The organism is Citrobacter sp. Cpo089 (assembly GCF_030332695.1).
Taxonomy (GTDB): domain Bacteria; phylum Pseudomonadota; class Gammaproteobacteria; order Enterobacterales; family Enterobacteriaceae; genus Citrobacter; species Citrobacter portucalensis.
The window spans coordinates 71,265-260,170 of record NZ_JAOWHJ010000076.1 but is presented as its reverse complement, the minus strand read 5'-3'; the positions used below and the strand labels follow the sequence as shown (position 1 = coordinate 260,170).

Here is a 188,906-nt window from a genome sequence, read left to right as displayed (position 1 = left end):
CTAAATAGCTGCGCGGAATAGTAGATCACTGAAAGGGAACTCAGCCCGGATTGTGCGATCTGATCAATCGCCAAACCAACCAAAATCACCAACCGGACTGAGCGATGCCGATCATAGTACCAATACCCCGTGGCGAACGACGCCTGATGCAGAAAGCTATTCATAAAACGCGTGATAAAAATCATGCCCGCAGACTCACGGCCATGCTGATGCTTCATCGGGGTGAACGGGTCAGCGATGTTGCCAGAACTCTCTGTTGTGCCCGTTCATCCGTTGGTCGCTGGATTAACTGGTTTACGCACTCAGGTATTGAAGGCCTGAAATCCTTACCCGCAGGGCGCTCCCGACGCTGGCCTTTTGAACATATCTGCACCCTGTTACGTGAGCTGATAAAGCATTCTCCCGGCGATTTTGGTTATCAACGTTCACGCTGGAGCACCGAATTACTGGCAATAAAAATCAATGAGATAACCGGTTGCCAGTTACATGCAGGAACCGTTCGCCGCTGGTTGCCATCTGCGGGGCTTGTATGGCGCAGGGCCGCGCCAACTCTGCGTATCCGTGACCCACATAAAGATGAAAAGATGGCGGTAATCCACAAAGCGCTGGATGAATGCAGCGCAGAGCATCCGGTATTTTATGAAGATGAAGTGGATATCCACCTTAATCCTAAAATCGGTGCGGACTGGCAGTTGCGCGGACAGCAGAAACGGGTAGTGACGCCGGGGCAGAACGAAAAATACTATTTGGCCGGCGCACTGCACAGTGGCACGGGTAAAGTCAGCTACGTGGGCGGCAACAGCAAAAGTTCAGCGCTGTTTATCGCTCTGCTGAAGCACCTGAAAGCCACTTACCGGCGGGCGAAAACAATCACGCTGATCGTTGATAACTACATTATCCATAAAAGCCGCGAAACACAGCGCTGGTTGAAAGCAAATCCCAAGTTCAGGGTAATTTACCAGCCGGTTTACTCGCCGTGGGTGAATCATGTGGAACGGCTATGGCAGGCACTTCATGACACGATAACCCGTAATCATCAGTGCCGCTCAATGTGGCAGTTACTGAAAAAGGTCCGCCATTTTATGGAAACCGCCAGCCCATTCCCCGGAGGAAAACATGGTCAGGCAAAAGTGTAGCGGTATTAGGCGCAGCTATTTAGTGGATCAAAATGCAACTCATATCCGTTTACTATCACAAGTCTCTGGCTCATTAGCAGATGAAGAAATAATAGAAAAATTGCTGAAAGAAAATGATCCTCAGAAAATCATCGAACTTTTGATCCCTGAAGATGAAGGCATCAACGCTTAATTTAATCAACACCTCTGCCATAGCATAGCAAATAATTAAATCCTGGAGAATAGTTATGAATATTGTTGGCGTTACAGCCTGTACTGTAGGTATTGCACATACATATATTGCGCAAAAGAAAGTTGAAATAGCTGCGAAAAAAGCAGGGCATAATGTCAAAATTGAAACACAAGGCACTATAGGTATCGAGAATGCCTTAACCGCTGATGAGATCGCACAAGCCGACATTGTCCTGTTAGCCGCCGATGTTAAGGTTTCTGGTGAAGAAAGGTTCGCTGGAAAGAAAGTAGTCAGAGTGCCAACTGAAATGGCAGTTAAATCTCCCAATAAACTTATTGAAAAACTCAGTGAATTAGTAAATTCATAACTTTTACCTATGCGTATCCTATATAAATTAAAGGGCGTAATTTATGAATATTAAAGAAGTATGGAAAGCAGCAAACCCTAAGGGTCATCTGCTTACTGCCATCTCATTCTTGATTCCCATTGTTTGTGGTGCTGGATTTATTATTGCAATTGGTATGGGTCTTGGGGGGACGGTTCAGGACACTTTAGTACCGGGTCAATTTGATCTGTGGCAGGCCTTCGCTACTATGGGGGCCAAGGCGCTTGGACTATTACCCGTCGTTATAGCTATCGGGATTTCCGGTTCTATCGCAGGTAAGCCCGGTATTGCCCCTGGTTTTGTCGTTGGTCTGGCGGCTAATGCTATTGGTGCGGGCTTCATTGGTGGCATGATCGGCGGCTACATTTCCGGGTATATTGCTCTTGCTATTATTAAAAATATGAAGGTGCCTGACTGGGCTAGAGGGTTAATGCCCACATTGATTGTGCCATTTTTTGCATCCGTTCTCAGTGCCCTGATTATGGTTTATATCATCGGTACGCCTATTGGTATTTTTACAGACGCTCTGACATCGTTCCTGAGAAGTATGGGAACTTCATCTAATTTACTATTAGGTGCTGTTATAGGAGCGTTGTGTATCGTTGACTTTGGCGGTCCGATAAATAAAACGTGTTTTGCATTTGTCTTAACACTCCAGGCGCAGGGTATAAATGAACCAATTACGGCCCTGCAGTTAGTTAACACGGCAACACCTATCGGTTTTGGGCTTGCATTCTTTATTGCCAAACTTCTTCGCAAAAATATTTATAATAACGAAGAAATCGAAATGTTAAAATCGGCTGTTCCTATGGGGGTGGTGAATATTGTTGAAGGATCTATACCCATAGTTATGAATGATATCGTTCGTGGTATTGCTGCTGCAGCAATCGGCGGTGCTTGTGGTGGTGCAATCACCATGGTTTATGGCGCAGATGCAACAGTACCTTTTGGTGGTGTTTTGATGATTCCTACAATGTCACATCCAATGGCCGGTATTATGGCATTGATAGTTAATATATTTGTCACGGCTACTGTCTATGCCGTTATCAAAAAAGATGTTCCTCGGGATGTAATTATAAATAATGATCAAGAAGAGGAAGATATCGATTGGGATGATATTAAAATAAGCTAAGTACGTAATAAAAGTACTCCGTGCATATCGGAAAGCGTTCATCATACAGTGGGGGATTTACATCCCCCACTGGCGTGCAACATGCGAAAAAAAAGCCCGTACTTTCGTACGAGCTCTTCTTAAAATATGGCGGTGAGGCGGGGATTCGAACCCCGGATACGTTGCCGTATACACACTTTCCAGGCGTGCTCCTTCAGCCACTCGGACACCTCACCATATTGTATTGCTGCCTGACCGCTTGGGGGGCAACGGGGCGCTACTATAGGGAGTTGCGCTAAAACGGTCAAGCAGAATTTACGTGTTAACTCTCGTTTGGTTACGCATTATACATATTCCTCCGCCCAGGCAGGCGCAGAGGATTGGATTAGCGCTGAGAGTCCAGTTTTTCGCCGCTGGTCACGACTTCCTGGGCTTTGCTGTAGCTTTCGATCAGCAACTGATAAGCCGGGAAGACTTTGGTATACACTTCAGCCCATTCGGCGGCGTCTTCACGGTTCCATGTGCCCTGAATTTCAGAAGCGACGGCGGCGGTATCCATCGGCACAACGCCAGCCTGAACAACTCGAGCCAGGGTGATTTCCTGCGCCATTTTGCTGTAAGTACCGGAAGCGTCGATCACAGCGAAAACCTTATAGCCTTCCGCAACCGCGCTGATAGCCGGGAAAGCCATGCACACGCTGGTAATCGTACCGGCGATAATCAGCGTTTTACGACCAGTTGCTTTGACCGCTTTCACGAAATCTTCGTTATCCCAGGCGTTGATTTCGCCTTTACGCGCCACGTATTGGGCATGCGGCGCATTGGCGTGGATCTCAGGGATCAGCGGGCCGTTAGGTCCCTGCGGTACGGATGCCGTGGTAATCACCGGCATCTTCGCCAGAGTCGCCATTTTAGCCAGCGCGGCGGCACGCGCACGCAGTTCTGGCATTGGCATGTCGCCGACGGTCTGGAACAGCCCGCTCTGATGATCGATAAGCAGCATCACGGAATCATTCACATCGATGACTGGACGTGAACCATTAAAGTTTGCAGGACTGGACATATTCTTCTCCTTCGATTCAGATTTGGCCAAAGCGGCCGGAGTTAAAATCGCGTACGGCTTCAGCGATTTCTTGTTTCGTGTTCATTACAAACGGACCGTAACCTACAATCGGCTCGTTCAACGGTTCTCCAGAAAGCAGCAGCACGCTGGCGTCGCTGGAGGCTTCAATATGCAGCGTTTTCCCCTGCTGGCTCAGCACCACCAGTTGCGCTTCGCTGGCAGACGTAGTGCCGTTTACGGTGATATTCCCTTTCAATACCACCAGGGCAGTGCTCCATCCTTCCGGCTGGGACAACGTGAGCTGATGATTACGTTGCAAACGCATATCCCAGACGTTCAGCGGCGAGAAGGTATGTGCCGGGCCTTTTGTATCCTGATAGCTGCCCGCAATCACACGAACGCTCCCTGCTTCATCAGGCAGGGCGACAGTGGGGATCACATCGCTGCTGATGCCCTGGTAACCCGGAACGGCCATTTTGTCTTTTGCTGGCAGATTGACCCACAGCTGTACCATTTCCAGTTCGCCACCCTGACGGGTAAATTCAGGTGAATGGAACTCTTCGTGTAATATTCCTGCTCCTGCGGTCATCCACTGCACGTCGCCGGGGCCGATAATGCCGCCGCGACCGGTTGAATCACGGTGTTCAACTTCGCCGCTGTAAACGATGGTCACCGTCTCAAAACCACGGTGAGGGTGTTCGCCTACGCCGCGTTTTTCGTTACCCGGCGTAAACGTATGTGGACCGGCGTAATCCAGCAGCAGGAACGGACTTAGCTGTTCAGCATGAGACTGGTAAGAAAACATCGAGCGAACCGGAAATCCATCGCCAACCCAGTGCGGGCGAGGTGCGGTGTAGACGCCTGTTACTTGTTTCATATGTGTCTCCTCTGTGGCGTTATCTTGATGTGAATAAGCTTATATTCATGACAGCGAGCTGAGTAGTAGCTAAAATAGTCCTCACTGTCTCATAAATAGGACAATTGGATGACGAAGCCAGATCTCAATGATTTTGCATGGTTTGTGCATGTTGTAGAGGAAGGGGGATTCGCGGCGGCGGGTCGGGCGCTTGATGAACCGAAATCAAAACTAAGCCGACGGATAGCGCAACTGGAAGAGGCGCTGGGAGTTCGACTGATTCAGCGAACCACCCGCCAGTTTAACGTGACGGAAGTTGGGCAAACCTTTTACGAACACTGTAAGGCGATGCTGGTGGAAGCGCAGGCAGCGCAGGATGCGATTGCCGCGTTACAGGTTGAACCGCGTGGCGTGGTGAAGTTGACGTGTCCGGTCACGCTGCTGCATGTGCATATCGGGCCGATGCTTGCCCGTTTTATGGCGCGTTATCCTGACGTATCAGTGCAACTGGAGGCTACTAACCGCCGCGTGGACGTTGTTGGAGAGGGCTTGGACGTGGCGATTCGCGTCAGGCCCCGACCATTTGAGGATAGCGACCTGGTGATGCGTGTGCTGGCGGACAGGGGGCATCGTTTGTATGCCAGCCCGCAGTTAATCGAGCAAATGGGAACGCTGCATTCTCCGGCGGAGCTGACGCGTTGGCCGGGCCTGAGTCTGGCGACGGGTAAACATGTGCATCGTTGGGAGTTATTCGGGCCGCAGGGCGCACGTGCGGAGGTGCATTTCACGCCGCGTATGATCACCACCGATATGCTGGCGTTACGTGAAGCCGCAGTTGCCGGTGTGGGGGTAGTTCAACTTCCACAGCTGATGGTAAAAGATCAAGTAGCTGCGGGTGAACTGGTGGCATTGCTCGACGGCTGGGAACCGAAGCGAGAAATAATTCACGCAGTCTTTCCATCACGCAGGGGATTATTGCCTTCAGTACGCACATTAGTGGATTTCTTAACGGAAGAATATGCGCGGATGATTGAGGATTAAATACCTGACCTTGGCCCACAAAAAAGGTCGGTTAAACCGACCTTTTATTATCTGGACGCCATTCGGGCGTTAAAAACAATCAGCGACTACGGAAGACAATGCGGCCTTTGCTCAGGTCGTACGGGGTCAGCTCAACAGTCACTTTGTCGCCCGTCAGGATGCGGATATAGTTTTTACGCATTTTACCGGAGATGTGTGCAGTAACCACGTGACCGTTTTCTAACTCTACGCGGAACATGGTATTAGGTAACGTATCGAGAACGGTACCCTGCATTTCAATATTGTCTTCTTTGGCCATCTAATCCTCTGGGGTATCACTACCGTAATTTGAACCGGCAAGATAATGCCGAAGTTCTTTTAATAAGTAAAGATTTGTGCGTTTAAAACACAGCAAATCGGGTTTGGCGCATTACTCTAACCACACACGGCAAAGCCGCACTTAAAGCGCAACGTGTAAGGGAACGAGGAGATAAACGATAGGCGTTGCCTGACGCGAACTGTTCCTTAACGGCGGCGGGGTAATGGGCTAAACCAACTCTGCGCGACAATTATAACACCCCGACAAAAAATGTGCCGAAAACATTCACCCCTGAGGCGAAAATAACGTCCTGGGAACCCAGAAATGGCTCGGTAGCCGCTGCTGGCGCAGTCTGCTCAGGTGTTCAAGGTACTCCCGACGTGGGGTTTCGACGGCGCCCAGCGAAGCTGTATGGCTATTTAATACCTGGCAGTCTATTAATTTTCCGCCCTGACGGATAAATTCAGTGCAAAAAACAAGCAGTGCGGTTTTGGACGCATTTTCCTGACGGCTGAACATTGATTCGCCACAAAATAGCGTACCTTGCGCCACGCCATACATACCGCCCACTAACTCATTTTGTCGCCATACTTCAATGGAGTGCGCATGGCCCAGCTCGTGCAGGCGATGGTAGGCGTCGACTACATCATGCGTTATCCAGGTGCCTTCTTCCCGGTTGTTCGCGCAGCCTTCAATCACCTGACCGAACGCGTAATTGAGCGTCACGCGATAAGGCGAGTTTTTATGAAAACGTTTCATGCTGCGGCTGAGATGAAATTTCTCGGGCCAAAGAATGGCGCGTGGATCGGGCGACCACCAAAGAATGGGGTCGCCAGGTGAAAACCACGGGAAAATTCCGCGCTGGTAGGCCATTAACAGTCGAGCTGGACTGAGATCGCCGCCAAGCGCCAACAAACCGTTAGGCTCGCGTAAAGCGCCTTCCGGTGAAGGGAAGGCTATAGAATGGCGGGACAATTGCACCAGGCGCATGACAGCGAAACTCCACTACGCGAGTTTGATCGTTCAATAATAGCTTACAGACGTTGCTTAAACTGGTAATAACGCCCCTGCCGGGCTAACAAATCTGCGTGATTACCTTGCTCAATAATGTGTCCGTTGTCCATCACTATTATTTGATCAAAACGTGACAAGCCGCGCAGACGATGTGTCACCATCAGTACGGTTTTATCGCGCATGACATCGCCAATTAATTCAAGCATTTGGCTTTCTGTTGTGGCATCAAGCCCTTCGGTCGGTTCATCCAGCAGCATCAGTGGGGCATCGTGCAATAAGGCGCGGGCGATAGCCAGACGACGGAGTTCGCCGCCAGAAAGCTGACGACCGCCTTCGCCTAACCAGGCATTGAGTCCATCACCCTCTAGCAGTTTGTCCAGACCGACGCGGCACAGCATTGCGGATAATGTGTCATCACTGGCGTGCGGTGCTGCCAGCAGCAGGTTATCACGCAGCGTCGCGCTGAACAGGTGCACGCGCTGTGGCACGACGCTGATGCTCTGGCGCAGCGTGGCTTCACTGAGGGCTGAAATCGGCTGCTCATTAATCAGAATTTCGCCGTGCTGCGGATCCCATGCGCGGGTCAGCAATTGTAGCAACGTTGACTTACCGCAGCCGGTGCGACCGAGAATCGCAATGTGTTCACCGGGCTGAGTCTGCAGCGAAAGGGTGTCGAGCGCTTTTTGTGCTTGCCCCGGATAGCTGAATGAAACATCGCGTAGCGTGAGAGTGACCTGCTCAGAAACTGGAGAACCGGCATCCGGGAAGGTGACTTCTGGCTGCTGTTCGGTCAGTTCGGTGATGCGTAGCGCAGAGGCAATAACCTGTCCGAGATGCTGAAACGCGCCGGTGACGGGTGCTAATGCTTCAAACGCGGCCAGCGCACAGAAGACAAACAGCGCGATCAGCGCGCCAGGCTGGGTATTGCCACCCACGCCGCCGGAGGCCATCCATAACATCACAACCACTGCCAGTGCGCCGACTAACAGCATGACCGCCTGTGATAGCGCCGTTAATTCAGACTGACGTCGTTGGGCTTCATGCCACTGCAACTCGGTGGCTTCCATTTGGGCGCGGTAACGTTCACTGGCGCCAAAGATGGTCAGTTCAGCCTGGCCCTGCAGCCAGGATGTTAACTGCTGGCGATACTGCCCACGTAAATGCGTCAAGCTTTGCCCGGTGCTTTTACCTGCCTGATAAAAGAGTGGGGGCAGGATAAATAAGGTCAGCAGCATAATACCGCCGAGAGTGATAGCCAGCGTGAAATCGAGAACGCTTAGCCCCAGCGTGACCACCATGATGACGACAAAAGCGCCCACAAGCGGGGAGAGCACGCGCAAATAGAGATGATCGAGCGTGTCGACATCTGCCACTACGCGGTTAAGCAATTCACCTTGTCCATAACGGGACAGGCCAGCAGGGGAGAGCGGCAGCAGTTTGCTGAAGGTATAAATACGCAAATGTTGCAGCACGCGGAACGTCGCATCGTGGCTGACCAGCCGCTCGAAATAGCGGCCCGCGGTTCGGGTGATTGCCGCACCGCGTACCCCGGCAGCAGGGAGCATATAGTTAAAACTGTAAATTCCGGTGACACCCACCACAGCAGAAGCCGACAGGAACCAGCCGGAAAGCGTCAGCAAACCAATACTTGCCAGCAGTGTGACGATCGCCAGAACGATCCCCAGGGTTAACATCCATTTGTGACGTTTATACAGCGTCAGATAAGGTAGCAAAGCGCGCATTTAGATGTCCTCCTGACGATGAGCCAGTAATGTCGCAAACGCCCCGTTGGCTGCGCTAAGTTCGGCATAAGTGCCTTGTTCAACGATCTGTCCGTCCTGCATTACCCAGATAACGTCCCAGTCGGCAAGATCTTCAAGTTGGTGTGTCACCATCAGAGTGGTCTGGCGGCGTGACGCTACTTTCAACGCCTGCATCACGCGTTGTTCGCTGTGTGCATCAAGGCTGGCGGCGGGCTCGTCAAGCAGCAACAACTGACATGGATTGAGTAAGGCGCGAGCCACGGCAACGCGCTGCGCTTGTCCGACAGAAAGTCGAGCAGCCTGATCGCCTACTGGTGTATCCACACCCTGTGGCAGAAGTGGTAAAAACTCACTTACCCAGGCGCTGTCGAGTGCGGCCTGCAGCTGTTCTTCGCTGGCATCGGGGCGAGCGAGAAGCACGTTATCGCGTAACGTGGCGGCAGGGAGCTGCGGATTTTGTCCAACCCAGGACAGCTGTTTGCGCCAGCAATCAGGCGACAGGTCGCGCAGCTCAAAGCCGTTAATCCGCAGCGAACCCTGATAAGAGAGAAAACCGGACAGGACATTGAGCAACGAACTTTTGCCGGAACCGCTGCGGCCAACCAGCACCGCGCGTTGGCCCGCTGGCAGGGTAAAGTTGAGCGGACCTGCAAGCACTTTACCTTCCGGCGAGGTGATGACCAGATCTTCTGCTTCAATTGAAACTGCGTCTTTTGTTGTCAGCTCAATATCGCCACGCTCAGGATGTGCAAGCGGGGTTTCCATGAAGGTTTTCAGACTATCCGCGGCACCAACGGCTTGCGCTTTGGCGTGATAAAACGTGCCCAGATCGCGCAGGGGCTGGAAAAATTCCGGCGCCAGAATGAGCGCGAGGAAGCCAGCAGCCAATGTGACGCCTGTCCCATAGTGACCAAAATCGAGTTCACCGAGGTAGGAAAAACCGAAGTAAACCGCGACCAGTGCGATGGACAGGGAGGTAAAGAACTCAAGGACACCGGATGACAGAAACGCCAGGCGCAGGACTTCCATGGTGCGCTGGCGGAAATCTTGTGACGCTGCGCGGATGCTTTCTGTTTCAGCTTCACCGCGACCAAAGATTCTTAGCGTCTCCATACCCCGCAGGCGATCGAGAAAATGGCCACTGAGGCGAGCAAGAGCCTGAAAATTGCGGCGGTTAGCGTCGGCTGCACCCATACCAACCATCGCCATAAACAACGGGATCAGCGGGGCAGTTCCAAGCAGAATAAGGGCGGCTACCCAGTTTGACGGGAATACCGCTGCCACGATCAATAAGGGGACGCATACGGCCAGCGCCATTTGCGGCAGATAACGTGCATAGTAATCATGCATGTCATCAATCTGTTCCAGGATTAGCGTAGCCCAGCTCCCGGCTGGTTTGCCTTGTATCCAGGCGGGACCTGCTTGTTGCAGACGGTCAAGCACCTGGCGGCGAATCTCAAAGCGGATATGTTGGCCAGCATGAAACCCGACGCGTTCGCGTAACCAGACGACCCATGCTCGCAGGATGAAAATCAATACCAGCACAATGAAAGGGAGCAGAAGCGCCTCTCTGGGGATATTGTCCATGATCATATGGTCGAGAATTCGGGCCATGAGCCAGGCCTGAGCGACAATTAACAGGCCGCTCACGAACCCCAACAGGCGTGAAATGTTCAGCCATCGTTGGGAAATTACACTTTGCTGTTTTAACCAGCGGGTCAGCTCTTTTTGACGGGTTTTATTCATTGCACGCTTAGCAGGTGAGTTATTGGAATTTTTGGGCAGGACAATGTTACAACGAGGCAAAAATAAAGGCGACTTATAGTCGCCTTTTTTACTTTTGTTACTGATTTGTAAAACTTATTTGCAAGCGTCTGCCAGACCGTCGAGATAACGCTCTGCGTCAAGCGCAGCCATGCAACCGGTGCCTGCTGAAGTGATCGCCTGGCGATAAATATGGTCCATCACGTCACCGGCGGCGAATACACCCGGAATGCTGGTTTGGGTGGCGTTACCATGAATACCGGACTGAACTTTGATGTAGCCATTTTCCAGTTCAAGCTGACCGTCGAAAATGGCGGTATTCGGGCTGTGACCGATAGCGACAAACAGCCCTGCAACGTCAAGTGACTCGACGTTGTCAGTGTTTTGCGTATCGCGCAGGCGCAGTCCGGTTACGCCCATTTGATCGCCGGTCACTTCTTCCAGTGTGCGGTGGGTATGCAGCACGATGTTGCCGTTTTCGACTTTATCCATCAAACGCTTGATCAGGATTTTCTCGGCGCGGAAACTGTCGCGACGGTGAATCAAATGCACTTCAGATGCGATATTCGCCAGGTACAGCGCTTCTTCAACAGCAGTGTTGCCGCCGCCGATCACCGCAACTTTTTGATTACGGTAGAAGAAACCGTCGCAGGTCGCGCAGGCGGAAACGCCACGACCTTTGAAGGCTTCTTCTGAAGGCAGACCCAGGTAGCGTGCTGACGCACCGGTGGCGATGATCAGTGCGTCACAGGTGTATTCACCGCTGTCGCCGGTCAGACGGAAAGGGCGGTTTTGCAGATCAACTTTGCTGATATGATCAAAAATAATTTCAGTTTCAAATTTGGTCGCATGTTCGTGCATGCGTTCCATCAGCAATGGGCCTGTGAGATCGTGCGGATCGCCAGGCCAGTTCTCCACTTCTGTTGTTGTGGTCAACTGACCACCTTTTTCCATACCGGTAATCAGTACCGGTTGCAGGTTCGCGCGTGCAGCGTAGACCGCAGCGGTATACCCCGCAGGGCCAGAGCCCAGAATAAGAAGTTTACTGTGTTTGGTTGCGCCCATGAGATCCCCATAGTTGTTAGCAGGCAATGAGCAGGATTGTAGGGAATTTACAGGCGTAAAAAAAGAGTATGGCGATTTTGTTAACAATATGTGTAATAGCGGGAACCGATGAACGGCAGAATTAGTCGTAATACTATAACGATTTCTACTTAAAATCGGTCAGTTATAAGGTGATAAAATGACGATTTTCCATCACTGCGAATGAATAACTGGCATGTTGTACTAAAAATCGATGTTTTGCTTTGACAATCCCCTGCTGTTTTGCGAAAACATTCAAGGAAGAAAAAAACTGTGTCATGTATGTGCTGCATAATCATGCATGTAGATACCATGTTTACCGTGTTAGCGAAATCTACGCATGGTGTGGACAGATGCCATTCGTGATGTCGATAGCCGCCGACAGGCAACGGTCTTCTCACCATAAACCCAGACATTGCGAACCGAAAATCCCTCTGGGTTGCGGTTTATCTTGATGGGTAGCGACTCTGAACAGTGATGTTGGTAGAGTCAGGCAGGAGTAGGGAAGGAATACAGAGAGACAATAATAATGGTAGATAGTAAGAAGCGCCCTGGCAAAGATCTCGACCGTATCGATCGTAACATTCTTAATGAGCTGCAAAAGGATGGGCGTATTTCTAACGTCGAGCTTTCTAAACGTGTGGGACTTTCACCAACGCCCTGCCTTGAGCGTGTGCGTCGGTTGGAAAGACAGGGTTTCATTCAGGGCTATACAGCGCTGTTAAACCCACATTATCTGGATGCATCACTTCTGGTTTTTGTTGAGATTACTCTGAATCGTGGCGCCCCGGATGTGTTTGAACAATTTAACTCTGCGGTACAAAAACTTGAAGAAATTCAAGAGTGTCATTTGGTTTCCGGTGATTTCGACTATTTGTTGAAAACACGCGTACCGGATATGTCAGCATACCGTAAGCTGTTAGGGGAAACCCTGCTGCGTCTGCCTGGCGTGAATGACACACGTACCTATGTAGTAATGGAAGAAGTCAAACAGAGCAATCGTCTGGTAATTAAGACGCGCTAACACGGAACAGGTGCAAAATCGACGCAGTTTGATTACACTCCTGTTAATCCATACAGCAACAGTGCCGGGGCAACCCGGTGCTGTTGTCCGTTTTAGCATCGGGCAGGAAAAGCCCGAAACCTGGAGAGCCGTTTTTGAGCCAGGAATACACTGAAGACAAAGACGTCACATTGACGAAGTTAAGCAGCGGGCGCCGACTTCTGGAAGCGCTACTGATCCTTATTGCCCTTTTTGCCGTCTGGTTGATGGCTGCCTTACTCAGCTTTAACCCTTCGGATCCCAGTTGGTCGCAAACCGCGTGGCATGAGCCTATCCATAATCTGGGCGGAATACCTGGAGCATGGCTGGCGGACACGCTGTTCTTTATTTTTGGAGTCATGGCCTACACTATCCCCGTCATCATTGTCGGTGGCTGCTGGTTTGCCTGGCGACATCAGGCCAGCGACGAATACGTCGATTATTTTGCCGTCTCGCTGCGCATTATTGGCGTTCTGGCGCTGATTCTCACTTCCTGCGGGCTGGCCGCAATTAACGCCGATGACATCTGGTATTTCGCCTCTGGCGGCGTGATCGGCAGTCTGCTCAGCACCACGCTACAACCATTGCTGCACAGCAGCGGCGGCACGCTGACGTTGTTGTGCATTTGGGCTGCGGGATTAACGCTGTTCACCGGTTGGTCATGGGTGAGCATTGCGGAAAAACTGGGCGGCTGGTTACTCAATATCCTGACGTTTGCCAGCAACCGTACCCGCCGCGACGATACCTGGGTCGATGACGAAGAATATGAAGACGAAGAAGAGTCTGTCGACGCCGCTGATGGCAAACCCCATGAATCGCGCCGAGCTCGTATCCTGCGCGGTGCGTTAGCGCGCCGTAAACGTCTGGCTGAGAAATTTACCAACCCGCTTGGTCGTCATACCGATGCGGCGCTGTTCTCCGGCAAACGCATGGATGATGAAGACGAAATTGAATACAGCGCCCGTGGCGTGGATGCCGATCCTAATGATGTGCTGTTTTCCGGTAATCGCGCGACGCTGCCTGAATATGACGAACTTGATCCACTGCTTAACGGCCACTCGGTGACCGAGCCTGTGGCTGCAGCAGCTGCAGCTACAACGGCCGCTCAGGCCTGGAGCGCACCGGTTGATCCGTTGCTGCAAACGTCTCCCGTGACCAACACTGTTATGGAGCAACCGGTCCCAACTGTGGCCTGGCAACCCGTGCCTGGCCCGCAAACCGGTGATGCCGCGATTGCACCAGCGCCTGAAGGTTATCCGCAGCCAGCCCAGTACGCGCAACCTCCGGTGCAGCAGCCGTATGAGCCATGGCAACAGCCGGTTGTGGAGCAGAGTCCGCAGCCGCAATATTACGCACAGCAGCCCGTTGAAACTGTTTATACGCAGCCTGTCGCGCCGCAGCCGGAACCTGTTTATCAGCCGGAGCCCGTGCTGCAACCTGTCTATCAACAGGATCCGACCTCTCAACAGAACGCCGCATTCCAGCAGCCTGCTTATCAGCCGGAGCCTGTGCAGCAACCTGTTTATCAGCAGGATCAAACTTTTCAACAGAGCAACCCGTTCCAGCAGCCTGTGGTTGAACAACCGCCTGTGGTGGAACCTGAGCCCGTGGTTGAAGAAGTTAAACCGACTCGTCCGCCGCTTTATTACTTTGAAGAAGTCGAAGAGAAACGTGCGCGTGAGCGTGAGCAACTGGCCGCATGGTATCAGCCGATTCCAGAACCTGCTCAGGAGCCTGAGCGTGTTAAGCCGTCTACGCCATCTATGCCGACGACTACATCCATACCACCCGTTGAGTCTGTTGCTGCCGTTGCACCGCTGGCCGCTGGCGTAAAAAGCGCCGCGTTAGGGGCAGGTGCCGCTGCCGCAGCTCCTGTCTTTAGCCTTGCAGGCAGCGGTACGCCGCGTCCGCAGGTGAAAGAGGGCATTGGCCCGCAGTTGCCGCGTCCGAATCGTGTGCGCGTGCCTACTCGTCGTGAGCTGGCGTCATATGGCATAAAACTGCCGTCACAGCGTATGGCTGAAGAGAAAGCGCGCGAAGAGCAGCTTGATACAGATGCGTACAGTGACGATGAAATGGATGCAATGCAGCAGGACGAGCTGGCACGTCAGTTCGCTCAGTCGCAGCAGCATCGTTATGGCGAAGAGTATCAGGACGATACCCACCAGACTGATGACGAAGATTCAGCCGCAGAAGCGGAACTGGCTCGCCAGTTTGCTTCTTCTCAGCAGCAGCGTTATTCCGGTGAACAGCCTGTCGGAGCGAATCCGTTCTCCCTCGATGACTTTGAATTTTCGCCAATGAAAACACTGGTGGATGAGGGTCCGCATGAGCCGCTGTTTACGCCTGGCGTAATGCCGGAGCCCGCGCCGCAGTACCAGGAACCAGTTGCATCGCAGCAGCATTATCAACAGCCAGCGCAGCCAGTTGCACCGCAGCAGCATTATCAGCAGCCAGCGCGGCCTGTTACACCGCCGCCGCAGGATAGTCTGATCCATCCGCTGCTGATGCGTAATGGGGATAGTCGTCCGGCGCACCGTCCAAGCACGCCGCTGCCATCGTTAGATCTGCTCACGCCGCCGCCGAGCGAAGTTGAGCCGATAGATACGTTCGCACTGGAACAAATGGCACGTCTGGTGGAAGCGCGTCTGGCGGATTTCCGCATTAAAGCCGATGTGGTGAACTACTCTCCTGGCCCGGTGATTACCCGCTTTGAGCTTAATCTGGCTCCAGGGGTTAAAGCGGCGCGTATTTCTAACCTGTCACGAGATCTGGCGCGTTCATTGTCGACCGCGGCGGTACGTGTGGTCGAGGTTATTCCAGGCAAACCGTATGTTGGACTGGAGTTACCGAACAAAAAACGTCAAACCGTTTATCTGCGTGAAGTACTGGATAACGCTAAATTCCGTGATAACTCATCTCCGCTGACTGTGGTGCTGGGCAAAGATATTGCAGGCGAACCGGTGGTGGCCGATCTGGCTAAAATGCCGCACCTGCTGGTGGCAGGGACAACCGGTTCCGGTAAGTCTGTTGGGGTGAACGCCATGATCCTCAGCATGCTGTACAAAGCGCAGCCGGAAGACGTTCGCTTTATCATGATTGACCCGAAAATGCTGGAACTTTCTGTTTATGAAGGTATTCCACATCTGCTGACTGAAGTTGTGACCGACATGAAAGATGCCGCCAATGCCTTGCGTTGGAGCGTCAATGAAATGGAACGTCGCTACAAACTGATGTCGGCGCTTGGCGTGCGTAACCTTGCCGGTTATAACGATAAGATTGCTGAAGCCGCCCGTATGGGACGTCCGATTCCAGACCCATACTGGAAGCCGGGCGACAGCATGGATGTTCAGCATCCGGTGCTGGAAAAACTGCCGTATATCGTGGTGTTGGTGGATGAATTCGCTGACCTGATGATGACCGTTGGCAAAAAGGTGGAAGAACTGATCGCTCGTCTGGCGCAAAAAGCGCGTGCGGCGGGGATCCATCTGGTGCTGGCAACCCAGCGACCATCAGTTGACGTTATCACCGGTCTGATTAAAGCGAACATCCCGACGCGTATCGCCTTTACAGTGTCCAGTAAAATTGACTCGCGTACCATCCTTGACCAGGGCGGCGCGGAATCGCTGTTGGGTATGGGTGACATGCTTTATTCTGCACCAAACTCGACGATCCCTGTACGTGTACACGGCGCCTTTGTACGCGATGAAGAAGTTCACGCGGTGGTGCAGGACTGGAAAGCGCGCGGCCGTCCACAATACGTTGATGGCATTACCTCTGACAGCGAAAGCGAAGGCGGCGGTGGCGGCTTTGATGGTGGCGAAGAACTGGATCCGCTGTTCGATCAGGCGGTGAACTTTGTTACTCAGAAACGCAAAGCCTCAATCTCCGGCGTCCAGCGTCAGTTCCGTATCGGTTACAACCGAGCGGCGCGCATCATCGAACAGATGGAAGCGCAGGGAATAGTCAGCGAACAAGGGCATAATGGTAATCGTGAAGTGCTGGCTCCGCCGCCCTTCGAATGATTGCAAAGTTAAGTAATTCAGTATTTTCTACTTTCCTCATGCTGATTTTTGGCCTGAAATGGATAGCAGAGGGATCTCCCCGTTGGGAGTGACGTATTTTGAGGAATAACGATGAAAAGAATCGCAATCACCTGTGCATTACTGTCTAGCTTTGTGGTGAGCAGCGTCTGGGCTGACGCTGCCAGCGACCTGAAAAGCCGTCTGGATAAAGTCAGTAGCTTCCATGCCAGCTTTACTCAGAAGGTCACGGACGGTAGCGGCGCGGCGGTGCAGGAAGGTCAGGGCGACTTATGGGTTAAACGCCCTAATCTGTTTAACTGGCATATGACGCAGCCTGACGAGAGCATCCTGGTTTCCGATGGTAAAACGCTGTGGTTCTTTAACCCGTTTGTTGAGCAGGCGACTGCGACCTGGTTGAAAGACGCCACGGGTAACACTCCGTTTATGCTGATTGCGCGTAACCAGGCCAGCGACTGGCAACAGTACAACATTAAGCAAAACGGCGACGATTTCGTGCTGACGCCAAAAACCAGCAGCGGTAACCTGAAGCAGTTTACTATCAATGTTGGGCGGGACGGGACGATCCACCAGTTTAGTGCCGTTGAGCAAGACGATCAGCGCAGCAGCTATCAGCTGAAATCCCAGCAAAATGGTGCGATTGAACCTTCGAAATTCACCTTTACCCCGCCGCAAGGTGTAACGGTTGACGATCAACGTAAGTAGAGGCGTGTGAGTGAGCAATCTGTCGCTCGACTTTTCTGATAATACCTTTCAGCCACTGGCCGCACGTATGCGGCCAGAAAATTTAGCGCAGTACATCGGCCAGCAGCATCTGCTGGCTGCGGGTAAACCCTTGCCACGCGCCATCGAGGCCGGGCACCTGCACTCCATGATTTTATGGGGGCCGCCGGGGACGGGGAAAACCACGCTTGCCGAAGTTATTGCCCGTTACGCTAACGCCGATGTTGAACGAATTTCGGCAGTTACCTCTGGCGTAAAAGAAATTCGTGAAGCGATTGAGCGTGCGCGTCAGAATCGTAACGCGGGCCGGCGTACGATCCTGTTTGTGGATGAAGTTCACCGTTTTAATAAAAGCCAACAGGATGCGTTTTTACCGCATATTGAAGACGGTACCATCACGTTTATTGGCGCAACCACTGAAAACCCCTCGTTTGAGCTGAACTCGGCGCTGCTGTCGCGTGCGCGCGTTTACTTATTGAAATCGTTAACCACCGACGATATTGAACAGGTGCTGGACCAGGCGATGTCAGACAAAGCGCGGGGTTACGGCGCCCAGGATATCGTACTGCCTCCAGAGACGCGTCGGGCGATTGCTGAACTGGTGAATGGCGACGCGCGGCGAGCGCTGAATACGCTGGAAATGATGGCCGATATGGCCGAAGTTGATGATTCTGGCAAGCGCGTATTGAAACCAGAATTGCTCACTGAAATTGCCGGTGAGCGCAGCGCACGCTTTGATAACAAAGGCGATCGTTTTTACGATCTCATCTCCGCATTACATAAGTCGGTTCGCGGCAGTGCTCCGGATGCAGCGCTTTATTGGTATGCACGCATCATTAGTGCAGGCGGTGACCCGCTGTATGTTGCTCGTCGCTGTCTGGCGATTGCCTCTGAAGATGTGGGCAATGCCGACCCTCGCGCCATGCAGGTGGCAATTTCCGCATGGGACTGCTTTACCCGCGTGGGACCCGCGGAAGGTGAACGAGCGATTGCTCAGGCGATTGTTTATCTGGCCTGCGCGCCGAAAAGTAATGCGGTTTACACCGCCTTCAAAGCCGCGCTGGCTGATGCCCGCGAACGTCCGGATTACGACGTGCCGGTCCACCTGCGCAATGCGCCAACTAAGCTGATGAAAGAAATGGGCTATGGTCAGGAGTATCGTTACGCCCATGATGAACCAAATGCCTATGCCGCCGGAGAAGAGTACTTCCCGCAGGAAATGGCACAAACGCGCTATTATCACCCCACAAACAGAGGTCTTGAAGGCAAGATTGGCGAAAAGCTCGCCTGGCTCGCCGGACAGGATCAAAATAGCCCTATAAAACGCTACCGTTAGTGTTATCGTTGCGGTAATGTTGTCTCTGTATCCCTGTGACCGCAGGCTGTGGTCACTTTCTCCTATTTTAATTCGATAAGCACAGGATAAGCATGCTCGATCCCAATCTGCTGCGTAATGAGCCAGACGCAGTCGCAGAAAAACTGGCAAGCCGGGGCTTTAAGCTGGATGTAGATAAGCTGCGCGCTCTTGAAGAGCGTCGTAAAGTTCTGCAGGTACAAACTGAAAACCTGCAGGCAGAGCGTAACTCTCGATCGAAATCCATCGGCCAGGCAAAAGCGCGCGGGGAAGATATCGAGTCTTTACGTCTGGAAGTGAACAAACTGGGCGAAGAGCTGGATGCCGCGAAAGCTGAACTTGATACCTTACAGGCCGAGATCCGCGACATTGCGCTGACCATTCCTAACCTGCCAGCGGACGACGTTCCGGTGGGTAAAGATGAAAATGACAACGTTGAAGTCAGCCGTTGGGGTACTCCGCGTGAGTTTGATTTCGAAGTGCGCGATCACGTTACCTTGGGTGAAATGCACACGGGTCTTGATTTTGCCGCTGCGGTTAAGCTGACCGGCTCTCGTTTCGTCGTGATGAAAGGGCAGATCGCGCGCATGCACCGTGCGCTGTCTCAGTTCATGCTGGATCTGCATACCGAGCAGCATGGTTACAGCGAAAACTACGTTCCGTATCTGGTTAACCATGACACGCTGTACGGAACAGGGCAACTGCCGAAATTTGCTGGCGATCTGTTCCACACCCGTCCGCTGGATGAAGAAGCTGACAGCAGCAACTATGCGCTGATCCCAACGGCAGAAGTTCCGCTGACTAACCTGGTTCGCGACGAAATCATTGACGAAGATGCGCTGCCGATCAAAATGACCGCGCATACGCCGTGCTTCCGTTCTGAAGCAGGTTCTTACGGTCGTGATACCCGTGGTCTGATCCGTATGCACCAGTTCGATAAAGTTGAAATGGTGCAGATCGTTCGCCCGGAAGACTCTATGGACGCGCTGGAAGAAATGACCGGCCATGCCGAGAAGGTTCTTCAGCTGCTGGGCCTGCCGTACCGTAAGATCATCCTGTGCACAGGCGACATGGGCTTCGGCGCATGCAAAACGTACGATCTGGAAGTGTGGATCCCGGCGCAGAACACCTATCGCGAAATCTCCTCTTGCTCCAACGTGTGGGATTTCCAGGCTCGCCGTATGCAGGCGCGTTGCCGCAGCAAATCCGACAAAAAGACCCATTTAGTACATACGCTGAACGGTTCCGGTCTGGCGGTTGGACGTACGCTGGTTGCGGTGATGGAAAACTATCAGCAGGCTGATGGCCGTATTCAGGTTCCGGAAGTGTTACGCCCGTACATGAATGGCCTGGAATTTATCGGCTAAGCTACCTTTCTTTGCTAAAAAAGCGCCTTAGGGCGCTTTTTTTATGCCCGTTTGACGTCGGACAATAACGCCTACCTCCATAGGAGTAATACTGCCTTCGAATGAAAGTCAGTATTTATCTCTGTCTTTTCGCAAATTCGGTATCTACCAGTCTGTATATCGACATATACGCTATATAAAAATCTACATAACGAGTATTTCTCTTTTGTTTATTGTGAGCAGCAGAGTGAGCCACTATGAAAACTAAGATCCCCGATGCCATGCTGGCAGCTGAGGTTAGTCGCCGAGGTTTGGTGAAAACGACGGCGATAGGCGGACTGGCGGCGGCCAGTAGCGCGTTTACCCTGCCATTTACCCGTATTGCAAATGCTGCAGAAGCCCTTAATCCGACACCGGCCAATGAGAAAGTCATATGGAGCGCGTGTACGGTGAACTGTGGTAGCCGCTGTCCTCTGCGTATGCACGTGGTAGACGGTGAAATAAAGTATGTTGAAACCGACAACACCGGTGATGACAACTATGACGGCTTGCACCAGGTACGCGCCTGTCTGCGTGGTCGCTCCATGCGTCGTCGCGTTTATAATCCCGACCGTCTGAAATACCCGATGAAACGCGTCGGTAAACGTGGTGAAGGGAAATTTGAGCGCATCAGCTGGGATGAAGCCTACGATATCATTGCCAGCAATATGCAGCGTCTTATCAAAGACTACGGCAACGAGTCTATCTACCTGAACTACGGCACAGGTACGCTGGGCGGCACCCTGACACGCTCCTGGCCGCCAGGCAAAACACTGGTGGCACGGTTGATGAACTGCTGTGGCGGCTACCTGAACCACTACGGTGACTACTCTTCAGCGCAAATCGCTGCCGGGTTGAACTACACATACGGCGGCTGGGCAGACGGTAACAGCCCGTCCGACATTGAAAACAGCAAGCTGGTGGTTCTGTTCGGGAATAACCCAGGTGAAACCCGTATGAGCGGGGGTGGGGTAACCTATTACCTTGAACAGGCGCGACAAAAATCCAATGCCCGCATGATTATTATCGATCCTCGCTACACGGATACCGGCGCGGGTCGTGAAGATGAATGGATCCCGATCCGCCCAGGTACCGATGCGGCATTGGTGAATGGTCTGGCGTATGTGCTGATCACCGAAAACATGGTTGATCAACCGTTCCTTGATAAATACTGCGTGGGTTACGACGAGAAAACCTTACCGGCCGACGCACCGAAAAACGGTCACTATAAGGCGTATATTCTTGGGCAGGGCAAAGACGGTATCGCCAAGACCCCGGAATGGGCAGCGCAAATTACCGGTATTCCTGCTGATCGAATCGTCAAACTGGCCCGTGAAATCGGTAGCGCTAAACCGGCATATATCAGTCAGGGGTGGGGACCGCAGCGCCATGCTAACGGTGAAATAGCGACCCGTGCCATTTCTATGCTGGCAATCCTTACCGGTAACGTTGGGATTAACGGCGGCAACAGTGGGGCGCGTGAGGGCTCATACAGTTTGCCGTTTGAACGTATGCCTACGCTGGAAAACCCAGTCGAAACCAGCATCTCTATGTTTATGTGGACGGACGCCATTGAGCGAGGTCCGGAGATGACGGCGCTGCGTGACGGTGTTCGTGGTAAAGATAAACTCGATGTTCCGATTAAGATGATCTGGAACTATGCCGGTAACTGTCTGATTAACCAGCACTCTGATATCAACCGCACACATGAAATCCTACAGGATGATAAGAAGTGCGAGATGATCGTTGTCATCGACTGTCATATGACCTCCTCGGCGAAATACGCGGATATTTTGCTGCCGGACTGCACCGCTTCGGAGCAGATGGACTTCGCACTGGATGCCTCCTGCGGAAATATGTCGTATGTGATTTTCACCGATCAGGCGATCAAACCACGCTTCGAATGCAAGACTATCTACCAGATGACCAGTGAGCTGGCGAAACGCCTTGGTGTTGAGCAGCAGTTTACAGAAGGTCGTACTCAGGAAGAGTGGATGCGTCATCTGTACGAGCAGTCGCGAAAAGCCATTCCTGAACTGCCAACGTTTGAAGAATTCCGCAAGCAGGGGATCTTTAAACAGCGCGACCCACAGGGACATCACGTGGCCTACAAGGCGTTCCGTGAGGATCCTAACGTCAATCCGCTGACCACGCCGTCAGGTAAGATCGAAATTTATTCGCAGCAGCTTGCCGAGATCGCGTCAACCTGGGAACTGCCGGAAGGTGATGTGATTGATCCACTGCCGATTTATACCCCAGGCTTTGAGAGCTTAAACGATCCGCTGGTGGAGAAATTCCCTCTGCAGTTGACCGGCTTCCACTATAAGTCTCGCGTCCACTCGACCTATGGCAACGTGGATGTTCTGAAAGCATCCTGCCGTCAGGAAATGTGGATCAACCCGATGGATGCACAGCGACGCGGCATTAACAACGGCGACAAGGTGCGCATCTTTAACGATCGTGGTGAAGTGCACATCGAGGCGAAAGTAACGCCGCGTATGATGCCTGGCGTGGTGGCATTGGGCGAAGGGGCGTGGTATGACCCGGACGCAAAACGCGTGGACCAGGGCGGTTGTATTAACGTCCTGACGACCCAGCGTCCGTCTCCTCTCGCGAAGGGGAACCCGTCACACACGAACCTTGTTCAGGTTGAAAAGGTGTAAGGAGTAACCGATGACAACCCAGTATGGATTTTTTATTGATTCCAGCCGTTGCACCGGTTGCAAAACCTGCGAACTGGCGTGCAAAGATTTCAAAAATTTAACCCCTGAAGTCAGCTTTCGCCGCATTTATGAGTACGCGGGCGGTGACTGGCAGGAAGACAACGGCGTCTGGCATCAGAACGTCTTTGCCTATTACCTCTCCATTGCGTGTAACCACTGTGAAGACCCGGCCTGTACCAAAGTGTGTCCGAGCGGTGCGATGCACAAACGTGAAGATGGCTTTGTCGTTGTCGATGAAGATGTGTGCATCGGCTGTCGCTATTGCCACATGGCCTGTCCTTACGGCGCACCACAGTATAATGCTGACAAAGGACATATGACCAAATGCGATGGTTGCCATGAGCGCGTCGCTGAAGGTAAGAAACCTATTTGCGTCGAGTCCTGTCCACTGCGTGCGCTGGATTTTGGCCCAATTGATGAACTGCGCAAAAAACACGGTACTTTGGCTGCGGTTGCGCCATTGCCGGGCGCGCACTTTACCAAACCGAGCATTGTTATCAAACCTAACGCCAATAGCCGCCCGACCGGCGATACCACAGGTTATCTGGCTAATCCGAAGGAGGTGTAAGATGGGAAGTGGATGGCATGAATGGCCGCTGATGATCTTCACGGTCTTCGGGCAGTGTGTGGTTGGCGGTTTTATCGTTCTGGCGCTGGCGTTGATGAAAGGGGGCTTACGCCCAGAATCGCAGCAACGCGTAATTACCTGCATGTTTGGGCTGTGGGTATTAATGGGCATTGGATTTATTGCTTCCATGCTCCATTTGGGCTCACCGATGCGCGCCTTTAACTCACTCAATCGAGTTGGGTCATCTGCGTTGAGTAACGAAATTGCCAGCGGCTCACTCTTCTTTGCCGTTGGCGGTATCGGCTGGCTGCTGGCTATGTTGAAGAAAATGTCGCCCGCATTACGCAATCTGTGGTTAGTTGTTACCATGGTGCTGGGTGTGGTTTTTGTCTGGATGATGGTGCGCGTGTATAACACCATCGATACCGTACCGACCTGGTACAGCGTCTGGACACCGCTGGGCTTCTTCCTGACGATGTTTATGGGCGGTCCGCTGCTGGGATATCTGTTACTGAGAATTGCTGGCGTGGATGGTTGGGCGATGCGTCTGCTGCCGGCTATATCAGTGCTTGCTCTGGTCGTGAGCGCCATCATGTCGGTAATGCAGGGGACTGAACTGGCGACAATCCACAGTTCGATTCAACAGGCCTCTGCGCTGGTTCCGGATTACGGTTCGCTGATGGCGTGGCGGATTGTGGCACTGGCCTTAGCGCTATGCTGCTGGATAGTACCGCAAGTGAAGGGTTACCAGCCTGCCGTTCCGTTGCTTTCTGTCGCGTTTATTCTGCTGTTAGTCGGCGAGCTGATTGGTCGTGGCGTGTTCTACGGGCTGCATATGACCGTCGGTATGGCGGTGGCGAGTTAATCCATAATATGCCGGATGGCGGCTCGTGCTTTATCAAGCCTACAATATCCGTAGGCCTTAAAGCTGCGCGCTATCCGGCTACATGTCAGGCCAGGGTTTTGCCCCAGTCTTTACTTCTGCTTAGTTAACGTGTCATAGCTGGTCATCAGATTGCGATAATCCGGAATGTGATTAGAGAACAACGTCGCCAGACCTTCGATATCGTTGCGCCAGTCGCGGTGCAGTTCGCATGCTACTCCGAACCATGTCATCAATTGAGCGCCTGCTTGAGACATCCGATCCCATGCTGAATGGCGGGTAATTTCATTAAACGTGCCTGAAGCATCGGTGACAACAAAGACGTCAAAACCTTCTTCAATAGCCGAGAGCGCTGGGAAAGCGACGCAAACTTCCGTCACGACACCAGCGATAATCAGCTGCTTTTTGCCGGTCGCTTTTACTGCTTTCACGAAATCTTCGTTATCCCATGCGTTAATGTTTCCTGGGCGAGCAATGTAGGGCGCATCGGGAAATTGAGCTTTCAGTTCCGGTACCAGCGGTCCGTTTGGTCCTGTCTCAAAACTGGTTGTCAGAATGGTTGGGAGGTTGAAGTATTTTGCTAAGTCACCGAGCGCAAGCACGTTGTTTTTAAATTTATCGGGATCGATATCCCGAACCAGAGAGAGCAGGCCAGCCTGATGGTCGACCAGCAGTACTGCCGCATTGTCTTTATCAAGTCTTACGTAAGGTTTAGTCATGGTATTTCTCCTGTTCAGTATCAGTGAGGGAAATTTGATGAGTTTAAGTCTACGAAAAGAACGATATTTGGATTAGATAGATAAATAGGAACTCACTGTTCTATTTTGAAGACAATGCAGCTCAGCATCCCGCATAGAGTTTAGTAAGAAATAAAAGTAAGGGGAGTCCATGAAATTTTTCGACTGAACGTAACGCGAGATTTTTGTTTTAGATCAATAAAAACAAGCAGATGTGTTTTTGTGTTTTTTATCTATTCACATTAAGAATCAGTAATGCAAATCGATCGACCAGAAAGCGCCTCAGCCCTCTGATTCCGCCGATTGACAATGTTTTTAGCAGTGGCATGATGCGCATGAAATTTGAACTTCCTCACGGTTTTTATTCATGTCCACGTATACCCGTCCCGTCATGCTATTGCTGTGCGGGCTACTTCTGTTGACCCTGGCGATCGCCGTGTTAAACACGCTCGTCCCGCTTTGGCTCGCCCATGAAAATCTGCCCACCTGGCAGGTAGGCGTGGTGAGCTCGTCTTACTTTACCGGTAATCTGGTAGGGACGTTGCTGACAGGTTATTTAATAAAACACCTTGGTTTTAATCGCAGCTATTACATCGCCTCGCTTATTTTCGCCGCGGGCTGTGTCGGGCTGGGGATTATGGTGGGATTCTGGAGCTGGATGACATGGCGTTTTATCGCCGGTGTTGGCTGCGCCATGATCTGGGTGGTCGTGGAAAGCGCGCTGATGTGCAGCGGGACGTCCCGTAATCGCGGACGGTTACTTGCCGCCTATATGATGATCTATTATGTGGGAACGTTTTTAGGCCAACTGCTGGTTAGTAAAGTATCAACAGAATTGATGAACGTCCTGCCGTGGGTGACGGGTACTATCCTGGCGGGTGTTTTGCCACTGCTCTTTACGCGCATTGCTAATCAGCAGGGCGATGAACAGCAGTCTACGCCTATTGTCTCCATGCTGAGGTTGCGTCAGGCGCGCTTGGGCGTTAATGGCTGCATTATTTCCGGGATCGTGCTGGGGTCTTTGTATGGCCTGATGCCGCTGTATCTCAACCATCAGGGGGTGAGCAACGCCAGCATTGGTTTCTGGATGGCGGTCCTGGTAAGTGCCGGTATTCTGGGTCAATGGCCGATTGGCCGTCTGGCGGACAAGCTGGGACGTCTGCTGGTTTTACGCGTTCAGGTCTTCGTGGTGATCGTCGGGAGTATCGCCATGCTGAACCAGGCGGCGATGGCGCCCGCGTTGTTTATGTTGGGTGCGGCAGGCTTTACCCTCTACCCGGTCGCGATGGCCTGGGCCTGTGAAAAGGTGGAACATCATCAGCTGGTCGCCATGAATCAGGCATTGTTATTGAGCTATACCGTGGGCAGCCTGCTGGGACCTTCATTTACTGCGATGCTGATGCAGAATTATTCAGATAGCCTGCTGTTTATCATGATCGCCAGCGTATCGTTTATTTATTTACTGATGCTGTTGCGTAAGACGGGCCATACGCCTAATTCTATTGCGCACATTTGACCTGATTTAACAGAATATGAACAGGTTCCCATACATACTGTTTATGTATGCTTTATGGGAACCTGCATTATTTAATTGCACATGTCTGTCCTGAAAATAAAGTGTGCAGAAGGTTATAGTTTTACATCCTGCCGTTTCCGCTCGCTCATTTTACCGCGCATAATCCCACGCCTCATATATTGATAATCAAAAAGCTTCCACAAAGGATTGCGTATGGCTGGTGTGCAGGAAAAACAATTGCGATGGTACAACATTGCATTGATGTCATTTATTACCGTCTGGGGTTTTGGTAACGTCGTCAACAACTATGCTAATCAGGGATTGGTTGTTGTCTCCTCCTGGATATTTATTTTCGCGCTCTATTTTATTCCTTATGCGTTGATCGTCGGGCAGCTTGGCTCAACCTTTAAAGAGGGTAAAGGCGGCGTCAGTACCTGGATTAAACATACCATGGGGCCAGGGTTGGCCTATCTTGCTGCCTGGACCTATTGGGTTGTGCATATACCTTATCTGGCGCAAAAACCGCAGGCTATTCTGATTGCGCTGGGATGGGCGCTGAAGGGCGATGGTTCGTTGATTAAAGAGTACACCGTCGTGGCGTTGCAGGGACTAACGCTGGCGCTGTTTGTCTTTTTCATGTGGGTTGCGTCCCGTGGCATGAAGTCACTGAAAATTGTTGGGTCAGTTGCTGGCATCGCGATGTTTGTGATGTCCATTTTGTATGTCGTGATGGCGGTAACCGCGCCTGCAATTACGGATGTGCAAATAGCGACAACCAATATCACCTGGGAATCGTTTATCCCGCACATCGATTTTACCTACATTACTACGATCTCCATGCTGGTCTTTGCTGTGGGCGGTGCGGAGAAAATTTCGCCATACGTTAATCAGACACGTAATCCGGGCAAAGAATTTCCAAAAGGGATGCTCGTTCTGGCTGTTATGGTAGCGGTATGCGCGATTCTCGGGTCGCTGGCTATGGGAATGATGTTTGACTCCCGGCATATTCCAGATGACCTGATGACGAATGGTCAATATTACGCCTTCCAGAAATTGGGTGAGTATTATGGTATGGGTAATTCGCTGATGGTTATTTACGCGATTGCCAATACGCTGGGACAGATTGCGGCATTGGTATTTTCTATTGATGCACCGCTTAAAGTTCTTCTGGGTGATGCTGATCGTAAATATATTCCCGAGAGCCTGTGTAAAACCAACGCTTCCGGTACGCCGGTCAATGGTTATATTCTGACGCTGGTGCTGGTAGCGATTCTGATTATGTTGCCAACACTGGGAATTGGCGACATGAACAACCTGTATAAATGGCTATTGAATCTTAACTCTGTCGTGATGCCATTGCGTTATTTATGGGTATTTGTGGCGTTCATTGCTGTTATTCGCCTGGCGCAAAAATATAAATCGGAATATGTCTTTATTCGCAACCGCTCGCTTGCGATGACCGTGGGGATCTGGTGCTTTGCCTTTACCGCATTTGCCTGTCTGACCGGGATCTTCCCGAAAATGGAAGCCTTTACCCCTGAGTGGACATTCCAGCTCACGCTGAATATCGTGACGCCATTTGTGCTGGTTGGACTGGGATTGATTTTCCCGCTACTGGCGAGAAGAGGGCGCTAAAGACGAGGGCAGGAGATAGCGTCGCTTTCTCCTGTTAACCGCGCCTTCGACTCAAATATTGTCGCTTATATAGCAAAACGGCTGCCGTTCAGGGCAGCCGTTTCGTGGTGGCTAAAACTCAATACATCACTTTATGTCCATATTGCTCGAGAATGCCCTTCACGCGCTCCATGGTCTCTTTCTTCGGTGGTTTGACGCCATCCAGTTTGTACTCTTCGCCCATTGCCACCCATTTGTGTTTGCCCAGCTCGTGGTAAGGCAGCAGCTCGATTTTTTCAACGTTACCCATATCGCGGGTAAATTCGCCGAGGCGGTGTGCGGAGTCATCGTCATCAGACCAGCCAGGTACGACAACATAGCGGATCCACACTTTGATGTCTTTGTTTGACAGGTAACGCGCGAACTCCAGCGTGCGATGGTTAGATACGCCGACCAGATTCTGATGGATTTCATCGTTCATCTGTTTGAGATCGAGCATGACCAGGTCGGTGACTTCCAGCAACTCATCGATCACCGGATCGTAGCGGCGAACAAAACCGTTGGTATCCAGACAGGTATGAATACCTTCTTTTTTACAAGCGCGGAACCAGTCACGTACGAATTCAGCTTGCAGGATAGCTTCGCCGCCAGACGCCGTCACGCCGCCGCCGGATGCGTTCATAAAGTGGCGATAGGTCACCACCTCTTTCATTAATTCGTCGACGGTGACTTCTTTACCGCCGTGTGTATCCCACGTGTCGCGGTTATGGCAATACAGGCAGCGCATCAGGCAGCCCTGAAAGAAGGTAATAAAGCGGATGCCCGGGCCATCAACAGTGCCACAGGATTCAAAGGAGTGAATGCGACCAATAACTGACATTGCGGTGTTTCTCCAGGTGTGGCCCATCCGGGGCCAGTGTTAGTGCACAGTTATTAACTGTGTCGAGTCTGTTTTGGCTGCTATCCATACTTTTCGTCTTTCAAGCTGCATCTTTGTTAGCTTCCTTCGCTCACCCCAGTCACCTACTTCTGTACGCTCCAGGGGATTCACTCCGTTGCCGCCTCAATGCACCTCGAAATCCATCGAGTATATAAGTATAGATAGCTGACAAAGCAGGCTATTAAAAAGGCCCCACTTACGTGGAGCCTTTATTGTACGCTTTTTAAAGTACGATTTCAGTCAAAACCAATTACATGGTCTGAGTGAAGGTACGAGTAATAACGTCCTGCTGCTGTTCTTTAGTCAGGGAGTTAAAACGTACTGCGTAGCCAGAAACACGGATGGTCAGCTGCGGATATTTTTCCGGATGTTCCATCGCATCCAGCAGCATTTCGCGGTTCATGACGTTCACGTTCAGGTGCTGACCACCTTCGATGGACGCTTCGTGATGGAAGTAACCATCCATCAGACCAGCCAGGTTGGTCTTACGAACTTCGTCGTCTTTACCCAGAGCGTTCGGAACGATAGAGAAGGTGTAAGAAATACCATCTTTAGCGTAAGCAAACGGCAGTTTAGCAACGGAGGTCAGAGAGGCAACAGCACCTTTCTGGTCACGACCGTGCATTGGGTTAGCACCCGGTCCGAACGGCGCGCCAGCACGACGACCATCTGGGGTATTACCAGTTTTCTTACCATAAACCACGTTAGAGGTGATGGTCAGAACAGACTGAGTCGGGATAGCGTTACGATAAGTAGTCAGTTTCTGAATTTTCTTCATGAAACGTTCTACCAGGTCAACCGCCATGTCATCAACGCGAGAGTCGTTGTTACCAAACTGCGGGTATTCGCCTTCGATTTCGAAGTCGATAGCCAGACCGTCTTCGTCACGAATCGGTTTAACTTTCGCATATTTGATTGCAGACAGGGAGTCAGCAGCAACGGACAGACCAGCGATACCACACGCCATGGTGCGGATAACGTCACGGTCGTGCAGCGCCATCAGAGAGGCTTCGTAGCTGTACTTGTCGTGCATGTAGTGGATAACGTTCAGCGCGGTGACGTACTGTTTAGCCAGCCAATCCATGAAGTGATCCATGCGGTCCATAACTTCGTCGAAGTTCAGAACGTCGCCTTTGATCGGTTCAGATTTAGGACCAACCTGCATTTTCAGTTTTTCATCAACGCCACCGTTGATTGCGTACAGCATGGTTTTTGCCAGGTTTGCACGCGCACCGAAGAACTGCATTTGTTTACCAACAACCATCGGGCTTACGCAGCAAGCGATAGCGTAGTCGTCGTTGTTGAAGTCCGGACGCATCAGGTCATCGTTCTCGTACTGCAGAGAAGAGGTGTCGATGGACACTTTAGCGGCGAATTTCTTGAAGTTCAGAGGCAGTTTTTCAGACCACAGAACAGTGATGTTCGGCTCCGGAGAAGGACCCATGGTGTACAGGGTGTTCAGGAAGCGGAAGCTGTTTTTGGTAACCAGAGTACGGCCATCAACGCCCATACCACCGATTGATTCAGTTGCCCAAATCGGGTCACCGGAGAACAGTTCATCATATTCAGGAGTACGCAGGAAGCGAACCATACGCAGTTTCATGACCAGGTGGTCGATCATTTCCTGTGCGTCTTGCTCGGTGATTTTGCCTGCTTTCAGGTCACGTTCAATGTAAGCATCCAGGAAGGTGGATACGCGACCGAAGGACATTGCTGCACCGTTCTGAGATTTAACTGCGGCCAGGTAGCCGAAGTAAGTCCACTGGATAGCTTCCTGAGCGTTGGTAGCCGGACCAGAGATATCGCAGCCATATTTAGCAGCCATTTCTTTGATCTGACCCAGAGCGCGGTGCTGTTCAGCGATTTCTTCACGCAGACGGATAGTTGCTTCCAGGTTTACGCCGTTTTCCAGATCGGACTGCAGAGAGACGAACTGAGCGTATTTGTCTTTCATCAGGTAGTCGATACCGTACAGCGCAACGCGACGGTAGTCACCGATGATACGGCCACGGCCATACGCATCTGGCAGACCAGTCAGAACACCGGATTTACGGCAGTTCAGAATGTCTTTGGTGTAAACATCGAATACGCCCTGGTTGTGGGTTTTGCGGTATTCGGTGAAGATTTTTTTCAGCATCGGGTCCAGTTCGCGATTGTACGCTTTGCAGGAACCTTCAACCATTTTGATGCCGCCAAACGGAATGATCGCACGTTTCAGCGGAGCTTCAGTCTGCAGACCAACAATCTTCTCGAGCGCTTTGTTGATGTAGCCAGCGTCGTGAGAAGTGATGGTAGAAGCAACGGAGGTGTCAAAGTCAACAGGCGCGTGAGTGCGGTTTTCCTGTTTAACGCCTTCCATCACGCTGTCCCACAGTGCAGTGGTCGCATCAGTTGCGCCAGCCAGGAAGGACTCGTCACCCTCATACGGAGTGTAGTTTTTCTGAATGAAGTCACGTACGTTTACTTCATTCTGCCAATCACCTTTGGTAAAACCTTCCCAGGCTGTGGCTAACTTTTCATTAAGCTCGGACATGTAACACCTACCTTCTTAAGTGGATTTTTTATTTACTGCGTGTAATGGGCATCAACAGATTAATGATGATCGTTACCACGCAGATAAATGACCCAGTATGTCAACCCGACCAACAAACCGCCGCCGATAATGTTACCGATCGTAACCGGAATCAGGTTATCGGTGATGAAATTCATCACGGTCAGGTGAGAAAAATTCTCCGGAGAAGACCCAACTGCGGTCCAGAATTCCGGGGTGGCGAAATCGCGTATTACAATACCCATAGGGATCATAAACATGTTTGCGATACTGTGCTCAAAACCGCTGGCAACAAACATTGCGACCGGTAATACCATGATAAACGCTTTGTCCATCAGGCTGCGGCCCGAGTAACTCATCCATACGGCCAGACACACCATCAGGTTAGCCAGGATACCAAGGCTCACTGCCTCAACAAAAGTATGGTGCACTTTGTGGTCGGCTGTTTGCAGAACGTTGAGCCCCCATGCGCCGTTGGCGGTCATATACTCGCCAGAAAGCCACATGAGTAACACAAAGATCAGGGCGCCAATCAGGTTGCCGACATAAACGTTAAGCCAGTTTTTCGCTAACTGACCCCAGGTAATACGACCACTGGCTTTAGCAACGACGATCAGTACGGTTGAAGTGAAGAGGTCTGCACCGCAGACAACACAAAGGATCAGCCCCAGGGAAAAGCAGATACCACCTACTAATTTCGCCATGCCGAAAGGCATAGTACCAGTGCCGGTTGTGGCGGTGATATAGAAAACAAAGGCAATTGAAATGAATACACCGGCAGTAATTGCCAGATAGAACGTCTTAAGCGGATGTTTCGTTGCTTTATAGACGCCTGCTTCTTCGGCAACTTTGGCCATTGCAGCAGGTAGAATAAGATCAAAAGGGTTGTCAGCTTTCACACTAACTCTCTCTTTATTAAGTCGGCGACGAGATACTAACAAAGCATTATAGATGAGAATTTGATATAGATCATATCTCGCCTGGCTTATAGGCCCGTAAGACGCATGGTTTTTATGCGATTACGGTGTAACATGTTGATTATCCATATAAAAATAAATTTTAAAAATTATAAAGTGAGTTGAATTTTTTCTTTCAGCCTCCTATGGGACGGTTAATTAAAATGGAGTAATTGAGATAAAAAACCACATTAATAAGCTAATTTTTTTAATATCAACTACTAATATTTAACCTTGCCTTTACATTTATTTTTTGGTTTGACCAAAATAAAAAACGGGGCGCTTTAAGCGCCCCGTAATATAGCTCAGACAATACATTTAGCCTACTCGAGGCAAGTTGTTTGTCACTATTTTGACCAGTGTGCCGCTTTCGCGCGTTGCAATTTCTCATAGGCTTTCAGCAGAGACTGATGTGCCGGGAATGCGTGCAGATCGCTGTCTACTGGCTGAAGTCCATAAAACGGCGCTTCACCACTCAGTGCCGCACTTGCCGCTTCAACCGCCTCAGCGCCGTACATGCGGACGAATGCGTTCAGATACTGCAGCGGCTGACGGTCTTCTTCCTGAGACAGCAGCAACAATGTTTGCAGGCAGCGATAGTAGTTTGCACGTTCCGCGCTAAAGACGGAGGCGTTAAATTCCATCGTCCATTCGGTCCACACCAGGGCTTGCTCCAGATCGCCACCGGCCAGCGCCAGCATCACTTTAAGCTCGCCAATACGCAGGGTGTACCAACCGTTATCCGCACCGGTCGCCAGACCGAGCAGCTCGCGCACGCGGGTGAAGTCGTCAAAACCTTCTTCATCCAACTGTTCAATCAGATTGAGGTAGTCTTCTTTATCCCACTCACTGCCTGGCAGCGAGAGAATGGTGTCACGCAGATGGGTGCCCATAGCGTTGTTGGCTAACCACAGATCTTCTGCCGGATAGATGTCAGACATTCCCGGAACAATAATGCGGCACGCGTAAACGCCCAGGTGCTCATAGTCAGCGATATACACTTCTTTATCTTCAGCATTGAAGATGGCCATCAGGGTGGCGAACTCTTCTTCCGTGGTGCCGGAGAAATTCCAGTCAACGAACGGATAGTCGGCATCCTGCTTGAACAGATCCCAGGAGATCAGACCGCTGGAATCGATGAAGTGAGTTTCAAGGTTGGTATGTTCTGCCACTTCCTCATCGTCGAAGGTCGGTGGGGTGAAGACATCAAGATCCTTCAGACCACGGCCCTGCAGCAGTTCAGTCACGGTACGCTCCAGCGCAACGCCGAAATCCGGGTGTGCGCCGAAGGAGGCAAAGCAGGTACCGTTGGCCGGGTTGAACAGGACAACGCAAATCACCGGATACTTGCCGCCCAGCGAGCCATCGTAGGCAAAAATTGGGAAACCTTCCGCTTCCAGTGTGGCGATGGACTCCACCACTGCCGGATAGCGCGCCATCACCTCGGCCGGGATTTCCGGCAGGCTGATGCTTTCGGCGATAATACGGTTCTTCACATGGCGCTCAAAGACTTCAGACAGGCCCTGAACGCGAGCTTCGTTAGGTGTGTTACCCGCAGACATGCCGTTAGAAACATACAGATTGCCGATAATATTCATCGGAATGTAGACAGTCTGGTTATCAGATTGGCGGGTAAACGGCAGGCCGCAGACGCCACGTTCTTCATTACCAGACTGTAGATCGATAAGCATGCTGCCGGTCAGTTCGTTATCTGGATCGTAAAACGCACGCAGACGCGCATCCAGTAAACCTTCTGGAACATCGTCTTCTTCAGTCAGCGGGAACCATTTTTCGTTCGGGTAATGTACGAACGGGCCATTGGCGATAGTTTCGCCCAGCCAGAAATCCGCAAAGAAGTAGTTAGTCGACAGACGCTCAAAGTATTCGCCCAGCGCAGAAGCCAGCGCCGCTTTTTTTGTCGCGCCTTTACCGTTGGTGAAGCACAGCGCGCATTCTTTGTCGCGAATATGTACAGACCAGACGTTAGGGACGGGATTCAACCACGAAGCTTCTTCAATTTGAAAACCGAGGTCGAGCAATTTTTGCTGGAAGCGAGCGATGGAGTCTTCCAGAGCGGCATCTTTGCCGGGGATAAATGTTTGCGTCATGAAAATCACTTTTGTCGTACGGAAAGCGCGCAATGATACGGGTTTTCAATGAACGGCGCTATCGTCGCCGGAGCCCATGCGTAAATAAAAGCATTGGCTATGCTTTCTTACAGCCAATCACGTTTAGAGCATATTAATGAAAGCTTTCGATTTACACCGTATGGCGCTTGATAAGGTGCCCATGGATTTTCTGGGGGAAGTTGCGCTACGCAGCCTTTACACCTTTATATTGGTTTTTCTGTTTTTAAAAATCACCGGACGTCGTGGCGTACGCCAGATGTCGCTTTTTGAAGTCCTTATCATCCTTACGCTGGGTTCCGCCGCGGGAGACGTGGCGTTTTATGACGATGTTCCGATGCTGCCGGTGCTGGTGGTCTTTATTACTCTTGCTGTGCTGTATCGGCTGGTAATGTGGCTAATGGCACATAGTGAAAAAATGGAGGACCTGCTGGAGGGCAAACCCGTCGTGATCATTGAAGACGGCGAGCTGGCATGGTCAAAGCTCAATAGCGCCAATATGACGGAATTTGAATTCTTTATGGAACTGCGTTTGAACGGCGTGGAGCAATTGGGACAAGTGAAACTGGCTATTCTGGAGACGAATGGGCAAATCAGCGTCTACTTCTTTGCTGATGAAGACGTAAAGCCGGGGCTCAGTATTCTGCCTAAACGTTGTACGCAACGATTTAAAGTAATACCTGAAGCAGGGGACTATGCCTGCATACGTTGTAGCGAAGTGGTGCAAATGAGCGCCGGAGATCATCAATTATGTCCGCGCTGTGCAAATCCAGAATGGTCGAAGGCCAGTCGGGCAAAACGGGTTACCTGACAGCAAAAATCTCGGTTTTTACCCGTCAATCCGATAGATTCTGTTGTGTGACCGATGACACATTTTTACCCTTGCCAGTTTTACCCATTGCGGCGCGTGTCACTGAATGATAAAACCGATATCCACAGGAATAACTTATACCAATGTCTGTCACCGGATTATCGTCAATGACAGGATGTTGATTGGACAACAACACAACGTGGTGAGGGGAAATGGCTCAGGTCTTCAATTTTAGTTCAGGTCCGGCAATGTTACCGGCAGAAGTACTTAAACTGGCTCAACAGGATCTTTGTGACTGGAACGGTCTTGGCACGTCAGTGATGGAAATTAGCCACCGTGGCAAAGAGTTCATCCAGGTCGCAGAGGAAGCGGAGCAGGATTTTCGCGATCTTCTCAGCATCCCCTCCAACTATAAAGTGTTGTTCTGCCATGGTGGTGGTCGTGGGCAATTCGCGGGTATACCGTTAAATATTCTGGGCGATAAAACCACCGCGGATTACGTCGATGCCGGTTATTGGGCCGCCAGCGCAATTAAAGAAGCGAAAAAATACTGCACGCCAAACGTTATTGATGCCAAAGTCACCGTGGACGGCCTGCGTGCTGTTAAGCCGATGAGTGAATGGCAACTTTCTGATAACGCGGCATACCTGCACTATTGCCCGAACGAAACCATCGATGGCATTGCGATCGATGAAACGCCGAATTTTGCCAGCAACGTTGTGGTCACGGCGGATCTGTCCTCTACCATTCTTTCCGCACCGCTTGACGTTAGCCGTTATGGCGTAATTTATGCTGGGGCACAGAAAAATATCGGCCCGGCCGGCCTGACGATTGTCATCGTCCGTGAAGATTTGCTGGGTAAAGCTCATGTCTCATGCCCGTCAATCCTCGACTATACCGTGCTGAATGACAACGATTCCATGTTCAATACGCCGCCAACCTTTGCCTGGTATCTGTCTGGCCTGGTCTTTAAATGGCTGAAAAAGCAGGGCGGTGTTAATGCGATGGATAAAATTAACCAGCAAAAAGCGGAATTGCTCTACGGCGTAATCGATAACAGCGATTTCTACCGTAACGATGTGGCGAAATCCAACCGTTCACGCATGAACGTACCGTTCCAGCTGGCTGACAACGCATTGGATAAACTGTTCCTGGAAGAGTCTTTTGCTGCGGGCCTGCACGCGCTGAAAGGGCATCGTGTAGTCGGCGGTATGCGTGCGTCCATCTACAATGCCATGCCGCTTGAAGGTGTTAAAGCACTGACCGATTTCATGGTCGATTTCGAACGCCGCCGCGGCTAATCTGCTGTACTTTTCATCCCCACAGCTCGTCTGTGGGGTTTTTATGTCTGTTTTTGAGAGTCGAGTTTCATGGAATCCCTGACGTTACAACCCATTGCGCGGGTGGATGGCACCATCAATCTGCCTGGATCCAAAAGTGTTTCTAACCGCGCTTTGCTGCTGGCTGCATTAGCCAATGGCACCACTGTCCTGACCAATCTGCTGGACAGCGATGATGTTCGCCATATGCTCAATGCTCTGAATGCGTTAGGGATTAGCTATACCCTTTCTGCCGATCGTACCCGCTGCGAGATAGTTGGCAATGGCGGTGTGTTGCACGCAGAAGGTGCAGTTGAGCTGTTCCTTGGTAACGCCGGAACCGCAATGCGCCCTCTGGCCGCAGCGTTATGTCTGGGCAGCAATGACATCGTGCTGACGGGCGAACCGCGCATGAAAGAGCGCCCGATTGGCCATCTGGTTGATGCGCTGCGCCAGGGCGGAGCCAAAATTGACTATCTGGAGCAGGAAAACTATCCACCTTTACGTCTGCGCGGTGGCTTTACCGGAGGCCAGGTTGAGGTAGACGGTAGCGTTTCCAGCCAGTTCCTCACTGCGTTGCTGATGACTGCGCCGCTGGCGCCGCAGGATACGACGATCGCAATTAAAGGTGACCTGGTATCCAAACCTTACATTGATATTACACTGAACCTGATGAAAACGTTTGGTGTTGAAATTGAAAATCAAAACTACCAGCGCTTTGTCGTGAAGGGGCAGCAGCAGTATCAGTCACCGGGTGCATACCTGGTTGAAGGTGATGCTTCTTCCGCTTCCTATTTCCTTGCGGCGGGTGCTATTAAAGGCGGTACGGTAAAAGTTACCGGGATTGGCCGCAACAGCATGCAGGGTGATATTCGTTTTGCCGATGTACTGGAGAAAATGGGTGCAACCATTACATGGGGAGACGATTTTATTGCCTGTACTCACGGCGAGTTGAACGCAGTGGATATGGATATGAACCATATTCCTGATGCGGCGATGACCATTGCAACGGCGGCGCTGTTCGCTAAAGGCACCACGACATTACGTAATATCTACAACTGGCGCGTCAAAGAGACCGATCGTCTGTTCGCGATGGCGACGGAGTTACGCAAAGTGGGCGCGGAAGTGGAAGAGGGGCATGACTTTATCCGCATCACCCCGCCTGCAACATTGCAATTTGCGGACATCGCGACCTACAACGATCACCGCATGGCGATGTGTTTCTCGCTGGTGGCGCTGTCTGACACGCCGGTGACCATTCTTGACCCAAAATGTACCGCCAAAACCTTCCCGGATTATTTCGAACAGCTGGCTCGTATTAGTACATCTGCCTGATTTTATTGCCGCACTTTCGGGTGCGGCACATTCTGACATCTCCGATTGCCTATTTATTCTACACTCAGCTTCAATGATTCTGCATTTTTCACACAAAGATAACGATCGTTGGCGTTGGCGCGTATAATGCGCGGCGTTCACGTTAATGTACGCCCTTTTAAGGAGAAAAAGATGACGGCAATTGCCCCGGTTATTACCATTGATGGCCCAAGTGGTGCAGGTAAAGGCACCTTGTGCAAGGCAATGGCGGAAGCATTGCAGTGGCATCTGTTAGATTCAGGCGCGATCTACCGCGTACTGGCGCTCGCAGCGTTACATCACCATGTTGATGTCACATCTGAAGATGCTCTGGTACCGCTTGCCTCACACCTTGATGTGCGTTTTATCTCAACAGACGGCAACCTGGAAGTCATTCTTGAAGGTGAAGATGTCAGCGGTGAAATACGTACTCAGGAAGTAGCGAATGCCGCCTCTCAGGTTGCGGCGTTTCCCCGCGTGCGTGAAGCGTTATTACGTCGTCAACGCGCATTTCGCGAATCCCCTGGTCTGATTGCTGATGGACGTGATATGGGCACCGTGGTGTTCCCGGATGCGCCGGTGAAAATTTTTCTGGACGCCTCCTCGCAAGAACGTGCGCATAGACGTATGCTACAGTTGCAGGAGAAGGGCTTTAGTGTTAACTTTGAACGCCTTTTGGCCGAGATCGAAGAACGCGATTATCGCGATCGTAATCGTGCTGTAGCGCCGCTGGTTCCCGCTGCTGATGCTTTAGTTTTGGATTCAACCCGATTAAGCATTGAGCAAGTGATTGAAAAAGCGTTACAATACGCGCGCCAAAAACTGGCTCTCGCTTAAGTGCGACCGAATTTGCAGTACCCCCGTTGCAATGGATTGACAGCGGGTATGTTAAACAACCCCATCCGGCATGGAGCCAGGTGGACGTTAAATATGAAACCTGAAGATTAAACATGACTGAATCTTTTGCTCAACTGTTTGAAGAATCCTTAAAAGAAATCGAAACCCGTCCGGGTTCCATCGTTCGTGGTGTTGTTGTTGCTATCGACAAAGACGTAGTACTGGTTGACGCTGGTCTGAAATCTGAGTCCGCCATTCCGGCAGAGCAGTTCAAAAACGCCCAGGGCGAGCTGGAAATCCAGGTTGGTGACGAAGTTGACGTTGCTCTGGATGCAGTAGAAGACGGCTTCGGTGAAACCCTGCTGTCCCGTGAAAAAGCTAAACGTCACGAAGCTTGGATCACGCTGGAAAAAGCTTACGAAGAAGCTGCAACCGTTACTGGTGTTATCAATGGCAAAGTCAAGGGTGGCTTCACTGTTGAGCTGAATGGTATTCGTGCGTTCCTGCCGGGTTCCCTGGTAGACGTTCGTCCGGTCCGCGACACGCTGCACCTGGAAGGCAAAGAGCTTGAATTCAAAGTAATCAAGCTGGATCAGAAGCGTAACAACGTTGTTGTTTCCCGTCGTGCCGTTATCGAATCCGAAAACAGCGCAGAACGCGATCAGCTGCTGGAAAACCTGCAGGAAGGCATGGAAGTTAAAGGTATCGTTAAGAACCTCACTGACTACGGTGCATTCGTTGATCTGGGTGGCGTTGACGGCCTGCTGCACATCACCGACATGGCATGGAAACGCGTTAAGCATCCGAGCGAAATCGTAAACGTTGGCGACGAAATCACTGTTAAAGTGCTGAAGTTCGACCGCGAGCGTACTCGTGTATCTCTGGGCCTGAAACAGCTGGGCGAAGATCCATGGGTAGCTATCGCTAAGCGTTATCCGGAAGGTACCAAACTGACTGGTCGCGTGACCAACCTGACCGACTACGGCTGCTTCGTTGAAATCGAAGAAGGCGTTGAAGGCCTGGTTCACGTTTCCGAAATGGATTGGACCAACAAAAACATCCACCCGTCCAAAGTTGTTAACGTTGGCGATGTAGTGGAAGTTATGGTTCTGGATATCGACGAAGAACGTCGTCGTATCTCCCTGGGTCTGAAGCAGTGCAAAAACAACCCATGGCAGCAGTTCGCGGAAACCCACAACAAGGGTGACCGTGTTGAAGGTAAAATCAAGTCTATCACTGACTTCGGTATCTTCATCGGCCTGGACGGCGGCATCGACGGCCTGGTTCACCTGTCTGACATCTCCTGGAACGTTGCAGGCGAAGAAGCAGTTCGTGAATACAAAAAAGGCGACGAAATCGCAGCAGTTGTTCTGCAGGTTGACGCAGAGCGTGAGCGTATCTCTCTGGGCGTTAAACAGCTCGCAGAAGATCCGTTCAACAACTGGGTTGCACTGAACAAGAAAGGCGCAATCGTAAACGGTAAAGTCACTGCAGTTGACGCTAAAGGCGCAACCGTAGAACTGGCTGACGGCGTTGAAGGTTACCTGCGCGCTTCTGAAGCTTCACGTGACCGCGTTGAAGATGCAACTCTGGTTCTGAGCGTAGGCGACGACGTTGAAGCTAAATTCACCGGCGTTGATCGTAAGAACCGTGCAATCAGCCTGTCTGTTCGTGCTAAAGACGAAGCTGATGAGAAAGATGCAATCGCAACTGTTAACAAACAGGAAGATGCTAACTTCTCTAACAACGCAATGGCTGAAGCTTTCAAAGCAGCTAAAGGCGAGTAATATCGAGTGCTCTAAATCCTTTGTGCTGTTAACGGCACAAAGGGTGACGAGTAGCTTGACAGATTACAGGATTCGTCCTGTAATCAATGACAAAGGGCGGCTACGGCCGCCCTTAATCAATGCAGCAGCTAATTATGCCTTTAAGGAACCGGAGGAATCATGACCAAGTCAGAATTGATTGAAAGACTTGCAACCCAGCAACCTCATATTCCCGCGAAAGCGGTTGAAGATGCAGTTAAAGAGATGCTGGAACATATGGCCTCGACTCTTGCGCAGGGCGAGCGTATTGAAATCCGCGGTTTCGGCAGCTTCTCTTTGCATTACCGCGCACCACGTACCGGACGTAATCCGAAGACCGGCGATAAAGTGGATCTGGAAGGGAAATACGTTCCGCACTTTAAACCAGGTAAAGAATTGCGCGATCGCGCCAATATTTACGGTTAAGTTTTTAGCGAGACTTAACGCCGAGAAAAGCACCCAAATGGGTGCTTTTTTCATTTCTGTCCACCTATCCTGGAATCCTCATCCCAGTTAATTTGTACGTTACAACCATCACTAAATGTCTGCGGAACTCAGGCCGTATAACGATAAATTGATGCCAGACAACCGTCGAAGAGTACTGCACACTCCCTGTAACAGGGAGGTGATTGATGAAAATAACAACGGTGAGTACCTGCGCATTACTCGGTATCCTCCCACTCATGCTATTACCCATGCTGACAGGCATGTTGTGTATTGGCATTGTATTTTGTCTGGCATGTCTGCTCTGTTTTCTCCCCTACAAATATATGCGTTCCGCCGGACTAACCCTGCTGTTTTTTCTTTGGGGAATCCTGGCCGCGAAAGAGGCTATGTGGGCAGGTAATACGCTGCCTGCGAAAACCCAGCAAGCCATTGTGCGGATAACCGGAACTGACAATATGACAACGCACTACGGCCAGATCACTCACCTTCAGGGGAAACGAATCTTTCCTGCGCAAGGAATCGTCTTGTACGGGCAGTATTTACCCGGTGATGTTTGTGCGGGTCAGACATGGGCGATGACGTTGAAAGTCCGCGCTGTACACGGTCAATTAAACGAAGGCGGATTTGATAGCCAGCGTTACGCATTGGCGCAGCATCAACCGCTGACGGGACGATTCTTGCAGGCTTCGGTAATCACACCACAATGCAGTTTGCGTTCGCGGTATCTCGCCTCGCTGAAAACGGCACTCACCGACTATCCCTGGCAGCAGGTCATACTGGGTCTGGGAATGGGGGAGCGCTTGTCTGTGTCACAAGAGGTGAAAACAATTATGCGTGATACCGGCACGGCTCATTTGATGGCTATCTCCGGGCTGCATATTGCGTTTGCTGCATTACTGACCGCAGGATTGATACGTGCTGGACAATTTTTTATGCCAACAAGGTGGATTTGCTGGCAGATGCCATTAGTGGGTGGAATTGTCTGCGCCACATTTTATGCCTGGCTGACGGGGCTGCAACCCCCGGCATTACGAACGGTTGTTGCGCTGCTAGTCTGGGGAGCGCTGAGACTTAGCGGCAGGCAGTGGAGTGGATGGTCGGTCTGGATTTGCTGTCTGGCAGCCATCGTGGTGGTGGATCCTGTTGCTGTTCTTTCGCAAAGCCTATGGTTGTCTGCGTCCGCCGTTGCAGCACTGCTGTTCTGGTACCAATGGGTACCGCTCCCGGACTGGCCGCTGTCGCGTGCTGGACGTCAATTTCTGGCGCTGGCTCATCTGCAATTGGGTATTACGCTTCTGCTTCTTCCCGTGCAAATCGCAATGTTTCACGGTTTTAGTCTGACCTCGTTTCTGGCTAATTTGTTTGCCGTCCCTTTGGTCACGTTTGTTTCCGTACCCTTGATATTAGCAGGCATGATCATGCATTTAGCCGGGACGGTGATGGTTGAATCAGGCCTGTGGTATCTGGCGGATCGTTCTCTGGAGCTGCTATTTTGGGGGCTCAGAAGTCTGCCTGAAGGGTGGATCAATATTGATGCACGCTGGCAATGGCTCGCATTTTTACCCGGAATGATGATTATCGCATGGCGACTAAATATCTTGCGTACGCTACCGGTGGTCTGTTTCTCTGTGCTCCTTTTGCTGAGTGGGCCGCTTTGGCGTACACCGCGTACTGATGTGTGGCAAGTGCATATGCTGGATGTCGGGCAGGGGCTGGCGATGGTGATCGCGCGAAATGGGAAAGCGCTGCTTTACGATACCGGTCTGGCATGGCCTGAAGGCGATAGCGCACAACATCTGATTATTCCCTGGTTGCGTTGGCATAATCTGGAGCCAGAAGGAATTATTTTAAGCCATGAGCACATGGATCACCGCGGCGGGTTGCACTCCTTACAACAAGCCTGGCCGTCGCTATGGGTAAGAAGTCCGCTGAGCTGGAAAGGTCATCTCCCGTGTTTTCGCGGAGAGCATTGGCAATGGCAAGGGTTAACCTTCAGTGCGCACTGGCCTGTGCGTGGAAATACAGACCAGGGGAATAACCACTCCTGTGTGGTTAAGGTCGATGACGGATATCAGAGTATTCTGCTGACCGGCGATATCGAATCTCCTGCTGAACAAAAAATGCTAAGTCACTATTGGCAGCACCTTCAGTCGACGGTGATGCAGGTTCCACATCATGGCAGCAATACTTCATCATCACTGGCACTCATTCAGCGGGTTGACGGGCAGGTCGCACTCGCCTCTGCATCCCGTTACAACGCCTGGCGTCTGCCGTCCTGGAAAGTGAAGCAACGTTATCGGCAACAAAATTATCAATGGCTGGATACCCCCCATCAGGGACAGATTACGCTGGATTTTTATCAAAAAAACTGGCGCATACGCAGCATGCGGGATCAGATTTTACCTCGTTGGTATCATCAGTGGTTTGGCGTGTCGGAGGATAACGGGTAGAATATGCGGCTATTCTAACAAATGCTGGTTTTTTGAATGCATAACGATAAAGATCTCTCTACGTGGCAGACGTTTCGCCGACTATGGCCAACCATAGCGCCTTTTAAATCGGGTCTGATCGTGGCGGGTATAGCGTTAGTCCTTAACGCGGCCAGCGATACCTTCATGTTATCGCTCCTTAAACCATTACTGGATGATGGTTTTGGTAAAACGGATCGCTCGGTGCTGCTGTGGATGCCGCTGGTGGTCATTGGGCTGATGATAGTTCGTGGCTTAACCAGCTATGTCTCCAGCTACTGTATCTCATGGGTGTCAGGCAAAGTGGTCATGACCATGCGCCGCCGCCTGTTTGGTCATATGATGGGCATGCCCGTCTCCTTTTTTGATAAACAGTCTACAGGGACATTGTTATCACGTATTACCTATGATTCAGAACAGGTTGCGTCATCGTCTTCCGGCGCGCTGATCACCGTGGTACGTGAAGGGGCCTCAATCATTGGCCTGTTTATCATGATGTTCTATTACAGCTGGCAGCTGTCGCTGATCCTGATTGTACTGGCGCCAATTGTGTCAGTGGCAATCCGTGTGGTTTCCAAGCGCTTTCGTAGCATCAGTAAAAACATGCAAAACACCATGGGGCAGGTTACGACCAGTGCGGAGCAGATGCTGAAAGGCCATAAAGAAGTTCTGATTTTTGGTGGTCAGGAAGTTGAAACCAAGCGCTTTGATAATGTCAGCAACAAGATGCGTTTGCAGGGCATGAAGATGGTTTCCGCTTCTTCTATCTCCGACCCTATCATCCAGCTGATTGCGTCTTTGGCACTGGCCTTCGTGTTATATGCGGCCAGCTTCCCAAGCGTAATGGAAAACCTGACAGCAGGTACAATTACGGTTGTCTTCTCCTCAATGATCGCATTAATGCGTCCGTTGAAATCTCTGACCAACGTCAACGCGCAGTTCCAGCGCGGTATGGCGGCATGCCAGACCTTATTTACGATTCTGGATAGCGAACAGGAGAAAGATGAAGGTAAACGTGTGATCGATCGTGCTACCGGCGATCTCGAGTTCCGCAACGTGACTTTCACTTATCCGGGACGTGAAGTACCGGCTCTGCGTAACATCAACCTGAATATTCCAGCGGGTAAAACCGTTGCTCTGGTTGGCCGTTCGGGCTCAGGGAAATCCACTCTCGCCAGCCTGATTACGCGCTTCTACGATGTTGATGAAGGGCAGATTCTGATGGACGGACACGATCTGCGCGAATATACCCTGGCATCACTGCGCGATCAGGTTGCGTTGGTTTCGCAGAATGTGCACTTGTTTAACGATACGGTTGCCAACAATATCGCCTACGCGCGTACCGATATGTACAGCCGTGAGCAGATCGAAAAAGCGGCACAGATGGCCTACGCTATGGATTTCATCAACAAGATGGACAATGGCCTGGATACGGTGATTGGTGAAAACGGCGTCCTGCTTTCCGGCGGACAACGTCAGCGTATCGCTATTGCCCGTGCCTTGTTGCGTGACAGCCCAATACTGATCCTTGATGAAGCAACATCGGCTCTTGATACTGAATCTGAACGCGCGATTCAGTCTGCGCTGGATGAGCTACAGAAAAACCGTACTTCTCTGGTCATTGCTCACCGTCTTTCAACCATTGAACAAGCCGACGAAATCATCGTGGTGGAGGATGGTCTGATTGTCGAACGCGGGACCCATAGCGAGCTGATTGAGCAGCGCGGGGTGTATGCACAATTACACAAAATGCAATTTGGTCAATGATCGCACGTATCTGGTCTGGTGAATCACCGCTGTGGCGATTGTTACTTCCACTCTCCTGGCTGTATGGCCTGGTGAGTGGCTCGATCCGCTTATGCTACAAGTTGGGGCTTAAACGCGCATGGCGCGCGCCAGTCCCGGTTGTGGTGGTCGGAAACCTTACCGCGGGCGGAAACGGTAAAACGCCGGTGGTGATTTGGTTGGTTGAACAACTGCGACAACGCGGGATCCGCGTGGGTGTGGTGTCGCGTGGTTATGGCGGGAAAGCGACTGCTTACCCGCTGTTGCTAACCGCTGATACTACTACCGCAGAAGCGGGCGATGAACCTGTGCTGATCGCCCAACGTACCGGCGTGCCGGTAGCGGTATCCCCGGTAAGATCGGATGCGGTAAAAGCCATTTTGGCCCAACACGATGTGCAGATTATTGTGACGGACGATGGACTACAGCACTATCGTCTGGCGCGAGATGTTGAAATCGTGGTCATTGACGGCGAACGTCGGTTTGGCAACGGTTGGTGGCTTCCCGCTGGTCCAATGCGGGAACGTGCAGGTCGCCTTAAATCGGTGGATGCGACTATTGTTAACGGTGGCGTTGCGCAGCCAGGGGAAATCCCTATGCGACTTGAACCGGGGCTGGCCGTTAATTTACGTACCGGTGAACGCCGTGATGTGGCGCAATTGTCCAATATTGTCGCCATGGCGGGCATTGGTCATCCACCGCGTTTTTTTGCCACGCTGAAAGCATGTGGTGCCAGCGTGCAAAAAACTATAGCGCTGGCAGACCATCAGTCTCTGACCTACAGTGACGTCAGTGCGTTTGTAGACGCCGGGCAAACGCTGGTAATGACGGAAAAAGATGCGGTTAAGTGCCGGGCATTTGCCGATGAAAACTGGTGGTATTTACCTGTTGATGCACATTTGTCAGGCGATCGGCCTGATGTATTGCTGAATAGCTTAATCTCGCTGACTCGCTAACTGATTCACGCTGCGGCAGCGAATCATTTATGAGGCCATAAATGTCGTTGCCGCGCCTTTCTCTGATGGATGCCCGTCATCTTCACCTTGCTGCTCAAGGTCTGCTGAAAAAAACACGCCGCCGGGCAACCCCGGCAGATATTCTCGCGACCATTTCGCGCATGTCGTTACTGCAAATCGACACCATCAATATTGTGGCGCGCAGTCCATACCTGGTGCTGTTTAGTCGTTTAGGCGATTATTCCCCCCAATGGCTGGACGACTCGTTACAGCAGGGCGAACTGATGGAATACTGGGCGCACGAGGCCTGTTTTTTGCCGCGCAGCGATTTTATGCTGATACGTCACCGCATGCTGGCCCCGGAGAATATGGGCTGGAAATATAAAGTGGCGTGGATGAAAGAACATGCGCATGAGATTGAGCAACTGCTCCAGCACATCCAGCATAATGGGCCGGTACGCTCAGCTGATTTTGAGCATCCACGCAAAGGGACCAGCGGCTGGTGGGAATGGAAACCGCAGAAGCGTCATCTTGAAGGGTTGTTCACTGCCGGGAAAGTGATGGTCGTTGAACGGCGTAATTTCCAGCGAGTGTATGATCTAACCCATCGCGTCATGCCGCACTGGGATGATGAACGCGACCTGCTTTCGCAGGAAGATGCTGAAAGCGCCATGCTGGATAACAGCGCCCGTAGCCTGGGGATTTTTCGCGAACAGTGGCTGGCAGACTACTACCGCCTGAAGCGCCCGGCGCTAAAAAACTGGTGCAACGAACGGGCGGAACAGCGGCAGATTATTCCTGTCGACGTTGAGGGGCTAGGAGCCTTGTGGCTGCATAGCCACCTTCAGCCGCTGCTTGAACAGGCGCTGGCAGGCAAATTAACGGCGACCCACAGTGCAGTATTATCACCTTTTGATCCGGTGGTCTGGGATCGTAAACGGGCAGAGCAGCTATTCGATTTTAGCTACCGGCTGGAGTGTTATACGCCAGCACCGAAACGTCAGTATGGTTATTTTGTCTTGCCGTTGCTGCATCGTGGACAGTTGGTTGGGAGGATGGATGCCAAAATGCACCGTAAAACGGGTGTGCTGGACGTTATTTCGCTGTGGTTACAGGATGGGGTTAAGCCTGGAGTAACGTTGCAAAAAGGATTGTTTCAGGCGATTGACGATTTTGCCCGCTGGCAACAGGCAACACGCGTGACGCTGGGACGTTATCCTGAAGGTTTATTTGCTGATGCACGCCATGGTTGGGAAATAGACCCAGCCCTTTAAGCGATTATGTTAATATTTACGGATTCACAATCCGGTCCATCTGGAGGAACTATGGATCATCGTCTGCTTGAAATCATTGCCTGCCCGGTATGCAATGGCAAACTCTGGTTTAACCAGGAAAAACAGGAACTGATTTGTAAACTGGATAACCTTGCTTTCCCACTGCGTGATGGCATTCCCGTGTTACTGGAAACCGAAGCCCGTGTTCTGACTGCTGATGAGAGTAAATCATGAGTTTTGTGGTCATTATTCCTGCGCGTTATGCGTCCACACGTCTGCCGGGTAAGCCGCTGTTGGATATCAACGGCAAGCCGATGATCGTGCATGTACTGGAGCGTGCGCGTGAATCTGGCGCTGAACGTATCATCGTTGCCACCGATCACGAGGATGTCGCTCGCGCGGTAGAAGCGGTGGGTGGCGAAGTGTGCATGACTCGCGCCGATCACCAGTCTGGTACGGAGCGCCTGGCGGAAGTCGTCGAGAAATGTGGTTTTAGCGATGATACCGTTATTGTGAACGTACAGGGTGATGAGCCGATGATTCCGGCGGTCATTATTCGCCAGGTGGCTGAGAACCTGGCGCAACGTCAGGTCGGTATGGCGACTCTTGCGGCTCCGATTCACAGTGCCGAAGAGGCATTTAATCCGAATGCGGTAAAAGTCGTGTTGGACGCAGAAGGATATGCTCTCTATTTTTCACGCGCGACCATCCCATGGGATCGCGATCGTTTCGCCAAAAGTCTGGAAACGGTGGGAGACACCTTCCTGCGCCATCTGGGCATTTACGGCTATCGCGCTGGTTTTATTCGCCGCTATGTTAACTGGCAGCCAAGCCCGCTTGAGCATATCGAAATGCTGGAGCAGCTGCGAGTGCTGTGGTACGGCGAAAAAATTCACGTTGCCGTCGCAAAAGAAGTCCCGGGTACCGGCGTAGACACTGCCGAAGATCTTGAGCGCGTTCGCGCCGAAATGCATTAGTTTTTCTCACGGCACTCCTCCCATATTGAGGCGTATTTTTGGGAGGAGTGTCGTATCGTTGCGCTTTCCCTCCACTTTTCTTTTCATCAATTGATCTCATCCGGGTGACATCTGTCTGCACGACGCTCATTATGAAAGCAGTAGCATTTATGAGGGCAATCTGAAATGGAACAGTTGCGTGCCGAACTCAGCCACCTGCTGGGCGAAAAACTCAGTCGCATAGAATGCGTGAATGAAAAAGTGGATACGGCCCTGTGGTCACTGTACGACAGCCAGGGAAATCCGATGCCGCTGATGGCGAGAAGTTTCACCACGCCAGGTATGGCGCAGCAGCTGGCCTGGAAAACCTCCATGTTGGCGCGCAGCGGTACGGTGCGTATGCCCGTCATTTACGGGGTCTTAACCCACGAAGAGCATCCCGGTCCTGATGTGTTACTGCTTGAGCGTTTACGTGGCGTGCCGGTGGAAGCGCCAGCCCGAACGCCCGAACGCTGGGAACATTTAAAAGATCAGATCGTAGAAGGTCTGCTGTCATGGCATCGACAGGATAGCCGTGGCTGTGTGGGAATGGTGGATAACACGCAAGAGAATATCTGGCCATCCTGGTATCGCCAACGTGTTGAAGTGTTGTGGACCACGTTAAATCAGTTCAACAATACCGGGCTGACGATGCAGGATAAGCGGATCCTGTTTCGCACCCGTGAGTGTTTGCCCGCTTTATTTGAAGGATTCAATGATAACTGCGTGCTAATCCACGGTAATTTTAGTTTACGTAGCATGCTCAAAGACGCCCGTAGCGATCAGCTTCTGGCGATGGTCGGACCGGGTTTGATGCTGTGGGCACCCAGAGAGTATGAATTGTTCCGTTTAATGGATAACGCGCTGGCGGAAAGCCTGCTTTGGCAATACCTGCAACGCGCGCCAGTGGCTGAGTCCTTCATCTGGCGGCGCTGGCTGTATGTGTTATGGGATGAGGTGGCGCAACTGGTCAACACCGGACGTTTTAATCGATCTAACTTTGACCTGGCCACGAAATCACTGCTGCCGTGGCTCGCCTGATGAACATGTGAACGCCTTATCCGGCCTACAATTCTGCGCTGAACACGTAGGCCTGATAAGACGCGTTAGTGTCGCCATCAGGCAACATTACTGTCAATGTTCCGATCCCTTTAGCCACTGCCAGATTCGCCCCAACGTTTCGTAACCAACACGATCGCTATGCATCAACCAGACGGGAGAGGGGATCGCGCGCTCCCACGGATTAAGCGGTGAGTCAATCGCTAACTGGTTGGCTGGTGCGGGCAACGGATGTAGTCCGGCCTGTTGGAAGAAAATCATTGCTCGTGGTAAGTGCGATGCGGAGGTCACCAGCAGGAACGGCGCGCTGCCGATGGCCTGCTTCACCGCTGCGGCTTCTTCTTCGGTGTCTTTGGGTTTATCCAGCGTGATGATATCACCGGGCGGCACACCCAGTGACTGCGCTACGCGGGCGCCCGCTTCTGCAGTACTGACGTTATTGCTCTTTGCCGCAGCACCGGTAAAGATAAGCTTCGATCCCGGGTTAGCACGCCAAAGGCGAATACCTTCATTCAGACGCGGAAGACTGTTGCTGATCAGGTTTGAACTTGGCGCCCACTGAGGATTCCAGGTATACCCTCCGCCCAGCACCACAATGTATTCCACTTTTTGTGTATCCTGCCAGGTTGGATAGCTATCCTCAATCGGTTTCAGCAGACTGTCGGCGACGGGCTGCAAGCTTAGAAGTAACAGTGCCAGCCAACTCAGGCTAATGCACATTTTCCCTGTTTTTTGAAAGCGGCTAAACCAGAGCAGCGCCAGGCCTATACCCATGATAATGAGCATTAGCGGAAGTGGCAGCATCATACCGCCAATCACTTTCTTCAGCGTAAAAAGCATCCTTTTTGGTTCCTTTTTTAACCATACAGCAGGGGATCAGCAGGGATATTACACCAGGAAGGTTCATTCTCGGCGTGGGTGTGACAAAATAGCGGTTTTACTTAGTCACCCTAAAGCCAGCATGTGGAGAGCCCGATGCGGGATCGCAATTTTGATGACATTGCAGAGAAGTTTTCCCGTAACATTTACGGCACCACCAAAGGTCAGCTTCGTCAGACGATCCTCTGGCAGGATCTGGACAAACTTCTTGCCGACTATGCGGGCCAAACTTTGCGTGTGCTTGATGCGGGTGGCGGAGAAGGGCAGACAGCCATTCTGATGGCGCAGCGGGGCCATCACGTCACCTTGTGCGATCTTTCTGCTGAGATGGTGGCGCGAGCGCAACGGGCGGCAGAAGAGCAAGGTGTGAGCGACAACATGCATTTTATACATTGTGCCGCTCAGGACATCCCACAGCATTTGGATTCTCAGGTTGATCTGATATTGTTTCATGCTGTGCTGGAATGGGTGGCCGATCCGCAAGCCGTCTTAAAAACATTGTGGTCGATGTTACGCCCGGGCGGTGCTTTATCGCTGATGTTCTACAATGCAAACGGTCTGTTGATGCGTAATGTGTTGGTCGGTAATTTCGGCTATGTACAGCAGGGAATGTATAAAAAGAAACGGCGCACGTTGTCTCCCGATTTTCCGCGCGACCCTCAGCAGGTCTATGGCTGGCTGGAGGAGATTGGCTGGGAGATAACCGGAAAAACGGGCGTGAGGGTGTTTCATGATTATCTGCGTGATAAACAAAAACAGCATGACTGTTTTGATGCTTTAACAGAAATAGAAACACGTTATTGCCGCCAGGAACCGTATATCAGCCTTGGGCGCTATATTCATGTCACCGCGATTAAACGTCCGGCCCGAGCCGCAGATGCAAGGATAACCTATGAGTGAATTTTCCCAGACAGTCCCCGAACTGGTTGCCTGGGCCAGAAAAAATGACTTCTCCATCTCTCTGCCGGTAGACAGACTTTCGTTCCTGCTGGCGGTCGCCACATTGAACGGTGAGCGACTTGACGGTGAGATGAGTGAAGGTGAACTGGTGGATGCGTTCCGCCATGTTAGTGATGCGTTTGAGCAAACCAGCGAAACCATCGGCGTCCGCGCCAACAACGCGATCAACGATATGGTGCGTCAACGTCTGCTGAACCGCTTTACCAGCGAGCAGGCTGAAGGCAACGCCATTTACCGTTTAACGCCGCTCGGGATTGGCATCACAGATTACTATATTCGTCAGCGCGAATTCTCTACGCTGCGTCTTTCTATGCAGCTGTCAATTGTAGCAGGCGAACTGAAGCGCGCGGCGGATGCGGCAGCGGAAGGTGGTGATGAGTTCCACTGGCATCGCAACGTCTATGCGCCATTGAAATACTCGGTGGCGGAGATTTTCGACAGTATCGATCTGACCCAGCGCATCATGGATGAACAGCAGCAGCAGGTAAAAGACGACATCGCACAGTTGCTAAACAAAGACTGGCGGGCGGCGATTTCCAGCTGTGAAATGCTGCTGTCAGAAACATCTGGTACGCTGCGTGAGCTGCAAGATACGCTGGAAGCGGCAGGGGATAAGCTGCAGGCTAACCTGTTACGCATCCAGGACGCCACGATGACGCATGACGATTTGCATTTTGTCGATCGGCTGGTGTTTGATTTACAAAGCAAGCTCGACCGCATTATTAGCTGGGGCCAGCAGTCCATTGACTTGTGGATCGGCTACGATCGTCACGTTCATAAATTTATCCGTACCGCGATCGATATGGATAAAAACCGCGTCTTCGCCCAGCGTCTGCGTCAGTCCGTGCAGACCTACTTTGACGACCCATGGGCGCTGACCTATGCCAACGCCGATCGTCTGCTGGATATGCGTGACGAGGAGATGGTGCTGCGTGACGAAGAGGTCACCGGTGAACTTCCGGAAGATCTGGAATATGAAGAATTTAACGAGATCCGTGAGCAGCTGGCGGCGATCATCGAAGAACAGCTGGCTATCTACAAATCCAGACAAACACCACTGGATCTCGGTTTGGTAGTGCGCGAGTATCTGGCGCAATACCCACGTGCGCGTCATTTCGACGTCGCGCGTATTGTTATCGATCAGGCGGTACGCCTTGGCGTAGCGCAAGCAGACTTCACCGGACTGCCAGCCAAATGGCAGCCGATTAATGATTACGGAGCCAAGGTACAGGCGCATGTCATTGACAAATATTGAACAAGTGATGCCGGTAAAGCTGGCGCAGGCGCTGGCGAATCCGTTATTTCCTGCGCTGGATAGCGCCTTACGTTCGGGCCGCCATATCGGTCTGGATGAACTGGATAATCATGCCTTCCTGATGGATTTTCAGGAATATTTTGAAGAGTTTTACAGCCGCTATAACGTGGAATTGATCCGTGCGCCGGAAGGGTTCTTCTACCTTCGTCCGCGTTCAACGACGCTCATTCCGCGTTCGGTCCTGTCTGAACTGGACATGATGGTGGGTAAAATTCTTTGCTATCTCTATCTCAGCCCGGAACGCCTGGCGAACGAAGGGATTTTTACCCAGCAAGAGCTGTACGACGAGCTGCTAACGCTGGCAGACGAAGCGAAGTTACTGAAGCTGGTGAACAACCGTTCAACCGGTTCTGACGTTGACCGCCAGAAGCTACAGGAAAAAGTGCGTTCTTCGCTCAACCGCTTGCGCCGCTTAGGCATGGTGTGGTTTCTGGGCCACGACAGCAGCAAATTCCGTATTACGGAATCTGTCTTCCGCTTTGGCGCGGATGTGCGTAGCGGCGACGATCCGCGTGAAGCACAGCGTCGCTTAATTCGTGATGGTGAAGCGATGGCGGTCGAGAACCGTCTGCAGCTTAACGATGAGCCCGAAGAGAATCAGCCGGACAGTGGAGAAGAAGAATAATGATTGAACGCGGTAAATTTCGCTCACTTACGCTGATTAACTGGAATGGTTTTTTTGCCCGTACGTTTGATCTCGATGAGCTGGTCACCACGCTGTCCGGTGGTAACGGTGCGGGTAAATCCACCACCATGGCGGCATTTGTTACGGCGCTCATTCCGGACTTAACCCTGCTGCATTTCCGTAACACCACCGAAGCCGGTGCAACCAGCGGTTCACGTGATAAAGGCCTGCACGGTAAGCTGAAAGCAGGGGTTTGTTATTCAATGCTCGACGTCCTCAACTCGCGTCATCAGCGCGTGGTCGTGGGTGTGCGTCTGCAACAGGTTGCTGGTCGCGATCGCAAAGTGGATATCAAACCGTTTGCCATTCAGGGGCTGCCGATGTCGGTACAGCCAACCCAACTGGTGACGGAAACGCTGAACGAACGCCAGGCGCGCGTACTGTCTCTACCTGAGCTGAAAGAGAAGCTTGATGAGATGGAAGGCGTGCAGTTTAAGCAGTTCAACTCAATAACCGATTATCACTCGTTGATGTTCGATCTGGGCATCATTGCCCGTCGTCTGCGCTCCGCGTCCGATCGTAGTAAATTCTACCGTCTGATTGAAGCCTCGCTGTACGGCGGGATCTCCAGCGCCATTACCCGTTCACTTCGTGACTACCTGCTGCCGGAAAACAGCGGCGTACGTAAAGCGTTCCAGGATATGGAAGCCGCGCTGCGTGAAAACCGTATGACGCTGGAAGCGATTCGCGTAACCCAGTCTGACCGCGACCTGTTTAAGCATTTAATCAGCGAAGCGACCAACTATGTGGCCGCGGATTATATGCGCCACGCCAACGAACGCCGTATCCATCTGGATAAAGCACTGGAATATCGTCGTGAACTGTATACCTCGCGCAAGCAGCTGGCGGCAGAGCAGTACAAACACGTGGATATGGCACGTGAATTGGGTGAGCACAACGGTGCGGAAGGTGATCTGGAAGCTGATTACCAGGCCGCGAGCGATCACCTGAATCTGGTGCAAACCGCGCTGCGTCAACAGGAAAAAATTGAACGCTATGAGGCGGATCTCGAAGAACTGCAGGTCCGTCTGGAAGAACAAAACGAGGTGGTCGCGGAAGCCGTTGACCGCCAGGATGAAAACGAAGCCCGTGCGGAAGCCGCTGAGCTGGAAGTGGATGAGCTGAAAAGCCAGCTTGCCGATTACCAGCAAGCGCTGGACGTCCAGCAAACGCGAGCCATCCAGTATACTCAGGCGATCCAGGCCCTAAATCGGGCGAAAGAGCTCTGCCACCTACCGGATCTGACAGCCGACAGCGCCGCCGAATGGCTGGAGACTTTCCAGGCCAAAGAGCAGGAAGCCACTGAAAAGCTGCTGACGCTAGAACAAAAAATGAGCGTGGCGCAAACCGCGCATAGCCAGTTCGAACAGGCTTATCAGCTGGTGGCGGCGATCAACGGCCCGCTGGCGCGCGGTGAAGCCTGGAGCGTGGCGCGTGAACTGCTGCGCGAAGGCGTGGAACAGCGCCACCTGGCAGAACAGGTTCAGCCGTTGCGTATGCGACTGAGCGAACTGGAGCAGCGTCTGCGCGAACAGCAGGACGCCGAGCGTCTGCTGGCCGAATTCTGCAAGCGACAGGGTAAACAGTTCGATATCGAGGAGCTGGAAGCACTGCACCAGGAGCTGGAAGCGCGCATCGCCGCCTTGTCGGACAGCGTCTCGTCTGCCAGCGAACAGCGTATGACGCTGCGTCAGGAGCAGGAACAGCTACAATCCCGTATTCAGCATTTGATGAAACGGGCACCCGTCTGGCTGGCTGCGCAAAATAGCCTGAACCAGCTTAGCGAGCAGTGTGGGGAAGAGTTTACCTCCAGCCAGGATGTGACCGAGTATCTGCAACAATTGCTGGAGCGCGAGCGTGAGGCCATTGTTGAGCGTGATGAAGTCGGTGCACGTAAAAATGCGGTTGATGAAGAGATTGAACGTTTAAGTCAGCCGGGCGGGGCGGAAGATCAGCGTCTGAACGCGCTAGCGGAACGCTTTGGCGGCGTGCTGCTGTCAGAAATTTATGATGACGTTAGCCTTGAAGATGCACCGTACTTCTCTGCGTTGTACGGTCCTTCGCGCCATGCCATTGTGGTACCGGATCTGTCGCTGATTACCGAACAGCTTGAAGGGCTGACGGATTGCCCGGAAGATCTCTATTTCATCGAAGGGGATCCGCAGTCGTTTGATGACAGCGTCTTCAGCGTTGATGAACTGGAAAATGCGGTGGTGGTGAAAACTGCCGAGCGTCAGTGGCGTTATTCTCGCTTCCCGACGGTGCCTATTTTTGGGCGTGCAGCACGTGAAAGCCGTATCGAAACCCTGCATGCCGAGCGTGAAGGGCTGTCTGAACGTTTCGCCACGCTCTCCTTTGACGTCCAGAAAACCCAACGTCTGCATCAGGCGTTCAGTCGCTTTATCGGCAGCCATCTGTCGGTGGCGTTTGAAGCCGATCCAGAAGCGGAAATTCGCCAGCTGAATAGCCGTCGCGTTGAACTGGAACGTGCGCTGACCAATCATGAAAATGATAACCAGCAAAGCCGTATGCAGTTTGAACAGGCGAAAGAGGGCGTCTCTGCGCTGAACCGCCTGCTGCCGCGCTTGAATCTGCTGGCAGATGATACGCTGGCCGATCGCGTTGACGAAATTCGCGAGCGTCTGGATGAAGCTCAGGAAGCCGCGCGTTTTGTACAGCAACATGGCAATCAGTTGGCGAAACTGGAATCTATCGTTTCGGTTCTGCAAAATGACCCTGAGCAGTTTGAACAGCTGAAGGAAGACTATGCGTATTCCCAGCAGATGCAGCGCGATGCGCGTCAGCAGGCTTTTGCGCTGACCGAAGTCGTACAGCGTCGGGCGCACTTTAGTTATTCCGACTCAGCCGAAATGCTGAGCGGCAATAGCGATCTGAACGAAAAATTGCGTGAACGCCTGGAACAGGCGGAAGCCGAACGTACCCGCGCTCGTGAAGCGCTGCGCAGCCACGCCGCACAGTTAAGCCAGTACAACCAGGTGATGGCATCGCTAAAAAGCTCTTATGACACCAAAAAAGAGCTGCTTAACGATTTACAACGTGAACTGCAGGATATCGGCGTTCGTGCGGACAGCGGTGCTGAAGAGCGCGCGCGTATCCGCCGTGACGAACTGCATGCGCAGCTCAGCAACAACCGTGCACGCCGCAACCAACTTGAGAAAGCGCTGACCTTCTGCGAAGCGGAGATGGAAAACCTGACCCGCAGACTGCGCAAGCTGGAACGTGATTATCATGAAATGCGCGAGCAAGTAGTCACCGCCAAAGCCGGCTGGTGTGCAGTCATGCGGATGGTGAAAGATAACGGTGTGGAACGTCGTCTGCACCGTCGCGAGTTGGCCTATCTTTCCGGTGACGAACTGCGTTCGATGTCGGATAAGGCGCTCGGTGCGCTACGTCTGGCGGTTGCAGATAACGAGCACCTGCGCGATGTGTTGCGTCTGTCTGAAGATCCAAAACGTCCAGAGCGTAAAATTCAGTTCTTCGTCGCGGTTTACCAGCATCTGCGCGAACGTATTCGCCAGGATATTATTCGTACCGACGATCCGGTTGAAGCCATTGAACAGATGGAGATCGAGCTGAGCCGTCTGACGGAAGAGTTAACCTCACGCGAACAGAAGCTGGCGATCAGCTCACGCAGCGTGGCGAACATTATTCGTAAGACTATTCAGCGTGAACAGAACCGTATTCGCATGCTGAACCAGGGGCTGCAAAGCGTGTCGTTTGGCCAGGTCAACAGCGTTCGCCTGAACGTCAATGTGCGTGAAACACATGCTACCTTGCTGGACGTACTTTCAGAGCAGCATGAACAGCATCAGGATCTGTTTAACAGCAATCGCCTGACCTTCTCAGAAGCGCTGGCGAAGCTGTATCAGCGTCTGAATCCGCAGATAGACATGGGGCAACGCACGCCGCAAACCATTGGTGAAGAGCTGCTGGATTATCGTAACTATCTGGAAATGGAAGTTGAGGTTAACCGTGGCTCTGACGGCTGGCTGCGTGCTGAGTCTGGTGCGTTGTCAACGGGGGAAGCGATCGGGACCGGGATGTCTATTCTGGTGATGGTGGTGCAAAGCTGGGAAGATGAAGGCCGCAGATTGCGCGGGAAAGATATCTCTCCTTGCCGCCTGCTGTTCCTTGATGAAGCTGCACGACTCGATGCGCGTTCTATTGCGACCTTGTTTGAGCTGTGTGAGCGTTTGCAGATGCAGCTGATTATCGCTGCGCCGGAAAACATCAGCCCAGAGAAAGGCACCACCTACAAACTGGTGCGTAAAGTCTTCCAGAACACTGAACACGTTCACGTGGTGGGGCTGCGCGGATTTGCGCCTCAGTTACCGGAACCGCTGCCGGGGACTGAAGATGCCTCCTCGCAGGCAAGCTAAGTAATAAGTAAAAAGGCGGCTACATGGCCGCCTTATCTTTTTCCGAAAAGACTTCATGCCTGGTGTAATTTCTTTAGACTTCTTTACATTAGGTTAGGCAAAAAGTTTTTGATGTTTATATACTAAAGGTAAAGGTGAGCCTAACGCGTCACAGGCTTGCTCGTCATACTTCAGTTTGTATTGGCGTTATACAGGTCCGACCCTCGTCAAAATAAAGGGGAATACAGACGGCCTGGCTATTCAGAGTATGATAAAGAAAACAGGGGGCAAGGGATGTTGCTTAATAAAATGTGTGGTCGTCGGCTGTCGGCAATAAGTTTGTGCCTGGCCGTAACATTCGCTCCACTGTTCAATGCGCAGGCCGATGAGCCTGAAATGATCCCTGGCGATAGCTCTGCGACCGTCAGTGAACAGCCAACAGCGTTATCGCAGCCGCAGGTTCAATCTTCTGCGACGGCTATCATGGCGGGTATTCAACCGCTGCCAGAAGGCGTGTCTGTCGATAAAGCCCGCGCCGAAATACACTCTCAACTGCCAGCAGGTTATACGCCGGTTTACATGAGCCAGTTGGAACTGCTGTATGCCGCACGCGAAATGAAGCCGATGTGGGAAAATCGTGATGCGGTAAAGGCATTTCAGCAACAGTTAGCCGAGATCGCAATTGCCGGCTTTCAGCCGCAGTTCACTACCTGGGTTGCACTTCTGACTGACCCGGCAGTAACCGGTCAGGCGAGAGACATCGTGCTCTCTGATGCGATGATGGGGTATTTGCACTTTATCGCTAACATCCCTGTCAAAGGTAATCGCTGGCTTTACAGCGATAAGCCCTATGCGCTAACGACGCCGCCGATTTCCGTCATCAACCAGTGGCAGGTCGCACTGGATAACGGTCAACTGACTTCATTTGTGGCCAGCCTTTCGCCTCAACATCCGCAGTATGCAGCCATGCATGAATCACTGCTCAAGCTGGTGGGCGATTCACGTCCCTGGCCGCAACTCACCAGTACAGCAACGCTGCGTCCGGGGGAGTGGAGTAATGACATCCCCGCGCTGCGTGAAATTTTGCGTCGAACCGGGATGCTGGAGCCTGCCGTCAGTACGTCTGGCAAAGAAGGGCGTGGTACCTACGATCGTGAATTGGTTGATGCGGTAAAGCGTTTTCAGACGTGGCAGGGACTTGGCGCAGATGGCGCGATTGGCCCAGCCACACGTGACTGGCTGAACGTGACGCCTGCTCAGCGTGCGGGCGTGCTAGCGTTAAATATTCAGCGCTTGCGCCTGCTGCCGAGTGAGCTGTCTACCGGTATCATGGTGAACATTCCTGCCTATTCGCTGGTTTATTATCAGAATGGCAATCAGGTGCTGGCCTCGCGAGTTATTGTCGGGCGTCCCGATCGTAAAACGCCGATGATGAGCAGTGCGCTGAATAACGTGGTCGTTAACCCACCGTGGAACGTTCCGCCGACGCTGGCACGTAAAGATATTCTGCCTAAGTTATGGAATGATCCGGGATATCTTGAACGTCACGGCTATACCGTAATGCGCGGCTGGAACAGTAAAGAGACGATAGATCCGTGGCAGGTTGACTGGGCGACCATCACTGCGTCCAATCTGCCGTTCCGCTTTCAGCAGGCTCCGGGCGCACGTAACTCGCTAGGACGCTATAAATTCAATATGCCGAGTTCGGACGCTATTTATCTGCACGATACGCCGAACCACAATCTGTTCCAGAAAGATACGCGGGCGTTAAGCTCCGGATGCGTGCGTGTGAACAAGGCATCTGAGCTGGCGAATATGCTGCTACAGGATGCGGGTTGGAATGATTCACGCATCTCGGATGCCCTGAAGCAAGGGGATACGCGGTATGTGAATATTCGCCAGAATATTCCGGTCAACCTCTACTATCTGACCGCATTTGTCGGCCCTGATGGGCGCACGCAGTATCGTACAGATATTTACAATTACGATCTGACAGCGCGATCCAGCGCACAAATTGTGTCAAAAGCCGAGCAATTAATCAGATAAATGAAGCAGTTCGAGGAAAATGATTGTCGTAAGTTATGCTGGAAACGGGGCAAAATGGCTGTGAGCCCCGTATTTCCTGGGGTTGGGAGCCTTGACGTGGACTACTTAGCCAGATAAGGTTTCCCGCGTGCGCTAGAGCATACATACGATAACATTGACCTTGTAGACCTTAATACCATGGACAAATTTGACGCTAATCGCCGCAAACTGCTGGCGCTTGGTGGTATTGCCCTCGGCGCTGCCATCTTGCCTACGCCTGCGTTTGCAACACTCTCTACCCCACGTCCGCGTATATTGACTCTGAATAACCTGCATACCGGTGAGTCAATAAAAGCAGAGTTTTTTGATGGCAGGGGCTATATTCAGGACGAATTAGCAAAGCTTAACCACTTTTTCCGTGATTTTCGGGCCAATAAAGTGAAATCTATTGACCCGGGACTGTTTGATCAACTCTTCCGTCTGCAGGGCCTGCTGGGCACGCGTAAACCCGTACAGCTGATTTCCGGCTATCGCTCTATCGATACCAATAATGAACTCCGTGCACGTAGCCGTGGTGTGGCCAAGAAAAGCTACCACACTAAAGGTCAGGCCATGGATTTCCATATTGAAGGCATCGCATTAAGTAATATTCGCAAAGCTGCGTTATCTATGCGCGCAGGTGGTGTAGGATACTACCCCAGCAGTAACTTTGTGCATATTGACACCGGCCCTGCACGGCACTGGTGATCCATAAGCTTAATGAAACAGGAGCTGTATGAACTATCGTATTATTCCGGTCACTGCATTCGCCCAGAACTGCTCGCTAATCTGGTGTGAGCAGACTCGTCTGGCCGCGCTGGTCGATCCCGGCGGCGATGCCGAGAAAATCAAACAGGAAGTGGATGCCAGCGGTCTGACGCTAATGCAGATCCTGCTTACTCACGGTCATCTTGACCATGTTGGAGCGGCGGCTGAACTGGCACAACATTATGGTGTACCGGTTATTGGTCCGGATAAAGAAGATGAGTTCTGGTTACAGGGACTCCCTGCTCAGAGCCGCATGTTTGGCTTGGGAGATTGTGAGCCGCTGACGCCCGATCGCTGGTTGAATGAAGGTGACCGGATAAGCGTTGGCAACGTGACGTTACAGGTTCTGCATTGTCCGGGTCATACACCGGGACATGTGGTCTTCTTTGATGAGCAATCAAAGTTACTGATTTCTGGTGACGTGATTTTCAAAGGTGGCGTAGGGCGCAGCGATTTCCCGCGCGGTGATCACAGCCAACTAATCGATTCGATTAAACGTAAACTATTGCCGTTAGGCGATGACGTAACGTTTATTCCGGGTCACGGCCCACTCTCTACGCTGGGTAATGAACGCTTACATAACCCGTTCCTGCAAGATGAAATGCCTGTCTGGTAATTCGTTTAATAAATAAAAAGGCCGCTATTGCGGCCTTTTTTGTGCGCGATAGATTACAGTACTGCGACAATCGCTTCGCACAGTGGCGCCATGTTGTCTGGCGTCATTCCTGCCACGTTTACGCGTCCGGAAGCGACAGCGTAGACACCAAACTCTTCACGCAGACGCAGAACCTGCTCTTTGGTCAGGCCGCTAAACGAGAACATGCCGTTCTGTTTGATGATAAAGCTGAAATCGCGGTTTGCACCTTTCTCTTGCAACGTATTCACAAACAGTAAACGCATGCGCTGAATGCGCTGGCGCATATCAGTCAGTTCCTGTTCCCAGATGGCACGCAGCGCGTCGTTGCTCAGAATCGTGGCCACTACGGATGCACCGTGTGCTGGTGGGTTGGAATAGTTAGCGCGAATGGCTGATTTCATCTGGCTGAACGCACGGTCAACGGTTTCAGCATCGGCAGCAACCAGCGTACAGGCGCCTACACGCTCATTGTACAGTCCAAAGTTCTTGGAGTAGGAGCTGGCAACGATCAGCTCTTTGTGCAGAGCCGCAAATGTGCGCAGACCTTCTGCATCTTCTTCCAGGCCACGGGCAAAGCCCTGGTATGCGAAGTCAAACAGCGGTAACCAACCTTTTTCGACAGACATCTGAGCCAGCGTTTGCCACTGTTCCAGCGTAGGATCGATACCGGTAGGGTTATGGCAGCAGCCGTGGAATAGCACCACGTCGCCAGCCTGCGCTTCGCTGAGGCTTGCCAGCAGCGCATCAAAATCTAACGAGTGGTTTGCTGCATCGTAATAGTTGTATTCACAAACTTCCAGGCCTGCAGAGTTAAAGACGCTCTTATGGTTCGGCCAGCTTGGATTGCTCACCCATACGCGTTTAGCCGACGTATTTTTTGCCAGGAAATCAGCTGCCACACGCAGTGCACCAGTGCCGCCAGGGGTTTGTGCGGTACGTGCACGCTTATCGTTGATCAGCGAACTTTCTTTACCAAACAGTAATTCCTGAGTGCAGCGACCAAACTCTGGAATACCGTCAATGCCAAGGTAATTTTTGGTGGTTTCATTTTCCAGTATATATTGCTCGGCTTTTTTAACGCTGGTCAGTACCGGCGTTTTGCCTGTCTCATCTTTATATACACCGATCCCCAGGTTTATTTTTCCAGGGCGGTCATCGGCACGAAACAAATCAGCCAGACCCAAAATGGGGTCGGCAGGAGCGGCAGTAATGTTCTCAAACATGACGAGGTTCCATAGTGATTACAGAAGGGAAGTCCGCTATCAGGTTAACGGTAGATTTACAAAATGCCAACCGTTACTGACGAAAAGCTGAGGTGTTTTTTTAAGACGCAAGAATCCGCTAGCAGATATAAAAAAACAGGACCGAAGTCCTGTTTTTTAGGCATTTAACAAAGAGGTCTGCTATTAGAACTGGTAAACGATACCCACTGCAACGGTGTCGTCAGAGCCTACGCCCAGTTTGTTGTCAGAATCGATCTGGTTGATGATGTAATCAACATAGGTGGACATGTTTTTGTTGAAGTAGTAAGTCGCACCTACTTCGAAGTAGTTCACCAGATCTACGTCGCCGATTCCTTCGATGTCCTTACCTTTAGATTTGGTATAGGCGAGGGACGGACGCAGGCCGAAGTCGAACTGGTACTGAGCAACCAACAGTACGTCTTCAGTTTTGTTAGCGTAACCGTTAGAGATACGGGTTGCGTTACGGGTTTCGCTGTAGTTCGCTGCCAGGTAAATGTTGTTCGCATCGTACTTAACACCGGTCGCCCACTGCTCAGCTTTCGCGCCGCGGCCATAGGCCAGCTGCTCTTGCGCGTTGGTACGGTCAGCTGCACCGTAAGCACCCACGATACCGAAACCATCCATTTCGTAGCTTACGGAACCGCCAACGCCGTCGCCGTTAGAACGGGTTGGGCTGCTAGAGCGTTCGTTTTTACCCAGGTACTGTACAGCGAAGTTCAGGCCTTCAACCAGACCGAAGAAGTTAGAGTTACGGTAGGTTGCGAGACCGCCGTTACGCTGGGAGAAGAACTGGTCAGAAGCAGCGGTATCACCACCGAATTCTGGCAGCATATCGGTGTAACCCAGAGCATCGTATACAACGCCGTAGTTACGACCGTAATCGAAGGAGCCTGCGTCACCAAATTTCAAACCAGCAAACGCCAGACGGGTTTTGTTGCCTTTCTGGGCATCGTCACCGCCTTCTGCGTTATTGCCGCTGAACTGGTATTCCCACTGGCCGTAACCGGTCAGTTGGTCGTTAATCTGAGTTTCCCCTTTGAAACCAAGACGGGCATATGTCTGATCGCCGTTAGCAGCGTAGGCGTTATCACCGTTGTGCTTGGAAAAATAATGCAGACCAACGGCTTTACCGTATACGTCTACTTTGTTGCCATCTTTGTTATAAACTTCTGCAGCGTTAGCTGCCCCGGCTACCAGCAGAGCAGGGATAACCACTGCCAGAATATTGCGCTTCATCATTATTTATTACCCTCATCGGTTTTTATATGACACCTGCCACTGCCGCCAATAAATTCCGTCAATCAAAATTTACGGAACTATTGATGAGAGTTTGGTGTCTTTATGTGTCTGACAGGCATCTTTCCATTCAAACTACCGTTTCGCTACCGTCAAAGTGCTACAAATATAAAGATTTGGTTTCAAAAAGAAAAAATGTGTAGCAAAATGTTATTTTTGTGCAACTTTGTGAACAGCGTCAAACTTCGGATGCCCCTGCGCTTAAAATTCTCGTTTTTATTTCTATTTATATGATTTTCTTATGTTTAATTTTGCTAAGGTCATTTTTTCTCCGTTCTGCCGGAAAGTTCGGATTTTACAGGTAACGATTTTTGGACGTCTGGAGTGCCGTGCGAGAGGCTGAAAAATGTACTATTTAATCAGAAAATGCTAATCCACAATAAAATTGCTGATTATTTTTTGTGCAAATGTATTGCGATGAAATATTACGTAACAGGTGGAGGAGATTGAAAGGTTGTGTTTAACGTGAGATGGGTATCCAGATAACACGAAAAGGGTATAAAAAAGGCCAGCAATGCTGGCCTTCAAAACAATAACGCACGTTTAGAAGGTGGCGTTACGTGGAGTACGCGGGAACGGAATAACATCACGGACGTTCTGTACGCCGGTGACGTAAGCGATCAGACGCTCGAAGCCCAATCCGAAGCCGGAATGCGGAACGGTACCGTAGCGACGCAGGTCGCGATACCACCAGTAATCCTCTTTGTTCAGACCCATTTCCAGCATACGGGCATCCAGCACGTCCAGGCGCTCTTCACGCTGAGAACCACCGATGATTTCACCGATTCCCGGGGCCAGTACGTCCATTGCAGCAACGGTTTTACCGTCTTCGTTAAGGCGCATATAAAACGCTTTGATATCTTTCGGGTAGTTTTTCACTACCACCGGCGCTTTAAAGTGCTCTTCAGCAAGGTAACGTTCATGCTCAGAAGACAGATCCACACCCCAGTAAACTGGGTTTTCGAACTGTTTACCGCATTTTTCCAGAATGCTTACCGCGTCGGTGTAATCCACCTGCGCGAAGTCAGCGTCAATGAAACGTTCCAGGCGTGAAATCGCGTCCTTGTCGACACGTTCAGCGAAGAATTTCATATCATCCGCACGCTCTGCGAGTACGGCTTTAAACGCGTACTTCAGCATCGCTTCAGCCAGGCCTGCAACATCGTTCAGGTCAGCAAAAGCTACTTCTGGTTCCAGCATCCAGAACTCTGCCAGGTGACGACTGGTGTTAGAGTTTTCTGCACGGAACGTCGGGCCAAAAGTATAAATTTTAGATAGGGCGCAGGCGTAGGTTTCACCGTTCAGCTGACCGGAAACGGTCAGGAAGGCCTCTTTACCAAAGAAGTCTTTGTCGAAATCGACTTTACCCTGATCGTTACGCGGCAGGTTTTCCAGATCCAGCGTAGAAACACGGAACATTTCACCGGCACCTTCTGTATCGGAAGCGGTGATCAACGGAGTCGATACCCAAAAGAAACCCTGCTCGTGGAAGAAACGATGCAGAGCCTGCGCCAGCGTATGACGTACACGCGCTACCGCACCAATCATGTTGGTACGCGGACGCATGTGCGCCACTTCACGCAGATACTCAATGCTGTGACGCTTAGCTGCCATTGGGTAAGTGTCAGGATCTTCAACCCAGCCCGTTACTTCAACCTCAGTGGCCTGAATTTCAAAGCTCTGTCCTTGTCCAGGAGACGCAACGACTTTACCCGTTACGATAACTGAACAACCCGTCGTCAGGCGCAGTACGTCCTGATTGTAATTGGGCAGAGAATTATTGATGACGGCCTGTACAGGATCAAAGCAGGAACCGTCATAAACGGCGAGGAAGGAGATGCCAGCTTTTGAATCTCGGCGGGTACGCACCCATCCGCGCACGGTGACTTCGCTGTCAACGGCTACGCGGCCCTGGAGTACGTCGGCTACAGGCACAACGCTCATAATATTCTCTCTGTTAATAGTCGGATATATAAACACATGTCCACCCGTAATGGGGGGATACCTATGTTACCTGGCATCTGCAATCAGACAAGCAGAATTCGTAGCTGGAGTGAAAGATTTCGGAAATAAACGCGAAAAAGGGAGCCAAAATGGCTCCCTGGAAGGCTTAACTGGCTTTTTTGATATGCGGGAGATCGAAGGCTTTGCGCAGTGCACGAACAAATGCTTTATCGTGGCAGATGGTTTTACCCGGGCTGTCAGATAACTTCGCCACCGGTTTGCCGTTACATTCCACCAGCTTGATCACAATATTGAGTGGCTTAACCTGCGGAATGTCGCATGTTAGCCGTGTCCCAATACCAAAACTCAACTGTACGCGGGAAGAGAAGTGGCGGTAGAGTTCAATCGCTTTTTTCAGATCGAGATTATCTGAGAAGACCAGCGTTTTGCTCAGCGGATCAATCCCCAGTTTTTCATAATGGGCGATGGCTTTTTCACCCCATTCCACCGGATCGCCTGAGTCATGGCGTAGACCCTGATAGCGGGTAGCAAACTCAACGCCAAAGTCGCGTAAAAATGCGTTCATGGTGATGCAATCGGTTAATGCAATGCCGAGTTGATCAGGGTATTCATTTAACCAGGCTGCCAGGGCTACGCGCTGGCTGGTGGCAAGTTCTGGACTGATTTGCTGATGAGCCTGGAACCACTCATGCGCCTGCGTACCCATTGGGGTTAATGACAGGCGGCGGGCCAGATCGTAGTTACTGGTGCCAACAAACCAGGGCTCTTGCTGCAGGCGTTTAACGATAGCCTGCTGTACTTCGCGCGAAAAACGACGACGCGTACCGAAATCCATCAAATGGAAGCGGAACATATCGACATCTTTCGTTAAAGCAGAGAATTCTACTAGTTTGCTTTCCAGCTCATCGAGTGCCTGCGGGACGCCTGATTCAGGTGAACGGTAACGGTGTACCAGTTCGCTAATCACCGCTAACAGCGGGACTTCCCACATGATCACTTCACGCCACGGACCGGTTAAGCGGATGTTTAGCTTGCCGTTATCATTGGTGACGCAAACCTGTTCCGGATTATAGCGGAAATCACGTAACCAGGTAAGGTAATCAGCTTTAAAGAAAGGCAGGCCGGAGAGCCACTGGTACTCATCCTCCTGCAGTCGCAGGTGCTGCATAGCATTCACCTGCTCACGAATAGAATCGGCATAAATACCGAGCAGGTCATCGCCACGGCAACGAAATTCAGCCGCTACTTGTACATCGTAGTAGTGGTGAAAAACGGCTTGCTGCATATGCAACTTATAAGCGTCTGTATCCAGCAGCGAGTGCAGAACAGGAGAAGCGAATTGTGTCATAGGTGCGCAGTAGCATCCTCTCACGGGAGCGTTTAGTACAATAAACAACTAAGAAAACCGCTGGAGTATACCCTGTTTAGCGATTTATTGAACCCCGATCACACCATAAGCTCTCTTTCTGGTCGAGGGCAATTCGTGCCACGTGTTATGAAAATGTAGCAAAAAGGGTGTTTGTGCCTGAAAAGATGAACATTCTGCGTAGCGCGATTTACGCAACAGGAATAGACTGAAGCCGAGACTCTATTAAAGATGCTAAAGGTTTTTTTATGACACAACAGCCACAAGCCAAATACCGTCACGACTATCGTGCGCCGGATTACCAGATTACTGATATTGACTTGACCTTTGACCTGGATGCTGAAAAAACCGTGGTCACCGCAGTGAGCCAGGCTGTCCGTCATGGCGCGTCCGATGTGCCCCTGCGCCTGAATGGCGAAGATCTGACCCTGGTGTCGATCCACGTGAACGACGAGCCGTGGACAGAGTATAAAGAAGAAGAGGGCGCTCTGGTCATTAGTCAGTTGCCGGAACGTTTTACGCTGCGTATCGTGAATGAAATTAGCCCGGCGGCCAATACAGCGCTGGAAGGGCTGTACAAGTCTGGCGACGCGCTGTGCACCCAGTGTGAAGCGGAAGGTTTCCGCCATATTACCTGGTATCTCGACAGACCTGATGTCCTGGCGCGTTTTACCACCAAAATTATCGCCGATAAAACCCAATATCCGTTCCTGCTCTCCAACGGTAACCGTGTGGCGCAGGGCGAACTGGAAAATGGTCGTCACTGGGTACAGTGGCAGGATCCGTTCCCGAAACCGTGCTATTTGTTTGCGCTGGTGGCCGGTGATTTTGACGTCCTGCGCGACACTTTTACTACCCGTTCCGGGCGTGAAGTGGCGCTGGAACTTTACGTCGATCGCGGTAATCTGGATCGCGCGCCGTGGGCGATGACCTCGCTAAAAAACTCCATGAAATGGGATGAAGAGCGCTTTGGCCTCGAGTATGACCTCGACATCTATATGATTGTCGCCGTGGATTTCTTCAACATGGGCGCGATGGAGAATAAAGGTCTGAACATCTTTAACTCCAAATATGTGCTGGCACGTACCGATACCGCCACTGATAAAGACTACCTCGATATTGAGCGCGTTATCGGTCATGAGTATTTTCACAACTGGACCGGCAACCGTGTGACCTGCCGTGACTGGTTCCAGTTGAGCCTGAAAGAAGGCTTAACCGTGTTCCGCGATCAAGAGTTCAGTTCCGATCTCGGCTCACGCGCGGTAAACCGCATCAGCAATGTGCGCACCATGCGTGGTCTGCAGTTTGCTGAAGATGCCAGCCCGATGGCGCATCCTATCCGTCCGGATATGGTCATTGAAATGAACAACTTCTATACCCTGACCGTGTATGAAAAGGGCGCTGAAGTGATTCGTATGATCCACACCCTGCTCGGTGAGGCTAACTTCCAGAAAGGGATGCAATTGTACTTTGAGCGTCATGACGGCAGTGCTGCAACCTGTGATGATTTCGTGCAGGCGATGGAAGATGCTTCTAACGTTGATCTCTCCCATTTCCGCCGCTGGTACAGTCAGTCCGGTACGCCGATTCTGACCGTGCGTGATGACTACAATCCGTCAACTGAGCAGTACACGCTGACGATCAGCCAGCGCACGCCGGCCACGCCGGATCAGGCCGAAAAACAGCCGCTGCATATTCCTTTCGCCCTCGAGTTGTATGACAACGAAGGGAAAGTGATCCCGCTACAAAAAGGCGGGCACCCGGTGAATTCTGTACTCAACGTCACCCAGGCAGAGCAGACGTTTGTCTTTGATAACGTCTACTTCCAGCCGGTTCCGGCGCTGCTGTGCGAATTCTCCGCGCCGGTAAAACTGGAATACAAATGGAGCGATCAGCAGCTGACCTTCCTGATGCGTCATGCGCGTAACGATTTCTCTCGTTGGGACGCGGCGCAAAGCCTGCTGGCGACCTATATTAAGCTTAACGTTGCCCGTCATCAGCAGGGACAACCGCTGTCGCTGCCGGTACACGTGGCTGATGCATTCCGCGCAATTTTACTGGATGAGAAAATCGATCCGGCGCTGGCGGCAGAGATCCTGACGCTGCCTTCAGTAAATGAAATAGCTGAACTGTTCGACATCATCGATCCGGTGGCGATAACCGAAGTACGCGAAGCATTAACCCGCACGCTGGCGGCCGAACTGGCAGATGAATTCCTCGCCATCTATAACGCTAATCATCTTGATGAGTACCGCGTTGAGCATGCCGATATTGGCAAGCGTACGCTGCGTAACGCCTGCCTGCGTTTCCTGGCCTTTGGCGAAACCCATCTGGCTGACACGCTGGTAAGCAAGCAGTATCGTGAAGCGAACAATATGACCGATGCGCTGGCGGCGCTATCCGCGGCAGTAGCGGCGCAGCTGCCATGTCGCGACGCGCTAATGCAAGAGTATGATGATAAGTGGCATCATGACGGTCTGGTGATGGACAAATGGTTTATCCTGCAATCCACCAGCCCGGCGAAAAACGTGCTGGAAACCGTACGCGGCCTGCTGAAGCATCGCTCTTTCAGTATGAGTAACCCGAACCGAATCCGTTCGCTGATCGGTGCCTTTGCAGGTAGCAACCCGGCGGCATTCCATGCGGAAGATGGTAGTGGATATCAGTTCCTGGTCGACATGTTGACTGAGCTTAATAGTCGTAACCCGCAGGTGGCGTCACGTCTGATTGAGCCGCTGATTCGCTTAAAACGTTATGATGCAAAACGTCAGGCGAAAATGCGTGCGGCGCTGGAACAGCTGAAAGGTCTGGAGAATCTCTCAGGCGATCTGTTCGAGAAGATCTCTAAAGCGTTAGCCTGATAATATTGCCGGATGGGTCCGGCCTACCATTCACGCGTAGGCCGGATAAGCGGTAGCGCCATCCGGCATTTTTAACCCTGCTTGCGTAACTGAACTTCATTGTCGCCACGCTGCATAACCCGGTTCAACACTTCCGCTTCCAGATCGGCTAACCGTCCCGATCCCAAACGGCGGGGGCGCTGAATATCCACCGTAAGATCCAGTCCGATTTTTCCGTCCTCAATCAGCAACACGCGATCGGCCATTGCCACCGCTTCACTGACGTCATGAGTGACCAGCAGTACGGTAAAGCCGTGCTCTTGCCATAAAGAGACGATCAGATCCTGCATTTCAAGGCGGGTTAGGGCATCCAGAGCGCCGAGGGGTTCATCCAGCAGCAGCAAACCGGGGCGATGAATTAATGCCCGTGCCAGGGCTACACGCTGTTTTTGTCCACCGGATAGCGCAGCCGGCCATTCGTGAGCACGACTCTCCAGCCCAACGGCGGCCAGCGCATCTCGGGCCGCATCGCGCCACTGACCTTTCAGACCCAGGCCCACATTATCGATAACCGTCTTCCATGGCAGCAGACGCGCATCCTGGAACATCATACGCGTATCATCCTGAATTTCCGCCAGTGGGGTGGTTCCGGCAAGTAATGCGCCTGAGGTCGGCGATTCCAGCCCTGCCAGCAGACGCAGCAACGTACTTTTACCACCGCCGCTGCGGCCAACCACGGCAACAAACTGTCCGGCCGGAATATGCAAATCTAATTGATTGAGCACTGTATTGACGGCGTATTGTTTTGTCACGGCGCTCAGCAACAGCGGTGTACCCTGGTTCAGGCGAGCGGTATTCATACGGTAGCCTCCTTTACATGATAAGCCGGATGCCAGCGTAGCCAGACTCGCTCCAGCAGTTGGGCGCTGACGTCGGCAAGTTTGCCGAGCAGGGCGTAGAGAATAATGGCCACCACGACCACATCGGTTTGCAGAAATTCGCGGGCGTTCATCGCCAGGTAACCAATACCGGCATTGGCAGAAATGGTTTCCGCCACAATCAGCGTCAGCCACATCAGCCCGAGAGCAAAACGCACGCCGACCATAATCGAGGGCAGGGCGCCGGGGAGGATCACATGAACAAACAGTGAAAAGCCGGATAATCCATAGCTGCGCGCCATTTCTACCAGTGCACGATCGATACTACGAATCCCATGCCAGGTGTTGATGTAAATTGGGAACAGCGTGCCCAACGCCACGAGAAAGATCTTGGCGGATTCATCAATGCCGAACCACAAAATCACCAGCGGGATCAGCGCCAGATGCGGTACGTTACGCAGCATCTGCACCGAGGTATCAAGCAGGCGTTCTCCCCAACGCGAAAGACCGCTGATAAGTCCCAGTGTCAGGCCAATCGATCCACCGATGGAGAATCCGATCAACGCGCGCCAGGAACTGATGGCCAGATGCTGCCAAAGCTCGCCACTGGCGGAAAGCGTCCAGAAAGCTTCGATAACACCTTCCGGAGAGGGCAGAATGCGAGTGGACAGCCAGCCCATTGAAGATGCGAACTGCCAGAGCGCCACCAAACCTACCGGTAAAAGCCAGGGCGCGAGGCGTAATAACCATCTGTTTTTCGGCGTTGCCATTAGCCGCTCCTTAGCTTTGCGCGACTTTGCGCGGGATAAATTCGTTTGCCACCGCTTCACCTTGTTGTTGCAGGTATTGCGGCTGCGGAATTTCCGGTATAGCAACATCCAGATGCGGAAACAGCAGCTCGCCAACCTTGTATGCCTCTTCCAAATGTGGGTATCCGGACAACACAAAGCTGTCGATTCCCAGCGCGGCATACTCGTTGATACGCGCCGCGACAGTCGGACCATCTCCGACCAGCGCGGTACCCGCGCCACCGCGTACCAGTCCAACGCCTGCCCACAGGTTCGGACTAATTTCCAATTTGTCGCGTTTACCATTGTGCAGTGCAGCCATTCGCTGCTGACCAACCGAATCCGTTCTTGAGAAGGCGTCCTGGGCTTTGGCAATGGTGTCGTCATCCAGGTGGGCTATCAGACGATCCGCTGCCTGCCACGCCTCGTGGGTTGTCTCCCGTACGATCACATGCAGACGAATACCAAAGCGGATCTTGCGCCCGAGCGCCGCTGCTTTGGCCCGCACCTGTTCAATCTTCGCTTTCACCTGTTCCGGCGGCTCGCCCCAGGTTAGATAGAGATCAACCTGCTCGGCAGCAAGGTCTTGTGCGACATCAGACGAGCCGCCGAAATAAAGCGGTGGCCGGGGTTGTTGTACGGGAGGGAAAAGCAGCTTCGCGCCGCGGACATGAATATGTTTGCCGTTGAAATCCACCGTTTCACCTTGCAGCAAGCGCCGCCAGACCTGAGTAAATTCAGCAGAGGCTTCATATCGTTCTGTGTGATCGAGGAACACGCCGTCACCTGCCAGCTCCTGTGGATCGCTGCCGGTCACCAGGTTAAATAACGCCCGGCCATTTGAGAGTCTGTCGAGCGTCGCAGCCTGACGTGCGGCAACCGTTGGCGAGGTGACGCTTGGGCGCAGCGCGACCAGAAACTTTAATCTCTGGGTGACCGGGATCATCGAAGCGGCGACCAGCCAGGCATCTTCGCAAGAGCGACCGGTTGGGATCAGGACGCCGGTAAATCCGAGACGATCGGCCGTTTGCGCGATTAGTTGCAGATAACTGTGATCGACCGGGCGCGAACCTTCTTCCGTTCCAAGATAATGACCGTCACCGTGTGTGGGTAAAAACCAGAACATATTCAGACTCATAATTTTTCTCCTGCCTGCTGAGTGGGTTGCCAGATACGCTGGCGAATATCGATTTTTTTCGGCACCAAACGGTTGTCATAAAACAGATCGGCGGTTTGTTGTTGCAGGGCAGCAACGGAGGCGTTGACTGGCACAATGGTGGTTGGCGGACGGTGATCCAGATAAGACGCAATCACCGGTTCGGGCAGCCCCATGGTTTTGGCCAGCAGGGTAATGCTTTGCTGGCGCTGGTTGAGCGTTAACGCATCGGCCTGGCTAAAGGTATCCAGTACGCCAAGTACAAAAGCGCTATTTTTCTCGGCATAAGGACGGGCGGCGAGATAAAACGAACCGGTTTGCTTAAGGTCTGAGCCGTCCTTCAGTACGCGTACATCACCTTGCAGTAACGCGGCGGAATAATAGGGATCCCAGATAGCCCACGCATCAACATTCCCTTGCTGAAAGGCCGCTCGCGCATCGGCGGGAGTCAGATACGTCGGTTGAATATCGGTAAATTTCAGTCCGGCCTGTTGCAGCGCCCGGAGCAGTAAATTGTGGGCGCTGGAGCCTTTCTGGAAGGCGACTTTATGTCCTTTAAGCTGCGCGACGCTCTGGATCGGGCTATTTTTTGGCACCAGAATCACTTCGGCTTTCGGTTTGGGCGGCTCGACGCCCACGTAAACCAGATCGGCCCCGGCTGCCTGGGCGAAAATCGGCGGAATGTCACCGGTACTGCCGAGATCGATACTGCCGATATTGAGTGCTTCCAGCATTTGCGGTCCAGCCGGGAATTCGACCCACGAGATTTTAGTCTGCGGATAGCGTTTCTCGAGTAGCTGATGGCTTTTGGCCAGCACCATACTGACGCTTCCTTTCTGGTAACCAATACGCAGAGCATCGGGGGCCGATTCTGCGGCATGCCCCAGAGTTGACAGCGACAACAACCCGGTCAGTGCCAGCCATGACGTGTGACGCCTGAGAAAATCAAGCATGAGCGGCACCTCGCAGGGTGTTCAGTTGAGGAAGTTGGACATCGCGACGATGCAACGCCAGCCAGAAGGTATCGAGCGCACTGTCCAGACGCTGCTGAAGGTTGGGCGTAAACTGAGGTTTATGTTGATAATCAATTACCTGTGAATCATCAGCAAACACACCGTGCAGGATCTCCTGGGCCTTTAATGCGCTCAGTACCGGTTTCAGCGCGTAATCGACGGCAAGTAAATGCGCCACGCTGCCGCCGGTCGCCAGCGGCAAAACCACTTTCCCTTCCAGCGCCCGCTCGGGGAGTAGATCGAGCAGGGTTTTCAGGGCGCCAGAGTAAGCGGCTTTATAGACTGGTGTTGCGACAATCAGCCCGTCTGCATCCTGCAATTGTTCGATAAATGTGTTCAGCGCTGGACTGTCGAAACGAGCATAGATCAGGTCTTCCGGGGAAAAATTGTGTAGGTTCCAGTGAAAGACTTCGACATCCTGACCGTGAAGTTTTTCTCGGGCATATTCCAGTAACGCACTGGATCGAGAGGGAAAGCGAGGGCTCCCCGCCAGAGTGATGACGCGCATAATTTCATTCTCCCCTTATAACTAATTGTTTGCTTTTGGTTAACATCGATAACAATTTGAGCAGTCTGGCAGAGAGATTTTGTTTATCGAAATGATTTATACGGCATAGAAAAGTTGGAAATTGAATAAAAAGGCAGAGGCAAGGAAAACGATTGCTATTTATTGCCGCAGGTCAATTCCCTTTTTGCTCGCGATAGCACATAATACGCCCCCGGTTTGCACACCGGGAATCCAGGAGAGTTCATGTACTACCCCTTCGTTCGTAAAGCCCTTTTTCAGCTCGATCCAGAGCGCGCTCATGAATTGACATTCCAGCAATTACGTCGCATTACCGGCACACCGCTTGAAGCGCTTGTGCGCCAGAAAGTACCGGCAAAACCGGTTACCTGTATGGGGTTGACGTTTAAAAATCCGCTCGGACTTGCTGCCGGACTGGATAAAGACGGGGAGTGCATTGATGCGCTCGGCGCGATGGGATTTGGTTCCATTGAGATTGGTACCGTGACGCCACGCCCTCAGCCGGGTAACGATAAACCGCGTCTGTTCCGTCTGGTCGATGCAGAAGGTCTGATCAACCGCATGGGGTTTAATAACCACGGGGTTGATAACCTGGTTGAGAACGTTAAAAAATCGCATTTTGACGGTATTCTGGGTATTAATATTGGTAAGAACAAAGATACCCCAGTAGAGAACGGCAAAGATGACTATCTGATTTGTATGGAAAAAGTCTATGCTTATGCTGGTTATATCGCGATTAATATCTCTTCACCGAATACGCCGGGATTACGTACGCTGCAATACGGCGAAGCGCTGGACGATCTCCTGACGGCAATTAAAAATAAGCAAAACGATCTGCAAGCGATCCACCATAAATATGTTCCGGTGGCGGTAAAGATCGCACCGGATCTTTTTGTGGAAGAACTGATCCAGGTCGCCGATAGTTTAGTTCGTCATAATATTGATGGCGTAATTGCGACTAACACCACCCTCGATCGTTCTCTTGTTCAGGGAATGAAAAATTGCGATCAAATGGGTGGTCTGAGCGGTCGACCGTTACAATTAAAAAGTACAGAAATTATTCGCCAGTTGTCTCAGGAATTAAAAGGTCAGCTGCCGATTATTGGCGTTGGTGGTATCGACTCGGTGATTGCTGCACGTGAGAAAATAGCTGCTGGTGCAACCCTCGTACAGATTTATTCGGGCTTTATTTTTAAAGGTCCGCCGTTGATAAAAGAAATCGTCAGCAATATCTGAATGCTACCTTAATCACAAACCAGGGCTTTATTTCTAGCCCTGGTTGTTTTATATTCCTTTACTGTTGCTTATTTAAACATTCTGAGCTTTTATTATTAGGGCAATAAACGAAGCGGCAAAAGGATACTGTCGTAACGGTGATGATTAAGGAAAGGAGAGAAACTGATGCGAATTAAACCCGACGATAACTGGCGCTGGTATTATGATGAAGAGCACGATCGTATGATGCTCGATTTAGCCAATGGCATGTTATTCCGTTCGCGTTTTGCTCGTAAAATGCTCACTCCTGATGCATTTTCTCCGTCTGGTTTTTGTGTTGATGACGCCGCGCTTTATTTTTCCTTTGAAGAAAAATGTCGCTACCTGGATTTAGCCAAAGAACAAAAAGCGGAACTGGTGCTTAATGCGCTGGTGGCGATTCGTTATCTCAAACCGCAAATGCCAAAAAGCTGGCACTTTGTCGCACACGGTATTAACTGGTCGCCGGTCGTGGGTGACGCAGCCTGTGTTGATTTAAGCGATACCGATGAACAGGTAAACCTGTTAGTGGTTGAGCCGGGTGAAAACGCCGCGCTTTGCCTGCTTGCGCAACCTGGCGTGGTTATCGCCGGGCGTACGATGCAGCTTGGCGATGCGATTAAAATAATGAATGACAGACTGAAACCGCAGGCCATTGTTGACAGTTTCAGCCTTGAGCAGGCGGTTTAGCTCTCCAGTCTGATTGCCGTTTTGGGAACACAGCTACAGCACAGAATCGTTCCGTCGTCCCCCATCGCTGATTTCTTCAACGGGCTAACTTCACCTTCTACCAGTCGAATTCGACAGCATCCGCAAATGCCTGCCCGGCATGAATAGGGAACCCGGATACCCTGGTTCTCCAACTGCTCAAGCAATACCTGCTGATTATTTCCGCGAAAGGTCTGTCCCTGCCAGTCAATAAGCACCGTGGCATCAGGTTGTTGTTCGGGTGTAGTTTCGTCTGATTCAGCCGCGCCGTACGCTCTGGCGGGGCCGGTTGCCAAAATTTCTACCTCATCGCCGACGCGAATAACGCCACTGTTACGCGCGATAAGATTCTGACCGAAATCGACATCGCCGTTATCTACCGCAGTACGGAAGGTTTGCAATGTGGCAAGCGGTTCACCGGATGGATGTTTCTGACCTTTTTCCGGGCTAACTGTCGTGAAAATACAGCGGCTACAGGGTTTTGCTACATCAAAAATGACGTCGCCAATACGAATCACTTTCCAGGTATCTTCTTCCCAGGCACCAGCTCCCGAAACCACTATATTGGGGCGAAACTGTTCCATTTTGACGCTTGCCGGACAGCGCTGTTGCAGATCGCGCAGGGATGCTTCGTTGGCCAGCAGATAGGGATAACCATCAGCGAAGGATAAAGGAACATCAACATGGCGTTTTACACGGCGCGTCAGCTGCGGGCCGACCCAGCGTAACTGCACTTCACGGGAGAAAAAGCCGCTAAGCCACTGGTTGATAGCCGCTGGCGCAACACGCGCGGTAAAATGGTTTCCCCATACTTCTGTTGGTGCATCCTGAGGAGCGAAATCGGCAAATCGTACGAGCGCACTGCTGCCGTCTGGCGCCGTAAGATGCAGCCCATCGTGGAATGGGGAAGGCGTAAAACGGACCATTTGTGGGAACTGGCGGGCGGTTATGAATGTTCCGTCAGGTTCAGTGATCATAAATATGCGATCAAAGGCGAGACCGCTAATATCTGCCAGGGCATGCGTAAGCCCAATGCCGCGCATTGATTTAACCGGATGAATAAAAAGTCGGGTTAACGTGACCACTGTACAGCCCCTCGAATGAAAATAAGCCTTCAACTTTATGACATACAGCCCATATTAGCTATAATGCGCAGCAATTTTCTCGGAGTAAAAGTGACATTATGAATTCTCTGTTTGCCAGTACGGCCCGCGGGCTGGAAGAGCTGTTAAAAACTGAACTGGAAAACCTCGGCGCGCTGGAGTGTCAGGTCGTTCAGGGTGGGGTCCATTTTAAGGGCGACACGCGGCTTGTTTACCAGAGCCTGATGTGGAGCCGCCTGGCCTCGCGCATTATCCTGCCGATGGGAGAGTGCAAGGTCTACAGCGATCTTGATCTGTACCTCGGCGTTCAGGCAATCGACTGGACAGAGATATTTAACCCTGGTGCTACGTTTGCCGTCCATTTTAGCGGACTGAACGAGACCATTCGTAACAGCCAGTACGGCGCGCTGAAGGTCAAGGATGCGATTGTCGATGCCTTTACCCGCAAAAATATGCCGCGTCCGAATGTGGATCGTGAATCTCCGGATCTGCGCATCAACGTCTGGTTGAACAAAGATACTGCCAGCATTGCGCTCGATCTGAGCGGTGACGGTTTGCATCAGCGTGGCTATCGCGATCGCGCGGGTCAGGCACCGATTAAAGAGACGCTGGCCGCGGCAATTGTTATGCGTTCTGGCTGGCAGCCGGGAACCCCGTTACTCGATCCGATGTGTGGTTCCGGCACGCTGCTGATTGAAGCGGCAATGTGGGCGACCGATCGCGCGCCGGGTCTGCACCGTGGATACTGGGGCTTCAGCGGTTGGGCGCAACACGACGAAGCCGTCTGGCAAGAAGTTAAAGCCGAAGCGCAGGTGCGTGCGCGTAAGGGACTGGCTGACTATACCTCGCATTTTTATGGATCCGATAGCGATGCGCGCGTGATTGAAAAAGCGCGTAGTAATGCTCGCCGCGCCGGTATCGCCGATCTGATGACGTTTGACGTGAAAGATGTCGCCAAATTGAGCAATCCGCTGCCGAAAGGACCCTATGGGACAGTTATCAGTAACCCGCCTTACGGCGAACGTCTGGATAGCGAACCGGCGCTGATTGCCCTGCACAGCCTGCTGGGCCGTACGATGAAAAACCAGTTTGGCGGCTGGAATTTGTCGCTGTTCAGCGCCTCGCCGGATCTGCTCAGCAGCCTGCAATTACGTGCCGACAAGCAGTTCAAAGCGAAAAACGGGCCGCTGGATTGTGTGCAGAAGAATTATCACGTCGCAGAGACCACTGCGGACAGCAAGCCTGCTACGGTAGCGGAAGATTATGCCAACCGCCTGCGCAAGAATATTAAGAAGCTGGAAAAATGGGCGCGTCAGGAAGGCATTGAATGCTATCGCCTGTATGACGCTGACCTGCCGGAATACAACGTTGCAGTAGATCGTTACGGTGATTGGGTCGTGGTTCAGGAATACGCCCCGCCGAAGACGGTTGATGCGCAAAAAGCACGTCAACGCCTGTTCGACATCATTGCCGCCACGCTGTCAGTACTGGAAATCGCGCCAAACAAACTGGTGCTGAAAACCCGTGAGCGACAGAAAGGCAAGAATCAGTATCAGAAGATGAATGAGAAGGGTGAATTCATTGAGGTAAGCGAGTACAACGCGCGCCTGTGGGTGAACCTGACTGACTACCTTGATACGGGTTTATTCCTCGACCACCGTATTGCGCGCCGCATGCTGGGGCAGATGAGTAAAGGTAAGGACTTCCTCAACCTGTTTTCCTACACCGGCAGCGCCAGCGTACATGCAGGATTGGGCGGTGCGCGTAGTACTACGACGGTCGATATGTCGCGTACCTATCTGGAATGGGCGGAACGCAACTTGCGTCTGAACGGCCTGAGCGGTCGCGCTCACCGTTTAATTCAGGCCGATTGCCTGGGCTGGCTGCGTGATGCGAATGAACAGTTTGATCTGATTTTCATCGATCCGCCGACGTTCTCTAACTCAAAACGTATGGAAGATTCGTTTGATGTGCAGCGCGATCATCTGGCGCTGATGAAAGATCTGAAACGTCTGCTGCGTAAAGACGGCACGATCATGTTCTCCAACAACAAACGTGGGTTCCGTATGGATCTCGACGGTTTGGCTGAACTGGGATTGAAAGCACAAGAAATTACCCAAAAAACGCTTTCCCAGGATTTTGCCCGTAACCGTCAGATCCACAATTGCTGGCTGATTACCGCAGCCTGAAAGGATAAATAAATGTCATTGATCAGTATGCATGGTGCATGGCTGTCGTTCAGCGATGCGCCGCTTCTTGATAATGCAGAACTGCATATCGAAGATAACGAACGCGTCTGTCTGGTTGGCCGTAACGGCGCAGGTAAATCGACGCTGATGAAGATCCTGAACCGTGAGCAGGGGCTTGACGACGGGCGTATCATTTATGAGCAGGATCTGGTTGTGGCGCGTCTGCAACAGGATCCGCCGCGTAATGTTGAGGGCAGCGTGTATGATTTCGTTGCCGAGGGTATCGAAGAGCAGGCCGAGTATCTCAAGCGTTATCACGATATTTCGCGTCTGGTGATGACTGATCCGAGCGACAGAAATCTGAATGAGATGGCGCGGGTTCAGGAAATGCTCGATCATCACAATCTGTGGCAGCTCGAAAGCCGTATTAATGAAGTGCTGGAGCAGTTGGGGCTGGATCCAAACGCCGCACTGTCTTCGCTTTCAGGCGGTTGGCTGCGTAAAGCGGCGCTGGGCCGCGCGTTAGTGAGTAATCCGCGTGTACTGCTGCTGGATGAACCAACGAACCACCTGGATATTGAAACCATCGACTGGCTGGAAGGGTTCCTGAAATCCTTCAATGGGACAATCATCTTCATTTCCCATGACCGTTCATTTATACGCAATATGGCGACACGTATCGTCGACCTCGATCGTGGCAAGCTGGTGACTTATCCGGGGAATTACGATCAGTATCTGCTGGAGAAAGAAGAAGCGCTGCGCGTAGAAGAGTTACAAAATGCAGAGTTTGACCGCAAGCTGGCGCAGGAAGAGGTCTGGATCCGTCAGGGGATCAAAGCGCGCCGTACCCGCAACGAAGGCCGCGTGCGCGCACTGAAAGCCATGCGTCGCGAGCGTGGCGAACGCCGCGAAGTGATGGGCACGGCGAAGATGCAGGTCGAAGAGGCGAGCCGTTCAGGCAAGATTGTTTTCGAAATGGAGAACGTGGATTACCAGGTTGATGGAAAGCAGCTGGTAAAAGATTTCTCCGCACAGGTACAACGTAGCGACAAAATTGCGCTAATCGGACCGAACGGCTGCGGCAAAACAACGCTGCTGAAGTTGATGTTAGGCCAGCTTCAGGCTGACAGTGGGCGCATTCACGTCGGCACCAAGCTGGAAGTGGCCTATTTCGATCAGCACCGCGCCGAACTGGATCCAGATAAAACCGTGATGGACAACCTGGCTGAAGGTAAGCAAGAGGTGATGGTTAACGGTAAACCTCGCCATGTGCTGGGTTATCTGCAGGATTTCCTGTTCCATCCGAAACGCGCGATGACGCCAGTGCGTGCGCTTTCTGGTGGGGAACGAAATCGCCTGCTGTTGGCGCGTCTTTTTCTGAAACCCAGCAATCTTTTGATTCTCGATGAACCAACGAACGATCTTGACGTCGAAACGCTGGAACTGCTTGAAGAACTAATTGATAGCTATCAGGGGACTGTACTGCTGGTAAGCCACGACCGTCAGTTTGTGGATAATACTGTAACTGAATGCTGGATCTTCGAAGGCGGCGGTAAAATTGGTCGTTATGTCGGTGGTTATCATGATGCGCGCAGCCAGCAATCTCAGTATGTGGCGTTTAAACAACCGGTCACGAAAAAAACAGAGGAAGCCGTTGCTCCTAAAGCAGAAATTGTCAAACGTGGCACGAGCAAACTAAGCTATAAACTGCAGCGCGAACTCGAGCAACTCCCCGCGCAGCTTGAAGAACTGGAAGCTAAACTGGAAAGGCTACAAGCGCAGGTTGCTGACGCCGCTTTTTTCAGTCAGCCACATGAGCAAACACAACAGGTATTAGCTAGTCTGAACGAAGCGGAACAAGAACTTGAGCAAGCCTTTGAGCGCTGGGAGTATCTTGAGTCTTTGAAGAACGGCGCATAATTTAAAGGAGCACATATGTGCGAACATCACCATGCCGCGAAGCATATTTTGTGCTCGCAGTGTGACATGCTGGTGGCGTTACCTCGCCTTGAGCATGGTCAGAAAGCGGCATGTCCACGATGTGGCACTACGTTAACGGTGGAGTGGGACGCGCCGCGGCAGCGTCCTACCGCCTATGTTTTAGCAGCATTATTCATGCTGCTTCTGTCAAACCTCTTCCCCTTTGTGAATATGAACGTTGCAGGGGTGAGCAGCGAAGTCACGTTGCTGGAGATCCCCAGCGTTCTCTTTTCTGAAGACTACGCCAGTCTCGGCACCTTCTTTTTATTATTCGTGCAGTTGGTCCCCGCGTTTTGCCTGCTGACTATCCTGCTGCTGGTGAATCGGGTGCAGATGCCCGCAAGACTTAAGGCGGGTCTTGCACGCGTCCTGTTCCAGTTAAAAAGCTGGGGGATGGCGGAAATCTTCCTCGCCGGCGTGCTGGTCAGCTTCGTTAAGCTCATGGCTTACGGCGATATCGGCGTGGGCAGCAGCTTTATTCCGTGGTGCTTCTTTTGCGTTTTGCAACTGCGCGCATTCCAGTGCGTTGACCGTCGCTGGCTGTGGGATGATATTGCGCCAATGCCAGTGATTAAGCAGGAGTTAAAACCTGGTGTGCCCGGCATTCGACAGGGACTGCGTTCCTGCTCTTGCTGCACTGCGATACTTCCCGCTAATGAACGGGTGTGCCCGCGCTGCCAGACGAAAGGCTATGTGCGGCGTAAAAACAGTCTGCAATGGACGTTGGCATTACTGTTTACGTCAATCATGCTTTATCTTCCTGCCAATATTTTGCCGATTATGATTACCGATCTGCTCGGGTCAAAGCTGCCATCAACGATACTTGAGGGGGTGGTTTTAATCTGGAGCGAAGGCTCTTATCCGGTGGCTGCGGTTATTTTTATCGCCAGTATTATGGTGCCGACGTTGAAAATGATCGCCATTGCCTGGCTATGCTGGGATGCCAAAGGGCACGGCAAACGCGACAGCGAACGTATGCACCTGATTTATGAAGTTGTGGAATTTGTCGGTCGCTGGTCAATGATCGACGTCTTTGTGATTGCGGTACTCTCTGCGCTGGTGCGCATGGGAGGGTTAATGAACATTTATCCTGCAATGGGTGCTTTGATGTTTGCTTTAGTCGTCATTATGACAATGTTTTCTGCGATGACATTTGATCCGCGTCTGTCGTGGGATCGTGAACCAGAACCAGGCCATGAGGAGTCCTGACAGCATGGAATCTAAAAGTGGGGAAGCCAAAGTGCAAAAGGTAAAAAACTGGTCGCCCGTGTGGATATTCCCTATCGTCACTGCACTCATTGGCGCGTGGGTACTGTTTTATCACTACAGTCATCAGGGGCCACAGGTCACGCTAATTACCACCAATGCCGAAGGTATTGAAGGGGGCAAAACGACGATTAAAAGCCGCAGCGTGGATGTCGGTATCGTCGAGAGCGCAACCCTGACTGATGATTTGACCCATGTGGAGATTAAAGCGCGTCTTAACTCCGGAATGGAAAAGCTGCTGCATAAAGATTCTGTCTTTTGGGTGGTGAAGCCGCAGGTTGGACGTGAAGGTATCAGTGGACTCGGCACGCTATTATCCGGGGCTTATATTGAACTGCAGCCTGGCAATAAAGGCAGTAAGCTGGAAAATTACCAACTGCTGGATTCACCGCCGTTGGCCCCGCCAGATGCAAAAGGGATCCGTGTGATTCTGGACAGCAAAAAAGCCGGTCAGTTGAGTCCAGGCGATCCGGTGCTTTTCCGCGGCTATCGTGTGGGCTCGGTTGAAACCAGCACATTTGATGCGCAAAAGCGTACGATCAGCTATCAGCTTTTCATCAATGCGCCTAACGATCGTCTGGTGACCAGCAATGTACGTTTCTGGAAAGACAGCGGGATCGCCGTAGATCTTACCTCAGCAGGTATGCGCGTAGAAATGGGTTCGCTCTCCACGCTGTTTGGCGGTGGTGTAAGTTTTGATGTGCCAGAAGGTTTAGAGCAGGGCGAGCCGGTCGCACAACAATCAGCGTTTAATCTTTATGACGATCAAAAAAGTATTCAGGATTCACTGTATACCGATCATATTGATTACCTGATGTTCTTTAAAGATTCGATTCGTGGCCTACAGCCTGGTGCACCGCTGGAATTCCGTGGCATCCGCTTGGGTACGGTGAGTAAAGTACCTTTCTTCTCACCGAATATGCGTCAGGTATTTAACAATGATTACCGCATTCCGGTGCTGGTGCGTATTGAACCAGAACGTCTGAAGGCGCAACTGGGAGAGGATACCGATGTTGGCGCTCATTTGGAGCAACTGCTTAAACGCGGATTACGAGGATCGCTCAAAACCGGGAACCTGGTAACCGGCGCGCTGTATGTCGATCTCGACTTCTACCCGAAAGAGCCGCCGATTACTGGTGTGCGCGAATTTAATGGTTATCAAATTATTCCGACCGTGAGCGGTGGTCTGGCGCAGATCCAACAGCGTCTGATGGAAGCGTTGGATAAGATTAACAATCTGCCGCTGAACCCGATGATTGAGCAGGCAACTAATACGCTGTCGGAAAGCCAGCGCACAATGAAACATCTGCAAACTACGCTGGATAACATGAACAAGATCACGTCCAGTCAGTCGATGCAGGATCTGCCGGCGGATATGCAGAACACGCTGCGTGAACTAAATCGTAGTATGCAGGGTTTCCAGCCTGGTTCCGCGGCCTACAACAAGATGGTGGCGGATATGCAGCGTCTTGATCAGGTACTGCGTGAACTGCAACCGGTACTGAAAACGTTGAACGATAAGAGTAATGCGCTGGTATTTGAAGCGAAGGACAAAAAAGATCCAGAGCCGAAGAGGGCGAAACAATGAAAAAGTGGCTAGTGGTGATGATGGCGGTCTGGCTGACGTCATGCAGCTCCAGCGGAGAAAATAAAAGCTATTACCAGCTCCCTATCGCACAAGGCGGTGTGCAGAGCTCTGCCAATCAGGGAAACCGTCTGCTGTGGGTTGAACAGATTGCGGTACCTGATTATCTGGCCGGTAATGGGGTGGTTTACCAGACCAGCGATGTGCAATATGTGATAGCCAATAATAATCTCTGGGCCAGCCCATTAGATCAGCAATTGCGCAATACGCTGGTTGCGAACATCAGTATGCAGTTGCCTGGCTGGGTTGTCGCTTCACAGCCGCTGGGAAGCACTCAGGACACGCTGAACGTTACCGTAACCGGCTTCCACGGTCGGTACGATGGTAAGGTTATCGTGAGCGGTGAATGGTTGCTGAATCATCAGGGACAACTGATCAAACGTCCATTCCACATCGAAGCTGTACAGACTAAAGACGGCTACGATGAGATGGTGAAGGTTCTTGCCAATGCCTGGAGTCAGGAAGCAATGGCCATTGCTCAAGAGCTGAAACGCATCCCTTAAGCTTAAATAATTGTAAATTATACCTCCCCTGGTTCATTGCCCGGGGCGGTTTTTTTTATTTTTTTAGCCGTGGAGATAGCTGTTCTGACTGACTATTTTTGTACAAATGATTTAGCGAGTAGCTCACAAATATGACACTGGCGTGAATTTTGCGCATTGACGAGCCTGATGTTTAGGGGTATTCGTTTAGTGTGATTGCACACTTAGTAATCACTGTTTTCTTTTCCACCAGACCCAAAAATGAGGGAAACGAGGCATGAAGAGACAAAAACGAGATCGCCTGGAACGGGCACATCAACGTGGATATCAGGCCGGCATTGCCGGACGCTCAAAAGAAATGTGTCCCTATCAGACGCTGAATCAGAGGTCATACTGGCTGGGAGGCTGGCGAGAAGCCATGGGGGATAGGGTTTTAATGGCCTGATTCTGTCTCTTTAGATAAAAGAAACCTCCGCAGAGCGGAGGTTTCGCCTTTTTGCACACCTGAAAAAACGGGGAAACGTTAATGTCTGGCTGCTTCGCAGTTCTGGATTAGAACGCGGAAGTGTCCTGGAACAGACCCACTTTCAGATCGTTTGCGGTATAGATCAGACGACCATCAACCAGCACTTCACCATCTGCCAGGCCCATGATCAGGCGACGGTTAACGATGCGTTTGAAGTGAATGCGGTAAGTGACTTTCTTCGCGGTCGGCAGAACCTGGCCGGTGAATTTAACTTCGCCTACGCCCAGCGCACGGCCTTTACCTTCGCCGCCCAGCCAGCCGAGATAGAATCCAACCAGTTGCCACATGGCGTCGAGACCCAGACAGCCCGGCATCACCGGATCGCCGATAAAGTGACAACCGAAGAACCACAGGTCCGGGTTGATATCCAGTTCAGCTTCAACATAACCTTTGTCAAAGTTGCCACCGGTTTCGGTCATCTTGATGACACGGTCCATCATCAGCATGCTTGGTGCTGGCAGTTGTGGCCCTTTAGCGCCAAACAGCTCACCGCGACCAGAGGCAAGAAGGTCTTCTTTCGTATAGGATTCGCGTTTATCTACCATGTTCTCTGTAAGCCTTATTTTATTGAAGCACGCAGGATAGCTAACACGTGTACGCTGAACAAGTCCGATCAGTTCGGAATAATCCAGTTCAGCCAACGTAGCGGCCATGGGAAACGGTGACGACCTTCCTGTTGCGTTGCCGTGGCAATACGCTCCTGAATGGTTTGCATCAGCGTTGTCTGGCCTTCGCCATCCCACACCAGATTTAACAACAGTGGTAGCGCATCAGTCACGTCGTCCACCGCCCAGATAGTGAATTTTTCTTCTTCTATGGCCTGTAGCAGCGCAGGCTGCAGGCTGAGGTGTCTGACGTTAGCCGAAGGAATGATAACGCCCTGTGTGCCTGTCAGTTCGCGCTGCTGGCAGATGGCGAAGAAACCTTCAATTTTCTCATTCAGACCACCGACAGGTTGTGCCCGACCAAACTGATCGACAGAACCTGTAATGGCGATACTTTGATTAACAGGAACGTCGGCGAGGGCGCTAATCAATGCGCACAGTTCTGCCATAGACGCGCTGTCACCGTCCACTTCGCTGTAAGATTGCTCAAAGGTCAGTGAGGCAGAGAAGGGGATTTGTTGCTCAAGCTGGAGTTCCGACATCAGGAACGCCTGCATAATCATCATACCCTTGGCATGAATATTTCCGCCGAGCTCGGCTTTGCGCTCAATATCCGTAAACTCGCCGTCGCCAATATGCACGACGCAACTGATACGAGAAGGCTCGCCAAATGCGCGTGGGTGGCCTGGAAACTCAATTACCGACAAGGCGTTGATCTGGCCAATACGCTCGCCTTCTGTCTCGATAAGGATCTGCTCTTGCAGAATTTCATCCTGCATGCGTTCAGCCAGGAATCCCTCACGCCATTCGCGCTGAGCCAGCATCAGGCTGACCTGCTCAGCGTTGCAGGTTTCGCCCTCGCATAACGGAGCCACCTCTTTGAACTGTCGGGTGATCCACAGCGGGTTAAGCGGCAATGTATCCTGTTCACCGGTATAGCGAACGGCTTCACGGATCAGAACCTGCCAGGCATCAGGAGCGGGGTAGGGCAAATTATTGCGTATGGCGGTATGCGTGACCCACTGACACCATTGCGTCATGGTTTCGGCATCCACTATCTGCAGATTATCTTCAAACTCGCTGTAAATGGCCTGCTCAGCCAGTTCTGGTTCCATGTCCTGGAAATCCGCCAGCGATTCACGCTCACCCACCAAAATAACTTTCAGTTTAAGCGGCATAGGGGGAACGGAGACAGGCAGCGGGCGAGACTCATCAAAAGCTACCCAATCAAAACGTTCGTGGCTGACAATGGCTTTCAGGCGCATCCACAACAGAGGTTGGGCCAACAGCGTGCGCAATGAGATAACCAGCACACCTCCATTGGCCTGATGTACCAGACCTGGCTGCAGCGTAATTTCTCCATTGAACTGACGCAGACAGCCAAACAGTTGTTCGGCTTCGGCCCAGTCAGCGCTGACCACCTGCGTCAACGTCGCAAAATTGTCTTCCGCTTTCTCAGCTGTACGATAACGAATAGTGTGACCGGAGATGTCGTAATGACCGCCAGTCAGGCTTCCTGCATCCGTGTGCAAGGGACGTGCAGCCTTTGCAATAAGGTTGAGATACTCAAGCTCTTCCGGTGCTTTTACCAACATGAACGAGGATGTTGTCCAGTGCTGAAGAAGCTGCTCTAGCGCGAATTGTAAACGTGGCTGAGTATCACTAAGTAAGGTGTCGGTGTCGTCAGTGACGTGCGGCTGTGCAAATACTTCCTGATAACTGTCGGTATCAGGAACCAGATCACGCCATGCAAGTTTCGTAATGGTCAAAGTTGATGTTTTTTAGTCTGTTGTAAAAAACGAGATTATACCGTAACCCTCACCACTAAACACCTGGAAAGCGCCGTGAAACGGTTGTGATGACGCGCGGCAGTTCACAGGCTGGATATTCTTTTCTTCAGATGCCGAAAAAGCTGATATTCTGATAAGAGTTACACGGTAACATTGAGATCGCAATGAAATATCAACAACTTGAAAACCTTGAAAGCGGCTGGAAATGGAAGTATCTGGTGAAGAAGCATCGTGAGGGGGAATTAATCACCCGTTACGTCGAGGCCAGCGCTGCCAAAGAAGCCGTTGATTTATTGCTAACCCTCGAAAATGAACCGGTTCGGGTTAATGCCTGGATTGAAGAACACATGAATTCTGCGCTTCTTAATCGTATGAAACAAACCATACGTGCCAGGCGCAAGCGGCACTTTAATGCTGAGCATCAGCATACGCGGAAGAAATCCATCGATCTGGAGTTCATGGTCTGGCAGCGTCTGGCTGGTCTTGCGCAGCGGCGCGGAAAAACGCTTTCTGAAACTATTGTGCAGCTAATTGAAGACGCAGAGCATAAAGAGAAGTACGCGAACAAAATGTCGACATTGAAACAGGATTTACAGGCGTTGCTGGGAAAAGAGTAGCGGTCGGCTGGTTTAACACGTGGCTTACTTTGGATGAAAAAAGATGAAAAAAAACCCCGCATGGCGGGGTTTTTTATAAGACGATAACTTAAGCCTGAGGCTGAGTTACAACGTCTTTGATGCCTTTAACTTCGATCTCAACACGACGATCCGGAGCCAGGCAGTCGATCAGTGCAGCGCGAGCTTTCACGTTGTCACAGGTGTTGCCAGTAACTGGGTTGGATTCACCCATGCCACGTGCAGAGATTTTGTCAGAAGGAATACCTTTAGAGATCAGGTAATCAACAACGGACTGAGCACGTTTCTCGGACAGCGCCTGGTTGTAAGCGTCAGAACCGATGCGGTCAGTGAAGCCCAGAACCACTACGGAACCGTCTTTCGGATCCAGGTTGCTCAGCTGGCTGTACATCTGGTCCAGAGCCTGCTGGCCTTCTGGTTTCAGAGTTGCTTTGTTGAAGTTGAACAGAACGTCAGACTTCAGAGTGAAGTGCTTGGTCTGTACTTCTGGAGCCGGAGCCGGAGCAACAACTACTGGAGCTGCTTCTTCCTGCTGGCCGAAACGGTAAGAAACACCAACGCTCAACAGACCGTTATCTGGACGACCGCCAACGGTGTTCGCGTCACCGATGTTGTTGGTCCACTGGTATTCCAGACGGGTAGCGATTTCAGGAGTAATTGCATACTCTACGCCACCAGCGAATACTGGGGATACACCAGTGTCGTGGTCTTTGAAGCCAGTGTTGTTTTTAGCGTCTGCACGCCAAACCATACCACCCAGACGGGTATAAACGTCCAGATCGTCAGTGATTGGGTAACCCAGTTTAGCGGTCAGCTGAACGCCCTGAGCTTTGAAAGCGCCATTCTGCTCGCTGCCTTTGTATGGCATACGGCCTAACCAGTCGTAACCCATTTCAAAACCAACGTACGGGTTAACCTGGTAACCACCGAACGCACCGGCACCCAGTTGGCTTTCGTGGGTCGGACCGTTGTTGTCGATACGGTTGTTGCCAATATCATGGAACTGAGACCAGCCCAGTTTAGCACCAGTATACCAGGTGTTATCTTTCGGAGCGGCCTGCGCCACGGTAGCGAAACCAGCCAGTGCCACTGCAATTGCGATAGCTGTCTTTTTCATTTTTTGCGCCTCGTTATCATCCAAAATTCGCCATGAATATCTCCGAAGAGAGATAACACGGTTAAATCCTTCACCCGGGGACCAGTTCAATAGTTACTCTACCGATATCTGCGGCTTACGCCGAGCACCCCTGGCGATGTAAAGTCTACAACGTAGTTGAAAACTTACAAGTGTGAAGTCCGTCAGGCATATGAAAAAAAAAGGCTTGTATACACAATATTTAACATTTATAGCTGAATAAATGTACTGAGGATATCCTGAAAACCGCTTCTGACAAGCGTTCAGACGAAAAACACATTACAGCTCAAAGACAAATTGAGAGATGAAAAAAAATTCCAGGATAAATCCTAATTTTACTCAATGATACAAATTCGAGTGAATTTTTAGCCCGGAATGCTGTCTCCCCGCAAGTGTCTGGGCGCGAACCGGACGCATGATAAAACCCATCGCATTACCTTCATCAGCCGCTTTGACCAGTTCGGCATGTTCATCTTCCGTTAATTCTTCCGCCAGCCAGCCAATGACAACACTGTAATTACCCGTGCGTAGCGCACGAATCATTGATTCCAGCGTATTGCAGGGGGAGAGCTGACTAATTTGCATGACTTTCGTCAATGGAAGTCCAGCTGACTGCACCCACTCCCGACTTAATTTTTGCTGAGGCGTCAGCCACAGCTGCCAGCGTGATTGTTGCCCTAACTGTTGCAGCAGGGGAAGCAGCAGCAGTTGTGTCATCATGGGCTGGTCCTCGCGATAGACAACTTCACTGATAAGCCCAGCGGTTGCGTTCTCTGATGAAACGCGCGCAATGTTGCTTGATGTGGAAGAGAACGACGATGAACGATTTGCATAGCCTGAAGTGTACATAATCAATCCAGCCCTGTGAGTTACTGTATGGATATACAGTAACCCTGCCGTCAACAAAGATCAACCTTATTTTCGGAAACAGGTTCGCAATTTTTAGTCGTCGTCACGGGAAAAATAAAATTCATCTTGCCCCATACGCATAAGTTGCCTATTTTCGTCATTAACGGATCCGCTACTGAAAATCATTTGCTTACGTTATGATTTAAAAAGGATTTTTATGAAAGAGCTTTCTTATGCAAGGATCTATAAATCGCAGGAATATCTGGCTTCTCTGGGGACAATTCACTATCGCTCACTGTTTGGTGGTTACAGTCTGACGGTTGGCGATACGGTCTTTGCCATGGTCGCTAATGGTGAGCTGTATCTTCGCGCCTGTGAGCAGAGCGCCCAGTATTGTGTACAAAATTCTCCTGTCTGGCTGACATTTATTAAGCGCGGACGTCCTCTTGTACTTAATTATTACCAGGTGAACGATGCCCTGTGGCAAAACCAGCAGCAGCTGGTGTCGTTATCGCGATATTCGTTGGATGCTGCGGTTAAGGAGAAACAAAGTCGCTTTGCCCAGCATCGTCTGCGGGAATTGCCGAATATGACGTTTCATCTGGAGACTCTGCTGAATGAAGCTGGAATTAAAGATGAGGGGACCATGCGATCGTTGGGAGCACAAATGTGCTGGCTGAAACTTCGGCAAAATAACCCGGCTCTGACGGTAAAAGTACTCTATGCCCTTGAAGGCGCGGTAGGGGGGATACATGAAGCCGCGCTCCCGGCGACGCGTCGCCAGGAGCTGGTTGAGTGGGTAAGTTCTCTTACGCCGGAACCGGGGTATTAGACGGCAGCACGTCAATTTGCTGCTGTAATCGCCGGATCTCCGGGAGTAGAGCGATCAATAGCCCAACTTGCTGAACGACCAGCGGCTCTTTACTGTCCGGGCGTGGTTCCAGATGCTGAATTCGCTGCTTCAGCCCTTCTAACGCCTGGTATACACGCTGCTCGTCAGCGGGTTGATGGTGAAGGGCATCATCAACATAGCAAACAGCGTCATCCAGCAATGCCAAAACGTCTGGATTGGTCAACTGTTCGCGATGTGCGCCTAGCGCAGAAATATAGCTGGTAAACGTATGGTTGAGACACAGTAAACGGAACGCCGTTTCGCGGGTTTGGGCCGTGACATCCGGCTCGCTCGACATGTTTGATACCACGGAGGCGAGTTCAGCATCACGATTATGCGCATCACGGCGAGCGATACGGTAGGCCAGACGATTATCACGACCCTGATGATATTGTTCGAGAATTGCATCAAGGTAGCGGCAGTTAGCGTCAGTCGCCCGTTCAATTACCCGTGGTAGGTTACGAAAACGCCAGTCTGGCCAGATGAAACTGACAGCAGCCCAGGCGATAGCACAGCCAATTAGCGTATCGATGACACGCGGCAGCGCAACCTCAAAACCTTCGCCGAGCAGGTTAAAGCACAGTAACACCAGCAGCGTGATAAACATGGTGGCATGCGCATACTGGACGTTGCGAAAGGCAAAAAACAGTACGCCAGTGATCACCAGGAGTATCAGTTGCCCCTCGAGAGAGGGCACAAACCACAGGATCGGTAAACCAATGGCAATCCCAACCAACGTGCCGATAATCCTGAGCGCCAGGCGATGTCGGGTGGCGTTGTAGTTTGGCTGACAGACAAACAGGCTGGTCAGCAAGATCCAGTATCCGTGATTCATGCCGGTTATCTGGATAATGGCATAACCAACACAGAGTACTAACGACATGCGAACGGCATGGCGAAACAGAGCAGACTCAGGGGTGAAATTACGGCTCAGACGTAACCAGATATCACTGAATCCATGGGGACTGTCATCGGCAAGCTGATTTTCAGACTCATTGCGCGAGAGTACCTGAGCCTGTTCGGATTCGATGGTAGCAAGCTGCGCGTCGATTGCCCGTAGGTTTGACAGTAAAAAACCCAGCGTATTGAGCAGGTCGGCAGGTTCACCACTGGCGCGCATGCGCTCAAGTGCAGCATCTATATGGGTGAAGGCTCGCTCAAAGTGCGGATCGTGCTGGTAAGGCGTGCGCAATAAAATACAGCGAGATAATTGTGAACAGGCTTGCCCTTGCATCGACATCAACCGCTGGAAACGGAACATCACATCGCTGTGACGGAAATGATCGCGTAGCGTTTGATACTGAATATGTGAGGAGCTTGCGCGTTCATGAATATCCTGCGCCACAAAATAGTAATGTAGCGTGCGACGTGTTCCCCGTTGTCCACGGTCACCGCGCAGGCGGGTCAGCAGCGACACTTTAGTCTGATTCAGCGTTGCCATCAGTTGGCCATTCGCGAGAGCTAAATCATACAACGGTGCCTGGCTTTCATCTTCTATGTCGGGGTCAAAAAGACGCGATTTCAGTTCCAGGTAGTGCGCTAACTGTTCGTAGCTGCGTGCCAGATTGTCCTGTAAGGGGCGGATGGGGAACAGAAGATGTCCGGTGAGCGTCAGCAGGTTATACCAGATAGCGCCAGCGAGCAGCAGGATTGGTTGTTGATACCACTGATCGTAAAGCGAGGTGCCCAGCATCGTGTAAATGGCGATCAGCAATGCACCAAAAGCAATAGTTGCATAGCGCTGGCCTAATCCCCCCAGCAGAATAAAGCCGCTGGTGGAAAGCGTTAACCCAATAGCAAACAGCCATGGCCATGGGAAGAGCAGTTCAACGGAGGCTGAGGCAATAAAAAAGCACACCAGTGTGATGATTAAATTGCGTAGTCGGCCTGCGAGACGATCGTCCAGATCGGTAAGTGCGGCAGCGACCATGCCCAGCGTGAGCGGGATGGTCAGCTTGACATCGCCCAGCCACCAGGGCAGCGCTGTTGTGCCGCATAGCGCGATAAAAATCCGCACGTAGTACAGCCATGTGCTGTTCCAGGTATAGCGTTTGAGCAGAGGACTTAACATAAAGGCCATCGGTCCTGATTATTCAAAACGACGACGCGCATTGGCTTCACGCGCTGCACGGGCAACTTCTACTGAAACCACACGGCGACCCACCGGCCAGAGCGCAATGGCAGCGATTTTAAAGTTTGCAATGCCAACCGGAATACCAATAATCGTTATGCACTGGGCAATACCAGAGATAATGTGCATCAGGCACAACCACCAGCCGAAGAAAATCAGCCAGAAAATATTGAGCACGGTGCCGCCGGTATTTAACAGGACGCTTTTACCGGCCGGATTCAGTTCATCGACATGAATCGCTTCGTTACCATAGGGAAACAGCGAAAGTCGGGTTATCTCCCAGCATGAACGGGTCAAGGGTAAAGTAAAAATAAGCACGACACTGACCAGCGTTGCCAGTAACCAGGCAAGGGTGGTGGCGAACCCCCCAAGCACAAAATTTAAAATATTCAGAACAGTACGCATAAACCCTCGGTTAACTCTGGTTTTCTGTGAATTCGGCAATTGTAACGTTTTTTTGGGCTGGAGCACGTTTTCTCTGGCGGTTACACTGATAAGCAAACCTCTTCGTGTGGATCCGCTTGAGTCTTATGGAACTGAAAGCAACTTCTCTTGGAAAACGTCTGGCACAACACCCTTACGATCGGGCCGTTATTCTCAATGCCGGGATTAAAGTTTCCGGCGATCGTCACGAGTATCTTATTCCCTTCAATCAGTTACTGGCGATTCATTGCAAACGCGGCTTGGTATGGGGCGAGCTGGAGTTTGTACTCCCGGATGAGAAGGTGGTTCGTCTTCACGGTACAGAGTGGGCGGAAACCCAGCGCTTCCATCATCATTTGAATGCGCTCTGGCAACAGTGGAGCCAGGAAATGAGTGACATCGCTGCCGGGGTTTTACAGCAGCAATTGGATGCGATAGCGGCGCGTACTAGTGAAAGTAAATGGCTGACGCGCGAACAAACGTCAGGGCTGCAGCAGCAAATTCGCCGTGCCTTTGCCGCGTTACCGCTCCCGGTTAATCGGCTGGAGGAATTTGAAAATTGCCGGGAGGCGTTACGTCAATGCCAGACATGGTTGAAAGACATTGAAGCCTGTCGCTTACAGCACAATCAGGCGTACACCGATGCAATGCGGGAAGAGTATGCCGAGTTTTTCCAGCATGTTGAATCTTCGCCGTTGAACCCTGCTCAGGCGCGCGCGGTGGTGAACGGTGAGCAATCATTGTTGGTACTTGCAGGTGCTGGAAGCGGTAAAACATCTGTGTTGGTTGCCCGGGCGGGTTGGTTGCTTGCACGAGGAGAAGCCGCACCAGAACAGATCCTGTTGCTGGCGTTTGGACGCAAAGCAGCCCAGGAGATGGATGACCGCATCCGTGAGCGTCTGCATACGGATGAGGTCACCGCGCGGACGTTCCATGCACTGGCGTTGCACATTATTTCGCAAGGTAGCAAAAAAGTTCCAACGGTGAGCAAGCTGGAAAATGATGCTATCGCGCGCAACAAACTCTTTATAACAACCTGGCGTCAGCAGTGCAGTGAGAAAAAGGCTCAGGCTAAAGGCTGGCGACAATGGTTAGAAGAAGAAATGCAGTGGTCTGTACCCGAAGGTAACTTCTGGGATGACGAAAAATTACAGCGTCGTCTGGCTTCCCGGTTGGATCGCTGGGTTAGTTTGATGCGTATGCATGGCGGAGCACAGGCGGAGATGATTGCTAATGCTCCGGAGGAGATCCGTGATCTGTTCAGTAAACGCATAAAGCTAATGGCGCCGCTGCTCAAGGCCTGGAAGAGTGCCCTGAAGGATGAGAATGCCGTCGATTTCTCCGGGTTGATCCATCAGGCTATTGTCATTCTGGAGAAGGGGCGGTTTATCAGTCCGTGGAAACATATTCTGGTCGATGAATTTCAGGATATTTCCCCTCAGCGCGCCGCCCTGTTAGCCGCCTTGCGTAAGCAAAACTCGCAGACTACGCTGTTTGCCGTGGGAGATGACTGGCAGGCCATTTACCGGTTCAGCGGAGCACAGCTTTCTCTGACAACCGCATTTCAGCAAAATTTTGGTGAGGGCGATAGCTGTAATCTGGATACGACTTACCGTTTTAATAGCCGTATTGGCGAAGTCGCAAACCAGTTTATCCAGCAAAACCCACATCAGCTCACGAAACCGCTGAACAGTCTGATGACCGGTGATAAAAAAGCCGTCACGTTGCTCGACGAAAGCCAGTTAGATCTTTTGCTGGATAAGCTGTCGGGTTTTGTGAAAGCCGAAGAGAGAATTCTGGTGCTGGCGCGATACCATCATCTCAAACCTGCCAGCCTGGACAAAGCGGCCACCCGCTGGCCCAAGCTGCAGCTGGATTTTATGACTATTCATGCCAGCAAAGGGCAGCAGGCGGATTACGTCATTGTTATGGGGCTTCATGAAGGGAATGACGGTTTCCCGGCTCCGGCTCGTGAGTCGATTATGGAAGAGGCGTTACTCCCGGCTGTTGAAGATTTTCCTGATGCAGAAGAGAGACGGTTGCTGTATGTGGCGCTAACGCGTGCGCGGCATCGGGTATGGCTACTGTTTAGCAAAGACGCGCCATCATGCTTTGTTGATGAGCTTAAGCAATTAGACGTTCCGGTGACCCGGAAACCCTGAAAAGCAGGCGGTAATTACCGCCTGCTTAGCGCTTATTTGAGACGTTCTGCCAGATAACGGGCGTAATCCGGGATCAAGATATCCGTTGCGTCGTTGAAGTTTGGCGACTGGATAATAAAATCAGCGGTTGACACGTTAGTGGCGACTGGAATGTTCCAGACCGTGGCCAGGCGTAGCAGGGCTTTGACATCAGGATCGTGGGGAACGGCGTTGAGCGGATCCCAGAAGAAAATCAGCACATCAATTTTCCCTTCTGAAATCAGCGCACCTACCTGCTGGTCACCCCCCATTGGGCCGCTCAGCATGGCGTTGACGTCCATTCCTGTCGCGCGTTGAATTAAGTTTCCTGTTGTTCCTGTAGCATACAGAACGTGTTTTTCCAGTAATGGCTGGTGGCGTTCAACCCAGCTCATCAACATCTTTTTGCAGTGATCGTGTGCGACCAACGCAATATGTTTCTGCGCTGGCAATGTGCGAGTCGTTAATTCCATAGTACAGCTCCCAAGTTAACCTTGTTACAGAGTACTGGAAGCTCTTGACGCTGCAAGAGAAAGACAAAAAAAATGCGTATACGAACATAAATGTCACGATGGGGGTTGTTTCTCCGCCCATTGTAAGAAGTTACTTCGCGTTTGCGCGTCAGCCTGTTGAAACCAATATTTTAAGCGCTGCTCGGTCAGTGTTTGCGACTGAGGCGGCACGCGATCCAGTTCAGACACCCCGGAAAGCAGCGAACTGTCATCGGCCATCATTGTGGCAAATTGCGGTAAAGATGCATGCTTAGCCGCTTTGTTATAGCGCTCTGTTTCCATTTCATAATCTACGATTTTTGCGGTGGACGTGATTGACAGAATATCCAGCTTAACCGGTATAGGCATGGAATCCCCATCCAGCAGTTCTACGCGCGGGGCATCATCAAAATGCGTTGCATCCCGCTCGTTGCTCAGACGTGGGAGGTGGAAATTAACCTGACTGACGAGTTGGGTATCAAAGCTGATGACCAACGGAGGCGAAATATACAGACGTTCTTCGTGGCTGGACAGGCGAATGGTTTTTTCTACGCGAAACACGAGCTGGTGCCGACCATTTTCCAGCTCAATACTGTCGGCACCACGCAGTAATGAGCTGGAGACTTTTTTTCCGTCCAGTACCAGAAGGTCAATATCATTGGACAGACGTAAAGAGGTAGCAAAAACGGTTGCCGGCAAACATAGGGCAATCAAGGCTGTCACAATGCCGGCTTTCATAGGTTTCTCCTGTCCAGAAAATATCTGTATAAGATGTATCTAAATTTTTCGATAATCATGTTTACTAACATATAGACATATTTTTGAGTTTAGCTCTCATGCGCCAGTATGGGATGAATGGTTGCAAAGTCAGGTTTGTCGTACACTTTGCTAAACAGCCTGGAGGAAAACGATGAAAGAGACCGATATTGCTGGCATTTTGACAACAACCCGCACGATTGCACTGGTGGGGGCAAGCGATAAACCCGATCGTCCAAGCTATCGGGTGATGAAATATTTACTCGATCAGGGCTATCACGTTATTCCTGTTTCACCGAAGATTGCTGGAAAAACGCTGCTGGGGCAGCAGGGCTATGCGACGCTGGCAGATGTACCAGAGAAAGTGGATATGGTAGATGTCTTCCGTAATTCTGAAGCGGCGTGGGGTGTTGCTCAGGAGGCAATTGCCATCGGCGCGAAGACCCTATGGATGCAGCTCGGCGTGATTAACGAGCAGGCAGCCGTGCTGGCTCGCGATGCAGGGATGACGGTGGTGATGGATCGCTGCCCGGCGATTGAGATCCCGCGGTTGGGACTGGCGAAGTAAGACTGATCTGTAGCCGAACAAAACGCACAGGCCCGATTAGCGAATCGCCATCGGGTCTGTTTTAGCATCAATTGCGCAGGCGCGGGGCCTGAAGCTGTTTTCGAATTGTTCGCGCCAGTTCATCCATCGACGGTTGCTCCGGATGTTCTTCCTGAAGCTCACTACTCAGTTGTGCTTCGGCCAGATACGTATGCACTGGCAGACCATTATCGTCTTCCATCACCACGTGATACCAGGGAGCGGCGCGAAGTTCGTCGTTAACCGCCAACTCATCGGCTGACGGTTGATCAAGCGAATATTCCGGGTCGATATCCACGACCACTCCGAGGTAACCTAACAGGGAATGGCGGACCTGCTGGCCGATACCGAATTTGCTGGCAATCATAGTCACCTCCCGGGAAATAGATACCCTTTATGTAAGGGTAATATTCCACTTTTCAAGTTACATGATGCGACAGGCAAACCCTTTCAGATACAGCCCTTCCGGGTAGGTAGCGATCACCGGGTGATCGGCGGCCTGACGGAACTGCTCTATAAATTGTACATCACGACCAGCATCTATTGCGGCATCAGCGATGATTTTCTGAAATAAATCGGTGGTCATTAGCCCAGAGCAGGAAAATGTCAGCAGCACACCGCCCGGATTGAGCAACTGAATAGCCAGCATATTGATGTCCTTATAGCCGCGGCAGGCGCCCATCAACTGACTTTTGTTTTCGACAAATTTCGGCGGATCCATAACGATGACGTCGAATTTCTCACCACGATCGCGATAAGCACGCAGAAGTTTGAACACATCATCACGCACGAACTCAGCTTTGCTTAGATCCAGCTTGTTCAGTTCCACGTTCTGGCGGGCAATATCGAGCGCTTCCTGAGAGGTGTCAACGCTGACGACCTGACGGCATCCGCCCATTAATGCTGAGACCGCAAAGCCGCCGGTGTAAGAGAAACAGTTCAGCACACGCTGATTTTCCACATAACGACGCGTGGCCAGGCGGCTGTCGCGTTGATCGAGGTAATAGCCGGTTTTGTGACCATGCTGAATATCAACCAGCAGCTTCATTCCGTGCTCTTCAATTGGCAGCAGGGCTGGCGGAAGCTCACCCGTTACTGGCCCTTGAGTCAGCTCCATACCTTCTTTTTTACGTACGGCCACATCGCTACGGTCATAAATGGCGCAGTCCGGGAAAACAATTTGCAGAGCGCTAATCAGCGCGGCGCGTTGGTATTCAGCCCCCGCACTGAGCAACTGCAACACCAGGAAGTTGCCGAAGCGGTCAATGGTGATGCCCGGCAGGCCATCGGATTCTCCGGCGATCAGACGGTAACTGTCCAGGCCGTCTTTTTTCGCCAGCCAGTCACGCCATGTCTGCGCCTGCTGCAGACGACGGGTGAAGAAATCAATATCGATGGACTCAGACTTGTCGAATGTCCAGACGCGTGCACGGATCTGCGACGCGGGTGAGTACGCGCCGCGTGCTAACCATTTACCCTGATGGTCAACAATATCGATGGTTTCACCGAGGTTGGCTTTACCTTCCATACGGGCGACAGCACCGGAAAATACCCACGGATGGCGGCGAAGTAATGATTTTTCGCGCCCTTTGGCTAACACTAAACGTACACTCATAATTTACTATTCTGTCAATTCAAAGAAATGGGCGCCATTGTCCTGAGTTTTTTGCATATTTGCAACGCACGCTGTGATGATAAGGAGAACAGCAATGTCGAAAGTCTGCATAATCGCCTGGGTCTATGGCCGGGTTCAGGGGGTAGGATTTCGCTACACCACCCAGCATGAAGCACAACGGCTGGGGTTGACCGGCTACGCGAAGAATATGGATGACGGCAGCGTAGAGGTTGTCGCCTGCGGTGAAAGCAACCGGGTAGAACAACTGATGAAGTGGTTGAAAGCCGGGGGGCCGAGCAGCGCCAGGGTTGATCGGGTTCTCAGTGAACCACATCGTCCTGGCGACGAGCTAAAAGGATTTAGTATCCGCTATTAAATACATTTCACCGGTTTCGGCAGGCCGGCAATTTTAGTCGCCTGCTTGGCCGGACCTTTCGGGAACAGGCGGTAGAGATAACGGCTGTTGCCTTTCTCTTCGCCAAACTTGCTGGCCATCGCTTTTACCAGCATGCGGATAGCGGGGGAGGTATTAAACTCCAGATAAAACTCGCGGACAAAACGCACCACTTCCCAGTGTTCCGCGGAGAGCGTAATGCCTTCGTTTTCGGCGATTCTCTCCGCCAGCGCCTCGCTCCACAGCGTGGTATCTTTCAGATAGCCTTCGCTATCGGTACTGATTTCTTTACCTTCAAAGATCAACATAATTCGTCACTTCGTTAGTCAAACTGGCGGCAGTTTACCAAAAAAGAAAGCCCCGCATAAGCGGGGCTGGATAATGCGAGTGGACATCTTAATCGCGGCTGGCGAAGCCCAGAATACTCAGCAGGCTGACGAAGATGTTGTACAGCGAAACATACAGGCTAACGGTGGCACGAATATAGTTGGTTTCACCGCCGCGGATGATATTGCTGGTTTCAAACAGGATTGCGCCTGAAGAAATCAGAATGAACACCGCGCTGATTGCCAGATGTAATGCCGGCAGTTGCAGGAAGATATTTGCAACCATACCAATCAACACCACCACAACACCCGCCATCAGCATACCGCCGAGGAAGGACATATCTTTACGCGTGGTCAGCACATAGGCCGAGCAGCTGAAGAAGACCAGCGCCGTACCGCCCAGCGCCATGGCGATAACATCACCCATGCCCGCAGACAGGTAGGTATTCAGAATTGGTCCCAGGATGTAGCCCAGGAAGCCAGTGAAAGCGAACGCTGACAAAATACCAACCGGCTTATCTGCCGTTTTGTAGGTCAGGAACATCAGACCATACATACCCACCAGCGTCAGGATAAGTCCCGGAGAAGGTAACATCAGTACGGTACTGGCGGTTGCAGTGATCGCTGAAAACGCCAGCGTCAGGCTGAGCAGGAAATAGGTATTGCGCAGCACCTTATGCGTGCTGAGTAGCGATGTACGCTCGCGCGAAGAACTAATAATACGATCCATGAGTCACTCTCTTATGACAGATGTAATTAATGATGGAGGATAATGAAATCAAGGGGAATGACACAGCGGTTTTACCCATCTTTACGCATTTTAACCCGCCAGACTTAAGCATATTATTTCAACAAAAGTTCCCGAATTAGATGTTAGCACTGTATGTGCAAAAATGTCAGATCGCTATCTACCAGGTAACTGAAAAATATTGCGTTATTCCTGAATCTCTCTGACAGTGACAGCGGTGTCTACATAAAACAGAGCAATAAGGTAAAGGGAATGATTCAACATAAATCGAAGATATTGACGTTTACGCTGTTGACTGTCTGTTTGATGTCTATAAACGGCGCGGCGAGGGCGGCAAATGTTCCCGCAGGAACACTACTGGCAGAAAAACAGGAACTGGTCAGAAACAACGGCAGTGAGCCGGCATCGCTGGATCCGCATAAAGTTGAAAGCAACGTTGAGTTTAATTTAATCAGCGATATGTTCGACGGTCTGGTGGCTGTCAAGCAGGATGGGTCTATCGAACCCCGTCTAGCCGCGTCCTGGGAGAATAAAGGCAACACTGTCTGGACCTTCCATTTACGCCCGGGCATAACCTGGTCAGATGGATCTGCTATTACCGCACAGGATGTCGTCTGGAGCTGGCAGCGTCTGGTTTCGCCGCAAACGGCTTCACCTTATGCTTCGTATCTGGGCAACATGCACGTTGCGAACGCGGTTGATATTGCCCAGGGGAAAAAAGATCCCGCCACGCTGGGAGTCAAAGCCCTGGATGATACCACGCTGGAAATTACCCTGACGCAACCGACGGCGGCGTTTCTGGCGATGCTGGCGCATCCATCTCTGGTCCCGCTGGATAAAGTGTTGATAGGTCGTTTTGGCGATAAGTGGACCCGGCCAGAGCATTTTGTCAGCAGCGGGCCGTACAAATTATCGCAGTGGGTGGTTAATGAGCGCATCGTTGCCGAGCGTAATCCACATTACTGGGACGATCGGCATACGGTTATTAATAAAGTTACTTATTTGCCTATCAGCTCAGAGTCGGCTGACGTAAATCGCTATAAGGCCGGTGAAATCGACATTGTGTATAGCGTACCGGTCAATCAGTTCGCGCAACTGAAAAAAACGATGGGGGATGAACTGCATGTCTCGCCCCAGCTTTCAACGTATTACTATCAGTTCAATACAACCCGCGCGCCGTTTAATGATCCGCGCGTGCGGCGGGCGCTGAATATGGCGTTGGATAAAGACATCATTGCGCAAAAGGTAATGGGACAGGGGCAGCGAGCAGCGTGGGTTATCAGCCAGCCGGAAATAGGTGGGGTGAAACTGCATGCGCCGGAGTATGCGTCATGGCCGCTTGAAAAACGTATTGCTGAAGCCAAAAAACTGCTGGCTGAAGTCGGTTTTGGTCCTGAGCATCCGCTTAGCTTGAATCTGCTCTACAACACCTTCGAAACGCACCAGCGTATTGCGATTGCCGCATCGTCGATGTGGAAGAAAAACCTTGGCGTCGAGGCGAAGCTGCAAAACCAGGAATGGAAAACCATGCTGGACACCATGCACACCGGTAATTTTGACGTCGTGCGTTATGCGTGGATAGCCGATTATGATGATGCCTCAAGTTTCCTCAATATCTTCCGGACCGGTGATAGCGAGAACACCACCAAGTACAGTAACCCCGCCTTTGATGAAGCGATGCGTAATGCGGCGAAAGCAAGTTCGCTGGAAGAACGAGGCAAATACTATCAGCAGGCTGAAGACCTTTTAGGTGAGGATGTGCCCGCGATTCCGGTTTACCACTACGTCCGCACGCATCTAGTGAAGCCGTGGGTGGGGGGATTTGCGCCAGATAACCGGGGAAATTACTACACCAAAGATATGTACATCAAAAAACATTAAGCGCTATAGCCGGCATTCGTGCTGAATAAATGGTCAATCTGTTGTTATTTCAGTCGATTAACAACATTTTGGCTGTTTTTCAGGCAAACGAACACATTGGTGCTTTACAGGTCCGTTCGGGATGTTTATAGTGCGCCTCATTGGAAGCGTGGCCGAGCGGTTGAAGGCACCGGTCTTGAAAACCGGCGACCCGAAAGGGTTCTAGAGTTCGAATCTCTACGCTTCCGCCAAATTCCTAATAAAATCAATAACTTAAGAGTTAGTTTTGATTTTGTACTGCATAAAGTATTGCATCAAAAGCCCGTGTAAACGGGCTTTTTTTGTATCTAAAATCCCTGTTTTTCATCAAAAAACTTATCCAGTCTTCATCCCTTCCTGTACAACAAAACCCTTTAAAAGCAGAAATACGATAGCAGGGAGCCTCCGGAAATTTAGTAATCGACGGATGATTTCACACCAATCTTAAGAACCTACCAGCAATAAGCTCAGCTGACCTACGCCATTACTGGACAACCTGTTGTTCTGTCAGTTAAAACAACTAAAAATGGTAAAACGGACAGCACAGTAATGAAACGAAGTGAACTCAGGAAACTATTGGAAGAATGGTTTGATGTAGAGCGGTATGAAGCGATAAAGGAACTCACCCTTCAGCAATTCTATGTTGAGGTTGAGCGGCGTATCTTGGCTTACAAGATGTTGCTGAAACGGGATACATTACCGCCTCTGAACAGACTTTTATTAGATGATTACCGCTATAAGATCCTCAGAGGTGAAATTTTTTTTAGCGGCGACACGTCCACGCAAGGACATGGGCTTGCCAGAACTTACGCAGTGGTCCCCGTAACCCGGAGCAACGCACAATTATATGCGAAAAGTTTAACTCTGATTGGAACCCATCCTGAAACATCCCAAAGAAGTCAGTCTGAATATATGTCGGAGTACCTGAAGGAATCCGGCATCAAAAGTCTGTCCTCAATTACTGTCGATATCTTCCTGCAAGAGGCTTCAACCGAAGATATCATCGAACACCTGAAGGTGCTCATTCCCCAATGGAAAAAACAGCTAAAAATGAACGATCCGGCTGTTCGGAAGTATCGTTTTGGTAAAAGCACGTTGAGAAAAATCATCGACTATCGACTCATCCCTATGATGGATCTCATTTTTTGGGGGGCAGATAATAATGATACCAAAATCTCACTGTCGCTGATGTCATCGCTGCTTCATGAGAACAGCGAGAAGGATAGGGATGAGGGAATGCTTAAGGTGACTGACTATCCGCTGGCTATGGCGTTGCTGACAGATGAGAACTATCTGAAATCGTTTGAAGATTACATGATGGAAAACAATGTATTAAAAGACACAAAAATTGTAGATCACGTCAAAGACGAGAAGAAGAAAGAAGATAAGTAAAAAAGGGTTACGTTCGCCCTGAGCGAACGTGATCACACCCATCCTCAACCATTTTTTTTCTGTTCACCTACCCCCATTTTTTTCGAAAAAGTCTTTTGCCAACATCCCTAAAACGCCATAAGCGAATTAGCTATTATTGTCCTCGTTGAAACAACAGAGGAAAAAACAAATGAGAAATGAAATCGTAGGTAAAAGATTAATCCGTGTTCCTGAAGTTCTTAGAAGAGTCGGATTTAGTCGAACCACAATGTATGAGCTTATTAAGGAAGGCCGATTCCCGGATAAGGTAATCATAGGGGCAAGATCTGTAGCCTTTGTGGAAAGTGAGATTGATGCTTGGATTGAAAATACTATTTCAGATTCACGCAAAAATAATAAATAACATAAAAGAGGAAGCGAAAATGAAAGTGCAAAAAATAGAAATAAATGTTAGCAATGATGATACAAAATACTTTGTTCTGAAAAGCGGGGAAGACTATGACTACTATTTGCGATGTATGCATGAGTATATGGGGGAAAGATTCTATCATAACCTTGAAGACGATGGTTATATGGAGGGTGTTTTAAAATCAATAATAGAGAATGGTAAGAAAGATTTTAATGAGTTCTTGAAAAAACATAAATATAAAGCATCGATTAAAAACGTATATTTTGATGAAGTGCTTGTCAACCTGAGGCAGATACATCATGTGATGAGTCACTATATTTTATATACATAATCGCTGTCGTCATCTATTCGGCCCCGCAAGGGGCTAATATAAAACGAAATGAATAAAATAAGCATTTAATTATGAGGATATAAGTATGTCTAAAGAAACTGTTATTGAAAATAAATCAACAGAACTGTTTTATGATCTTGCTTGTAGATCGTTTACAGCAAGCTGGAATCTGTTCATGGAAGTGAATGGTGATGGAGATGCCAATGACTATCTGGATGATCCGGATTTTATGAGTCCATTTATTATTTATGTGATTGACCATATTCAGAATAACTTTGAGAGATTTACCACGCAAGAAGGAAACTGTGGTGATATTAATCAGGTCAACTTTGAACAAGTAGCAGCCTTACTGGTAGGGTATTCAGAAAACTTTAGAAAGTAAGAACTAATCTTGCCCCGGAAGGGGCTAACTATAAACAAAAGGAAAAACAGATGAATAATGATATGACAGTAATCGTAAGTATGTTATGTGAAAAAACACCTAAAGTGATGAACCTTATCCAAGAGAGCTTGGATATATTTATCGCATTAAGAGGTAGCTCAGTCGAAGAAATCATGAATGATAAGACCTTGTTAGATGATTTAAATCGTTATGTAAATGAGACACTGTATGATGAGATGGATGTGGAATATGGTTCTGTAATCATCAAAATAGTATCTAATAAATAGTATTAATACCTTCTCGATATGTATCTAATGTTTAACTTAATAAAAGGAATCAGTATGAAAGAGATTATTTTAAATGAAAGTAATAAAATGGTAGTAGATTTTATCACAAATGTATTACAGGGGTATTGCGAAACGATCTATAGTATCTCTGAAAAACAGCCTGAAACAGCCATGAATATTGTAACAGGGGAGGTGTTATCAGAAATACTTTATGATGTTTTGATTACCTGTGAAGTTGAAGACTATGTTAAAAGAGGACGAGGCAAAGGTGTATCTGAGATCAATATAGATGAGTTAAAGGAAACGATTTTATACTGGCATAAAGAGCATATCATTGAGCTTGTACTGAAAAACATAAAACCGGATGATGCAGAGGAGCATATTTACTGGAAGTTAAAAATGACTGTGAGTCAGTATTGAAAATGGCAATATTCCCTCGTGCAGAGGGAAATAATCCTGTAATGAAACGGAGATAACCAATATGATTGATGAATTCCATGTTATGTATATGTATAAAAAAATCCAAGCTGAAGCTGCAACGACAGATATGAAAACACTGGAGCAGCTTTTGAAGAAGTTCCGCCAAGTCGTTGCGGAGCGCCGGGAAAAATACTATCTGGAGATTGGTGAGAAAAAGGCACAAAATTTGAGGGCCAAGAGATTACAACAGTTGCTTGAGAAAATGGTGCGTGACCGTGTATCGCCGGAAAGTTTATTCAAATAATGATAGCCCGGACACGAAATGTGGACGAACATACCGGGTAAACTGATAACAGCAATTGTAATAACTCGACTGGTGAAGGTATTGTTAGTTTGTCTAAAGCATACAGGGGTGTTGAACTGATGTGATAGTTGCCATCTGACAAAGTAGTGCCTGAAAGCCTTTCTACTTCCTCAGTGGAGAGAACTGAGTGAGGTTTTGGGCAGACCATTCCATTGCTAAGCTGGCTTTTCATGCTGAGATGGGTTCTGATGAAATTAGAGAGGACTTGCATGGATTTTGAAGAGAAAAAAGAACGAGCCATTTCCATTATGAAAAGCAAGAAAATGTGGAGCAGTAACTATGCCCCCCCTCTGCTACGCCTTGCATGGAAAATGGGTATCAGGATACCTCCGTTGCCTTTCGCTCGATTCTGGCAAGTTGCTTTGTTAATGGGAATACCGATTGGCTCTGTCTGGGGTATACTGATGTGGTTTTTTACATGGAAGGAATCGGGGATGGATCCAACTGATGCTATTGCTAGAAGTTTGTTATTTGACGTTTGGATGGGGATTTCTATGGCGTTGTACCATTGGTGGAGAAGAGTAGCCAATAATCTTCCCGACTGGGATAGTCTTAGATGAATATTCGAATAATTTCCGGGCCAGCTATATTGAGAACAGTGAAGCCCGGATGCGCCGTATCAGTTAGATCGCGAAGTCTTCCAGTGTTTTACCGGCTTCAATAGCAGCAGTGATTGCTTTCGGAGTGCGGCCCTGACCCGTCCAAGTCTGCTCATTACCGTTTTCATCTGTATATTTGTATTTGGCAGGGCGAGGAGTACGAGTCGATTTGGCTTTAGGCTGAGATGAACCAACCGCTGCAAGAAGTTCTGCTGGATCAATACCATCGTCTAACAGTTTTTGACGGAAGGCTTCCAGCTTAGCCTGACGTTCTTCTTGTTCTTTACGGATGGCACTTTCTTCCTCACGACGATCTTCAACGATTGCTGTTAACTTTTCCAGCATCTCTTCCAGAGTTGCCAGATCTGTTTCACGAGCATGTGCGCGAAGTGTACGAATATTGTTCAGTGCCTTGAGAGCTTCACTCATAGTACGTTATCCCGTATTTTAAAATAGATGATTAGTAAAAAAATGTATCCGGTGCTGTTGAAAAATCAAAAACATACAGTTAGTAGATAATATAGTAAAAATTACCGCTTGAGCAATCTAATACATCCCATTTTACACGAAATAACATAGTGTCATTTTTAAAGAGACATTTTTCTACGTTTTTGGCTTGATGAATCGAACTCTGACGAGATTTGAGAGAGTTGCTGAAGACTTTGTTCAACGGAGCGTTGGAATTCCATAGCGGCTTCTGTACGCTGCTTTATGACTAAGGCAATTATTTCTTCATCGCTTTTCTCAAGGAGATTTCTCCTGTAGAGACTATACGTTTCGAGCTTATCAATGTTTTTAGAAGCAAAAGCGGAGGCTTGGTTAACAGGGTTAAGCTCATCAAGAAATTTATCAAGAAGAGATTCCTTTTTTCTGTTCAAACGACGTAGTTCGGTATGTGCTGATTTGAATTTTTGCGCTTTAATGAAAGGAATACTATCAGCACGAAGTTTGCGATATTCTTTTTTGTATTCTTCAATAGAAATGTGATTTTTTAGTTCTTCGACTGTCTTTAAATATTGTATTAAATCATTGTTATCTGTTTTTACGTTTCTCATGAGAATACCTCGTTAATAAATAGTGGATATATTTATATGTTAAGGTATATAGAGAAAGTGTCAAATTAATGAGGGGTTAAATATTTTATTCCTGCCTTCGTTGCATAAAAGTATTAAGGATGTTTTTTCCTTATTGTCCTGTTTTAGGATGCAACTTTTAAATAGGTGTCGATATCAGCCACGTCTTTTCTTGCCGCTTCATTTTCTTTTGTTCTTTTATATACCTTTCGCGGCTTATCGATCTGGACACTGTTTTTAGCATTAGGAACAGCATTATTTTTCTTCTTCTTGCTAAAAACAAAGGCATCTGTGTAGATCTCTTTATTTTCAGTTTCCAAAGATAAGTTTCGTCTTTCTTTCTGTGAAAGATCTGCATAATGCTCTGGATATTGTTCAATATCAGCATTGAGGCTTTTTGCATTACTCAAATGCTCTTTACGTTTTTCATCAAGTTGATGACTCATACCCTTGGCAAAAATATTAGAGTTGATATACAGGTGTCCATGATGTTCAACGAGAATACATTTTTGTTTTAGCTTTTTGAATATGTTTGACATATTACCGGATGCGATATTCAACGCTTTACAGAGTGATGACTGTGAGAGGTTGATTAGGTTTCCAAACTCCATATATTCTAAGATATAAGTCAACACGCGGAATTCATTCTTAGATATATCCAGATCAGAAAAAACACGAAAGTTTGAAGTAAAAGTAAAAACATAAGGCTGTGCAAATGAGATCGCTTTATCTTCTTCTGTTGCAATAACGGTGGTTGATTTTATATCTTTGTTTTGTAGCAAGTGTCTTGCGATATCAATCTTTTGCTCTGTGGTTAATGTTTCAAATAAGCGAAGTAGTTCAGTGTCATTAGTATTCATATTATTCTCTCTTATAGTTTTTATTATTCTTATTTTAATACTATGCAGAAAAATGAAAGTCAATAGTAAAACTATAAATAAAATAGAACTTTTATTATTATGACATTGCTATATGTTAAAAAAACTATGTTTAAACATAGATTCCGCTATGTTTAAACATAGGACGGTTCTATGTTTAAACATAGGTATCTGCTATGTTTAAACATAGGAAAAAAAGGTGTGAAGCCTTGATTTTATTGGGCTGGGACAGTGCTTATAATTAAATAATTAGTAAGAAGTTAAGAGAGTCTAGCTTTCCTTTTACCGTATGTGCAGAGAGTTTTACGTAAAAATATGTGGTTTCTGGAGAGTTATTTGCAGCGAAGTGATTGTTTCATACAATCACGCAGCGCTGCTGGTGTTTCAGGAATACTGCAATTGTTTTACCTTTATTTTATTGGCGGCTGTCGCCGCTATTCTCTATGGATAAATCCATCATTAACAGGGGTGAACCCTGTTTCAGCAATGTGATTGTCTTGAGCAATCACTAAGTGCTGCTTCTATGAATATAGTTTTCCTATGCGTTTAAGAGCAAATGCTATATGTTTTAGTGCTAACATTATTTTGATATATAGGATCATATATATCTTATTATAATTAAAAGAACAGAGATTGATCCTTTTGGCTTTTCCCTCAAACATAGCAAATACCATTGTTAAAACGGTAAATATATTTTACAGCGTTAGGGCGTAGCCGTGCGTCAGCACATGAGCTTTAGCTCATAAGATAAATATCTCTTCAAAAGAATAAGATAAAACAGGTAACGCGTTAATTAACAGAAGTTAAATTTGATTTTCACTAATTTTATATGGTATTAAATAACAAAAAAGAAGGAAAATAAAGGATGAACAACATTAAGATTATTACGCTCTATCATACAAATGAAAAAATACCATTTATAACTTGTATAGTTAAAAATGTTGAAGAGAATGAACAAGGAATAAAACTCACTTTGGAAAGTGGTGATAATATCCATGTCAAAGATTATGACTATTTCTTCTTATCAGAATCAGCAAATGAGTTTGATCAGGAACGAATGATTAATACATACAGAAGATTGATTTCTGAACTGAGCCAAGTTAGCGAAGAAACAATAGAGTCATTGCTACCGAAGACGCTAAGTTATATAACAACTCAACTCACCACATAACACAGGTAATTGATCTGAATGATTATGATTATTGCAGGGGATAATAATCAATACATCTTATTGGCTCAAGCTGATAAACGTGTGGGATCTAAATAATATACATAAAACTCTTTAATGTTGCATCGATACACAAACTCTACCGATAAATGTTTTATAAAGAGTTTTAGCGTGGAATGAAATGGATAAAAGGTCATTTTTAAAAAGCCTTAACCTTGTCGTAAAGTTAAGGCTGTCAGATATAGTTATTTAGTCAATATAGATAACGTTTTTAGCATCCAACTTACTTGTTCACTAAAAGGGTATTTCCCAAAAAGTAGATCATCATGCGTTATCCATATTGGGTTAAAAATTAATAATGCAGATGTGAATACACTAATTAGTATCAAGCTAATGAACCATCTACTGCGTAGAATACCTTTATCAATACTCCAACTGGCTAAATGTTTATCTAATCTAACTTTAATCCAATTTCGTCGCCAAATATAACCAGTTGTAGAAATAATCAAAGACATAATTATGATGAATAATCCACAATAATGTGCTACCGATTGAAGGGAATCCCAAAGCTCTTGCTGAGTTCCCCATCGACTGAACGGAGTCATATATATTTTTTTTGTATCTTGCTGCCAGTGATGGTTAAAAGCTGTATAGATTGGCATAAGCAGGTAGATTATAAGAGAACTCATAATGGCCCACTTAATGACGGACCAGCGCTGGATTGCTGTTACGACTCGCTTGAGGCTGGTTAATGCTTCATCAAGATATGTTGTAGTGAACCCTCTGTTGAGTGCCTCGCGCAGCATATCACCGGATTTTCCTCGCCTGTTAGCTTCAAGCATATCCTGATGTGCTTCTGATTCCATAAAGGTATGGATCGTTTTTCGACTGATTGACGCAATAAGAGGATTGAGTAATTTGTTTTTTGTTGTACTGTAGACAAGATTATCCAAATCACTTTTAAGCATTAGCTCGATCACATGACCCGCATCAAGTATATGAGGGTTAATTCCGTAAACAATCCAGTGAATTTGATGATTATTTGCCTGTGGTAGTGGGCTGTTAAAACGAGCAAATGGAACTGAAGCGTCATAGCGGAAATTTACCTGACGTGCTTCATCATCAATCCCATCTGACTGCAACTCGACTTCACCGTATTGAGCAAGATTGGGTATTCCCGCTTTATAGAGGCCATCTTTGATAAAGGTTTGTACGTCATGGCTGAAATACACTAACTGGTATGTTGGCACTGCCACACTGTGCAACTGAGTGATCTGTGTTATTTCTCCTGTACCTTTACAGGGAGAGCATTGTTGGCGACCTGAACCATGACAATAACTACATTTAACTCTACCGCCAGAGCAAGAAGTACAGTGCTGATAGTAACTTTCACTACGCATTTGCTTTGTGTAATGATCATAATGACTACGGTGTGCCAGTATTTGACCATTACCGCCACAGCTCGAACAAGTCGTTTTACCAGAACCATGACAATGTGAACAGTTTATCTGTCCTCGTCCATTACAGTTAGAGCAGTCCTCTGTCAGGCAAACGTGGCGAGGGTGGGAATAGATCTTGGTATCCTGACGGACCTGCCCGTATGGTCGAGAAAGTATCAATGCACGAGCCTCTCGCAACGTCTCTTGACGTGATAGTACCGCGCTGGTTTCTGCTTTGAGTGCATCTGTATATCTGAGTGCATTGTAAAAAACCAATGTGCTATCTGTCGCTGCTACTCGTCCTGCTTGGCTATGTTTCTCGGCCTCAGTACGGAAATCAAGTCGTAAGCTAATCTGGTAGCTGAAATCAATCTGTTCCTGAAGTGTTAGTATGAGTTTATCTGATTGTAATCTTGTAGAGCGTTCAACAAAGTCTTGTATGTTTTTCGTGCAGGACGATAACCAAGCTTCTTTCATATTTAATCCTTTATGAAGCATGTATCAATTCGAAAAAGATTAAATGAACGGCATTCAATGATCAACAGAAAAACGAATAAGAAGTATTTTCTCATTATTTTTAATAGTCTCTGTGTTTTTGAGTGTAATTTAACTTAAGGGCGATGAAAAATCGTCAGGTAGGTTAAATAAAAAATAATATTGCAATGGAGATATTAATAGTGGTGTTTTATGAACAGCAAAAAATAAAAATCATACTGACGTAAGTCCCTTTTTGTATTGAGTGAGATTCCAGCAAAGTGGTATTTGAAATATAAATTACTCTGCTTCCCCAACAGAACCAATAGAGAACACTATCTAATCATGGGAAGGGCGTATTAGCTTTGTCCAAGAATGAAACTATCCTCTTCACCCTGCCTGCATCAACATTCGAATGAGCGACGTGTTACGCCGCCTCTCCTGATTCATATCTTACGATATGCACCCTCAATTGATCGCTATTAAAGATCGATAATTTATATTTGATAGTCCTTAGCTATCAAAATGAGGTGGATTGATCGGTGTTTTAATTGTTTATATCGATCGATTATAAGCATATGATAGCTTTATCCTATCAAATGATTTGAATTCGATCGATACAAACGATATGACGAACAGGAAAATAAATTGAATCCTATCAATTGATTAACGCTTTTTTACAGCCCAGAGAGACCAACCTATGGGTAGGGCTGTCTTTGACATAAAGTTTCCACACATTGGGGATAGATATGAAATTACGGATAGTGATGCCACTGGTGCTGTCTGCTGCCGCACTGACAGGATGCCAGCAACTCAACGATGGCGTGAATACAGTTAATGGAGCAATCAATTCTTCGTTGTCATCAGTAAACAAAGCACTGGGGGGAACTGCCACACCTCAAAGCATTGGCCCGGTATCATCTGTTTCTGGTCTTGGTGCTGTTTGCAAAGACTATGAAGAAAATGCAATGGCAGCAGAAAAGAAATGGACTGGCAAAAGGATCTCTATCACCAATGCCACTGTTCTCGAGGTTACGAAGGGCAGAAGTGCCAGCGATATGATGACGGGAATGCCTAAGTCAGCCCCTAACTATTACCTTTTATTTAAAACCTCTGATACCAGCTACTGCGGCGGGATGGTCTGGCTGGATTACTACTCTGGTATTGATGATGCCGTTCTTACTTACAAGAAAGGCCAGAAAGTCAGCGTTACCGGAACGATAAACAATTTCGAAGTCCGTGGGTTCGCTACCGTCAACAACGCCGATATGCCAGTTCGCCTTGTTGTTCTGAGAAACGGCACAATCAATCATTAATTCTGGGATAACACTATGCGTAAATTTTTACTCGTGGCGGGTCTTGCTGCTCTTGTATCGGGATGCGGTGAAAAAGGCGACTTTGAGAAAGCGATCAACGGGAAAATATCACAGTCAAAGCTGTGCTACTCCCTGCAGGACAACGACATTGTATTCAACAAAGGTTTTCCGATTAAGGTTAACCGTGGCTACCGTTCTGCCGGATACAGTGCCAGTGATGAAATCCTGAAAGGACTTGCTGAACAAGGGCTGCTCACTGTTTCGCAACAGGCAAATGGCTTTAGCAGTGTTGATGTTCTGGAAGTAACTGACAAGGGCCAAGAGGTTGAGTTTTGGAACCGTGAGAATGGTGCCTGCGTCGGTCATCGGGAAGTTACTGAGATAAAGGAATGGACCGAACCGGGAAACGGTAATCAGAAAGTTGTACGCGTGTCATATACATGGAAGTTGGCGGATGTTCCTTCATGGGTGGACAAAAAAGCGTTCTCCAGCGTCAAGGGTATGAATGAACCGGAAGATGGCATGATTAATCTTGTTAAAACCAGCAATGGCTGGAAAGCGATTTAAGGGGCTATCATGGAAAACAATACAATCCAGTGTCCGTTTTGCCTGAAAGAGAGCCAGCGCGGTGTGCATGTGTGTACTGGCTGCATGGCGACTGTCTTATATGGTGCTTATCCACAATGGTATGCTGCCGTAGCTATCTTCCTGACATTTGGACTGTCTATTCTTATCGGTATGTCTGCGGGGATTGCTGGAGCTACTATCAGCCTACCAATAATTGCTATTGTGGCCTTTATAGCTGGCAAGGCTATCTTCTCTGACAATGTTGTGTTCAGGAGGAGGATGTAAAACTCCCTTACTGTAAGTGCAAAAAAACCATGTCTGTGGATCTAGATGTGGTTTTTTTGCATAATAAATGATTTTATATTCCAAAATGACATATTTAATAAGTTGCCTGTCAGGCAACACTAGGTTATTATCAAATCATGGACGAACGAACTCGTTTGTCTTTGCTCTTTAAAAACCTCTAGGATCGGTAAAGGACTGAGTGAAATTTTCAGTCAACCATTTCTCCAATACGAGACGTGGCCCATGTCCCTCTTCATTGTTATCGTAACTTTATGCGAAATGCATGTTGCAATCGTATATCTACGATACGGCATTGTTTAATGCTGAAATGGCGGGGTATCCAATCAATTGTGTTGGATGGGTGTTGGCTGGCTTTGTCTACGGTGTGCAACACGATCCACAGGACATTTTGGCGGGGATGCAAGTTGCATCGTGTTGTTAAAATGAGAGGTTTTTATGAAAGATGTTTTAGACACTTTGCGCCGAGTGCGTGAGAAGAGCAAACACACTGTAGACAATAGCTCTTTGAAAGAACTGGATGATGCGATACAAGCCCTTGAAGAGAGAATCAAGGAAAATTCAAAAGGCTGGTCTGCCTTAGATTATCTTCCCTATGTTGCTAGGATCTTGGCTGTAGTTAAGTTTCTACACGGTGATTCTGATATTCATTGATATCTACCTACTAAGGAGATTTATTATGTATCCATCTTCATTTTTTGAACGAGCAGCCAGCCATGTCAATCCCATTATCTGAGGTGCATTATGTTAGATATTGGTTCAACCATTAAACTATGCCGTGAGGCACGTAAGCTCACACTACAAGAACTATCAGATAGTACGGATTTAACTAAATCTTATTTATCTCGTATAGAAAATAATCAAAGAGACCCTACTATTACAGCGTTAGAAAAAATATCATCAGCGCTTCATATTCCACTAAATATCATTATCCTTCTTTCTGAAAGTGAAGAGGCAAATGATGAATTTTCTGATATCAATAATATGCTCAAAAAAACTATAATGGATACATTAGTTAATGCATAAAAATTGGAGTTATTCAAACAGGCCACTTGCTAAATTAGAGTCTCTATTCAAAATGCTAGAAACAAACGAAGAGAGGCTCGCTTATGTTTTAAAAAACAAAAAGAATTATTTTAAAACGGTACCAGTAATAAGAAAAGGAAAAAAAAGAACAACGTATAAAGTAGTTGGTGAGTTATTAAAAATACATGAGCTTATTAAACAGCGTATTTTTTCGAAGATATCACTACCGGAGTATATTACTGGCGGTAGGAAAGGAATCAGCTATATAGATGATTGTATATTCCATCGTGATAAGTCAATTATCATTCAAGAAGATATGAAGGATTTTTTTCCTTCTATAAAAGAAGAACTGATAGCTAAAGCATTTCAATATTACATGAACTTCTCTCCTGAAGTTTCATCATTAATAGCCAAGCTATCAACACTTGAAGGTTCACTTGTTCAAGGGACTAAGTTAAGTACTGACATTGCCAACTTGATATTTTTAGAAGAAGAGGCTCTTATCAGTGCGGAAGTCGGAAAATTAGGTGGAAACTACACGAGATATGTCGATGATATAACTATTAGCTTCGAGTCAGAAGTTAATAATGAAGATATTTCGAAAATAAAAACAATGATTTTATCAATGGCGCTCAAAAGTGGGGTTAGATTAAATAGACAGAAATCAAAAGTTTTAAGGAATGGTCATTCCAAAATCGTACATGGTGTAAAAGTAATCAAAGAGCTTAGGCCAACACAAAAAAGAAAAGATAACATAAGGATGTGTCTTTTCAATTTGAAGAAAAAAGTAATTGAAAAAGAAAGAATTATGGATATTCTTGCATTGTATTTTAAAATTAGAGGATTAATAAATACATTAAAACAGCAAGGCGATAAAAATTATGCAGAGTATATAAAACAAGTTAATCTGCTAGTTGCTGCTGTTGATAAAAAGGATGCAATAAAATCAATCAGGGAGATGAGAAAAGTTAAGGATATCAGGAAATTAAGAAAAATATATTCAAAGTTAAAACCATTAGGTAATTCATCTAAAAGTATATCTACCATTTTGGATGTTGAATATAAAACCTGCAAATGTAAGCTAAATAGCTAACTGATCGATAAATTATGGGTGAATTAGCTTATTTATTGACACAATAATTGTATGGTCTCAATCGTGGTGAATTACAAAATTTGCTCATTTTAAATAATTTATGGGCGAAGTATAGAACCAGTCCACTTAATAAAAGATGTGGTTTTTATCTACAAGTTTATCATGTTCAATGCTAGTGGTGTCGTGTTTCATTAACTGGAGTTTTTATAGTGAATAAAATGAATGATAGACTTAATCAGCTATACATCAAAAACATTAATATTCTTAATGAGTACAGTAAAAAGCATTCAGATAAAAATCTACATGGACCACTTCTTTTAAATATCAGTAATTATTCATCTCAGAAATTAAAGCTAATGGTTGTGGGGCAGGAGACGTTTGGCTGGAATAAATCTCCCTCTATAGCAGCTCAAAGAGCTACGTATCAAGAATTTAATTTTGGATCATCATATTATAGTAGTGCTTTTTGGAATGTAATTAGGAAAGTGGAAAGATCACTAAGTATTGAGCCATATGCTATTGCGTGGTCAAATCTTAATAGATTTGATGTTGATTGCGGCTCACCAGATCGGACGGAACTTGCACAGGATATTGCTTCGCTAGACTATCTAGTTAAAGAAGAAATTAGTATTCTTAAGCCCGATGTATGTATATTTTTTACAAATCACAAGTATGATAAAAGACTGAAAGGTTTATACCAAGATCTGGTTTTCAATAATATTGATGGATTGCCAAAGAAACATTTTTCAAAATTACATCATCCAGATCTTCCGAAGTATACGCTTAGAGCGCCGCACCCTAGAACAATCAGAACGCAGCGATGGGAAGATGATTTTATTATGGCTGTTTCACAATTTAAAAATGGTTGAGTAGCAATTTATTATTTTAATAACACATGCCATGAAAAAAGGAGATATTGGATGTAATTATTATCTCTTTTTTCTTGTTATCTATGATTTGGCGGTTTTAAACGCGGTATATATTTTCTTTTGCTTTCAGACTGTATGGGAGTAATTAGATCTAGACTAATATTATGTTCTGTCTGATCGAGTTTAGGACGACTTGGAAAACGCCTGACCTCATCAGGTGTTGGTTTATAGTCATCCTTGTTAAATCTGGCACGTCTTTCATACTCAGCGCGTGGCACATAGATGCCCTGAACCTCATCAAAGACATAGTTTTCAGCGATACGTTTATCATGTTCAGCATCCACTGAAACAGGGGACGGTTTCTTTCTGGCCCAGACGAATTTATCTTTTATATATCCGACTACCAACAGTGTGAAACGTTTGAAAATCCCATCCTGACGTGGTTCAACATTCTTCCTCTTAGCTTTAACAGGAGCGCGTTTAAGTGCTCTGGCTGCTGAAGAGGATGTGGTTTTCAGCGTAGTGCGTGTATGAGGTGCAGGAGCCACCAGCATAGGTTTCTGCGAGCCTGTAGATGAAGCTCTACCTGTGTTATCAGGGATAACAATTTCTTCCGGTTCAGCCAGTGCATGAACCCTAAAGCTGGCAACATCAACCACGATGTCTAATGGTAGATCTTTAAAGGTAAAGTAGGCTTCGTCAGCTTCTTTTTTCAGCTCATCACGTATCGCTTGCTCTGCAGCACGTTGTTCCTGAGCGGCAACAGTGCCCCAGCGGTCACGAGGAATATGAAGTATTGGATCGCGGTTTGTTTCAATAGCTTTAGCCAGCCAGATTGCTTTCTCTTCGTTTGTAGCAGCAGCCGTAGCCTGTTCAAGGGCTTCCTCATACTGAACCCTGATAGAACGGTGATCGATGTGTTCATCATGACCATACAGGTCAAGGAACCCATTACAGATGTCCTGCCAGCCTTTACGCCAGCTATCAAGGGTTTCAGGCTTGTCCCACTCACGGACCTTTTTACCAAAGCCGGTAGAAAGAACCTCACGGGTGGTTCCCATTATATGGATATGCGGGTTATGACCATTAATATCGTGAATAACAACATCGGCAATGATGCCTTGCTTGGTAAAGTGCTCAAGAACAAAAGCTGCAGTGAGTTCAATGTTCTGCTCTGGTGTTAGCTCAGCGGGGAGGGCAATCTTAAACTCTTTGGCAAGGCGGGCATCTTTTCTCTTCTCTGAGGCTTCGACAGCATTCCAGAGTGTTTCACTGTCAACAATCAGGGCAGGAGGGGTATGTTCAGGTGCAAAAATCTGCGCAAAGGCAAGGTCCTTTTTATGTGCTGTTTTGCGACCACAAACTTCACCCGTTCTGTTATCGAAGAAAACTTTACGGTGACGATATGCAGCAGAGTTAACCGAAGACTGACCTTCGCCTCTGCTGATGTTCTCCATTTTAAAACTGTATATCGCCATCCAAGTATTCCTCAATGCCAAATGCTGCTTTTCGTTTTACGTAAGGAAAACGCCGGGGTTGACGTTGACCTTGATTTTGTTTCCGAAGGAAACGGTTTTAGCCTGCGGCAGGCAACCGTCGGTAGACCCCACGGCATTAGAGCGAAGCGATAATGCGTAAGTGGGCATTGCTTTATTTTTTATCGCCATAAATGGCTCAAAAATAACGGCAATGTATAAGGCTTTCCTTTATTAATTAATACTAAATATATGAATGGCTGTAAAACAAACCGCCGAATTAAGCGGCGCAATATGGATGGGCGGGCGAAGTATACCTCGATATTACACGGATTGGCCTTTGATAGCGTCCGAAGGACAAAAAGAGTGTTAATTTATCCCGCCGTAAGGCGGGAAAAACTAAAACATAAATAAAATAATTAAATTTAGAGATGACTTCTCCGTTATATAATTAACAGGTGAGGTTTAAAAACTAGGGTGAAAAACCGAAAGGTGAAATGAATATCATATATAAACAAAAATAAGTAACGCGGAGAGTATCAGATATTTTAAGTTAGTAGTTGCTATCACTTGTGTTGCATAAATTACAAAGTGCGCGATTCAGGTTCTTGTTGACTGGAAATCGTGAGGATATGGCCTAAACTCAGTCTGCATCATTTCTTAAAGCAGTTTGATGCATTGGGAATGATGATCAGTTTATTAATTACATACAGCAATTATAATGAGGATAAAATGTCCGAACATCAAGTGTTATGTATCAATAAAAGCAATCGCCAGAGTGCTCATGAAAGGATAACTCATATTGGCGGTAAGAATGCTGATGGCACCAGATGGAAGCTCACACAGCAAGAGGCTATAAGCGGAATAGAATCTGGGAAATGGAGATTTTATGTTAATGCAGGAGGACATTCAGTGTGGGTGATTGTTGCTGTTAGCGCTTCTGGTAACAAATACTTAAAAACACAAAATGATGGCGAACAGCCTAATAACCTTTTGAGTCTTCCTGAGTGCGCATAAGTGTTAAAGAAAGGGCCTTTTGGCCCTTTCTTACTATTTACTGCGCTTACCATGATTACTTCTGAATGTAGTTAGTTATAGAGATAATTTTAAAGTCCATTAAAAGACTTGAAGATATACAAAAAATAATTTTTGTATACTATTGATTAATTTGTTAATTATGCTAATTGGTGTTAAGGAAATAAAGGCAAGGAGGTTTTATGTATAAAAATAACGATGAAGCCATCGATCTTGAGGCAAAGCGATTACTTGATAATGGAATCTATACCGATCTGGAAAAAGCGTATAGTGAAGCAGAAAAGATAATCACAGAAATAAGAGTTGAGTTTAAAAAGAAACAGGAAAAGAAACAGTTCCGTTCCCGGATTAAATCAATCAAACGAGCACTTTCAGATGATGAGTTCAGAAGTAATATTCCTTATAATCATAGGCATCAGTGGAGAAAAGAATGAGTGATGATGAAATAAAAAATACCTATCTAACTGGCAATGTTTTTCAGAGTGATAGAAGTAGGCCTGAAATTAAGAAAACACTTGAGCAAAAAATAGCAGGAGCACAAAATAAGCTCAATTATCTTAAAGCAAAAGAAAAGAGGGATAACAAAAAAGAAAATACACGACAAAAAATAATTCTCGGTGCAGAGGTTGCCAAGGTTTTAAACTGTGATATAAATGAGGTAGATAAACAATTACTCTTTGGAATGTTGTTAGAAGTTCCATCATTACATACTCACGATATTGAACGGTATAAAGTAAATGGGCAAATCTACATTGAAAGAGTTCTCAAGAAATTCAGACCATAAAATAATTTCACGTCCGAACAGCTCTCCGGCTTAAAACTTGTTTTAGGCTGGGGAGCTGTTGACCAAGCCCCAGAGGGCGCGGTAGTCAATTTTTACTGCCATCCGTGGCAATAAATTACAACCAAACTCAGATGGCAAAGTCTTCAAGAGCTTTACCACCTTCTAGTGCAGCAGCAATAGCTTTTGGTGTACGACCTTGACCCGTCCATGTCTTTTCATCACCATTTTCGTCAATGTACTTGTATTTAGCAGGACGAGGAGCACGAACAGTAGCCGGACGGGAAGATTTAGGATTGCCCAGCAGTTCAGATGGATCAATACCATCTTCAAGCAGTTGTGCACGAAGCGCTTCAATTTTGGCCTGACGTTCAGCATTTTGTTGCAGTGCAAGTGATTCTTCTTGGCGTCTGTCTTCAACAATAGCAGTTAATTTTCCCAGCATCTCTTCCAGAGTAGCCAGATCTGTTTCTCGTGCCTGAGCGCGAAGGGTACGGATGTTATTAAGTGCTTTAATAGCTTCAGTCATTATCTTTTATCCTGAATGTTTAAGGTCATGAGCAGGATAACATACAAAAGATGATAATGGATAAAATTACCCCTCTTAAAATTATTTATTAAGTGATTTTTATGGATTATATCTTAACCAACCTTGACCTCTTTTTTATTTTTGTTAATTGATATGTACGTGAAACAAAAAGGACGATGAAAATGAAAAAACAAAATAAGAAAGGGTTCTCATTACTGGAACTCATTTTGGTGCTGGGTGTCGGTAGTATGATGGCTTTTATGCGTTTTCAGGATATGAGAAATGATCAGGAAACGGTGATTGCTAAGGCTGTTGGTCAACAAATGAAGCAGATAGGGGAGGCGGTAAATGGATATATTAATATCCGATACGACAAGCTTTCTACTCTGACCTCAAGCAGTAGTCAGTCAAGCGATCCGGGTCCCCGTACCTGTAATGGTTCAGGTTGTGAAATCACTTATCAGACACTCATTAATGAAGGGTTATTGCCAATATCATATACCGGGGTAAATGCCCAGAAATCTTCTTATAAGATAATGTTAAAACGTTCAGGAGCTACTCCTAACTATGTGGTTAATGGCTTAATCACAACAACTTTACCTTGGAGTGAAAGCGGAAAACTTCGCTACGATTTATTAGGTAAAGCTATGCAGGAAGCGGGTATTGATAGCGGCATGACGCAATCAGCAGCTTTAGTATCAGGTCTACAGGGCGCATGGACCGAGACATCATCAGCTTTTAATAATATTACTGCAGCGGGTCTACTGGCGTATCGTGTTGGATACGATTCTTCTATGTATTCAGTGTATTTGCGTCGTGATGGCACATTACCTATGACAGGTAATTTAAACATGGGTAATCAGGACATAAATAATGCCAGAAACATAACGGCAGTGGGAATCACAACTACGGAGGCATTACGAACTAGCGGGGTAGCGGTGATAGGCACAACATTAGACGTTGGCGGTGTGGCAACATTAAACTCTGATTTGGTTGTAGCGGGTAATGGCCAAGTCAATGGAAATTTAAATTCTAATAATAGCGTATCAGGAACAACCATAACGTCCAGAGGTGAGACCTATACTAATAACTGGTTCAGAACTATGGGAGATGGGGGGGTTTATTTCCAAAAATATGGTGGTGGATGGAATATGACAGATTTCAATACTATAACAGCATATAATGGTAAAAACATTCAGACTTCAGCAGGATTATATGGCGGATACGTTAAATCAACCGGGAATATAGATGCTAATGGAACAGTTAACGCTGGATATGTATGGGCATCAGGAAACCTTAATTCTAACTACGTACACTCTAACGGCAATATTGATGCAGCTGGAAAAGTTTATGGTGCTGGTGGAGTTGTGTCAGGTGGTAGAACAACAGTTGGAGAGTATCTTCATCTAAATGGAGTGGCCTATGCTGGAAATGGATGTTCTCCTAATGGTTTGCAAGGGCGAGCAGTTGATGGTTCTATATTATCTTGTACTAATGGTGTATGGAAAGAAGGAGGCGGAAGTGTAAATAGGATGTTTATTATTGTTGAAGGGAAGTGTTATGTTCCAAATAAAGATACAGGAGGTTGTTCTTGTCCAAACGATCCTAATCGTCTAAAACAAATAGAAGTGTCAAGATATAAAGGAAATGAATGCAATAATGGTGGAAGTAATTGTCGAGAGCCAGACAGAAGATTATATACATGTAATTAGGTGATTGGCGGTATTACCATCATGTTTATTTTCGAGGTGATGGTGCATCACCTATAACTGGTAATTAAAACATGGGTGATCAGGACGCAAATAATTTCATAAATATAACAGAAGCAGATACAACAACTTTTGGGATGTTGCACCTGACTGGAGATGCAACTGTTGGTGGTAATGCTTAGGCTATAATTGGCAACAAACCTGAGAATTCTAACCAATCAGGTTCTTCAGGATATACAGCAAACTGGGGTGGGGTTAATTGTATTATATTGTACAACATAAATATTGGGTTAACTATTAATTGAGGCGTCAGGAGCTTAGTTTGAACCTTCAGACAGTTTATTTGAGAGGGGGATCATATTTGGAGTGGTTATGATAATTTTTTATTTTGATAAATATATTTGATAGTCAATATTATAATATTATATCTAATAAGTGTTCCTTGAGAATACTCACTTCATCGAAGTGTCTGATTGCCCAATATATGGGGAGTGGTTTACAGCCCCAATGGGCTGATTGAGTTGCCCCAAGTATGGGGATATGTATTCTCTCCAATGGAGAGTTCTCTTAAAGGGAAAACGAAAGGGCCGTAAGGCCCTTAGTTATATATCCATCAGATGTTGCAAGACTGAACATTTACCTAAAAATCAATTCTTTCTACGTTGGCGAACAATTTTAGCTTTGGCAATAATTGCTGTGAAGCTTACAGCAATTTGTATAGATTGAGTTGAATCTATACAAGCATTCAACAATCGACCTAAAGTCAAATCATCAAAATTAGAATTAATGACATCATCAGTTGCTTGGTCTAGAGGGTCCTTCCCGTTGTTTTTTTCTATTCTAGCTTCTCTGATATGTGTGTCATAATTGTTTAAAGGTAATGTATATTGTGTTTTAGAGTCTTTTTCTTCAGAAGTAATAGTTGGCTTTAATGAACTTTTTTCAAAAGAACTAAGCTCATTTTTCGTTCCTTTAGGAAGTTGCTCAGAAGTTAACTCTAATTTAATTTCATCTCGACGTTTGATGAGAATAGTCTGACCAAAAGGTAATGAAAACCATTGCCAGACTGCATTGTTGGCATGATACTTTTCATCGTTAACAGGTTTTAGCTCACCAAGGCCCATCATCGCTATATTATTCTTATGTAAGCCTACGACATCAATTTGGTTAACAGGAGGAGTCCAGTTGCCAATGTCAGGATAATTAAAGGGCTGATATTGGGTATCACCATTTCCCATATTCATTAAGCGCAGTGCGTCGGCAATTATATAATCCTTGTCTTGGATAGCCCAGTCAGGTTGGGTATCGCATACTGCGCCCAGCATTGCACCACACATTGTTGCTATGGTATCTGTATCACTATCTAGCTCATTTGCTGAACAAAGTAATGCTTCTTTGATACTTAAATCTTTATACATGTAGGCCAACGCTGAAGCAGCCAGTGTGGTTTTAATACCGGAACCCCGGAATTTATTATTCAGGCAACCTAATCTATCTAGAATTTCATGGTAACACTCACTACTTGAAGTTATGAATAAATTTGATATTTTCTCAATGTCATTCAGTATTTCAATCTTTATCTTTTCTATAGATTCAGACAGTGATATTTTATTTTTGTTCTCCCATGCTGATAACCAGAATGTATTAAGCTGAGAGTCATTGCTAATGATATATGGAATCTGAGAGAACTTTTCCACATAGGATAACCAATCTTTTGGTGACGGTATTTGTTTATTATAAATTGTATCATGAAGAGCTAAAGCATGAAAAAATGCACCACAAAAGCCATGTGGATGGCCATGAGTAACTAAAGAATCTCTTAGAGTATTTAATAAATAGTCATCGTGATAATCTTTATTGAACGAAGTCCAAACATGAGGCTGAATGCGCATTGCTGCACCATTTCCTCCGCTTGAAAAATAATTTTGTTTCCCGTTTTCAAAGAAATTTGAAAACCAAGGGACTGCTCTTTTCGATAAGTTTTGTGCAGCGGCTTTAGTTCCTAGACCACCACCTAACGCATAACTGGGCCATATAGTAAGTTCTATTTTCGCAAAACTTTCCACATCGAAAAAACCACCTTCACGTATTGAACGTGAAACTGCAAGTCTCAATTGAGTATCATCAGAATATGCACCTGCAGGTAGTTTAGCTTTTACGCCGTTTTTGCCACCAATAACTCGTTCCCAAGGTTGAGTCTGGGTTGCTCTGGACGATCCAATCCGACGTTTAACTCCACTCTCCCCATGGGATAGTTCTGTTATCCAACCTAGAGCATCGCCAGCAGCAGCCCATAGTGATGAATTAATAATGGTTTTTTCGAGAGGTGAAATCTCTTTAACTGTTTGATTTTTCATTATTTTCAATTTGGTATCCCCGCAAATTTTTCTGGAGAAATCACGATATCAATTCCATCAAACTCAAATTCATCTAGCCATCCTCCAACTATATCATGTGTTTCGTCATCAATTACATAGATGCGTTTTAGCCAGTTAGTGGAAAGTTGTTGAGGGTAAAGAACTTCAGCTTGTTCGCAAGTTGGTAAGCAGGGAGGTCGATTCTGACGAAGCGCTTTCCATCCCATTTTTCTATCTATGATTGGTTCAAAAAGAGAATTGAACCCAATATTCCCTGACTGTCGTATGCATGGGTCATAGGAGTTATTTGTAGTTGCGAAATAGACATTTTCATGAGTAATAATTGCTGGGTCAAAAGATAATATTGACCACCATATATTTTTATCTTTATGCCATCTCTTAGATACATCAAAATACCTTCTATTGATTTCGGAAATTGATAAGTTCACATAGTCTATCCAGTTTTCTTTTTTGTCAAAATGTTCTGCAATTTCAGGGCGAATTGCTGCATTTGGATACAGTATATGCTGTAATAATTTATCATCAGTGAGTCGGTATCTTGATAGGAGCTTTTTGCTAACTAAGGTTCCCAACAATCCTCTATTGGTTGTGAAATGTAATACTTCTGATATTCCTCTTTCCATGTAATTAATCATTATAGGTTTATCTCTTTGTATGTTCCTTCCTCAAGGAATTGCAAAAGGTCAGACTCTTCCCCTTTTTTATATCCTAAAAAAACACCTTTCCGAGACCTAGCTATTGCCATAGCCAATAATTTTCTTAAAACCAAAAATTGATCATCAATGTTTTCTTCAGAGTAAGTAGTTGTTTGATCGCTAAGTCCTAAAATAAACACATAATCAAATTCTAACCCTTTAACCGAGTGGAGTGTTGATAACGCTATACTAACATCCTCATCACACCAATCTGAGTCGCGTGTTATATCTCTATAACTTAAGTTGTTAGACTGAAGTTTATTCCTCAAGAATGAAAAACAGCCACCTCCTAGTGGATGTAAGAAAGCAATAGTTTCGACATTTAAATTAACATTACCTTTTATAAAATCAATAGCGTAGTTGATTTGATTTCTATATATACCGCAAATGACTTCTGGCAAAATGCCATCAGTAATGGCTTCATGCAGATTTGGAATTGAGCCATCGTCTTCAATATTTATCCCTCGTAAAAAGGATGCTGCGAATTTTGCTATTTGTTTGGTATTTCTATAGTTAATTTTAAGTCTGTGCGTTCTTTCTGGGCGGACGTCAAAACCTGCTTCAGACCATGTAAACCCTCTTGCATATATACGCTGGATTGTATCTGTAACAAAAGTAATTGTGTGGTAGTCAGCAAGATGATGCTTGATTGCACGAAGTTGGTTTGCAGAGAAATCCTGTGTTTCATCAACAATAATGATTTCATAACCTAACGATGGAATGTTTCGAGCCATCATTACTGCAAGGTCATTCCAATCAACAGCCCTATAATTCGATAGTGTTTTTTTATAGGGATTTACTATTTCATTTAAGATTCTCAGCCTTAATTCTCTATCAACTCTTGGCGTATTTCCTCTACCTGTCCGTTCCGTATGTAAATAATCACTAATGTTTTCTGGTAAAAATCTGCCCAGTAAATATTCCACTTCTTTAACTACGTATTTAGGAGATAATATGTTTGCGTTACGAGCCAATGTATTGATGGTTTCATCAATTCGTCCGAATATATAGGGATTGTTTTGTAACTTATTGATAGCCCAACGACTGAATGTACTTATTTCAATGTTTGTTTTTAGGTTGGGGTCAAGTTGGCTATGAACTAAATTTTTAATGTATCCTGATAAAGTTCGGTTAAATGTTAAAACCAATATCTTAATTGGGGCTATATTATTTTCTCGACGATGCTTTGTCTGGATCATGTAGCATAAAGATTTTAATCTCAATAGGGCAGTAGTAGTTTTCCCGCTCCCTGCTGAGCCATAAATGACTTCTACTCCCGGTCGATTCTGTCCCGCTAATGCGCGCTGCTCGTCGGTTGGTGTAACTATTGACAGAAATTTCATAATATTTCCTTATAACTAAAAATGATATCAATGCAATAATAATATTTTGTTTATCGAATCGATGGCCTCCACAATGCCGACGTACGAACTAATCAAATGCCATCCTTAGCATAAACGAAGTTAAATTTGCTGTGCAAACTCAAATGGCCTGACCATACAGCTATGGTTCGCATCCAGATAATCAGCCCACCACTGGAGCAACAGGCGGTGCTGGTCAAGGTGCTTGGCCTTGTGGGTATAAGCAGCACGGACGCTATTGCTTTCCTTATGGCTCATTTGAAGCGCTACAGCGTCTTCTGACCACAAACCTGACTCAATTAAGGCATTACAGGCCAGCGTGCGAAAACCGTGTCCACAGATGTCCTGCTTCGTGTCATAGCCCATATTGCGAAGGGCTTTGTTGATGGTATATTCAGACAGAACAGCTAAACATGGGTAAGACAATAGCCTGACCACTCATCCATCAACGCCACACGCTTAGGCCATAACGTCCCACGTTGATACGCTGCCTCAGCCTTATCAGCTAACTGGTGAGCCAGCGCATGTTCAATTACCTCACGTTGATGGTCTGTGGTTTCACCAGCCCAATCACGAAATGTTGAACGGAAGCCATGTTGTGTTAAACCACTATGTCCCATTCGTTTCAAGACTGCCAGCAATGACATATCAGAAAGCATTCCACCTCTTGGGGCTGGGAATACAAGATTATTGTCTTTGAAGCGGGGTAAGTCCTTTAACAGGGCAATGGCAGCATCAGGCAGCGGAACCCTATGTTCTTTGCTGGCTTTCATTCTGCTGGCAGGGATGGTCCACGTTTTGTTCTTCAGATCTATTTCTGACCATTCAGCGCCACGGACTTCACCAGAGCGCGAAACTGTAAGTATTGAAAACTCAAGTGCTCGCGCTGAAATGCCTACTCGTTTACGTAATTCGGTCATGAACGAGCCGATCTCGCTGTAGGGTAATGCAGCATGATGTTTTTGGGTCTGAACTTTGCTTGGCATTGGCAGGAGGGGCTTAAGCATACCTTTCCATGAAGCAGGGTTATCGCCCTCAAAGTATTCTTTCGCTTTTGCGTAATCAATGATCGCTTCAATGCGACCACGCAGACGGCTGGCAGTTTCGTTTTTTGTTAACCAGATTGGTTCAAGTATCGCTAATAGGTCAGTCTTTGTAATCTCAGCGATGGGTTTTTGACCAATAACAGGATAAGCATACGTTTCCAGCGTGGACCGCCATTGGGCAATGTGTTTCTGGTTCTTTAGCTCTTTGGTCTTAATTGCGATAACGTCTTCAGCACAGCTAGCAAAGGATTTGTTCTTGTGGGCCAGACGTTCCTGATGCGCTTTATGGGCGTGCTTTTCTGCAAGAGGGTCAATACCATTACGGATTTGTTTACGCAGCTCACGAGCTTTGTCACGCGCTTCCGCTAATGAAACTTCAGGGTAGGGGCCAAGACCCATGTTTAAACGTCTCGGAACGGTTCTTCCTAGAGCATTTACTCTTACCCCCATAGCAACGCAAAGCACCCATGAACGGGACTGGCCTCTGTTTCGAAGATACAGGCCGTCAACGCCACCGACGGCAAAAGAGCCTTCTTTTTTTAACTTAGCAACTGCTAGTCCGGTGAGTTCTTTTGCTTTTTTCGGCATAGTTAATCCTGTCATACAAACCGCCATGCATAAGGTACTGCATAAAATGTCAGATTTTTTCGGATGTAGCAAGACGTCCTCGAACAATCAATTTTGACAATATATTGTTTATTAATGGTAAAAATGGACTATTTCTGGCATTCTCGGACATTAATTTGGCGGACTACGCTTCCGCCAAACATAAACCCCAAGCTATAAAATAGCTTGGGGTTTTTTCATTTTGCTCGGTTTATATTTTGCCTTCCTTTACTCGTCTTACTCGCGCAAGGGCAACTGCGCACCTGACCGGTTGAATGCTGGTGAACTGAGTAATCCCCGGCCTCGCAAGACCTACATGAGCGAACGTCTCTTCATTCGTCGTGCTATCCATAGCAAGCCCAGCATAATAGCCAGATAGCCCATAACGTAATTTCCCTGTTGCTTTCGTTCAGAGAGCGCCGGGTCGGCAGCCCATGCCAGAAAGGCGGTAACATCCCTGGCGTATTGCTCCTCAGTTTCAGCTTTTTTCGATGCCGGGCTCCATTGGATCTCCCCACTCGTCAGCGGTTTTGGCATGTTAATCACACCGCCAGGAAAATAGCGATTAGCCTTCAGTTCGGGATCGGCAGGCAGATAGCCGGTTAGCAGCGCGTAAACGTAATCTGCCCCCTGGTCCGTGTAGGGCAGAAAAGCATCTAACAAAAATTGTGGGAATCCGCGATCGTATGAACGGGCACGGACGATATAGCTCAGGTCAACGGGTTCAGCGCCATTGTTAAGGTATCTTGCTTCCCGGTCATTTAGATATGGTGATATAAAGCTGTCATTTAGCGTACCGTCGCGCTCACTTATCTGGCCGTCATCCTGAATCGCAGGAAACTGATAGCCGCTGGCGATACTTCTCGCTTCTTCAACCGTGAGTTCCGGACCACCGGGCCTGGTCAACGTCCGAAAGGTAAGGTGTTTCATGCCGTGACAAGCGCGACACTTCTCTTCATAAACCTGCAGACCACGTCTAAGCTGTTCCTTATCATATTGACCGGTAATACCACTGAAGCTCCATTCCTGGCGTTCAGGCGTGGCTTCCTGCGCATATGAGGAACCCAGCCCCAACAGAGAAAAGAACAGGACGCTGAATTTCAATAGTTGTTTCATCCTCAATCCTGTTTTTCCAAAAAACGACGACAAGGTAAGACGATTAAAAACCAGGCAAACCAAATCAGTGTCGAAAGCTGGGATGCGGCACGGATCCAGCCCTCTTCATTACGAAAGCCATCAAAAAGATCCGGGCCTACCAGCGCTTTCGACCCTAACCAGCCTAAAAAGCAGGCATTAATAACCCATAGCCAGAATCCGCACTTAACCAGTTTGCTGTAATGGCGAAAACGAGCCCGGGAAGTATCAAGCCAGGGTAGAAAATAGAAAATCAGTATTGAGCCGCACATCGCGACTAGCCCCACGAATTCATTCGGGAAGCAGCGCAAGATGGAGAAAAAGGGAAGGAAATACCATTCTGGCGCAACAATCGCGGGTGTAATCGTTGGGTCCGCAGTAATAAAGTTGTCGGCGCTGCTCAGATAGTGCGGCGCGAAGAATAAAAACCAGGCGAAAACCATCAAAAAAAGAGTAATTTTGATAGCATCGAGATCGGTAATTTTGTAATCGAACAACAGGCTCCTGGACTCTTTCTCGCTAAACTTCTTTTTCATCGCCTGGGCAAACGCCGACTGTACGGTACGTATATGAATAACCGTGGCGACGACAATCACAAAGGGAAGAATAAAGTGGATAACAAAAAAGCGGCCAAGCATCGGCGTACCCGGCGTATGGCTGCCGACTAAATATGCGTAAAGCGTATCCCCTACCCACGGAATAGCCTGGGCAAAGCGGGTAATGACCGTTGCCGCCCAGTAGCTTTTTTGCCCCCAGATAAGGCTATAACCAAGAAACGCGGTCATCATCAGCAGGATATACAGCGTGACGCTAACCATCCACATTGTCGTCCAGGGCTTGCGGTAAACGTTGTAGTACATACCACGAAAAATATGCAGATAGCAGGCAAAGAAAAAGAGCGATGCGCCAATAGCATGCATGTTGCGTAACAGCTCTCCATGGCGAACCGCGCGCATAATATGAATAATGGAGTCAAATGCCAGCTCAGCTGTCGGCACGTAAAACATCGCCAGCACGATACCCGTAAGGATCTGCACCCCGAGCATAATTAGCAGGATAGCGCCGATTGCAAACACCCAGAGTCCAGCAACTGAGCGAGGGAAGGGGATACGCCCGCGAAGCGAACAGACAAGTTCATTCCTCATTTCAGGCTTCCTTCGTGCCGATACGCACGACCTGCCCATCGGAATGAATAACGTAGTCTGGGATTGCCAGGTTGGCAGTTGCGGGCCCGCGCGTCACGCGCCCGGAGGTATCAAACTCTGAACCGTGGCACGGACAGATCCAACCCATCCCCCCCGGTCGGGCGTTGGGTACACACCCGGCATGTGGGCAATAACCTTGAACCACCAGCCATTGAGGATGGGCTGCAGAGACCCTGGCGCTGTCTGGCTGTGGGTCGATAAGCGTATCCAGGTCGGCACTTCTGGCAGTAATAATTTCATCCGGGGTGCGATGGTGTATAAGAATCAACCTTCCTTGCCATACACGTCTGACTGTTTGTCCAGCAGCAACACCTGCAAGAGAGACATCAATCGGTTCATTTTCCCCAAGCGTTTTTTCATCCGGGCCCAAGGCCGAAACCAGCGGCCAGACGGCAGCCGCGACGCCTGCGGCACCGACAAATTTAGTCAGTTTACACAGGCATTCCCTACGCTGTTCCTGGATTTCGCCATCTGGAAGTTTATTTTCTCCCACCTCGTATACCTCCCTGAGTATCGCGGATTAACGTTTATCGATACGCGCGTAAATTTCCTGAAAGCGCTTGTCAGCAATACCCGGCGCTTTGAACGCGCGGTAGCTTTCTGGTAACGAGGCATCTCCAACCTTAATCAGCATCACCATGCCCTGAGCGTAATGCGGTGTACATTTGATGCCGTAAAACCCGGCATTGTCATAAGTAACTTCGATCTCTTCATCTATTTTTCCCATAAATCCAGGATAGCCAGCCGGTGACAATTCAGCGATTGAAGCCGCGTTGTGGCTCTTATGTTTACGGATAAACTTCACCGTATCCCCTGGCTGGATCTCCAGATAATCTGGCTCATAGACCATTGGTCCCCCAGTCCCACGATTTTTCATCAACACTTCATGAGTTTGTGCGAAGGCAGAAGAGGCGAAGGCGAGTAAACACAAAATTTGCAGACTCTGTTTGAGGTATTTCATTGATTCTTCCTTAAAATTCATCAGGCCGTTGATAACGAATAAAACAATTTTCACCACCCGCATCCTTTTCAATGATGGCGTCGATTCCAAACCAGGAGTGGAGGTTTTCGCGGGTAAAAACGGCGCAAGGTTTCCCCTGCATCGCCATATGTCCGGACGTCATGACGATGACGCGATCGCAGAACATCGCGGCATGATTAAGATCGTGCAGAGCGGCAATCACCGTGAGCTTTTCACGTTTAACCAGACTCAACAGGCCAATCTGATGTTGAATGTCGAGGTGGTTGGTGGGCTCATCCATCAGCAACAACTGCGGTTGTTGCGCCAGCGCCCGGGCGATATGCAGACGCTGTTTTTCTCCCCCTGAAAAGGTATGCCAGCAGCGATGCTGTAATTCACTGAGATCGACCTTTTCCAGCATAGTTTGCACAATATCGTCATCTTTGGCGGACCAGGGGGAGAGCAAGCTAAGCCAGGGTGTTCGCCCCAGAGAAACGGCTTGTAAAGCGGTAAGACGCTCGCTGGTTTCAGCCTGTTGTTCGACCAGCGCCACCTGTTGCGCAAGATGACGCCGCGAATAATGCTGTAGCGCCTTATGTTGCAGAGTGATGTACCCGGAGGTCGGCTTCAGCAAACCGGCCAGCAGTGAAATCAGTGACGTTTTGCCCGAGCCGTTGGGACCTATGATGCCGACAAACTCACCAGGCGTTACGCTGAGTGAAATATCATCAACAATCGTCTTGCCTTTTACCTTCCATCGCAGATTACAGGCTTCAAGAACGGCTTGTGCAGAGTTCACAAGAGGGGATACGAGATTCACCGTCATTTGTTCTGGTTTCCTCTAATCAGAATGATTGAAAACGCAGGGGCGCCAACCAGAGCGGTGATCACGCCTATTGGTAGAACCTGACCGGGGAGTAACGTGCGGGAAATAACATCTGCGATAATGAGGAAAATCGCGCCGGTAAGCGCACTGACTGGCAGCAGTCGATGATGCTGGTTGCCGACCAGCAGACGAGCGGCATGCGGGATAACCAGACCGACAAAGCCGATCGCACCAACGATGGAGACCATAATTGCCGTCATGCCGGTGACGGCGGCAATCAGTACTGCACGGGTACGTTTTACTGGAATGCCCAACGATGCTGCAGACTCAGCGCCAAAGGAGAAGGCGTCGAGATGGCGGGCATAACAAAAGCACAGCGCAATACCGACCAGAGCGGTAGGAATGGCTAAGACAACATCGGGCCAGCGTACACCGCTCAAATTACCTAATAACCAGAACATAATTCCGCGCGCTTGCTCGGCATTTGCTGAGCGGGTGATGATTAGCGACGTAATTGCATTGAAAAGCTGCGAGCTGGCGATGCCGGCAAGAATGATTTGGGTTGTCACACCGCCGCCTTGTCTACCGCCAGCAGCCATTGCCAATAGTGCAACGAACATAAATGCCGTTAGCGCGCCAATGAAAGCCCCCAATGACATGCTGATAATGCCGGCCCCAAGCCCGGTGAGAGCAATCAGCACCGCTCCGGTGGATGCTCCGGCAGAAATCCCCAGTAGATAAGGTTCGGCGAGTGCATTGCGTAGCAACGACTGTAACACTACGCCGGAAACAGCCAGGCAGGCACCGCAACTGGCAGAGACCAGCGCTCGGGTCAGGCGATAGTTCCAGACGATCCCAGCATCCAGCGCATCGACAGGATAGTGGGTATCAAAAAGATGATTTGCCAGCGTACTGAGCACATGCCGCCAGGGGATCAGCGTTTCGCCGATGGAAATCCCCGCCAGCAGCACGCAGCACATCAGCGCACTGACCCAGACGGCATGCCCACCGACTCTCACCGCAAGCAGACCAACGGCACGACGCATCCTGCGTGGATCACTCATGATTATCTGCGTTCCTGAGTAACAGAGATGCGCTATACCGTGCGAGGATATAGCGCAAAACGTAGATTAATGAGCAGCCTGCGGATGCGCTAAGCCATATTCAACAAGGGCATCAGCCAGTTTTTCCAGCCCATCAATAGTTCTGATCCCAGCATTCATTGTCTGTACGTCAATGACCGGCAGATGGTTTTCCTTAACGGCAGGAACCAGCCTGGTGACAGGATCGGACTTGAGGTATTCCATCTTGACCTTCCAGTCATCTGCCGGGAAGCGGCGACGGCTCATCTCGCCGAGCACAATGACAGAAGGATTAGCTTTAGCGATAGTTTCCCAGCCCACTGTTGGCCATTCTTCGGCAGAATCAATCACATTCTTCACACCCAGTGTTTGGGCTATCCATGCTGCTGGGCCAAACTTCCCGGCAACGTAAGGATCGAGCTGTAAATCGGCGCTTGAAAACCAGAACACGGCAGAAACATTCTTATCAATACCGGTAATTTTATTTTTCGCTGCGGCTTCACGTGCTTTAAGGCTGGCAATCAGCGCTTCGCCTTTATCCTGAACATCGAAGATTTTTGCCAGATCGGCGACTTCCTGATACACCATGGTGATATCAAACATCCCTTTACGGACACCATCACCACCATCTTCGTTATCTTTCGCACAGTCAGCTGGCGCGGTGTAAACAGGAACTTTCAGTTCACTAAACTGTTCATAAGAGGCAACTGTGCCAGCAGGGCCGATTTGCCACTCAAACTGGCTGGCGATCAGATCTGGTTTTTTAGCCAAAATCCCTTCAAAACTCGGAATATTTTGCGCAATAACGGCAACTTTTTCATTTTCTGTTTTATAGGCGTCCAGTACCGGGCCAAACCACAATGAAGTACCGACGACGCGATCGGCAAGGCCTAATGAATAGAGGATCTCGGTACTGTTCTGACCCACCGTTGCCACGCGCGTTGGTGCCTGATTAAAGGTAATCTCGCGGCCACAGTTTTTAATCGTCAGAGGATATTCGGTTTTTGCCGCGTCAGAAAAACCGGAAGCGAGCAGTAGAGCAGTGGTACCAAAAACAGCCAGAAGCGTTTTTTTAGAGGAGTAAAAGGTAGAATTATCGTGCATTGTCATCGTCCCGTTGATGCCAGAATCTTAAGGTCTGGTCATGGCTCATTTCATTCCATATATCGGGAGGAGACATGAAGATAGATGACATTGAATCGTGAAATTTAAGAATAAAGATATGCGAAAAATGCAAGTAATACTGACTTAGCCAAAATCTTATTCATAAATACACTACTGCTGGTGTCAAATAATTCATCCCATGGACCATCCCGTCCACTCAATGGTATACATCATTGACAGCAGGTCTCCTGACTCACGGTAATCAGAATATCAGCCTTCCCATAAAGATAAACTTTACAGTGACCTGTGGCTTATTAGCCACACAAGGATATTCTGCATCCGCCTACAGTTGCGGGGGCAGTTATGGAATTGAATTAAATAATTCTCACCATATTCCTATTCATACACAAAATGTAATGAAATGCTGTCGAAAGTGACTCTAACGGCAATTGTTAACAAGGTCAACCACGGAATGTAAGAGGTATAAAGATAATGTCGTTCTGAAAATAACCAGTAAAAACAATAGGATGTAGATGCATTGCTCTGTGTGTTGCTATAAATGAAAATAACAACAGAAAGCTAAATGAGAATTGATTGATGTTGATCAAATTACGAGCTTGATTCAATCTCTGCGTATAAAACATATTGATCACCATCAAAAATGCTGCGGATTGGTGTTTGAATCCTTTTTTTACGAACTCTCCATATGTACCAATTGCCATTCATCCTGCATATCCATAATCACCTTAAAATTATTACGCAACCAGAAGTGATATCCTCCTGGTAAAAAATGGTGGGTGTGAAGATACAACGTTTTATATTGATGTTGCTGACAGAATACATCTGCTAAAGCAAACAATTGGCTACCAATCCCCTGTCTACGATAGCGTTCATCCACGTAGCAACGACAAATTTCTGCCGTTTCACGCAAGTTGTAGCGCCCACGCAGTTCAGTAATACGATCATTATATTGACATACCGCCAGTGTGGCGATTAATTCTTGGTTTTCATTCCATGCGCAAAGCAATAAATTTCTTTCCTGTAACAGATACTGTTGTTCGAGATCAAAGAGATCTTCTTCGGCAGAAGGCATGGATCTGCCGGCATTGAAGAATAAATTAAGATGCTCAATAAGGAACGACTGAACAGCAGGAATATCGGCGTGAGTCATCTCACTAAATCTAAATGGGATCATGGCATGCATAACTCAATCTTAGAATGGAAAACGATAATAACAATAAGCCTCCTTTAAAAACAATATTGAGCGGCAAGAGACAGAAATGCAATTATCTATGGTGCTATTCTGCATACGGATTATAAATGGGAATCGTAAGCCCCTGCTGCTGGCGACGGTAGTAGCCACGCCGCTGGTGGGGGGGATCTGGGGGGACCACAATCGGATGGTGAGGCGCTTTCTTGTGCCTGGTTCCCGTCGCGGTCCTCGCCTTTATCTGGCAGTGCACGTTTGCCATGAGCAACGTACTGCTTCTTTGCGCTGGGGTGCTGACGTTATTCACCGCAAGCCAGAAGACCAACACGCTGTGTTCCGTTTTACCACTTACCTGCACCACTAACTCTCAAAAATGAGAGGCCGATCCTCTGAGCAGGACTTTTGTCCTCAATCACCTCACAAACGTCTGGTTACAATCCCTGCATATCTTCAATACCCATAATTCAGGAATTGTTATGACTGCACATATTAATGCCAAGCCAGGGGATTTCGCGCCAACCGTTATTATGCCGGGCGATCCGCTCCGTGCTAAATTTATTGCCGAAAATTATTTAATGGATTACCGCGAAGTCACCAATGTACGTAATATGCTGGGTTATACCGGTTTATATTTTGGGCAACCTGTTTCGGTGATGGGACATGGAATGGGCATTCCTTCAATGACGCTTTATGCCCATGAACTGGTACATGATTTTGGTGTGCAAAGAATTATTCGCGTCGGCAGTTTAGGCGCAACACAACATCATGTCAAAATGCGCGATATTATCCTGGCCGTCGCCGCCGGAACGGATTCAGTCACAAATTTAAAACGTAGCGCGGGCTATGCGATGGCAACATCTGCCTATTTCCCATTATTACAGCAGGCGTGGACGCTGGCACAGAAGGCGGGTATCGATATTAAAGTCGGCAATGTTTTCAGCGGCGATCTTTATTACGATCCTGACGAAAATTTAATACCGGCACTGGAAAAATTCGGTGTACTGGGTGTAGATATGGAAGTAGCAGGCTTATACGCTTTAGCACATCAGTTTAATATTGAAGCGCTGGCTATTTTAACTGTCTCCGATCATTGCCTGACAGGTGAAGAAACAACGGCAGAAGAACGACAATTGACCTTTAACAACATGATTGAGCTGGCGCTAAATACTGCTGTTACCGCTTAGTTCCGGCTTTTAATTGAACCAATCAGAGATGGCATTATATGAAGAATAAAATAGCACTTACGCTGATTAGTTTTCTGGCAAATTTTATTATGGCAGGGTTTGCCAGTCAGTTCGGTATGCTAATCGAACCGATTGCAGTACGCTACGGTGCCGATGTGAATACCGTTGCTTCGATATTTTCGTTGCTCAATGGTGGAGCATTAGCCGGCACCATCGCCGCCTTTTTCCTGATTGAGAAAATCGGTGTGAAGCGTATGACGCTCATTATCTATTCGATAGTGTTCCTTTGCGCTCTGGTAATGCACTTAAGCCCTGGCTTATGGCCGGTGATGGTCGCCATGACCCTGGTGGGTTTTTGCGGTGGGATCGGTCTGTGCGTGGCAGGAACGATTGTGGTATCGGTCTGGCAGGATCGTATTCAAAGTACGATGCTGGTGGTGCAGGACGCCACTTTTAACGTCGCGGGTGTAGTTTTCCCGCTGATCACCACCTTCGCCCTGACGCACAATATGTCGTGGAGTTACAGCTATCTGAGCGTGGGTATGGTGGCCTTACTCACGCTGGGCGTTGTGGCGCTCACCCGCTTTACTGCCTGCGAGACGTCGCCCACGGCAGATCGGACAGACAAGGTAAAATCGGAGTGGAATCCAGGGATTATCAGCGGAGGCATTGGCCTGTTCTTAGGTATGCTGGCGCTGTACACCTTCCTGACCTGGGCACCATTATTTGTGAAGAACAAATTTGGCATTCCCTTTGAAGAAGCAGGAAATATTATTACGCAATACTGGGGCGCTGCGCTGGTCGGGGCATTAGTATCAACCGTCATTGTTTCTCGGGTGAAGATACATTATTTCCTGCTAAGTATTATTTTGCTGGCTAGCATTATTACCACAATTATCGTCACGAAGGATAATATCTCCGGGCTTGATTATCTGGCATACAGTTACGGCTTTGTCTGTGCTGCGCTGTATAACTCATTTATTGCCTATGGTGTTTCTTTCGTGAAGCGTGCGAGCAGTCAGAACGTTTCTTATATTTTAATTAGCGGCAGTGCCGGGGCCATGTTTAGTCCGGCGATCAGCGCGCTCATGGAAAAAACAATGGGATTACAGAAAATTATGTACGCAATACCGGTGTTGTATTTAATTATCTTTGTTATGTTAATGGCGACATTAAAACTCAAACGTAATTAAAAGCACTAATAATACTTACCTCTTTAATTAAATAGCCAGTCGCCACACCATTTATATGGTGAGGCGATACTCAACCTTACTCAAAGGAATTGAAAATGCTGAAAAAGAATAAATTAATGATTAAAAAAACAATCCTGGGTGCAGTAGTGGCAATGAGCTGTATGCAAGCATTCGCGGCTGACTATACTGATGGCAACATCCGTAAAAATGATTTTAACTGGATGCAGATGAACTTAATGCAAAGTGTGGACGCGAAAGTGCCATATGGTATTCGCAATGACACCTATCTGGAACTGGAGTTTGGTGCACGCTCTGGCATTATCGATCTGTACGGTTATGTGGATTTCTTTGATATTTTGGATCGCGAGCAGGACGATCGTCACGGTGGTGATAACTTCTTTGCCAAGATATCTCCACGTTTTTCCCTGGACGCCATTTTTAATAAAGATTTATCCGTTGGGCCGTTTAACGAATTCTATATTGCAACGGTAAATAACATTGGCGACCGGGAATTATTTGAACATTACGTTGGTCTGGGTACAGATGTGAAGGTCCCGTGGTTTGGTCTGGTGGGAATGAACATCTATGCGCATTATGTTCGTGAAAACTACGGTGCGGATAACGAAGGAAAGTGGGATGGTTACATGTTCTCGACTAACTGGTCGACGCCATTCTATACCTTTGCCAACGGCAGTTATCTGAACTATCAGGGGTACTTTGACTACCAGTTCGCCGCGAATAAGATTGCTAATCAACCGTTATACAGCAATAACGCGATTGAATGGTATAACGGTATCTACTGGCATTCAGAGCATTATGCAGTCGGTTATGGCCTGAAGTATTTCCGTAACATGGCATTGATGGAAAACCACGGCGGAGCAGGGCGAACCACCGGGCTCGGTCACTATTTCAATCTCACCTATAAGTTCTGATTGCGCCGAAATGACACACCAATGCTCTGTTTACGAGAGTTGGTGTGTCAGTCAATGATGTCATTGCCGAGAAATTTACGCAGCCCATCCAGATCCTTAATTTCCAGTCCTTGCTTCGTTCGCGTTACCAGCCCGGCATCCGTCAGCGCTTTAACCGCCCGCCGATAGACCCGGTCGGTTGTGCCGAATCGCTCAGCTTCCTGGTATTTTTTATGGAAACCATCCATCGGCTGCTTGTTCTGATGCTGGCGATACAGGTCATACGCCACGTTATGTACGATAGGGTAGAGCATCCGGTGCAGGAAGATTTCCAGCATATCCTGATAATCAATCGCCATTGCACTGGCAAAAAATATCGCCAGTCTGGGATGCTGATTCAGCGCTTCTTCCAGACGGTCACAGCTGCACACCGCTACGGTCAGTGGTTCTTCCGCGACGATATCAAGCTGGCAGCGATACCCGGTAAAAAACTCCATTTCACCAAACAGCTGCTCGTCGCATTCCATGGCGCCCAACTGGAATCGGCGACCATTCTCCGCGCTGTAACGCAGCGAAATTCTTCCGGATTGCACCATGATCAGTCGATCGACAACCTGTCCCTGGCGGTATAGATACTCATCTTCCTGGATAATCTGCGTTTCAGAGAGCAGTTCCTGAAATATCTTCTCAATCAAGGCATCATCCTGCTGCCAGATGTTGTGAAAACGACCTTTCGTGAGGGGTTTAAGCTGCATGACTCAACGTCTTATTGTTTAAGATAATTCTTATCTGAGACTGTATGCCATCTGCTGGGCAATGTCATTAAGAGCGCGGGGCGGATAATAAAAGGACCAGCACCATGCTGGTCCTGACACACTAAGGATGGCTGATAAAGCGAGACAGGCGCTGGCGCAGCAGGCGGTTTTCCTGGCGTAACTGAGCGTTCTCCTCCAGCAACGTCAGCGCAACGGCAATCCCTGGCCAGTCAAGTTCCAGCTCCTGACGAAGGCGCACCGCGCGACGCATTACTGTCAGCGCATGATCGTCAAACGTCTCGTCTTCATGGGGTTCTATCACCCCTAAGCCGACAATCTCATGCAGCTCTTCTTCTGACACACCGGTGTACAGACAAAATTCGGTAATGGTAAAAGTGACGGTAACGTTAGCCATTATGCTTTCCCCCACTCTTTGCGCGGATCAAAGGTCTTTTGTGCATCCGCCAGTAGTTGCCACAGGGCGGCACTGGCGTCGTCAGGTTTCGGTGGCATGACTATTTTGATCACCGCATACAAATCGCCGGTATGTTTTTTACTTACCAGACCCTTGCCTTTAATGCGTAGCCGCTGACCGGCCTGGCTGCCTGCAGGAATGGTCAGCAGGATGCTCTCTTTCAGCGTCGGAACGGTTACTTTCGCACCCAGCGCAGCTTCCCACGGCGCGAGGGGAACGACAACTTCCAGATCCTGATTAACGATATCGAACAGCGGATGCGGCGCAATATGAATCACCAGCCACAAATCACCGTTCGGCCCACCGTTTTCGCCGGGGGTGCCCTGGCCTTTCAGACGGATGCGCTGGCCGTTACCGACGCCAGCCGGAATTTTCACATTCAGCGTTTTAGGAATTTCTCGTTCTACCATGCCAAACGCATTGTAGACTGGCAGGTTGTAACTGATAGTGCGGCTATGCTCAGTAAGCGTTTCTTCGAGGAATACGGCAACTTCGATTTCGATGTCGTGCCCGCGGCTGGCAGGGCGCTGGCGCGACTGGTGCGCACGCTGACCAAAAATGGAGGAGAAGATATCGTCGAAATCTTCGGCGCTGTAGCTTTGATTCTCTCCTTGCTGGAATTGACGGCTGAACTGTGGGTCGTTGCGGTGCTGCCACAGCTGGTCGTACTCGGCGCGTCGCTGCTCATCACTCAATACTTCCCAGGCTTCTGCAACCTCTTTAAACCGGGCCTCCGCGTCAGTCTCTTTGCTGACATCAGGATGATATTTACGGGCGAGTCGACGATAGGCGGTCTTGATTGTCTTGAGATCGTCTGTCGGTTTCACGCCCATAATGGCGTAATAATCCTTTAATTCCATAGCGTTCTCTCGTGTAAATCAACACTTGCAGAAGGTGAACCCTGACAACAGGTATCACCGCTAAGTTTAGGGTAATCCTGATAACGGCGAATGCCAACCGGGAAGGGAGGATATTGCGATAAACGATGCAGGCATTGCACCACCAACAGCGCAGTTGAGGTTACGGCATCTGTTGTGTGGTGCGAAAAATGAGATTAGCTAAACATCAGGATTTGCTTATCAGGAAGCGGACCGTATCAGCATAGTTTTGCACGAATGCATTAAGGTCATCAGACTTCAGTCCTTTTGGATTGATCATATATTTTCCGTTGATAAAAATGGCGGGCACACCGGTTAAATCAACTGCCTTCGCCATTTCTTGCTGCTTAGCGGTCAGTGATTTCACGGCAAAGCTATTCCATGCCGCATCATAATCACTGGCGCTGACGCCCGCGCTGATAAATACGTTACGAATATCGTCCGCTGTTTTAACGGTTTGTTTTTTCTGAACGGCATCAAAAAGCAACGGCTTAACTTTATCTTGTACGTTTAACAGCATGGCGACGGACCAGGCGTGGGTCATGTCTTGCCCCAGCGGTCCTAAAAAGTCGACGTGGTATTCGGTGAGTTTGACATCTGCAGGCAATACTTTTTTCACGTTATCAGTGATTTCAAAAACTTCATCGTACTGATAACAGGAAGGGCAGTAGAATGAGAAAAACTTCAGCGCCGGCGGTGCGGAAGCGACAGGTTTTTCCAGGGTGATATACTCTTTGCCGTCGGTAAATGATGCTGCCTGAGCGCTAACTGTAAAAAGTAACCCAATCAGGGGTAATAAATATTTTTTCATTTCCATATACTCTAAATAACATTTAATAAACAAATCATTCTGCTAATGAATACGTTATTCATTGCGCCTGGATATAATAATGGAATCTTCTGAAAATACGCTGACCCTTACTTTCATTTACGCATCAGTACGTAGCGGACATTATTTGTGTGCTGTCATTGAATTATCTACATGCATTCTTCGTAAATAGTGAATGATAACTTGCGTGATATTTTCAGGGGTATTTTAGCAATGTCTAGTGTAATAAACGAAGACGAAAATATGATTAATTATCATTTCGATTTTAAAGCGTGAATAGCAAGGTATTGCGCTAAGTTCTGCAAATACCCCGTAGATTTTCTTTTTCTTGTCGTGCGTGAATGAATAGGTTAAGTGTCAGAGATGAGCAACCCAAATGGATATCGCTATGATTGACCACCTGGATCACCTGGTACTAACCACCAATCATGAAGAGGCTTGCGTTCGTTTCTATGTCGAGCTTTTAGGCATGAGGCTGGAAACCTTCGCGCAAGGTCGGAAAGCCTTTGTCTTTGGCAATCAGAAAATCAATCTCCACATTCGGGGAAAAGAGTTTGAACCCAAAGCCTACGCGCCAACGCCGGGGGCGCTGGATTTGTGTTTTATCACCACGCGTACGCTGGAAGAGGTGATGGAGACGTTTCAAACCCACGGAGTTGAGATTATTGAAGGGCCCGTTGCACGTACCGGTGCGACAGGACCTATTCGCTCGGTGTATGTCAGGGATCCCGATCTCAATCTGATTGAAATCGCGGTATATCCAGCAGATAGCAGGACATAACTTTACAGCGTAAAGGTTGCCAAAACCTGGCGAGTGGTTAAGATAACTCGCATCAATGAGTGAGGGTATAATGGCGAAACGTCAACGGATGGGATGGTGGTTCCTCTGTCTGGCATGTGTTGTGGTGATGGTTTGCACCGCACAACGCATGGCGGGCCTGCACGCGTTGCAGATGGATACCGCCGTTACAAGCGTTGCCGCCAGCGCGCAAGTGCAGACCGACGAGGCCTCACCCGTTACCCCTTGTGAACTGAGCGCGAAGTCATTACTGGCTGCGCCACCCGTACTGTTTGAAGGTGCTATTCTGGTGCTGTGCCTGCTGTTGTCGTTGCTGGCGCCAGTGCGGGCGTTTCGCCTACCTTTTTTCCCACCGCGAGCCATTTCGCCGCCCACTCTCCGGGTGCATCTCCGATTTTGCGTCTTCCGTGAATGACAGAACAGCCGTTGCTGACTGTTAGATAATTATTCACGGAGAAAAACTATGATGACTGTTTTCAGACAGGCGTTGCTCTGTCTGTTATTGCTATGGCTGCCCGTATCCTGGGCGGCTGAACCCGGCTGGCTGCGTTCACCCGATAACGATCACGCCAGCGTGCGGTTACGCGCTGATACGTCCGCAGGCGGAGAAACCCGTCTGCTGCTGGATGTCAAACTGGAGGACGGCTGGAAAACCTACTGGCGTTCTCCGGGCGAGGGGGGCGTTGCGCCTGCTATCGCCTGGAAAGGGGAAATGCCTGCGGTCGACTGGTCCTGGCCAACCCCTGCTCGTTTTGAGGTCGCCAATATCACTACCCAGGGGTATCACGATAAGGTGACGTTTCCGATGGTGGTGCGCGGTAGAGCGCCCGCCACGCTCAGCGGCGTTTTGACGCTATCTACCTGTAGCAACGTTTGCCTGTTGACGGATTTTCCTTTTTCCGTGACGCCCACAGCCCAGGACCCGACTTTTGCACATGATTATGCTCAGGCGATGGGACAGATCCCACTTGCCAGCGGCCTGACCGATACTCTGAGCGCTGGCGCACGGGCGGGAGAGTTAGTCGTCGAGGCTCACCGTGCGGGAGGCTGGACTGCACCGGGGCTGTATCTGGATGCTGTTGATGATACGGATTTTGGCATGCCGCAAATCCATGTTGAGGGGGAGATGTTACGCGCCACGGTACCTGTACATGACGGTTGGGGAGAAGGCGCGCCGGATCTGCGTGGTAAGTCAGTCACGCTGGTGCTGGCAGATAACGGTGTTGCCCAGGAGAGTCGTCTGGCGATTGGCGAAGCCCCGGTTGTTGAGAACGCCTCACTCCCACTGTGGCAAGTGGTGCTCATGGCACTGCTGGGTGGTTTGATCCTCAATCTGATGCCTTGTGTGTTACCGGTTCTCGGCATGAAGCTGGGCTCTATTTTGCTGGTCGAGGAAAAAAGTCGTCGCCAGATCCGTCGTCAGTTCCTCGCATCGGTAGCCGGAATACTGGTCTCGTTTATGGCACTGGCGCTATTGATGACGGTGCTGCGTTTAACCAATCAGGCCCTTGGCTGGGGGATCCAGTTTCAGAATCCATGGTTCATTGGCGTCATGGTACTGGTGATGCTGACGTTCAGCGCCAGCCTGTTCGGGTGGTTTGAATTCCGCCTGCCTTCTGCAATGACCACCACGCTGGCGACTCACGGCGGCAACGGACTGTCGGGACATTTCTGGCAAGGTGCATTTGCGACACTGCTTGCCACGCCGTGCAGTGCCCCGTTTCTGGGAACGGCGGTGGCGGTAGCATTGACCGCTTCGCTGCCGACGTTGTGGGGATTGTTTATCGCACTAGGGCTGGGGATGAGCTTACCGTGGCTGCTGGTGGCCCTGCGTCCCGGTCTGGCGCTGCGTTTGCCGCGACCAGGGCGGTGGATGAATATTTTGCGGCGTCTGCTTGGCGTGATGATGCTGGGTTCGGCTATCTGGCTTGCGACGTTGCTGCTCCCACACTTAGGGTTTAGCGGACAAAGTAGCGCTAAAGAAAGCGTGAACTGGCAACCGCTAAGCGAGCAAGCGATTGAGGATGCGCTGGCACAACATAAGCGCGTGTTCATTGACGTCACAGCCGACTGGTGCATCACCTGTAAGGTAAACAAATACAACGTGTTGCATAAAGAAGACGTACAGGCCGCATTGCAACAGCCGGATGTGGTGGCGCTGCGCGGCGACTGGACACTCCCTTCTGAAGCTATTACCGCATTTCTAAAAAAACGCGGCCAGGTTGCTGTGCCGTATAACCAAATTTATGGCCCCGGTCTGCCAGATGGCCAGGCGTTACCCACGTTGTTAACCCGCGATGCGGTACTGCAAACGTTGAATGATGCCAAAGGAGTAACCCCATGAAAATGATGATTGTTCTGCTGTTAACCTTGTTTTCTGCCGTCAGTATCGCGAAAGAGCCTGCGCCGTTTACCCCGGAACAGGAAAAGCAAATTGAAGCATTAATTCAGGAAGCCTTGTTTAACGATCCCAACAGCCCGCGGCTTGGCGCGAAGCAGGCGAAACTGACCCTGATAAACTTCACCGATTACAACTGCCCATACTGCAAGCAGTTGGATCCAATGCTGGAAAAAATTGTGCAGAAATATCCTGACGTGGCGGTGGTGATTAAACCGCTGCCGTTTAAAGGTGAAAGCTCGGAACTGGCGGCGCGGACCGTGTTGACCACCTGGCATGAGCATCCGCAACAGTCCCTGGCATTACATGAAAAATTGATGCAGAAGAAGGGCTATCATACCGACGTCAGTATCAAGCAGGCGCAGGAAAAAGCGGGGGCCAGTCCGGTGACGCTGGATGCCCAAAGTGCTGAAACGCTGAGTACTAACCTGCAACTGGCGAGACTGGTGGGGGTGCAGGGAACCCCCGCAACGATTATTGGTGATGAACTTATTCCCGGTGCGGTGTCGTGGGAAACCCTTGAGGAAGTGGTAAAAGAAAAACTGGCGGCGGCCAATGCTCAGTAAACTGCGCCGCTGGCTGCGCGAAGGGCTGATCTTACTGGCATTGTTGGCGGGGGCGATGCTGCTGATGGATGCCTGGCGCGCGCCGCAGCTCCCTGCCTCCTTTGACAGCACGCCTTTACAAACGCTGGATGGTGAAACCGTCACGCTGGCGGCGCTCAGCAAAGACGAGCCGGTGTTGCTTTATTTCTGGGCGAGCTGGTGCGGCGTATGCCGCTTCACGACGCCGGAAGTCGCCAGGCTGCGTTCGGAAGGGGAAAATGTGATGACCATTGCGTTACGTTCCGGAAATGAAGCTGAGGTATCTCGCTGGCTGTCGCGAAAAGGCGTGGACTTTCCAGTCATCAATGATGCGAACGGGGCCATTTCCCGCAGTTGGGCGATCAGCGTCACGCCCACGCTGGTGGTGATGTCACAAGGTCGGGTGGTATCAACCACCAGCGGCTGGACCAGCTACTGGGGCATGAAACTTCGGTTGTGGTGGGCGAAAACGTTCTGATAAATGTGCCGGGGAAACCCGGCATTTTTTATGACGTCACCCTCGCCAGGAAGGCATATTTCGTTGCCTGACGAAGCAAACACAGTGATTAACGTCCAGAATCAGGCATCTTCTCTTTTCCAGGAAAGTGCAACATGACGAGTTCTTTAGCGTTTGAACCCGCTCTGGTGGTGATGATTACAGCTACATTTGTCCTCGCGGGGATGGTGAAAGGCGTTACGGGTATGGGATTACCCACCGTGGCAATGGGGATCCTCGGATCGCTTATTTCGCCAGTTGCCGCGGCGGCCATGCTGCTATTGCCTTCGCTGATAAGCAATTTGTTCCAGTTTGGCGGTGGCGGAAATACACGCCAATTACTCAAACGACTGTGGCCAATGCTGCTGACAGTGGTAATGGCGACTCTGCTTGCCAGCACCTGGATTACCGGGGGGGACACCACCCGTACCCAGTTTGCGCTCGGCGTGGCGCTGGTGGCCTACGCTATCTGGACGCTGGCGGGAAAGAAAATCGTGGTGGCCCCGCAGCGTGAAAAACCATACTCCCTCGTTATTGGATTTGTGACCGGCTTATTGACCGGCGGAACCGGGGTGTTTGTGATGCCCGCAGTGCCCTGGATCCAGTCCCTCGGCTTTGAGAAAGATGAACTGGTGCAGGCGCTCGGGATCTCTTTTACCTTTTCGACCCTGGCATTGGCGCTGGGTCTGTGGTGGCACAACGCGCTGCCCATACAATCGCTAAGTTTGTCGGCTTTGGCCATTGTTCCTGCGCTGATTGGCCAATGGATAGGTACCCGTGTGCGAAGGGTTATTTCTCCGCTCGTGTTTAAACGCTGTTTTCTGTTTTGTCTGGTCGGGTTGGGTACAGAGATGATGCTGCGTGCTGTGTGACCGGTGCGGTGACTTTGCGCGACTTTCATGGCATCGTTAATTCAGAGATTCAGGGCCAATGAGGTCGTTATGGCATCCGTGATATTACATGAAGAAGAGGGCGATCTGGAGTCGAAAATGGCACTCACTGCGGCAGTGATGGCCGATAAATCGCGCTCGCGTATGTTGTGCGCCCTAATGGATGGCTGCGCCTGGACTGCAACTGAGCTCAGCGCGGTGGCGGATATATCCGCGTCGACCGCCAGCGCGCATCTGGCGCGTCTGTGCGAACAACGTTTTGTTGTCGCGTTGGCGCAGGGCAGACATCGTTATTTTCGCCTTGCAGGTTCCGATATCGCTGAACTGCTGGAACGCCTGATGGGCGTTGCGTGGGCGACATCAACGCCCCGCAGAATCACTACACCGCCAGGTTTGCGCCATGCCCGCACCTGCTACGACCATCTCGCCGGAGAGGTCGCGGTGAGGTTGTTCGATACGCTGGTTTCCCGTCAGTGGTTAACGCCGGATGGTGAAACGCTGACTCCTCTTGGCCAGGAAAATCTGGCCCGGATGGGGATTGTCCTGGCGGCGGGCTCATCCCGGCGGAAGTTAACCTGCGGTTGTCTGGACTGGAGCGAACGACGTTATCATCCTGGTGGTGTGCTTGGCGCAACGCTGCTGCGCTGGTTCAGTGAACAGCGATGGATAAAAACCGAACAGGGCAGCCGCCATATCATCTTCACACCTCTTGGCATTCGTAAACTCGAAACCGAATTTGGTGTTAAAACGACACGCTAGATGGTCTGTTTTGCGAAAGCGTTCCCGGAAATATGTCATATTTCTGTCACACTCTGTTGTGATTGATAACAACAAGAGGTCGTAGGGATGAATAAATCGTTAATCGCCACAGCCGTGGCTGGGGCTGTCTTATTGTCAACCGCCGCGCAGGCGCAGACCGCGCCGGAAGGCTATCAGCTTCAGCAAGTATTGATGATGAGTCGGCATAACTTACGCGCACCTTTAGCCAATAATGGCAGCGTTCTTGAGCAGTCCACCCCCAAACAATGGCCAGAATGGGATGTCCCCGGCGGACAACTCACTACTAAAGGCGGTGTGCTGGAAATCTATATGGGCCACTACATGCGAGAGTGGCTGGCAGAGCAGGGGATGGTGAAATCGGGCGAATGCCCGGCACCGAATACGGTCTATACCTATGCTAACAGCCTGCAGCGTACGGTCGCCACGGCGCAGTTCTTTGTCACCGGTGCTTTCCCTGGTTGCGATGTTCCGGTCCATCATCAGGAAAAAATGGGCACCATGGATCCTACCTTTAATCCGGTGATCACCGATGATTCCGCCGTCTTCAGCCAGCAGGCCGTTCAGGCCATGGAGAAAGAGCGTAGTAAAATGCAGCTCAACGATAGCTATCAGTTGCTTGAGCAAATGACCGACTACAAAGACTCTCCGTCCTGCAAAGAAAAACAGCAGTGTTCCCTGACCGATGCCAAAGATACGTTTAGTGCGAAATACCAGCAGGAGCCAGGCGTTTCGGGGCCGCTGAAGGTGGGGAATTCGCTGGTTGATGCCTTCACGCTGCAATATTACGAAGGCTTCCCAATGGACAAAGTTGCCTGGGGCGAGATTAAATCCGATCAGCAGTGGAAGGTTCTGTCGAAGCTGAAAAACGGCTATCAGGATAGCCTGTTCACCTCCCCGGAAGTGGCGCAGAACGTCGCCAAACCACTGGTGAAATATATTGATAATGCGCTGGTTACTGAACGCGCGAAAGCACCGAAAATAACCGTGCTGGTGGGGCATGATTCAAATATCGCTTCGCTGCTCACCGCGCTGGATTTTAAACCGTACCAACTTCACGATCAGAACGAGCGTACGCCGATTGGCGGGAAGATTGTCTTCCAGCGCTGGCATGACAGCAATGCAAATCGTGATCTGATGAAAATCGAGTATGTGTATCAGAGCTCGCAGCAGTTGCGTAATGCAGACGTTCTGACGCTGAAATCTCCGGCGCAGCGCGTAACGCTGGAGCTGAAAGGATGTCCGATAGATGCGGATGGTTTTTGCACGATAGATAAGTTCGATAGCGTGCTGAATGAGGCGGCTAAGTAAAAGAAAACTCCCCCGTGTTCGCGGGGGAGTCAGCGCGCTAGACGTTTTTGCGTTCGATAGTCTGTTCACCCCAAAAGAGCGAATCTTTGTCTGTTTTTTCAAAGGCTTTGATGAGTACCTCATCGCTACCTTCTTCCCAAATTTTTTCCGCCAGTTTCTCGTCATAATGCGCGACTTCAAAAATGGCTTCGGCTATTTCCGGCGATGTATTGCGCAGACTTGCCCATTCGCCGACGCGATGGGCTTTCGCTTCTTGAGTTGGCATTCGAATCCTCCTGTTGAAGATTAGCCGTTGAGTTTTACTGCCAGACCTGCGACATATTCACCCTGATAGCGGGCGATAGATAATTCTTCCTGACTTGGCTGGCGGGAGCCGTCGCCTCCGGCAATGGTGGTTGCACCGTAAGGGGTACCGCCGCGAACTTGTGAGACATCAAACAGCTCTTGCGCCGCGTAACCGATAGGTACAATCACCATCCCATGGTGGGCAAGCGTAGTCCAGGTTGATGTAATGGTTTGTTCCTGACCGCCGCCGGTTCCCGTTGAGCTGAATACGCTGGCGAGTTTGCCGTACAGGCCGCCAGAGGCCCACAGCCCGCCAGTCTGGTCGAGGAAGGTACGCATCTGACCGGACATATTACCAAAGCGCGTGGGGGTACCAAAAATGATGGCGTCGTAATCAGCCAGTTCTTGCGGGGTTGCGACTGGTGCGTTTTGTGTTTTGCCGCCAGCCTTAAGGAAAATCTCGGGCTGCATGGTCTCTGGTACACGCTTAATAATCACTTCTGCGCCATCTACCTTATTTGCGCCTTCTGCGACTGCGTGGGCCATAGTTTCAATGTGTCCGTACATAGAATAATAAAGCACCAGAACTTTTGCCATTTTACACTACTCCTCGAGTTAACCGTGTCCGTAGCGATTCGCTACCTACCTTTAAAGATATGACGTACTGTCAGGAGTGCAAATTTCACAATCACTTCTTTGATTTATAACAATTTTTATAACAACCTGCTTTGTAGCAAAATGATACATATTTAACCGGGTAGAATTCGGTAGTCATAAGAAAGACTTATTGATTTCTTATTGTGATTATTTCTTTGTCACTCCTGATCCTGTTGCAGGATATTACAGTTAGCGTCTGCCCTGGCCACGCTTCACTATGCTTATTCCCACGCAGTTATTTTCAGGGCCTCGCCCGTAACGCTGCGTGAGGTATCACTCCTCAGTACCTATGCAATATGATGTCTAATCAATGACGGAGGTCAGTAATGGCAAACCATCGGGGCGGTTCCGGCAACTTTGCGGAAGACCGCGAAAGAGCATCAGAAGCAGGTCGAAAAGGTGGCCAGCACAGCGGGGGCAACTTCAAGAATGACCCGCAACGCGCTTCAGAGGCAGGCAAAAAAGGGGGCAAAAATAGCCACGGCAACAACAAATCGTAATTGTCGGGCTATCTGTCAGATATGTCGTGACGGCTGAGTGTCAGAGACAGACGTTACGTAGCCACCGCCGCCGGGTCTTTCCGGCGGTTTTTTTTGTCTGCAAGGTTGAACTGTAACAAAACGCAACGCAGACTAATGACATTCAGTTAATCGGGTGTCTCATGTCATTACTTTCTCGTTATTCCTTCTCTGTTAAACCTCAGGAAGCGATCCTCATTGTGATCACCATGTTCTGGGGTGGCACGTTTTTGGCGGTGCAATATGCCGTTACCCTGAGCGGCCCTTTTTTCTTTGTCGGTGTGCGTTTTGCCACTGCCGCGCTGGCGGTCGCGCTTTTATCGTTACACACACTGCATAAGCTGACGTGGCTGGAAGTCAAAGCTGGGGTTGCAATCGGTATCGCAATTGCGCTGGGCTATAGTCTGCAAACCTGGGGGCTACAGTTTATTCCCAGCAGTAAATCGGCGTTTATTACCGCGATGTACGTACCGTTGGTGCCGCTTTTACAATGGCTGTGCCTGGGGCGCATGCCTGGCCTGATGCCGTGCGTCGGCATTGTGCTGGCCTTTATCGGATTGATTTTTCTTGCCGGACCGGGAGGCAATTTACTGGCCCTGGGCGAAGGCGAGTGGATCACGCTTGCCGGTGCGGTGGCGATTGCGGCAGAAATTATCCTGATTAGCGCGTGGGCGGGAAAAGTGGATGTACGTCGGGTAACGGTAGTGCAACTGGCAACCGCTTCGATAGTGGCGTTTATGGCGATGGGACCGGCCGGAGAGACCGTACCACCAATGTCTACCGGATTGCTGGTGGTGGCGCTGGGGCTGGGGATTTTTAGCGCGATTATTCAGGTCACCATGAATTGGGCGCAGCGCAGCGTTTCGCCGACGCGCGCAACGGTTATTTATACCGGTGAGCCGGTGTGGGCGGGGATCTTTGGCCGTCTGGCGGGTGAACGTTTACCGCTACTTGCATTGCTTGGTGCGGCATTCATTATTGTTGGCGTACTGGTCAGCGAGCTGAAGTTCAAAAAGAAAAAAGCGCTTGGACAAGAGGCGCCGCCGGAATCGCTTTAATTTAACCATTCACCGCGTGATTTGGTATGCTGACACCCTCACAAGAAGGAGAGGGCGCATGGTCCAACGCGCAGAGAAAAAAACAGGTAAGCGCTCGCAGGCCGTCAGTGCAAAACGCCAGGCCATCTTAACCGCGGCATTAAATATCTTCTCCCAATATGGGATCCACGGCACTCGCCTGGAGCAGGTGGCAGAGCAGGCGGGCGTGTCAAAAACCAATTTACTTTATTACTACCCGTCAAAAGAGGTGCTTTATATCGCCGTTTTACGGCAGATCCTCGACATCTGGCTAGCTCCATTGAAAGCTTTTCGCGAAGACTTTGCACCGCTGGTGGCCATTAAAGAATACATTCGCCTTAAGCTGGAAGTGTCGCGCGATTACCCTCAGGCCTCACGGCTGTTTTGTATGGAGATGCTGGCCGGAGCGCCTTTATTGATGGCAGAACTGGAGGGGGATCTCAAAACGCTAATTGATGAGAAATCCGCGCTGATTGCCGGTTGGATCAAAAGCGGAAAACTGGCTCCGGTCGATCCGCATCATCTGATTTTTATGATTTGGGCTTCAACTCAGCACTACGCCGATTTTGCCCCACAGGTAGAGGCGGTGACGGGCGCAACGCTGCGTGATGAAGCCTTTTTTAACCAAACGGTGGAGAGCGTACAGCGGATGATTATTGAAGGGATCCGCGTGCGTTAACTGGCCGGCGGTAACGGGCAGCTTAAATCGCCTTCTTCACACTGCAAGAGCGAGGCGAGAAACGCTTCGCGCTCGTTGGTCTTATCCGTCAGGCACTGGCTGGAAATCATCGCCTGAACGCTACCGCCTTCGGTACCGGAACTGATTAATGCACAATCTGCATCGCGCAAAGTTATCCATGATATTTGCGCTTTTTTCAGTAAATCGCGCTGGGTTGGGGCGGCGCGCTTTAGCGCATTCTGGTACGTTTCATTAAGTTTGGCGTCGGCCGCCTTATACTGCTCTGCCGCACAGGTGTTCATCTCAATCTGCGTGTTCGCGTTGGCGCAGTCATCCGCCAGCGCCTGGCCGCTCAGCAGCAGCACTGCACATGTCAGTACGATTCGTTTCATGCTTCCCTCTGGCTTAATAAAAAAAGGCCCCGTTACCGGAGCCTTAATTAACCACAACCTTAGCCGATTGTCATCAGGCTGGCGTTCCCCCCAGCTGCGGCGGTATTGACGCTCAGGGAGCGCTCAATATACAACCTTTCCAGCAGGATATTGCTTTCGCCGCGGGCAAAGCCCTGGACCGACACAATCGCCCCTTCGCGGGCCGCCACTGCTTCACACAGTGCGCGAAGCTGATCGGAATCGCCGTGGAAAATAACCGCATCAAACGGCTGCGTGGCGATGTTGTCCGCTTTGGCAAACTGAATGCGCCCGGAAACCGCGGCTGGCAGGCGTTTTGCCAGGTCGCGATGGAACGTATCATCTGGCCACAGGATTAAGCTACCAACGGAAGTTACAGCGGCAACTTGTACCAGTGCGTCCTGTTCGTCATCGGCGATACACAGCACGCGTTCGCGCGGCAACAGCGTCCAGGTATTGCGCTCGCCGGTGGGGCCTGGCAGCAGGCGTTGCGTTCCGGCCTGCGCCAGTTCACCAAACTGTTGGCAGAGCGCACGCAGTGCTGGACGATCGGTTGCCCATTCGCTAAGCGCTTCCAGCGGCTGAACGAGCGCCGTTTTAAGCTGTGCATCGACCGGGTATTCAGCATCCTGACGGGCAAGCGTAATGCCTAACGCATTTTCCGGACGGTTTGCCAGCAGGCGGTACAGATACAGCGGTCCGCCCGCTTTTGGCCCGGTTCCTGACAAGCCTTCGCCACCGAATGGCTGCACTCCGACGACGGCGCCGACCATATTGCGGTTAACGTACAGGTTCCCCACATGTGCCGAACCCGTGACCTGGGCGATGGTTTCATCGATACGGGTGTGCACGCCCAGCGTCAGGCCGTAGCCGGAGGCATTAATTTGCTCAATCAGGCTGCCCAGATTGTTGCGGGTGTAACGCACCACGTGCAGTACCGGACCGAACACCTCTTTTTGCAATTCGTCGAAGCTTTCCAGCTCGATAAGCGTCGGCGCGATAAAGGTACCGGTTTGCCATTCACGCGCATCGTCGCTGTTTTCGCGCACGGCCTGGAACACCGGACGCCCTTTAGCGCGCATGGCCTGAATATGGCGCTCAATATTGGCTTTGGCTTCTTCATCGATAACCGGTCCAATATCGGTGGTCAGACGGCCCGGGTTACCCATGCGACATTCCGCCATCGCGCCACGCAGCATTTTCAGCGTATGGTCGGCGACATCGTCCTGCAGACACAGGACGCGAAGCGCTGAGCAGCGCTGTCCGGCGCTGTCAAAGGCAGAAGCCAGAACGTCGACCACCACCTGTTCCGTTAACGCAGAAGAGTCGACGATCATGGCGTTCATCCCGCCGGTTTCGGCGATAAGCGGGATTGGGCGCCCCTGAGCATCGAGGCGGGTCGCGATATTGCGTTGCAACAGCGTGGCGACTTCCGTTGAGCCGGTAAACATGACGCCGCGTACGCGCTCATCGGAAGTGAGCTGTGCCCCGACCGTTTCGCCTTGACCAGGCAACAGTTGCACCACGCCTGGCGGCACACCTGCTTCGAGTAAAATGGCAATACCCTGGGCGGCAATCAGCGGAGTTTGTTCCGCGGGTTTTGCCAACACGCTGTTGCCCGCCGCCAGCGCAGCGGCAATCTGCCCGGTGAAAATGGCCAGCGGGAAGTTCCACGGGCTGATACAGACCACCGGCCCTAACGGACGATGGGTTTCATTATCGAAGTCATCGCGGACCTGACCGGCATAATAGTGCAGGAAGTCAACCGCTTCGCGTACTTCCGCAATGGCGTTGCTGAAGGTTTTGCCTGCTTCGCGCACCAGAATGCCAATTAACTGCTGCATCTGGCCTTCCATCAGAACTGCGGCGCGATGCAAAATAACGGCGCGCTCTTGTGGCGGTGTGGCGAACCAGATCGGCGCGTTATTTACCGCGTTCTGCAATGCCTGTTCCACTTCGCTGTGGGTTGCTTCACGCACGTAACCGACAATGTCTTTCGGTTCGGCCGGGTTGACGACTGGGGTCATTTCACCGTCAGCAACCGGATGTTCGAGCATCGGTTTTGCGTGCCATTTTTGCAGTGCGCTGTTGAGTAGGGCAGAGGACAGCGAGGCCAGACGATGTTCGTTTGCTAAATCCAGACCGCCTGAGTTTTCACGGCCTTTACCGTACAGATCACGCGGCAGGGCAATCTTCGGATGTGGCAGACCAGCCTGGCCTTCCTGCTGCGCCAGTTTTTCAACGGCTTCGACCGGATCGGCTACCAGTTCATCCAGCGGCAGGGTAGTGTCTGCAATGCGATTGACGAATGAAGTGTTGGCGCCGTTTTCCAGCAGACGACGCACCAGATATGCCAGCAGCGTTTCATGCGTGCCTACCGGTGCATAAATGCGGCATGGACGGTTCAGTTTGCCATCGGCAACTTTACCGGTGACCTGCTCATACAGCGGTTCGCCCATACCGTGCAGGCACTGGAACTCGTACTGACCAGGATAGTAGTTTTGACCGGCCAACTGATAAATCGCCGCCAGCGTATGGGCGTTGTGGGTGGCGAACTGCGGGTAGATCAGATTCGGTACCGCAAGCAGTTTTTTCGCACAGGCCAGATAGGAAACGTCGGTGTAGACCTTACGGGTATAGACCGGATAACCTTCCAGACCGTCCATTTGCGCACGTTTGATTTCGCTATCCCAGTAGGCGCCCTTAACCAGACGGATCATCAGGCGACGGCGGCTGCGCGTGGCGAGATCAATCAGGTAGTCGATAACATACGGGCAGCGCTTCTGGTAGGCCTGAATAACAAAGCCGATACCGTTCCAGCCCGCCAGTTCAGGTTCAAAGCACAGTTTTTCCAGCAGATCGAGGGAGATCTCCAGTCGGTCGGCCTCTTCAGCATCGATATTGATACCGATGTCGTACTGGCGGGCCAGCAGAGTAAGCGACTTCAGACGCGGATAGAGTTCATCCATCACGCGGTCATACTGCGCGCGGCTATAACGCGGATGTAGCGCCGACAGCTTGATAGAAATGCCTGGCCCTTCATAGATGCCGCGACCATTTGAGGCTTTACCAATGGCGTGGATTGCCTGTTGGTATGAAACCATGTAAGCCTGGGCATCTGCTGCGGTCAGAGCCGCTTCGCCCAGCATGTCGTAAGAGTAGCGGAAGCCTTTTTCTTCCAGTTTACGCGCGTTAGCCAGCGCTTCAGCGATAGTCTCTCCGGTGACAAACTGCTCGCCCATCAGGCGCATTGCCATGTCGACACCTTTACGTACCAGTGGTTCACCGCTCTTGCCGATAATACGGTTGAGTGAGCGTGAAAGGCTGGCCTCATTATGCGTAGAAACCAGACGACCGGTAAACAACAGCCCCCAGGTCGCCGCGTTGACGAACAGGGACGGGCTGCGTCCAATGTGCGACTGCCAGTTGCCGTTGCTGATTTTGTCGCGGATTAACGCATCGCGGGTTGCCTTATCGGGAATACGCAGCAGGGCTTCCGCCAGACACATCAGCGCGACGCCTTCCTGTGAAGAAAGGGAGAATTCCTGCAATAAACCTTGTACCATCCCGGCGCGGCCGCTGGCGGTCTTTTGGTTACGCAGTTTGTCAGCCAGATCGTACGCCAGCTTGTGTGCTTGCTCGGCGATGGGTTGCGGCAGACGAGCCTGCTCCATCAGCATTGGCACGGCATCGGTTTCGGCTCGGCGGTACGCGGCGGTGATTGCTGCACGGGAAACAGACTGCGGCAGGATCTGTTCGGCAAATTCCAGGAAAGGCTGGTGCGCTTCATTCTGCGGCGTGGTTGACTCCTCACCCTCATTCGCGGCACCCGCCAGCAGGGCCGGCAGTTCAGGAAGCGCGTCGTCATTTTCCAGTCTTTCGAGATAATTAAAGATGGCTTGCTTGATCAGCCAATGTGGCGTGCGATCGATTCGTGATGCTGCTGTTTTAATACGCTCGCGAGTGGCGTCATCCAGTTTAACCCCCATCGTGGTGGTTCCCATGCCGTTTACTCCTGTTGTACTGAAATACGGGGCTGATAGTTACCGAGAAATATCCACTATGTTGCAACTTTGTGCAACCGTGTTAAATGTGACTTGGTTTGCAAGCTTGGAAATGAATGAAATGTTAATAAATATGAGTCTTATGATGTGGGCTGTAAAAATTACAGAATCTTTTTCTCTGCGGTAGTTAACACTTTTAAAAGGTGCAACCGAAAAAAATGTGAGAGAGTGCAACCTACAGAAAAATGCTATCTACTCTGGATTAAATTTGATGTAAATGGTGTGTTAAATCGATTGTGAATAACCATCGCTTCCGGCAGGATACGGTCGCCCTGGTCAACATAGATATCTTTGCCACGTTCCGGCAGGGTAATAAAACGGCAAGCCACGGCATTGCTGATACATAATTTTGGAGAGTTTTGATGGCTATTAGCACACCGATGTTAGTGACATTCTGTGTCTATATTTTCGGCATGATATTGATAGGGTTTATTGCATGGCGTTCAACCAAAAACTTTGACGATTACATTCTGGGTGGACGCAGTCTGGGTCCATTCGTGACCGCGTTATCTGCCGGGGCATCTGACATGAGCGGCTGGTTGCTGATGGGGTTGCCCGGCGCGATTTTCCTGTCGGGGATTTCAGAAAGCTGGATCGCCATCGGCCTTATTTTGGGCGCATGGATCAACTGGAAGCTGGTGGCCGGACGTTTACGTGTACATACCGAATACAATAACAATGCGCTGACGTTACCGGATTACTTTACCGGTCGCTTTGAAGATAAAAGCCGAATTTTGCGTATTATCTCCGCGCTGGTTATTTTGCTGTTTTTCACCATCTATTGTGCTTCAGGGATTGTGGCAGGGGCGCGTCTGTTTGAAAGCACCTTTGGCATGAGCTATGAAACAGCGCTGTGGGCAGGGGCGGCTGCGACGATCATTTATACCTTTATTGGTGGTTTCCTGGCGGTTAGCTGGACCGATACCGTCCAGGCCAGCCTGATGATCTTTGCTCTGATCCTGACGCCGGTAATGGTCATTATTGGCGTGGGTGGATTTGAAGATTCGCTGGAAGTGATTAAACAAAAGAGCATTGAGAACGTGGACATGTTCAAAGGGCTGAATTTTGTTGCCATCATTTCTTTGATGGGCTGGGGTCTGGGCTACTTTGGCCAGCCGCATATTCTGGCGCGCTTTATGGCAGCAGATTCCCACCATAGCATCGTTCATGCTCGCCGTATCAGTATGACCTGGATGATCCTGTGCCTGGCAGGTGCCGTGGCCGTGGGCTTCTTTGGTATTGCTTACTTTAACAACAACCCACAGCTTGCCGGTGCTGTTAACCAGAACGCCGAGCGCGTGTTTATTGAACTGGCGCAAATCCTGTTCAACCCGTGGATTGCTGGTATTCTGCTGTCTGCGATCCTCGCTGCGGTTATGTCGACCTTGAGCTGCCAGCTGCTGGTGTGCTCCAGCGCAATCACCGAAGATTTGTACAAAGCGTTCCTGCGTAAAAATGCCAGCCAGAAAGAGCTGGTATGGATTGGCCGCATCATGGTGCTGGTCGTGGCGCTGGTGTCTATCGCGCTGGCGGCGAACCCGGAGAACCGCGTGCTGGGTCTGGTAAGCTACGCCTGGGCGGGCTTCGGCGCGGCGTTTGGTCCGGTGGTTCTGTTCTCGGTAATGTGGTCGCGTATGACCCGCAACGGCGCGCTGGCAGGGATGATCATCGGTGCGGTGACGGTAATCGTCTGGAAGCAGTTTGCCTGGTTGGGTCTGTATGAAATCATCCCGGGCTTTGTTTTCGGCAGCATCGGTATTGTGGTCTTCAGCCTGTTGGGTAAAGCGCCTTCAACTGCTATGCAGCAACGTTTTGCCGAGGCTGATGCGCATTATCACTCAGCTCCGCCATCGCGTTTACAGGCAGAATAATCTGCCTCTGTCTTCAAGCCCGCCGCGTGCGGGCTTTTTTATTGCTTCCGTTGTAAACCTGCTATAACCGTTACCTGCCTAACCTTTTACATTCAGTCATCATTCTCAAAACATTCTGCTTGAGTTTTTCTTTCCTGTAATGATAATCACTATCACTGTAATTTACTTTTCTTTTCATCAATTGACTGAGAATAACGTTTAAGGGTTCTTCGCATGTTTGTTCCATTTCTAATTATGTTGCGCGAAGGGTTAGAGGCCGCGCTGATTGTCAGCCTGATTGCCAGCTACCTGAAACGGACTCAGCGTGGTCGATGGATTGGTGTGATGTGGATTGGTGTTCTGCTGGCGGCGGCGTTATGCCTGGCGTTAGGGATTTTCATCAACGAAACCACCGGTGAATTTCCGCAAAAAGAACAGGAGCTGTTTGAAGGCATCGTGGCGGTCATTGCCGTGGTGATCCTCACCTGGATGGTGTTCTGGATGCGTAAAGTTTCGCGCAACGTCAAAGTCCAGCTTGAACAGGCTGTCGATAACGCGTTGCAGCGTGGCAACCATCACGGCTGGGCGCTGGTTATGATGGTCTTTTTTGCTGTTGCCCGTGAAGGGCTGGAGTCGGTGTTCTTCCTGCTGGCAGCATTCCAGCAGGATGTAGGTATCTGGCCGCCGTTAGGCGCGATGCTGGGACTGGCTACCGCGGTGGTACTGGGTTACCTGATTTACCTCGGCGGCATTCGCCTCAATCTCGGGGCATTTTTCAAATGGACCAGCCTGTTCATTTTGCTGGTGGCTGCCGGTCTTGCTGCAGGGGCAATCCGTGCTTTCCACGAAGCTGGGTTGTGGAATCATTTTCAGGATGTGGCGTTTGACCTGAGCAGCGTGCTGTCGACGCATTCGCTGTTTGGCACATTGATGGAAGGCATTTTCGGCTATCAGGAAGCGCCAAGCGTTAGTGAAGTCGCTGTCTGGTTTATCTACCTGATTCCGGCGTTGATTATGTTTGCGTTACCGCCGCGTTCAGGCACTACGGCATCGCGTACCGCACCTTGATAAAAACGCGATGCAGAATACTTTTTAGTTACAACATACTTATTTATAGGGATAGGTTATGACGTTTAATTTTCGCCGTAGTGCGCTGCAGCTAGGTATCGCCGCGCTGTTTGCCTCCGCTTTTAATGCACAAGCTGCCGATATTCCGCAGGTGAAAGTCACGGTTAACGACAAACAATGTGAACCGATGACTATCACGGTTAATGCAGGGAAAACGCAGTTCATCATCCAGAACCATAGCCAGAAAGCGCTGGAGTGGGAGATCCTCAAAGGCGTTATGGTGGTTGAAGAACGCGAAAACATTGCACCGGGCTTTAGCCAGAAAATGACCGCTAACCTCCAGCCTGGCGAATATGATATGACCTGCGGCCTGTTGACTAACCCGAAAGGCAAACTGATCGTAAAAGGTAGCGCAACGGCGGATGCCGCGCAAAGCGATGCTCTGCTGAGTCTGAGCGGCGCGATTACCGAATACAAAGCCTATGTGACAGCCGAAACCGCGCAGTTGGTTGCGGGCACCAAAGCCTTTACCGATGCGATTAAAGCTGGCGATCTGGAAAAAGCGAAATCGCTGTATGCGCCAACCCGTCAGCATTATGAGCGTATTGAACCGATTGCTGAACTGTTCTCCGATCTCGATGGCAGCATCGATGCACGTGAAGATGATTATGAGCAAAAAGCCGCCGATCCTAAATTCACCGGCTTCCACCGCCTGGAGAAAGCGCTGTTTGGCGACAATACCACCAAAGGTATGGATAAGTACGCCGACCAATTAAACAGCGATGTTCTTGACCTGCAAACGCGTATTAGCGAGCTGGCTTTCCCACCGTCTAAAGTTGTTGGCGGGGCAGCAGGACTGATTGAAGAAGTTGCTGCCAGCAAAATCAGTGGGGAAGAAGATCGCTATAGCCATACCGATCTGTGGGATTTCCAGGCCAACGTCGATGGTGCGCAGAAAATTGTCGATCTCCTGCGTCCTCACTTGCAAAAATCCAATGCTGAACTGCTTGCGAAGGTGGATGCGAACTTCAAAAAGGTCGATACCATTCTGAGCAAGTACCGTACCAAAGACGGCTTTGAAACCTATGACAAACTGACTGATGCCGATCGTAATGCACTGAAAGGGCCAATCACGACGCTGGCGGAAGATTTGTCGCAATTACGCGGTGTTCTGGGTCTGGACTAAGCACTATGCAGCAAGATAATGAAAACGGCGTGAGCGAACCGTCACGCCGACGTTTACTGAAAGGGATGGGCGCCCTGGGTGGGGCGCTGGCGCTGGCGGGTGGGTGTCCGGTTGCCCACGCGCAAAAATCACAAAGCGCGCCGGGCACGTTGTCTCCGGATGCACGTAGTGAAGCGCAGCCGTTTTATGGTCAGCATCAGGCGGGGATCCTGACGCCGCAGCAGGCATCAATGATGCTGGTGGCATTCGATGTTCTCGCCAGCGATAAGGCCGATCTTGAGCGGTTATTCCGGTTGCTGACCAGCCGGTTTGCGTTTCTGACCACCGGTGGACCGGCGCCGGATACGCCGAATCCGCGTCTCCCCCCTATGGATTCAGGTATCCTCGGCGCATACATTGCGCCAGACAACCTGACGATGACGGTGTCAGTCGGCTCCTCGCTGTTTGATGAACGCTATGGCCTGAAATCGCAGATGCCGAAAAAGCTGCAAAAAATGACCCGTTTCCCGAATGATTCGCTGGATGCGGCGCTGTGCCATGGCGATGTGCTGCTGCAGATTTGTGCCAACACCCAGGACACCGTCATCCACGCGTTGCGCGATATCATTAAACATACACCCGATCTCCTTAGCGTGCGCTGGAAACGTGAAGGTTTTATTTCCGACCACGCCGCACGTAGTAAAGGCAAAGAGACCCCGGTCAATTTGCTTGGCTTTAAAGACGGCACCGCGAATCCGGACGCTACGGATGCGAAGTTGATGCAAGACGTGGTGTGGGTTACGGACGGGCAGGGCGAGCCTGACTGGGCACAAGGCGGTAGCTATCAGGCCGTCAGGCTCATTCAGTTTCGCGTTGAGTTCTGGGATCGTACGCCGCTGAAAGAGCAGCAAACGATTTTTGGTCGCGATAAACACACCGGCGCGCCGCTGGGTATGCAGCATGAGCATGATGTGCCTGACTATGCCAGCGATCCTGAAGGCGAGGTGATTGCGCTCGACAGCCATATCCGTCTCGCAAATCCGCGTACGAAAGAGACCGACTCCAGCCTGATGATGCGTCGTGGCTACAGTTATTCGCTCGGTGTGACTAATTCCGGTCAACTGGATATGGGGCTGTTGTTTGTCTGCTATCAACACGATCTGGAAAAAGGTTTTTTGACAGTGCAGAAACGTCTGAACGGTGAAGCGCTGGAAGAATATGTCAAACCGATTGGTGGGGGATATTTCTTTGCTTTGCCGGGTGTTAAAACTGCAGACAATTATCTGGGACAGTCTCTGCTTGAAGCCTGATGATTATGCCCCGCAGTACAGCGGGGTTTTTCCTGACATCTTGATGAAGGAACAAACTATTTTTTATGATCGGTATGCGACTGAAATAATTCTGTCATCTCTCTGCAAGAGACTGTCTCTGGTGATAAGATAGAATTTAAGTTAACAGTAAGTAAAAATATTGTTGCATTAGCGAAAGGTTATGATGTACTTATAAGTAATAGCGGTAGTTCCCGGCGGTGATTGTCATTCACTATGGAGATCGCGAATGGAAAAGTCCTGTATTGGACACGTTTTTCACAGTAACAGCAGTACCTTACGCGGACGTTTCTCTTCCGGTAGCCTCCTCGTCACCGCTAAATCTCTCTCTTATTCACTTCTTATCTTCGCAACTGACGCCCTGTACGGTGCGCGTAGCTGTGCGTGGCGTCTTATCCGAAAGCAAGCAATGGCTTACAAGGAAGCCAACCCTCAGATGTTCGTGCGCATAATCGTGCCGCCAACGGCGCGTGTGATGTATACCTACAACTCAAGGTGCTATCCATGGGAAGACAAAAAGCAGTGATCAAAGCTCGTCGTGAAGCAAAACGTGTGCTGAGGCGGGATTCGCGTAGCCATAAGCAACGTGAAGATGAATCGGTCACCTCGCTTGTGCAGATGGGCGGCGTAGAAGCGATTGGTATGGCGCGTGACAGTCGCGACGCCTCGCCAATCACGGCGCGGAATGAAGCTCAGGCGCACTACCTGAATGCTATCGAGAGTAAACAGCTGATCTTCGCCACCGGTGAAGCCGGGTGTGGTAAAACCTGGATCAGCGCGGCAAAAGCAGCAGAGGCCCTGATCCATAAAGATGTGGACAGGATCATTGTAACCCGTCCAGTTCTGCAAGCTGATGAAGACCTCGGCTTCTTACCTGGAGATGTTTCCGAGAAGTTTGCTCCCTATTTTCGCCCCGTGTATGACGTGCTTGTCAAACGGCTGGGAGCCTCCTTCATGCAATATTGCCTGCGACCTGAGATTGGTAAGGTGGAAATCGCGCCGTTCGCCTATATGCGTGGACGTACATTTGAAAATGCAGTGGTCATTCTTGACGAGGCTCAGAACGTCACTGCTGCGCAAATGAAGATGTTTTTGACCCGCCTCGGGGAGAATGTGACGGTGATTGTGAATGGGGATGTGACCCAGTGCGATCTACCAGCCCACGTTCGCTCAGGGCTTAGCGATGCGCTGGCCCGTTTCGAAGAAGATGAGATGGTTGGGATTGTTCGTTTCAATAAAGACGATTGCGTCCGCTCTGCGCTTTGTCAGCGGACGCTCAACGCTTACAACTGATATGTACTCCGTCTTCAAGGCCCGGGAAACCGGGCTTTGTTGTTTGACGCCAGTACATGACCGGTCGGGGCTTCTCATCCCCCGCAGATGTGCAACATGCGAAAAAAAAAGCCCGTACTTTCGTACGAGCTCTTCTTAAAATATGGCGGTGAGGGGGGGATTGACTCGCTTTGCTCGCCCCTGCGGGGCAGCCCGTTCGCTGCGCTCCCGGTCTGTCCAACTGGCTGCGCCAGTAGTCGAACCCCGGTCGGGGCTTCTCATCCCCCCGCAGATGTGCAACATGCGAAAAAAAAGCCCGTACTTTCGTACGAGCTCTTCTTAAAATATGGCGGTGAGGGGGGGATTCGAACCCCCGATACGTTGCCGTATACACACTTTCCAGGCGTGCTCCTTCAGCCACTCGGACACCTCACCATATTGTTGTCCCTGTGCTACCGGAACGGGCGCTAATGTAGGGGAAACACCGCCCCGCCGTCAATCAACTTTTTGAAAAAAATGTGCATTTACACAAACTTCAAGCAACATGGAGCATAAATAAGCGGGAATTGTTTTTTTTGCCAGCATCCTAAAATTTGCTACTCTGATGTTCCCTCGAAAAATGATGATAATAAGTGCGAGAAAGTTCCGCACAACAATGTTCAGGAGACAATATGGATATAATTTTCTATCACCCAACATTCGATACGACCTGGTGGATTAATGCGTTGGCAAAGGCAATACCTGGTGCGAACGTACGCGAGTGGAAAGCGGGTGATAATGCACATGCTGACTATGCGCTGGTCTGGCATCCGCCGGTTGAAATGCTCGCAGGACGAAAATTAAAAGCCGTATTTGCGCTGGGAGCGGGTGTCGATTCTATTCTCAGTAAACTCAATGCTCATCCGGAAATGTTGGATGCGTCGATCCCGCTTTTCCGTCTGGAAGATACGGGTATGGGCCTGCAAATGCAGGAATATGCGGTCAGTCAGGTGCTGCACTGGTTTCGTCGCTTTGATGATTATCAGGCATTGAAAAATCAGGCGAAATGGCAACCGTTGTCAGAATATACTCGCGAGGAATTTACCGTCGGGATCATGGGGGCAGGGGTATTGGGCGCAAAAGTTGCCGAAAGCCTGCAAGCATGGGGATTCCCACTGCGCTGCTGGAGTCGTACGCGTAAATCCTGGTCTGGCGTGGAAAGCTTCGCCGGTACTGAGGAACTGGGCGCATTTTTGAGTCAAACTCGCGTGCTGATCAACCTCCTGCCTAATACGGCAGAAACCGTAGGCATTATTAACGCTGATTTACTTAGCCAATTGCAGGATGGTGCCTACGTGCTGAACCTTGCACGCGGTGTTCATCTCAATGAAGACGATCTTCTGGCATCGCTGGACAGCGGCAAGGTGAAGGGGGCCATGCTGGATGTTTATAGCCGTGAACCGCTGCCAGAAAACAGCCCATTATGGAAACATCCGCGTGTGGCGATGACGCCACATATTGCCGCAGTTACCCGTCCGGCAGAAGCGGTGGACTATATCTCCCGCACGATTATGAACCTGGAGAGCGGGCAAGTCGTAACAGGTCAGGTCAATCGCGTTCGGGGATATTGATGGTAACCCGGCAAGTACCGGGTTTCAGCTAGAATACCCGCCATACTTCAAGCTGGATGTGCGTTGGCTACGGTTGTTCACCTGAATCACTTACATAAGTAAGTGATTCAGGTATCACTCCCTTGCCACCTGCCTACGACTCGAATTTTTAGGGTATTAATGGCGGCGATACCTGCTATCCTTGACGGAAAATGACTACAGGAGAGAGTTATGTATCCCGTTGACCTGCATATGCATACCGTCGCCAGCACCCACGCCTACAGCACCTTAAGTGATTACATCGCGGAAGCTCGTCGCAAAGGCATCAAGCTATTTGCCATTACCGATCATGGACCGGACATGGCGGATGCGCCACACCACTGGCACTTTATCAATATGCGTATTTGGCCACGTGTCGTGGATGGCGTGGGGATCCTGCGAGGAATCGAAGCCAATATTAAGAATATTGAAGGTGAAATTGACTGTTCAGGTCCGATGTTTACCTCCCTGGACCTCATTATTGCGGGCTTCCATGAGCCGGTTTTTGCCCCTCACGATAAAGACACCAATACCCAGGCAATGATAGCTACGATGGCCAGCGGTAATGTGCACATCATCAGCCATCCGGGAAATCCAAAGTATCCTGTTGATATTAAAGCAATTGCGAAGGCGGCAGCAAAGTACCAGGTTGCACTGGAAATCAATAACTCTTCGTTTTTGCATTCGCGTAAGGGCAGTGAGGATAATTGTCGTGCGGTTGCTGCGGCTGTACGTGATGCTGGCGGCTGGGTGGCGTTAGGGTCGGATTCACATACCGCTTTCACGCTGGGAGAATTTGGCGAATGCCGTAAAATCCTGGATGATGTTAATTTCCCTGAAGACAGAATTTTAAACGTCACACCTAAACGTCTATTGGCGTTTCTGGAATCGCGAGGCATGGAGCCGATCGCGGAATTTGCTGAACTGTAATTGTTACTAACTGGAATATATCAATGAACGAGTTTTCTATCCTGTGTCGTGTACTGGGCTCGCTGTTTTACCGCCAACCGCAGGACCCTTTACTGGTTCCCCTGTTTACCTTAATTAGTGAAGGTAAACTGCCCGCCAACTGGCCGCTGGAACAGGACGAACTGCTCACCCGTTTACAGAAGAGCTGCGATATGCCCCAGCTGGCTGCAGATTACAACGCGCTGTTTGTCGGTGACGAGTGTGCAGTGCCGCCATATCGTAGTGCCTGGGTAGAAGGGGCGAAAGAATCCGATGTTCGTGCATTTCTTTCAGCCCGGGGCATGCCGCTGGCTGATACACCGGCAGATCACATTGGTACGCTGTTGCTGGCGGCTTCATGGCTTGAGGACCAGTCTGCGGAAGATGAAAGTGAGGCGCTTGAAACCTTGTTTGTAGACTACTTGCTGCCCTGGTGCGGTACGTTCCTTGGAAAAGTTGAAGCGCACGCGAACACGCCTTTCTGGCGTACGATAGCACCGCTGACGCGTGATGCCATTGGTGCGATGTGGGACGAATTGCAGGAAGATACAGACGAATAAATGTGATGCGTATCACTTAATAGTGCAACTCAATTTATAAGCTTGCATAAATTGTGTGCGCGATCTCATTCCCATGCCGTTTTTCTGCTAAGATGCGCGGCATGAACATACTTCTCTCAATTGCAATCACAACGGGCATTCTCTCCGGGATCTGGGGATGGGTGGCCGTTTCTCTTGGTTTACTCAGTTGGGCTGGCTTTCTGGGTTGTACGGCTTATTTCGCCTGCCCGCAAGGTGGGTTAAAAGGACTGTGGATCTCGGCGTGTACGCTGCTAAGCGGTGTGGTGTGGGCGTTGGTGATTATTAACGGTAGCGCGCTTGCTCCGCATATGGACATTATTGGTTATGTCATGACAGGAATTGTCGCGTTTCTGATGTGTATCCAGGCAAAGCAATGGTTGCTTTCATTTGTACCGGGCACGTTCATTGGCGCATGTGCAACATTTGCAGGGCAGGGGGACTGGCGACTGGTTGTTCCGTCATTGGCACTGGGTCTGGTATTCGGCTATGCGATGAAAAACAGTGGTCTGTGGCTGGCATCTCGCCGTGAAAATAGAATATCGTCGACGCTGACCAGTAAATAAAAAAGCGTGAGGGATTTCCTCACGCTTTTTATGCTGTATAGACCCATCAGGATTCTGGCGGTACCGACATATGACGGTATTTAACCAGAATGTCATTATCAACTTGTTTCTTATCCTGCAAATCCCACAATCCGCGATCGATGCCGTCATTAATCAGGAAGATAACGCCCGTTTCAATCGCTGACATCAGACAAAGCATAACCGGTTCGTTAGAGGTGTAACCAATTTCACCTTCCAACAGACGCTGGTAGTCAATAAAGCGGAACACCCCAGCCTGTACTTCATAAGACAGAATGGTTTTACTGGTATTCACTGACGACAGGATCTCACCGGTGCTGACGTTAACTACGCGCAGGTTTACCGCTATCTGGTCGAGCTGGTATTGCGTATCGGCGCCAATACCAAAATAACGTGCACCGACACCACCGGATTTAACGTTGCTTTCATAACCGATAATTGACCCTTCCACCATGACGTTTGCCGCGGTCAGGGACTGTAGCGGGATCCGGTTATTAATCGCAACCGTACCGTTTTCCTGAGCTGCACGAATGATTTTGCGTTCGTTAAGCAAGTTCTGTAACCCCTGACGTTCCAGTGGGACGAACCAACGAGAATCTTTCAATGCGGTGACAAGCATAGCCGTGGCGCTTTGCGGGACGGCGGTTGAGAAGTTACTTGCCGGGTAAGGTTTAAATTGGCCAGTCTCATCCTGAATGTTGTATACCGACACAAAGATCTTACCTGTAGGCATAGGCAGATGCGTCAAGTCTTTATAGCTTTGGGCTCGGGGCATTAATGTCGGCTTAGCGGCTTCTTGAGGCGGGGCTGTTAAACATCCGCTGAGTAAAATTACTGCCACCATGATAAGTAAACGCTGCATGATTATTTCCTTTCGTGGCTATAACTTAGAAGTCGGTCGACTGTGTTTGTAAACCCGACACTTCAATAGTCGAAGTTTTCCCCGATTTCCTGTCGGTGACATTCAATTGCAGTTGTCCGTCCCGGTTGGCGATATCAATGATAAAATCATTGGTCACCATTCTTCCTGGTTTACCGGTATTAATGTTGGTGAGTAGGCCACCGAGAATTTGTGACTGAATCGCCTGAGTAAAGTTATCCAGAGCTGACGGGGTTTCAATACCGTAATCGTCATAGCTTGGATCTTTATATGAGTTCTGGGCCTGGGCGCTGTTCAACAGAAAAGCACCATTATTCGGGTTGCCACCAAAGTTTGGGTTGCGAAACTGGAACGTCATGTTTCCGGCCCAACTTAATGGTGAAATTAGCATGAGCAAAACCACTGCATGTTTAACACGCATGAAAGCCTCCGGACAAAATCATGTTTTAGAATTCATCACGCGCTAAATCGCTAGTGCTTAATAGTGTTTGATCTATTTGCCGGCGATTTAATGCTTCTTCAGTTTCTGCCAATGCGAAGACAACTATTTTGTCGAAGTCTCTTTTCGTTGGGAATAAAAAAGTCTGGAAGATAACGTCTTGATTGACCGTTATGGTGATCCAACTTCCCCAACGCGCACTGGGTCTTTCATTAATGGTTAAGTTTCCTGTGTACTCGCTTTCCCACTTATCACTAAAGGCCCGATAAAAATCATGACCGATTGAAGAGACAGTGTGGTCAGTTAACAGTCCGGGAACCTCCACCTCTACGGTTGTCGCTGCGTGCAGACTCCCGGCAGCAAAGAATAAATTTGCTGCCACAATCCAGGTCAAATAGCGTTTCATGGCTTTATCGCCTGAGGTTATCATTGGCCCATGAGACCGCCTGCGTACGATTTTTGACAGCTATCTTTTTGAAAAGATTATAAAGATGTGTTTTTACCGTATTTTCACTGATAAACAGTGAGCGAGCGATTTCAATATTTGAGGCGCCGATACGCAATTTATTAAGGATCTCTTTTTCACGGTGCGTCAGCAGTGCCGACTCCGTGCTGTTATAACGATAATTTCCAGAGTGCGTGATCAGATAACTGGCAAGTTTTTGCGTGAAGTAACATTCACCGCGCAAGATACCCTGCAAGCCGCTTACAACACGCTGCTCGTCTTCAGTTGCGTAAAAAACACCATTGATATGCGGCCAGTTTTCGATATCCCGATAAGGGTAATCATCAGGAGTATTCAACAATAACGTCTTTATATTGTTGTTTTTTCTACTCAAATTATCTTGCCAGTAATGGATCAGTTTTTTATCTGCCTCCATCATATCCAGTAAAACAATGCAGCTGGAGGATATATCATCCAGAGAACGTTGAATATTATGTAGTTTTCCGGTGAGTGCCAGTGATTGTTTTAAATGCTGTAATAATGCAGTTGCCTGCAAAGAAGGTTTTGTGATCAACAATAATGTATGACCATGAATACTATGGACTTCATTAAACATGATGAAACTCCACTTTTTAGTCGCACACCTGACAGCTGTCTCTACTAAAATAGAGGCACCAGAAGTACTGACAGATGTTGCACTGCTGTGTAGATATAAAATATCGACCCAAAGGGGTGAAAATATTAAAACAAATGGACTTCAACTGATTTCAATCTAGCTATTACAAATCTTAAAGCAAGTGTTAAACATGTAACAACTTGTAAAATTATATATTAAAATGTGATTTTATGGTTTTATTAGAGTTTAGATTTGATAGGAAAGTTGTACATTTTACCTTTGCTGCATAGATTTAAAAAATCATACAAATTATAGTAACACATTGATTTTAAATCATTTAATTAATGATTGTTGAGTTTTAAATTTCTAATGAATTCTAAAATCCTTATCTCAATTTACGTTGGTCAATTTTAGATGGAAAAAAATGACCTTTGTCACGACTTGTACCGATGTCTATCTCGACGTTGTACTGAGAGGCCCTGATATCGTGCAAAATGCACTTTCTCAGTGACTGCATAGAAATTCATTACTGATAGCAAAATAAAAATAAAATCCAGACCTGAAGCGATGTTATTCACTGTTAATTAGTACTTTGGTGTGAATCCGGATATAAAAATACCACTCGCGGGTGAGTTATTTAAAATGTTTCCACGGACATACTCTTCATCGTAACGTGGCGTTAACAAATGTAAGTCATGTTAACAACAATTTGAGTGGTAATTAATTTAACTTCATGTACGACCAGGTCCAGGGTGACAACATGAAAAACAAGTTGTTATTTATGATGTTTACAATACTGGGTGTGCCTGGGATTGCATCCGCAACCAGTTATGATTTAGCTAATTCAGAATATAACTTTGCGGTAAATGAATTAAGTAAGTCTTCATTTAATCAGGCAGCCATTATTGGTCAGGTTGGTACTGCTAATAGTGCAAATACTCGCCAGGAGGGCACTAAGTTATTGTCGGTCATTTCGCAAGAAGGTTCAGGTAACCGGGCGAAAACAGATCAGACGGGATCAAATAACTTTGCATATATTGATCAAACGGGTAGCTCTAATGATGCGAGTATTAAACAAAGCTCTTACGGTAATACGGCGATGATTATCCAGAAAGGCTCTGGTAATAAAGCCAATATTACCCAGTACGGTACACAAAAAACAGCAGTTGTGGTGCAGAGACAGTCGCAAATGGCAATTCGCGTTACTCAACGCTAATCCATAAACGACGTTTAAATCAATCCGATGGGGGTTTACCATGAAACTTTTAAAAGTGGCAGCATTCGCAGCAATCGTAGTTTCTGGCAGTGCTCTGGCAGGTGTTGTTCCGCAATGGGGCGGTAATCATCATGGTGGCGGTAGCAACTATGGCCCAGACTCTTCAATGAGTATTTACCAATTTGGCTCTAGTAACGTTGCGAATGCGCTGCAAAGTGATGCACGTAAATCAGACGTGACTATCACACAACACGGACATGGTAACGGTGCGACCGTCGGCCAAGGTGCTGATGATAGTACCATTAGCCTGAAACAGACCGGCTTCCAGAACAGTGCTACTATCGATCAGTGGAATGCAAAAAATGCTGATATCAGCGTAACTCAGTTCGGTGGTCGTAACGGTGCTGTGGTTAATCAGACAGCGTCTGACTCCAATGTGCTGATTCAGCAGGTTGGTTATGGCAACAACGCTACAGCTAACCAGCACTAATTCAGTTTTCTGACTGATAATAAACAGGGCGAAAGCCCTGTTTTTTTTCGGGAGAATATTATGCACACGCTATTACTCATTGCCGCGTTGGCAAATCAAATAACATTCAATACAACTCAGCAAGGTGACATGTACACCATTATTCCTCAGGTGACATTAGCTCAACCGTGCGTATGTGAAGTGCAAGTTCTTGCCGTACGTAAAGGAAAGGGCGGACAAAGTCAGTCACAGCAGAAAACAAGCCTTTCGGTCCCTGCTAATCGGCCAATTGAATTAACAAAAATGAGCTTTAATATTTCACCGGAGGATTCGGTTAAAATTATCGTTACCGTTTCTGACGGGCAGTCTTTGCATCTGTCGCAACAATGGCCTGACTCAAACAGTCACCCATAATTTTTTGCCGGATTTGCATTAAGGGTGTGGCTGGGAGTGCGGTGCTGTTCTATGAATATAGAAACGAACAAACGTTTTATTTGATCGTAACTCGCAGCGGTGAAGGATCATTGTGATCCCTCAAGGATGATTAATCATTGAGGAACCCTTATGTGTACATTCTTAAAGCGTATTTTAAATACCGGTTTGTGGGCTTTTTCTCTTTTAACCCTCCCCGCAATGGCGACGCAAATCTTACCCGGCGGGGTTATTCATTTTCGTGGTGCAATAGTTGAAGCACCTTGCGACGTTAACACTCGACAACAACAGATTGAATTGTCATGTATGCGTGATGGCACGATGAGTAATAGTCTCTACGACCTGCAACAGGTCACGACAGCGCCTCAGAGTGTGCAACAAATTGCCACGGTGAAAATGCATTACCTCAATGAACAGAAAAGCATGGCTATTCTGAATATTGAATATAAATGAATCATTCTGGCGTAGGTATGCACGCTTATGGCTAAAAAATGAGATTTCAAGGAAAACCCTGCTGTACACTTAACGGAGAGTGTTTTGTCAGGGGGAACTTATGCAATCGCGTGTTCATGTGTTACAGGGCGACATTACGACGATCGCGGTAGATGTGATCGTCAATGCGGCCAACTCCTCGTTACTGGGAGGAGGTGGAGTCGATGGCGCGATTCATCGTGCTGCCGGGCCTGCGTTGTTGGAGGCCTGCAAACAGGTTATACAACAACAGGGAGAATGCCCGACCGGGCATGCTGTTATCACGCTGGCTGGCGCGCTTCCGGCAAAAGCAGTTATTCACACCGTAGGGCCCGTCTGGCAAGGCGGTGATCACCACGAGGCTGAACGACTTGAAGAGGCCTATCTAAATACATTGCAACTGGCCTTAGCCAATGGTTATCAATCCATTGCTTTTCCAGCGATAAGCACCGGTGCTTATGGTTACCCACGCGCTGCAGCAGCAGAGATCGCGGTGAAAACGGTGTTGAAATTTATCACCCGGCGTACGCTTCCCGATCAAATATACTTCGTGTGCTTTGATGAAGAAAACGCTCGACTATACAAGAGATTACTTACCCAACAAGGCGATGAACGCACGGACTGATATGACGCGACTTGAGCGTGCCATCACGCCGCTATGCGTAAACCACCCGGGAGAATGCGGCATTCTGACGTTGGATGACAGCCTGGATGCGTTTGCTGCTCGCTATCGGTTGACGGAAATGGCGGAACGAACCCTGGATGTTCAGTATTACATCTGGGAAAGCGACATGTCCGGGCTATTGTTATTTTCCGTTTTGCTGACCGCAGCGAAGCGGGGCGTCCGGGTGCGTTTGTTGCTGGATGATAACAACACGCCAGGTCTGGATGACACGCTGCGTTTGCTGGACAATCACCCTAATATTGAAGTTCGCCTGTTTAATCCCTTTTCCTTTCGCATCCTGCGTGCCCTGGGCTATTTAACCGATTTTGCCCGGTTGAATCGGCGTATGCACAACAAAAGTTATACCGCTGACGGCGTCGTAACTCTTGTGGGGGGGCGAAATATAGGCGATGCCTATTTTGGCGCAGGCGAACAACCACTGTTTTCCGATCTGGACGTTATGGCTATTGGGCCGGTTGTCCAGGATGTTGCAGACGACTTTGAGCGTTACTGGCACTGCCGCTCGGTTTCAACATTGCAAAACGTACTTGAGGTGGCAGAACCTGCTTTTACGCAAAAAATCGAACTTCCTGAATCCTGGTATAATGATGACATCACGCGTCGCTATCTACATAAGCTGGAAACCAGCCAGTTTGTGACCCATCTCGATCAGAGGTCGCTGCCGCTAATTTGGGCGAAAACGCGCTTACTGAGTGATGATCCTGCAAAAGGAGAGGGGAAAGCGCCGCGCCACTCACTATTACCGCAGCGTTTGTTTGACGTGATGGGATCTCCCACCGAGCGTATTGATATTATTTCCGCCTACTTTGTACCCACTCGCGCCGGTGTGGCGCAGCTCCTGAGACTGGTGAGAAAAGGCGTTAAGATCGCAATTTTAACTAATTCTCTGGCGGCGAATGATGTTGCAGTCGTTCACGCGGGCTATGCGCGTTGGCGAAAAAAACTCCTGCGCTACGGCGTGGAGTTATACGAGCTCAAACCGACCCGCGATCGCGTTTCAGCAGTACACGACCGGGGATTAACCGGTAATTCAGGCTCCAGCCTGCATGCGAAAACCTTCAGTATTGACGGTCGTAAAGTGTTTATCGGCTCGCTTAATTTTGATCCCCGTTCAACGCTGCTCAATACGGAAATGGGGTTTGTGATTGAGAGTGAAGTACTGGCTGAGTTGATTCATAAACGTTTTATGCAAAGTCAGCGTGATATGGCCTGGCAACTACGTCTTGACCGTTGGGGCAGAATTAACTGGGTTGATCGGCTTTCTGGCAGCGAACAGGTACTGAAAAAAGAACCCGCTACAGGATTCTGGAAGCGGGTTCTGGTGAGGCTTGCATCCGTGTTGCCCATTGAATGGCTGCTCTGAACCATTCAATGCAAGAAAACTAACCGGCAACCGCCTTGTTTTTATCCTGCTTAATCGGCGGTTTACCCGAAAAGAGAAACTTCAGCACCGGGATCCGTAAATGGATTTCGTACAGTATGACCGCAATTCCAACCACAAAAAGAAGGCCGCAGAGAAAACCCAGCAGATTCGACTTGATGTGCGGTGTGATATACGCGCCAAAAAACAGCGTTAACGGGTGGTGCACCAAATAGATGAACAGCGACGCGTTGACAAAATAGGTCACGCGAGCCGACTGGAAATTCAGTAAACGGTGGCCAAGCGAAAAGACGACGTTTACCATCCATAGCCCCATGACCATGGTAATGACATATTCGGTTTCATACATCCAGGCATCGCCGTTGCCGTAACGTTGATTGAGCAGGTATGCGACAAATGCGAATGCGGCGCCTAGCGTGCAGCCGCGCGATGGCGTGGTAAACAGTGCTTTCAGATTAGGATTGATAAACGCCAGCGCGCCGAGCATAAAGAAAGGCACATAGAACAGCGTTTGCATAACGATAAAATTAAACATGCCGTCGCTGAGAATCGAAGGGTAGAGGATGAAAATCGTTCTTCTGACGACGGCATAGCCGACACCCAACAATATAAAAATCAACGTTAATTTGGTCATCGACACCCCCGATGCAGGGGTACCGTTTTCACGCGATAGTCTGTTTTTCATTTGGGTAAACACCCACATACTCAGGGTCGTTAACACCACCAGAACCAGTAAAAACCACAGATGGGAAATCAGCTCCCAGGCCAGCGCATTGTATTTGTCGTAGCCGCTGAGGGTATGCCAGCTGTCTGCTTTCCCTTTCACATATTGCAGCATGATAAATTGCGGCAGCGTAAGCAGCGGAATCGCGGTCAGCATAGGGATCCCCACGCGTTCTACACGCACTTTCCACCAGCGCTTTAACGGATAGCGCAAAAAAAGCATGTAGGAAAAATAACCTGAAATGACAAAGAAGACCTGCATGCGAAATGCATGGATAAAGTCGTTAAAAAGGGTTAACCACCACGAAGGTTCTGCGCTGTTCACGTGCCAGGTGTGGGTGGAGTAGATCAATGAAATATGGAATGGGATCCCTAACAACATTAGCCAGGCACGGATGGAGTCAAGAAAATATTCACGTGGTGGTGATACAGAGCTCATAGACAGTTACGTATTCTCAGACTTTTCGTCTTATCCCTAAGACGAATAATGGTTACATTCGAGGGCAACCCTACACGAAGTCCAACAACCTGTCTCCAGGATAAGCACGCAAAGTGAAAACAGGCAGATGAACCTGCTTAAACCATGAGCCAGCGCGCGAACAATACAGGGATTCAGTTGTCGGAGTACCCGATTATCCATTAAAATGGATCGGATCAATATAAGCACACAAAGGGGGAAGTGCTTACTAATTATGAAACATAAACTACAAATGATGAAAATGCGTTGGTTGGGTGCAGCAGTCATGTTAACGCTGTACACATCATCGAGCTGGGCGTTCAGTATTGATGATGTTGCAAAACAAGCTCAATCCTTAGCCGGGAAAGGCTATGAGGCGCCAAAAAGTAACTTGCCCTCCGTTTTCCGCGATATGAAATATGCGGATTATCAACAGATCCAGTTCAATCGCGATAAAGCGTACTGGAGCAATCTCAAGACCCCATTTAAGCTCGAGTTCTACCACCAGGGTATGTACTTCGACACGCCGGTCAAAATCAACGAAGTTACCGCCACGGCGGTGAAAAGAATCAAATACAGCCCGGATTATTTTAATTTTGGCGATGTTCAGCATGATAAAGACACGGTAAAAGATCTCGGCTTCGCCGGGTTCAAAGTGCTGTATCCGATCAACAGCAAAGATAAAAACGATGAAATCGTCAGCATGCTCGGTGCCAGCTATTTTCGCGTTCTGGGCGCAGGTCAGGTCTACGGCCTGTCAGCGCGTGGCCTCGCGATTGATACCGCTCTGCCTTCTGGTGAAGAATTTCCCCGCTTCCGTGAGTTTTGGATCGAGCGTCCGAAACCGACTGATAAACGTTTAACCATTTATGCTTTGTTGGATTCTCCGCGTGCAACCGGAGCGTATCGTTTTGTCATTATTCCAGGTCGTGACACTGTCGTTGATGTTCAGTCCAAAGTTTACCTACGCGACAAAGTGGGCAAACTGGGCGTGGCACCGTTAACCAGTATGTTCCTGTTTGGACCGAACCAGCCGTCTCCGGCGACAAACTATCGTCCGGAACTGCATGATTCTAACGGTTTGTCTATCCATGCCGGCAACGGGGAGTGGATTTGGCGTCCGCTGAATAACCCGAAACATCTCGCGGTGAGCAGCTTCGCTATGGAAAACCCGCAAGGATTCGGACTGTTGCAGCGTGGCCGTCAGTTCTCACGTTTTGAAGATATCGACGATCGTTACGATCTGCGCCCAAGCGCCTGGATCACGCCAAAAGGTGACTGGGGTAAAGGTAAGATTGAGTTAGTTGAAATCCCAACTAACGATGAAACGAACGATAACATCGTTGCGTACTGGACGCCGGATCAACTGCCTGAAGCGGGCAAAGAGATGAACTTCAAGTACACTCTGACGTTCACGCGTGATGAAGACAAACTTCATGCGCCGGAAAGCGCCTGGGTACAGCAGACTCGTCGTTCTACCGGTGATGTAAAACAGTCCAACCTGATTCGTCAGCCTGACGGTACCATCGCGTTTGTGGTGGACTTTACCGGCACAGATATGAAAAAGCTGCCGCAGGATACCCCGGTTACCGCACAAACCAGTATTGGCGACAACGGCGAAATCGTTGAAAGCACTGTGCGCTATAACCCGGTATCTAAAGGTTGGCGTTTGATGCTGCGCGTGAAAGTGAAAGACGTGAAGAAAACCACTGAAATGCGTGCTGCCTTGGTCAATGCCGATCAGACGCTGAGTGAAACCTGGAGCTACCAGTTACCTGCCAATGAATAAGACAACTGAGTATATTGACGCATTGCCGCTTTCGGATATCGAGAAAGCGGCACTGCCGAAAACTGACATCCGCGCCGTTCATCAGGCGCTGGATGCCGAGCATCGTACTTACTCGCGCGAAGATGATTCACCGCAGGGGTCTGTGAAAGCTCGCCTTGAGCAAGCATGGCCGGATTCTTTGGCTAAAGAGCAGTTGGTTAAGGACGATGAGGGCCGCGATCAGCTGCAGGCGATGCCAAAAGCAACGCGTACCTCTATGTTCCCCGATCCTTGGCGTACCAACCCGGTTGGCCGTTTTTGGGATCGCTTGCGTGGGCGCGATGTGACGCCTCGTTATCTTTCGCGTTTGACGAAAGAAGAACAAGAAAGCGAGCAAAAATGGCGTACTGTAGGCACCATCCGCCGCTATACGCTGTTGATTCTAACGCTGGCGCAAACGGTCGTAGCAACCTGGTATATGAAGACGATCCTCCCGTATCAGGGTTGGGCATTCATTAATCCGATAGACATGATGGGGCAGGATTTATGGGTCTCCTTTATGCAATTGCTGCCCTACATGCTCCAGACCGGCATTCTTATTTTGTTTGCTGTGCTTTTCTGTTGGGTGTCTGCGGGATTCTGGACCGCGCTGATGGGCTTCCTGCAACTGCTGATTGGGCGAGATAAGTACAGTATCTCGGCCTCAACGGTTGGGGATGAACCGCTGAATCCTGAACACCGTACCGCGCTGATTATGCCTATCTGTAACGAAGACGTTGACCGCGTATTTGCGGGACTGCGAGCTACCTGGGAATCGGTCAAAGCAACGGGCAACGCCGAACATTTCGATGTTTATATCCTGAGTGACAGCTACAACCCTGATATCTGCGTAGCAGAACAAAAAGCGTGGATGGAGCTGATTGCTGAGGTGCAGGGCGAAGGGCAGATTTTCTACCGCCGTCGTCGTCGTCGCGTGAAGCGTAAAAGCGGCAACATTGATGACTTCTGTCGTCGCTGGGGAAATCAGTACAGCTACATGGTGGTGCTGGACGCTGATTCAGTGATGAGCGGTGACTGTCTGAGCGGCCTGGTGCGTCTGATGGAAGCGAATCCGAATGCCGGGATTATCCAGTCTTCACCGAAGGCTTCCGGTATGGATACGCTGTATGCGCGCTGCCAGCAGTTTGCGACCCGTGTTTATGGACCGCTGTTTACCGCCGGGCTTCACTTCTGGCAGTTAGGGGAGTCACACTACTGGGGTCACAACGCCATTATCCGTGTGAAGCCGTTTATCGAGCACTGTGCGCTCGCGCCGTTACCGGGCGAAGGCTCGTTTGCGGGATCAATCCTCTCCCATGACTTCGTGGAAGCGGCATTGATGCGTCGTGCTGGCTGGGGTGTGTGGATTGCTTACGATCTGCCTGGCTCTTATGAAGAACTGCCGCCGAACCTGCTGGATGAACTCAAGCGTGACCGCCGCTGGTGCCACGGCAACCTGATGAACTTCCGTTTGTTCCTTGTGAAAGGGATGCACCCGGTTCACCGTGCGGTATTCCTGACCGGTGTAATGTCCTATCTGTCTGCGCCGCTTTGGTTTATGTTCCTCGCGCTCTCTACCGCATTGCAGGTGGTGCATGCGTTGACGGAGCCGCAGTACTTCCTGCAACCGCGCCAGCTGTTCCCGGTTTGGCCGCAGTGGCGTCCTGAACTGGCGATCGCGCTGTTTGCTTCAACGATGGTGCTGCTGTTCCTGCCGAAGCTGCTGAGTATTTTGCTCATCTGGTGTAAAGGGACGAAAGAGTACGGCGGGTTTATCCGCGTCACGCTGTCGCTACTGTTGGAAGTTCTGTTCTCCGTGCTGCTGGCGCCGGTGCGTATGCTGTTCCACACCGTCTTCGTCGTGAGTGCCTTCCTCGGTTGGGAAGTTGTCTGGAATTCGCCGCAGCGTGATGACGATTCGACCCCGTGGGGTGAAGCGTTTATGCGTCACGGTTCCCAGTTACTGTTGGGGCTGGTGTGGGCTGTGGGTATGGCCTGGCTCGATCTGCGTTTCCTGTTCTGGCTGGCACCGATAGTCTTCTCGCTGATCCTGTCGCCGTTTGTTTCTGTGATTTCCAGCCGTTCCACGGTGGGGTTACGTACCAAGCGCTGGAAGCTGTTCCTGATCCCGGAAGAGTATTCTCCGCCGCAGGTGCTGGTGGATACCGATACCTATCTGGTGATGAACCGTAAACGCACGCTGGACGATGGCTTTATGCATGCGGTGTTTAATCCGTCGTTTAACGCACTGGCCACGGCCATGGCGACTGCACGCCACCGCGCCAGCAACGTGCTGGAGATTGCACGCGATCGTCATGTGGAACAGGCACTGAACGAAACGCCGGAGAAACTGAATCGCGATCGCCGCCTGGTGTTGTTGAGCGATCCGGTGACCATGGCGCGTTTACATTACCGTGTCTGGAATTCACCTGATAAGTATTCTTCGTGGGTGAACTACTATCAGGGACTGACACTGAACCCGCTGGCGCTCAGGAAAAAATAAGCGTTCTGTAACGTGAAAATACCGGCCTGGTGCCGGTATTTTTTTATATTGAATAGAATGAGTCGTGAGGTAGCCGGTGCGAATTTTGGCTGTAGGAATAATGATCTTCTTCCTGAGCGGATGCGGCAGCATTATTAGTCGTACCATCCCAGGGCAAGGACACGGAAACCAATACTATCCTGGCGTGCAATGGGATGTTAGGGACTCCGCATGGCGCTATGTCACTATCCTCGATCTGCCATTTTCGCTGGTGTTTGATACGTTGCTGCTGCCGCTCGACATACATCATGGACCTTACGAGTAATTATCGCTCATCCCATTCATCGGCTGCGGTCTGCCCCTCTTCAGTATCAAGGGGAGGTTCCAGCTGGAATTCACCTTCATCCCATTCGTGAAGCGTATTTTCTTCCTGCCACTCCTGGCGGATTTCAATTTCATCATAGTCGCCATCAAAAACGCTCTGGGCCGCTTTTCCGCTCAGGATTGGAAGACATTCACCATCTACATCATCCTCGTCAGCAAAGAATTCCGCCTGCCACATAATGTCGCCATCCTGTAGCACGTATTTTTGGACGCTTAGCTGTTGAACGCTGGCGTCGTCTGACTCAAGGTCAGGGTTATCAGCCAGAAACACTTCACGAGCTGCATCAATAGCCTCTTCCAACGTGGCATAAAAATTCATGTCATTCTTTGCCATATTTCTTCTCCTAAAGCGAACAATAAAGGGGATGATTCAATCTATAGACGGCGATCCGCAGAGCGTCAAACCCGTTAGCTGCATGGCTCTCTCAATCAGATGATTACTGCCTGCAATGCCTACGAGACCAAGTGAAAGTAACTCCGGTTGTTTATGAAAAAATTTACATTGGCAGATACTGAAGCCGACGTAATATCAGGAAAAAAATTCAAGAAAAAAGAGTAATGTATGTGGTTTGCAATGTAGTAATGAAAATCAAAAAATTAAAAAATGACGTTATATAAGGAAATCTTCAGGGTTAAACGTTCTTTTTTATGTGTTTTAGCGGGGGGATCCGATCGCTTATGACGCAATATTTCATAACTTAATAAAAATAAAGAAGAAAATTAATGCCCAATACGGAAGTGTCGCAGGGGCAATCAATGAAAGTGGCTAAACTTAGTGGTGTCTCTGGTAGTGACAAAGTATCTTTTGTGTATGGGGGGTGTGAATGGTGTGAGTGATACTTAAATAGTATACATAATAAAATATTATTAATGACAAAGGTTATAAATCTATAAGAAACCATTAAATAAGAAATGAATTAGTGTCATTGAATCTGTGCAGATATAATAGTTTGCAAAATCTTATGCTTTATTATATAAAATGCAAAATTAAGAAAGCCCTGAAGGTTGTTATGGATAACGGCAATTCAAATAATAGAAGGTTAATGGCTTTCTATATAATCTGTTTGGCTAGCTATGTTCTTGGTGGAGTGTGTCTTACACAATTTAAATTAACGATACAAAGTGTCCCGCAAACAGTATATCTGATTATAATTGTAGGGTTGTTCTTTTTATATGGGATAATCTTCCTGTTTATGTTATTCCAGTATCTTTGTAGAAAAGATCTCACCTGCCTTATGATATTAGGTATGGCGTTTCTTGGGAATAACATATTTTTCATCGAGACTATCTACATCGTTCAGGACTTGATTAATGATTATGCCTCAATCGAAAAAAGAACTAACGATATAGCCATATTCTATTACTTTCGGCAGATTAGTTTCATAGCTCTACTATTTGTTTCATTAAAATCTTATAAAGTATCCTCGACAGTTATTGAAACCAAAGAAAGAGAACCTTGCTATATCGTTCTGTCTTTTTTAATCATGCTTGTTATCGCGGTGGTGGCGCACGCTCTGGCCAGTTATAACCCTAATTTTACACTCGAGATCACAAGCGTGAAGCCTGATAATGTCACTGTGCACTGGCATATTGGGTACATTTATTCGCTAATTGTATCCTGGGGACTGGTCCTGTTGTATTTAATCATTAAAACCAGAACGCATAACATCTTGTGGAAAAGTATAGGGCTATTGTGTTGCTCAGCAATATTGACCAATGTACTACTTCTGAGCCTGGATGAATATAGCATGTATATTTGGTATGTTAGCCGGGGGATTGAGGTGATAAGTGCCCTGTGTATAATCTCAATACTGATGTACAACACCTTCATCATCTTAAAAAAAGAAACGGATTCAGCTATTAAAGACGCAATGACTAAAATATATAATCGTAAACTATTCTATAAGTCATTAAAATCATCATTAGCAAAAGGCGCAGTGTGTGTAATGGTTCTGGATATTGATAAATTCAAACGGATTAACGATACCTACGGTCATCAGGAAGGTGACAGAGTAATAATCAGCATTGTCGACATTATCAATAAATCAATCAGAGATACGGATATTTTTGCCAGAGTAGGCGGCGAAGAATTTGCGATCCTTCTTAAGTGTAACGATAAAGATGAGGCAATTGTTGTTGCAGAGCGAATTAGGCGAAATGTAGAGAACGGTACGACAATACCAAATTCATATGAGTTAAAAGAAAAAATGACGATAAGTATCGGTGTATATTGCAGCAAAATTGATGATGAATCAGCGGATAAAGTTGTTTCATACGCCGATGCCGCTTTGTATGAAGCCAAAAATTCTGGCAGAAATAAGGTGTGTTACTATTATCATTAAGGTTGAAATATACGCCGTGTAAGATAAGTTTATTATTCCGAACCGGCGAATACAAATACACAAATCATCCCACGACCTCTGTACTCCGACGACGGCGCAGGCTATTCCACGAGTACAGGGCGTTAAACAGTACGACGCCCGCGGTCACACAGAAAACGGCACGAAAACCGTAGTTTGCGGATATCGCTGCCCCCATTAGAGGTCCTGTTACGTTACCGATATCGCGAAATGATTGGTTATAACTGAAAATACGTCCAGCTATTTGATTGGTCGAGTTGTAAACCAGCAGCGTTTGTACCGCCGGGAGCAGAGCGCCGTCGGCCGCACCCAATAAAAAGCGCAGAACACCAAGCTGCCAGGGCGTATGGACAAATGACATTGGAATAAGCAGTAACACAGAAACGATCAACGCGACGATCAGGATCTTCTCCGGGCCAATTCGATCGCCTAATTTGCCAAGTTTCGGGGCGCTGATTAATGCCGCAACGCCGGGGACAGAGGCTATCATCCCACTGATAAACGCAATATTGCTGACGTTGCCAGCCAACTCTCGAACGTACAGTGTCAGTATTGGCGCGATAGAACCGGTGGCTACCTGAATGATCAAAGTGGTGATAAACAGGCTCAGCACCAGTTTGGGGTTCTTTAAAGAGGCCACGACTTCACGAATGTGCAGCATTTCCTTCTTGCTCACCGGCTGGAAATGCTCGCGGATAAAAAATAGCGTCAGGATGAAGCAGACCAGCAGCACGCTGGCGGTGATGAAAAATACAGGGCGTAGTCCGTACTGATCCGCGAGGAGGCCGCCAGCTAGCGGCCCGAGCAGTGCGCCACTAACGCCACCGGTTGAAAGCGTTCCCAGTGCCCAGCCGCTTTTATTGCGTGGAACCTGGGTGGCGATCAGTGCATTCGCATTGGGGATGAATCCACCAAGCAGCCCTAACAAGGCGCGCAGGATTAAGAACTGCCAGATATTTTGCGCCAGTCCCATCAGCAGCATCACAATTGCCATGCCCAACGCGGAACGCAGCAGCATGATTTTTCGTCCTTTGCGATCGGCAAGGCCACCCCAGAAAGGAGAAGCAATGGCTGAAAAGAGAAAGGTGATGCTGAAGACCAGGCCTGACCACATATTCAGGGCGCTATGACCCGTGACGCCGAGACTCTCGACGTAAAGAGGCAAAAAGGGCATGACCAGGCTAAATGCTGCTCCGGTTAAAAAACAACCTAACCAGGCAACGGTGAGGTTGCGTTTCCAGTTTATGGGGGCATCTGAGGGTGACATAGCGATCCGCAGTGTGATGCGCTGTTTGCGCTATCGATTGAATATAAGTAAGCAGGCTAATTATGCGCCTGGTTGATAGTTGCTGCAATGCGGATAGCAGTTAAACCTAAAACGGGTTGGGAGGGTGTTGCAGCCCACTGGACTGCAACACTGCGTCAGTACAGAGAAGGGGAGCCTTCAGGACGCGTCTTGAAGCGACGATGCAGCCACATATACTGCTCTGGCGCCATCATTATGCATTGCTCAACAATTTTGTTCATCCACGCAGCTGTAGTCTCTGCGTCTTCCAACGGTGGAGAGCATTCTGGAGGTAACATAATCAATTGATACCCTTTACCGTCAGGTTTGCGGCGGGGAACAAACGGTACCAGGCAGGCATTGGACATGCGCGAAAGCATCCAGGTTCCTGAGGTTGTTGCGGCTTGTTCAACGGCAAAAAGTGGTACAAACACGCTGGCGCGAGGGCCGTAATCATGATCCGGCGCGTACCAGACCACTTCGCCCTTTTTCAAGGCTTTAATCATCCCTTTCAGGTCTTTACGATCGAGCATTGATTTATTCGAGCGCATGCGGCCCCAGGTTTGTAGCCAGTCCAGCAGCGGATTGTCGTTAGGGCGATACACACCAATACCCGGCTCCTGCAAGCCAAACTGGCGCGCACCCAGTTCCAGAGTCAGAAAGTGCAGACCCACTAACAGAATCCCGCGTTTTTGCGCCTGGACGTCACGGATATGTTCCATTCCGATCACTTCCGTCCAGCGCGAAATACGCTTATCGGACCAAAACCAGGCCATCCCGGTTTCCATTACGCCCATGCCTACGGATTCGAAGTTCTTGACGACCATCTGCTGGCGTTCCTGCTCACTCATCTGCGGGAAGCACAGTTCCAGATTTCGGGAAACAATTTTTGCCCGACGTTTCATCAAACGTAGCGCCAGTCGACCTAACGCACAGCCCAACTTAAAGAGGATGGGGTAGGGTAACTGCACGATTAACCAAAGGATGCCAATACCCAGCCAGGTTAACCAATAACGTGGATGCAGTAACGCAGCCGAAAACTTGGGTAAATTCGTCATGTCTATCCTGTCTTCAAACGACCAATTCCCTGTATTGTCGCATTTTTTCGCGCGTATCAAAAATTTGTGACGGGAGAACGGTGATTAATTCCGCAATTGTTGTTGCGATTTTATCGTGAAGTATGAAATGTAGCGTAAAATGTGTGGATGTAAATTGGCGATGTTTGCTTTATTATGCCGCCGATTTTCATTTATTCCTTATTTGCAGGATACGTACACCATGCCAGTGTTACACAACCGCATTTCGAACGACGCCCTCAAAGCCAAAATGCTGGCCGAGACTGAGCCGCGCACGACGATCTCATTCTATAAATATTTCACCATTGCCAATCCTCAGCACACGCGTGATGCGCTGTACCAGATGTTCACCGCATTGAACGTCTTCGGGCGAGTATATCTTGCCCATGAAGGAATTAACGCGCAAATCAGCGTACCGCAAAGCAACGTCGAGGCATTTCGCCAGCAGCTCTATGCGTTTGATGCTGCATTGAAGGATTTACGTCTGAATATTGCGCTGGATGATGACGGTAAATCGTTCTGGGTACTGCGTATGAAAGTCCGCGAACGTATCGTGGCGGATGGTATTGACGATCCAGACTTTGACGCCAGCAACGTGGGGGATTATCTCAAGGCTGCGGAAGTAAACGCCATGCTGGACGATCCTGAAGCGGTATTCATTGATATGCGCAACCACTATGAATATGAGGTGGGTCATTTCGAGAATGCGCTGGAGATACCGGCAGACACGTTCCGTGACCAGTTGCCGAAAGCTGTTGAAATGATGCAGGCGCATAAAGATAAAAAAATCGTGATGTACTGCACGGGGGGGATCCGCTGTGAGAAAGCCAGCGCCTGGATGAAACACAATGGATTTAGCAAAGTCTGGCACATTGAGGGCGGTATTATTGAGTATGCCCGCAAGGCGCGTGAACAGGGGCTTCCGGTACGTTTTGTCGGTAAAAACTTTGTCTTTGATGAGCGTATGGGCGAAAGGATCTCTGAAGATGTTATCGCACATTGCCATCAGTGCGGCACGGCGTGCGATAGCCATACTAATTGCAAAAATGATGGCTGCCATCTGTTGTTTATTCAGTGCCCGGCTTGTGCGCAGAAATATAAAGGCTGCTGTAGCGAGCTGTGTAGCGAAGAGAGTGAGTTGCCGGAAGAGGAACAACGGCGTCGTCGTGCGGGGCGTGAAAATGGCAATAAAATCTTCAATAAATCACGCGGTCACCTGAATACCAAACTGGGTATTCCAGACCCTGCGCAATAACATGATGCCGGATGAGGGGCAGAACCTTATCCGGTAATTCATGCGTTACTTCTGCTGAACACCTTCCACTGAGATGATCAAATCGACTTCCTGCGATGCAGGGCCGAGATCGGTGGTGATGTTGAAATCCTTCAGCTTAATCTTACCTTGCGCTTCAAAACCAGCGCGCGTACCGCCCCAGGGATCGCCACCCTGACCGATGAGCTTCGCGTCCAGCGTAACCGGTTTGGTAACGCCGTTCAGGGTCAAATTACCGGTGATATCCAGGTCATTCCCCTCTTTTTTCACGCTGGTGGAGCTGAAGGTCGCCTGCGGGAATTTTGCCACGTTAAGGAAATCTGCACTGCGCAGATGCTTGTCGCGTTCGGCGTGATTAGTGTCAACGCTGTTGGTGTTGATGGTTACGTTAACCTTATCGGCTGCGGGATTTTTCTCATCAAAGGTAAACGTACCGTCGAAATCTTTGAAAGTGCCGTACAGCCAGCTGTAACCCAGATGCTGAATACGGAAATTAACAAAGGCATGCTGTCCTTCCTTGTCAATTTTGTAATCTGCCGCCACGGCCGCCCGGTGGTGAATAACAGAGAGGCGAGTGTAAGTCCCAGCAGGTTTTTTTTCATTTTAAGCTCCATAGTCAGATGACGATTTTCCCAACATGCGATTGAGGGTATCGTCGTTATCGATAAAGTGATGTTTCAGGGCCATCAGTCCGTGCAATAGGGATAAAATCACCACGGTCCACGCAAGCCACAGGTGCAAGCTACCGGCGAGGTCGGCCTGAGAACCCGCATTGGCCAGGGTGGCAGGAATGTCGAACCAGCCAAAGACGCTTATCGCTTTGCCATCTGCGGTGGAAATTAGATATCCGCTGATGACAATTGAAAAGAGCAGCAAATAAAGTGCGAGGTGACCCATTGCCGCTGCGATGCGGGTTAAACGGGAGTAGCTTGCCAACGCAGCAGGCGGAGGGGAGAACAACCGCCAGACAACGCGGATAACCAGTCCCATCATGAGTAGGATGCCGATGCTTTTATGCAGTTCGGGGGCCTGGTGATACCAGCCGTCGTAATAGCTGAGCGTGACCATCCATAACCCCAATGCAAACATACCATATACAGCAATCGCAACCAGCCAATGTAATGTGGCTGACACTACGCCATAGCGCTGTGGAGTATTATTGAATTGCATAAGCATACCGATTGATATTTCAGAAGTGAATGAAAATGGCGTGTAAAAGACATTAATGCAACTAATAAATAACAATGGTGATGATATTTATTTTTTGTTCAATAAAATTGACTGATTGTTGATGTAACCATCAAGGGATTAGTGCGAAAATATGTGGCGGGGTTTAGTTTATGGGGTGTTATGGTTTTTGTTATTGTTCAGTTTATTGCAATGAAAATTAAGCTAATCTCAATTTTTGTCAATTATTGTCAACGTACAGGAATTAGAAAAACATAATATATATTACATCCATAATGGCCAGCAGCGACCATAAAATAATGTAGAGCATAAGGTGCTCGCGAATATTATTAACCAGATAGGGTAATGACTCCAACTTATTGATAGTGTTTTATGTTCAGATAATGCCCGATGACTTTGTCATGCAGCTCCACCGATT

177 protein-coding genes, 3 tRNA genes, 4 pseudogenes and 1 riboswitch are annotated in these 188,906 nt (G+C 49.3%); of the genes and pseudogenes, 108 read left to right on the top strand and 76 right to left on the bottom strand.

From position 1 onward, the window contains the following. Window positions 1-104 precede the first annotated feature (104 nt). From OGX92_RS23270 to OGX92_RS23255, 4 genes and pseudogenes are all read left to right on the top strand, one after another. On the top strand, window positions 105-1,136 hold the full coding sequence (locus OGX92_RS23270; RefSeq protein WP_001395480.1) for an IS630-like element ISEc33 family transposase: 1,032 nt from the start codon (window positions 105-107) through the stop codon (window positions 1,134-1,136). A gap of 19 nt (window positions 1,137-1,155) precedes the next feature. Then, window positions 1,156-1,308, top strand: a pseudogene (locus tag OGX92_RS23265) (PTS sugar transporter subunit IIA); the annotation flags it as partial. Window positions 1,309-1,363: 55 nt separating this feature from the next. Beyond that, window positions 1,364-1,675 (top strand): PTS fructose transporter subunit IIB, encoded by a 312-nt coding sequence (locus tag OGX92_RS23260; RefSeq protein WP_063940632.1) that lies wholly within the window; start codon window positions 1,364-1,366, stop codon window positions 1,673-1,675. A 43-nt stretch (window positions 1,676-1,718) separates the two neighbouring features. Continuing rightward, on the top strand, window positions 1,719-2,825 hold the full coding sequence (locus tag OGX92_RS23255) for a PTS fructose transporter subunit IIC (RefSeq protein WP_063940631.1): 1,107 nt from the start codon (window positions 1,719-1,721) through the stop codon (window positions 2,823-2,825). Between the two features lie 127 nt (window positions 2,826-2,952). On the opposite strand, the gene OGX92_RS23250 is transcribed toward OGX92_RS23255, so the two are convergent. The 3 genes from OGX92_RS23250 to OGX92_RS23240 all read right to left on the bottom strand — a co-directional run bounded on the left by OGX92_RS23250 (window position 2,953) and on the right by OGX92_RS23240 (window position 4,744). Then, window positions 2,953-3,040 (bottom strand) — tRNA-Ser (locus OGX92_RS23250). 149 nt (window positions 3,041-3,189) lie between these two features. Then, window positions 3,190-3,867 carry an isochorismatase family protein gene (locus OGX92_RS23245; RefSeq protein ID WP_003831673.1) on the bottom strand — a complete coding sequence of 226 codons (678 nt, stop codon included), beginning with the start codon at window positions 3,865-3,867 and terminating at the stop codon, window positions 3,190-3,192. Between the two features lie 16 nt (window positions 3,868-3,883). Then, complete coding sequence (locus OGX92_RS23240) at window positions 3,884-4,744, bottom strand: pirin family protein (protein WP_003831674.1); 861 nt, start codon at window positions 4,742-4,744, stop codon at window positions 3,884-3,886. 108 nt (window positions 4,745-4,852) lie between these two features. Between OGX92_RS23240 and OGX92_RS23235 the strand changes: the two genes are divergently transcribed. After that, window positions 4,853-5,764, top strand: coding sequence for a LysR family transcriptional regulator (locus OGX92_RS23235; RefSeq protein WP_200920590.1), 912 nt, complete (start codon window positions 4,853-4,855; stop codon window positions 5,762-5,764). Window positions 5,765-5,843: 79 nt separating this feature from the next. Here the strand turns inward: OGX92_RS23235 and infA are convergent, their stop codons facing one another. The 5 genes from infA to trxB form a co-directional block, all read right to left on the bottom strand. Further along, on the bottom strand, window positions 5,844-6,062 hold the full coding sequence (gene infA, locus OGX92_RS23230; protein WP_002211347.1) for a translation initiation factor IF-1: 219 nt from the start codon (window positions 6,060-6,062) through the stop codon (window positions 5,844-5,846). A gap of 285 nt (window positions 6,063-6,347) precedes the next feature. Next, complete coding sequence (aat, locus tag OGX92_RS23220) at window positions 6,348-7,052, bottom strand: leucyl/phenylalanyl-tRNA--protein transferase (protein ID WP_003831883.1); 705 nt, start codon at window positions 7,050-7,052, stop codon at window positions 6,348-6,350. A 44-nt stretch (window positions 7,053-7,096) separates the two neighbouring features. Next, entirely contained in the window at window positions 7,097-8,818 is a 1,722-nt protein-coding gene (gene cydC / locus OGX92_RS23215) for a heme ABC transporter ATP-binding protein/permease CydC (protein ID WP_286587141.1), read from the bottom strand. Beyond that, on the bottom strand, window positions 8,819-10,585 hold the full coding sequence (gene cydD / locus OGX92_RS23210) for a heme ABC transporter permease/ATP-binding protein CydD (RefSeq protein WP_126956754.1): 1,767 nt from the start codon (window positions 10,583-10,585) through the stop codon (window positions 8,819-8,821). It lies immediately after the preceding gene. A gap of 114 nt (window positions 10,586-10,699) precedes the next feature. Beyond that, window positions 10,700-11,668, bottom strand: coding sequence for a thioredoxin-disulfide reductase (gene trxB / locus OGX92_RS23205; protein ID WP_003831889.1), 969 nt, complete (start codon window positions 11,666-11,668; stop codon window positions 10,700-10,702). A gap of 547 nt (window positions 11,669-12,215) precedes the next feature. Here trxB and lrp point away from each other — a divergent pair. From lrp to OGX92_RS23165, 8 genes are all read left to right on the top strand, one after another. Next, window positions 12,216-12,710, top strand: a complete 495-nt coding sequence (gene lrp / locus OGX92_RS23200; RefSeq protein ID WP_002439523.1) for a leucine-responsive transcriptional regulator Lrp — start codon at window positions 12,216-12,218, stop codon at window positions 12,708-12,710. 134 nt (window positions 12,711-12,844) lie between these two features. Next, complete coding sequence (locus OGX92_RS23195) at window positions 12,845-16,753, top strand: DNA translocase FtsK (protein WP_286587140.1); 3,909 nt, start codon at window positions 12,845-12,847, stop codon at window positions 16,751-16,753. A gap of 111 nt (window positions 16,754-16,864) precedes the next feature. After that, window positions 16,865-17,476 (top strand): outer membrane lipoprotein periplasmic chaperone LolA, encoded by a 612-nt coding sequence (gene lolA / locus OGX92_RS23190; protein ID WP_003831898.1) that lies wholly within the window; start codon window positions 16,865-16,867, stop codon window positions 17,474-17,476. Window positions 17,477-17,486: 10 nt separating this feature from the next. Then, window positions 17,487-18,830 carry a replication-associated recombination protein RarA gene (gene rarA / locus OGX92_RS23185; RefSeq protein WP_286587137.1) on the top strand — a complete coding sequence of 448 codons (1,344 nt, stop codon included), beginning with the start codon at window positions 17,487-17,489 and terminating at the stop codon, window positions 18,828-18,830. A 92-nt stretch (window positions 18,831-18,922) separates the two neighbouring features. Then, window positions 18,923-20,215 (top strand): serine--tRNA ligase, encoded by a 1,293-nt coding sequence (gene serS, locus OGX92_RS23180; protein ID WP_286587135.1) that lies wholly within the window; start codon window positions 18,923-18,925, stop codon window positions 20,213-20,215. 236 nt (window positions 20,216-20,451) lie between these two features. Further along, the gene (gene dmsA, locus OGX92_RS23175; protein ID WP_286587134.1) at window positions 20,452-22,896 is read left to right on the top strand and encodes a dimethylsulfoxide reductase subunit A; all 2,445 of its coding nucleotides are present in this window, start codon (window positions 20,452-20,454) and stop codon (window positions 22,894-22,896) included. 10 nt (window positions 22,897-22,906) lie between these two features. After that, on the top strand, window positions 22,907-23,524 hold the full coding sequence (dmsB, locus tag OGX92_RS23170) for a dimethylsulfoxide reductase iron-sulfur subunit DmsB (protein ID WP_003831905.1): 618 nt from the start codon (window positions 22,907-22,909) through the stop codon (window positions 23,522-23,524). Window position 23,525: 1 nt separating this feature from the next. After that, a complete protein-coding gene (locus tag OGX92_RS23165; protein WP_003831906.1) occupies window positions 23,526-24,389 on the top strand; it encodes a dimethyl sulfoxide reductase anchor subunit family protein in 864 nt (287 codons plus the stop codon). A 110-nt stretch (window positions 24,390-24,499) separates the two neighbouring features. Here OGX92_RS23165 and ycaC read toward each other — a convergent pair whose 3' ends face one another. Beyond that, window positions 24,500-25,126, bottom strand: coding sequence for an isochorismate family cysteine hydrolase YcaC (ycaC, locus tag OGX92_RS23160; protein ID WP_003035746.1), 627 nt, complete (start codon window positions 25,124-25,126; stop codon window positions 24,500-24,502). Between the two features lie 385 nt (window positions 25,127-25,511). Here ycaC and OGX92_RS23155 point away from each other — a divergent pair, with 385 nt between their 5' ends. Together OGX92_RS23155 and OGX92_RS23150 are read left to right on the top strand one after the other, a co-directional pair. Continuing rightward, window positions 25,512-26,660 carry an MFS transporter gene (locus tag OGX92_RS23155; RefSeq protein WP_003831907.1) on the top strand — a complete coding sequence of 383 codons (1,149 nt, stop codon included), beginning with the start codon at window positions 25,512-25,514 and terminating at the stop codon, window positions 26,658-26,660. A 213-nt stretch (window positions 26,661-26,873) separates the two neighbouring features. Beyond that, window positions 26,874-28,295: an amino acid permease gene (locus tag OGX92_RS23150; RefSeq protein ID WP_003035749.1), complete on the top strand. Its 1,422-nt coding sequence runs from the start codon at window positions 26,874-26,876 to the stop codon at window positions 28,293-28,295. Window positions 28,296-28,413: 118 nt separating this feature from the next. On the opposite strand, the gene pflA is transcribed toward OGX92_RS23150, so the two are convergent. The 4 genes from pflA to ycaO form a co-directional block, all read right to left on the bottom strand. Next, the gene (gene pflA, locus OGX92_RS23145; protein ID WP_003035751.1) at window positions 28,414-29,154 is read right to left on the bottom strand and encodes a pyruvate formate lyase 1-activating protein; all 741 of its coding nucleotides are present in this window, start codon (window positions 29,152-29,154) and stop codon (window positions 28,414-28,416) included. 310 nt (window positions 29,155-29,464) lie between these two features. Further along, window positions 29,465-31,747, bottom strand: a complete 2,283-nt coding sequence (gene pflB / locus OGX92_RS23140) for a formate C-acetyltransferase (protein ID WP_003035753.1) — start codon at window positions 31,745-31,747, stop codon at window positions 29,465-29,467. 59 nt (window positions 31,748-31,806) lie between these two features. Further along, complete coding sequence (gene focA, locus OGX92_RS23135) at window positions 31,807-32,664, bottom strand: formate transporter FocA (protein WP_003831909.1); 858 nt, start codon at window positions 32,662-32,664, stop codon at window positions 31,807-31,809. Window positions 32,665-33,068: 404 nt separating this feature from the next. Next, a complete protein-coding gene (ycaO, locus tag OGX92_RS23130) occupies window positions 33,069-34,829 on the bottom strand; it encodes a 30S ribosomal protein S12 methylthiotransferase accessory factor YcaO (protein ID WP_020996515.1) in 1,761 nt (586 codons plus the stop codon). 136 nt (window positions 34,830-34,965) lie between these two features. Here ycaO and OGX92_RS23125 point away from each other — a divergent pair, with 136 nt between their 5' ends. The 13 genes from OGX92_RS23125 (at window position 34,966) to OGX92_RS23065 (ending at window position 49,938) form a co-directional block, all read left to right on the top strand. Further along, on the top strand, window positions 34,966-35,658 hold the full coding sequence (locus tag OGX92_RS23125; RefSeq protein WP_003831913.1) for a DUF421 domain-containing protein: 693 nt from the start codon (window positions 34,966-34,968) through the stop codon (window positions 35,656-35,658). 212 nt (window positions 35,659-35,870) lie between these two features. Continuing rightward, a complete protein-coding gene (serC, locus tag OGX92_RS23120; protein ID WP_063940621.1) occupies window positions 35,871-36,959 on the top strand; it encodes a 3-phosphoserine/phosphohydroxythreonine transaminase in 1,089 nt (362 codons plus the stop codon). 69 nt (window positions 36,960-37,028) lie between these two features. Then, on the top strand, window positions 37,029-38,312 hold the full coding sequence (aroA, locus tag OGX92_RS23115; protein ID WP_003831919.1) for a 3-phosphoshikimate 1-carboxyvinyltransferase: 1,284 nt from the start codon (window positions 37,029-37,031) through the stop codon (window positions 38,310-38,312). 171 nt (window positions 38,313-38,483) lie between these two features. After that, window positions 38,484-39,167 carry a (d)CMP kinase gene (cmk, locus tag OGX92_RS23110; protein ID WP_003831921.1) on the top strand — a complete coding sequence of 228 codons (684 nt, stop codon included), beginning with the start codon at window positions 38,484-38,486 and terminating at the stop codon, window positions 39,165-39,167. Between the two features lie 113 nt (window positions 39,168-39,280). After that, window positions 39,281-40,954, top strand: coding sequence for a 30S ribosomal protein S1 (rpsA, locus tag OGX92_RS23105; protein ID WP_003035776.1), 1,674 nt, complete (start codon window positions 39,281-39,283; stop codon window positions 40,952-40,954). Between the two features lie 159 nt (window positions 40,955-41,113). After that, complete coding sequence (gene ihfB / locus OGX92_RS23100; protein ID WP_003035780.1) at window positions 41,114-41,398, top strand: integration host factor subunit beta; 285 nt, start codon at window positions 41,114-41,116, stop codon at window positions 41,396-41,398. A gap of 206 nt (window positions 41,399-41,604) precedes the next feature. After that, window positions 41,605-43,869 carry a ComEC family protein gene (locus tag OGX92_RS23095; RefSeq protein WP_197385102.1) on the top strand — a complete coding sequence of 755 codons (2,265 nt, stop codon included), beginning with the start codon at window positions 41,605-41,607 and terminating at the stop codon, window positions 43,867-43,869. Between the two features lie 36 nt (window positions 43,870-43,905). Continuing rightward, entirely contained in the window at window positions 43,906-45,654 is a 1,749-nt protein-coding gene (msbA, locus tag OGX92_RS23090; protein WP_003831926.1) for a lipid A ABC transporter ATP-binding protein/permease MsbA, read from the top strand. Then, window positions 45,651-46,628, top strand: a complete 978-nt coding sequence (lpxK, locus tag OGX92_RS23085) for a tetraacyldisaccharide 4'-kinase (RefSeq protein WP_063940619.1) — start codon at window positions 45,651-45,653, stop codon at window positions 46,626-46,628. The genes msbA and lpxK overlap by 4 nt, the downstream gene beginning before the upstream one ends. Before the next feature lie 41 nt (window positions 46,629-46,669). Beyond that, the gene (locus OGX92_RS23080; RefSeq protein WP_063940618.1) at window positions 46,670-47,902 is read left to right on the top strand and encodes a winged helix-turn-helix domain-containing protein; all 1,233 of its coding nucleotides are present in this window, start codon (window positions 46,670-46,672) and stop codon (window positions 47,900-47,902) included. 51 nt (window positions 47,903-47,953) lie between these two features. Further along, the gene (gene ycaR / locus OGX92_RS23075) at window positions 47,954-48,136 is read left to right on the top strand and encodes a protein YcaR (RefSeq protein WP_003035793.1); all 183 of its coding nucleotides are present in this window, start codon (window positions 47,954-47,956) and stop codon (window positions 48,134-48,136) included. Beyond that, on the top strand, window positions 48,133-48,879 hold the full coding sequence (kdsB, locus tag OGX92_RS23070) for a 3-deoxy-manno-octulosonate cytidylyltransferase (protein WP_003831932.1): 747 nt from the start codon (window positions 48,133-48,135) through the stop codon (window positions 48,877-48,879). Before ycaR ends, kdsB begins: the two co-directional genes overlap by 4 nt. Before the next feature lie 165 nt (window positions 48,880-49,044). Further along, the gene (locus tag OGX92_RS23065; RefSeq protein ID WP_003831934.1) at window positions 49,045-49,938 is read left to right on the top strand and encodes a YcbJ family phosphotransferase; all 894 of its coding nucleotides are present in this window, start codon (window positions 49,045-49,047) and stop codon (window positions 49,936-49,938) included. Between the two features lie 93 nt (window positions 49,939-50,031). Here OGX92_RS23065 and elyC read toward each other — a convergent pair whose 3' ends face one another. Continuing rightward, complete coding sequence (gene elyC / locus OGX92_RS23060) at window positions 50,032-50,796, bottom strand: envelope biogenesis factor ElyC (RefSeq protein WP_063940617.1); 765 nt, start codon at window positions 50,794-50,796, stop codon at window positions 50,032-50,034. Window positions 50,797-50,931: 135 nt separating this feature from the next. Here elyC and cmoM point away from each other — a divergent pair, with 135 nt between their 5' ends. The 7 genes from cmoM (at window position 50,932) to OGX92_RS23025 (ending at window position 61,622) form a co-directional block, all read left to right on the top strand. Then, window positions 50,932-51,735, top strand: coding sequence for a tRNA uridine 5-oxyacetic acid(34) methyltransferase CmoM (gene cmoM, locus OGX92_RS23055; RefSeq protein WP_003035803.1), 804 nt, complete (start codon window positions 50,932-50,934; stop codon window positions 51,733-51,735). Then, window positions 51,728-53,050, top strand: coding sequence for a chromosome partition protein MukF (gene mukF, locus OGX92_RS23050; protein WP_003831939.1), 1,323 nt, complete (start codon window positions 51,728-51,730; stop codon window positions 53,048-53,050). The genes cmoM and mukF overlap by 8 nt, the downstream gene beginning before the upstream one ends. Then, entirely contained in the window at window positions 53,031-53,735 is a 705-nt protein-coding gene (mukE, locus tag OGX92_RS23045) for a chromosome partition protein MukE (RefSeq protein WP_003035809.1), read from the top strand. The genes mukF and mukE overlap by 20 nt, the downstream gene beginning before the upstream one ends. Continuing rightward, entirely contained in the window at window positions 53,735-58,195 is a 4,461-nt protein-coding gene (gene mukB, locus OGX92_RS23040; protein WP_286587133.1) for a chromosome partition protein MukB, read from the top strand. The genes mukE and mukB overlap by 1 nt, the downstream gene beginning before the upstream one ends. Before the next feature lie 273 nt (window positions 58,196-58,468). After that, window positions 58,469-60,220: a L,D-transpeptidase gene (ldtD, locus tag OGX92_RS23035; protein WP_063940615.1), complete on the top strand. Its 1,752-nt coding sequence runs from the start codon at window positions 58,469-58,471 to the stop codon at window positions 60,218-60,220. A gap of 177 nt (window positions 60,221-60,397) precedes the next feature. Beyond that, entirely contained in the window at window positions 60,398-60,946 is a 549-nt protein-coding gene (gene mepK / locus OGX92_RS23030) for a peptidoglycan L,D-endopeptidase MepK (protein ID WP_003831948.1), read from the top strand. A gap of 28 nt (window positions 60,947-60,974) precedes the next feature. Beyond that, window positions 60,975-61,622, top strand: coding sequence for an MBL fold metallo-hydrolase (locus OGX92_RS23025; RefSeq protein ID WP_063940614.1), 648 nt, complete (start codon window positions 60,975-60,977; stop codon window positions 61,620-61,622). A gap of 53 nt (window positions 61,623-61,675) precedes the next feature. On the opposite strand, the gene aspC is transcribed toward OGX92_RS23025, so the two are convergent. The 4 genes from aspC to pncB all read right to left on the bottom strand — a co-directional run bounded on the left by aspC (window position 61,676) and on the right by pncB (window position 67,496). Beyond that, window positions 61,676-62,866 carry an aspartate transaminase gene (gene aspC / locus OGX92_RS23020; protein ID WP_286587132.1) on the bottom strand — a complete coding sequence of 397 codons (1,191 nt, stop codon included), beginning with the start codon at window positions 62,864-62,866 and terminating at the stop codon, window positions 61,676-61,678. 183 nt (window positions 62,867-63,049) lie between these two features. Then, window positions 63,050-64,126, bottom strand: a complete 1,077-nt coding sequence (gene ompF, locus OGX92_RS23015) for a porin OmpF (protein WP_003831952.1) — start codon at window positions 64,124-64,126, stop codon at window positions 63,050-63,052. Between the two features lie 600 nt (window positions 64,127-64,726). Further along, window positions 64,727-66,127: an asparagine--tRNA ligase gene (asnS, locus tag OGX92_RS23010; RefSeq protein WP_020996514.1), complete on the bottom strand. Its 1,401-nt coding sequence runs from the start codon at window positions 66,125-66,127 to the stop codon at window positions 64,727-64,729. A 166-nt stretch (window positions 66,128-66,293) separates the two neighbouring features. Beyond that, window positions 66,294-67,496, bottom strand: coding sequence for a nicotinate phosphoribosyltransferase (gene pncB, locus OGX92_RS23005; RefSeq protein ID WP_286587131.1), 1,203 nt, complete (start codon window positions 67,494-67,496; stop codon window positions 66,294-66,296). A gap of 266 nt (window positions 67,497-67,762) precedes the next feature. Between pncB and pepN the strand changes: the two genes are divergently transcribed. Next, window positions 67,763-70,375, top strand: a complete 2,613-nt coding sequence (pepN, locus tag OGX92_RS23000; protein ID WP_149335624.1) for an aminopeptidase N — start codon at window positions 67,763-67,765, stop codon at window positions 70,373-70,375. A 71-nt stretch (window positions 70,376-70,446) separates the two neighbouring features. On the opposite strand, the gene ssuB is transcribed toward pepN, so the two are convergent. The 5 genes from ssuB to ssuE are packed head-to-tail and all read right to left on the bottom strand — an operon-like array spanning window position 70,447 to window position 74,697. Next, window positions 70,447-71,214, bottom strand: a complete 768-nt coding sequence (ssuB, locus tag OGX92_RS22995) for an aliphatic sulfonates ABC transporter ATP-binding protein (protein ID WP_063940611.1) — start codon at window positions 71,212-71,214, stop codon at window positions 70,447-70,449. After that, the gene (ssuC, locus tag OGX92_RS22990) at window positions 71,211-72,002 is read right to left on the bottom strand and encodes an aliphatic sulfonate ABC transporter permease SsuC (protein ID WP_149281417.1); all 792 of its coding nucleotides are present in this window, start codon (window positions 72,000-72,002) and stop codon (window positions 71,211-71,213) included. Before ssuC ends, ssuB begins: the two co-directional genes overlap by 4 nt. A gap of 10 nt (window positions 72,003-72,012) precedes the next feature. Continuing rightward, window positions 72,013-73,158 (bottom strand): FMNH2-dependent alkanesulfonate monooxygenase, encoded by a 1,146-nt coding sequence (gene ssuD, locus OGX92_RS22985; RefSeq protein ID WP_003831965.1) that lies wholly within the window; start codon window positions 73,156-73,158, stop codon window positions 72,013-72,015. Then, window positions 73,155-74,129 (bottom strand): sulfonate ABC transporter substrate-binding protein, encoded by a 975-nt coding sequence (locus OGX92_RS22980; RefSeq protein ID WP_126956782.1) that lies wholly within the window; start codon window positions 74,127-74,129, stop codon window positions 73,155-73,157. The genes ssuD and OGX92_RS22980 overlap by 4 nt, the downstream gene beginning before the upstream one ends. Beyond that, entirely contained in the window at window positions 74,122-74,697 is a 576-nt protein-coding gene (ssuE, locus tag OGX92_RS22975; protein ID WP_003831971.1) for an NADPH-dependent FMN reductase, read from the bottom strand. The genes OGX92_RS22980 and ssuE overlap by 8 nt, the downstream gene beginning before the upstream one ends. Window positions 74,698-74,940: 243 nt before the next feature. Between ssuE and pyrD the strand changes: the two genes are divergently transcribed. Continuing rightward, complete coding sequence (gene pyrD, locus OGX92_RS22970; RefSeq protein ID WP_286587128.1) at window positions 74,941-75,951, top strand: quinone-dependent dihydroorotate dehydrogenase; 1,011 nt, start codon at window positions 74,941-74,943, stop codon at window positions 75,949-75,951. Between the two features lie 165 nt (window positions 75,952-76,116). Next, window positions 76,117-76,659 carry a cell division protein ZapC gene (zapC, locus tag OGX92_RS22965; protein WP_149335621.1) on the top strand — a complete coding sequence of 181 codons (543 nt, stop codon included), beginning with the start codon at window positions 76,117-76,119 and terminating at the stop codon, window positions 76,657-76,659. Here the strand turns inward: zapC and OGX92_RS22960 are convergent. Beyond that, window positions 76,656-77,762: a YcbX family protein gene (locus OGX92_RS22960; protein ID WP_126318582.1), complete on the bottom strand. Its 1,107-nt coding sequence runs from the start codon at window positions 77,760-77,762 to the stop codon at window positions 76,656-76,658. The genes zapC and OGX92_RS22960 overlap by 4 nt on opposite strands. Window positions 77,763-77,860: 98 nt before the next feature. Between OGX92_RS22960 and rlmKL the strand changes: the two genes are divergently transcribed. The 6 genes from rlmKL (at window position 77,861) to rmf (ending at window position 85,787) form a co-directional block, all read left to right on the top strand. Next, on the top strand, window positions 77,861-79,969 hold the full coding sequence (gene rlmKL, locus OGX92_RS22955) for a bifunctional 23S rRNA (guanine(2069)-N(7))-methyltransferase RlmK/23S rRNA (guanine(2445)-N(2))-methyltransferase RlmL (RefSeq protein WP_003831977.1): 2,109 nt from the start codon (window positions 77,861-77,863) through the stop codon (window positions 79,967-79,969). A gap of 12 nt (window positions 79,970-79,981) precedes the next feature. Next, on the top strand, window positions 79,982-81,889 hold the full coding sequence (locus OGX92_RS22950) for an ABC transporter ATP-binding protein (protein WP_003831978.1): 1,908 nt from the start codon (window positions 79,982-79,984) through the stop codon (window positions 81,887-81,889). A gap of 15 nt (window positions 81,890-81,904) precedes the next feature. Beyond that, entirely contained in the window at window positions 81,905-83,158 is a 1,254-nt protein-coding gene (gene pqiA, locus OGX92_RS22945) for a membrane integrity-associated transporter subunit PqiA (RefSeq protein ID WP_003831981.1), read from the top strand. Between the two features lie 4 nt (window positions 83,159-83,162). Continuing rightward, window positions 83,163-84,803, top strand: a complete 1,641-nt coding sequence (gene pqiB / locus OGX92_RS22940) for an intermembrane transport protein PqiB (RefSeq protein WP_003831983.1) — start codon at window positions 83,163-83,165, stop codon at window positions 84,801-84,803. Further along, a complete protein-coding gene (gene pqiC / locus OGX92_RS22935) occupies window positions 84,800-85,363 on the top strand; it encodes a membrane integrity-associated transporter subunit PqiC (RefSeq protein ID WP_286587127.1) in 564 nt (187 codons plus the stop codon). The genes pqiB and pqiC overlap by 4 nt, the downstream gene beginning before the upstream one ends. Window positions 85,364-85,619: 256 nt before the next feature. Continuing rightward, entirely contained in the window at window positions 85,620-85,787 is a 168-nt protein-coding gene (gene rmf, locus OGX92_RS22930) for a ribosome modulation factor (protein ID WP_003035871.1), read from the top strand. 107 nt (window positions 85,788-85,894) lie between these two features. Here rmf and fabA read toward each other — a convergent pair whose 3' ends face one another. Then, window positions 85,895-86,413, bottom strand: a complete 519-nt coding sequence (gene fabA / locus OGX92_RS22925) for a bifunctional 3-hydroxydecanoyl-ACP dehydratase/trans-2-decenoyl-ACP isomerase (protein WP_003035875.1) — start codon at window positions 86,411-86,413, stop codon at window positions 85,895-85,897. Window positions 86,414-86,481: 68 nt separating this feature from the next. Next, window positions 86,482-88,242, bottom strand: a complete 1,761-nt coding sequence (locus tag OGX92_RS22920; protein WP_003831990.1) for an AAA family ATPase — start codon at window positions 88,240-88,242, stop codon at window positions 86,482-86,484. A gap of 185 nt (window positions 88,243-88,427) precedes the next feature. Between OGX92_RS22920 and matP the strand changes: the two genes are divergently transcribed. Further along, window positions 88,428-88,880, top strand: a complete 453-nt coding sequence (gene matP / locus OGX92_RS22915; RefSeq protein WP_003831992.1) for a macrodomain Ter protein MatP — start codon at window positions 88,428-88,430, stop codon at window positions 88,878-88,880. An 88-nt stretch (window positions 88,881-88,968) separates the two neighbouring features. Here the strand turns inward: matP and ompA are convergent, their stop codons facing one another. Further along, window positions 88,969-90,015, bottom strand: coding sequence for a porin OmpA (gene ompA / locus OGX92_RS22910; protein WP_126318575.1), 1,047 nt, complete (start codon window positions 90,013-90,015; stop codon window positions 88,969-88,971). Between the two features lie 357 nt (window positions 90,016-90,372). After that, on the bottom strand, window positions 90,373-90,882 hold the full coding sequence (sulA, locus tag OGX92_RS22905; RefSeq protein WP_008784287.1) for an SOS-induced cell division inhibitor SulA: 510 nt from the start codon (window positions 90,880-90,882) through the stop codon (window positions 90,373-90,375). Between the two features lie 217 nt (window positions 90,883-91,099). Between sulA and OGX92_RS22900 the strand changes: the two genes are divergently transcribed. Beyond that, a complete protein-coding gene (locus OGX92_RS22900; RefSeq protein WP_003831996.1) occupies window positions 91,100-91,714 on the top strand; it encodes a TfoX/Sxy family DNA transformation protein in 615 nt (204 codons plus the stop codon). On the opposite strand, the gene yccS is transcribed toward OGX92_RS22900, so the two are convergent. Together yccS and OGX92_RS22890 are read right to left on the bottom strand one after the other, a co-directional pair. Beyond that, complete coding sequence (gene yccS / locus OGX92_RS22895; RefSeq protein ID WP_003831997.1) at window positions 91,692-93,845, bottom strand: YccS family putative transporter; 2,154 nt, start codon at window positions 93,843-93,845, stop codon at window positions 91,692-91,694. The two genes, OGX92_RS22900 and yccS, sit on opposite strands and share 23 nt — an antisense overlap. Before the next feature lie 18 nt (window positions 93,846-93,863). After that, window positions 93,864-94,310 (bottom strand): YccF domain-containing protein, encoded by a 447-nt coding sequence (locus OGX92_RS22890; RefSeq protein ID WP_003831998.1) that lies wholly within the window; start codon window positions 94,308-94,310, stop codon window positions 93,864-93,866. A gap of 125 nt (window positions 94,311-94,435) precedes the next feature. On the opposite strand from OGX92_RS22890, the gene helD reads away from it, so the two are divergent. Beyond that, on the top strand, window positions 94,436-96,490 hold the full coding sequence (helD, locus tag OGX92_RS22885; protein ID WP_286587124.1) for a DNA helicase IV: 2,055 nt from the start codon (window positions 94,436-94,438) through the stop codon (window positions 96,488-96,490). Between the two features lie 32 nt (window positions 96,491-96,522). Here helD and mgsA read toward each other — a convergent pair whose 3' ends face one another. Further along, window positions 96,523-96,981: a methylglyoxal synthase gene (gene mgsA, locus OGX92_RS22880; protein WP_003035897.1), complete on the bottom strand. Its 459-nt coding sequence runs from the start codon at window positions 96,979-96,981 to the stop codon at window positions 96,523-96,525. 93 nt (window positions 96,982-97,074) lie between these two features. After that, on the bottom strand, window positions 97,075-97,737 hold the full coding sequence (csgI, locus tag OGX92_RS22875; RefSeq protein WP_008784291.1) for a curli synthesis inhibitor: 663 nt from the start codon (window positions 97,735-97,737) through the stop codon (window positions 97,075-97,077). Between the two features lie 172 nt (window positions 97,738-97,909). On the opposite strand from csgI, the gene OGX92_RS22870 reads away from it, so the two are divergent. Beyond that, window positions 97,910-98,323: a CoA-binding protein gene (locus tag OGX92_RS22870; RefSeq protein WP_286587122.1), complete on the top strand. Its 414-nt coding sequence runs from the start codon at window positions 97,910-97,912 to the stop codon at window positions 98,321-98,323. Window positions 98,324-98,390: 67 nt separating this feature from the next. Here OGX92_RS22870 and hspQ read toward each other — a convergent pair whose 3' ends face one another. Together hspQ and rlmI are read right to left on the bottom strand one after the other, a co-directional pair. Next, the gene (hspQ, locus tag OGX92_RS22865) at window positions 98,391-98,708 is read right to left on the bottom strand and encodes a heat shock protein HspQ (RefSeq protein ID WP_003035905.1); all 318 of its coding nucleotides are present in this window, start codon (window positions 98,706-98,708) and stop codon (window positions 98,391-98,393) included. A gap of 57 nt (window positions 98,709-98,765) precedes the next feature. Further along, window positions 98,766-99,956: a 23S rRNA (cytosine(1962)-C(5))-methyltransferase RlmI gene (gene rlmI / locus OGX92_RS22860; protein ID WP_008784294.1), complete on the bottom strand. Its 1,191-nt coding sequence runs from the start codon at window positions 99,954-99,956 to the stop codon at window positions 98,766-98,768. Between the two features lie 94 nt (window positions 99,957-100,050). On the opposite strand from rlmI, the gene yccX reads away from it, so the two are divergent. Next, window positions 100,051-100,332 (top strand): acylphosphatase, encoded by a 282-nt coding sequence (yccX, locus tag OGX92_RS22855; protein WP_003832008.1) that lies wholly within the window; start codon window positions 100,051-100,053, stop codon window positions 100,330-100,332. Here yccX and tusE read toward each other — a convergent pair. Both tusE and yccA read right to left on the bottom strand, forming a co-directional pair. Continuing rightward, a complete protein-coding gene (gene tusE / locus OGX92_RS22850; protein ID WP_003832010.1) occupies window positions 100,329-100,658 on the bottom strand; it encodes a sulfurtransferase TusE in 330 nt (109 codons plus the stop codon). The two genes, yccX and tusE, sit on opposite strands and share 4 nt — an antisense overlap. Before the next feature lie 88 nt (window positions 100,659-100,746). Next, entirely contained in the window at window positions 100,747-101,406 is a 660-nt protein-coding gene (yccA, locus tag OGX92_RS22845; protein WP_079938022.1) for an FtsH protease modulator YccA, read from the bottom strand. A 270-nt stretch (window positions 101,407-101,676) separates the two neighbouring features. Between yccA and OGX92_RS22840 the strand changes: the two genes are divergently transcribed. The 10 genes from OGX92_RS22840 (at window position 101,677) to OGX92_RS22795 (ending at window position 107,447) form a co-directional block, all read left to right on the top strand. Beyond that, the gene (locus tag OGX92_RS22840; protein WP_191221627.1) at window positions 101,677-103,305 is read left to right on the top strand and encodes an ABC transporter substrate-binding protein; all 1,629 of its coding nucleotides are present in this window, start codon (window positions 101,677-101,679) and stop codon (window positions 103,303-103,305) included. A 142-nt stretch (window positions 103,306-103,447) separates the two neighbouring features. Further along, window positions 103,448-103,535 (top strand) — tRNA-Ser (locus OGX92_RS22835). A 337-nt stretch (window positions 103,536-103,872) separates the two neighbouring features. Beyond that, window positions 103,873-104,715 (top strand): DUF6387 family protein, encoded by an 843-nt coding sequence (locus OGX92_RS22830; protein WP_032667114.1) that lies wholly within the window; start codon window positions 103,873-103,875, stop codon window positions 104,713-104,715. A 169-nt stretch (window positions 104,716-104,884) separates the two neighbouring features. Next, the gene (locus OGX92_RS22825; protein WP_286587121.1) at window positions 104,885-105,097 is read left to right on the top strand and encodes a helix-turn-helix transcriptional regulator; all 213 of its coding nucleotides are present in this window, start codon (window positions 104,885-104,887) and stop codon (window positions 105,095-105,097) included. A 19-nt stretch (window positions 105,098-105,116) separates the two neighbouring features. Then, complete coding sequence (locus OGX92_RS22820; RefSeq protein ID WP_032667204.1) at window positions 105,117-105,434, top strand: hypothetical protein; 318 nt, start codon at window positions 105,117-105,119, stop codon at window positions 105,432-105,434. Between the two features lie 85 nt (window positions 105,435-105,519). Continuing rightward, on the top strand, window positions 105,520-105,816 hold the full coding sequence (locus tag OGX92_RS22815; RefSeq protein WP_016243654.1) for a hypothetical protein: 297 nt from the start codon (window positions 105,520-105,522) through the stop codon (window positions 105,814-105,816). A gap of 50 nt (window positions 105,817-105,866) precedes the next feature. Continuing rightward, the gene (locus OGX92_RS22810) at window positions 105,867-106,103 is read left to right on the top strand and encodes a hypothetical protein (protein WP_032667113.1); all 237 of its coding nucleotides are present in this window, start codon (window positions 105,867-105,869) and stop codon (window positions 106,101-106,103) included. 54 nt (window positions 106,104-106,157) lie between these two features. Then, the gene (locus OGX92_RS22805) at window positions 106,158-106,523 is read left to right on the top strand and encodes a hypothetical protein (protein WP_134213264.1); all 366 of its coding nucleotides are present in this window, start codon (window positions 106,158-106,160) and stop codon (window positions 106,521-106,523) included. Between the two features lie 61 nt (window positions 106,524-106,584). After that, window positions 106,585-106,827 (top strand): H-NS family histone-like protein, encoded by a 243-nt coding sequence (locus tag OGX92_RS22800; protein WP_047414173.1) that lies wholly within the window; start codon window positions 106,585-106,587, stop codon window positions 106,825-106,827. A gap of 269 nt (window positions 106,828-107,096) precedes the next feature. Beyond that, complete coding sequence (locus tag OGX92_RS22795; RefSeq protein ID WP_032667203.1) at window positions 107,097-107,447, top strand: DUF6404 family protein; 351 nt, start codon at window positions 107,097-107,099, stop codon at window positions 107,445-107,447. Window positions 107,448-107,510: 63 nt separating this feature from the next. On the opposite strand, the gene OGX92_RS22790 is transcribed toward OGX92_RS22795, so the two are convergent. The 3 genes from OGX92_RS22790 to OGX92_RS22780 all read right to left on the bottom strand — a co-directional run bounded on the left by OGX92_RS22790 (window position 107,511) and on the right by OGX92_RS22780 (window position 109,419). Then, window positions 107,511-107,915, bottom strand: coding sequence for an H-NS family histone-like protein (locus tag OGX92_RS22790; RefSeq protein ID WP_032667110.1), 405 nt, complete (start codon window positions 107,913-107,915; stop codon window positions 107,511-107,513). Between the two features lie 158 nt (window positions 107,916-108,073). After that, window positions 108,074-108,541 (bottom strand): DUF4756 family protein, encoded by a 468-nt coding sequence (locus tag OGX92_RS22785; RefSeq protein ID WP_032667109.1) that lies wholly within the window; start codon window positions 108,539-108,541, stop codon window positions 108,074-108,076. 143 nt (window positions 108,542-108,684) lie between these two features. Continuing rightward, window positions 108,685-109,419 carry an SEN1990 family winged helix-turn-helix DNA-binding protein gene (locus OGX92_RS22780; protein WP_286587120.1) on the bottom strand — a complete coding sequence of 245 codons (735 nt, stop codon included), beginning with the start codon at window positions 109,417-109,419 and terminating at the stop codon, window positions 108,685-108,687. A gap of 883 nt (window positions 109,420-110,302) precedes the next feature. On the opposite strand from OGX92_RS22780, the gene OGX92_RS22775 reads away from it, so the two are divergent. Next, window positions 110,303-110,608 carry a hypothetical protein gene (locus OGX92_RS22775; protein WP_071444971.1) on the top strand — a complete coding sequence of 102 codons (306 nt, stop codon included), beginning with the start codon at window positions 110,303-110,305 and terminating at the stop codon, window positions 110,606-110,608. A 242-nt stretch (window positions 110,609-110,850) separates the two neighbouring features. Here the strand turns inward: OGX92_RS22775 and OGX92_RS22770 are convergent, their stop codons facing one another. Further along, the gene (locus OGX92_RS22770) at window positions 110,851-112,521 is read right to left on the bottom strand and encodes a DnaJ-like cysteine-rich domain-containing protein (protein WP_071444970.1); all 1,671 of its coding nucleotides are present in this window, start codon (window positions 112,519-112,521) and stop codon (window positions 110,851-110,853) included. 746 nt (window positions 112,522-113,267) lie between these two features. Between OGX92_RS22770 and OGX92_RS22765 the strand changes: the two genes are divergently transcribed. The 7 genes from OGX92_RS22765 to OGX92_RS22735 all read left to right on the top strand — a co-directional run bounded on the left by OGX92_RS22765 (window position 113,268) and on the right by OGX92_RS22735 (window position 117,692). After that, window positions 113,268-113,834, top strand: a complete 567-nt coding sequence (locus OGX92_RS22765; RefSeq protein ID WP_032667107.1) for a hypothetical protein — start codon at window positions 113,268-113,270, stop codon at window positions 113,832-113,834. Window positions 113,835-113,849: 15 nt separating this feature from the next. Next, window positions 113,850-114,401, top strand: a complete 552-nt coding sequence (locus tag OGX92_RS22760) for an SEN1982 family lipoprotein (RefSeq protein ID WP_121927100.1) — start codon at window positions 113,850-113,852, stop codon at window positions 114,399-114,401. A gap of 9 nt (window positions 114,402-114,410) precedes the next feature. After that, window positions 114,411-114,686, top strand: a complete 276-nt coding sequence (locus tag OGX92_RS22755; protein WP_087857524.1) for a hypothetical protein — start codon at window positions 114,411-114,413, stop codon at window positions 114,684-114,686. Window positions 114,687-115,142: 456 nt separating this feature from the next. Beyond that, window positions 115,143-115,358, top strand: coding sequence for a hypothetical protein (locus OGX92_RS22750; protein ID WP_032667106.1), 216 nt, complete (start codon window positions 115,143-115,145; stop codon window positions 115,356-115,358). A 90-nt stretch (window positions 115,359-115,448) separates the two neighbouring features. Continuing rightward, on the top strand, window positions 115,449-115,730 hold the full coding sequence (locus OGX92_RS22745) for a helix-turn-helix domain-containing protein (protein WP_047414193.1): 282 nt from the start codon (window positions 115,449-115,451) through the stop codon (window positions 115,728-115,730). Next, on the top strand, window positions 115,723-116,823 hold the full coding sequence (locus OGX92_RS22740; protein ID WP_134213262.1) for a reverse transcriptase family protein: 1,101 nt from the start codon (window positions 115,723-115,725) through the stop codon (window positions 116,821-116,823). The genes OGX92_RS22745 and OGX92_RS22740 overlap by 8 nt, the downstream gene beginning before the upstream one ends. 218 nt (window positions 116,824-117,041) lie before the next feature. After that, on the top strand, window positions 117,042-117,692 hold the full coding sequence (locus tag OGX92_RS22735; RefSeq protein ID WP_134213274.1) for a hypothetical protein: 651 nt from the start codon (window positions 117,042-117,044) through the stop codon (window positions 117,690-117,692). 77 nt (window positions 117,693-117,769) lie between these two features. On the opposite strand, the gene mobQ is transcribed toward OGX92_RS22735, so the two are convergent. Then, window positions 117,770-119,170 carry a MobQ family relaxase gene (gene mobQ / locus OGX92_RS22730; RefSeq protein ID WP_121927111.1) on the bottom strand — a complete coding sequence of 467 codons (1,401 nt, stop codon included), beginning with the start codon at window positions 119,168-119,170 and terminating at the stop codon, window positions 117,770-117,772. Window positions 119,171-119,899: 729 nt separating this feature from the next. Here mobQ and OGX92_RS22725 point away from each other — a divergent pair. The 3 genes from OGX92_RS22725 (at window position 119,900) to OGX92_RS22715 (ending at window position 120,986) form a co-directional block, all read left to right on the top strand. Next, on the top strand, window positions 119,900-120,184 hold the full coding sequence (locus OGX92_RS22725; RefSeq protein WP_032667201.1) for a DUF3892 domain-containing protein: 285 nt from the start codon (window positions 119,900-119,902) through the stop codon (window positions 120,182-120,184). 200 nt (window positions 120,185-120,384) lie between these two features. Beyond that, window positions 120,385-120,636: a hypothetical protein gene (locus OGX92_RS22720; protein ID WP_049842670.1), complete on the top strand. Its 252-nt coding sequence runs from the start codon at window positions 120,385-120,387 to the stop codon at window positions 120,634-120,636. Then, on the top strand, window positions 120,633-120,986 hold the full coding sequence (locus OGX92_RS22715) for a conjugal transfer protein TraD (protein ID WP_121927123.1): 354 nt from the start codon (window positions 120,633-120,635) through the stop codon (window positions 120,984-120,986). Before OGX92_RS22720 ends, OGX92_RS22715 begins: the two co-directional genes overlap by 4 nt. Before the next feature lie 127 nt (window positions 120,987-121,113). Here the strand turns inward: OGX92_RS22715 and OGX92_RS22710 are convergent, their stop codons facing one another. Next, window positions 121,114-121,512, bottom strand: a complete 399-nt coding sequence (locus OGX92_RS22710; RefSeq protein WP_121927122.1) for an H-NS family histone-like protein — start codon at window positions 121,510-121,512, stop codon at window positions 121,114-121,116. 182 nt (window positions 121,513-121,694) lie between these two features. Here OGX92_RS22710 and pilV point away from each other — a divergent pair, with 182 nt between their 5' ends. Then, window positions 121,695-123,224: a shufflon system plasmid conjugative transfer pilus tip adhesin PilV gene (gene pilV / locus OGX92_RS22705; RefSeq protein ID WP_121927096.1), complete on the top strand. Its 1,530-nt coding sequence runs from the start codon at window positions 121,695-121,697 to the stop codon at window positions 123,222-123,224. A gap of 644 nt (window positions 123,225-123,868) precedes the next feature. On the opposite strand, the gene OGX92_RS22700 is transcribed toward pilV, so the two are convergent. From OGX92_RS22700 to OGX92_RS22640, 13 genes and pseudogenes are all read right to left on the bottom strand, one after another. Beyond that, window positions 123,869-125,578 carry an ADP-ribosylglycohydrolase family protein gene (locus tag OGX92_RS22700; protein ID WP_134213272.1) on the bottom strand — a complete coding sequence of 570 codons (1,710 nt, stop codon included), beginning with the start codon at window positions 125,576-125,578 and terminating at the stop codon, window positions 123,869-123,871. Window positions 125,579-125,583: 5 nt separating this feature from the next. After that, the gene (locus OGX92_RS22695) at window positions 125,584-126,222 is read right to left on the bottom strand and encodes a DarT ssDNA thymidine ADP-ribosyltransferase family protein (RefSeq protein WP_172616045.1); all 639 of its coding nucleotides are present in this window, start codon (window positions 126,220-126,222) and stop codon (window positions 125,584-125,586) included. Between the two features lie 11 nt (window positions 126,223-126,233). Beyond that, the gene (locus OGX92_RS22690) at window positions 126,234-127,637 is read right to left on the bottom strand and encodes a UvrD-helicase domain-containing protein (protein ID WP_134213260.1); all 1,404 of its coding nucleotides are present in this window, start codon (window positions 127,635-127,637) and stop codon (window positions 126,234-126,236) included. Between the two features lie 120 nt (window positions 127,638-127,757). Then, a pseudogene (locus OGX92_RS22685) lies at window positions 127,758-128,054 on the bottom strand (tyrosine-type recombinase/integrase); the annotation flags it as partial. Between the two features lie 8 nt (window positions 128,055-128,062). Beyond that, entirely contained in the window at window positions 128,063-129,289 is a 1,227-nt protein-coding gene (locus tag OGX92_RS22680) for a tyrosine-type recombinase/integrase (protein ID WP_087857515.1), read from the bottom strand. A 330-nt stretch (window positions 129,290-129,619) separates the two neighbouring features. Continuing rightward, window positions 129,620-130,423, bottom strand: coding sequence for a cytochrome c1 (locus tag OGX92_RS22675; protein ID WP_286548454.1), 804 nt, complete (start codon window positions 130,421-130,423; stop codon window positions 129,620-129,622). Between the two features lie 2 nt (window positions 130,424-130,425). After that, window positions 130,426-131,586: a cytochrome b gene (locus tag OGX92_RS22670; RefSeq protein WP_191235630.1), complete on the bottom strand. Its 1,161-nt coding sequence runs from the start codon at window positions 131,584-131,586 to the stop codon at window positions 130,426-130,428. A 1-nt stretch (window position 131,587) separates the two neighbouring features. Further along, entirely contained in the window at window positions 131,588-132,139 is a 552-nt protein-coding gene (gene petA / locus OGX92_RS22665) for a ubiquinol-cytochrome c reductase iron-sulfur subunit (protein ID WP_286587119.1), read from the bottom strand. A gap of 27 nt (window positions 132,140-132,166) precedes the next feature. After that, a complete protein-coding gene (locus tag OGX92_RS22660; RefSeq protein WP_032934409.1) occupies window positions 132,167-132,607 on the bottom strand; it encodes a pseudoazurin in 441 nt (146 codons plus the stop codon). A gap of 10 nt (window positions 132,608-132,617) precedes the next feature. Next, window positions 132,618-133,433, bottom strand: coding sequence for an ABC transporter ATP-binding protein (locus tag OGX92_RS22655; RefSeq protein WP_234662219.1), 816 nt, complete (start codon window positions 133,431-133,433; stop codon window positions 132,618-132,620). Next, window positions 133,430-134,497 carry a FecCD family ABC transporter permease gene (locus OGX92_RS22650; RefSeq protein WP_003832023.1) on the bottom strand — a complete coding sequence of 356 codons (1,068 nt, stop codon included), beginning with the start codon at window positions 134,495-134,497 and terminating at the stop codon, window positions 133,430-133,432. Before OGX92_RS22650 ends, OGX92_RS22655 begins: the two co-directional genes overlap by 4 nt. A 66-nt stretch (window positions 134,498-134,563) precedes the next feature. Then, entirely contained in the window at window positions 134,564-135,619 is a 1,056-nt protein-coding gene (locus OGX92_RS22645; protein WP_286587118.1) for an ABC transporter substrate-binding protein, read from the bottom strand. A gap of 221 nt (window positions 135,620-135,840) precedes the next feature. Then, a riboswitch (cobalamin riboswitch) is annotated at window positions 135,841-136,063 on the bottom strand. 247 nt (window positions 136,064-136,310) lie between these two features. Further along, on the bottom strand, window positions 136,311-136,814 hold the full coding sequence (locus OGX92_RS22640) for a GNAT family N-acetyltransferase (protein ID WP_003832026.1): 504 nt from the start codon (window positions 136,812-136,814) through the stop codon (window positions 136,311-136,313). Window positions 136,815-136,962: 148 nt separating this feature from the next. On the opposite strand from OGX92_RS22640, the pseudogene OGX92_RS22635 reads away from it, so the two are divergent. From OGX92_RS22635 to OGX92_RS22615, 5 genes and pseudogenes are all read left to right on the top strand, one after another. Further along, window positions 136,963-137,023, top strand: a pseudogene (locus tag OGX92_RS22635) (hypothetical protein); the annotation flags it as partial. 14 nt (window positions 137,024-137,037) lie between these two features. Then, entirely contained in the window at window positions 137,038-137,193 is a 156-nt protein-coding gene (locus OGX92_RS23645; protein ID WP_154816728.1) for a hypothetical protein, read from the top strand. 112 nt (window positions 137,194-137,305) lie between these two features. After that, entirely contained in the window at window positions 137,306-138,013 is a 708-nt protein-coding gene (gene deoD, locus OGX92_RS22625) for a purine-nucleoside phosphorylase (protein WP_032942921.1), read from the top strand. A 38-nt stretch (window positions 138,014-138,051) separates the two neighbouring features. Beyond that, window positions 138,052-139,206 (top strand): MFS transporter TsgA, encoded by a 1,155-nt coding sequence (tsgA, locus tag OGX92_RS22620; protein WP_063941861.1) that lies wholly within the window; start codon window positions 138,052-138,054, stop codon window positions 139,204-139,206. A 95-nt stretch (window positions 139,207-139,301) separates the two neighbouring features. After that, window positions 139,302-140,138, top strand: coding sequence for a nucleoside-specific channel-forming Tsx family protein (locus OGX92_RS22615; protein ID WP_003832029.1), 837 nt, complete (start codon window positions 139,302-139,304; stop codon window positions 140,136-140,138). 47 nt (window positions 140,139-140,185) lie between these two features. On the opposite strand, the gene OGX92_RS22610 is transcribed toward OGX92_RS22615, so the two are convergent. The 4 genes from OGX92_RS22610 to dsbA all read right to left on the bottom strand — a co-directional run bounded on the left by OGX92_RS22610 (window position 140,186) and on the right by dsbA (window position 143,036). After that, window positions 140,186-140,872, bottom strand: a complete 687-nt coding sequence (locus tag OGX92_RS22610) for a Crp/Fnr family transcriptional regulator (protein ID WP_003832031.1) — start codon at window positions 140,870-140,872, stop codon at window positions 140,186-140,188. Window positions 140,873-140,993: 121 nt separating this feature from the next. After that, window positions 140,994-141,287: a chaperone modulator CbpM gene (cbpM, locus tag OGX92_RS22605; protein ID WP_003832033.1), complete on the bottom strand. Its 294-nt coding sequence runs from the start codon at window positions 141,285-141,287 to the stop codon at window positions 140,994-140,996. Continuing rightward, window positions 141,287-142,207 carry a curved DNA-binding protein gene (gene cbpA, locus OGX92_RS22600; RefSeq protein ID WP_286587117.1) on the bottom strand — a complete coding sequence of 307 codons (921 nt, stop codon included), beginning with the start codon at window positions 142,205-142,207 and terminating at the stop codon, window positions 141,287-141,289. The genes cbpM and cbpA overlap by 1 nt, the downstream gene beginning before the upstream one ends. 205 nt (window positions 142,208-142,412) lie before the next feature. After that, window positions 142,413-143,036, bottom strand: a complete 624-nt coding sequence (gene dsbA / locus OGX92_RS22595) for a thiol:disulfide interchange protein DsbA (RefSeq protein ID WP_126318536.1) — start codon at window positions 143,034-143,036, stop codon at window positions 142,413-142,415. A 394-nt stretch (window positions 143,037-143,430) separates the two neighbouring features. Here dsbA and OGX92_RS22590 point away from each other — a divergent pair, with 394 nt between their 5' ends. The 8 genes from OGX92_RS22590 to agp all read left to right on the top strand — a co-directional run bounded on the left by OGX92_RS22590 (window position 143,431) and on the right by agp (window position 150,309). Next, entirely contained in the window at window positions 143,431-143,835 is a 405-nt protein-coding gene (locus tag OGX92_RS22590; protein ID WP_003832040.1) for a VOC family protein, read from the top strand. Window positions 143,836-143,905: 70 nt separating this feature from the next. Next, entirely contained in the window at window positions 143,906-144,268 is a 363-nt protein-coding gene (locus OGX92_RS22585) for a hypothetical protein (RefSeq protein WP_003832041.1), read from the top strand. A 48-nt stretch (window positions 144,269-144,316) separates the two neighbouring features. Next, window positions 144,317-146,197 (top strand): cytochrome c biogenesis protein CcdA, encoded by a 1,881-nt coding sequence (locus tag OGX92_RS22580; protein WP_191221620.1) that lies wholly within the window; start codon window positions 144,317-144,319, stop codon window positions 146,195-146,197. After that, the gene (locus OGX92_RS22575; RefSeq protein ID WP_063941864.1) at window positions 146,194-146,817 is read left to right on the top strand and encodes a DsbA family protein; all 624 of its coding nucleotides are present in this window, start codon (window positions 146,194-146,196) and stop codon (window positions 146,815-146,817) included. The genes OGX92_RS22580 and OGX92_RS22575 overlap by 4 nt, the downstream gene beginning before the upstream one ends. Next, a complete protein-coding gene (locus OGX92_RS22570; RefSeq protein WP_048214488.1) occupies window positions 146,807-147,313 on the top strand; it encodes a protein disulfide oxidoreductase in 507 nt (168 codons plus the stop codon). The genes OGX92_RS22575 and OGX92_RS22570 overlap by 11 nt, the downstream gene beginning before the upstream one ends. 134 nt (window positions 147,314-147,447) lie before the next feature. Beyond that, on the top strand, window positions 147,448-148,203 hold the full coding sequence (locus OGX92_RS22565) for a sulfite exporter TauE/SafE family protein (protein WP_149335614.1): 756 nt from the start codon (window positions 147,448-147,450) through the stop codon (window positions 148,201-148,203). Between the two features lie 69 nt (window positions 148,204-148,272). Further along, a complete protein-coding gene (locus OGX92_RS22560; RefSeq protein WP_286587116.1) occupies window positions 148,273-148,980 on the top strand; it encodes an ArsR/SmtB family transcription factor in 708 nt (235 codons plus the stop codon). A gap of 87 nt (window positions 148,981-149,067) precedes the next feature. Continuing rightward, window positions 149,068-150,309: a bifunctional glucose-1-phosphatase/inositol phosphatase gene (gene agp / locus OGX92_RS22555; protein ID WP_206159968.1), complete on the top strand. Its 1,242-nt coding sequence runs from the start codon at window positions 149,068-149,070 to the stop codon at window positions 150,307-150,309. A gap of 37 nt (window positions 150,310-150,346) precedes the next feature. On the opposite strand, the gene OGX92_RS22550 is transcribed toward agp, so the two are convergent. Further along, window positions 150,347-150,574, bottom strand: coding sequence for a YccJ family protein (locus OGX92_RS22550; RefSeq protein WP_003036015.1), 228 nt, complete (start codon window positions 150,572-150,574; stop codon window positions 150,347-150,349). 20 nt (window positions 150,575-150,594) lie between these two features. After that, a complete protein-coding gene (wrbA, locus tag OGX92_RS22545; RefSeq protein WP_003832057.1) occupies window positions 150,595-151,191 on the bottom strand; it encodes an NAD(P)H:quinone oxidoreductase in 597 nt (198 codons plus the stop codon). A 386-nt stretch (window positions 151,192-151,577) separates the two neighbouring features. Between wrbA and OGX92_RS22540 the strand changes: the two genes are divergently transcribed. The 3 genes from OGX92_RS22540 to rutR all read left to right on the top strand — a co-directional run bounded on the left by OGX92_RS22540 (window position 151,578) and on the right by rutR (window position 153,524). Then, complete coding sequence (locus OGX92_RS22540) at window positions 151,578-151,751, top strand: con-10 family general stress protein (RefSeq protein ID WP_003036022.1); 174 nt, start codon at window positions 151,578-151,580, stop codon at window positions 151,749-151,751. 161 nt (window positions 151,752-151,912) lie between these two features. Then, window positions 151,913-152,827 carry a DMT family transporter gene (locus OGX92_RS22535; RefSeq protein ID WP_003832060.1) on the top strand — a complete coding sequence of 305 codons (915 nt, stop codon included), beginning with the start codon at window positions 151,913-151,915 and terminating at the stop codon, window positions 152,825-152,827. 58 nt (window positions 152,828-152,885) lie between these two features. Beyond that, window positions 152,886-153,524: an HTH-type transcriptional regulator RutR gene (gene rutR, locus OGX92_RS22530; RefSeq protein ID WP_003036026.1), complete on the top strand. Its 639-nt coding sequence runs from the start codon at window positions 152,886-152,888 to the stop codon at window positions 153,522-153,524. On the opposite strand, the gene OGX92_RS22525 is transcribed toward rutR, so the two are convergent. Together OGX92_RS22525 and putA are read right to left on the bottom strand one after the other, a co-directional pair. Continuing rightward, complete coding sequence (locus OGX92_RS22525; protein ID WP_063941867.1) at window positions 153,521-153,916, bottom strand: lysozyme inhibitor LprI family protein; 396 nt, start codon at window positions 153,914-153,916, stop codon at window positions 153,521-153,523. The two genes, rutR and OGX92_RS22525, sit on opposite strands and share 4 nt — an antisense overlap. Window positions 153,917-153,975: 59 nt before the next feature. Then, complete coding sequence (putA, locus tag OGX92_RS22520) at window positions 153,976-157,938, bottom strand: trifunctional transcriptional regulator/proline dehydrogenase/L-glutamate gamma-semialdehyde dehydrogenase (RefSeq protein ID WP_063941868.1); 3,963 nt, start codon at window positions 157,936-157,938, stop codon at window positions 153,976-153,978. Window positions 157,939-158,360: 422 nt separating this feature from the next. Here putA and putP point away from each other — a divergent pair, with 422 nt between their 5' ends. The 6 genes from putP to phoH all read left to right on the top strand — a co-directional run bounded on the left by putP (window position 158,361) and on the right by phoH (window position 164,702). Then, window positions 158,361-159,869, top strand: coding sequence for a sodium/proline symporter PutP (gene putP, locus OGX92_RS22515; RefSeq protein WP_032936247.1), 1,509 nt, complete (start codon window positions 158,361-158,363; stop codon window positions 159,867-159,869). Between the two features lie 213 nt (window positions 159,870-160,082). Further along, a complete protein-coding gene (gene efeU, locus OGX92_RS22510) occupies window positions 160,083-160,916 on the top strand; it encodes an iron uptake transporter permease EfeU (RefSeq protein ID WP_003036041.1) in 834 nt (277 codons plus the stop codon). 58 nt (window positions 160,917-160,974) lie between these two features. After that, complete coding sequence (efeO, locus tag OGX92_RS22505; protein ID WP_286587115.1) at window positions 160,975-162,102, top strand: iron uptake system protein EfeO; 1,128 nt, start codon at window positions 160,975-160,977, stop codon at window positions 162,100-162,102. Window positions 162,103-162,107: 5 nt separating this feature from the next. Beyond that, window positions 162,108-163,391, top strand: coding sequence for an iron uptake transporter deferrochelatase/peroxidase subunit (gene efeB, locus OGX92_RS22500; protein WP_126956840.1), 1,284 nt, complete (start codon window positions 162,108-162,110; stop codon window positions 163,389-163,391). 247 nt (window positions 163,392-163,638) lie between these two features. Beyond that, window positions 163,639-163,935, top strand: coding sequence for a hypothetical protein (locus tag OGX92_RS22495; RefSeq protein ID WP_003832077.1), 297 nt, complete (start codon window positions 163,639-163,641; stop codon window positions 163,933-163,935). Then, a complete protein-coding gene (gene phoH / locus OGX92_RS22490) occupies window positions 163,914-164,702 on the top strand; it encodes a phosphate starvation-inducible protein PhoH (protein WP_003832078.1) in 789 nt (262 codons plus the stop codon). Before OGX92_RS22495 ends, phoH begins: the two co-directional genes overlap by 22 nt. Window positions 164,703-165,028: 326 nt before the next feature. Here the strand turns inward: phoH and OGX92_RS22485 are convergent. Then, window positions 165,029-165,116: transfer RNA gene (locus tag OGX92_RS22485), tRNA-Ser, on the bottom strand. 236 nt (window positions 165,117-165,352) lie between these two features. Here OGX92_RS22485 and ghrA point away from each other — a divergent pair. The 4 genes from ghrA to OGX92_RS22465 all read left to right on the top strand — a co-directional run bounded on the left by ghrA (window position 165,353) and on the right by OGX92_RS22465 (window position 168,401). Next, window positions 165,353-166,291, top strand: a complete 939-nt coding sequence (ghrA, locus tag OGX92_RS22480) for a glyoxylate/hydroxypyruvate reductase GhrA (RefSeq protein WP_003832080.1) — start codon at window positions 165,353-165,355, stop codon at window positions 166,289-166,291. 210 nt (window positions 166,292-166,501) lie between these two features. Beyond that, window positions 166,502-167,239 carry a phosphatase gene (locus tag OGX92_RS22475; RefSeq protein ID WP_003832082.1) on the top strand — a complete coding sequence of 246 codons (738 nt, stop codon included), beginning with the start codon at window positions 166,502-166,504 and terminating at the stop codon, window positions 167,237-167,239. Between the two features lie 23 nt (window positions 167,240-167,262). Continuing rightward, entirely contained in the window at window positions 167,263-167,817 is a 555-nt protein-coding gene (locus tag OGX92_RS22470) for a TorD/DmsD family molecular chaperone (protein ID WP_286587114.1), read from the top strand. A gap of 101 nt (window positions 167,818-167,918) precedes the next feature. Continuing rightward, on the top strand, window positions 167,919-168,401 hold the full coding sequence (locus tag OGX92_RS22465) for a DUF1097 domain-containing protein (protein WP_032934412.1): 483 nt from the start codon (window positions 167,919-167,921) through the stop codon (window positions 168,399-168,401). Between the two features lie 46 nt (window positions 168,402-168,447). Here the strand turns inward: OGX92_RS22465 and csgG are convergent, their stop codons facing one another. From csgG to csgD, 4 genes are read right to left on the bottom strand one after another with little or no spacing between them, the layout of a single operon-like run. Further along, the gene (csgG, locus tag OGX92_RS22460; protein ID WP_003036082.1) at window positions 168,448-169,281 is read right to left on the bottom strand and encodes a curli production assembly/transport protein CsgG; all 834 of its coding nucleotides are present in this window, start codon (window positions 169,279-169,281) and stop codon (window positions 168,448-168,450) included. Window positions 169,282-169,306: 25 nt separating this feature from the next. Continuing rightward, the gene (csgF, locus tag OGX92_RS22455; protein ID WP_003832089.1) at window positions 169,307-169,720 is read right to left on the bottom strand and encodes a curli production assembly/transport protein CsgF; all 414 of its coding nucleotides are present in this window, start codon (window positions 169,718-169,720) and stop codon (window positions 169,307-169,309) included. Between the two features lie 25 nt (window positions 169,721-169,745). After that, window positions 169,746-170,144 carry a curli production assembly/transport protein CsgE gene (csgE, locus tag OGX92_RS22450; RefSeq protein WP_003832091.1) on the bottom strand — a complete coding sequence of 133 codons (399 nt, stop codon included), beginning with the start codon at window positions 170,142-170,144 and terminating at the stop codon, window positions 169,746-169,748. A gap of 4 nt (window positions 170,145-170,148) precedes the next feature. Then, the gene (csgD, locus tag OGX92_RS22445; protein WP_003832092.1) at window positions 170,149-170,799 is read right to left on the bottom strand and encodes a biofilm master transcriptional regulator CsgD; all 651 of its coding nucleotides are present in this window, start codon (window positions 170,797-170,799) and stop codon (window positions 170,149-170,151) included. Between the two features lie 760 nt (window positions 170,800-171,559). On the opposite strand from csgD, the gene csgB reads away from it, so the two are divergent. The 6 genes from csgB to OGX92_RS22415 all read left to right on the top strand — a co-directional run bounded on the left by csgB (window position 171,560) and on the right by OGX92_RS22415 (window position 175,435). Then, complete coding sequence (csgB, locus tag OGX92_RS22440; RefSeq protein ID WP_032941802.1) at window positions 171,560-172,015, top strand: curli minor subunit CsgB; 456 nt, start codon at window positions 171,560-171,562, stop codon at window positions 172,013-172,015. A gap of 40 nt (window positions 172,016-172,055) precedes the next feature. Beyond that, window positions 172,056-172,505 (top strand): curli major subunit CsgA, encoded by a 450-nt coding sequence (gene csgA / locus OGX92_RS22435; protein WP_003832097.1) that lies wholly within the window; start codon window positions 172,056-172,058, stop codon window positions 172,503-172,505. Between the two features lie 60 nt (window positions 172,506-172,565). Continuing rightward, a complete protein-coding gene (gene csgC, locus OGX92_RS22430; protein WP_020996502.1) occupies window positions 172,566-172,898 on the top strand; it encodes a curli assembly chaperone CsgC in 333 nt (110 codons plus the stop codon). A 150-nt stretch (window positions 172,899-173,048) separates the two neighbouring features. Then, complete coding sequence (locus OGX92_RS22425) at window positions 173,049-173,369, top strand: YmdA family protein (RefSeq protein WP_003832101.1); 321 nt, start codon at window positions 173,049-173,051, stop codon at window positions 173,367-173,369. A gap of 100 nt (window positions 173,370-173,469) precedes the next feature. Next, window positions 173,470-174,012 (top strand): O-acetyl-ADP-ribose deacetylase, encoded by a 543-nt coding sequence (gene ymdB, locus OGX92_RS22420; protein WP_003832103.1) that lies wholly within the window; start codon window positions 173,470-173,472, stop codon window positions 174,010-174,012. Next, window positions 173,945-175,435, top strand: coding sequence for a phospholipase D family protein (locus tag OGX92_RS22415; protein WP_482889882.1), 1,491 nt, complete (start codon window positions 173,945-173,947; stop codon window positions 175,433-175,435). Before ymdB ends, OGX92_RS22415 begins: the two co-directional genes overlap by 68 nt. Before the next feature lie 19 nt (window positions 175,436-175,454). Here the strand turns inward: OGX92_RS22415 and mdoC are convergent, their stop codons facing one another. Then, window positions 175,455-176,615, bottom strand: a complete 1,161-nt coding sequence (mdoC, locus tag OGX92_RS22410) for a glucans biosynthesis protein MdoC (protein ID WP_286587112.1) — start codon at window positions 176,613-176,615, stop codon at window positions 175,455-175,457. A gap of 271 nt (window positions 176,616-176,886) precedes the next feature. Between mdoC and mdoG the strand changes: the two genes are divergently transcribed. The 3 genes from mdoG (at window position 176,887) to OGX92_RS22395 (ending at window position 181,247) form a co-directional block, all read left to right on the top strand. Beyond that, a complete protein-coding gene (gene mdoG, locus OGX92_RS22405) occupies window positions 176,887-178,422 on the top strand; it encodes a glucans biosynthesis protein MdoG (protein ID WP_103014639.1) in 1,536 nt (511 codons plus the stop codon). Continuing rightward, entirely contained in the window at window positions 178,415-180,943 is a 2,529-nt protein-coding gene (gene mdoH / locus OGX92_RS22400) for a glucans biosynthesis glucosyltransferase MdoH (RefSeq protein WP_149281717.1), read from the top strand. Before mdoG ends, mdoH begins: the two co-directional genes overlap by 8 nt. A gap of 76 nt (window positions 180,944-181,019) precedes the next feature. Next, the gene (locus tag OGX92_RS22395) at window positions 181,020-181,247 is read left to right on the top strand and encodes a YceK/YidQ family lipoprotein (protein ID WP_003832117.1); all 228 of its coding nucleotides are present in this window, start codon (window positions 181,020-181,022) and stop codon (window positions 181,245-181,247) included. Here OGX92_RS22395 and OGX92_RS22390 read toward each other — a convergent pair whose 3' ends face one another. Next, window positions 181,248-181,625 (bottom strand): MysB family protein, encoded by a 378-nt coding sequence (locus OGX92_RS22390; protein ID WP_286587143.1) that lies wholly within the window; start codon window positions 181,623-181,625, stop codon window positions 181,248-181,250. It lies immediately after the preceding gene. A 691-nt stretch (window positions 181,626-182,316) separates the two neighbouring features. Here OGX92_RS22390 and OGX92_RS22385 point away from each other — a divergent pair. Further along, the gene (locus OGX92_RS22385) at window positions 182,317-183,648 is read left to right on the top strand and encodes a sensor domain-containing diguanylate cyclase (RefSeq protein ID WP_126318515.1); all 1,332 of its coding nucleotides are present in this window, start codon (window positions 182,317-182,319) and stop codon (window positions 183,646-183,648) included. Between the two features lie 64 nt (window positions 183,649-183,712). Here the strand turns inward: OGX92_RS22385 and mdtG are convergent, their stop codons facing one another. Together mdtG and OGX92_RS22375 are read right to left on the bottom strand one after the other, a co-directional pair. Next, entirely contained in the window at window positions 183,713-184,933 is a 1,221-nt protein-coding gene (mdtG, locus tag OGX92_RS22380) for a multidrug efflux MFS transporter MdtG (RefSeq protein WP_148362134.1), read from the bottom strand. A gap of 155 nt (window positions 184,934-185,088) precedes the next feature. Then, on the bottom strand, window positions 185,089-186,009 hold the full coding sequence (locus OGX92_RS22375; protein WP_003832126.1) for a Kdo(2)-lipid IV(A) acyltransferase: 921 nt from the start codon (window positions 186,007-186,009) through the stop codon (window positions 185,089-185,091). A gap of 220 nt (window positions 186,010-186,229) precedes the next feature. On the opposite strand from OGX92_RS22375, the gene trhO reads away from it, so the two are divergent. Beyond that, window positions 186,230-187,282 (top strand): oxygen-dependent tRNA uridine(34) hydroxylase TrhO, encoded by a 1,053-nt coding sequence (gene trhO / locus OGX92_RS22370; protein WP_003832128.1) that lies wholly within the window; start codon window positions 186,230-186,232, stop codon window positions 187,280-187,282. A gap of 45 nt (window positions 187,283-187,327) precedes the next feature. Here trhO and OGX92_RS22365 read toward each other — a convergent pair. From OGX92_RS22365 to OGX92_RS23525, 4 genes and pseudogenes are all read right to left on the bottom strand, one after another. Beyond that, window positions 187,328-187,902: pseudogene (locus OGX92_RS22365) on the bottom strand (YceI family protein). Window position 187,903: 1 nt separating this feature from the next. Beyond that, window positions 187,904-188,470, bottom strand: coding sequence for a cytochrome b (locus tag OGX92_RS22360; RefSeq protein WP_284961744.1), 567 nt, complete (start codon window positions 188,468-188,470; stop codon window positions 187,904-187,906). Between the two features lie 262 nt (window positions 188,471-188,732). Next, window positions 188,733-188,843: a DUF2770 family protein gene (locus OGX92_RS22355; RefSeq protein WP_286587111.1), complete on the bottom strand. Its 111-nt coding sequence runs from the start codon at window positions 188,841-188,843 to the stop codon at window positions 188,733-188,735. 1 nt (window position 188,844) lies between these two features. After that, window positions 188,845-188,906: IS1 family transposase (locus tag OGX92_RS23525; RefSeq protein WP_071528444.1), on the bottom strand; the 62-nt coding region annotated here is incomplete at its 5' end.

Excerpts from the sequence above, each read along its gene's own strand:
- OGX92_RS23270 (WP_001395480.1), top strand. The coding sequence starts at position 105 with ATGCCGATCATAGTACCAATACCCCGTGGCGAACGACGCCTGATGCAG.
- OGX92_RS23260 (WP_063940632.1), top strand. The coding sequence starts at position 1,364 with ATGAATATTGTTGGCGTTACAGCCTGTACTGTAGGTATTGCACATACA.
- OGX92_RS23255 (WP_063940631.1), top strand. The coding sequence starts at position 1,719 with ATGAATATTAAAGAAGTATGGAAAGCAGCAAACCCTAAGGGTCATCTG.
- OGX92_RS23245 (WP_003831673.1), bottom strand. The coding sequence starts at position 3,867 with ATGTCCAGTCCTGCAAACTTTAATGGTTCACGTCCAGTCATCGATGTG.
- OGX92_RS23240 (WP_003831674.1), bottom strand. The coding sequence starts at position 4,744 with ATGAAACAAGTAACAGGCGTCTACACCGCACCTCGCCCGCACTGGGTT.
- OGX92_RS23235 (WP_200920590.1), top strand. The coding sequence starts at position 4,853 with ATGACGAAGCCAGATCTCAATGATTTTGCATGGTTTGTGCATGTTGTA.
- infA (WP_002211347.1), bottom strand. The coding sequence starts at position 6,062 with ATGGCCAAAGAAGACAATATTGAAATGCAGGGTACCGTTCTCGATACG.
- aat (WP_003831883.1), bottom strand. The coding sequence starts at position 7,052 with ATGCGCCTGGTGCAATTGTCCCGCCATTCTATAGCCTTCCCTTCACCG.
- cydC (WP_286587141.1), bottom strand. The coding sequence starts at position 8,818 with ATGCGCGCTTTGCTACCTTATCTGACGCTGTATAAACGTCACAAATGG.
- cydD (WP_126956754.1), bottom strand. The coding sequence starts at position 10,585 with ATGAATAAAACCCGTCAAAAAGAGCTGACCCGCTGGTTAAAACAGCAA.
- trxB (WP_003831889.1), bottom strand. The coding sequence starts at position 11,668 with ATGGGCGCAACCAAACACAGTAAACTTCTTATTCTGGGCTCTGGCCCT.
- lrp (WP_002439523.1), top strand. The coding sequence starts at position 12,216 with ATGGTAGATAGTAAGAAGCGCCCTGGCAAAGATCTCGACCGTATCGAT.
- lolA (WP_003831898.1), top strand. The coding sequence starts at position 16,865 with ATGAAAAGAATCGCAATCACCTGTGCATTACTGTCTAGCTTTGTGGTG.
- serS (WP_286587135.1), top strand. The coding sequence starts at position 18,923 with ATGCTCGATCCCAATCTGCTGCGTAATGAGCCAGACGCAGTCGCAGAA.
- dmsA (WP_286587134.1), top strand. The coding sequence starts at position 20,452 with ATGAAAACTAAGATCCCCGATGCCATGCTGGCAGCTGAGGTTAGTCGC.
- dmsB (WP_003831905.1), top strand. The coding sequence starts at position 22,907 with ATGACAACCCAGTATGGATTTTTTATTGATTCCAGCCGTTGCACCGGT.
- OGX92_RS23165 (WP_003831906.1), top strand. The coding sequence starts at position 23,526 with ATGGGAAGTGGATGGCATGAATGGCCGCTGATGATCTTCACGGTCTTC.
- ycaC (WP_003035746.1), bottom strand. The coding sequence starts at position 25,126 with ATGACTAAACCTTACGTAAGACTTGATAAAGACAATGCGGCAGTACTG.
- OGX92_RS23155 (WP_003831907.1), top strand. The coding sequence starts at position 25,512 with ATGTCCACGTATACCCGTCCCGTCATGCTATTGCTGTGCGGGCTACTT.
- OGX92_RS23150 (WP_003035749.1), top strand. The coding sequence starts at position 26,874 with ATGGCTGGTGTGCAGGAAAAACAATTGCGATGGTACAACATTGCATTG.
- pflA (WP_003035751.1), bottom strand. The coding sequence starts at position 29,154 with ATGTCAGTTATTGGTCGCATTCACTCCTTTGAATCCTGTGGCACTGTT.
- pflB (WP_003035753.1), bottom strand. The coding sequence starts at position 31,747 with ATGTCCGAGCTTAATGAAAAGTTAGCCACAGCCTGGGAAGGTTTTACC.
- ycaO (WP_020996515.1), bottom strand. The coding sequence starts at position 34,829 with ATGACGCAAACATTTATCCCCGGCAAAGATGCCGCTCTGGAAGACTCC.
- OGX92_RS23125 (WP_003831913.1), top strand. The coding sequence starts at position 34,966 with ATGAAAGCTTTCGATTTACACCGTATGGCGCTTGATAAGGTGCCCATG.
- serC (WP_063940621.1), top strand. The coding sequence starts at position 35,871 with ATGGCTCAGGTCTTCAATTTTAGTTCAGGTCCGGCAATGTTACCGGCA.
- aroA (WP_003831919.1), top strand. The coding sequence starts at position 37,029 with ATGGAATCCCTGACGTTACAACCCATTGCGCGGGTGGATGGCACCATC.
- cmk (WP_003831921.1), top strand. The coding sequence starts at position 38,484 with ATGACGGCAATTGCCCCGGTTATTACCATTGATGGCCCAAGTGGTGCA.
- rpsA (WP_003035776.1), top strand. The coding sequence starts at position 39,281 with ATGACTGAATCTTTTGCTCAACTGTTTGAAGAATCCTTAAAAGAAATC.
- ihfB (WP_003035780.1), top strand. The coding sequence starts at position 41,114 with ATGACCAAGTCAGAATTGATTGAAAGACTTGCAACCCAGCAACCTCAT.
- OGX92_RS23095 (WP_197385102.1), top strand. The coding sequence starts at position 41,605 with ATGAAAATAACAACGGTGAGTACCTGCGCATTACTCGGTATCCTCCCA.
- msbA (WP_003831926.1), top strand. The coding sequence starts at position 43,906 with ATGCATAACGATAAAGATCTCTCTACGTGGCAGACGTTTCGCCGACTA.
- lpxK (WP_063940619.1), top strand. The coding sequence starts at position 45,651 with ATGATCGCACGTATCTGGTCTGGTGAATCACCGCTGTGGCGATTGTTA.
- OGX92_RS23080 (WP_063940618.1), top strand. The coding sequence starts at position 46,670 with ATGTCGTTGCCGCGCCTTTCTCTGATGGATGCCCGTCATCTTCACCTT.
- ycaR (WP_003035793.1), top strand. The coding sequence starts at position 47,954 with ATGGATCATCGTCTGCTTGAAATCATTGCCTGCCCGGTATGCAATGGC.
- kdsB (WP_003831932.1), top strand. The coding sequence starts at position 48,133 with ATGAGTTTTGTGGTCATTATTCCTGCGCGTTATGCGTCCACACGTCTG.
- OGX92_RS23065 (WP_003831934.1), top strand. The coding sequence starts at position 49,045 with ATGGAACAGTTGCGTGCCGAACTCAGCCACCTGCTGGGCGAAAAACTC.
- elyC (WP_063940617.1), bottom strand. The coding sequence starts at position 50,796 with ATGCTTTTTACGCTGAAGAAAGTGATTGGCGGTATGATGCTGCCACTT.
- cmoM (WP_003035803.1), top strand. The coding sequence starts at position 50,932 with ATGCGGGATCGCAATTTTGATGACATTGCAGAGAAGTTTTCCCGTAAC.
- mukF (WP_003831939.1), top strand. The coding sequence starts at position 51,728 with ATGAGTGAATTTTCCCAGACAGTCCCCGAACTGGTTGCCTGGGCCAGA.
- mukE (WP_003035809.1), top strand. The coding sequence starts at position 53,031 with ATGTCATTGACAAATATTGAACAAGTGATGCCGGTAAAGCTGGCGCAG.
- mukB (WP_286587133.1), top strand. The coding sequence starts at position 53,735 with ATGATTGAACGCGGTAAATTTCGCTCACTTACGCTGATTAACTGGAAT.
- ldtD (WP_063940615.1), top strand. The coding sequence starts at position 58,469 with ATGTTGCTTAATAAAATGTGTGGTCGTCGGCTGTCGGCAATAAGTTTG.
- mepK (WP_003831948.1), top strand. The coding sequence starts at position 60,398 with ATGGACAAATTTGACGCTAATCGCCGCAAACTGCTGGCGCTTGGTGGT.
- OGX92_RS23025 (WP_063940614.1), top strand. The coding sequence starts at position 60,975 with ATGAACTATCGTATTATTCCGGTCACTGCATTCGCCCAGAACTGCTCG.
- aspC (WP_286587132.1), bottom strand. The coding sequence starts at position 62,866 with ATGTTTGAGAACATTACTGCCGCTCCTGCCGACCCCATTTTGGGTCTG.
- ompF (WP_003831952.1), bottom strand. The coding sequence starts at position 64,126 with ATGATGAAGCGCAATATTCTGGCAGTGGTTATCCCTGCTCTGCTGGTA.
- asnS (WP_020996514.1), bottom strand. The coding sequence starts at position 66,127 with ATGAGCGTTGTGCCTGTAGCCGACGTACTCCAGGGCCGCGTAGCCGTT.
- pncB (WP_286587131.1), bottom strand. The coding sequence starts at position 67,496 with ATGACACAATTCGCTTCTCCTGTTCTGCACTCGCTGCTGGATACAGAC.
- pepN (WP_149335624.1), top strand. The coding sequence starts at position 67,763 with ATGACACAACAGCCACAAGCCAAATACCGTCACGACTATCGTGCGCCG.
- ssuB (WP_063940611.1), bottom strand. The coding sequence starts at position 71,214 with ATGAATACCGCTCGCCTGAACCAGGGTACACCGCTGTTGCTGAGCGCC.
- ssuC (WP_149281417.1), bottom strand. The coding sequence starts at position 72,002 with ATGGCAACGCCGAAAAACAGATGGTTATTACGCCTCGCGCCCTGGCTT.
- ssuD (WP_003831965.1), bottom strand. The coding sequence starts at position 73,158 with ATGAGTCTGAATATGTTCTGGTTTTTACCCACACACGGTGACGGTCAT.
- OGX92_RS22980 (WP_126956782.1), bottom strand. The coding sequence starts at position 74,129 with ATGCTTGATTTTCTCAGGCGTCACACGTCATGGCTGGCACTGACCGGG.
- ssuE (WP_003831971.1), bottom strand. The coding sequence starts at position 74,697 with ATGCGCGTCATCACTCTGGCGGGGAGCCCTCGCTTTCCCTCTCGATCC.
- pyrD (WP_286587128.1), top strand. The coding sequence starts at position 74,941 with ATGTACTACCCCTTCGTTCGTAAAGCCCTTTTTCAGCTCGATCCAGAG.
- zapC (WP_149335621.1), top strand. The coding sequence starts at position 76,117 with ATGCGAATTAAACCCGACGATAACTGGCGCTGGTATTATGATGAAGAG.
- rlmKL (WP_003831977.1), top strand. The coding sequence starts at position 77,861 with ATGAATTCTCTGTTTGCCAGTACGGCCCGCGGGCTGGAAGAGCTGTTA.
- OGX92_RS22950 (WP_003831978.1), top strand. The coding sequence starts at position 79,982 with ATGTCATTGATCAGTATGCATGGTGCATGGCTGTCGTTCAGCGATGCG.
- pqiA (WP_003831981.1), top strand. The coding sequence starts at position 81,905 with ATGTGCGAACATCACCATGCCGCGAAGCATATTTTGTGCTCGCAGTGT.
- pqiB (WP_003831983.1), top strand. The coding sequence starts at position 83,163 with ATGGAATCTAAAAGTGGGGAAGCCAAAGTGCAAAAGGTAAAAAACTGG.
- pqiC (WP_286587127.1), top strand. The coding sequence starts at position 84,800 with ATGAAAAAGTGGCTAGTGGTGATGATGGCGGTCTGGCTGACGTCATGC.
- rmf (WP_003035871.1), top strand. The coding sequence starts at position 85,620 with ATGAAGAGACAAAAACGAGATCGCCTGGAACGGGCACATCAACGTGGA.
- fabA (WP_003035875.1), bottom strand. The coding sequence starts at position 86,413 with ATGGTAGATAAACGCGAATCCTATACGAAAGAAGACCTTCTTGCCTCT.
- matP (WP_003831992.1), top strand. The coding sequence starts at position 88,428 with ATGAAATATCAACAACTTGAAAACCTTGAAAGCGGCTGGAAATGGAAG.
- ompA (WP_126318575.1), bottom strand. The coding sequence starts at position 90,015 with ATGAAAAAGACAGCTATCGCAATTGCAGTGGCACTGGCTGGTTTCGCT.
- sulA (WP_008784287.1), bottom strand. The coding sequence starts at position 90,882 with ATGTACACTTCAGGCTATGCAAATCGTTCATCGTCGTTCTCTTCCACA.
- OGX92_RS22900 (WP_003831996.1), top strand. The coding sequence starts at position 91,100 with ATGAAAGAGCTTTCTTATGCAAGGATCTATAAATCGCAGGAATATCTG.
- yccS (WP_003831997.1), bottom strand. The coding sequence starts at position 93,845 with ATGTTAAGTCCTCTGCTCAAACGCTATACCTGGAACAGCACATGGCTG.
- OGX92_RS22890 (WP_003831998.1), bottom strand. The coding sequence starts at position 94,310 with ATGCGTACTGTTCTGAATATTTTAAATTTTGTGCTTGGGGGGTTCGCC.
- helD (WP_286587124.1), top strand. The coding sequence starts at position 94,436 with ATGGAACTGAAAGCAACTTCTCTTGGAAAACGTCTGGCACAACACCCT.
- mgsA (WP_003035897.1), bottom strand. The coding sequence starts at position 96,981 with ATGGAATTAACGACTCGCACATTGCCAGCGCAGAAACATATTGCGTTG.
- csgI (WP_008784291.1), bottom strand. The coding sequence starts at position 97,737 with ATGAAAGCCGGCATTGTGACAGCCTTGATTGCCCTATGTTTGCCGGCA.
- OGX92_RS22870 (WP_286587122.1), top strand. The coding sequence starts at position 97,910 with ATGAAAGAGACCGATATTGCTGGCATTTTGACAACAACCCGCACGATT.
- hspQ (WP_003035905.1), bottom strand. The coding sequence starts at position 98,708 with ATGATTGCCAGCAAATTCGGTATCGGCCAGCAGGTCCGCCATTCCCTG.
- rlmI (WP_008784294.1), bottom strand. The coding sequence starts at position 99,956 with ATGAGTGTACGTTTAGTGTTAGCCAAAGGGCGCGAAAAATCATTACTT.
- yccX (WP_003832008.1), top strand. The coding sequence starts at position 100,051 with ATGTCGAAAGTCTGCATAATCGCCTGGGTCTATGGCCGGGTTCAGGGG.
- tusE (WP_003832010.1), bottom strand. The coding sequence starts at position 100,658 with ATGTTGATCTTTGAAGGTAAAGAAATCAGTACCGATAGCGAAGGCTAT.
- yccA (WP_079938022.1), bottom strand. The coding sequence starts at position 101,406 with ATGGATCGTATTATTAGTTCTTCGCGCGAGCGTACATCGCTACTCAGC.
- OGX92_RS22840 (WP_191221627.1), top strand. The coding sequence starts at position 101,677 with ATGATTCAACATAAATCGAAGATATTGACGTTTACGCTGTTGACTGTC.
- OGX92_RS22830 (WP_032667114.1), top strand. The coding sequence starts at position 103,873 with ATGAAACGAAGTGAACTCAGGAAACTATTGGAAGAATGGTTTGATGTA.
- OGX92_RS22825 (WP_286587121.1), top strand. The coding sequence starts at position 104,885 with ATGAGAAATGAAATCGTAGGTAAAAGATTAATCCGTGTTCCTGAAGTT.
- OGX92_RS22820 (WP_032667204.1), top strand. The coding sequence starts at position 105,117 with ATGAAAGTGCAAAAAATAGAAATAAATGTTAGCAATGATGATACAAAA.
- OGX92_RS22815 (WP_016243654.1), top strand. The coding sequence starts at position 105,520 with ATGTCTAAAGAAACTGTTATTGAAAATAAATCAACAGAACTGTTTTAT.
- OGX92_RS22810 (WP_032667113.1), top strand. The coding sequence starts at position 105,867 with ATGAATAATGATATGACAGTAATCGTAAGTATGTTATGTGAAAAAACA.
- OGX92_RS22805 (WP_134213264.1), top strand. The coding sequence starts at position 106,158 with ATGAAAGAGATTATTTTAAATGAAAGTAATAAAATGGTAGTAGATTTT.
- OGX92_RS22800 (WP_047414173.1), top strand. The coding sequence starts at position 106,585 with ATGATTGATGAATTCCATGTTATGTATATGTATAAAAAAATCCAAGCT.
- OGX92_RS22795 (WP_032667203.1), top strand. The coding sequence starts at position 107,097 with ATGGATTTTGAAGAGAAAAAAGAACGAGCCATTTCCATTATGAAAAGC.
- OGX92_RS22790 (WP_032667110.1), bottom strand. The coding sequence starts at position 107,915 with ATGAGTGAAGCTCTCAAGGCACTGAACAATATTCGTACACTTCGCGCA.
- OGX92_RS22785 (WP_032667109.1), bottom strand. The coding sequence starts at position 108,541 with ATGAGAAACGTAAAAACAGATAACAATGATTTAATACAATATTTAAAG.
- OGX92_RS22780 (WP_286587120.1), bottom strand. The coding sequence starts at position 109,419 with ATGAATACTAATGACACTGAACTACTTCGCTTATTTGAAACATTAACC.
- OGX92_RS22775 (WP_071444971.1), top strand. The coding sequence starts at position 110,303 with ATGAACAACATTAAGATTATTACGCTCTATCATACAAATGAAAAAATA.
- OGX92_RS22770 (WP_071444970.1), bottom strand. The coding sequence starts at position 112,521 with ATGAAAGAAGCTTGGTTATCGTCCTGCACGAAAAACATACAAGACTTT.
- OGX92_RS22765 (WP_032667107.1), top strand. The coding sequence starts at position 113,268 with ATGAAATTACGGATAGTGATGCCACTGGTGCTGTCTGCTGCCGCACTG.
- OGX92_RS22760 (WP_121927100.1), top strand. The coding sequence starts at position 113,850 with ATGCGTAAATTTTTACTCGTGGCGGGTCTTGCTGCTCTTGTATCGGGA.
- OGX92_RS22755 (WP_087857524.1), top strand. The coding sequence starts at position 114,411 with ATGGAAAACAATACAATCCAGTGTCCGTTTTGCCTGAAAGAGAGCCAG.
- OGX92_RS22750 (WP_032667106.1), top strand. The coding sequence starts at position 115,143 with ATGAAAGATGTTTTAGACACTTTGCGCCGAGTGCGTGAGAAGAGCAAA.
- OGX92_RS22745 (WP_047414193.1), top strand. The coding sequence starts at position 115,449 with ATGTTAGATATTGGTTCAACCATTAAACTATGCCGTGAGGCACGTAAG.
- OGX92_RS22740 (WP_134213262.1), top strand. The coding sequence starts at position 115,723 with ATGCATAAAAATTGGAGTTATTCAAACAGGCCACTTGCTAAATTAGAG.
- OGX92_RS22735 (WP_134213274.1), top strand. The coding sequence starts at position 117,042 with ATGAATGATAGACTTAATCAGCTATACATCAAAAACATTAATATTCTT.
- mobQ (WP_121927111.1), bottom strand. The coding sequence starts at position 119,170 with ATGGCGATATACAGTTTTAAAATGGAGAACATCAGCAGAGGCGAAGGT.
- OGX92_RS22725 (WP_032667201.1), top strand. The coding sequence starts at position 119,900 with ATGTCCGAACATCAAGTGTTATGTATCAATAAAAGCAATCGCCAGAGT.
- OGX92_RS22720 (WP_049842670.1), top strand. The coding sequence starts at position 120,385 with ATGTATAAAAATAACGATGAAGCCATCGATCTTGAGGCAAAGCGATTA.
- OGX92_RS22715 (WP_121927123.1), top strand. The coding sequence starts at position 120,633 with ATGAGTGATGATGAAATAAAAAATACCTATCTAACTGGCAATGTTTTT.
- OGX92_RS22710 (WP_121927122.1), bottom strand. The coding sequence starts at position 121,512 with ATGACTGAAGCTATTAAAGCACTTAATAACATCCGTACCCTTCGCGCT.
- pilV (WP_121927096.1), top strand. The coding sequence starts at position 121,695 with ATGAAAAAACAAAATAAGAAAGGGTTCTCATTACTGGAACTCATTTTG.
- OGX92_RS22700 (WP_134213272.1), bottom strand. The coding sequence starts at position 125,578 with ATGAAAAATCAAACAGTTAAAGAGATTTCACCTCTCGAAAAAACCATT.
- OGX92_RS22695 (WP_172616045.1), bottom strand. The coding sequence starts at position 126,222 with ATGGAAAGAGGAATATCAGAAGTATTACATTTCACAACCAATAGAGGA.
- OGX92_RS22690 (WP_134213260.1), bottom strand. The coding sequence starts at position 127,637 with ATGAAATTTCTGTCAATAGTTACACCAACCGACGAGCAGCGCGCATTA.
- OGX92_RS22680 (WP_087857515.1), bottom strand. The coding sequence starts at position 129,289 with ATGCCGAAAAAAGCAAAAGAACTCACCGGACTAGCAGTTGCTAAGTTA.
- OGX92_RS22675 (WP_286548454.1), bottom strand. The coding sequence starts at position 130,423 with ATGAAACAACTATTGAAATTCAGCGTCCTGTTCTTTTCTCTGTTGGGG.
- OGX92_RS22670 (WP_191235630.1), bottom strand. The coding sequence starts at position 131,586 with ATGAGGAATGAACTTGTCTGTTCGCTTCGCGGGCGTATCCCCTTCCCT.
- OGX92_RS22660 (WP_032934409.1), bottom strand. The coding sequence starts at position 132,607 with ATGAAATACCTCAAACAGAGTCTGCAAATTTTGTGTTTACTCGCCTTC.
- OGX92_RS22655 (WP_234662219.1), bottom strand. The coding sequence starts at position 133,433 with ATGACGGTGAATCTCGTATCCCCTCTTGTGAACTCTGCACAAGCCGTT.
- OGX92_RS22650 (WP_003832023.1), bottom strand. The coding sequence starts at position 134,497 with ATGAGTGATCCACGCAGGATGCGTCGTGCCGTTGGTCTGCTTGCGGTG.
- OGX92_RS22645 (WP_286587118.1), bottom strand. The coding sequence starts at position 135,619 with ATGCACGATAATTCTACCTTTTACTCCTCTAAAAAAACGCTTCTGGCT.
- OGX92_RS22640 (WP_003832026.1), bottom strand. The coding sequence starts at position 136,814 with ATGATCCCATTTAGATTTAGTGAGATGACTCACGCCGATATTCCTGCT.
- deoD (WP_032942921.1), top strand. The coding sequence starts at position 137,306 with ATGACTGCACATATTAATGCCAAGCCAGGGGATTTCGCGCCAACCGTT.
- tsgA (WP_063941861.1), top strand. The coding sequence starts at position 138,052 with ATGAAGAATAAAATAGCACTTACGCTGATTAGTTTTCTGGCAAATTTT.
- OGX92_RS22615 (WP_003832029.1), top strand. The coding sequence starts at position 139,302 with ATGCTGAAAAAGAATAAATTAATGATTAAAAAAACAATCCTGGGTGCA.
- OGX92_RS22610 (WP_003832031.1), bottom strand. The coding sequence starts at position 140,872 with ATGCAGCTTAAACCCCTCACGAAAGGTCGTTTTCACAACATCTGGCAG.
- cbpM (WP_003832033.1), bottom strand. The coding sequence starts at position 141,287 with ATGGCTAACGTTACCGTCACTTTTACCATTACCGAATTTTGTCTGTAC.
- cbpA (WP_286587117.1), bottom strand. The coding sequence starts at position 142,207 with ATGGAATTAAAGGATTATTACGCCATTATGGGCGTGAAACCGACAGAC.
- dsbA (WP_126318536.1), bottom strand. The coding sequence starts at position 143,036 with ATGAAAAAATATTTATTACCCCTGATTGGGTTACTTTTTACAGTTAGC.
- OGX92_RS22590 (WP_003832040.1), top strand. The coding sequence starts at position 143,431 with ATGGATATCGCTATGATTGACCACCTGGATCACCTGGTACTAACCACC.
- OGX92_RS22585 (WP_003832041.1), top strand. The coding sequence starts at position 143,906 with ATGGCGAAACGTCAACGGATGGGATGGTGGTTCCTCTGTCTGGCATGT.
- OGX92_RS22580 (WP_191221620.1), top strand. The coding sequence starts at position 144,317 with ATGATGACTGTTTTCAGACAGGCGTTGCTCTGTCTGTTATTGCTATGG.
- OGX92_RS22575 (WP_063941864.1), top strand. The coding sequence starts at position 146,194 with ATGAAAATGATGATTGTTCTGCTGTTAACCTTGTTTTCTGCCGTCAGT.
- OGX92_RS22570 (WP_048214488.1), top strand. The coding sequence starts at position 146,807 with ATGCTCAGTAAACTGCGCCGCTGGCTGCGCGAAGGGCTGATCTTACTG.
- OGX92_RS22565 (WP_149335614.1), top strand. The coding sequence starts at position 147,448 with ATGACGAGTTCTTTAGCGTTTGAACCCGCTCTGGTGGTGATGATTACA.
- OGX92_RS22560 (WP_286587116.1), top strand. The coding sequence starts at position 148,273 with ATGGCATCCGTGATATTACATGAAGAAGAGGGCGATCTGGAGTCGAAA.
- agp (WP_206159968.1), top strand. The coding sequence starts at position 149,068 with ATGAATAAATCGTTAATCGCCACAGCCGTGGCTGGGGCTGTCTTATTG.
- OGX92_RS22550 (WP_003036015.1), bottom strand. The coding sequence starts at position 150,574 with ATGCCAACTCAAGAAGCGAAAGCCCATCGCGTCGGCGAATGGGCAAGT.
- wrbA (WP_003832057.1), bottom strand. The coding sequence starts at position 151,191 with ATGGCAAAAGTTCTGGTGCTTTATTATTCTATGTACGGACACATTGAA.
- OGX92_RS22540 (WP_003036022.1), top strand. The coding sequence starts at position 151,578 with ATGGCAAACCATCGGGGCGGTTCCGGCAACTTTGCGGAAGACCGCGAA.
- OGX92_RS22535 (WP_003832060.1), top strand. The coding sequence starts at position 151,913 with ATGTCATTACTTTCTCGTTATTCCTTCTCTGTTAAACCTCAGGAAGCG.
- rutR (WP_003036026.1), top strand. The coding sequence starts at position 152,886 with ATGGTCCAACGCGCAGAGAAAAAAACAGGTAAGCGCTCGCAGGCCGTC.
- OGX92_RS22525 (WP_063941867.1), bottom strand. The coding sequence starts at position 153,916 with ATGAAACGAATCGTACTGACATGTGCAGTGCTGCTGCTGAGCGGCCAG.
- putA (WP_063941868.1), bottom strand. The coding sequence starts at position 157,938 with ATGGGAACCACCACGATGGGGGTTAAACTGGATGACGCCACTCGCGAG.
- putP (WP_032936247.1), top strand. The coding sequence starts at position 158,361 with ATGGCTATTAGCACACCGATGTTAGTGACATTCTGTGTCTATATTTTC.
- efeU (WP_003036041.1), top strand. The coding sequence starts at position 160,083 with ATGTTTGTTCCATTTCTAATTATGTTGCGCGAAGGGTTAGAGGCCGCG.
- efeO (WP_286587115.1), top strand. The coding sequence starts at position 160,975 with ATGACGTTTAATTTTCGCCGTAGTGCGCTGCAGCTAGGTATCGCCGCG.
- efeB (WP_126956840.1), top strand. The coding sequence starts at position 162,108 with ATGCAGCAAGATAATGAAAACGGCGTGAGCGAACCGTCACGCCGACGT.
- OGX92_RS22495 (WP_003832077.1), top strand. The coding sequence starts at position 163,639 with ATGGAAAAGTCCTGTATTGGACACGTTTTTCACAGTAACAGCAGTACC.
- phoH (WP_003832078.1), top strand. The coding sequence starts at position 163,914 with ATGGGAAGACAAAAAGCAGTGATCAAAGCTCGTCGTGAAGCAAAACGT.
- ghrA (WP_003832080.1), top strand. The coding sequence starts at position 165,353 with ATGGATATAATTTTCTATCACCCAACATTCGATACGACCTGGTGGATT.
- OGX92_RS22475 (WP_003832082.1), top strand. The coding sequence starts at position 166,502 with ATGTATCCCGTTGACCTGCATATGCATACCGTCGCCAGCACCCACGCC.
- OGX92_RS22470 (WP_286587114.1), top strand. The coding sequence starts at position 167,263 with ATGAACGAGTTTTCTATCCTGTGTCGTGTACTGGGCTCGCTGTTTTAC.
- OGX92_RS22465 (WP_032934412.1), top strand. The coding sequence starts at position 167,919 with ATGAACATACTTCTCTCAATTGCAATCACAACGGGCATTCTCTCCGGG.
- csgG (WP_003036082.1), bottom strand. The coding sequence starts at position 169,281 with ATGCAGCGTTTACTTATCATGGTGGCAGTAATTTTACTCAGCGGATGT.
- csgF (WP_003832089.1), bottom strand. The coding sequence starts at position 169,720 with ATGCGTGTTAAACATGCAGTGGTTTTGCTCATGCTAATTTCACCATTA.
- csgE (WP_003832091.1), bottom strand. The coding sequence starts at position 170,144 with ATGAAACGCTATTTGACCTGGATTGTGGCAGCAAATTTATTCTTTGCT.
- csgD (WP_003832092.1), bottom strand. The coding sequence starts at position 170,799 with ATGTTTAATGAAGTCCATAGTATTCATGGTCATACATTATTGTTGATC.
- csgB (WP_032941802.1), top strand. The coding sequence starts at position 171,560 with ATGAAAAACAAGTTGTTATTTATGATGTTTACAATACTGGGTGTGCCT.
- csgA (WP_003832097.1), top strand. The coding sequence starts at position 172,056 with ATGAAACTTTTAAAAGTGGCAGCATTCGCAGCAATCGTAGTTTCTGGC.
- csgC (WP_020996502.1), top strand. The coding sequence starts at position 172,566 with ATGCACACGCTATTACTCATTGCCGCGTTGGCAAATCAAATAACATTC.
- OGX92_RS22425 (WP_003832101.1), top strand. The coding sequence starts at position 173,049 with ATGTGTACATTCTTAAAGCGTATTTTAAATACCGGTTTGTGGGCTTTT.
- ymdB (WP_003832103.1), top strand. The coding sequence starts at position 173,470 with ATGCAATCGCGTGTTCATGTGTTACAGGGCGACATTACGACGATCGCG.
- mdoC (WP_286587112.1), bottom strand. The coding sequence starts at position 176,615 with ATGAGCTCTGTATCACCACCACGTGAATATTTTCTTGACTCCATCCGT.
- mdoG (WP_103014639.1), top strand. The coding sequence starts at position 176,887 with ATGATGAAAATGCGTTGGTTGGGTGCAGCAGTCATGTTAACGCTGTAC.
- mdoH (WP_149281717.1), top strand. The coding sequence starts at position 178,415 with ATGAATAAGACAACTGAGTATATTGACGCATTGCCGCTTTCGGATATC.
- OGX92_RS22390 (WP_286587143.1), bottom strand. The coding sequence starts at position 181,625 with ATGAATTTTTATGCCACGTTGGAAGAGGCTATTGATGCAGCTCGTGAA.
- OGX92_RS22385 (WP_126318515.1), top strand. The coding sequence starts at position 182,317 with ATGGATAACGGCAATTCAAATAATAGAAGGTTAATGGCTTTCTATATA.
- mdtG (WP_148362134.1), bottom strand. The coding sequence starts at position 184,933 with ATGTCACCCTCAGATGCCCCCATAAACTGGAAACGCAACCTCACCGTT.
- OGX92_RS22375 (WP_003832126.1), bottom strand. The coding sequence starts at position 186,009 with ATGACGAATTTACCCAAGTTTTCGGCTGCGTTACTGCATCCACGTTAT.
- trhO (WP_003832128.1), top strand. The coding sequence starts at position 186,230 with ATGCCAGTGTTACACAACCGCATTTCGAACGACGCCCTCAAAGCCAAA.
- OGX92_RS22360 (WP_284961744.1), bottom strand. The coding sequence starts at position 188,470 with ATGCAATTCAATAATACTCCACAGCGCTATGGCGTAGTGTCAGCCACA.